At 59.6% G+C, this 230686-nt stretch carries 187 protein-coding genes and 1 pseudogene (2 of these 188 running past the window's edge); 87 read left to right on the top strand and 101 right to left on the bottom strand.

Going from position 1 to position 230686, the window contains the following annotated elements; translation table 11 throughout:
- A protein-coding gene (locus tag FHT86_RS21785; protein ID WP_133709559.1) for a M14 family zinc carboxypeptidase crosses the window boundary here: on the top strand, nt 1-45 show its final stretch. It extends 1701 nt beyond the left edge of the window; 45 of the gene's 1746 nt are visible here — the last part of the coding sequence; its start codon lies off the left edge, out of view; it ends in the stop codon at nt 43-45.
- A gap of 3 nt (nt 46-48) precedes the next feature.
- Here the strand turns inward: FHT86_RS21785 and FHT86_RS21780 are convergent, their stop codons facing one another.
- The 6 genes from FHT86_RS21780 to FHT86_RS21755 all read right to left on the bottom strand — a co-directional run bounded on the left by FHT86_RS21780 (nt 49) and on the right by FHT86_RS21755 (nt 7484).
- A complete protein-coding gene (locus tag FHT86_RS21780; protein ID WP_133709558.1) occupies nt 49-1122 on the bottom strand; it encodes an ABC transporter ATP-binding protein in 1074 nt (357 codons plus the stop codon).
- Between the two features lie 30 nt (nt 1123-1152).
- Entirely contained in the window at nt 1153-2190 is a 1038-nt protein-coding gene (locus tag FHT86_RS21775) for a LacI family DNA-binding transcriptional regulator (protein ID WP_133709557.1), read from the bottom strand.
- A gap of 140 nt (nt 2191-2330) precedes the next feature.
- Complete coding sequence (locus FHT86_RS21770) at nt 2331-4382, bottom strand: beta-galactosidase trimerization domain-containing protein (protein ID WP_133709556.1); 2052 nt, start codon at nt 4380-4382, stop codon at nt 2331-2333.
- 2 nt (nt 4383-4384) lie between these two features.
- Nucleotides 4385-5206, bottom strand: a complete 822-nt coding sequence (locus tag FHT86_RS21765; RefSeq protein ID WP_133709555.1) for a carbohydrate ABC transporter permease — start codon at nt 5204-5206, stop codon at nt 4385-4387.
- A complete protein-coding gene (locus tag FHT86_RS21760) occupies nt 5203-6177 on the bottom strand; it encodes a carbohydrate ABC transporter permease (RefSeq protein ID WP_133709554.1) in 975 nt (324 codons plus the stop codon). The genes FHT86_RS21765 and FHT86_RS21760 overlap by 4 nt, the downstream gene beginning before the upstream one ends.
- Nucleotides 6177-7484: an ABC transporter substrate-binding protein gene (locus FHT86_RS21755; protein WP_133709553.1), complete on the bottom strand. Its 1308-nt coding sequence runs from the start codon at nt 7482-7484 to the stop codon at nt 6177-6179. Before FHT86_RS21755 ends, FHT86_RS21760 begins: the two co-directional genes overlap by 1 nt.
- 452 nt (nt 7485-7936) lie before the next feature.
- Here FHT86_RS21755 and FHT86_RS21750 point away from each other — a divergent pair, with 452 nt between their 5' ends.
- The gene (locus FHT86_RS21750) at nt 7937-8866 is read left to right on the top strand and encodes a succinylglutamate desuccinylase/aspartoacylase family protein (protein WP_133709552.1); all 930 of its coding nucleotides are present in this window, start codon (nt 7937-7939) and stop codon (nt 8864-8866) included.
- A gap of 17 nt (nt 8867-8883) precedes the next feature.
- On the top strand, nt 8884-9651 hold the full coding sequence (locus FHT86_RS21745) for a transporter substrate-binding domain-containing protein (protein WP_246779601.1): 768 nt from the start codon (nt 8884-8886) through the stop codon (nt 9649-9651).
- A gap of 16 nt (nt 9652-9667) precedes the next feature.
- Here the strand turns inward: FHT86_RS21745 and FHT86_RS21740 are convergent, their stop codons facing one another.
- The 6 genes from FHT86_RS21740 to FHT86_RS21715 form a co-directional block, all read right to left on the bottom strand.
- Nucleotides 9668-11347, bottom strand: coding sequence for an iron ABC transporter permease (locus FHT86_RS21740; protein WP_133709551.1), 1680 nt, complete (start codon nt 11345-11347; stop codon nt 9668-9670).
- A gap of 12 nt (nt 11348-11359) precedes the next feature.
- Nucleotides 11360-12316 (bottom strand): ABC transporter substrate-binding protein, encoded by a 957-nt coding sequence (locus FHT86_RS21735; protein ID WP_133709550.1) that lies wholly within the window; start codon nt 12314-12316, stop codon nt 11360-11362.
- Nucleotides 12317-12332: 16 nt separating this feature from the next.
- The gene (locus tag FHT86_RS21730; protein ID WP_133709549.1) at nt 12333-13424 is read right to left on the bottom strand and encodes an ABC transporter ATP-binding protein; all 1092 of its coding nucleotides are present in this window, start codon (nt 13422-13424) and stop codon (nt 12333-12335) included.
- 188 nt (nt 13425-13612) lie between these two features.
- Nucleotides 13613-15862 (bottom strand): molybdopterin cofactor-binding domain-containing protein, encoded by a 2250-nt coding sequence (locus tag FHT86_RS21725; RefSeq protein WP_133709548.1) that lies wholly within the window; start codon nt 15860-15862, stop codon nt 13613-13615.
- Nucleotides 15862-16344 (bottom strand): (2Fe-2S)-binding protein, encoded by a 483-nt coding sequence (locus FHT86_RS21720; RefSeq protein WP_133709547.1) that lies wholly within the window; start codon nt 16342-16344, stop codon nt 15862-15864. The genes FHT86_RS21725 and FHT86_RS21720 overlap by 1 nt, the downstream gene beginning before the upstream one ends.
- Nucleotides 16345-16346: 2 nt before the next feature.
- Nucleotides 16347-17738 carry a cytochrome c gene (locus FHT86_RS21715; protein WP_133709546.1) on the bottom strand — a complete coding sequence of 464 codons (1392 nt, stop codon included), beginning with the start codon at nt 17736-17738 and terminating at the stop codon, nt 16347-16349.
- Nucleotides 17739-18010: 272 nt separating this feature from the next.
- Between FHT86_RS21715 and FHT86_RS21710 the strand changes: the two genes are divergently transcribed.
- Nucleotides 18011-18841 carry an MBL fold metallo-hydrolase gene (locus FHT86_RS21710; RefSeq protein WP_133709545.1) on the top strand — a complete coding sequence of 277 codons (831 nt, stop codon included), beginning with the start codon at nt 18011-18013 and terminating at the stop codon, nt 18839-18841.
- A 57-nt stretch (nt 18842-18898) separates the two neighbouring features.
- Here the strand turns inward: FHT86_RS21710 and FHT86_RS21705 are convergent, their stop codons facing one another.
- Both FHT86_RS21705 and FHT86_RS21700 read right to left on the bottom strand, forming a co-directional pair.
- Nucleotides 18899-19648 carry a polysaccharide deacetylase family protein gene (locus tag FHT86_RS21705; RefSeq protein ID WP_133709544.1) on the bottom strand — a complete coding sequence of 250 codons (750 nt, stop codon included), beginning with the start codon at nt 19646-19648 and terminating at the stop codon, nt 18899-18901.
- Entirely contained in the window at nt 19638-20741 is a 1104-nt protein-coding gene (locus FHT86_RS21700) for a glycosyltransferase family 4 protein (protein WP_133709543.1), read from the bottom strand. Before FHT86_RS21700 ends, FHT86_RS21705 begins: the two co-directional genes overlap by 11 nt.
- A gap of 199 nt (nt 20742-20940) precedes the next feature.
- On the opposite strand from FHT86_RS21700, the gene FHT86_RS21695 reads away from it, so the two are divergent.
- Together FHT86_RS21695 and FHT86_RS21690 are read left to right on the top strand one after the other, a co-directional pair.
- A complete protein-coding gene (locus FHT86_RS21695) occupies nt 20941-22665 on the top strand; it encodes an adenylate/guanylate cyclase domain-containing protein (RefSeq protein WP_133709858.1) in 1725 nt (574 codons plus the stop codon).
- 29 nt (nt 22666-22694) lie between these two features.
- Entirely contained in the window at nt 22695-23570 is an 876-nt protein-coding gene (locus FHT86_RS21690) for an FkbM family methyltransferase (protein WP_133709542.1), read from the top strand.
- A gap of 3 nt (nt 23571-23573) precedes the next feature.
- Here the strand turns inward: FHT86_RS21690 and FHT86_RS21685 are convergent, their stop codons facing one another.
- On the bottom strand, nt 23574-24053 hold the full coding sequence (locus FHT86_RS21685) for a class I SAM-dependent methyltransferase (protein ID WP_133709541.1): 480 nt from the start codon (nt 24051-24053) through the stop codon (nt 23574-23576).
- 146 nt (nt 24054-24199) lie between these two features.
- Here FHT86_RS21685 and FHT86_RS21680 point away from each other — a divergent pair, with 146 nt between their 5' ends.
- The 11 genes from FHT86_RS21680 to FHT86_RS21630 all read left to right on the top strand — a co-directional run bounded on the left by FHT86_RS21680 (nt 24200) and on the right by FHT86_RS21630 (nt 40460).
- Entirely contained in the window at nt 24200-25405 is a 1206-nt protein-coding gene (locus tag FHT86_RS21680; RefSeq protein WP_133709540.1) for a DUF3095 domain-containing protein, read from the top strand.
- A 351-nt stretch (nt 25406-25756) separates the two neighbouring features.
- Nucleotides 25757-27097: an adenylate/guanylate cyclase domain-containing protein gene (locus FHT86_RS21675; protein WP_166656896.1), complete on the top strand. Its 1341-nt coding sequence runs from the start codon at nt 25757-25759 to the stop codon at nt 27095-27097.
- A gap of 161 nt (nt 27098-27258) precedes the next feature.
- A complete protein-coding gene (locus FHT86_RS21670) occupies nt 27259-29175 on the top strand; it encodes an ABC transporter ATP-binding protein (protein ID WP_133709539.1) in 1917 nt (638 codons plus the stop codon).
- Complete coding sequence (locus FHT86_RS21665; protein WP_133709538.1) at nt 29172-31088, top strand: ABC transporter substrate-binding protein; 1917 nt, start codon at nt 29172-29174, stop codon at nt 31086-31088. Before FHT86_RS21670 ends, FHT86_RS21665 begins: the two co-directional genes overlap by 4 nt.
- A complete protein-coding gene (locus tag FHT86_RS21660) occupies nt 31081-32079 on the top strand; it encodes an ABC transporter permease (RefSeq protein ID WP_133709537.1) in 999 nt (332 codons plus the stop codon). Before FHT86_RS21665 ends, FHT86_RS21660 begins: the two co-directional genes overlap by 8 nt.
- Nucleotides 32076-33251, top strand: coding sequence for an ABC transporter permease (locus FHT86_RS21655; protein ID WP_133709536.1), 1176 nt, complete (start codon nt 32076-32078; stop codon nt 33249-33251). Before FHT86_RS21660 ends, FHT86_RS21655 begins: the two co-directional genes overlap by 4 nt.
- Before the next feature lie 101 nt (nt 33252-33352).
- Complete coding sequence (locus FHT86_RS21650) at nt 33353-34564, top strand: glycosyltransferase family protein (protein ID WP_133709535.1); 1212 nt, start codon at nt 33353-33355, stop codon at nt 34562-34564.
- Nucleotides 34565-34581: 17 nt separating this feature from the next.
- Nucleotides 34582-35841: a glycosyltransferase gene (locus FHT86_RS21645; protein WP_183868869.1), complete on the top strand. Its 1260-nt coding sequence runs from the start codon at nt 34582-34584 to the stop codon at nt 35839-35841.
- A complete protein-coding gene (locus tag FHT86_RS21640; RefSeq protein ID WP_133709533.1) occupies nt 35838-36983 on the top strand; it encodes a glycosyltransferase family protein in 1146 nt (381 codons plus the stop codon). Before FHT86_RS21645 ends, FHT86_RS21640 begins: the two co-directional genes overlap by 4 nt.
- A gap of 233 nt (nt 36984-37216) precedes the next feature.
- Nucleotides 37217-39931, top strand: a complete 2715-nt coding sequence (locus FHT86_RS21635; protein WP_133709532.1) for an ABC transporter transmembrane domain-containing protein — start codon at nt 37217-37219, stop codon at nt 39929-39931.
- A gap of 52 nt (nt 39932-39983) precedes the next feature.
- On the top strand, nt 39984-40460 hold the full coding sequence (locus FHT86_RS21630; RefSeq protein ID WP_133709531.1) for a cyclic nucleotide-binding domain-containing protein: 477 nt from the start codon (nt 39984-39986) through the stop codon (nt 40458-40460).
- 111 nt (nt 40461-40571) lie between these two features.
- Here the strand turns inward: FHT86_RS21630 and FHT86_RS21625 are convergent, their stop codons facing one another.
- The 8 genes from FHT86_RS21625 to FHT86_RS21590 all read right to left on the bottom strand — a co-directional run bounded on the left by FHT86_RS21625 (nt 40572) and on the right by FHT86_RS21590 (nt 52276).
- The gene (locus FHT86_RS21625) at nt 40572-41777 is read right to left on the bottom strand and encodes an MFS transporter (protein ID WP_133709530.1); all 1206 of its coding nucleotides are present in this window, start codon (nt 41775-41777) and stop codon (nt 40572-40574) included.
- A gap of 121 nt (nt 41778-41898) precedes the next feature.
- Nucleotides 41899-43041 (bottom strand): fumarylacetoacetate hydrolase family protein, encoded by a 1143-nt coding sequence (locus FHT86_RS21620; protein WP_133709529.1) that lies wholly within the window; start codon nt 43039-43041, stop codon nt 41899-41901.
- 179 nt (nt 43042-43220) lie between these two features.
- Nucleotides 43221-44591, bottom strand: a complete 1371-nt coding sequence (locus tag FHT86_RS21615; RefSeq protein ID WP_133709528.1) for an alpha-glucosidase/alpha-galactosidase — start codon at nt 44589-44591, stop codon at nt 43221-43223.
- A gap of 18 nt (nt 44592-44609) precedes the next feature.
- Nucleotides 44610-46280: an ABC transporter ATP-binding protein gene (locus tag FHT86_RS21610; protein ID WP_133709527.1), complete on the bottom strand. Its 1671-nt coding sequence runs from the start codon at nt 46278-46280 to the stop codon at nt 44610-44612.
- A gap of 13 nt (nt 46281-46293) precedes the next feature.
- On the bottom strand, nt 46294-47424 hold the full coding sequence (locus tag FHT86_RS21605) for an ABC transporter permease (RefSeq protein ID WP_133709526.1): 1131 nt from the start codon (nt 47422-47424) through the stop codon (nt 46294-46296).
- Complete coding sequence (locus tag FHT86_RS21600; RefSeq protein WP_133709525.1) at nt 47424-48434, bottom strand: ABC transporter permease; 1011 nt, start codon at nt 48432-48434, stop codon at nt 47424-47426. Before FHT86_RS21600 ends, FHT86_RS21605 begins: the two co-directional genes overlap by 1 nt.
- A gap of 152 nt (nt 48435-48586) precedes the next feature.
- Nucleotides 48587-50674, bottom strand: coding sequence for an ABC transporter substrate-binding protein (locus FHT86_RS21595; protein WP_133709524.1), 2088 nt, complete (start codon nt 50672-50674; stop codon nt 48587-48589).
- A gap of 135 nt (nt 50675-50809) precedes the next feature.
- Nucleotides 50810-52276 (bottom strand): alpha-glucosidase/alpha-galactosidase, encoded by a 1467-nt coding sequence (locus tag FHT86_RS21590; protein ID WP_133709523.1) that lies wholly within the window; start codon nt 52274-52276, stop codon nt 50810-50812.
- Between the two features lie 247 nt (nt 52277-52523).
- Here FHT86_RS21590 and FHT86_RS21585 point away from each other — a divergent pair, with 247 nt between their 5' ends.
- Nucleotides 52524-53393 (top strand): AraC family transcriptional regulator, encoded by an 870-nt coding sequence (locus FHT86_RS21585; RefSeq protein ID WP_210297871.1) that lies wholly within the window; start codon nt 52524-52526, stop codon nt 53391-53393.
- Between the two features lie 6 nt (nt 53394-53399).
- Here the strand turns inward: FHT86_RS21585 and FHT86_RS21580 are convergent, their stop codons facing one another.
- Together FHT86_RS21580 and FHT86_RS21575 are read right to left on the bottom strand one after the other, a co-directional pair.
- Complete coding sequence (locus tag FHT86_RS21580; RefSeq protein WP_133709521.1) at nt 53400-53822, bottom strand: DUF983 domain-containing protein; 423 nt, start codon at nt 53820-53822, stop codon at nt 53400-53402.
- Nucleotides 53823-54045: 223 nt separating this feature from the next.
- Nucleotides 54046-55452 (bottom strand): PLP-dependent aminotransferase family protein, encoded by a 1407-nt coding sequence (locus tag FHT86_RS21575; RefSeq protein WP_133709520.1) that lies wholly within the window; start codon nt 55450-55452, stop codon nt 54046-54048.
- 225 nt (nt 55453-55677) lie between these two features.
- Between FHT86_RS21575 and FHT86_RS21570 the strand changes: the two genes are divergently transcribed.
- On the top strand, nt 55678-57921 hold the full coding sequence (locus FHT86_RS21570; protein WP_133709519.1) for a glycoside hydrolase family 2 protein: 2244 nt from the start codon (nt 55678-55680) through the stop codon (nt 57919-57921).
- A gap of 21 nt (nt 57922-57942) precedes the next feature.
- On the opposite strand, the gene FHT86_RS21565 is transcribed toward FHT86_RS21570, so the two are convergent.
- Nucleotides 57943-58752 carry a phosphate/phosphite/phosphonate ABC transporter substrate-binding protein gene (locus tag FHT86_RS21565; RefSeq protein ID WP_133709518.1) on the bottom strand — a complete coding sequence of 270 codons (810 nt, stop codon included), beginning with the start codon at nt 58750-58752 and terminating at the stop codon, nt 57943-57945.
- 103 nt (nt 58753-58855) lie between these two features.
- Nucleotides 58856-59029, bottom strand: coding sequence for a hypothetical protein (locus FHT86_RS21560; protein WP_166656895.1), 174 nt, complete (start codon nt 59027-59029; stop codon nt 58856-58858).
- A gap of 379 nt (nt 59030-59408) precedes the next feature.
- Between FHT86_RS21560 and FHT86_RS21555 the strand changes: the two genes are divergently transcribed.
- Nucleotides 59409-60836, top strand: coding sequence for a DUF1254 domain-containing protein (locus FHT86_RS21555; protein ID WP_133709517.1), 1428 nt, complete (start codon nt 59409-59411; stop codon nt 60834-60836).
- 84 nt (nt 60837-60920) lie between these two features.
- Nucleotides 60921-62348 (top strand): DUF1254 domain-containing protein, encoded by a 1428-nt coding sequence (locus FHT86_RS21550; RefSeq protein WP_133709516.1) that lies wholly within the window; start codon nt 60921-60923, stop codon nt 62346-62348.
- Between the two features lie 212 nt (nt 62349-62560).
- Here FHT86_RS21550 and FHT86_RS21545 read toward each other — a convergent pair whose 3' ends face one another.
- Nucleotides 62561-63790, bottom strand: coding sequence for a glycosyltransferase (locus FHT86_RS21545; RefSeq protein WP_133709515.1), 1230 nt, complete (start codon nt 63788-63790; stop codon nt 62561-62563).
- Between the two features lie 315 nt (nt 63791-64105).
- Between FHT86_RS21545 and FHT86_RS21540 the strand changes: the two genes are divergently transcribed.
- The 6 genes from FHT86_RS21540 to FHT86_RS21515 all read left to right on the top strand — a co-directional run bounded on the left by FHT86_RS21540 (nt 64106) and on the right by FHT86_RS21515 (nt 73717).
- Nucleotides 64106-65443: a polysaccharide biosynthesis/export family protein gene (locus FHT86_RS21540; protein ID WP_133709514.1), complete on the top strand. Its 1338-nt coding sequence runs from the start codon at nt 64106-64108 to the stop codon at nt 65441-65443.
- On the top strand, nt 65361-68741 hold the full coding sequence (locus FHT86_RS21535; RefSeq protein ID WP_133709513.1) for a GNVR domain-containing protein: 3381 nt from the start codon (nt 65361-65363) through the stop codon (nt 68739-68741). Before FHT86_RS21540 ends, FHT86_RS21535 begins: the two co-directional genes overlap by 83 nt.
- 4 nt (nt 68742-68745) lie before the next feature.
- Nucleotides 68746-70044, top strand: coding sequence for a glycosyltransferase family 4 protein (locus FHT86_RS38670; RefSeq protein WP_312862436.1), 1299 nt, complete (start codon nt 68746-68748; stop codon nt 70042-70044).
- 147 nt (nt 70045-70191) lie between these two features.
- Nucleotides 70192-70884 (top strand): sugar transferase, encoded by a 693-nt coding sequence (locus FHT86_RS21525; protein WP_133709511.1) that lies wholly within the window; start codon nt 70192-70194, stop codon nt 70882-70884.
- Nucleotides 70885-71320: 436 nt separating this feature from the next.
- Nucleotides 71321-72841 (top strand): oligosaccharide flippase family protein, encoded by a 1521-nt coding sequence (locus FHT86_RS21520; protein WP_133709510.1) that lies wholly within the window; start codon nt 71321-71323, stop codon nt 72839-72841.
- A 54-nt stretch (nt 72842-72895) separates the two neighbouring features.
- Nucleotides 72896-73717, top strand: coding sequence for a methyltransferase, TIGR04325 family (locus tag FHT86_RS21515; RefSeq protein WP_133709509.1), 822 nt, complete (start codon nt 72896-72898; stop codon nt 73715-73717).
- An 81-nt stretch (nt 73718-73798) separates the two neighbouring features.
- On the opposite strand, the gene FHT86_RS21510 is transcribed toward FHT86_RS21515, so the two are convergent.
- Nucleotides 73799-75538, bottom strand: a complete 1740-nt coding sequence (locus FHT86_RS21510; protein WP_133709508.1) for a GMC oxidoreductase — start codon at nt 75536-75538, stop codon at nt 73799-73801.
- Between the two features lie 217 nt (nt 75539-75755).
- Here FHT86_RS21510 and FHT86_RS21505 point away from each other — a divergent pair, with 217 nt between their 5' ends.
- A complete protein-coding gene (locus tag FHT86_RS21505) occupies nt 75756-76940 on the top strand; it encodes a DegT/DnrJ/EryC1/StrS aminotransferase family protein (RefSeq protein ID WP_133709507.1) in 1185 nt (394 codons plus the stop codon).
- Nucleotides 76927-77733, top strand: coding sequence for a 4'-phosphopantetheinyl transferase family protein (locus tag FHT86_RS21500; protein ID WP_133709506.1), 807 nt, complete (start codon nt 76927-76929; stop codon nt 77731-77733). The genes FHT86_RS21505 and FHT86_RS21500 overlap by 14 nt, the downstream gene beginning before the upstream one ends.
- Here FHT86_RS21500 and FHT86_RS21495 read toward each other — a convergent pair.
- The 5 genes from FHT86_RS21495 to FHT86_RS21475 form a co-directional block, all read right to left on the bottom strand.
- A complete protein-coding gene (locus FHT86_RS21495) occupies nt 77654-79252 on the bottom strand; it encodes a hypothetical protein (RefSeq protein ID WP_133709505.1) in 1599 nt (532 codons plus the stop codon). The two genes, FHT86_RS21500 and FHT86_RS21495, sit on opposite strands and share 80 nt — an antisense overlap.
- Nucleotides 79253-79302: 50 nt before the next feature.
- Nucleotides 79303-81783, bottom strand: a complete 2481-nt coding sequence (locus tag FHT86_RS21490; RefSeq protein WP_133709504.1) for a condensation domain-containing protein — start codon at nt 81781-81783, stop codon at nt 79303-79305.
- Nucleotides 81780-89876: a non-ribosomal peptide synthetase/type I polyketide synthase gene (locus tag FHT86_RS21485; protein ID WP_183868867.1), complete on the bottom strand. Its 8097-nt coding sequence runs from the start codon at nt 89874-89876 to the stop codon at nt 81780-81782. Before FHT86_RS21485 ends, FHT86_RS21490 begins: the two co-directional genes overlap by 4 nt.
- Nucleotides 89873-91792 (bottom strand): non-ribosomal peptide synthetase, encoded by a 1920-nt coding sequence (locus tag FHT86_RS21480; RefSeq protein WP_133709502.1) that lies wholly within the window; start codon nt 91790-91792, stop codon nt 89873-89875. Before FHT86_RS21480 ends, FHT86_RS21485 begins: the two co-directional genes overlap by 4 nt.
- A gap of 339 nt (nt 91793-92131) precedes the next feature.
- The gene (locus FHT86_RS21475; RefSeq protein ID WP_133709501.1) at nt 92132-92974 is read right to left on the bottom strand and encodes a glycoside hydrolase family 16 protein; all 843 of its coding nucleotides are present in this window, start codon (nt 92972-92974) and stop codon (nt 92132-92134) included.
- 156 nt (nt 92975-93130) lie between these two features.
- Here FHT86_RS21475 and FHT86_RS21470 point away from each other — a divergent pair, with 156 nt between their 5' ends.
- The 4 genes from FHT86_RS21470 (at nt 93131) to FHT86_RS21455 (ending at nt 97811) form a co-directional block, all read left to right on the top strand.
- Nucleotides 93131-94567 (top strand): O-antigen ligase family protein, encoded by a 1437-nt coding sequence (locus FHT86_RS21470; protein ID WP_183868865.1) that lies wholly within the window; start codon nt 93131-93133, stop codon nt 94565-94567.
- A complete protein-coding gene (locus FHT86_RS21465) occupies nt 94564-95826 on the top strand; it encodes a polysaccharide pyruvyl transferase family protein (RefSeq protein WP_133709500.1) in 1263 nt (420 codons plus the stop codon). The genes FHT86_RS21470 and FHT86_RS21465 overlap by 4 nt, the downstream gene beginning before the upstream one ends.
- A gap of 231 nt (nt 95827-96057) precedes the next feature.
- On the top strand, nt 96058-96765 hold the full coding sequence (locus tag FHT86_RS21460) for a Crp/Fnr family transcriptional regulator (RefSeq protein ID WP_166656893.1): 708 nt from the start codon (nt 96058-96060) through the stop codon (nt 96763-96765).
- A 278-nt stretch (nt 96766-97043) separates the two neighbouring features.
- On the top strand, nt 97044-97811 hold the full coding sequence (locus FHT86_RS21455) for a response regulator transcription factor (protein ID WP_133709498.1): 768 nt from the start codon (nt 97044-97046) through the stop codon (nt 97809-97811).
- A gap of 65 nt (nt 97812-97876) precedes the next feature.
- Here FHT86_RS21455 and FHT86_RS21450 read toward each other — a convergent pair whose 3' ends face one another.
- The gene (locus FHT86_RS21450; protein WP_133709497.1) at nt 97877-98803 is read right to left on the bottom strand and encodes a GntR family transcriptional regulator; all 927 of its coding nucleotides are present in this window, start codon (nt 98801-98803) and stop codon (nt 97877-97879) included.
- A 253-nt stretch (nt 98804-99056) separates the two neighbouring features.
- Here FHT86_RS21450 and FHT86_RS21445 point away from each other — a divergent pair, with 253 nt between their 5' ends.
- The 9 genes from FHT86_RS21445 (at nt 99057) to FHT86_RS21405 (ending at nt 109096) form a co-directional block, all read left to right on the top strand.
- Nucleotides 99057-100562: a UxaA family hydrolase gene (locus FHT86_RS21445; protein ID WP_133709496.1), complete on the top strand. Its 1506-nt coding sequence runs from the start codon at nt 99057-99059 to the stop codon at nt 100560-100562.
- Nucleotides 100563-100652: 90 nt separating this feature from the next.
- On the top strand, nt 100653-101672 hold the full coding sequence (locus FHT86_RS21440; RefSeq protein ID WP_133709495.1) for an aldo/keto reductase: 1020 nt from the start codon (nt 100653-100655) through the stop codon (nt 101670-101672).
- Nucleotides 101673-101904: 232 nt separating this feature from the next.
- Nucleotides 101905-102894 (top strand): ABC transporter substrate-binding protein, encoded by a 990-nt coding sequence (locus FHT86_RS21435; RefSeq protein ID WP_133709494.1) that lies wholly within the window; start codon nt 101905-101907, stop codon nt 102892-102894.
- Nucleotides 102895-102999: 105 nt separating this feature from the next.
- A complete protein-coding gene (locus FHT86_RS21430; RefSeq protein ID WP_133709493.1) occupies nt 103000-104550 on the top strand; it encodes a sugar ABC transporter ATP-binding protein in 1551 nt (516 codons plus the stop codon).
- A 35-nt stretch (nt 104551-104585) separates the two neighbouring features.
- Nucleotides 104586-105557 carry an ABC transporter permease gene (locus FHT86_RS21425; protein WP_133709492.1) on the top strand — a complete coding sequence of 324 codons (972 nt, stop codon included), beginning with the start codon at nt 104586-104588 and terminating at the stop codon, nt 105555-105557.
- 160 nt (nt 105558-105717) lie between these two features.
- On the top strand, nt 105718-106224 hold the full coding sequence (locus tag FHT86_RS21420) for a DUF305 domain-containing protein (protein WP_246779599.1): 507 nt from the start codon (nt 105718-105720) through the stop codon (nt 106222-106224).
- Between the two features lie 13 nt (nt 106225-106237).
- Nucleotides 106238-107698 carry a YncE family protein gene (locus FHT86_RS21415; protein ID WP_133709491.1) on the top strand — a complete coding sequence of 487 codons (1461 nt, stop codon included), beginning with the start codon at nt 106238-106240 and terminating at the stop codon, nt 107696-107698.
- 94 nt (nt 107699-107792) lie between these two features.
- Nucleotides 107793-108320 carry an RNA polymerase sigma factor gene (locus FHT86_RS21410; RefSeq protein WP_133709490.1) on the top strand — a complete coding sequence of 176 codons (528 nt, stop codon included), beginning with the start codon at nt 107793-107795 and terminating at the stop codon, nt 108318-108320.
- Nucleotides 108317-109096, top strand: coding sequence for an anti-sigma factor (locus FHT86_RS21405; RefSeq protein ID WP_133709489.1), 780 nt, complete (start codon nt 108317-108319; stop codon nt 109094-109096). Before FHT86_RS21410 ends, FHT86_RS21405 begins: the two co-directional genes overlap by 4 nt.
- 7 nt (nt 109097-109103) lie before the next feature.
- Here FHT86_RS21405 and FHT86_RS21400 read toward each other — a convergent pair whose 3' ends face one another.
- The 4 genes from FHT86_RS21400 to FHT86_RS21385 all read right to left on the bottom strand — a co-directional run bounded on the left by FHT86_RS21400 (nt 109104) and on the right by FHT86_RS21385 (nt 113443).
- The gene (locus FHT86_RS21400; RefSeq protein WP_133709488.1) at nt 109104-110105 is read right to left on the bottom strand and encodes an acyltransferase; all 1002 of its coding nucleotides are present in this window, start codon (nt 110103-110105) and stop codon (nt 109104-109106) included.
- Entirely contained in the window at nt 110102-111394 is a 1293-nt protein-coding gene (locus tag FHT86_RS21395) for an O-antigen ligase (protein WP_133709487.1), read from the bottom strand. The genes FHT86_RS21400 and FHT86_RS21395 overlap by 4 nt, the downstream gene beginning before the upstream one ends.
- Nucleotides 111395-111403: 9 nt before the next feature.
- Nucleotides 111404-112678: a polysaccharide biosynthesis/export family protein gene (locus tag FHT86_RS21390; RefSeq protein ID WP_133709486.1), complete on the bottom strand. Its 1275-nt coding sequence runs from the start codon at nt 112676-112678 to the stop codon at nt 111404-111406.
- 84 nt (nt 112679-112762) lie between these two features.
- On the bottom strand, nt 112763-113443 hold the full coding sequence (locus FHT86_RS21385; RefSeq protein WP_133709485.1) for a sugar transferase: 681 nt from the start codon (nt 113441-113443) through the stop codon (nt 112763-112765).
- 741 nt (nt 113444-114184) lie between these two features.
- Here FHT86_RS21385 and FHT86_RS21380 point away from each other — a divergent pair.
- Both FHT86_RS21380 and FHT86_RS21375 read left to right on the top strand, forming a co-directional pair.
- Complete coding sequence (locus FHT86_RS21380; protein ID WP_133709484.1) at nt 114185-114475, top strand: exopolysaccharide production repressor protein; 291 nt, start codon at nt 114185-114187, stop codon at nt 114473-114475.
- Nucleotides 114476-114563: 88 nt separating this feature from the next.
- Nucleotides 114564-115574, top strand: a complete 1011-nt coding sequence (locus FHT86_RS21375) for a glycosyltransferase family 2 protein (RefSeq protein WP_133709483.1) — start codon at nt 114564-114566, stop codon at nt 115572-115574.
- A 12-nt stretch (nt 115575-115586) separates the two neighbouring features.
- Here the strand turns inward: FHT86_RS21375 and FHT86_RS21370 are convergent, their stop codons facing one another.
- Both FHT86_RS21370 and FHT86_RS21365 read right to left on the bottom strand, forming a co-directional pair.
- Nucleotides 115587-116531: a polysaccharide pyruvyl transferase family protein gene (locus FHT86_RS21370; protein WP_133709482.1), complete on the bottom strand. Its 945-nt coding sequence runs from the start codon at nt 116529-116531 to the stop codon at nt 115587-115589.
- Between the two features lie 89 nt (nt 116532-116620).
- Complete coding sequence (locus FHT86_RS21365) at nt 116621-117580, bottom strand: glycosyltransferase family 2 protein (protein ID WP_133709855.1); 960 nt, start codon at nt 117578-117580, stop codon at nt 116621-116623.
- A gap of 119 nt (nt 117581-117699) precedes the next feature.
- Here FHT86_RS21365 and FHT86_RS21360 point away from each other — a divergent pair, with 119 nt between their 5' ends.
- The 9 genes from FHT86_RS21360 (at nt 117700) to FHT86_RS21320 (ending at nt 129129) form a co-directional block, all read left to right on the top strand.
- On the top strand, nt 117700-119187 hold the full coding sequence (locus tag FHT86_RS21360) for a lipopolysaccharide biosynthesis protein (RefSeq protein WP_133709481.1): 1488 nt from the start codon (nt 117700-117702) through the stop codon (nt 119185-119187).
- A 394-nt stretch (nt 119188-119581) separates the two neighbouring features.
- Nucleotides 119582-120685 (top strand): acyltransferase, encoded by a 1104-nt coding sequence (locus FHT86_RS21355; protein WP_312862433.1) that lies wholly within the window; start codon nt 119582-119584, stop codon nt 120683-120685.
- Nucleotides 120686-120694: 9 nt separating this feature from the next.
- Complete coding sequence (locus FHT86_RS21350) at nt 120695-121498, top strand: glycoside hydrolase family 16 protein (RefSeq protein ID WP_133709480.1); 804 nt, start codon at nt 120695-120697, stop codon at nt 121496-121498.
- A gap of 106 nt (nt 121499-121604) precedes the next feature.
- The gene (locus FHT86_RS21345; RefSeq protein WP_133709479.1) at nt 121605-122813 is read left to right on the top strand and encodes a glycosyl transferase family 1; all 1209 of its coding nucleotides are present in this window, start codon (nt 121605-121607) and stop codon (nt 122811-122813) included.
- Complete coding sequence (locus FHT86_RS21340) at nt 122810-123808, top strand: glycosyltransferase family 2 protein (RefSeq protein WP_133709478.1); 999 nt, start codon at nt 122810-122812, stop codon at nt 123806-123808. The genes FHT86_RS21345 and FHT86_RS21340 overlap by 4 nt, the downstream gene beginning before the upstream one ends.
- Entirely contained in the window at nt 123805-124746 is a 942-nt protein-coding gene (locus tag FHT86_RS21335) for a glycosyltransferase family 2 protein (RefSeq protein WP_133709477.1), read from the top strand. The genes FHT86_RS21340 and FHT86_RS21335 overlap by 4 nt, the downstream gene beginning before the upstream one ends.
- Complete coding sequence (locus tag FHT86_RS21330) at nt 124743-125792, top strand: glycosyltransferase family 2 protein (RefSeq protein WP_133709476.1); 1050 nt, start codon at nt 124743-124745, stop codon at nt 125790-125792. The genes FHT86_RS21335 and FHT86_RS21330 overlap by 4 nt, the downstream gene beginning before the upstream one ends.
- A 4-nt stretch (nt 125793-125796) precedes the next feature.
- Complete coding sequence (locus tag FHT86_RS21325; protein WP_133709475.1) at nt 125797-126702, top strand: UTP--glucose-1-phosphate uridylyltransferase; 906 nt, start codon at nt 125797-125799, stop codon at nt 126700-126702.
- A gap of 84 nt (nt 126703-126786) precedes the next feature.
- A complete protein-coding gene (locus tag FHT86_RS21320) occupies nt 126787-129129 on the top strand; it encodes a polysaccharide biosynthesis tyrosine autokinase (RefSeq protein WP_133709474.1) in 2343 nt (780 codons plus the stop codon).
- Nucleotides 129130-129190: 61 nt separating this feature from the next.
- Here FHT86_RS21320 and FHT86_RS21315 read toward each other — a convergent pair whose 3' ends face one another.
- The 5 genes from FHT86_RS21315 to FHT86_RS21295 form a co-directional block, all read right to left on the bottom strand.
- Nucleotides 129191-130078 carry a DMT family transporter gene (locus FHT86_RS21315; protein WP_133709473.1) on the bottom strand — a complete coding sequence of 296 codons (888 nt, stop codon included), beginning with the start codon at nt 130076-130078 and terminating at the stop codon, nt 129191-129193.
- A 127-nt stretch (nt 130079-130205) separates the two neighbouring features.
- Nucleotides 130206-130766, bottom strand: coding sequence for an NADPH-dependent FMN reductase (locus FHT86_RS21310; protein ID WP_133709472.1), 561 nt, complete (start codon nt 130764-130766; stop codon nt 130206-130208).
- A gap of 82 nt (nt 130767-130848) precedes the next feature.
- Nucleotides 130849-132075: an NAD(P)/FAD-dependent oxidoreductase gene (locus tag FHT86_RS21305; protein ID WP_133709471.1), complete on the bottom strand. Its 1227-nt coding sequence runs from the start codon at nt 132073-132075 to the stop codon at nt 130849-130851.
- A gap of 10 nt (nt 132076-132085) precedes the next feature.
- Nucleotides 132086-132400 (bottom strand): MocE family 2Fe-2S type ferredoxin, encoded by a 315-nt coding sequence (locus FHT86_RS21300; protein ID WP_133709470.1) that lies wholly within the window; start codon nt 132398-132400, stop codon nt 132086-132088.
- A gap of 32 nt (nt 132401-132432) precedes the next feature.
- The gene (locus FHT86_RS21295; RefSeq protein ID WP_133709469.1) at nt 132433-133518 is read right to left on the bottom strand and encodes a fatty acid desaturase family protein; all 1086 of its coding nucleotides are present in this window, start codon (nt 133516-133518) and stop codon (nt 132433-132435) included.
- A 152-nt stretch (nt 133519-133670) separates the two neighbouring features.
- Here FHT86_RS21295 and FHT86_RS21290 point away from each other — a divergent pair, with 152 nt between their 5' ends.
- Entirely contained in the window at nt 133671-134699 is a 1029-nt protein-coding gene (locus FHT86_RS21290) for a LacI family DNA-binding transcriptional regulator (protein WP_133709468.1), read from the top strand.
- 167 nt (nt 134700-134866) lie between these two features.
- Entirely contained in the window at nt 134867-135679 is an 813-nt protein-coding gene (locus tag FHT86_RS21285; protein WP_133709467.1) for a TIM barrel protein, read from the top strand.
- A 35-nt stretch (nt 135680-135714) separates the two neighbouring features.
- Here the strand turns inward: FHT86_RS21285 and nikR are convergent, their stop codons facing one another.
- From nikR to cbiE, 3 genes are all read right to left on the bottom strand, one after another.
- Nucleotides 135715-136149 carry a nickel-responsive transcriptional regulator NikR gene (nikR, locus tag FHT86_RS21280; RefSeq protein ID WP_133709466.1) on the bottom strand — a complete coding sequence of 145 codons (435 nt, stop codon included), beginning with the start codon at nt 136147-136149 and terminating at the stop codon, nt 135715-135717.
- Nucleotides 136150-136216: 67 nt separating this feature from the next.
- Nucleotides 136217-136975: a precorrin-4 C(11)-methyltransferase gene (cobM, locus tag FHT86_RS21275; RefSeq protein WP_133709465.1), complete on the bottom strand. Its 759-nt coding sequence runs from the start codon at nt 136973-136975 to the stop codon at nt 136217-136219.
- 16 nt (nt 136976-136991) lie between these two features.
- Nucleotides 136992-138224, bottom strand: a complete 1233-nt coding sequence (gene cbiE, locus FHT86_RS21270) for a precorrin-6y C5,15-methyltransferase (decarboxylating) subunit CbiE (protein ID WP_133709464.1) — start codon at nt 138222-138224, stop codon at nt 136992-136994.
- Here cbiE and FHT86_RS21265 point away from each other — a divergent pair.
- Entirely contained in the window at nt 138223-138993 is a 771-nt protein-coding gene (locus FHT86_RS21265; protein WP_133709463.1) for a cobalt-precorrin-6A reductase, read from the top strand. The genes cbiE and FHT86_RS21265 overlap by 2 nt on opposite strands.
- Here FHT86_RS21265 and FHT86_RS21260 read toward each other — a convergent pair.
- The 9 genes from FHT86_RS21260 to FHT86_RS21220 all read right to left on the bottom strand — a co-directional run bounded on the left by FHT86_RS21260 (nt 138957) and on the right by FHT86_RS21220 (nt 148215).
- Nucleotides 138957-139721 carry a precorrin-3B C(17)-methyltransferase gene (locus FHT86_RS21260; protein ID WP_133709462.1) on the bottom strand — a complete coding sequence of 255 codons (765 nt, stop codon included), beginning with the start codon at nt 139719-139721 and terminating at the stop codon, nt 138957-138959. The genes FHT86_RS21265 and FHT86_RS21260 overlap by 37 nt on opposite strands.
- Nucleotides 139718-140455 carry a precorrin-2 C(20)-methyltransferase gene (locus FHT86_RS21255; RefSeq protein WP_133709461.1) on the bottom strand — a complete coding sequence of 246 codons (738 nt, stop codon included), beginning with the start codon at nt 140453-140455 and terminating at the stop codon, nt 139718-139720. Before FHT86_RS21255 ends, FHT86_RS21260 begins: the two co-directional genes overlap by 4 nt.
- Complete coding sequence (locus FHT86_RS21250) at nt 140452-141084, bottom strand: precorrin-8X methylmutase (protein ID WP_133709460.1); 633 nt, start codon at nt 141082-141084, stop codon at nt 140452-140454. The genes FHT86_RS21255 and FHT86_RS21250 overlap by 4 nt, the downstream gene beginning before the upstream one ends.
- A gap of 2 nt (nt 141085-141086) precedes the next feature.
- On the bottom strand, nt 141087-142499 hold the full coding sequence (cobG, locus tag FHT86_RS21245) for a precorrin-3B synthase (protein ID WP_133709459.1): 1413 nt from the start codon (nt 142497-142499) through the stop codon (nt 141087-141089).
- A 77-nt stretch (nt 142500-142576) separates the two neighbouring features.
- Nucleotides 142577-143353 (bottom strand): precorrin-6A synthase (deacetylating), encoded by a 777-nt coding sequence (gene cobF, locus FHT86_RS21240; RefSeq protein WP_133709458.1) that lies wholly within the window; start codon nt 143351-143353, stop codon nt 142577-142579.
- 130 nt (nt 143354-143483) lie between these two features.
- A complete protein-coding gene (locus tag FHT86_RS21235; protein WP_133709457.1) occupies nt 143484-144467 on the bottom strand; it encodes an ABC transporter permease in 984 nt (327 codons plus the stop codon).
- On the bottom strand, nt 144464-145459 hold the full coding sequence (locus FHT86_RS21230; protein ID WP_133709456.1) for an ABC transporter permease: 996 nt from the start codon (nt 145457-145459) through the stop codon (nt 144464-144466). Before FHT86_RS21230 ends, FHT86_RS21235 begins: the two co-directional genes overlap by 4 nt.
- Entirely contained in the window at nt 145456-146994 is a 1539-nt protein-coding gene (locus FHT86_RS21225) for a sugar ABC transporter ATP-binding protein (RefSeq protein ID WP_133709455.1), read from the bottom strand. The genes FHT86_RS21230 and FHT86_RS21225 overlap by 4 nt, the downstream gene beginning before the upstream one ends.
- Nucleotides 146995-147075: 81 nt before the next feature.
- Complete coding sequence (locus tag FHT86_RS21220; protein WP_133709454.1) at nt 147076-148215, bottom strand: sugar ABC transporter substrate-binding protein; 1140 nt, start codon at nt 148213-148215, stop codon at nt 147076-147078.
- A gap of 217 nt (nt 148216-148432) precedes the next feature.
- Here FHT86_RS21220 and FHT86_RS21215 point away from each other — a divergent pair, with 217 nt between their 5' ends.
- Entirely contained in the window at nt 148433-149437 is a 1005-nt protein-coding gene (locus tag FHT86_RS21215) for a LacI family DNA-binding transcriptional regulator (protein WP_133709453.1), read from the top strand.
- Between the two features lie 28 nt (nt 149438-149465).
- Here FHT86_RS21215 and FHT86_RS21210 read toward each other — a convergent pair whose 3' ends face one another.
- From FHT86_RS21210 to FHT86_RS21190, 5 genes are all read right to left on the bottom strand, one after another.
- Nucleotides 149466-150239 (bottom strand): carbohydrate ABC transporter permease, encoded by a 774-nt coding sequence (locus FHT86_RS21210; RefSeq protein ID WP_133709853.1) that lies wholly within the window; start codon nt 150237-150239, stop codon nt 149466-149468.
- A gap of 51 nt (nt 150240-150290) precedes the next feature.
- On the bottom strand, nt 150291-151157 hold the full coding sequence (locus tag FHT86_RS21205; protein WP_133709452.1) for a carbohydrate ABC transporter permease: 867 nt from the start codon (nt 151155-151157) through the stop codon (nt 150291-150293).
- A 53-nt stretch (nt 151158-151210) separates the two neighbouring features.
- Nucleotides 151211-152542 (bottom strand): extracellular solute-binding protein, encoded by a 1332-nt coding sequence (locus FHT86_RS21200; protein ID WP_133709451.1) that lies wholly within the window; start codon nt 152540-152542, stop codon nt 151211-151213.
- A gap of 52 nt (nt 152543-152594) precedes the next feature.
- Nucleotides 152595-154109: a putative N-acetylmannosamine-6-phosphate 2-epimerase gene (locus FHT86_RS21195; RefSeq protein ID WP_409527616.1), complete on the bottom strand. Its 1515-nt coding sequence runs from the start codon at nt 154107-154109 to the stop codon at nt 152595-152597.
- Between the two features lie 71 nt (nt 154110-154180).
- Nucleotides 154181-154930, bottom strand: a complete 750-nt coding sequence (locus FHT86_RS21190; protein ID WP_133709449.1) for a GntR family transcriptional regulator — start codon at nt 154928-154930, stop codon at nt 154181-154183.
- Between the two features lie 188 nt (nt 154931-155118).
- Between FHT86_RS21190 and FHT86_RS21185 the strand changes: the two genes are divergently transcribed.
- The 8 genes from FHT86_RS21185 to FHT86_RS21150 are packed head-to-tail and all read left to right on the top strand — an operon-like array spanning nt 155119 to nt 163189.
- Nucleotides 155119-155862 (top strand): FadR/GntR family transcriptional regulator, encoded by a 744-nt coding sequence (locus tag FHT86_RS21185; RefSeq protein ID WP_133709448.1) that lies wholly within the window; start codon nt 155119-155121, stop codon nt 155860-155862.
- Nucleotides 155846-157429: an ABC transporter substrate-binding protein gene (locus FHT86_RS21180; RefSeq protein ID WP_133709447.1), complete on the top strand. Its 1584-nt coding sequence runs from the start codon at nt 155846-155848 to the stop codon at nt 157427-157429. Before FHT86_RS21185 ends, FHT86_RS21180 begins: the two co-directional genes overlap by 17 nt.
- A 60-nt stretch (nt 157430-157489) precedes the next feature.
- Nucleotides 157490-158449, top strand: coding sequence for an ABC transporter permease (locus FHT86_RS21175; RefSeq protein ID WP_133709446.1), 960 nt, complete (start codon nt 157490-157492; stop codon nt 158447-158449).
- Nucleotides 158450-158451: 2 nt separating this feature from the next.
- Nucleotides 158452-159330 (top strand): ABC transporter permease, encoded by an 879-nt coding sequence (locus FHT86_RS21170; RefSeq protein ID WP_133709445.1) that lies wholly within the window; start codon nt 158452-158454, stop codon nt 159328-159330.
- A 19-nt stretch (nt 159331-159349) separates the two neighbouring features.
- The gene (locus FHT86_RS21165; RefSeq protein ID WP_133709444.1) at nt 159350-160267 is read left to right on the top strand and encodes a dihydrodipicolinate synthase family protein; all 918 of its coding nucleotides are present in this window, start codon (nt 159350-159352) and stop codon (nt 160265-160267) included.
- An 8-nt stretch (nt 160268-160275) separates the two neighbouring features.
- On the top strand, nt 160276-161292 hold the full coding sequence (locus FHT86_RS21160) for an ABC transporter ATP-binding protein (protein WP_133709443.1): 1017 nt from the start codon (nt 160276-160278) through the stop codon (nt 161290-161292).
- Nucleotides 161293-162246 carry an ABC transporter ATP-binding protein gene (locus tag FHT86_RS21155; protein WP_133709442.1) on the top strand — a complete coding sequence of 318 codons (954 nt, stop codon included), beginning with the start codon at nt 161293-161295 and terminating at the stop codon, nt 162244-162246.
- Between the two features lie 10 nt (nt 162247-162256).
- Nucleotides 162257-163189 (top strand): dihydrodipicolinate synthase family protein, encoded by a 933-nt coding sequence (locus FHT86_RS21150; RefSeq protein WP_133709441.1) that lies wholly within the window; start codon nt 162257-162259, stop codon nt 163187-163189.
- Nucleotides 163190-164104: 915 nt separating this feature from the next.
- Here the strand turns inward: FHT86_RS21150 and FHT86_RS21145 are convergent.
- The 6 genes and pseudogenes from FHT86_RS21145 to FHT86_RS21125 form a co-directional block, all read right to left on the bottom strand.
- Nucleotides 164105-165244: a helix-turn-helix domain-containing protein gene (locus tag FHT86_RS21145; protein ID WP_246779598.1), complete on the bottom strand. Its 1140-nt coding sequence runs from the start codon at nt 165242-165244 to the stop codon at nt 164105-164107.
- A gap of 637 nt (nt 165245-165881) precedes the next feature.
- Nucleotides 165882-166085 (bottom strand): annotated as a pseudogene (locus tag FHT86_RS38930) (AI-2E family transporter); the annotation flags it as partial.
- 525 nt (nt 166086-166610) lie between these two features.
- Nucleotides 166611-166919, bottom strand: coding sequence for a hypothetical protein (locus FHT86_RS38925; protein WP_409527612.1), 309 nt, complete (start codon nt 166917-166919; stop codon nt 166611-166613).
- Nucleotides 166920-167086: 167 nt separating this feature from the next.
- Nucleotides 167087-167584, bottom strand: a complete 498-nt coding sequence (locus FHT86_RS21135; protein ID WP_133709440.1) for a DUF1269 domain-containing protein — start codon at nt 167582-167584, stop codon at nt 167087-167089.
- 149 nt (nt 167585-167733) lie between these two features.
- Nucleotides 167734-170808 carry an efflux RND transporter permease subunit gene (locus tag FHT86_RS21130; protein WP_133709439.1) on the bottom strand — a complete coding sequence of 1025 codons (3075 nt, stop codon included), beginning with the start codon at nt 170806-170808 and terminating at the stop codon, nt 167734-167736.
- Nucleotides 170805-171902 carry an efflux RND transporter periplasmic adaptor subunit gene (locus FHT86_RS21125; protein ID WP_133709438.1) on the bottom strand — a complete coding sequence of 366 codons (1098 nt, stop codon included), beginning with the start codon at nt 171900-171902 and terminating at the stop codon, nt 170805-170807. The genes FHT86_RS21130 and FHT86_RS21125 overlap by 4 nt, the downstream gene beginning before the upstream one ends.
- 528 nt (nt 171903-172430) lie before the next feature.
- On the opposite strand from FHT86_RS21125, the gene FHT86_RS21120 reads away from it, so the two are divergent.
- Nucleotides 172431-173588, top strand: a complete 1158-nt coding sequence (locus tag FHT86_RS21120; RefSeq protein WP_133709437.1) for an alpha/beta hydrolase — start codon at nt 172431-172433, stop codon at nt 173586-173588.
- A gap of 39 nt (nt 173589-173627) precedes the next feature.
- Here FHT86_RS21120 and FHT86_RS21115 read toward each other — a convergent pair whose 3' ends face one another.
- Genes FHT86_RS21115 through FHT86_RS21085 form a run of 7 tightly spaced genes read right to left on the bottom strand, consistent with a single transcriptional unit; the run spans nt 173628 to nt 179203 of the window.
- Complete coding sequence (locus FHT86_RS21115; RefSeq protein WP_133709436.1) at nt 173628-176753, bottom strand: proton-conducting transporter membrane subunit; 3126 nt, start codon at nt 176751-176753, stop codon at nt 173628-173630.
- Nucleotides 176747-177115: a sodium:proton antiporter gene (locus FHT86_RS21110; protein ID WP_133709435.1), complete on the bottom strand. Its 369-nt coding sequence runs from the start codon at nt 177113-177115 to the stop codon at nt 176747-176749. Before FHT86_RS21110 ends, FHT86_RS21115 begins: the two co-directional genes overlap by 7 nt.
- Before the next feature lie 18 nt (nt 177116-177133).
- Nucleotides 177134-177829: a hydrogen gas-evolving membrane-bound hydrogenase subunit E gene (gene mbhE / locus FHT86_RS21105; protein ID WP_133709434.1), complete on the bottom strand. Its 696-nt coding sequence runs from the start codon at nt 177827-177829 to the stop codon at nt 177134-177136.
- On the bottom strand, nt 177826-178170 hold the full coding sequence (gene mnhG, locus FHT86_RS21100) for a monovalent cation/H(+) antiporter subunit G (RefSeq protein ID WP_133709433.1): 345 nt from the start codon (nt 178168-178170) through the stop codon (nt 177826-177828). Before mnhG ends, mbhE begins: the two co-directional genes overlap by 4 nt.
- A complete protein-coding gene (locus FHT86_RS21095) occupies nt 178163-178414 on the bottom strand; it encodes a hydrogenase subunit MbhD domain-containing protein (protein WP_133709432.1) in 252 nt (83 codons plus the stop codon). The genes mnhG and FHT86_RS21095 overlap by 8 nt, the downstream gene beginning before the upstream one ends.
- A gap of 5 nt (nt 178415-178419) precedes the next feature.
- Nucleotides 178420-178680 (bottom strand): monovalent cation/H+ antiporter complex subunit F, encoded by a 261-nt coding sequence (locus FHT86_RS21090; protein WP_133709431.1) that lies wholly within the window; start codon nt 178678-178680, stop codon nt 178420-178422.
- Nucleotides 178673-179203 carry a Na+/H+ antiporter subunit E gene (locus tag FHT86_RS21085; protein WP_133709430.1) on the bottom strand — a complete coding sequence of 177 codons (531 nt, stop codon included), beginning with the start codon at nt 179201-179203 and terminating at the stop codon, nt 178673-178675. Before FHT86_RS21085 ends, FHT86_RS21090 begins: the two co-directional genes overlap by 8 nt.
- Before the next feature lie 572 nt (nt 179204-179775).
- Here FHT86_RS21085 and FHT86_RS21080 point away from each other — a divergent pair.
- Nucleotides 179776-181500: a hypothetical protein gene (locus FHT86_RS21080; protein ID WP_133709429.1), complete on the top strand. Its 1725-nt coding sequence runs from the start codon at nt 179776-179778 to the stop codon at nt 181498-181500.
- Between the two features lie 154 nt (nt 181501-181654).
- Here the strand turns inward: FHT86_RS21080 and FHT86_RS21075 are convergent, their stop codons facing one another.
- The 4 genes from FHT86_RS21075 to FHT86_RS21060 all read right to left on the bottom strand — a co-directional run bounded on the left by FHT86_RS21075 (nt 181655) and on the right by FHT86_RS21060 (nt 187073).
- Nucleotides 181655-183490 (bottom strand): SLC13 family permease, encoded by a 1836-nt coding sequence (locus FHT86_RS21075; protein ID WP_133709428.1) that lies wholly within the window; start codon nt 183488-183490, stop codon nt 181655-181657.
- A 196-nt stretch (nt 183491-183686) separates the two neighbouring features.
- Nucleotides 183687-184889, bottom strand: coding sequence for a M20/M25/M40 family metallo-hydrolase (locus FHT86_RS21070; protein WP_409527611.1), 1203 nt, complete (start codon nt 184887-184889; stop codon nt 183687-183689).
- Nucleotides 184890-184934: 45 nt separating this feature from the next.
- Nucleotides 184935-186482, bottom strand: a complete 1548-nt coding sequence (locus FHT86_RS21065; protein ID WP_133709426.1) for an AbgT family transporter — start codon at nt 186480-186482, stop codon at nt 184935-184937.
- 330 nt (nt 186483-186812) lie between these two features.
- Complete coding sequence (locus FHT86_RS21060; protein WP_133709425.1) at nt 186813-187073, bottom strand: glycine zipper family protein; 261 nt, start codon at nt 187071-187073, stop codon at nt 186813-186815.
- A 741-nt stretch (nt 187074-187814) separates the two neighbouring features.
- On the opposite strand from FHT86_RS21060, the gene FHT86_RS21055 reads away from it, so the two are divergent.
- Nucleotides 187815-188216, top strand: coding sequence for a hypothetical protein (locus FHT86_RS21055; RefSeq protein WP_133709424.1), 402 nt, complete (start codon nt 187815-187817; stop codon nt 188214-188216).
- 107 nt (nt 188217-188323) lie between these two features.
- On the opposite strand, the gene FHT86_RS21050 is transcribed toward FHT86_RS21055, so the two are convergent.
- The 10 genes from FHT86_RS21050 to FHT86_RS21005 all read right to left on the bottom strand — a co-directional run bounded on the left by FHT86_RS21050 (nt 188324) and on the right by FHT86_RS21005 (nt 199832).
- Nucleotides 188324-189958, bottom strand: a complete 1635-nt coding sequence (locus FHT86_RS21050) for an FGGY-family carbohydrate kinase (RefSeq protein WP_133709423.1) — start codon at nt 189956-189958, stop codon at nt 188324-188326.
- A gap of 2 nt (nt 189959-189960) precedes the next feature.
- Nucleotides 189961-190689: an SDR family oxidoreductase gene (locus tag FHT86_RS21045; protein WP_133709422.1), complete on the bottom strand. Its 729-nt coding sequence runs from the start codon at nt 190687-190689 to the stop codon at nt 189961-189963.
- Nucleotides 190690-190714: 25 nt separating this feature from the next.
- Nucleotides 190715-191965 (bottom strand): sugar ABC transporter permease, encoded by a 1251-nt coding sequence (locus FHT86_RS21040; RefSeq protein WP_133709421.1) that lies wholly within the window; start codon nt 191963-191965, stop codon nt 190715-190717.
- Nucleotides 191962-192783: an ATP-binding cassette domain-containing protein gene (locus FHT86_RS21035; RefSeq protein ID WP_133709420.1), complete on the bottom strand. Its 822-nt coding sequence runs from the start codon at nt 192781-192783 to the stop codon at nt 191962-191964. Before FHT86_RS21035 ends, FHT86_RS21040 begins: the two co-directional genes overlap by 4 nt.
- Nucleotides 192784-192874: 91 nt before the next feature.
- Entirely contained in the window at nt 192875-193960 is a 1086-nt protein-coding gene (locus FHT86_RS21030; RefSeq protein WP_133709419.1) for a sugar ABC transporter substrate-binding protein, read from the bottom strand.
- A gap of 206 nt (nt 193961-194166) precedes the next feature.
- Nucleotides 194167-195051, bottom strand: a complete 885-nt coding sequence (locus tag FHT86_RS21025; protein ID WP_133709418.1) for an AraC family transcriptional regulator — start codon at nt 195049-195051, stop codon at nt 194167-194169.
- Nucleotides 195052-195321: 270 nt separating this feature from the next.
- Nucleotides 195322-196089 (bottom strand): TSUP family transporter, encoded by a 768-nt coding sequence (locus tag FHT86_RS21020; protein ID WP_133709417.1) that lies wholly within the window; start codon nt 196087-196089, stop codon nt 195322-195324.
- Between the two features lie 46 nt (nt 196090-196135).
- Nucleotides 196136-197293: a M20 family metallopeptidase gene (locus FHT86_RS21015; protein WP_133709416.1), complete on the bottom strand. Its 1158-nt coding sequence runs from the start codon at nt 197291-197293 to the stop codon at nt 196136-196138.
- Nucleotides 197294-197331: 38 nt separating this feature from the next.
- Complete coding sequence (locus FHT86_RS21010) at nt 197332-198828, bottom strand: ABC transporter substrate-binding protein (protein WP_133709415.1); 1497 nt, start codon at nt 198826-198828, stop codon at nt 197332-197334.
- A gap of 74 nt (nt 198829-198902) precedes the next feature.
- Nucleotides 198903-199832 (bottom strand): polysaccharide deacetylase family protein, encoded by a 930-nt coding sequence (locus FHT86_RS21005; RefSeq protein ID WP_133709414.1) that lies wholly within the window; start codon nt 199830-199832, stop codon nt 198903-198905.
- A gap of 118 nt (nt 199833-199950) precedes the next feature.
- Between FHT86_RS21005 and FHT86_RS21000 the strand changes: the two genes are divergently transcribed.
- Nucleotides 199951-200715: an IclR family transcriptional regulator gene (locus tag FHT86_RS21000; protein ID WP_133709413.1), complete on the top strand. Its 765-nt coding sequence runs from the start codon at nt 199951-199953 to the stop codon at nt 200713-200715.
- 27 nt (nt 200716-200742) lie between these two features.
- On the opposite strand, the gene FHT86_RS20995 is transcribed toward FHT86_RS21000, so the two are convergent.
- Nucleotides 200743-201768 carry an AraC family transcriptional regulator gene (locus FHT86_RS20995; RefSeq protein WP_133709412.1) on the bottom strand — a complete coding sequence of 342 codons (1026 nt, stop codon included), beginning with the start codon at nt 201766-201768 and terminating at the stop codon, nt 200743-200745.
- Nucleotides 201769-201928: 160 nt separating this feature from the next.
- Between FHT86_RS20995 and FHT86_RS20990 the strand changes: the two genes are divergently transcribed.
- The 4 genes from FHT86_RS20990 to FHT86_RS20975 are packed head-to-tail and all read left to right on the top strand — an operon-like array spanning nt 201929 to nt 206093.
- Nucleotides 201929-203020: an efflux RND transporter periplasmic adaptor subunit gene (locus tag FHT86_RS20990; RefSeq protein ID WP_133709411.1), complete on the top strand. Its 1092-nt coding sequence runs from the start codon at nt 201929-201931 to the stop codon at nt 203018-203020.
- Nucleotide 203021: 1 nt separating this feature from the next.
- Nucleotides 203022-203738: an ABC transporter ATP-binding protein gene (locus FHT86_RS20985; RefSeq protein WP_133709410.1), complete on the top strand. Its 717-nt coding sequence runs from the start codon at nt 203022-203024 to the stop codon at nt 203736-203738.
- Nucleotides 203739-203773: 35 nt separating this feature from the next.
- A complete protein-coding gene (locus FHT86_RS20980) occupies nt 203774-204895 on the top strand; it encodes an FtsX-like permease family protein (protein ID WP_246779597.1) in 1122 nt (373 codons plus the stop codon).
- Nucleotides 204896-204899: 4 nt separating this feature from the next.
- Nucleotides 204900-206093, top strand: coding sequence for an ABC transporter permease (locus FHT86_RS20975; RefSeq protein ID WP_133709408.1), 1194 nt, complete (start codon nt 204900-204902; stop codon nt 206091-206093).
- Between the two features lie 30 nt (nt 206094-206123).
- On the opposite strand, the gene FHT86_RS20970 is transcribed toward FHT86_RS20975, so the two are convergent.
- The 5 genes from FHT86_RS20970 to FHT86_RS20950 form a co-directional block, all read right to left on the bottom strand.
- A complete protein-coding gene (locus FHT86_RS20970; RefSeq protein WP_133709407.1) occupies nt 206124-206657 on the bottom strand; it encodes an NUDIX hydrolase in 534 nt (177 codons plus the stop codon).
- A gap of 4 nt (nt 206658-206661) precedes the next feature.
- Nucleotides 206662-207675, bottom strand: coding sequence for a substrate-binding domain-containing protein (locus FHT86_RS20965; RefSeq protein ID WP_133709406.1), 1014 nt, complete (start codon nt 207673-207675; stop codon nt 206662-206664).
- Between the two features lie 242 nt (nt 207676-207917).
- Nucleotides 207918-208565: a protein-L-isoaspartate(D-aspartate) O-methyltransferase gene (locus tag FHT86_RS20960; protein ID WP_133709405.1), complete on the bottom strand. Its 648-nt coding sequence runs from the start codon at nt 208563-208565 to the stop codon at nt 207918-207920.
- 35 nt (nt 208566-208600) lie between these two features.
- Nucleotides 208601-209035 (bottom strand): CBS domain-containing protein, encoded by a 435-nt coding sequence (locus FHT86_RS20955; RefSeq protein WP_133709404.1) that lies wholly within the window; start codon nt 209033-209035, stop codon nt 208601-208603.
- A 176-nt stretch (nt 209036-209211) separates the two neighbouring features.
- Nucleotides 209212-209439 carry a hypothetical protein gene (locus FHT86_RS20950; RefSeq protein WP_133709403.1) on the bottom strand — a complete coding sequence of 76 codons (228 nt, stop codon included), beginning with the start codon at nt 209437-209439 and terminating at the stop codon, nt 209212-209214.
- A 135-nt stretch (nt 209440-209574) separates the two neighbouring features.
- On the opposite strand from FHT86_RS20950, the gene FHT86_RS20945 reads away from it, so the two are divergent.
- The 6 genes from FHT86_RS20945 (at nt 209575) to FHT86_RS20915 (ending at nt 212055) form a co-directional block, all read left to right on the top strand.
- Nucleotides 209575-210300: an MgtC/SapB family protein gene (locus FHT86_RS20945; protein ID WP_133709402.1), complete on the top strand. Its 726-nt coding sequence runs from the start codon at nt 209575-209577 to the stop codon at nt 210298-210300.
- A gap of 78 nt (nt 210301-210378) precedes the next feature.
- Nucleotides 210379-210735 (top strand): hypothetical protein, encoded by a 357-nt coding sequence (locus tag FHT86_RS20940; RefSeq protein ID WP_166656892.1) that lies wholly within the window; start codon nt 210379-210381, stop codon nt 210733-210735.
- 85 nt (nt 210736-210820) lie between these two features.
- On the top strand, nt 210821-211132 hold the full coding sequence (locus FHT86_RS20935) for a BON domain-containing protein (protein WP_246779596.1): 312 nt from the start codon (nt 210821-210823) through the stop codon (nt 211130-211132).
- Between the two features lie 14 nt (nt 211133-211146).
- Entirely contained in the window at nt 211147-211290 is a 144-nt protein-coding gene (locus FHT86_RS20930; RefSeq protein WP_166656891.1) for a hypothetical protein, read from the top strand.
- Between the two features lie 225 nt (nt 211291-211515).
- Nucleotides 211516-211779: a hypothetical protein gene (locus tag FHT86_RS20920; RefSeq protein WP_166656880.1), complete on the top strand. Its 264-nt coding sequence runs from the start codon at nt 211516-211518 to the stop codon at nt 211777-211779.
- 81 nt (nt 211780-211860) lie between these two features.
- Nucleotides 211861-212055 (top strand): hypothetical protein, encoded by a 195-nt coding sequence (locus FHT86_RS20915; protein WP_166656890.1) that lies wholly within the window; start codon nt 211861-211863, stop codon nt 212053-212055.
- A gap of 89 nt (nt 212056-212144) precedes the next feature.
- Here the strand turns inward: FHT86_RS20915 and FHT86_RS20910 are convergent, their stop codons facing one another.
- Nucleotides 212145-213470, bottom strand: a complete 1326-nt coding sequence (locus FHT86_RS20910) for a dicarboxylate/amino acid:cation symporter (protein WP_133709400.1) — start codon at nt 213468-213470, stop codon at nt 212145-212147.
- A 234-nt stretch (nt 213471-213704) separates the two neighbouring features.
- Between FHT86_RS20910 and FHT86_RS20905 the strand changes: the two genes are divergently transcribed.
- Both FHT86_RS20905 and FHT86_RS20900 read left to right on the top strand, forming a co-directional pair.
- On the top strand, nt 213705-215567 hold the full coding sequence (locus FHT86_RS20905; protein WP_133709850.1) for a sensor histidine kinase: 1863 nt from the start codon (nt 213705-213707) through the stop codon (nt 215565-215567).
- Nucleotides 215564-216955: a sigma-54-dependent transcriptional regulator gene (locus FHT86_RS20900; protein ID WP_133709399.1), complete on the top strand. Its 1392-nt coding sequence runs from the start codon at nt 215564-215566 to the stop codon at nt 216953-216955. The genes FHT86_RS20905 and FHT86_RS20900 overlap by 4 nt, the downstream gene beginning before the upstream one ends.
- On the opposite strand, the gene FHT86_RS20895 is transcribed toward FHT86_RS20900, so the two are convergent.
- Nucleotides 216950-219013: an acyltransferase family protein gene (locus FHT86_RS20895; RefSeq protein ID WP_133709849.1), complete on the bottom strand. Its 2064-nt coding sequence runs from the start codon at nt 219011-219013 to the stop codon at nt 216950-216952. The genes FHT86_RS20900 and FHT86_RS20895 overlap by 6 nt on opposite strands.
- Nucleotides 219014-219236: 223 nt before the next feature.
- On the opposite strand from FHT86_RS20895, the gene FHT86_RS20890 reads away from it, so the two are divergent.
- Nucleotides 219237-219821, top strand: coding sequence for a cation transporter (locus tag FHT86_RS20890; RefSeq protein ID WP_133709398.1), 585 nt, complete (start codon nt 219237-219239; stop codon nt 219819-219821).
- 36 nt (nt 219822-219857) lie between these two features.
- Here the strand turns inward: FHT86_RS20890 and FHT86_RS20885 are convergent, their stop codons facing one another.
- Nucleotides 219858-221486 (bottom strand): hypothetical protein, encoded by a 1629-nt coding sequence (locus FHT86_RS20885; RefSeq protein WP_246779595.1) that lies wholly within the window; start codon nt 221484-221486, stop codon nt 219858-219860.
- A gap of 636 nt (nt 221487-222122) precedes the next feature.
- The gene (locus FHT86_RS20880; RefSeq protein ID WP_133709397.1) at nt 222123-222269 is read right to left on the bottom strand and encodes a DUF1127 domain-containing protein; all 147 of its coding nucleotides are present in this window, start codon (nt 222267-222269) and stop codon (nt 222123-222125) included.
- A 587-nt stretch (nt 222270-222856) separates the two neighbouring features.
- Here FHT86_RS20880 and FHT86_RS20875 point away from each other — a divergent pair.
- Both FHT86_RS20875 and FHT86_RS20870 read left to right on the top strand, forming a co-directional pair.
- Nucleotides 222857-224335, top strand: coding sequence for an MDR family MFS transporter (locus FHT86_RS20875; RefSeq protein ID WP_133709396.1), 1479 nt, complete (start codon nt 222857-222859; stop codon nt 224333-224335).
- A 164-nt stretch (nt 224336-224499) separates the two neighbouring features.
- Nucleotides 224500-226122, top strand: a complete 1623-nt coding sequence (locus FHT86_RS20870) for a carboxylesterase/lipase family protein (protein ID WP_133709395.1) — start codon at nt 224500-224502, stop codon at nt 226120-226122.
- A 149-nt stretch (nt 226123-226271) separates the two neighbouring features.
- On the opposite strand, the gene FHT86_RS20865 is transcribed toward FHT86_RS20870, so the two are convergent.
- Nucleotides 226272-227159 carry a LysR substrate-binding domain-containing protein gene (locus FHT86_RS20865; protein WP_166656889.1) on the bottom strand — a complete coding sequence of 296 codons (888 nt, stop codon included), beginning with the start codon at nt 227157-227159 and terminating at the stop codon, nt 226272-226274.
- A 233-nt stretch (nt 227160-227392) separates the two neighbouring features.
- Between FHT86_RS20865 and FHT86_RS20860 the strand changes: the two genes are divergently transcribed.
- The 3 genes in view from FHT86_RS20860 to FHT86_RS20850 are tightly spaced (at most 48 nt apart) and all read left to right on the top strand, a layout consistent with a single transcriptional unit that may run on beyond the window.
- Nucleotides 227393-228403: a TRAP transporter substrate-binding protein gene (locus FHT86_RS20860; RefSeq protein ID WP_133709393.1), complete on the top strand. Its 1011-nt coding sequence runs from the start codon at nt 227393-227395 to the stop codon at nt 228401-228403.
- Between the two features lie 48 nt (nt 228404-228451).
- Nucleotides 228452-229357, top strand: coding sequence for an alpha/beta fold hydrolase (locus tag FHT86_RS20855; protein WP_133709392.1), 906 nt, complete (start codon nt 228452-228454; stop codon nt 229355-229357).
- Nucleotides 229358-229371: 14 nt separating this feature from the next.
- Nucleotides 229372-230686, top strand: the 5' portion of a protein-coding gene (locus FHT86_RS20850) for a TRAP transporter large permease subunit (protein WP_133709391.1). The gene runs 569 nt beyond the window's last position; 1315 of the gene's 1884 nt are visible here — the first part of the coding sequence; the start codon lies at nt 229372-229374; its stop codon lies off the right edge, out of view.

The raw sequence follows: 230686 nt of genomic DNA, 5'->3' as shown, positions 1-230686 counted from the left end.
GCCTACAGGCGCCTGGCCGAAAACAGTGATTTTCCGGCGGTGTAGTCGCTAGTGTCTGGTCTGTGACCGAATGCGTTTGCCATCCGCGCCAAAAAGCAGCGCCTTCCTGGCGCTGAAACCTATCGTGATCGTCTCGGCATTGCGGATTCCTTCTTCTGACCGATCCTCAACGATGACGCTGTCGCCGGAGGCAAGTGTGCCGTAGAGGTAACGCGTGCCGCCGAGATTTTCGATGACGTCGATACGCATATTGATTTTGCCGTCGGCTTCACCGGTTTCGGTGAAATGTTCCGGTCGGATGCCGACCTTGACCGGCTGGCTCAGACCGGCAATGCCAGATCGGAACGAGCCGCCCGTCGCGAGCGTCACCGTGCCATCGGAACCGAGTGTTCCCTCAAGAAAATTCATCCGCGGCGAGCCGATGAAACCGGCAACGAATAGGTTGTCCGGGTCTCGATAGAGCGTGTCTGGCGTGCCCGCCTGTTCGATCTGGCCGCTGCGCATGACGACGATCTTATCGGCAAGCGTCATCGCCTCCGTCTGATCGTGGGTGACGTAGATCATCGTCGCGCCGATCTTGCGATGCAGCTTGGCGATTTCGACGCGCATGGAGACGCGCAATTCGGCATCGAGATTGGAGAGCGGCTCATCGAATAGGAAGACGGCGGGATCGCGCACGATCGCCCGCCCGATGGCCACACGCTGGCGCTGGCCGCCGGAAAGCTGCGCCGGCTTGCGCTTCAAGAGTGGCTCGATCTGCAATGTGGCGGCGGCCGCAGCGACGCTGCGGGCGATCTCGGCCTTGCCGACGCCGGCCATGCGCAGCGAAAAACCGATATTCTGCTCCACCGTCATATGCGGATAGAGCGCATAGTTCTGAAATACCATGGCGATGCCGCGCTGGATCGGATCGGCCTTGTTCATCTGCCGCCCGTCGATCAGGAGATCGCCGCCGGTGATCTCCTCCAGCCCGGCGATCATCCGGAGCAGCGTTGATTTTCCGCAACCGGATGGGCCGACGAAAACGGTGAAAGAGCCATCATCCACGGCAAGGTTCAGGCCCTCGATGACGCGCAGCGCGCCGTAGGACTTGTCGATGTTCTGCAATTCCAGGCTGGCCATGGCTTCCTCCCTACACTGTCCCTTCAGTCTCTATGTCAGTCGGCGCGTCGAGCCTCGCAGGATGATGTCGCATTCCAGAAGTGTGGTGCGGTTATGGCTGCCAGAAGGGTCGGCCAGGCGCTCCACTAGAATGTCGGTAATCGTATCGGCGATCTTGGCGACCGGCTGCGCCACCGCGGTAATCCCGGCATCAAGAAGGCGGAAAATTTCGACGTCGTCAAAGCTGACTAGGGAAATGTCGGTCGGTACCCGCAGGCCGTTCTCCTTGAACCAGCCTAGTGCTCCCATCGCCATATTGTAGTTGGCAGCGAAGATCGCAGTTGGTGGCGTCTCAAGCTGCATCAGGCGTTTAGTCGCCTGATATCCGCCCTCATATACCCAATTGCCGCGCACGGTCAGCGCAGGATCCATCGGCAATCCGTATTCGATAAGCGCTTGTTCATAACCGGTGAGGCGTTCGACGGCCGAGGAGTTGGCGGGATTGCCCGTCAACATGCCGATGCGCTGATGGCCGAGATCGATCAAATGCGTGACAATACGATAGCTTGCCTTCTGATTTTCGACCATCACTCGATCGGCAGCGAGCCCTTTGACGTCGTTGTTGTAGAAGATGATCGGCACATCATGGGTAATGAGATCGTCAACGCGGTGATAGACCTCCGCCGTCCCGTCCATAACCAGCGCATCGACACGCTGGGCGGCGAAGAAATCAAGCGCCTCGGCGACGATGCGTGGATCGCCGCCATGGCAATAGGTGAGCAGCGCCCGCCCGGTCTGGCGTACGGAGCGGGCCAGATGCTCCAGCATGCGTGCATGAAATTCGTCGAAGGTCGGCACCAGGAAGCCGATCATATGGGTGAGATCGGTGCGGATCGAAGCGGCGGCGGCGTTGCGCCGATAGCCGAGATCGTGGATCGCGGTTTCGATCTGCTCGCGGTTCGAGCGGCGGATGATCTGGCCGTTGAGATAGCGCGACACGGTGCCAACAGCGACATTGGCGGCCTTGGCGACATCGATGATGGTCGCGCTGCGCCGCTTGGCCGTTGTTCGATCCGTTGTCTCTGACATGTGAAGCTGGCTCCAAAGCTGGCTAATGAGGGTAGAAGCGCTCAGGCGCCTTTGCCCGTCGTATAGCCCAGTCGCTTGCAGCCCGCCATATGCGCGAGCTGCAGGCGAAGTTTGCGTCGGCCTCACCAGAGAGCTGACCATCAGGTCCCCTCGAAGACCACGGCAGTATGAATGCGCAGGCGCGGTACGGTGACGCTGACGGTACCATCGTCTTCCGTGTTCCAGGCCACATCAGTGCCCGTCAGCGCGTCATAGACACGGCTCGGGGTGGACGGTAGGCGGACCTTTGCGGTCACGGGGCCGATCGACGGAATGTCCTCAATCATCTCCATCACTCGTGTCGAGCCATCATCGCCACGTACGTCCTTGCCGCGGATCTGAGGCGGGCCATAAAGCAGGTGCAGGATATGGCGGTGCTGGCCAATCTGCCGGGTCAGCGTCGCCCGCCCGGAGGATGGCAGGTCGGTCACCATGGCCGGATCGGGAATCAAACGATCGAGCAGGCCACGCACGACATATTTGTAGAGCGGCTGGCCCATCGCCCTGTAGAGCCGGAAGATCGGATAGGCGATATAGGCGGCACCATTGTGTTCCGTCACTGCCGCACCCAACGATGCGGCTGCCGGGTCGTCCGGCGCGTGCTGATGGGAGGAGTATTGCTTGTAGGAACGATTGAAGTAGGACGGATAAATCTCCGCTAGCACGGTGGCTTCGCCTGCGTTCACGGTTTCGGCGTCGTCGTAGAAGACAAAGGCGCTTTCCGGCATATCCGGGTCGAGGGCTTTGCCCGCCTTGACGTAACTCGGCCTAAATGCCACGGCTCCGCCAGCACGGGTAATGCCCATGTCGATCGCAAAGGCGCCGTTTTCGCCGAGGCCGGAATGCCAGGAGGCGATGAGTTTGCCGCCACCGGCAAGATAGGCCTTGAGGCGCGTGGCAAGGGCGCCATTGACCGGGATTTCGTCGGGAAGGATCAGCAAGCGGTAATTTTCGAAACGGGCCGAAACATCGATTACGTCGAAAGGCCGTTTCAGCTCCTGCAGCATTTGCGCTGCGCCGTCGTCGCTCGGATGGTTGCGCGCGCCCGATGGTGACATGTGCTCGGCGGAGAGAATGGCGATTTCGGAGATCTGCTTTGCCCCTTCGAGGAAGGGCTCGAGCTTTTCGACGCGGGCATAGGCCGGCGCGACGGATCTGTAGGTATCGGGATTGATGGCGCCATTCGGATGAAGCTGGTCGCCGACCAGGCATTTCGAGCCGAGCGCCACCATCTGGGCGCATTCGTATTCGAGCGCATCCGGATGTTTGAAGCCGCCGAACTCGCCCCAGGAGGTGTGGAACTTGCCGGTATGGGCGAGGAAATCCATGCCGAGCGTCGCTGCATAGCGGGCGCTGGAGGGGAAGTGATCATAGCCCCATCCGCCCGTCGGTAGGCTCTCCAGCTCCAGATGCGAATAGGTTGAGAAGCGCTCCGGTCCCTGCTTGTGGATATGGCCGCAATTGTAGAAGACGCGCAGGCCCGGAAATTCGGCAAACAGCGCTTCGCTGGTTTCGCGGCGGAATTGCTCGTTGACCGCTTCGTCGTTCTTCAACCGGTCGGCCGCATTCTCCGGGTCTAGGCCATTGCATTGCATGCGCTCGACGCAGGCCGGGCAGACGCAGTCGGGTGTCAGGATGATGTCGAAGAACAGTCCTTGCGTCTGGTATTGCTGGGCCACTTCGCGCGCCTGCTCGAGGATGTATTTTCGAAGTCCTTCGTGATTGAGGCAGAGTGTGTGCCAGGCAGGGCTGAGTTGTTTGCCGCTGGAGGGGTCGGCCGGCAAAGCGTGGTGATAGCGATTGGAGGCGCTCATCGCACGCCATTCCGGATGCTCGCGCGCCGACAACTCGTCCCATTGCACCGAGATATAGATCGGGCTCTCAATATCGGCGGCAGCAAGTGCTTTCACCATGTCGCCCAGGAGATCCGGCCGAGCGAGCTGCGGATGCGGCTTGCCCACCTTGGTCGGATAATAGGACCAGCCGTGATGACACTTGGCGAAGATGGTGATCGAATCCACATGCGACTTCTTGAGCGTATCGACGAAATCATCGGGATCGAAGTCGGCGCCGATGCCAGGGATATGCTCCGAGGTATGAAAATCGAGATGGATCTGGCGATAACGCAGCGGCTTATTGGTCGTGGCAGGCATGATTATTCCTTTGCTCCGGTCTTGGTTTGTGAGCCGGCGGCGAATTGACGTTGAAAGACGAGAAAGACGGCGAGAGGCATGATGGTGGTGAAAATTGCGGCAACCGATCGGAGATCCCAATTGGTGTCGTAGCTGCCGGAGATGCGGGCAAGCAGCACGGGCAGCGGGATGTTCGATCGCAGGAACAACATCGGCAGCAGCAGTGCGTTCCAGGTCCAGAGGAACTGCAGAATGCCGACGGCGAAGATTGGCGACAGGCTGTTCGGCAGAACGATGTGGCGAAACGTCGAGAGCGGGCCGCAGCCGTCGACCTTGGCCGCCTCGATCAGCTCGTAGGGAAAATCCTCGAAGAAGTTTTTGACGAGGAAGATCGACCAGGCGAAGGAGAGGCCGACATAAGGGATCAGCACCGACAGGATGTTGTCGATGAGACCCATGTCGCGCCAGAGCGTAAACAGCGGGATGATCACCACCTGCTGCGGCAGTACGAAGGCGTTGATGATCAGGATCAGCAGCGTGCGGCGCAGCGGAAATTTGAGAAAATGGAAGGCGTAGGCCGCCGCCGGCGTCAGGATCATTGTGGCAAGCGTCGCAATGCCTGCGGTCTGCACCGTTACCCAAAGCGACTGCGCCAACGGATATTTGTCCCAGACGCGGATCCAGGCGTCGAGCGTTAGATCGAAATGCTCGAAACGCCACCAGCCGAGCGCGGAGCTGCCCGCAGGCCGCAACGAGGTGACGACAATGCCGATGATCGGGATCACCCAGATGAAGGCGACGACACCCACGACGATGACGATCCATTTCGGAGGCCGGCCGATCATCGCGCACCTGCCGTTCTCTGGAGAATTGCCGGGATGGAAATGATCAGCACCGCAATCAGAAGCACGACCGTGGCAGCCGCGCCGTAACCCAGTTTGAATTGGGTCATGGATTCCCGATACATGAAGTAGCCGACTGTCTCGGTCGAACGCACCGGCCCGCCGCCCGTCAAGATGTAGATGATGTCGAAGGCGCGCAGGGCCGTCAGCAGATTGATGAAGACGGCGACGCGAACCCCGGGCATCGACAGCGGCGCCATGATATGGCGCATGGTGGATAGCGGCTTGGCGCCGTCCATATAGGCAGCTTCGAGCACCGATTTCGGGATGGCCTGGATCGCGGCGAAGATCAGCATCAGCGGCAGGCCGACCCCGCTCCACGCGGCTGCGACCATCAGCGCCCAAAGGGCGGTGTTTGCGTCACCCAGCCAGGCATGGGCAAAGCCCGGCATGCCGAACCATTGGATGATCGAGTTCAACAGGCCGCCGCTGTCCGGGCGGTAGATGCCGATCCAGATATAGCCGGACACCGCCTCCGAAATACCGAAGGCCGCGAAGATCATGACGCGAAAGATCGCCGTCTCGCGCGGCGCAAACGCGCAGAGCATCGCCAGCAACCAACCGATGCCGACCGAGACGACTGTCGTGCCGAGCGTGAAGATCAGCGTCGTCACCAACGTATTGCGGAAGGCCGGATCAGCAAACAGCTTGATATAGTTGCCGTAGCCGATGAAGGATGGCTTCTTCAGCCCCTGTATGTCCCAGAAGCTCAGCCGGATGGTCTCCTCCAGCGGATAGATGACCGCGATCGCGAAAAGCACGATGACGGGCGCTATCAGGATGAGAGCGGCGGGCGTTTGTCCGAGCTGCCGCCGATGAACGGTCGCCTGTCTGAGTTGGCTGCCGATCCTCGGCGATGGGCTCTGCTGCACGCCCGCCGCTCCCCTCGCTGGGGAGAGAGCGGGACCGGCCATCAGTAGGAGCTCCCGGCCTTGGTTTCGATTGCCGCCAAGACCGTATCGACATTGGCCGCGGTCGGGTTCTGCAGGAACTTTTGCAACTGTACCCGATATTCATCGACCAGATCGCCCGGCAGCAGATCGCCAAGCACGAACTGAAGCTTGGAGCTCGCGACCGCCTTCGTCGCCACCTGCTGCGCTTCCCCATAGAGGGAGGCATCGGTGGCGCTGCTCGGCGAGGCATAGCCGGTCTTGGCGAGCACATTGGCGGCTTCGGCGCTGGTCCAATAATCGAGGAAGGCATCGGCGGCCTTCGGATTGGCGCCGTTCGAGGTTACCAGGAACTCCTTCGCGTCGACGCTGGACGTATCGTCGTGACCCATGCCGAGAGCTGGGAACTGGAAGAGAGAATAGTCCTTTCCTTCAATGAGTTTATAGTCGTTTTTCGCGCGGTTGTTCATCCACATGCCGATCAGCAGATAGTTCTTGGCATTGGCCTGAAAGATCTGATCCGCCTCGCCGTCCCAGTCATTGGCAAGCATGATGTTCGGCGCACCGCAGCAACCGGCATTCAGCATGTCGGCATATTTCATCAGCGCCGTTTTCACGGCGGGATCGGTCCAGGGAATTTCGTGTGCGGCGAGTTTCGTTGCCGTTTCGACACCGGCGGTGCGCAGAAGCAGGCTCTCGAACCATTCCGCATGCGCCCAATATTTGCCGGGTATGGCGACGGGTGCGGTAAAGCCTGCCTGCGTCAGCTTAGGGAAGGTGGCGAGAAATTCATCCCATGTCTTTGGCGGCTCGGTGATACCGGCCTTTGCCAGGTGCTCCTTCTTGAACCAGATGCCGGAACGGTCGCCGTAGGTATAGGTCAGGCCATAGGTGGCACCACTGATCGAACCCAGATCACGCCAGGACTTGCTGACGAGCTTATCCCAACCGAACGCTTTCCATTGGTCGTCGATCGGCCGCAGCGTGCCGGCATCGGCCAGTTCCTTGCGGAAGGCGGGCCATGTGTTGATGATGACATCCACCACTTCGCCGCTCATCAGCGCGGCGCGGATGCCGCCGCGGGCATCGCCCTGGACGGTCACAGCCACTTCGCGAATAGTTACGCCCGGATGTTTGGCGAGGAATCCCTTCTGAATAGCATGCATCATGTCCAGCTCCGTGCCGCCGAGCCAATTCAGGATTACCAGTTCACCGCTGATCGACTCCTGCGCTTGCAGCTTGGACGTCATGGCCAGCATGACGGCACTGCCGGCGCCGGCAAGCAAGGTGCGGCGGCGGATTCTGGACGCAGCTATAGCTTTACTTGTCATGATTGGTCTCCTCCCCAGGATGACGGTTTTGTCATTTTCATTCAATTTAATTGAAACGTTATCATCTATTCTGATTTGAGCAAGCCTGATTTTGCCTTTTTGGTGCAGCCTGGAAATATTCGAATGCGGAAACTTCTGCAAAAAATAACGAATAAACAACTATTTACAGAACATTGCTAATTCTGTTTCGGGTATCAATTGGTGTTGTTTTGAATGCTCGAGCCGATACCAAGTGTTTCCAGCAGCGGGAATAGAGACTTGAATTTGGAGCGGCTTCTCTTCCGTGGCCGGCTATACGTGCGCGCTGCTTAATAATCCCATCCTAGCCACGCAAAGGCCTTGTCGTCACTGCAAGACGGTGCTTATCCTGACGCAATCTCTCGCACGTTTCCGTGCGGCTCTCCGATACGCCAGACATAAATCCCACACACATTTTGAGAGGCTGTTGCGCCATGGAAAATCTGCCCGCTCTTCGCACCGGAAAAGCTCGCGCCGAGTTCGGCCATGTCACCCCGGTCGATGAAACCGCGATCCCCTTCGCGATCATCGAGAGCGCGGAGCCTGGTCCGACGCTCTTGATCACGGCTGGCGTGCACGGGTCGGAATTCTGCTCGGTCGAGGCTGCTGTGAGGACGATGCGGATCAAGCCGGAGGAGATCAAAGGAACCCTGGTGATCCTGCCGATCCTCAACGTCCAAGGCTTCCACAAGCGCAACATCTACATCATGCCGCAGGACGGTAAGAACCTGAACCGCATGTTCCCCGGCAAGCCGGACGGTTCGACCAGCGAGCGGCTGGCGCACTGGCTGGTGACGAAGGTCTATCCGCAGGTCGACGCTTATATCGACATGCATGGCGGCGATCTGGACGAGGGTTTGGAGCCATTCACGATCTTCCCGGCGGGATCGGAAAAATCCCAGGCCATGGCCGCTGCCTTCGGCATTCCCGTGCTGGTCGCAGCCGGCGGCGCCGGTTACACGGTCGATGCCTCAGGCAAGCTCGGCATCCCGAGCATCCTCCCGGAAGTAAGCGGCAACGGCCTTTGGGGCGAAGCGACCGTGACGCAGTTGACGGACGGCGTCCGCCGAGTGATGCAGCATCTCGGCATGGTATCCGATGCTCCGAAGAATACCACGGAGGCAACCAAGGTGGTGACCATGTGGGTGCCGACCGCGCCGGTCACGGGCCTCTGGTATCCTCGCAAGGACCTGACCGAGGTCGTTGGTGTTGGCGAATTGCTGGGCGAAATCAAGAATGTGTTCGGCGAAGTTCTCGCGAGCATTCAATCGGAAAAGGCGGGCTTCATCCTCTACCGGCTGACGAGCCTGTCGGTGAACCAGGGCGAGGCGCTCATCGGCGTCGGCACGCCGGTTACCGCGTGATGCGACGGTCCGATCTGATGAATGAAACCATAGACAATGCCCATATGCCGCTTGATCGCGATGCCGCCTTCGCGGAGCTGACCCCGACTGGAAAACTGAGGGTTGGGATCATCGCTGCCCCTGCCCCGTCTGTGCTTTTTGCCATGCGCGAAGGTGAAGAAGTCAAGGGTGTGACCGTCGATTTTGCCGAGGCGCTGGCGTCCCAGCTCGACGCGTCCCTGGATATCGTCATCTTCATGAACTCCGGCGCTTGCACTGAAGCGCTGGAGAAAGGCGCGATCGATGTCACCTTCATGCCGGTCGATGAGGAACGCCGCAAAAAAGTGGCCTTTGGTCCGGCCTATTACCTGCTCGAAAGCACGTATCTCGTCACCGGCACATCCGGTATCAGGACGCTTGCCGAGGTCGATCGTGAAGGAATCCGGGTTGTCGGCATTGCCAATACGACGACCATTCGTGCTTCTACGCGCAGCCTGACCAAGACCGTGCCGACGGCGCAGGAATCGATCGCCGCGGCGGTCGATCTTCTGCTGACCGGACAAGCCGAGGCTCTGGCCCTGTCGCGGGATGCATTTCACACGTTGCTGCCCAAGTTCTCTGACGCGCTTGTGCTCGATGGAGGCTTTCAGCAGACCGGAATCGCGATTGCGGTCGGCAAGGACAAACCTGCTGCCCTTTCGTTTGTGACCGCCTTCATGAACGATGCCAAAGCGTCCGGCCTTGTCCGCAAGGCGCTGGATGCCGCGGGCTTTTCACACGAGCCGGTCGCGCCGCTTTCGGCCTGATGGCTTTCGGTGTCGATCAGTCCTGAATGACGCTGACCCGGCGCATAACGCCGATCAGGCAAAGCGGCAATAGAGTGGTGATGACGATGGTGATGAAAGCCATCGCCATGCCAAGGCCGATCGAACCCTGTTCGAATTGCCGCCAGATGAAGGTTGCTATGGTCTGCATGCCCACAGGGGCGACCACGACGGAGGCGACGAGTTCGCGCGAAGCGACGGCAAAAACGAGTAGCATCGAGGTCGCGAGGCTCGGAAACACAAGCGGCAACATGATGCGGCGGAATGCGGTGAAGCTGCCGGCGCCGCAGACGCGGGCCGCTGCCTCCAGATTGTCGCCAATCTGTTGGAAAGCGGCCGTCGTGTAGCGCACCGGCTGCGGCAGCAGCAGGCAGCAATAGGCGAGCAGCAGTATGAAGCCAGTATTGTAGGGCGTGAACGGCAGGCCTGGCATATTCCATGCGAGGATCAATCCTACGGCGACGACGATGCCCGGCAACGCGTTCGGCAGGATCGTCATGATGTCCAGTAGCATTCGGCCGCGATAACGCGTCTTGACGGTGGTGTAGGCGGCGAGCACGCCGATAAGGCCGGTCAGAAGAGCTGTGCCCACGCCGAGTGCAATGCTGTTTCCAAGCGCCTGCAGCGCGCCGGCGCTGTCTTTGAAGACGGCGACGAAATTGCCGAAGCCGAGATTGCCAATCGTAAGCCCACTGGAGATGGTCCTGGACGAAGCAGTGGCCAAAATGGCGAGCAACGGCACGCCGGTCGCGAGAAAAGCGACGACGGCAAAGGCTATGAGAACGGGAATGCCGAGGGCACCGAGCTGCCGTTTGTCCTTGTTTTGCGGCTTGCCGCCCATGGTCTCATAGGAGCGTCGGGCGAGGATCCAGCGCTGCAGCAGGAATGTCGCGAGCGACATGGTGACCAGCACGATTGACAGGATAGCCGCGCCCGGCAGGTCGATCGGCCAATCGGAAACGCGCAGATCGATGCCGGTGACCAGCACCTGGAATTTTGTGCGTCCGCCAAGGGCGGCCGGTGTACCATATTCCTCGATCGCGGCTGCGAAGACCAGCATCAGGCTGCCGGCAAGCCCGGGGGCCGAGAGCGGCAGAGTGATGCGCCAGAAGGAGCGCGCTGGCGAAGCGCCGAAGACGCGGCCGATATCCGCATAACGCGAGCCCACCGCTTCAACCGTCCGCGAGACCGCGAAATAGACGACCGGAAACGTGTTCATCGCCATGACGAAGGTCATGCCGAAAAGTGAAAACAATACCGGAGCGAGGTTGAAGCCGGCTAACTGCTGCAGATAGCCGCGAGGCTGCAGCGTCATGATCCAGCCGAGCGTGGCGATGTAGGGCGGGATCATGAACGGGACGAGCAGAACCACATCCCAAAAGGCGGCAAAAGGCACCTTGTAGAGCGCCCGGCACACACCAAGCGGCACAGCCAGCAGCGCCGACAATAGGACGACGCTGAAACCGAGGATCAGGGTGTTGCGGCTCATCGTCAACAGCGCGCTATCACCAAGTGTCGCGAAAAATTGCGAGAAGGGCGCCGCAAAGGAGCCCTGCCCGATCTCCGGGAAAATCGCCTGCAGGACGATAGCCGCGAACGGCACCACGACCACCAGCACGAGACCCGCTGTCGCGAGCCACGCTGCCGGTGCTGCGCCGCTGATGCCGTTCGCCTTCATCCTGTTCAGACCTTACTTCGCGAACTTGTCCGCGAATTCCTTCAGCGTGTCCTTGCGCTTGCCGTAGATCGCCTTGGTGTCATACTTCAGCACCTTGAGATCGCTGATCAGCGGACGATTGGCCGGAATGTCCGTGCGCGAGGGCATCAGATAATCGTCGGCGACAGCCTTCTGACCTTCGTCTGACAGCATGTAGTCGATGAACTTCTTGGCTTCGTCCTGGTGCTTCGACCAGTTGAGGATCATGGCCGGGCGCGGCGCGATAACCGTGCCGGAGGCCGGGAAGATCACGTCGATGCTTTCGCCGTTTGCCTTGCTGCCCATGGCGATGTAGTCGACGGCGCCGAAAACGGCAGCCTTGGCGCCCTGCAGAACCGGATTCAGCGCGTCGGCATTGGCACCGGCGACGATCGCGCCGTTGGCCTTGAGGTCATCGAACAGCTTCCAGCCGTCCATTCCCTGCAGGGCAGCAGTCAGTTCGAAGGACGAGCCGGACTGAGCAGGGTCTGGAATGTTGACCAGGTCCTTGTAGTCCGGCTTGGTGAGGTCTGCCCATTCGGTCGGCTTCGGCGTGTTGCTCTTCGGGTTCCAGGCAATACCGAGGGCGGACACGCCCTGGGCGACGGCGGTATCGGTCTTCAAGAAGTCCGGCACCTTGGCGGCGTTCGGGCTGGTATAGGCAACGAGCCAGCCGCGCTTGGCAAAATCGGTTGCCGTATCCCAGGAGGCGGAAATCAGGACGTCGACAACCGGGTTGGCGGCTTCCGATTCGATGCGAGCCATGACCTTGCCGGTCGTTGCCTGGAAGACCTTGACCTTGATACCGGTCTGCGTCGTGAAGCCGGAGGCGAGCTTGTCGATGAGGTCCTGCGGACCAGCAGTATAAACGGTAATGTCGGCATGCGCGACGCCGGCCATCATCATGGCTGTCACGGCGGCAAGTGCCATGCTCTTGATCGATTTAAACATTCCTCGAAAACTCCCTTTATCTAAAAGCTCGGCTTGAAAACCAGCGGATGTGCTGGGGATCGATCCGCAGGCCAACGGGTTCGCCCGCACGAAGTTTGGTCCTGCTGATCAACTGGAGTTCGCTGGGGTCCTCGCCCGATCCGATTTGGACGGTGGCGAGATGCCCATCACCGCGAAATTGTGAGCGGAGCACGATGCCGCTAAGCATTGCCTGCGAAGCCTCGACGAGTTCGATCGCGCCGATCGGCAGTAGTGCATGCGTGGAATCCGGGCTAGCCGCATGGGCAGGCGCAATCGCCGAGCCGCCTCGAACCAGCCGCCAGGTCTCGCCGTGCCGTTCAACGGCTGCAACGCAGCCTAGCCGCAGGAAATCCGCGACTTCAGGCGTTGCCGGCTGATCAACGAGGATATTCGGCGGCGCCAGTTGCTCAATCAACCCGCCACGCATGATCGCTACCTGGTCGGCAAGGCTTAGCGCTTCGCTATGATCGTGTGTGACATAGATTGCCGTCAGCCCGAGCGAGGAAATCAGATTGCCGATCTCGCCGACCATGGTTTCGCGCAATTCACGGTCGAGGTTGGAGAGCGGCTCGTCGAAGAGGATAAGCGCCGGCTCGGCCACAATGGCGCGGGCGATGGCGACGCGCTGTTGTTGGCCGCCGGAAAGCTCACTCGGCTTGCGCTGCCCATAGCCGCCAAGCCCGACGCGCTCCAGTGCCCTCAACGTGCGACTCTCGCGATCCGCCTTGTTGACGCCGCGCATTTCCAACGGAAAGGAGACATTGCCGCCGACCGTTAGATGTGGCCACAGGGCGTAGTCCTGAAACACCATGCCGAGCCCGCGCCGCTCAGGCGGCAGGAAGGCGGCTTTCGCGGCATCCGCGACAACCTGTTCGCCGATCGAAATACGGCCTTGGGTCGGGGCGAGAAGGCCGGCGACCAGCCGCAGCAGCGTGGTCTTGCCGCAGCCGGAAGGTCCGAGCAGCGCCAGCGTCTGGCCTTTGGGAAGGGAAAAGTCGATGCCGCGAAGCACCTTCGTTGCGCCGTAGCTCAATTCGAGTTCCGCCGCAGAGACGGCAGCAAGCAACGGGCGTGTAGGGGCGTTCATTGGCGACCAAATGTCGTGCGGATTAAATTACGGCGACATTTAGACAGGCTGGATGACAGTTTTGCGACAGTTTGATTGCAACCCTGTGACATCGGGTGCGCGTTAAGGGTGAAGGCGGTTCTGCCGCCTCCACCAGGGCATGCTCTTCAAAAGTCTGAAATGGCTTTCGACCACCATGCAGTAAATTACTAGACCGTAATTGCCGCCTTGATCCGCTCGCGCGTCAGCGGCAGGTCGTACAGCCGCTTACCGACGATGTCGCGAATGGCGTTGGCGACGGCTGCCGACGTCGGCCCCTGCGCCGCTTCGCCGGTACCGAGGAAAGGTTGATCCGGCCGGTCGATGATGTGAACATCGACGGTCTCCGGCACGCTGGCGAAACGCAGGATCGGATAGCGCGACCAATCGGTGCTGGTAATGCGCGTATCGTCGAAGGTCACGGCTTCGTAAAGCGTCCAACTCATCGATTGCAGGATGCCGCCTTCCGTCTGATTGCGGATGCCATCGGGGTTAATGACCTGGCCGCTGTCGATCGCCGCGACGGCGCGAAGAACCTGCGCCCTGCCCGTCTCGCGCTCAACCTTGGCTTCCACGGCGATAGCGAGATAGGCGGCATGGTTCTTGTAACGCGCAAAGGCGAAACCGCGGCCGTGTCCGTCGGGAAGTTTGCTGTTGCTCCAACCGAACTTGTCCGCTGCCATCTGCACCACGTCGCGGGCACGCGGATCGGCCAGATGGCGAAGCCGGAACTCGACCGGATCGACATTGGCGATGCGCGACAACTCGTCCATCGTGCTCTCGATGGAGAAAACATTGGCGTAGGCGCCCAATCCCCTGAGCGCCGAGACGCGCACGGGCATCTGCGCCACGAAATGCCAGAGGATGCGCCTGTTCGGGATGACATAGAGCGGATCGGCATTGCGATCGCCGTTGCCCAGAGGCGTTATTTCCATTTTCACCGGCAGTGGCGCGACAGGATTTTCCTTCAATCGACCGGCGATCAGTTCGCCCGCCTTGCCCGGACGCGTCGAGTGTGTGTTGCTCCAGAGATCGTATGTCCAGTTATCGATCTTGCCGTTCGCGTCGAGCGAGGCCTTGACCTTTGTCACCATGGCCGGACCGAAGGGCTCCCAGCTATGCTCCTGCTCGCGCATCCATTGTAGCCGAATCGGCCGGCCGGGAAGCTTGGACGCAATCAGCGCCGCATCGCCGGCCGCATCGTCGGCGCCGTTATGGCCGTAGCAGCCGGCGCTGGGCATGTGGATGGCCCGGACTTTCTCGTTCGGCAGCCCGAGCAGATCGGCGATCGCCCCGCGATCGGGATAGACGCCTTGCGTATGGGTCCAGACCTTGACGCTGCCGTCGGCATCCATCAGAGCAACGGAGCACGACGGGCCGATCGAGCCGTGGCTGGTATACGGGCGCGTATAGGTCGCCTCGAAGATCTTCGGGCCGTTGAAGGTCGGCGTGCCGGATTGCGCGACCGTGCCGACCTCCCGCTCGAGACTTTCGAGAACCGCGGGCAGATTGGCCTGCTCAGGCAAAGACGGTTTTTCTTCCCATTTCGCCAGAGTGGTCAGTTCGCGCATCGCTTTGATTGCTTGGAACTCTTGCTCAGCCACGACGGCGAGGAAATTACCATCGCGTATGACCGAGACGACCCCAGGCATGGAAGCGATACTCGACTGATCGAAGTCTTGAAGCTTTGCGCCATAGCTCGGCGGCCGCACCAGCCGGGCATGCAGCATGCCGTCTAGCTTCAGATCCTGAACGTAAGCAACGCCGCCGGTGACTTTGTCAGGGATATCGACGCGTTGCATCGATTTGCCGATGTAGCGCAACGCGCTGGGCGGCGTCAGCCTCGATTGCGGCTGCGCTTTCAGATGCAGAATTTGCCCTGAAACCAGTTCGCCATAGCCGACGGAGTGGCCGTCGGCTGTGACAATAGTCTTGCCCTTGGCCTGCAATGTATTTGCGTCGAGCCCAAATCGGCTGGCGGCCTGGGCAATCAGAAGATCTCGCACCTGCGCTGCCGCGTTGCGAATGGCGACGCCGCTTCCGGTGATCGACTGGCTGCCGGCCGTATAGCCTTCGTTCGGCGTGCGTCCGGTATCGGCGGTAATCATCTCGATGTCGGCAGGCTCGACCTGCAGTTCCTCCGCGGCGAGCTGAATCAGCGCGGTTTTGATGCCCTGCCCCAGCTCGGCCTTGCCTGTGAAAACGGTGATGTGGCTGTCGGCACCAATCTTTATCCAGGAATCCAGATAGGGATCGTCGGCAAGGCCACCCGGCAAGGGCGGGCCTTTCGCCGCCGGAGCCTCCGCTGGTTGGCTGGCCTCCTGGCCGAGGGCGCCGCTGACGGAGAAGCTGACCATCAGGAAGCCGGTTCCAGCCAGCAGGCCGCGGCGGGTGATTTCCATTTTGTTGAGAGTGTCCATCAGCCCGTCCTCTTCATCGGCTGCGACTGTGGCCGTGCTGCGCGGCGGATTGCCGCCATGATGCGCATGTGCGTGCCGCAGCGACAGAGATTGGTACGTAGCGCTGCGCGAATATCGTCGTCGCTCGGATCCGGATTTCGCTTGAGCAACGCTTCAGCGGCCATCATCATGCCGGCGATGCAGTAACCGCACTGCGCCGCCTGCTCCTCGATGAAAGCGGCCTGCATCGGTCCGGGATTGTCGATGGTGCCGAGCCCTTCGACCGTCGTGATCGCCTTGCCCTGCAGAAGCGTGATTGGCGTCACGCAAGAGAGGACGGCCTGCTCGTCGACCATGACGGTGCAGGCGCCGCATTGGCCAAGGCCGCAGCCGAATTTCGCGCCGTTGAGCGCCAGATCGTTTCTGAGCACATAAAGAAGCGGCGTATCGGGGTCCGCCTCGACGTCATGGTCCTTGCCATTGACTGTGAGCGTGATTGTCATGGTTACTCCTTCGCACCCACGTTCAGGGGTGCCCGTTCGATGCCGTCGGATGGGACGACCGTAACTTTGATCTTACCGGACCGCGTCTTGGCGACGAGACTTGCCACGTCCTGCCAAGGGCCTTGGTCGGTAAAGCGTGCACGGAGGTAGACGAGCAGATCGGCGATCTGCGCGTCGTTGAGCGAACCGCCGAAAGCCGGCATGACGGCGCTCGGCTGGCCATCGGCCGGCGGCAGGCCGTAAAGCGCGATGTTGATGGCATTCTGTGGACTGGGTGCATGGATTGCGGTGCTGAGGCCGAAATTCATGCCGCCGAAGGGCGGCGGCCGCCCGCTCTCGTGGCAGGTGGAACAGGTGGCCATGTAGATCGCAGCGCCCGGCATCGATGCGGTCTTGGCCACAGTGGGGTTCTGCTCCGTAGAAACTTTTATGAGCTCGCCTTGATCGCCGGAGAAGGCCTTGCGCAGCTCATCCGCCTTGGCCGTCTTGTCTGCTGAAGGCTGGCCCATGTTGGAGGCGACATAAGTGGCGATTGCGTCGATGTCGCTGTCCGGCAACGAGCCGAGATTGCCGGTCACTTCGGCCATCGGCCCGCCGGCGACGCCATGGAACTGGTGCCAGCCATGACGCAGGTAGAAGGCGATGCTGTCCTTATCCCAAGGGATGGGTGCTGCCGAAGCAGCGTTGATCGCAAACGCATGCCAGCCTTCCGCTTCGCCGCCGGCGAAATGCCGGCTCGCATCCTCGGCGCCGAGACTGTTGCGCGGCGTATGGCATGCGCCGCAATGGCCGAGGCCTTCGGCAAGATAGGCGCCACGGTTCCAGGCGTCGCTCTGAGCCGGATCCGGCGTGAATGCACCCTCACGGAAGAACAACAGCTTCCAGCCGGCCAGCAACGGCCGTAGCGTCAGGGGGAACGGCAGCTGGTTTGCCGGCGCAACGGCGTGTACAGGCGCGCGCGTCATCAGATAGGCATAAAGCGCGCGATTGTCCTCGTCCGTCACATGGGTGAAATGGTCGAACGGAAAGGCCGGGTAGAGGTTGTTTCCCTCGCGATCGACGCCTTCTCGCATGGCGCGATTGAAGGCCGCCTCGCTCCAGCGGCCGATGCCGGTCTCCGGATCAGGCGTTATGTTGGTGGAATAGAGCGTTCCGAACGGGGTCGGTATCGCAAGTCCGCCGGCAAAAGCCTGTTTGCCGGGGACGGTATGACAGGCGATGCAATTGCCGACCGAGGCCAAAGCTTCGCCATGCGCAATGAGTTGCGCGTCGAATTGAGAATGGGCCGATGCTTCCTCGGCGGGGATTTCCGCGTGCGAGGTGAGCGCGAAAAATCCAACGGCGGCGATGATCGCAAGGATCACCAGGACTGATAGGAATCGAATGACACGCATTACAGGTGTGAACTTTCGTATGTCCCCCGACACCGAACACCCCATAGGGTCGAGGTCTATCACTTGTTGCTCGAAGCTTCATCTTTTTTTGTCGCCTCATACCTATATTAGTTCTGTGCGACCCGTTGCTGAACATTAACCGGAGCATCTGCGTTGATGAAACGGCGGGATTTAGTTTTCACGGGAGTGTGACTTTTGCGAAAATTGCTGGCTTCGCACGATAAGAAAAGTGTGCTTACGTTGACGGAAAGGGGAATGGTGTCAAAACTTCTATGAAAAACGATAGTTTCGAGCTTAAATTCTGGGGTGTGCGGGGAAGTATCCCCGTATCGGGACCGGAATTCGAGCGTTACGGTGGGAATACATCCTGCATCGAATTGCGACATGACGGCAGGCATATTATTTTTGACGCCGGGACCGGAGCGCGGGAAGCGGCATTGTCGCTTGCGCAAGAAGGTGTTCGCGACGTCGATGTCTTCTTCACTCACTCGCATTACGACCACATCATCGGTTTGCCTTTCTTCAATCCGATCTACGATCCCAAGGTCAGCGTCGATCTTTGGACAGGGCATCTTGCCGGCAAGACGACCACACGACAACTGATCGGCCAGTTCATGCGGCCGCCTTGGTTTCCGGTGGAGCCTGACATCTGTCGTGCGACGATGAGATTTCGTGATTTTGCAGCCGGCGATACGCTCAAACCTCATCCGGGCATCGTCATCCACACCGCCAAACTGAACCATCCAGGCGGCTGTATCGGCTACCGCATCGAATGGGCGGGCCGGGTCATTGCCCTGGTCTACGATACTGAGCACATGGCCGGTCGGCTGGATGAAGCAGCCCTTTCGCTGATGATGAATGCCGATCTTGCCATCTACGACACGACGTACACCGAGCCGGAGATGCCGAAACATCTGGGCTTCGGACATTCCACCTGGCAGGAAGGCGTCAAACTGGCAAAAAAAGCAGGGGCAAAGCGTCTTGCACTCTTCCACCATGCACCGGCACGCACCGACAAGGAGCTGGACGACATGCAGAGGGATGCGCGGGTAAGCTTCGCGGGCGCCTTTGCCGCCTTTGACGGTCAGTTGCTCGAACTCTGAAGCACCGATCCCAAAAGCGCAAAGAAGCGGCTCGGGATTAGATCATGCTTCCCGCAGTTAGCCCATGAAGTCGCCGACCCGACGCCAGTCGATGGCCGCGTGAGCGACCGTCTCCTCGAACAGCGTTGTAATGAAATCCCAGGCCGTGGTGTCATGGACGAGATGGTGAGTGAGAATGCCGATCGGCTCATCATTGCCGTCGAAGCGGTTTTGCAGTTCCCGCACGAGATAGCCAACGAGCTCCCCATGCGCTCGCCCGCCATGCGTGCCGTGCCAATCCATGATATCGATATGGGTATTGATCGCTGTAATGGGTTGATCCGGTTTTGCCAATCCGTAAACGGAAATGGCGCGGTATCCAAAAGGAGCAAGCTCAGGCAGCAGCGCCTTGTCGATCCGGTTCCACGGCGGCACCAGCATCGGCGCAAATTGGGTGGGATAGAGCGCTTTCAGCTTGTCAAAGCCGCGGCGAAGTTCCTCCAGCACAATCGCTTGTGGGCGATGTGGGCCGAGTTCCTGTTTCTTCGTCTCGTCCGGCGCATAGTTGTGATGCGTCCAACCATGTACGGTCACCGTCAGATCTTTCTGGTTCGCCAATCGCGCCGCCAGCGGCTCGCCGGTATAGGCGGGGATCACTGCCAGAGCGACCGGGACGGAATAACGGTCCGAGAGCGCCAGCAACTGGTCGAGCGCCGCGGTCGGCTCGATGGCGTCGTCGTCGCGAAACCATAGTTTTGCCTTTCGCCCGGCATCGGCCCAGCGCAGCAATTCATCGCGCAGGGGCTGCCATTCGGCTCTATCGCTCATAGTAGGGATCTCCCAAATGCTTCCGCAGAATGGTTTCGAGTTGTTTCGAGGCCGCGGTTAACGACCGCTCTTCGTGAACGAAGCGGTAGGCCGCCTTACCCATTGCCCGACGCTTCTGATCGTCGTCCAGTAGGCATGCAATCGCATCGGCATAGGCTTTCAGATCGCCTTCGGGTGTCAGAAATCCTGTAACATTAGCCGTCACTACTTCCGGCACGCCCGCCGTTGCCTGCGCTACGACGGAAAGACCGGCTGCCTGTGCCTCGAGATAGGCAAGGCCATAGGCCTCACCGCAGCCGGGCCAGACATAGATGCCCCCTGCCCGCAGCTCGGCCACGATCTCCGGCGCCGCCCGCTCTCCGAGCCAGGTGATGCGTTCATTATCGAAGGCGGAGAACAGCATCCGCACCTCCCCTCGCATCGGCCCGTCACCGATGATGGTCAATGTCCAGTCACGATCGCGGATCAGCTCCAGCGCCTGCGCGAGCATCGCATAGCTGTCGAACTTGTCGCCGCGCCGCATCATCGCAACGGTAATCAGTCGATGCGGGGCGATCTCCTCGGCCAGAGGTTCGAAAACTGCCGTATCGATGAAAGGCAGGAAGCGCTCGTAGCGCCCCTCGGGGATGGCATCGACTAGGCCGATCCGGTCGCGCTCGGTAAAACAGAGATTGACGGCAGCCTGCCGTACGGCTTCGGCGACCAGACGCTGATTTTCCCGCCAGCCGCTGTCATCGTGCCGTCTGCCGTAGGATGCCTCGGCGGTGACGTAGGGAATGCCAAGTGTTGCCGCGAGCACCGGGCCAATGAGGTCCGGCGTCTTGTAATAGGGATGGTAGGTGAACCAGAGATCCGGCGGCGATTCGTTTCGCCATTTCCTCTGCAATCTTTCGGTCTCGTGTTCCGCTTTCCGAGCGATCTCGGCGCGAGGTCCAACCTCCGGCGTCGGCGTGAAACTGCGCAGCTCCGAGGCGAGCTCGACCGTGTGTCCCGCCATCTCCAAGGCCGCGATGATCAGGCGCGCCATCAGCCGGTCGCCCGACGGCACCGGATTGTTGGGCGATTTCAGCGGAGCATAGAAGGCGATCTTCATAGCGTGGGCGAATAGTTGACAATTAAGTGATAGTTTGGACCGGAAATGTAGGGGAAATGCCCGAATTCCGACAGGTTGCTTGAAAATAAGGCTCTCGCTCCAAAAGCCGCATCCTCGACAGCATGCGGTATTGCAGCTAGACCATTAGGCGATAACCGCTTTCCGTTCCTTTGTGAACGGGCAAATTAAATTGGATTTGATGACCACAGAGGCGAGAAAACCCATCATCTCCGATCGTCTTGTGCGAAAGTTCCGCCTCGGCTCCGGCTTGACGATCTTCGTGTTCGTGATCATGCATCTGGCCAATCATTCCCTCGGATTGATCTCGCTGAATGCTGCCGATCACGCGCAGCACTGGTTCCTGGCCGTCTGGCGCAATCCGGTCGGCACCGTCCTTCTCTACGGCGCTCTAATCGTCCATATCCTCCTCGTCTTGCGCATGCTCTACAAGCGCCGCACCCTGGTCATGCCCGCAGGCGAGGCCTTCCAGATCGTCACAGGCCTGCTGGTTCCGGTTCTTTTGATCGACCACATCATCGGCACGCGCATTCTGCACGATGTCTACGACTATCACGACAACTACCGCGCCATCGTCCGCAGTCTGTGGATCACGTCGCCGGCAAACGGCGTGCGCCAGGCGGTCGTGCTGGTAGTCGTCTGGATCCATGGCTGCATCGGCATCCATTTCTGGCTACGCTATCGCGCCTGGTACACGGCTATCGCGCCCCTCATGTTCTCTTTCGCCATCGTTCTGCCGGTCCTCGCCCTGCTCGGTTTCGCCGCCATGGGCAGAACGGTATCGCGTGAGGTAGCGCAGGATGACGAGCGCGGCTATCGGGGCGGCTACTACAGCGACATGCGCAGCTATGGCGAAACCGGATCCATACCCGGCAGCCAGATGGTCAGCGCCATATGGCCCTATCGCGCCGGTTTCTACGGTGCCTTCAGCGCGTCCATCATCGGCCTTTTCGCCTTCCGCACCCATCGCAGGCTGCGCGAACGGCAACATCAGGTCACGATCCGCTATGCGAGCGGCGAAATCGTGCATGCGCCTCGCGGTTTCACCGTACTCGAGGCAAGCCGTCTCGGCGGCATCCCGCACTACTCCGTCTGCGGCGGCAAGGGCCAATGTTCCACCTGCCGCGTCCAGATCATCGAAGGCGTCGACAATCTGCCGCCGCCCGAAGCTCTGGAGCAAAAGACGCTGAACCGTATCGGCGCGACGCCAGACGTCCGCCTCGCCTGCCAATTGCGTCCGACCGGAAACATCAGTGTCGTGCCGCTCCTGACGCCGATGGCGGAATCGACCATTCCCGTCCACAGCCAGACGGCAAGCCCCGGCCGTGAACGTGAGATCGTCGTCTTTTTCTGCGATCTGCGCCATTTCACGACGCTGACCGAGTCGCGCCTGCCCTTCGATATCGTCTTCCTGCTCAACCGTTATTTTGCGATCGTCGGCCGCATCATCGAGGACAATGGCGGTCGGATGGACAAGTTCATCGGCGACGGCGCCATGGCCCTGTTCGGCCTGCGCACCACGCCGCAGGAGGCCAACCGGCAGGCGCTCAAAGCGGCGGCCGAGATCATCAGGGAGATCGACAAACTCGGCGATGAGCTAGCCGATGAGCTGTCGGTCCCGCTCGAAATTGTCGTCGGTGTTCACACCGGTTCGGCGGTGGTCGGTTCGATGGGTTATGGCAATGTCAAGAACGTGACGGCGATCGGCGACACAGTCAACGTGGCGAGCCGCCTCGAAAGCGTCGCCAAGGAATTCAACCGCGCGCTTGTCTTCTCCGAGCCCGTGGCGAGCCTTTCCGGTATCGACATCGCCGGCATTGAAAGCCGCGAGATTGCCGTTCGCGGCCGCGGCGAGCCTCTGCGTGTCTATATCCTTCCGAAAGAGGAGAGTGGCCGCTTTGCATAGGCCCTGCAGGCGGTGTAGGGATGGCCACCATGTCCGACAAGATTTTGACCGCCAAGCACTGGAAACGCGCCCTCCGCAAGACCCGGGATCGCATTGCCACCCGTCTGTTTGATACCCGCATCGGCCGCGACATCCTGATCAGCGCCATCGGTCCGCGTGTGAAGACCATGACGCTGGATTGCGGCGATCATGTCTTGAGCTTTTCGCCGGCCGACTACATCGGCCGCAAAGTTTTTCGCAAGGGGCATTTCGAGCGCGATCATGTCGACCGGCTGCTGACGGTTCTGCGCGAGTACGGCCTGCTGCGAAAAGGCACCGTCCTCCTCGAACTCGGCGGCAATATCGGCACGCAGACCAGCTATTTTGCTCTGAGCGGCGCCTATCGCCATATCGTTACCGTCGAGCCCGATCCTCGTAACTTTCGGCTCCTGTCGCTTAATATCGCCGATAACGGAATGCAGGATCTGGTAACGGCAATAAATTGCGCCGCTGGCGACCGCGAAGGGCAGCTCGACTTCTATCTGAACCACAAAAACCACGGCAAAAGCAGCGCGTTGCGTCAAAGTGCCAGTGATGAAAAGATTTCCGTGCCAGTCCGGCCAGTCGCCGATATTCTTGACGACATCGGCGTCGCGGCTGCCGATGTCGGGCTTATCTGGATGGATATCGAGGGCTACGAGCCCGTTGCCATCCGGTCGATGCAGGCGCTGATGGCCCGAAAGGTGCCGCTCCACATGGAATTCACGCCCGCCTTTTATGGCAGGGAACAGACGATCGCCTTCGTCGCCGATCTTGCAGGCTACTATACGGAATGCCTGGCTTTTTTCGAAAACCGCAGTGTGCCGATGAAAGTCGTCGATCTGCCGGTTGAGGGCGAGCAGTTCGACGTCTTGTTCCTGCGTTGACGGCTATCTGCGCCGATAAATGAAGTAGCGGCCTTCTTTCACGCCTGACGGCAAGGACAATGCTTCGAGATCGGGATGATCGAGCGGCAGGCCGCTGACGGCAAGTCCGCGCGAGCCGAGAACGCCGGCCATGATTTCAGGCAGCCAGGTCAATGTCACGGCGTCCTTGTCCTCATAACCGGTGCCGATGTCGGCATGGGCAAGCGATGCGCCGATGCCGATGAAATCCCTGGCAGTGTCCTTGATCTCGCCGAGCACGAGATTGTCGGTTTCCGGCATCGACGAGCCGTAGGCATTGGCCGCCCGATCGAAGGCGACGACGCGGCGGTCGGGAAAAAGCTCGCGCAGATGATCGAAAGTGCGGCCGTTGCCGAGCCCGAGCTCCAGCACGGGACCGTCGAGCGCTTTGACCTCATCGGCAACAGCATTGAGAATGTCGCGCTGTGCGGTCAGGCGGCGGATGAAACTATCCAGGCGGCTCATCGTATATGTCTTGTCCTTGGCGTCGTGATGTCTCTCCCGCAGCCGGAGTAGCATGGCAGATCATATCGCGTCGACTGCCCGCTGGTTTTTCGATGCAGTTGCTGTAGGGATAAGCGATTGTGGCGCTCATTCATAAGGGGGATATCATGGCCGATCTATCGAACGACGATTTCTTCCGCACTTTGCCGGTTTTCACCCGTTTTGAAGGCGTTACCGACAGCAATAACTATCAGCCGCTTCCCGATGACTGGCTTCTGGCGGTGGCCGACATCGTCAGCTCGACAAAGGCGATTGCTTCGGGCCACTACAAATCCGTCAATATGGCCGGGGCGGGGGTGATTTCAGCCGTGCTGAACGCGCTGGACAAGGGGGACTATCCCTTCGTCTTCGGCGGTGATGGTGCTCTGGTAGCCATTCCTCCCTCTGGTGAAGGTCGTGTGCGAGAGGCGCTGGCGGCGGTGCGGACGTGGGTGATGGAGGAGTTGCAGCTCAGCTTGCGTACCGCGTTGGTGCCGATGACGGATGTCCGTGCCGAAGGGCTGGACGTGCGGGTTGCCCGTTTCAGCCCCAGCGACTTCGTTTCCTACGCCATGTTTTCCGGTGGCGGCGGCAGCTGGGCGGAAAAGCAGATGAAGGCGGGACGCTTTGCTGTCGAAGCGGCGCCGCAGGAGACAAGGCCGGACCTGACCGGTCTTTCCTGCCGATGGAACCCGATCGAGGCGCGCAATGGTGAAATCGTCTCGATCATCGCCGTTCCCGATGCTGCCGGAAATGGCCCGGAATTCCAACGCCTCGTTGCCGATGTCATCGCCATTTCCATGGAGCAGAACCGTGGTGGCCATCCAGTCCCGGTCGAAGGTCCGACGCCGGTGCTTGCTTTCGACGGAGCAGAAATCGAGGCGCGCGCCACGGCGCCGGCGGGCAATCGCTGGCTGCGCAAGCTTTCGATCGCTGCCCAGATCGTTCTCGTCTATATCCTCGACAGGTTCGGCATCCGCGCGGCAACCTTCGACGCCAAGATCTACCGGCGCGACCTTGCCGCGAATTCCGATTTCCGCAAATTCGATGATGGGCTGAAGATGACCATCGACGTCGATGCCGCGCGTCTTTCCCGCATTGAAGCGCGGTTGCGCGAAGCCGAAGCTGCCGGCGTTTGCCGTTACGGCCTGCATCGGCAGCAAAGCGCGCTAATGACCTGCTTCGTGCCGACGCCCCTGATGCGCGACCACATGCATTTCATCGACGGTGCCAGCGGCGGTTATGCGATGGCCGCAATGGCGTTGCGCGACAAGCTGCGTGCTGCCGTTTCCTCGGCGCTGGATGCGCCCCTGGCATCGCCCGGCACACTGTAAAGTTTTTCTGTCCGGCAGAATTTTCTTGAGCTTCGCCGTTTTCAGCCATTGTTTCAGCGGTATGGGGGGCTTATCTAAGGAAGAACAAAACGGGAGCCGGCAACTCTGGCGGCTCTTTTCGGTTGTGCCGTATGTCCGCCAGGACGCATAGAAGGTGCAGCAAAATCTTTCACGGCGCCGGCGCGATTCGAGGCTTCTGGGAAAAATGTGCCGTCGCTTGTTGCATGGTTCGCTCATCCGACCCGTGCCAATATGCTTGGACACGACCTCATCGCCGCGCCCATATCATTTGGTAGTTGGCGTGTCGCCCTGGGGGAGGAGCATTTTGGATTGCAAGGATAGGCCACGGCAATGATGACCGTTCATTCGAGTGTTTCCGATATTTTTCTCGACAAGGTCGCGGAATGGCTGACACAGTCGGCACTGACAGGCGAAAATCTGGAGAGCATCGTTCGCGGTTTCTGTGAACGTATAGCCGCCTCCGGCTTGCCGATCGCCCGCGTGCATCTGACCTTTTCGATGCTGCATCCGCTCTACGACGCGCTGGGCTTCACCTGGCGGCGTTCCGGCGGGCTGACCATCGAAGGCTATCGGCATGTGAACGACAAGCCGGAGCGCTTCGTGCAGAGCCCCTATTATTATCTGCTCTCCAACAATCTCCTGCACTTGCGCCGCCGCGTCGATGTTGACGGGCCGCTGGAGTTCCCGGTTTTCGAGGACCTGCGCAAGGAGAAGATCACCGACTATATCGCCTTCGTGCAGACCTTCGGCGCCGGCTCCGCCCAGGGAATGATGGGCTCCTGGTCGACCGACAGTATCAGCGGCTTCAGTGAGGAAATGATCGGCGCGCTGATGCGTATGCAGAATCACCTCGCCATGGCCGCCAAGATGGCGGTCCTCGGCAAGCTCGCCAATAATATGCTCACCACCTATCTTGGTGGCGATGCCGGTAAACGCGTGCTGAACGGCCAGATCCGCCGCGGCGACGGCGAGACGATCCGCGCCGCTCTCGTCATGGGCGACATGCGGCAGTCGACCCTTTATGCCGAGAAGGAAGGACGCCAAGCCTATATCGATACGCTGAACGAATTCTTCGACGCCATCGCTGCGCCGTTCAACCGGAACGGCGGCGAGATCTTGAGTTTTCTGGGCGACGGCTTCCTCGCCGTCTATCCCTGTGGCCGGCACAAAGACCCCTCCAAGGTCGCTTGCGAAGCGGCGCTATCAGCTGTTTTCCATGCGCAGAGCCGGGTTGCCGCTCTCAACAAGGATCGTCAGGCACGCGGCCTGAGCGAAGTTCGTTATGGCATCGGCCTGCATGTCGGCAACGTCATGCTTGGTAATGTCGGGCTTAGGGACCGCTTGACCTTTTCCGCTTTCGGTGCTGCCGTCAATGAGGTGCAGCGGCTGCAGTCGCTGACCAAGAAATATTCGACGGCGGTGGTCGCAAGCCAGGCTTTTGCCGGCTACACCGGCGGCGAGTGGGTAACGCTCGGCGAAGAGAAACTACGTGGCGTGCGCCAGCGCTTCACGGTCGTGCATCCAAAAGCCATCACGGCAGGCAATGGGACGACGGAAGCCTTTCATGATGTCGCCGCAGACGTTCTTTCGGAGGCAGAACAGGTCATCTTGTTGCATCGGGATGCCAAGAAGTTGGAGAACCGTCCGCCAGTCGAGAAGTTCATCCAGTGATAGTCGGAACCACTTAGTTGAGCGTCCTTGGATAGATCACTGGAAAAGCGACAGTTTTTTTACAGTGGCAGTCCCGCTTTGACCAACTGGACACCCGTTATGGCCTACGTTAGTGTGCCATATGGGGCCATCAAGGTCGTGTAAGCGGGAACTACTTCGGCATGGCGTCAGGGACTGATTTGTTGCGTATTGAGAACCTCGACGTCTCGTTCTCGATCTACGGGGACAAGTTGCGTGTGGTTAAGAATGCCAATCTCCGGGTGCTTCCTGGAAAGGTAACCGCGCTGGTCGGCGAGTCCGGTTCCGGCAAATCGATCATCAGCCAGTCGATCATGGGCATTTTGCCAACGCCGGCGCAGGCGACCGGCCGTATTCTTTTTACCGATCCGCTCGATGGTGAGACAACGGACATCCTCGAGCTGCCGCGTGACGGCATTGCGATACGCCAGCTTCGCGGTGCGCGCATGGCCAATATTTTTCAGGAGCCAATGACCTCGCTGTCGCCGCTGCACACGGTCGGCAACCAGATCAGCGAGGCGCTTCGTATCCACAATCCCGCCACCAGCAGGGCCGAGCAGCGCGAGAAGACCGAGGAGATGCTAAACCTCGTCGGTTTTCAGAATCCGCATCGTACCTTCGATATGTATCCTTTCGAATTGTCGGGCGGTATGCGTCAACGCGCGATGATCGCCATGGCGCTAATCTGCAATCCTGCGCTTCTGATCGCCGACGAGCCGACAACGGCATTGGACGTCACGATCCAGGCGCAGATCCTCGGTCTGCTGCGTGGCCTGCAGCAGAAGTTCAACATGGCCATGTTGCTGATCACCCATGATCTCGGTGTCGTCGCCAATATGGCCGATGAGGTCGTGGTCATCTATCACGGCGAGATCATGGAGGCGGGGCCGGTCGATACGATCTTCCGCGATCCGCAACATCGTTATCTCAGAGCATTGATGTCAGCAGTGCCGCATTTCGACATGAAACCCGGCGAACGGCTGAAATCGTTGCGCGATGTGCCCGTCAATCTCGGCACTTTCTCCGGCAAGAAGAAGTCCGCCAAAACCAATGGTAATGGCAACGGCAACGGCAACGTTGCGCCGCCGGTGCTGCTTACGGTGCGCAATCTCACCAAAACCTACAGTTCGAAAGGAAGTGGGCTGTTCGGGCGGCAGGCAGGTACCAAGTTCAGCGCCGTCGACGATGTCAGCTTCGATATTCGCCGCGGCGAATGTCTGGGTCTCGTCGGAGAAAGTGGATGCGGAAAGACGACGGTCAGCAAGATCCTGATGCGTGCCGTCAGCTCGGACCGCGGCTCGGTGACATTCGATGACGGCGAAGGCAAGATCGATGTGCTGGCTGTCAAGGGCGACGAGCTCATGGCACTCCGGACGAAGATCCAGATGGTGTTCCAGGATCCGGTTTCGTCCTTGTCACCGCGCATGACGATCCGCAATATTCTGAGCGAACCCCTTGAGATCCACGGACACGGCGACAGCGATGAGCGCAAGGAGAAGGTCAAGGGGCTGATGCAGGCGATCGGACTCGACCAGCATTATCTGAGCCGCTATCCCCACAGCTTTTCCGGCGGCCAGCGCCAGCGCATCGGCATCGCCCGTGCTCTGGCGCTTGGGCCGAAGCTGCTGATCCTCGATGAGCCGGTCTCGGCGCTCGATGTCTCCGTTCAGGCGCAGATCCTCAATCTTCTTAAGGATTTGCAGAAGGAGCTTGGCCTTACTTATCTCTTCATCTCGCACAATCTCGCCGTCGTCGACTACATGGCGGACCGCATCGCCGTCATGGCTCGCGGCCGCATCGTCGAAATCGCCCCGCGTGAGATCATCCTGCGCGATCCCGTCCATCCCTATACCCGCTCGCTGCTCGCAGCAGTCCCCTTCCCCGATCTCGATCGGCCACTTGATTTCTCCGCGTTGAATGCCGAAGGTCCGGCCGCCAAGCAGAGTTGGGGGCCGCAGTTCACCGAGGGTGACGGGGCCGGGCTTGCCTATGCCGATCTCGGTGGCGGCCATTTCGTACACGCCCGCCGCGGCGCCGATGCGAAGGAGTTGCGCTCGTGATCGATCGTCGCACTTTTCTCGGCCTTCTCGCCTCCACCGTACTGCCGCTGCCGGCGATCGCTGCAGATGCCGACAACGAACCGGATTTCCTGCACGACTGGCTGCGCTCCGGCCAAATGCCACCGCTGGCGCAGCGCCTGCCGAAGATGCCGCGTATCATCAATCTCGCCGCACTCGGCCGCGAACCCGGCCGCTACGGCGGGTCGCTGCGCATGCTCATCGGCGGCCAGAGCGACCTGCGCCTCATGAACGTCTATGGTTATGCCCGTCTGGTGGGCTACGATCAGACGCTGACGCTGCAGCCGGATATTCTGGAATCCTTCGAGGCGCAGAACGACACCGTCTTCACCTTCAAGCTACGCGATGGCCATAAGTGGTCGGACGGACAGCCGCTGACATCTGAGGACTTCCGCTACTGGTGGGAAGACGTCATTCTCAACAAGAAATTGACGCCGGGGGGCGGCGCACTTGAGCTGCGCCCGCATGGCAGCCTGCCGCGCTTCGAAGTTGTCGATCAGTTGACCGTACGCTACAGCTGGGACGAGCCCAATCCGTTTTTCCTGCCAAATCTTGCCGCGCCGCAAGCCTTGGTGGTGGTCGGCCCTAGCCATTATCTCAGGCAATTCCATCCGAAATATCAGGACGAGGTCCGCCTCTCGGCGCTGATGAAGCAATATCGCGTCAAGAAAGTGGCCGATCTGCACATCAAGATGGCCCGTGTCTATCGCCAGGAGAATCCGGAGCTGCCGGTACTGGACCCCTGGCACAACACGACCGCACCGCCGGCAGAGCAATTCGTGTTCGAGCGCAATCCCTACTTCCATCGCGTCGATGAAAACGGCAAGCAATTGCCATATGTCGACCGCTTCATCCTGAACGTCAGCTCGTCGGCGATTATCCCGAACAAGGTCGGCACCGGCGACAGTGATCTGCAGGCGACCGGCATCAACTTCGACGACTATACGTTCCTGAAGGATGCGGAAAAGCGCTACCCCGTTAAGGTCGATCTCTGGAAGGCGACGCGCGGTTCGCGCGTCGCGCTGATGCCGAATCTCAACAGCGCCGATCCCGTCTGGCGGCAGGTGCTGCGCGACGTGCGGGTGCGCCGTGCTCTGTCGTTGGCGATCAAGCGCCACGAGATCAACATGGCGGTTTTCTATGGCCTCGGCACCGAAAGCGCTGACACCATGCTGCCGGAGAGCCCGCTCTATAAGCCCGAATATGCCAACGCCTGGATCGCCCACGATCCCGATCAGGCCAACGCCCTGCTCGATGCCGCCGGCCTTGACAAGCGCGACAGCGACGGTATCCGCCTGCTGCCGGACGGCCGGCGCGCCGAGATCACGGTCGAGACGGCCGGCGAAAGCACGCTCGACACCGACGTGCTCGAGCTTGTCACCGACCATTGGCGCAATGTCGGCATCGCCCTGTTTACCCGCAGCTCGCAGCGAGACATCCTGCGCAGCCGCGCCATGGGCGGACGTATCGTGATGTCGATCTGGTATGGCCTCGACAACGGCGTGGCGACGGCGGACATGAACCCTGGCCAGTTGGCGCCGACCATGGACGACCAGATGCAATGGCCGCTCTGGGGCATGTACTATCTTTCCGGCGGCACGCAGGGCACGGCGCCGGACTTGCCGGAGGTGGTGAAGCTCGTCGAGCTGCAGCAGCAATGGGGCAGGTCGGCCTCGTCCTTCGAGCGGGCCGAGATATGGCATCAGATGCTGGCGATCTATACCGACCAGGTCTTCTCCATCGGGCTCATCAACGGCACGCTGCAGCCGATCGTACGTGCAACGCAGCTGCAGAACGTGCCCGAAAAGGCGCTCTACGGCTTCGATCCCACCTGCTATCTCGGGGTTTTCATGCCCGACACCTTCTGGCTGAAGGAGGAGCCGCCGCGTGCTTAAATATATTCTCTGGCGCAGCGCCGTGATGATCCCGACGCTGCTCGTCATCTCGATGTTGGTCTTCACCATCATCCAACTGCCGCCGGGCGATTTCTTCGAAAGCCAGATCGCCGAACTGCGGGCGCAGGGCGAGACGGCCAACATGCAGGAGATCGAGGATCTTCGCCACGAATACGGTCTCGATAAGCCGCTGGCGGTGCAATACGTGTATTGGGTCGCCGGCATGTTGCACGGCGATTTCGGCTATTCTTTCGAATATCAGCTGCCGGTGTCGGAGGTGGTGGGCGACCGTCTGTGGCTGACCATCCTGGTGTCGATGACGACGATTGCGCTGACCTGGCTAGTTGCCTTCCCGATCGGCATCTATTCGGCCACCCATCAATATAGCTGGGGGGACTACGGCCTGACTTTCCTGGGCCTGCTCGGCATCGCCATTCCGAACTTCATGCTGGCGCTGATCCTAATGTATTTCGCCAACATCTGGTTCGGCGTGTCGATCGGCCATCTGATGGATCTGAAATACCTGTCGCAACCGATGAGCTGGGACAAGGCACGCTCGATCCTCTCGCACCTGTGGATTCCCGTCATCATCGTCGGCACTGCGGGGACTGCCGGCATGATCCGCCGCCTGCGCGCCAACCTGCTCGACGAGATGCAGAAGCAATATGTCATCACTGCCCGCGCAAAAGGACTGCATCCGCTCAGGGCGCTGGTGAAATATCCGCTGCGCATGGCGCTGAATTTCTTCGTTGCCGATATCGGCTCGATCCTGCCGTCGATCATCTCCGGTGCCGAGATCACCGCCATCGTGCTATCCTTGGAAACGACCGGGCCGATGCTGATCAAGGCATTGCAGAGCCAGGATATGTATCTCGCCGGCTCGTTCCTGATGTTTCTGGCTTTCCTGAACGTTATCGGCGTATTGATCTCCGACATCGCCCTCGGCTTCCTCGACCCACGTATCCGCTTGCAAGGCAGGAGCACGAAGTGAACGCACCCCTGCCGCGCCCTGGCGCCCCATTAGAGCACTACGTTTCCACCGCCGCCTTCGATCCGGACCAGTTCGAGGCCATGTCCGCCGGCCAGGCACGTTACTACATGGCCTCGCAAAAGCGGCTGATGTGGTGGAAGTTCAAGCGACATAAGCTTGCTCTTGCTTCCGGCATCTTCCTGCTGCTGCTCTATGGCATGATCCTGATTGCGGAGTTCCTGGCGCCCTACGGCCTGCACACCCGTAATGTCGATTTCATCCATTCGCCGCCGCAGAGGGTCCATTTCTTCAACAACGGCGAATTCGTCGGCCCCTTCGTCTACGGCCGCAAGATGACTCTCGATCTCGACACGCTGCGGCGGGTCTATACGAACAACACGGAGGACGTGCAGCCGATCCGCTTCTTCTGTCGTGGCGATCCCTATCGCTTCTGGGGGTTGGTGGATGCGGATATCCATTTGGTCTGCCCCGCTATCGGTGGCCAGATGTACCTGCTCGGCACCGACCGCCTGGGGCGCGACGTATTGTCCCGCATTATCTATGGTGCGCGCATTTCCCTGACGATCGGGTTGATCGGCATCGCCATCAGCTTCGTGCTGGGGATAGTCATCGGCGGGCTGGCAGGATATCACGGCGGTGTCTTCGACCTTCTCGTCCAGCGGGTCATCGAAGTGCTGCAATCGTTGCCGAGCCTGCCCCTGTGGATGGCGCTCGCGGCGATCATGCCGGTGACCTGGAGCCCCATCATCATTTATTTCGGCATCACCATCATCCTCGGCATTCTCGATTGGACCGGACTGGCACGTGCGGTTCGTTCCAAGCTCTTGTCTTTGCGCGAAGAAGACTATGTACTTGCTGCACAATTGATGGGTGCAAGTTCGCCGCGTATTATCGGTCGTCATCTTGTACCAGGATTCATGTCGCATCTGATCGCGACGGCGACGATTTCAATCCCCAGCATGATCCTCGGCGAAACCGCGCTGAGCTTCCTGGGGCTCGGTCTTCGCCCCCCGATCACCAGCTGGGGCATCCTGCTGACCGAGGCAAGGAGCGTCAGTGTCATTGCATTTTACCCGTGGCTTCTCTTCCCGATGGTCCCGGTGATTTTGGTCATTCTGGCGTTCAACTTTTTAGGAGACGGCTTGCGCGACGCGGCCGATCCCTACAAATAGCGGAAAGCGTGGCCAGGAAATGGATTGCAATTCGAAGAGCGGCCGCGGACGTCGTTTGCTGACAACCCGCGAAAATGACTTTCATTCCTGAGGTTTTGCCCATGAAGCGGCGCTTAGAAGATGCTCGAATCCTCATGTATAGTCACGACACGTTCGGTCTCGGTCACCTCAGGCGGTGCCGAACCATCGCGCACGCGCTTGTCGAAGACTATCGTGGGCTGAATGTCCTCATCATTTCCGGTGCGACGATTGCCGGTGCTTTCGATTATCGAGCACGAGTCGATTTTGTGAAAGTGCCGAGCGTCATCAAGCTGCGCGACGGCGAATATACGTCGATGGCAAGCCATGTCGATCTTCATGAAACGCTGAAGATGCGCCAGTCGATCATCCGTCACACGGCGGAGACCTTCCAGCCAGACATTTTCATCGTCGACAAAGAGCCGATGGGTCTGAAAGGTGAGGTCGAGGAGACCCTGCAGTATCTGAAGGCGCGCGGCACGACGCTCGTCCTCGGCATGCGCGACGTCATGGATGCGCCCTATCTGCTCGAAGCCGAATGGAAGAAGAACAACGCGTTCCAGAAGATCGACCAGTTCTATGATCGCGTCTGGGTCTATGGTCCACCGGATTTCTACGACCCGCTGATCGGTCTCGACGTGCCACCGGGCGTGCGTCGGAAGATGGAATTCGTCGGCTTCCTGCAGCGGAGCGTCTCGCATGGCGCGAAATCCGAGCATGTGCCGGATGAAGACTATCTTCTCGTCACGACCGGCGGCGGCGGCGACGGCGCTGATCTCGTCAACGATGTCGTCAGTGCCTACGAGCAGGACAACACGCTTCAACACAAGACGCTGATCGTGCTCGGCCCTTATATGCCGGCCAAGGAGCGCAACCAGTTGCTGGAGCGCGCGAGCAAGATTGCCTGCTTGCAGGTGATCGAGTTCGACAACAAGATGGAAGAGCTGATCGCCGGCGCTAGGGGCGTAGTCGCCATGGGTGGCTATAATACCTATTGCGAAATCCTGTCCTTCGACAAGCCCGCGCTGATCATTCCACGCACGCGGCCACGGGAGGAACAACTGATCCGCGCTCAACGGGCAAGCGAGCTCGGTCTCGTCGACATGCTGCTGCCGGAGGAATCTGCCGATCCGAAACAACTCGCGGCCGCGCTGAAGCGTCTGCCGACCCGTGCGCCACCGTCGGCGAGCGGGGAGAACATGCGGCTGGAAGGGCTGGTGCATATTTCCCGCATCGTCGGCGAATGGTTTGACGACCGCGACCACTATCCGCCGCTGTCGATCGTCGCCGAATAGAGCATCGGAACCGATCGATGCGAAAAAAAATCCTGGTGGTCCTCAAGGGCTATCCCCGCCTGTCCGAGACGTTTATCGCACAGGAATTGCTTGGGCTGGAGAGGGCCGGCTTCGACCTGACGCTGATCTCGATGCGCAAGCCGACGGATAAGAAGCGTCATCCCGTCCATGACGAGATCAAAGCGCGGGTCGTCTACCTGCCGGAGTATCTGCACAATGAGCCCCTGCGCGTGCTGCGCGCCTTCTTGGCCGGGATCAAGAAGCCCGGTTTCAAGCCGCTGCTGAAGCAATTCTGGGCCGATCTCAAGCGCGATATCACGCCGAACCGCATTCGCCGTTTCGGTCAGGCACTGGTGCTGGTCCATGAGTGGCCCGACAACGGCGAATGGTTGCACGCACATTTCATCCATACGCCGGCCTCGGTCACGAGCTATGCCAGCATTATGACCGGCATTCCATGGACCTGCTCGGCGCATGCCAAGGATATCTGGACCTCGCCGGACTGGGAGCTGTCGGAAAAGCTCGGACGTGCCCGCTGGACAGTGACTTGCACCCGCAGCGGCTTTGAACACATGCGCGATCTGACACCGATGCCGGAGGCTGTACATCTGAGCTATCACGGCCTCGACCTCGCTCGCTTCGGCGCTTTTACGGGTCACCATTCCCACCGTGACGGCTCGCAAGCATCCGAGCCCGCTTTCCTGCTCAGTGTTGGTCGCGCCGTGGAGAAAAAGGGTTACGATATGCTGCTGCGGGCGTTGGCGCTGCTGCCGGCCGACCTCCATTGGCGCTTCACCCATATCGGCGGCGGCGATGGGCTGGCGAAGCTAAGGGCGCTTGCCGAGACGCTCGGCATTACCGACCGCATCACCTGGAAGGGCGCGATGGCACAGGAGGATGTGCTGGCACATTATCGCCAGGCGGATCTTTTTGCGCTCGCCTGTCGTGTGGCGGCGGATGGCGACCGTGACGGCCTGCCGAATGTGCTAGTCGAGGCGTCGAGCCAACGCCTTGCCTGCGTCTCCACCAACATTTCCGGCGTACCGGAACTGCTTACGGACGGCGAAAACGGTTTTATCGTGCCGCCGGAGGACCCAACGGCGCTGGCGGCGGCAATGGAAAGGGCGATCCGCGATCCGGCACTGCGCCATCGGCTTGGCGACGCTGCCGAGAAGCGAGTGCGCGAACATTTCGACCATCATTCCAGCATTCGGCAATTGACGCGGCTGTTCGAGGAGCAGTGGCAAAAAGAAGAGCAGTGGCGGAAATCCGCATGACGCCCCTTCGAAATTCATCCCCACGTGTTTTTTTCTATGTTCAACACTTGCTCGGCATTGGTCATCTCGCCCGCGCCAGCCGCATTGCCAGCGCCCTGGCGAAGGACGGCTGCCAGGTGACGGTCGTCACCGGCGGTATACCGGTCAACGGCTTTCCAGGCTCGGATGTTACCTCCGTTATCCTGCCGCCGGTTGTGGCCAGCAGCGCCGGTTTTTCGGGACTCGCCGATCAAATGGGAAATGCCGCTGGCGAGGAATTCCTGTCGACGCGCCGCAACCTATTGCTGGAGGCTTTCCGGAGGGCCGAGCCCGATGTCGTGATCATCGAGGCCTTTCCGTTCGGCCGCCGTCAGATGCGCTTCGAGTTGCTGCCTCTGCTCGATGCCATTGCCGAAACCAATCCCAAGCCGAAACTCTACACCTCGGTGCGTGATATCTTGCAGCAGCAGAAGAAGCCAGGGCGTGATGAAGAGACAGTGGCATTGTTGCGGGATCATTTCGACGGCGTTCTCGTCCATGGCGATCCCGACTTCGTTCGGCTGGAGGAGACGTTTCCACTGACTTCGGCCATATCCGACAAGATAACCTATACCGGCCTTGTCGCGCCGCCCCTGCCGCCGGAACCGATCGAGACCTTCGACATCGTCGTTTCCGCCGGCGGCGGTGCGGTGGGGCGCGACCTGATCCGCGCTTCGCTGGAGGCTGCAAGCCGCGTGGCAGTCGATCGCTGCTGGCTGCTAATCACCGGACCGAACCTGCCGGAGCAGGATTTTGCCGCATTGACAAAGGATGCAACCGGCAATGTAGACCTTGTCCGTTTCCGCAAGGATTTCCCGTCTTTGCTGAGGGGTGCCGAACTGTCGATCTCGCAGGCAGGCTATAACACGGTCGGTGATCTCCTCGTCACCGGCTGCCGCTCTATCCTGGTTCCGTTCACGGCTGGCGGTGAGACGGAGCAGTCGGTGCGTGCCGAACGGCTGGAGAAACTCGGGCTGGCGCTCGCGCTACCTGAAGCGGGTCTGACGACGGATCAGCTCGCGAACGCGGTGGAAATTGTCCTATCGCGGCCGAAGCCGTCGAACCCCAATATCGACCTTGGTGGTGCCAAGCGAACCTCGGCAATCATTCGCCACGCCTGGTGACGGTTGCAGCAATATATCTGTTGCAATGCCTCTTCGTTTTGCCCTCCTCGCTTTCCGCAATCTTGTGATATAAATCGACAAATCAATGAATCGGGAGGTACCTGGACGAAAGACCGGGCGGCGTTCCGTTTTCAATATGGGGCCGCGCATCCACGATGAACTCTCCCGCACCTCCGACATCGGCGCCTGCACCGACGGCGAAGACTGCTGAATTTGGAAGCATGCAATAAGCGATGGAAAAAAGCCTAGCGCGTTACATCTGGTCGAATACTCGGCTGGAGCAAATTTGGATCCTGACGATCGTCGCGGCTTCGATGATCCCATACTTTCTGTCCTTCGACTTGCCGAAGCAGATCGTCAACGGACCAATCCAAGGCAAAGGTTTCGAGCGTCCAGGCCAAACCCAGACCTTCATGCATATCTCTTTCGACCTGCCCGTGCTTGGGCACTTCGAAATATTTCAGGGCCTGCAACTCACCCGGTTTTGGATGCTGATTGCACTGAGCCTGGTGTTCCTGGCGCTTGTCATCCTCAACGGCCTCTTCAAGCTGTACATCAACACCTATAAGGGCCGGCTCGGCGAGCGCATGTTGCGCCGCATCCGATTCGAGTTGATCGACCGCGTGCTGCGTTTCCCGCCGGCGCATTTCAAGCGAGTGAAGCCGGCCGAGATCGCCACGATGATCAAGGACGAGGTGGAGCCCATGGGCGGCTTTACCGGCGATGCCTATGTAACGCCGGCGCTGCTCGGCGGCCAGGCGATCACGGCGCTCGTCTTCATCATCATGCAGAATTTCTGGCTGGGCATGATTGCTGCCGGCATCGTTGCAGTTCAGGCGATCGTTATCCCGCGCATGCGCAAGCGATTGCTGGAGCTCGGCCGCCAGCGGCAGCTCACGGCGCGCGAGCTTTCCGGGCGTGTCGGCGAAATCGTGGAAGGCATCGGTACGATCCATACCAACGATACGACCAATTTCGAGCGTGCCGATATCGCTACCCGTCTCGGGTTGATCTTCTCGATCCGCTACGATCTCTATCAGTGGAAGTTCCTGGTGAAATTCATCAACAACTTCCTCGCCCAGGTCACACCTTTCCTGTTCTATTCGATCGGCGGTTTCCTTGCGCTGCAGGGCCGCCTGGATATCGGCCAGCTTGTGGCTGTCATCAACGCTTACAAGGACCTGCCGGGGCCGCTGAAGGAACTCATCGACTGGGACCAGTCGCGCCAGGATGTGCAGGTCAAATACAATCAGGTGGTCGAACAGTTCAGCGTCGACGGGCTGATCGATGCGAAGATCCAGGTTGTCTCGCCTGCGCCCGCCGGCCGGATCACCCACTCGCTGGTCGCGACCAATCTGACTGTGCTCGACGACAGCGGCGCTCGCGTGCTGGATCACGTCTCGGTCGAGATCCAGCCTGGCGAGAAGGTGGCTATTGTCGGCGACAGTGGCGCTGGTGGCGAATACCTCGCGGAGGCGTTCGGCCGGCTTGTCTGGCCGGATACCGGCCGCATCGCGATCGATGGCCGCGACCTGCTGGAACTTCCGGAATCGCTGACGGGTCGGCGCATTGCCTATGCCTCGTCGGATACGTTCTTCTTCCACGGCACGTTGCGCAGCAATCTTCTCTATGGCCTGAAACACGCGCCGCTCACCCCTGCCGATTATGATGACCTGGCAGCCAACAAGCTCAAATGGCAGATGATAGAAGCGCGTCGGGCCGGCAATCCGGAACTCGATCTTAACAGCGATTGGGTCGACTACGCCGCCGCCGGCGCCACCGGCCCGCATGATATCTACGCAGCCATCCGCCCTGTTCTCGATGCCGTGGCCATGTCACAGGATATTCTCGACATGGCACTGCGCTCGAATGTCGACACGGCAGCGCATGACGATCTCACCTCGCGTATCGTCGAGTTGCGCCAGGCGCTGCGCCTCAGATTGCAGGAGGAGAATCTCGACGGCCTTGTCGTGCCTTTCGAAATCGACGCCTACAATCCGCAGGCGACGGTCGGCGAAAACCTGTTGTTCGGCACGCTGAAGCGGCCATTGATGACCAACCGTAAGCTCGCCGCCCATCCCTATTTCCAAAAGCTGTTCACGGAGACCGGCCTCGACACCGATCTCTACGACATGGGCCTGGAAATTGCTGAGAACGCCGTCGAACTCTTCACCGATCTGCCGCCGGATCATCCTTTCTTCCAGCAGCTCACCTTCATGACGGCGGAGGATATCCCGACTTATGAAGCGTTGTTGCAGAAGCTGAACGGCAAGGGCTTCAGTGCCGCAACGCCGGACGAGCGGGTGGCCATCATCCGCCTCAGCTTCTCCTATATCGAACCCCGTCACCGCTTCGGTCTTTTGACGCAGACGCTGATGGAGAAGATCGTCAAGGCGCGCGCCAAGTTCCATGAACATATTCCAGCCGATCTGGCCCGTGTGATCGAGCGCTACGATCCCGAGCGCTTCACCGCGTCGGCGACATTGATGGACAACGTGCTGTTTGGCCGGATCGCACACCAGCAAGCCGACGCGCCTGAGCGTATTCACACCATCATGTATGACGTCTTCGAACGGCTGGGTATGCAGGACAGCGTGCTGTCGATCGGCCTCGATTTTGACGTCGGTTCCGGCGGCAAGCGGCTGACCAACGTACAGCGGCAGAAGCTCAATCTCGGCCGCGCTTTGCTGAAGCGGGCCGATTACATCATCTGCAATCGTCCGCTTCCGGCGCTCGACCACCGCGTCCAGGACCAGATCGCCCGCGCGATTCTGAGCGGGCTCGACAGCGGTGAGCATGTGCCTGCGGTGGTTTGGGTCCTATCCAATCCAGGTTTCGCGGAATTGTTTGATCGAGTTCTCGTTTTTGACCGCGGAAGCCTGGTTGAGAGCGGCACAACCACCGATCTTTTAGAGAAAAACGGTATGTTCAAAGAACTGTTATCGTAATATCCTATTGCATCGGTGGTATTTGGGGCCTGACACTGGGGGTTTGAAGCTCATGCTTCTGAAAGATGAAGTCGAAATGCTAAAACGGGTGCCGATTTTTTCGCGCATCGCACCCGCGAAATTGAAGCTTTTGGCATTCACGTCGGATCGCGTCAGCTACAATGCCGGTCAGGCGCTATTTCATCAGGGCGACCAGGGCGATGCCGCTTACGTTGTTCTTTCCGGAACTGCTGATATTCTTGTCGATAGCCCGGCTGGAGAGATCAAAGTCGCTGAGGTCGATATCAACTCCATCGTCGGCGAAATCGCCATTCTCTGCGACGTCTCCCGCACCGCCACCGTCAAGGCGACATCGCCGCTGGAGGCGCTGAAGATCAGCAAGGAGCATTTCCTGAAGCTGCTCAGCGACTTTCCCGAAATGGCTGTCGAAATCATGCGTGTCCTCGCCGACCGTCTCAATCACACCACTTCCGAACTCACCGTCGCCCGCAGCCGCCAGAACCAGCCGCAGTCAATGTCGACGCATTGACGACGTTTCTCCTGCACCTTAGCGGGAGAAATTCGCGGATTGCCGTCTCGTAAGAATTGTTTCAAGTCGCTTTCGGATGCCGCCAGCGGACGTTTTGCGGGCCGCAATCATTTAAGCCAGTTCTGGTGAGGGGCGTGCTTTCCGGCCACCGAGCAGCACCACCCCAGCCAGGATGAATGCGAGGGCGGCCATCGTGCCGAAGGCTCCCGTACCCTGCCATCGGTCGAGCATCACTCCCATCCATGTAACCGATATGCCGCTTGCAAGTCGCGCAAGCATGGCCGCGATCGACCCGATCCGCGCCATATACCGGTCGGGGGTCGCTTCTGCTCGACGTGCGAGGTAAAGGACCAGGAAGAAGCCCTCGCTCGCGCCGATGAAGAGAGCGCCGGCCAGCATCCCGATTCGCCATGAACTTGCGACGAGCAATGCACCGCCGGCAAAGATCAAGAGGCTGATTGGAATAGCGTGGGTGATCTTTGCAAGATGCGGTCGGCCTGCAAGCAGCGTTCCGAAAACCGAACCCAGCGCATAGGCTGAGACGGCGAAAGACGCAAGGGCCGGCCCCGAAGCACCACCTTGCGAGCCTACATAGACGAAGCCCGTTATCGCGCCGTAGCCGATGATGCCATAAAGTGTCCAGTAAAGCTGAATCCGGCGGAGTGGCGCGACCTTTGTGAGGATAACAAGCCCGTCCGCGATCCGCGCCCAAATGGATTCCGTCCCATCATGCGCTTCCGGCGGTGGTATGTTGATAAAGATCAACCCCGACGCCGATACGAAAAACGATACGGCATCAACCACCAGGGCGCTGGCCAAACCAAACCAAGTCGCCAGTGCGCCGGCAACGAGCGGTCCCGCGATCCATGCGACCGACTCCGCCGCTTCGAACAGAGCATAGGCATTGGTCAGATCGTCATTCTGAACCAGTCTCGGTATCAAGGCGCTGCTGCCTGCTCCAAAGAGCGAAGAGAGAATGCTCATCAGCAGGGTGATCAGAAACAAAGAAGCCAGAACCGGCACATCGCTGAACCATAACAGCGGTATTGCGAGCATCAAGATACCGCGCCCGACATCGGCGAGAAGCATCGCCCGGCGGCGGTCGGCGCGATCGAGAACCGCACCGAAGGGTAGGTGAAAAATAAAATACGCAGCCGTTTCCAGCAGCGCTATCGCTGAGACATAGAGGGCAGAGCCCGTCAGATGAAGCACCAGCAATGGCATCACGACAATTCTCAGCGAGTCGCCGAGATTCGACGTGGCCTGCGTGAACATGAAGACAGAGAAATCCAGATTTTTCCTGATCAGGTTCAGCATCTAGGTTCAACTATTGTGCAGCCATTGGCGGGTATGGCCTCAAGAACAGTCACGCGCCTGGGCAACAGGCGCGCGCCGCCTCAGTCGGAGACCTTCTCCCCTGAGGGGAAGACGCATTGCCTTAGATCAGCCCTCGCCCAGCCAAATTGCGCATCAGATGCGATGTTCCGAATGTCCAGGGCGCGCACTCCGTCGACAGCAATACGCGATTCTTCAATGCGCCAAGCTTGTCGTTGGAGATGGTGACGATATCGCCGACCTTGTGGGTGAAACCCTGGCCGGGCGTGTCGCGATCTTCGACGGGGGCGAACAGAGTGCCCATGAAAAGGACGAAGCCGTCGGGGTACTGGTGATGGCGGCCGATGGTTTGAGAGACGAGATCGAGAGGATCGCGGCTGATTTCCTTCATCGACGAGCGTCCGTGCAGCACATAGCCCTCCTCGCCTTCGACCTTCAGGTCGAGATCGGCATTGCGCACGTCATCGAGCGTGTAGGTCTCGTCAAACAGCCGGATGAAGGGACCGATCGAGCAGGAGGCGTTGTTGTCCTTCGCCTTGCCGAGCAGCAGCGCCGAACGTCCCTCGACATCGCGCAGGTTAACGTCATTGCCGAGCGTCGCGCCCCTGACACGGCCCTGACTGTCGACGGCAAGCACGATTTCCGGCTCGGGATTGTTCCACTTCGAGATAGGGTGCAGGCCGACATCGGCGCCCGGCCCCATCGAGGACATGACTTGCGATTTCGAGAAGACCTCGGCATCCGGGCCGATGCCGACTTCGAGATATTGCGACCAGACGCCTTCTTCGATGAGCGCCGCCTTCACTTTGGCAGCTTCCGGCGAACCGGCCTTTAGGTTGCGCAGGCTGTCGCCGATAAGGCCCATGACCTTACCGCGGATTGCTTCGGCGAGATCGGGGTTACCGGCGGCGCGTTCCTCGATGACACGTTCAACCATCGAGCGGGCGAAGGTGACGCCGCAGGCCTTGATTGCCTGCAGGTCGATGGGAGCGAGAAGATGGATGGCTGATGTATCGGCCTTGGTGGCAAGCAGGTCATCGAGCTTGGCGATGGCTTCGCCCTTCTGCGCGCGGACAAAACCGACCGGATCGTCTTTTTCCAGAAGGTCGCGCATGGTCGGCGCTTCCTTCGAGGTGATGTCGTGAAGCGCGCCGTCGCGGACGACGACAAGCGCTGGCCCCTTCACATCAGGACGCCAGATGCGGCCGACAAAGGTTCCGGTGCTGAAGATGTCTGAACTCGCCATGTGTTTGATCTCTCCCAAGGTTCGCGTCGTTTTTAGCGCAGGCGGCTAGGCTTTGCCACCTCGGATCAGCTTGAAGAATAGCGGATTTTGGATTTTCACCTTCTCCACGATGGAGAAGAGGTAAGGCCCCGCAGCAATGCTGCGAGGCCCTTTCGGCCGTAAAACCGGGAGAGAATGGTTTAAGCGGCCTGAACCTTGCGGTCGCTGCGGGCCCATTCCGGCAGCCAAGTGCCGTGGGTGGCCAAGAGCTCGTCGACCAGCGACCAGATCTGGTCGAGATCAAGCTCGGCAGCCGTATGCGGGTCCATCATCGCCGCATGGTAAATGTGCTCGCGGTTCTCAGTCATCAAGGCCTGTACCGTCAGTTCCTGCACGTTTATGTTGGTGCGGATCAGCGCGGTCAGTTGCGGCGGCAGATCGCCGATGAAGGTCGGCTGGATGCCAGAGGCATCGACCAGGCAGGGAACCTCGGCGGCGCAATTGGAGGGCAGCGAGGTGATGCAGCCATTGTTGCGGACGTTGCCGTAGATGACCGAGGGTTCACCGGTCCAGACCGAATTGATGATCGAAGAGGCGTATTCCTTCGATTGAGCCACTTCGATTTTATCGGCGCTGCGATATTGGTCGGCCTGGTTTTTCCAGCGCGCGATCTGCTCGATGCAACGCTTCGGATATTCGTCGAGCGGAACACCGAATTTTTCGATCAGGTCCTCGCGGCCTTCCTTGATGAAATAGGGCGTATATTCGGCGAAATGCTCCGAGCTTTCGGTGACGAAGTAGCCGAGCCGGGTCAGCATCTCGTAGCGTACCTTGTTCGGGCAGCGCGGGTTCCAGCCGGGCTTTGGCGCCCGTCCCTCACGATAGGCACGCACGAGATCAGGATAGAGATCGCGGTAAGAACCGTCCGCCTGGCGATGCTCGAATTTCAGGTAGAAGGCCATATGGTTGATGCCGGCCGAGCGATAGCGGATTTCCTCGTAGGGAATGTCGAGATCCTTGGCCAATTCCATCGCCGTACCCTGCACGGAATGGCAAAGGCCGACCTGCTTGATCGTCGGATATTTCTCGGAGATCGCCCAGGTGTTGATCGCCATTGGGTTGACATACTGCAGCATGACGGCCTCGGGGCAGACGGCCAGCATGTCCTCGCAGATCTTCCAGAGATGCGGCACGGTTCTGAGCCCACGCATGATGCCGCCGACGCCGAGCGTATCGGCGATCGTCTGGCGAAGACCGTATTTCTTCGGCACTTCGAAATCAGTCACCGTGCAGGGTTCGTAACCACCGATCTGGAAGGCGACGACGACGAAATGGGCGCCGTCGAGCGCTTGGCGCTGATCGGTGAATGTCTCTACCGTAGCGGAAGCGCCGAGCGTCGAGGCAAGCTTGCGGGCGACGATGGCGCTTTCTTCCAGCCGTTGCGGGTTGATGTCCATCAACGCGATCCTGGCGCCTGTCAGCGCCGGCCGTTGCAAGACGTCACCGATGATGTTCTTCATGAAAACGGTCGAGCCGGCGCCGATGAATGTGATCTTGGGATTGCCTGTCATTGTAAAATCTCCTGAATGCTAGGATGCCACCTCGAACGCCGCTCTGACGAGGCGCTCGGTGTAAGCTGTCTTGGGATGGGAAAGAACGTCGTCGACCGGCCCCTCTTCCATGATCTTGCCGTGCTGCATGACAATGACGCGATGGCAAAGGGCGCGGACGACCTTGAGGTCGTGGGAGATGAAAAGATAGCTCAAGCCCCGTTCGTCCTGCAACTTGCGCAAGAGATCTATAATCTGAGCCTGGACGGAGAGGTCGAGCGCCGAGGTCGGCTCATCGAGCAAAATGAATTCCGGTTCGAGCGCGATGGCCCGCGCAATGGCGATACGCTGACGCTGACCGCCGGAGAATTCATGCGGGAAGCGCGACAGGATGTTCGAGGGCATGCCGGCGCTGACCAGCGCCTCCTTCACCCGCTCCAACCGCTCGGCCTTGTTGGCGCCGATATTGTTGACCACCAGCCCCTCGGCGATGATCTGACCGATGGGCATGCGTGGGTTGAGTGAGGAGAACGGATCCTGGAAAACGACCTGCATGCGCGAGCGTAGCGGCCGCATCCCGACCCGCGAACGGCCGTGGATCGCCTGCCGGTCGAAATAGATCTCGCCGCTATCGGCATCGATCAGCCGCAGCAGCGCCTGGCCGAAAGTGGTCTTGCCGGAGCCGGATTCGCCGACGAGCCCCAACGTCTCGTGCCGGCGAAGCTCCAGGCTGAGGCCATCGACTGCGACCAGTTCGCGCAGGTCCGGTTTGAGGAAAGTGCCGTGGCGCAGCATGAAGGCGACCTTGACTGATCTACCCTCGAGGATGGTGTCGCAGTCGGGCGGTAGCGGCTTCGCCTGCCCTCGCGGCTCGGAGGCAAGCAGATGCTGCGTATAGGGATGTTGCGGACGGGCGAAGAGCTCTTCCGTCGTATTGTGCTCGCGCATCTCGCCGTGCTGCATGACGTAGACGTAGTCGGAGAATTGCTTGACCACGGTTAGATCATGGGTGATCAGGATCACCGCCATGCCGAGTTGCTTTTGCAGGTTGCGGATCAAATTCAGGATCTGTGCCTGCACGGTAACGTCGAGCGCAGTCGTCGGCTCGTCGGCGATCAGCACGTCCGGGTCGTTGGCGAGCGCCATGGCGATCATCACGCGCTGGCGCTGACCGCCGGAAAGCTGATGCGGATATTGCTTGAGCCGCGCTTCGGGATCGGGGATCTGCACTTGCTGCAGCAGAGCCAGCGCCCTCCTCTCGGCCTCGCGACGGCCGGTCTTGCGATGGACGCGGATCGCTTCGACGATCTGGCTGCCGATCGTATAGATCGGGTTCAGCGAGCTCATCGGCTCCTGGAAGATCATCGATATGCGATCGCCGCGCAGTTGCCGGCGAGCGCGCTCGGAAAATTTCAGCACATTCTTGCCGTCGTAGCTGACGGTGGATTTCTCCGACACGACGGCGCGTTTGGTGAGCAGGCCCATGACGGTGCGGGCTGTCACCGATTTTCCCGAACCGGATTCGCCGACGATCGCGATGGTTTCGCCGCGATAAAGCTGGAAGGAGATGTCCTTGACGGCGTCGACGATGCCATCCTCGACCTTGAATTTGACGGCGACATTGCGCGCGTCGATGACAGGCGGCACGGTCTTGCCGGCAGCATCGAGCCTGATATCGGGGGCGAAGGGATTGACGAGTGCGAGAGCCATGGTCCGTCTCCTCTCAATAGGGATCGATCGCGTCGCGCAAACCATCGCCGAGCGCATTGAAGGCGAAGACGGTGATGAGCACGAAGGCGACGGGCGAGAGGATCCAGGGATAGGAGCCAATGACCGAATAGGTGGATGTATCCTGCAGCATCAGTCCCCAGGAGATCAGCGGCGGCTTGACGGCAAACCCCAGGAAGCCGAGGAAGGATTCCAGCAGCACGACGCTCGGGATTGCCAGTGTCACGGTGACGATGACGTGGCTCATGACGTTCGGAAAGATGTGCTGAAGGATGATCCGCCGGTCGGTTGCCCCGACCGCCATGGCGGCGCGAACATAATCGATCCGCGCCAAAGCCAAAGTCTTACCACGCACCTCGCGCGACATCTGCGCCCAGCCCAGCGCCGACATGACGATGATGACGAAGGCCAGGAAGACGTTGGTCGGTGCTGTCACGGGGATCAACGAAGTCAGCGCCAAATAGAGCGGCAATTGCGGAAAAGCCAGCACCAGCTCGACGAAACGCTGGACCCAGGCATCAAACGTGCCACCAAAATAGCCGGAGACCATGCCGACCGTCGTGCCGACGACAGTGACGAGGAAAACGACGGTCAGTGCGATCATCAGCGAAATGCGCGAACCGTAGATGGCACGGGAGAGCACGTCGCGCCCGAACTTGTCGGTACCGAGGAAATGCACCGGCTGCCCGTCGGTCGAGCCGAAAAGGTGACGGTTGCCGGGGATCAGGCCAAACAGGTTATAGGGGGCGCCCGCGACGAAGAAGCCGAGCAGACGCGGATTGTTGTAGTCCGGCCCGACCACCGGCTGGAATGTGACCGGATCAAGCTCATCGGTTTCGGCGAGCGCGTAGACCCGTGGCTGGAAGACGAAATTGCCGTCCTTGTCGTGGAAGCTGATCACCTGTGGCGGCGCAAAGCCGGTATCGGTCGCCTTGGGATCGTCGGGTGCGACGAACTCGGCGAAGAGCGACATCAGCAGCAGGAGGATGACGAGGATCAGGCCGCCCATGCCTGTCCAGGAGCGCTTCAGGCGACGCCAGACAAGCGCGACGTAACTCTCATTGCCGCTTTTCGGTGTAATCTTGTCGTCATCGAGCGATGGTGAGGATGTGCTGAAGGCGAGCATCAGTGGATCCCTCCCTGTTGGCGGACGCGGGGATCGAGCAGGGCGAGCAGCATGTCGGCGATGATATTGCCGACGATCAGCGTCGCCGACAGCACCATCATGAAGGTGGCGGTGACATAGACGTCGCCGACCGCCATCGAGCCGACGATCGCCGGCCCCACAGTCGGCAGCGCGAAGATGATGGCGGTTTCGATCTCGCCGGTCAGCATATAGGGCAGAACGACGCCCTGATACATGACGAGCGGATGCAGGGCGTTCGGCACGGCATGCCGCATGACGACGGCGGCGCCGGACAGACCCTTGGCGCGGGCAGTCTCGACATACTGCGCATTCAACGTGTCGAGGAGATTGCCGCGCATGACGCGCATATTATAGGCAAGCCCGCCAAAGGTAGCGATCGCCACGACCGGCCAGACGTGCTTGACCAGATCGACGAATTTGTCCCAGGACCATGGCGCGCCGCCGTATTGCGGGGAATAGAAGCTGCCGATTTCCGAGACATTGAGCTGGAAGACGAGGATATAGACGATGATCAGCGCCATCAGAAAGCGCGGCACCGTCATGCCGAGGAAAGAGATGCCGGAAAGCAGGCTGTCGATCCAGCTATATTGTCTTGTGGCCGCCCATATGCCGAAGCCGATGCCGAGGACGGAGGCGAAGAGATGGCATACGAGGGCGAGCGCCAGGGTCCGCGGCAGACGCTCGCCGACGACGTCGGCCACAGGCTTGTTGTAGAACATGCTGTAGCCGAAATCGCCCTTGGTGACTATGCCACCAATCCAGTTGAAATATTGGACGACCAGGGGCCTATCGAGCCCGTGTTCGTGACGGTAGATCTGCGCCTGGGCATCGGCCTGGGCAAAGGACGCACCGCCCTGGTTCATCAACTGCGAGCGAATGAAGTCCGCATAGTCGCCGGGCGGCGCCTGGATGATGGCAAAAGTCACCATGCTCAGGATGATCAGCACGGGTATGGCAGAGGCTATGCGCACGAGCAGGAATCGCAACATGGAACGGTTCGCTTCTCTTCTTGCCGCGGCGGTCTGCATCCCGAGGATAGCACGGACCGGCTGGGTTCACCTTTGCCCGGCTGCATCGTGATGCAGCCGGAATTCTTGTCAGAGGGCAGACAGCCGGCCTCACGGCCGGCAGCCGTGCTCAGTTAGTTGATCGGACCGGCGCTACCCGGCGCGCCCGGAAGCTGCTCGGGGAACAACTCATACTTGCCCTGCTTGTCGGCCGCGACCCACATGCGCTCGCGAATGATGGAGTCCTCGGCCCAGTTGAACATGAAGATCGGCGTACCCGGAGGCACGTTCGAGAAGCGCTTGTTGATGATGAGCGCGCCCGGATATTCCGTCAGACCGATATTGTAGAGATGCTCGGTCGAGATTTTCTGGTATTGCTTCATCAGGGCCACGCGCTCGTCGCTGTTCTGCGAGGTCGTGAACTTGTTGACGATATCGACCATTTCCTTCTCGAAGGGCATCAGGTCCAACTGGCCGCTTTCGGGCGCGCGGTGGTTCCAGCTCGTACGCGGGCCAACCGGAGCAAGCTGTTCGGTGTTCTGAACTACTGAGGCCAGTTCCGTGCTGTTGCGGCGGACCATCCAATCGAATCGGCCGCTATAATTGGCATCGTCGCGCTTCGGACCATCGAGTGCATTGATGATGACCCGCAGCCCGAGCTTCTCCATCTGGCCTACGACGCCTTCGGCAAGGCTCTTGTCTGTGGTGTAGTCGTTGTTGACCAGCAGGGTGATTTCGACGTCCTTGCCGCCGGCGACCCCGGCCGGGAAGTTGACGATGCCGTCGCCATCCGTGTCTTTCAGGCCGGCTTTCGCCAGCTCAGCCTTCGCGCCGGCGAGGTCGAAGGGATAATAGACCGTCGAATTGCGATCGTAGAAGCTGGTGCCCGAGGACAGGCCGCCCGGATAGATCGCCGTGAACGGCCCCTTGACTAAGGAGTCGCCAATCGCCTTGCGATCGAGCGCCATAGTCACAGCCTTGCGGAAGTCCTCATTGCGATTGAGCTCGCGGATTGCCTGGCCGCGTGCGTCCGGGTTACCCCAGCCGTTGGCGGAGAAGTTCATCTGCAAGTTATAGCCGATGAGACGCGGTCCGAACGCGAGACGTGCCGGGGCATCCGGCTGGGCGGCGCGCTTCAGCGAGGCAACGAAGTTTTCCGGCTGCTCGAGATTGGAAAGGTCGCCAGAGCCAGCAACTGCCTGCACGTCGCGATCCGCCCAAGTCGAAAGCTTGTAATGCAGCTCATTGAGATAAGGCAGCTGATTACCCTTCTCATCGACCTTCCAGTAGTAGGGATTGCGGCGCATGACGATAATATCATCGGAGCGGTATTCGACCGGCACCCAGGCGCCCATGACCGGTATATTCATATATTCCGGCGGGAAGGCATTCTTGAACTGGTCGTATGTGTTCTTCGAATATTTCGGATGCTGCGGCTTAAGGATATGCGACGGACCCGGGCAGAAATTGGGATAGGCCATCGTGTAGAGATATTGTTTCGGGAAGGCGTCCTTGAAGGTCCACTCGATCGTATAGTCATCGATCTTCTTGAGGGTCGTTCCCTCGCCGAATGCTTCCGGCGATGCACCGCCGCCGAGCGGGGAAACATTCGGATCGATGACCTCGTCTTCCCAATAGAACATTATGTCGTCGGCGTTGAAGGGTACGCCGTCGGACCATTTCGCGCCTTCGATCAGATGCATGGTGAGCTTATGGCCATCCGGCGACCATTCCCAGCTCTTGGCGAGATTCGGTAGCGGTTCGGTGTCCTTCGCCTCCACCTGGAAGAGCGGCGCGGTGCGCGTCAGGCACTCGGACAGGCCGATATCGATGCCGCCCCAACCCTGGGTCTGGCCGGCGCCGTAGTTCCATCCTTCCGGCCGGCCGCCGATGACATGGCGCAGCGTGTCGCCATAGACGCCCATACCGTCAGGCATGTTGCCGGTCTTGTAGACGAGCGGCTCCTTCGGCAGGCGATCCTTGACCGGTGGCAACTTGCCGGTCTTGACGAATTTCTCGGTGACCCAATCCGGCTCGTGATATTCCGGCAGCGCCTTGAACTCCAGAATGGAGTCTCGTGCTACATATTTGATCTTGCCTTCGGCCGGGAAAACTGGCGGCACGGGCGGCACCGTCGGTTCGGATGCGTAGGCGCTCATGGCGATTGCGGATGTGGCAATCGTCAACGCCGCAAGAATGCTGATCGGTCGAAAATGTCTCATCTTTTTCTCTCTCCCATTGTCGCGAGCGCCCCGTGGATGCGCCGCACTCCTCCATCGAACGGGAACCGGCTGGTGTCGCGACGGGTCTCCTCCTGAAAACCCCGTCGCAGCCAACATGTCCCGGATTTCCATTCGCTAACCGGCCTGCGTCATGGCCGCTTTTTCCGCTCTTAGCTCCTCGATCGAGCGTACGTTGCGGCTGGCCGCACCCTTCCACTCGCGGGTTTTCACCTTGCCGCGCGACAGACGATCCTTGGCGCCTTCGACGGCATCTGCATATTGCGGCAGCCAGCGGGCCTCGGCGACGACCATCTCATCGACCATCTGCCAGACTTCCTCCGGCGTCGATACGGCGCCGACCAACGGATCATGAAGAACCGCAAGCTTCAGCAGGTCAAGATCGCCGCTTACTGCAGCGTGAACCGACATGCGCTGGACATTGATCGAAGAAATGCAGGTTGCGGCGCAAGCTTCCGGCAGCGTGATCCCGGCCACCATGTTGATGCCGAAGCGATCGACGAAACCGGGCGATTCAATGATGGCGTCAGCAGGCAGATTGGTGATCACGCCGTTGTTCTTGACGTTGAAATGGCCGCGATAGACGCGATTGGTCTCCAGCGCCTCGAGAATATGGCTCGCATGCTCGTTCGAGCGCTTGGCTGGATCGATCGGCTGAGACGCGCTGTCGAGGATCTGCGGGAATTCCGTCTCGAACCAGTTGCGGGTTTCAGTGGAATGGCGAAGATAGCCGCCGGTCTCGCCATGGATCCAGTCGGACATGTCGATCCATTTGTTGATCTCGTCAGGCCGCTTGCGGTACCAGGGCAGGTATTCGGACAGGTGGCCGTTGCTTTCGGTGGAATAGACGCCGAAGCGCTTCAACACGTCGATGCGCAACTTCTCCTGCTGCGAAAAGACCGGATGCGCCTCGAAAGCGGCAATCAGTTCGTCTTTGCCGATTTTGCGGCCGTTAAGACGCAGATCGACGAACCAGGTCTGATGGTTGATACCGGAGCAGATATAGTCGAGTTCCGATTTGTCCTTCGCGCCGAGAACCTCGGCGATCTGTTCCGCGCCGTGCTGGACGCCGTGGCAGAGGCCGATCGTATCGACCTTGCCGTATTCGATCGCCGCCCAGGTATTCATCGCCATCGGGTTGGCATAGTTCAGGAACTTCGCGCCAGTTTCGGCGACGGCGCGGATATCCTTGCAGAAGTCGAGAATGACCGGAATGTTGCGCTGGCCGTAAAGAATGCCACCGGCGCAGATCGTATCGCCGACGCATTGATCAATGCCATATTTCAGGGGAATGCGGATGTCTTCGGCATAGGCCTCAAGCCCGCCGACCCGCACGCAACTGATGACGTAGCGCGCGCCATCCAGCGCCTTGCGGCGCTCGGTCGTAGCGGTGACGCGCGTAGGCAACTTGTTCGCCTCGACGATCCGGTCGAGGATCGCCTTGATCATCATGAGATTGTGCTCGCTGACATCGGTCAGCGCAAATTCGATATCTTGGAACTCCGGTACACAGAGAATGTCGGTGAACAGTTTTTTCGTGAAGCCGACACTGCCTGCGCCGATGATGGCGATTTTGAAACTCATGATCCTCACCTTGAAGTCGATCAAACAATCAGCAGCGGAGAAGAGGATGGTGTTTTCAGCCCATGATCGTACCGATAGTGCGGCAAGGGTAAAATCAGCACCTTCTCCTCCTTCTGCCGGTCCTCATCGGCAGGTGCATGCTGTTTTCTGGCCGGGATTATGCCTATAATCATCGGGCCGACCAGAGAACTATTATGCTTTCAAGGGTAATTTTGTGCTGCAAGATTTGATCGCCAACGGCCAAACCATGCGGACTGTTTCGTTGCCTCGTGGGCGCCATCGGCTGCACGCCATGCCGACCAGCGCGGGCTATGAAATAAGGGACAACGAGCTTTACGATTGGGATGGACGCCGGCGCGGCCAAACGCCCTTCACGGTGCTGCAGCATACGATCAACGGCAGCGGCCGGCTGCGTTACGAGAACCGCAACTACCGTCTCGGCGCCGGCGATACGCTATTGGTTCTGGTGCCGCATAACCATCGCTATTGGTTGGAAAAGGGCGAGCGCTGGGAATATTTCTGGATATCGATGAACGGAGAGGAGGCGCTGCGCATCCATCGCCTGATCCTCGCTGCCGCCGGACCGCTGCTGAAGCTGCAGCAGTCGACGATCGATCATCTTGCCGATTGCAGCCTACGGCTTGTAAGGGGCGCTACGACACCGGCCTCCGCCTCGGCAGTGGCCTATGAAGCCGCAATGGCGCTTTACGACGATGTCTTCGGTTCGCACGCCGTCGCTGCCGACCGATCGGCCATGCAGACTGTCATCGACTATATCGAAGCCAATCTGGAGAAGCCGCTGCCGGTCAGCGAACTTGCCAAGGTCAGCGGTCTCAGCCGCGCCCATTTCTCCCGCGTTTTCGCCGACAGCGAAGGTCTGCCGCCGGCGGAATTCGTCCTGCAACAGCGTATGCAACGAGCGGCCAAGCTCTTGACTAAGGCGGCGTTCATTCCGGTCAAGGAAGTGGCGATCATGTCGGGATTCGACGACGCCAATTATTTCTCGAAAGCGTTCCGGCGCATCTACGGCATCAATCCTACAGAATTCCGCACCACCGGCATGTATGCGGCAGTGCGGAGCCCTGGGGAGGAAATCAGGAACACAAAGGCCAGGTAAGTCCGATTATGCGGAATGCGGATGCAGGTCGTCGCCGTCGCGCGGCGTTTCCAGCCGCGCGAGTTTGCCCTCTTCCGCCTTGTAGAAATATTGGCTCGCCACCAGCCAGCCCTTCAGCGGACGCAGCGGCGGGATGCAGGTGAGCAGCATGAATGGCAGCGTCGTGAAGGCGTGCACCCAATAGGGAGCTTGGAAAGCGACTTCCAGCCAGACGGCAAGAGCAACGCTCGGAATGCAGGCGAAGCAGATGACGAAGAAGGCCGGGCCATCGGCCGGGTCGGCAAAGGAATAGTCGAGGCCGCAGACTTCACAGGACGGACGGAGCGTCAGGAAGCCCTTGAACAGATGTCCCTGACCGCAGCGCGGGCAACGGCCGCGCAATCCGGTCTGGAGCGGGGGAAGCGGCGGCCATGCGTCTTCGGATGACATTGTTTTGTCCCTTCCAAAAATCGGGCATTCACCTGAAAGCGTGGTGCCCGAGAGCCTCGCAGGCGAAGCGCCCCATGCGGGTCGTCCCGAAGCCGGACGGCTTTGCCGGCGACTTTACGCCGCTTGCCGTCCTGTTGAAAGATGTATGGCATGAAATGCATACATTGTCAATTATTGTATGTAGATTGTCTTGGAATATATGCAGGCGCGGCAATTTGTCCGATCAGATGACCATCGCCGAGGCTGCCGGGGTCTCTGCCAACAAATCGGCGACAATTCCGAGGCTCTGGCGTAGATGGTCACGATCTTCGGCAGCGCCGAGCCCAAGGCGGACTGCTTCCGGCGCCGGACCAACGGCAAAGGCATCGCTGGCGACCACACCAATACCGGCCGAGCGCAGTCGCGCGGTGAATTCGCCGCGCGACCAGGCGGAGGATAGCTGCAGCCACGCGTGGAAGCCCTCAGGATCGACAAGCAGATTGGCAGCGGGCAGCAATTCCGCTGCAATTGCCTGGCGTAGCTTGGTTTCCCGGCGGATCGCAGCAAGCACAGCCTCTGCCGTCCCATCTTCGATCCAACGGCTGGCGATCGCGGCCGAAAGCGGCGAGGCCATGGCCGAGGTGGCACGGATGGTGCCGGCAAGCCTGGTTGCCGCGCGCAGATCCGGCGCGGCGAGATAGGCGATGCGCAGCGCAGGCGACAGGCATTTGGCAAGGCCGGCGATATGATAAACCCGCTCCGGCGCAAGGGCTGCCAGCGGCGCGACCGGTTGCATGGGTAGTGCGCCATAGGCATCGTCCTCAATGATCACGACATCATGACGAGCGGCGATATCGAGAATGGCCTTTCGTCGTGACAAAGGCAGCGTGATCGTCGTTGGGTTGCTGATGGTGGGATTGCAATAAAGCGCCTTGGGGCGCCTGCTGATGCAGATTTGTTCAAAAGCCTCTGGAATCAAGCCGTTGTCGTCAATCTCTAAAGCGGCGACGGTCAGCCGTAGGTGCGCTGCGACGGAGAGGAAGCCCGGATAACTCAGCGCCTCGGCGCAGACAGTGTCGCCCGGAGCCGTCAGCATGCCGGTGACCGCAAGCAGCGCACCCTGAGCGCCAGGGCAGACGAGAATGCGTTCCGGCCCGATACCGGGCAGCCGGTTGGCGAGCCATTCTGCACCGGCCGCGCGGTCGCGGGCAGCGCCCCCGGGCTGTTGGTAACGCAGCAGCAGGTCCAGCCCGTCAGTCGTTTCCAGGCCACTGATCCCTTGCCACATCCGCGCCGACAGGGCTTCGTCGTCGAAACGCGGCGGCAGATTCATGCTCATGTCGACCAGCCCGCTCGGATTGGGCCTCTGTCGCAGCGGCGGCGCTGTCCGGCCCTGGCTGACGTAGGTGCCCTGCCCGACCCGGCCTTCCACCAGTCCTCGTCTGCGCGCTTCGGCATAGGCGCGGGTGACGGTGGTGAAGTCGATGCCAAGCGCTTCGGCCAGCGCACGTTGCGGCGGCAGGCGCGTACCCGTCGCCAGATGGCCAGCCCGGATATCGGCCTGCAAGGCATCGGCGATTGCCAGATAGACCGGCCCCGCCGTTCTGCTGATGGAGGGAGTCCAGAAGGACGTTGCCAGATCATCGCTCATGTCGGTATCTCCCAAAAGAATGTATGTATATTGTATGGTTTTCGGGTTTCAAGCAAGAGGGCGATCACCGGGAAATGCCGATCCGTGATCCGATTTCGTTGCACCGTCGTGACAGGCCTGTATAGATATCGCCGGCGGCGATAACGTTTACGCCGCAACTACGTCTCTTTTCCAAGCAACACGCCTTCGTCCAGGGTGCGACGGGCTCTATCGATAGGATTGAATATGCGTTCTGTTGTCGCCTTCAATGAATCCTGGACTTTTCACGAGGGGTTTTCGGACGCCGATGCCGGTGATCTGCATGAGGGACAGCCTGTCACCCTGCCGCATACCGCGGTTGAGCTGCCATTCAATTATTTCGATGAAAAATCCTATCAGCGCGCTTTCACCTATCAGAAGACCCTGCCGTGGAGCGCCGATTTCGCCGGACGCGAAGTATCGCTGGTCTTCGACGCCGCCATGGCCGATGCAGTCGTCTATTTCAACGGCGAGGAAATCGTCGCGCACAAGGACGGCTACACGCCTTTCGAAGCGCGGCTGACCGGCCGCCTAAAGGAGGGCGACAACCTCCTCACCGTCAAGATCGACGGCAGCGAGAATCCGGAGATCCCGCCCTTCGGCGGCCGTATCGACTATCTCACCTATGCCGGCATCTATCGCGACGTCTGGCTGAAGGTCGCAGCACCCGTCTCGATCGCCAACGTCAAGGTGGAGACCGGCAATGTGCTTGCCGCCGCAAAATCCGCCACCGTTCGCTGCGATATCGCCAATCCGCAAGGCCTCGCCTTCAAGGGCTCTATAAAAACTAGCCTCCGCGCGCCGGACGGCTCGGCGCTGGCCTCGGCTGTTGCCGAGACCTCCGGCGGCAGCGTGACCTTCACCTTCGACAATCTGGCCGGCGTCTCGCTATGGGAACTCGACAATCCCGTGCTTTATACTGTCGATGTCGAACTGACGACAGAACATGGGCCGGACCGACACGTCGCGACATTCGGCTTCCGCACCGCCGAGTTCACCGCCGAAGGCTTCCTGCTGAACGGCCGCAAGTTGAAGCTGCGCGGCCTCAACCGTCATCAGGCCTTCCCCTATGCCGGCTATGCCATGGGGCGCTCCGCGCAGGAACGTGACGCCGAGATCATGAAGCAGACATTGAAGTGCAATGTCGTGCGCACATCGCATTATCCGCAATCGACCTGGTTCCTCGATCATTGCGACCGCATCGGCCTGCTGGTCTTCGAGGAAATCCCCGGCTGGCAGCATATCGGCGGCGAGGCGTGGAAGCAGGAATCGGTGCGCAACGTCCGTCGCATGATCGAGCGCGACTGGAACCATCCCTCGATCATTATCTGGGGCGTACGCATCAACGAATCACAAGATTCTCACGATTTCTATGTCGAGACTAACAGGCTTGCGCGCGAACTCGATCCGACCCGCCAGACCGGCGGCGTGCGCTACATCACCGAGAGCGAATTGCTCGAAGACGTCTACACGATGAACGACTTCATCCTCGGCAACGAGGAGCTGCCAGGCGCCAACCGCCCACGCACGCCTCTCCGGCCGCAGCAGGAAAACACCGGTCTTTCGAAGAACGTGCCCTATCTGATCACCGAGTTCGGCGGCCATATGTATCCGACAAAGATCTACGATCAGGAACAGCGCCAGGCCGAGCATGTGCGCCGACACCTGGAGGTACTGAACGCGGCGTATGGTGACCCGTCGATTTCCGGCGCCATCGGCTGGTGCATGTTCGATTACAATACCCACAGCGACTTCGGCTCCGGCGACCGCATTTGCTATCACGGCGTCTTGGACATGTTCCGCGAGCCGAAATTCGCGGCCTATGTCTATGCCAGCCAATGCGAGCCCTCCGACGAGGTTGTGATGAAGCCGGTGACTATATGGGCGCGCGGCGAGCGCAATATTGGCGGCGTGCTGCCGCTGATCGTCCTCACCAATTGCGACGAAATCGAACTGCGCTACGGCTCGCTCGTCAAACGCATCGGCCCGGACCGCGAGAATTTCCCGCATCTGCCGCACCCGCCAGTCGTCTTCGACCATCGCCATTTCACCCAGGACGAATTGGGCGTCTGGGGCATGGAATGGGAGGACGCGCATTTCACCGGGCTCATTGGCGGCAAGGCGGTCGCAACGCTGCACATGGTCGCCTATCCCGTTCCGACGGCGCTGGAGGTGAAGGCCGACAGCCTGACGCTTCGCGCCGGCGATCGCGACACGACGCGCGTCATCATCCGCGCACTCGACCAGGCAGGCTCCCGCCTGCCCTTCCTCAACGATATTGCAACGGTCAAAGTCACCGGCCCTGCCAAGGTCATCGGCCCGGAGACGGTAGCCTTCCAGGGGGGCACCACTGGCTTCTGGCTGCAGTCGACCGGCAAAGCGGGGGCAATCACCGTTGACGTTTCGTCGTCGCGCTTTGCGACGCAAACGGTAACGCTGACGGCGGAATAGTGACCGGCTGAAAGAAGCGGCTCAGGCGATGACGGGATAGCCCAACGCGATCGCCTGCCGCTCCAGCTCGGCCAGCGGTTCGTAATCGGCATCGCCAAGCACCTCAATGCGCCGTAACGACAGCGTATCGCGGACATCCGCAAGTGTGGGTTCGCTTGTTATGTCGGCGAGAATTTGGCGCAGTAGCGTCAATTCTTCCGCCGATGTTTCCAAACCGGTGATGAACGGCAAGCCCGGCCCCCTGATCGTTTCCGCCAGGATGCGGATATCAGCGACACGGTCGGGATCGAAGCGTTTGGTATTGCCGAAGGTGATGCAGTCGATGGCAGCAACATCGGCCTTGCCCGACGAAACCGCGTCGATGCTCATTAGATGGCCGCCGGTTTCGACGACGCGGCTGAAGAAGCGGCCATTTTCAGCGAGCGGCGCGATGGCGGCGCGGAAGAGATTAGTCCCGGAATTGCTGCCGGGATCGTTGATGGCAGCGGTCAAGCCGCGAAGATCGGCAAGCGCCTCTGCCCGCGAATCCCTGCGGACGATGATAAAGCTGCGCATCGACGAGCCATCACAGCCGGGCAGGTCATAGACCGGCGTCGCCACGAGCTGCACCTTGCCGCGCAGGCGTTTGACATAGGGAAAGCCGCAAGTCTGCGCCAGCAGGAGCCCCGAGCGTACCCAGGCCTCGTCGTGCGTGATGCCCTTCTCCAATGTCTCGGGAATACCAGCCACGCCGGCCTTTCGCAGCCGGTCGCGGATATAGGCCCAGAGAGCGTCCGTTGCAGCAACGAGCGGCGGTTGACCGGTATACATGGCAATGTTGCTGAGGCGCATAAGGGGAAATCTCTGGAGATCGGCAGGGTCTTGCCGATCCAATACACCGCTCCGCATGCTGGCGCATCCCGGAAAGTGCTTTCGCTTCGTCGAAGTACGCGCACTAGTATTCGGGCACGTCGAGTGTGCCTTCCGCGATTTCCCTCGCCTCCTCCGAAAGCCGCTTTTCCTCAAGGAGCAGCGCAAGGAAGAAGGCGAGGCCCATTAGCGGCGCACCCCAGATATAAACCGACTGGAAGGCTGTCATGCTCTGCTCAGCCGTCGCTGAAGCGGGCATCGAAACTGTCTCCAGCCGATGCGCTCCGCGCCTGGCTGGAAGAAGCGGTGACTAAGGTCGACCGCCGAATGGCTGCGGTGAGCGAGCTGAGAAGAGACTAGGGCGTGGACTCATTAGCGCGCAACCAATGATTCGAGGCTCCGGTTTCGGAGGTTGAATCACGTCTCGGGCGGTGCCATCAACCCGCCACGGCCTGTGGCATTACCGCTAATGATCTGAATTTGCTTCCGCTTTCGGCGGCATAGCGGACTTGCCACCGGCTCGACTCGGCGCGAATGACCCAAACCGATCCTTTCAGGTCCTCCTTGCACCAAAGGACAATATCGCTGCGGCACCCTCCAGTGCTACGATTACCCTTCCGCCGAGTGGGAGGACAACCATGAGAAGACTGACTCTGCCCGGTCTGTTCGGCATGGCTTTGTTGATCACACTAGCCGTGCCGGCAGGAGCCCAATCCCAGATCTCCGAACAAGAAGCACATGCTATCGGTGTTGACGCTTATCTTTATTTTTATCCGCTTCTCACGATGGATTTGACGCGTAGGCAATCCACCAACATCGACCCTGGGAAGGAGGTCGGTAAGGGGCCGATGAACACGTTTTCCAGTTTTCCGGCCTACCCAGCTGCCGACAACAAACTCGTCGTGCGATTTAATTTCGATACCCTTTACTCCCTGGCATGGCTCGATTTGAGCAAGGAGCCGGTGATCGTCTCGGCGCCAGATACAAATGGTCGCTACTACCTTCTGCCAATGCTCGATATGTGGACTGATGTATTCGCCTCCCCCGGCTGGCGGACCACAGGGACTCACGCGGGCAACTTCCTCATTGCTCCGCAGGGATGGAGCGGTGACGTTCCTTCGGGAGTGACGCGGATAAACGCGCCGACACCATATGTTTGGACTCTCGGGCGAACAAAGACCGACGGTCCTGCGGACTACGACGCGGTTCACAAAATTCAGGCTGGCTACAAAATCACACCGCTGTCACGGTGGGGCAAAAATGCCGCGCCGCCGACCGTGACAATCGATTCAACAGTGGACATGAAAACGCCTCCAAAGGTTCAGGTCGATAGAATGCCTGCCGATAAATTTTTTGCCTACGCGGCAGAGATTCTCAAAGTCGTTCCGCCCCACATCACCGACGAGCCAATGATTGCGCAACTGAGGAAGACAGGATTCGAGCCGGGGAAAAGCTTCGATTTGAACAAAGCCGACCCGGTAGTCCAGCGAGCCCTCGCTGATGCTCGGGATGAAGGGCAGCAGTTGATGACTTGGGCAATACCCACCATCGGCCGCGTAGCGAATGGTTGGTCAATGCAAACCAACACAGTGGGCGTCTATGGCAACTTCTACCTGAAACGCGCCATTGTCGCTCAACTCGGTCTCGGTGCAAATCTTCCCGAGGATGCCATCTATCCGCTCAACCTGGCGGACGACACCGGCAAGCCACTGGACGGAGCGAACAAATACACGCTCCACTTCGAGAAGGGCGAGGCGCCTCCAGCCAACGCTTTCTGGTCGGTCACCCTCTACGACGCCGAAGGCTTCCAGGTTGCCAATCCTCTTAACCGCTTCAACCTCAGCAGTTGGATGCCACTAAAGTCCAATGCAGATGGATCGCTTGACCTTTATTTTCAGAACGAAAGTCCGGCTGCGGATAAGGAAGCTAACTGGCTTCCCGCTCCGAGAGGCGCCTTCAACCTGCTAATGCGGCTCTACGCCCCGAGATCCGAGGCGCTCATCGGAAAGTGGAACCCGCCACCGGTCACGCGGGTGGAGGCACTGTCAGGACTGGTCGCGCAGTAGATCACACGATCGACCGCAATTCGCGAGGCGACGCGCAGTTACCTGCGTCAATATTGGCGCCTCTCGTCAAGCAGGAGGACGACCATGAGAAGGCTGACTCTAACTGGTCTGTTCGGCATGGCTTTGTTGATCACAACGGCCGCGCCGGCAGGAGCCCAATCCCAGATCACTGAACAAGAAGCACACGCCATCGGCCTTAACGCTTATATCTACTTTTATCCGCTCGTTACCTTGGGCATCACTCGGCAGGTGGGTACCAACATAGAGGCGGGCAAAATTCCCGGCTATGGCCCGGTGAACGAGTTCCACAGCTTCGCAACGTTCCCGCCCGCCGACTACAAGATCGTCGTGCGTCCGAATTTCGATACACTGTATTCCAGTGCCTTTCTCGATATGACAAAAGAACCGGTAGTCGTGTCGGCACCAAACACCGACGGCCGCTACTATCTGCTGCCGATGCTCGACGCATGGACCGACGTATTTGCGTCGCCCGGTTGGCGCACTACAGGGACTGAGGCAGGCAACTTCCTGATTACGCCCCCAGGCTGGAACGGCGACGTACCCGCTGGAATGACGCGGATCAATACGCCAACGCCGTATGTGTGGATCATCGGCCGAACGAAGACCGATGGGCCATCGGATTACGACGCCGTTCATAAAATTCAGGCCGACTACAAGGTCACAATGCTATCGCAATGGGGCAAGCCACCCGTGCCGCCAACGGTGACGATTGATCCCTCGGTGGACATGAAAACGCCTCCGAAGATTCAGGTCGATACTATGCCCGCCGATAAATTCTTCGCCTATGCGGCCGGGCTTCTCAAGATCAATCCGCCCCACGTGACCGACCAACCGATCATCGCCCAACTAAAGAAGATTGGCTTCAAGGTGGGAAAGGACTTTGATTTGAACAAGGCCGATCCCGTCATCCAGCGTGCGTTGGCAAGTGCTCCGGGTGAGGCGCGGCAATTGATGGGATGGAAGCAACCAACACTCGCCCGGGTCGCAAACCACTGGTCGATGAACACGGACACGATGGGCGTCTATGGCAACTACTATTTGAAGCGTGCCATCATCACTCAGTGGGGCCTCGGTGCGAACCTTCCCGAAGATGCAATATACCCGTCCAGTTTAGGCGATGAGACCGGCAAGCCACTCGACGGAGCGAACAAATACACGTTGCATTTCGACAAGGGCCAAACGCCGCCAGCAGACGCCTTCTGGTCGGTGACGTTGTACGACGCCGAAGGCTACCAGGTTGCCAACCCCCTAAATCGCTTCACCCTCAGCAGTTGGATGCCGCTCAAATTTAACGCCGACGGGTCGCTTGACCTTTATTTGCAGAACGAAAGTCCGGGTGCGGATAAGGAAGCTAACTGGCTTCCAGCCCCGAAGGGCGAGTTCAACTTGCTGATGCGGCTCTATGCCCCACGATCGGAGGCGCTCACCGGAAAATGGAACCCGCCGCCGGTCACGCGGGTCCAGGCACTGCCAGGACTGGTTGGGCAGTAGATCGCAGGCCAATCAACCGTCATCACGGGGGCAGCCGGCGGCAACGCCCGTCGCCCCACTCTTTATGTCGGCAAACGGCAAATCAGTGATATCCGCTCTTGGCCGGTCGTTTTATTCCGCTGCGCTCCGGAATTTGGCGGCTATCTGAGCACAGCGGACTCTGGTCAGCCGTTCACCCGGCAGATTTATGGGTTCACGGCCTAGCTATCCGATCAAAATGTCGGTGCGTGGACCGTCACCGGTTCGGTGGTGGCTACGCGTTGCGGCGTTTCCACCGCGGGCGCAGGGAATTGTCCCTCGAACAGACGCTGTATGGCGGCGGCGCTGCGGTTGTTGCGCGACAGGGCCGGTTTGCGTGCCAGTAGTTCCTCATCGATAATCGCCTGCATGCCCGTCGTGAAATTGCGGAGGCTGAATTGAGCCGCATGTGTCCGAAGAATATCGGGGCGGAAAGCACTTTCACTGTCTTCGAAGTCATTTACCGCTTCGATCAGCGCTTCCATCGATTGCTCCTCGAATAACATGCCGCTGACGCCGGGAACGACGGTTTCCAGCGCACCGCCGCTGCCGTAGGCGATGACGGGCCGGCCGCTTGCCATGGCCTCGACGGGAACGATCCCGAAATCTTCTTCTCCGGGGAAAATCAGTGCACGGCAGCGAGCCAGCTTCTCTTTCAGCACCGAGAACGGCGCACGGCCCAGAAAGGTGATAGTGGGTCCGGCCAAACGCTTGAGGCTCTCCATTTCTTTGCCCTCGCCGATGATGACCAGGTTGCGGTTCATCTTGGTAAAAGCCCGCACGGCGAGGTCGATCCGCTTGTACGGAATGAGTTGGCCGGCGCAGAGGTAAAAGTCCTCGGTTGCCGCCGCTGGGGTGAAATCGTCGACGGAGACCGGTGGATAGAGCACCGTCGCCGGACGACGGTAATATTTACCGATGCGAGCGCTGACGTGATGAGAATTAGCGATGAAGCGATCGACGCGCAGACTGGTGTTGACGTCCCAGGACCGCAACAGCGGCGCCAGCACCGGCAACATCAGCCGCGAGGCGAGGCCGGCATTGGAACGATAGAAGTGATAGTGATCCCAGAGATAGCGCATCGGCGAGTGGCAATAGCAGATATGCGTCGCCTGCGGCGACGGGATGATGCCCTTTGCCGGGCCTGATTCGCTGGAGATGATCAGGTCATAGCCGCTGAGATCGAAGCTCTCCAACGCGAAGGGCATCAGCGGCAGCAGCGACTGGTAGCGTTTGATGGCGCCGGGAATGCGTTGCAGGAACGATGTTGTTACCTTGTGTCTCCTGATTTTTTCGGAGACGCGGCTCTCGTCATAAACGAGCGTGAAGATATCGGCGTCCGGATACATGTCGCAGAGCGCCTCGATCACCTTCTCGCCGCCTCGCATCGACACCAGCCAATAATGAACAATCGCTACCCGCATCCCTCTTACTCCGCCGTTGATCGAGGCATCATTGTGCGGGCGGCGGGCAATGCGACAGAACCCACATCGGTCCTCCAACGCATCCAAATGGCTGAGGGTCATGACCAAAAGGTCTAGGCGGCGAAAAAGGTTTAAACTCAATGATATGTTCACTGCTGCCGGAACGCTGAACCCCGTCCTTTCTTTCCTCAGAAGGGATTAGCCGTAACCCTACGGCAGGGGATTTACTCGAAATGCGTTCAGGGGATGATCTCAGGCCACAGCGCTGCGGCAGTTCGCAACGGCGCGACTGACACGAAAACGAGATCGCGCCTCATGTTGACAGTTTCTGCTCTTCACTCACGAGCCCGCCAGAAGACTCCGGGCACCGTTCTCAGTCTTTTTCTCGCCCTGGCACTTTCCGGTGCCGCCTTTATCGACAGGGCAAATGCCGCATCGGACGATGTCTACCACATCAGGCCTCAGACGCGGATGAAGGTAGCGATCGTCGAATGGGTCGCTTCAACAGGCGAATATAAGGAATGGACGGCGCTGAACGGCGAATATGTCGTCTCGCAATCCGGCACGATCTCCATTCCGATGATCGGCGAGATGTCGGTTGTCGACAAGACGACCAGCGATGTCTCCAGTCAGATCGGCGACAGGCTGAAGCAGATCACCGGTCTTGCCACCGCTCCTACGGCTTCAGTCGAAGTGGTGAAATATCCGATGATTTATGTCACCGGGACGGTCGAGAAGCCGAGCGAACTGGAATTCCGGCCGGGACTGACGGTCAAACAGGCCGTCGCCATGGCCGGCGGCCGCGAGCGCCGCTCCAATCCGACCGGCGAATACAACGATGCGCAGCAGATAAGCTATGCCGGCGAGATCAACCGGATGGAGCTGCAATTGAAACAGCTCGGCGCGCGGCGAGCCCGGTTGATGGCAGAGCTGAACGATCAGACGACCATCGATTTTCCGCCGGAAATCAAGGCAGCACCCGAAGGGTCGGCCATCAGACAGATCATGACCAGCGAAGTCGATGTGTTCAATGCCAGGGCCGAAGCGCTTCGCCAGCAGCTTCAATCTGCCGCGGAACTCGAAACCTTGCTGCGCAACGAAATCGACATTCTCGACGAGAAAATGGCATCCCAGGATGAGCAGGTGAAGATCGCCCAGGACGAATTGGTCGACATCTCCAAGCTTGTCGACACGAAGATCCTCACCACATCGCGCAAGACCTCATTGGAACGCGTGGTCGCCGACATGCAGAGCGGCAAGCTCGATATGGTCGTCGCCTCCATGCAGGCCAAGCAAAAGCTGAGCGAGACCCAACGCGATGCGCTGAACCTCAAAGGGCAGCGCAAGACCGAGGTTGGACAGCAGTTGCAGGCGACCGAAACGGAACTCGAAGACACCAAGCTGAAGCGCAATACGACGCTGCAATTGCTGCAGATCGCCGGCGCTTCGCTGTCTCGCTACCAGAGCATGAAAGCGATCGATCTTCAGCCGCTTGAATATTGGATCACCCGCGGCGGCGACGCAGGCACCACCACTGAGGTGCCAGAAACGGCAGAGCTGCAGCCGGGCGATGTGCTGGATGTTCGCTACAACGTTTCCAACAATCTGGACGGCGCAATGCTGTCCTCAGTCGATCCCACACAGTCCCAATAGATATCATCCAAGCAAGGTCGGGCGGAATATCATGGTAGTTCACGAGATTGGTAAAAGCGTACCCGGAGCTCAATCAGAGACCAAGCGGTCAAATGGAAGCGAATATATTTCCTTTCGCGATATTTGGCGTTTCATGCAGCGTCACTTGCTGATCTTCATCGTCTCTACGGCGATGGGGCTCGGCATCGGCACGTTCTATGTAACGAACACCCAGCCGATCTATTCGGCGACGACGCGCCTGGTGATGGATCCGGAACAGGGTCGCATAGCGTCCCAGGATGCCTTGTCCGGTACGGTCATCATCGAGGCTGCCGAGATTGCCAGCCAGGTTGAGATCGTCAAATCTGAGGCGATCGCCCGCGCGGTCATCGAGAAGCTCAATCTCAGCCAGGACCCGGAGATTGTCGGTGGTATGTCGTGGCAGTCGGCCCTGCGCGACAAGGTGCGCGGTCTCATCGCTTACTTCAAGCATTCGTCCGATGAACCCGTCAAGGTTGCGCCGACCGAAGACGATCTAATGCGCCGCACCATGGCTTCGTTCCTCTCCAGGGTCTCGGTCAATCGGGTGGGTCAATCCTACATTCTGGAAATCGGCTATAATTCCATCGATCCGCGCAAGGCGGCGCTCGCCGCCAACGCCATTGCGGCTGCTTACATCCGTACGGGGCTCACCGAGCGCGCCTCGGCAGCGCAGAGCGGGGCGAAATGGCTGGAAACGCGGCTGATCGAGGTCGGTCGACAGGCTCGCGAGGCCGCAATGAGCGTCGAAGAGTTTCGCGCCAAGAACGGCATCATGGAGATCAGCTCCTCCTCCTCGCTCGACCAGCAGCAATTGTCGGAGATCAGCAGCCAGGCGCTGGCGGCCCGGGCACAGACGGCGGCTGAATCCGCCAAGCTTGCGACGCTCAACCGGCTGATGGCCGGCGAGAAGGTCGAGGGTGATGTCGACGAGACGATCAACAACCCGCGCATACAGAAGCTGCAGGAAGATCTCGGTGCGGCAACGACCAGGCTCAACAACCTGGCCAGCCGCTACGATGCCGGCAACCCGGCAATTGCGGCGGCCCAGGATGAGATCGACCGGCTGAAGAGCGAGATGCAGAAGGAGTTCGGCCGCATCCAGGCTGTCTATCGCTCCAATCTGGAAGTGGCTCAAACCCGGGAACAACTGCTCAACGACGAACTGGCCTCTCTGACGGAGACCGGGACGGACAAGAACCTGGCGCGTGTCGAGCTCTCCGAAATGGAGAGCCGTGCGACCACCTATCGCCGCATGTATGAAAGCATTCTGCAGCAGTTGATCGGCGCGCTGCAGAAGGAATCCTTCCCGCTCGGCAATGCTCGCATCGTCACGGCAGCCGCCGTGCCCTTGGCGAAGACCTGGCCGAAATCCTCGATCGTCATCCCCTTCTCCGCCATGCTCGGCCTTGCCGCAGGGCTCGGGATAGCACTCCTGCGCGACGGGATGGATCGGCGCGTCAGCTCGAGCGAGAAGCTGCGGCGCGAGCTTGGTATCTCCTCGCTCGGTCATGTGCCCGTCTATGCCGGCCCGTCCTTCGTGCCGGGCCATGTTGTGGCGGGTGGCACGTCCTGGCGACGAACCATGTCGCCGCTCAGATCCGTGCTCGACACGCCCTACTCGCAGTTTTCCGAAGCCTTGCGCAGGGTAAAACACTCGGTCGACTCTGCCTTCCAGCCGAATGCGCCGATGGTGATTGGTATCACCTCGGTCGGCACGGGCGAAGGCAAGACGACGATCGCGACCAATCTCGCTCAGCTCTATCAGAACGAAGGCGCGTCGGTGGTGCTGGTCGACGCCGATTTCCTCAATGCACGCCTCAGCGGCGTAGCGATGGAATCGGGAGCGGATTTCGGCATGGAAGTACTGCGTATGAACGAGGTGCCGCGACGTTATTCCGTTGCGCATGAAAACGGCTTGTCCATCGCGACGATCGAACACGATCCAGAGGCCGACAGGCAGGCAGCTCAGGCCTATAGCAACGGCGTTCCGGTCGTCACCGTCGACGAGACGGAGAAATCCGTTGCCGCGTTCCAACGCTATGGCCATCTGCCGGCGCTGAAGGCGGAGATCGATCTGCTGCGCCGGCGTTACAAGGTGGTCATCGTCGATATGTCGGCTTTCGAAGATTCGGCCGATACGCGCGTCATCTGCTCCTATCTCGAAGGCATCGTCGTGGTTGTCGGGCATACCAACAAGATGACGGTGGAGCGGCTGTCCGACGCGCTCGCAAGCTTCGGCACGACGCCGATCAACATCCTCGGCATCATCGCCAACCGCAGCAGCGAAAAGCGCCGGCATGGCGAACGCCGGCACTGGTGGCGCAAACCGCAGCCTCGCGAAACCCGCTTTTCCGACAGGCGGCTCGAAGGCCGTCCATCGGGTCGTCCGGTCAAGCTGGTTGTCGGCATTGCCAGTACCGGTCGTCGGGACATCCTGTCCTCGATCCTTCCGCATATCGCTCGCCAGACGCGCAAGCCGGACGAGGTGGTCGTCTGCCTCGCCTCGCCGGAGGACATCGATCAGAGCTGCATGCGCGATCTCGATTTCCCGGTACGGGTGCTGATTTCCGAACGTGGACTCTGCCGCCAGCGCAACCGGATTCTCGACAATATCCCGGATGCGGAAATCATCCTCTTCCTGGATGACGATTTCCTGATGACGCCGAACTATCTGGAGGAGACGGAACGGCTGTTCCAGCTCCATCCCGACATCGTCATGTGCACCGGCACGGTACTTGCCGACGGGATCACCGGCCCCGGTATTTCCGTCCGCGATGGACTGCGGCTGGTCGAATCGAAGAGCCGGCGGCGTTCGGAGCCGGTGGCGCGGTTCCAGCCGGTCTATAATGCCTATGGCTGCAACATGGCGATCCGCACCACCATCATCAAAGCCGGCAATCTGCGCTTCGACGAAAACCTGCCCTTCTATGGCTGGCTCGAGGATGTCGATTTCAGCCGGCTCGTCGCCCGCTACGGCCAGGTGGTGAGCGCCAAGCAACTGGAAGGCGTGCATCTCGGCACGAAGGTCGGTCGGTCGCCTGGCGTCCGGCTCGGCTATTCGCAGATCGCCAATCCCGTTTATCTCATGCGCAAGCGTACCATGAGCGTCCGCCACGCGTCGATCCAGATCGGCCGCAACCTGATTGCCAATCTCGTCAAAGCCTGGCGGCCTGAGCCTTGGGTCGATCGCAAGGGACGACTGAAAGGCAATGCCATGGCCTGCCTCGACCTGTTGACGGGCAAGCTTGCGCCACAAAATGTCGAAGCGCTGGAGTAATCTTGTGACCCCACCCCATCCCGATCGGGTTGTTATTATCAACGACCGCTCCGTCAAGGTCGGCGGAGCGTCAAACCTGGCGATCCTTTCTGCCGATCTGCTGCAACGTGCTGGAATTCCAATCACCTATTTCGCCGGCGATGCCGCCGGCGACGAACCTCCAGCGGTCGATACCATCAATCTCAATGGTCAGCCCCTGACGCAGCAAGGACGGATGAGCGCCCTTGCGGGGGGGCTATACAGCAGGAGCGCCTATACCGCCTTGCAGGATCTCATCGCCCGAAAGGACACGGCGGCGACGATCTACCATGTGCACGGTTGGTCGAAAATCCTGTCGCCGTCGATCTTTCGGGCGCTGTGGCCGGTGCGTGAACGCGTCGTTCTGCATGCCCATGACTATTTCCTCTCCTGCCCGAACGGCGGCTTTGCGAACTATCGCAAAAACGATGTCTGCCATCTCACGCCTATGTCGATGCAATGCTTGACGACGCAGTGCGACAAGCGCGGCTACCACGAGAAGGTTTGGCGATCGGCGCGGCATCTGCTGCGCGAGCATTTTTACCCGACCCGGCAAACGCCAGCCAATATCATTATCGTGCACCAGCGCATGCGTGATTATTTCGACCGCAGCGGCATAGGATCAGACAATATCGAGATCATCCGCAATCCTGTCGAACCCTTTCTGAAGCAGCCTATGGCGCCATGGAAGAAGCGCAATTTCTTCTTCGTCGGACGGCTCGAACCCGAAAAAGGGTTTGAGGATGCCGCGATGGCAGCGCGGCTTGCCGGCGTCAATCTCCACATCATCGGCGACGGTGCGGGCCGCGCGCTGCTGGAGCGCGACTATCCCGAGGTGGTTCTCCATGGCTGGAAATCCAAGGAGGAGATGCGCGGCATTATCGGCAGCGCCCGCGCGCTCGTCGTTTCCTCGCGTGTGCCGGAGCCTTTCGGGCTTGCGGCGCTGGAGGCCGTGACCAGCGGTATTCCGGTCATCCTTCCCGACGCGGCACTTCTTGGCGATGAGATTGCCGAACTCGGCTGCGGACTGACCTTCCAGAGCGGCAAGGTGGAAACGCTTGCGGCCGCGATGCGCCGGCTTACGGGCGACAACATGCTGGTCCGTCTGATGAGCGTGAACTGCATGCGCCGGTCGAGCGGTCTAGCTCATACGCCTGCCTCCTGGCGAGATGCACTGATCGCCCTCTATGGTCGCATTCTGGAGCGCACGGCGAGCCAGAGAACGGCCCCCATCGCCCCCGAAGATGATTACCCCGAAGCCGCCAAACCGGCACCAATCGGGTAGTCGAGTAGACGAATTACCCGCGCATCTAGCCATGCTTTCCCGGCCTTACGTCAATGGGACTAGGGCAATACCCTCAGGGTCAATTGTCAAGTTTCGGTGCAACTGGCAGCTTTGTGGCAGGATTCCGGATGTCGAGAGGTTCCAAAAATGCTGTCGGCTTTTGATGGCTATGCTCATGATGAGCAATCGCTTCATGATTTGAAACTGACAGCAAGGCGCAGCCGCACCAAGCGTGCTGTCGATATATTGCTTTCGGCCGTGGGGCTGCTGTTTCTGTCCCCCGCGCTTCTCGTGATCGCGATCGCACTGCTATTGGTCGATGGCCGACCCATCATCTACCGCCACGCCCGCGTTGGCCGTGAGGGCCGCACGTTCCAGTGCTTGAAATTCCGCTCCATGCGCAGGGATGCCGACAAACGGCTGGCCGAATTGCTGGAGCGCGAGCCGGAGCGGAAGAAAGAGTGGCTAGCGACCCGGAAGCTGATGAACGATCCGCGGGTGCACTGGCTTGGCAAATATTTGCGCATGAGCAGTGCCGACGAACTGCCGCAACTTCTCAACGTACTGCGTGGCGAGATGAGTCTCGTCGGGCCGCGGCCGATCGTGGCTGCAGAGCTTGAGCGTTACGGATCGCAACTGCACTGCTACCTGGCGCTGCAGCCCGGCATCACCGGCCTATGGCAGGTCACCCGCTGCGCCGACACCTCCTATGAGGAGCGTGTGCAGTTCGATGTCGACTACTACCATACATGCTCATTCTGGACGGACGTCACCATTCTCTGGAAGACCGTCGGCGTCGTGCTGCTTGCTCGCAATGAAAAGGAACGGCTCACCAAATGAAAAAGATGGCGACCGCAGCCCAGATAGCGAGACAAAACAATATCAGCAGCCAACGAAGCACCAATTTCCGCCGCGGGGAGCTTCGCCGCCCGGTTGTGGCACGATCGGGATCGACGTCCTTCATGACCTGTTCTGCATGTCGTCTCATGACTGTTTACGAAAAACCCTCTGTTGGGCGAGAACCAATCAAAACCATCGTTTTGGACCCGAACCGAAGCTTAGGCAACGCTCGGCCGTTCAACGCCAGTTTGCTTGGTTTTTGGATCGCTTCCTTTGGCGCAAGATTGTGTTCCGAATGGGAACAATACATGACTTATCTACAGCATAGCCGGTTTTTCTTAAGGAAACCCACCCAATATTGGGGGGTGGGGATAAACCAACCGTGCAACGCCGGCGGGATTTTGCTGTCCTTTCATCCGAGCGAGGGGACGCGCTGATGGACGGATTGCCCCTTCCCCCTTCCCCTTCCGGCCGCTTCGGCTTGCCGCGATGGCTTCGTCTGCGTTTGCCGTCCGTTATCGGCGATGGTGCTTCGACTTTGGGTTCGAAGGTTGTCTCCCAGGTCGTGCAGCTCGTCGTCTTCCTCGTTGCAGCACGTGTGCTCGCGTCGGCAGAATTTGGCCTCTATGCCTATAGCTCCGCCATCATGATCCTGCTCGTCGTCGTTGCCGAAGGCGGATGGGGCGAATTCGTGATGAAGACCGAATGCAGCGAGCATGAACTCGACCAGATCGGGACGATTTCGATCATTTCGGGTGTGCTGGTCACGATGGTCGGACTAAGCATCGCCGCCACCGTGTGGTTTGTCTTCCATCAGCCCTGGGAAGGCATGTTGCTTGGCCTCTTCAGCTGCTGGTTCCTCCCCTCGTCGCTTTCGGTTGTCTATGACGGGCTGCTGGTCGCCAGGGGCCTTCTGCGCAAACAGGCGGTCATCCGCATCACGGCCGAGGTCACCGGGCTGTTAGTCACCATACTCGGCCTATGGATTGGATGGAATGTCTTCTCGCTTGTCATTGGCCGGCTCGCGACGCAACTCGTCAGCCTATTCGCCTCCGCGGCGGTGGCACGCTGGTATCCGAGGCTGCGCCTGACCTGGCCATTCGCACGCGAAATCCTCGAGTTCTCGCGTCATATTTTGGCAAACCGACTGATCTTCTTCCTGCGCTCCTATTCCGGTACGCTGGCGATCGGCAGTTTTCTCGGCCTCACCGAGGCAGGCTACTATCGCGTCGCCGAGCGGATCATTGCCGCCTTTTCCGAACTTATTGGTGAACCGGCTCGCATGCTCGCCTGGACCTTGTTCCGCCGGGCGGCCGTCAAGATCGATGCCAACGGCAAGGCGTCGCGCGATGTCGGCGCATCGGCCACCACCTTCATGACCATTCTGATGGCGGCCTCAGCGCCGATCTATCTCGGTCTATCGCTGATCTCGTCGGGTCTGATTGACGTGGTGCTTGGCGACAAATGGGCGCCGGCGGCGATTCTCGTAGCAATCCTGTCGGCCAAGCAGGTGCTGCTGACCCCCGGCTATGTCACCGAACCGTTGTTGTCCCTGTCCGGCAATATCAAGCGTATGCCTCCTGCGCTGCTGTTCAACGGCGCCATTTCGGTCGGTCTGATCGTCCTCCTCGCGCCCTTCGGCGTCGAGGCGGCGGCCTTGGGTCAATGCCTAGCGTCCCTGATTTCCTTTGCGATATCAGTGCGTCTGCAGCGCAACTACGGCGGCCTCGAATGGCGGCGGGTGATCCGCGATTGTGCCTACGTCGCCGTCGCCATCGCAGCTATGGCAGCAACGGTTTATTCGCTCGGTTATCTCGCCGAAGCGTCTGCGTTGCGGCACCTGTCGACGGTGGCGATACAGGTCGTGTCCGGTGGAGCGATCTATGTCCTCACCCTTGCTATCCTCCAGAAAGTGATGGGCATCCCGATCCCGATCTTTGCGGTCGGTCGGCGATAGTCCGTGGATATTTCAAACGAGAAAGGCCGTTCGAGGCCGGTTGAGGAAACGATAATGGCGACTGTATCTTTGTCAGAGAACACGCGCTCGATCTTAGGCGAAACGGTTCGCAGCCTTGGCCGGTCTTTGTCGCCGCTGCGCGCCGCCGGCGGGCGCCTGCGTTATTTATCGCCCTTCCCGCGGCGATTTACCGGGGCTTACAGCTCCTATGAGGCCGCCTTCGCCACCGCCAAGACCATGCCGATGGCCGGTTACGATCACGAGGAAATTGCCAGCGTCGGCTTTGCCAAAATGTGCCAGGTCTTGCCATGGGACTATCCGGTGATGTTTTGGATGCGCAACCTGATGCAGGAAATTGACGGCGTCATCGATGCCGGCGGCCATATGGGAACGAAATACAGAGCTTTCCGGCCGTTGTTGCCGTTCAACGATTCCTTCCGCTGGATCGTTTACGATCTTCCAGCAATCATCCGCGTCGGGCGGCGTTTGGCGGAGCGCGATGGCCTGACGGGCCTCAGCTTCGTCGACCAGATCGAGGATGCCGGCGGCATACCGCTTTTTCTCGGTTCCGGCCTGATGCAATATCTGGATGTGCCGCTTTCCAGCCTGTTGCAGCGTCTGCCCGCCCTGCCTAAACATCTGATCCTCAACAAAGTCGCCCTCCACAAGAGCGGCACCGTTGTGACGCTGGAACGAATAAGCGGCACATATGTGCCCTATCAGATGCGCGATGAGGCCACTTTCCTGAGCGATGTGACGCAGCTCGGTTACAAGCAGGTCGACCGCTGGGCGATCCCTTCTCTGTCTCACCTCATCGATACGCATCCGGAATTGGGACGAAGCGAAAGTGCTGGTTTCTATTTCCGCCTTGGCTAGAGCTGTTCCGGGAACGACACGCGAGGTCCTTCCGTCCGGATTTGCGTAAAACACGACCCTGCGGCAGTAAGGCGATTGGGCTTAGACCTGACACGCGAGAGAGATGTCAGGGGTTTTCATCACAACTGGCGATGACGGCTCAGCCACGACATGCGGCCTTTCGATCGCATGTCGCGCCATGAGATGATCGGCGAGACGGATTGCCAGCGTCAGCAGCATCAATGTCGGATTGGCATGGCCGCCTGTCGGAAAGACCGAGCTACCGGCAACAAACAATCCGTCAATGCCATGCACCATGGCGTTCGAATCGACGACGCTCGTGGCGGGATCGGTGCCCATACGCGTGGTGCAGGACGGATGCGCCATATCCATGAAAGCGGCATCGCTATCGTCGTCCAGCGCGATCCAGTCGGCGAGCTGCGGCCGCGGCAGGCCTATGCGGGCGAATTCCTCAGACATTACTTGCGCTAACCGCTTTATACTATTGATTTCACAGAAACCTATTTTCCAATCAACCCGCGGCAGAGGTCTGCCGAACCGATCGCGTTCGTCCGATAAAGTGACTCTGCTTTCTGGGTCGAGCTTTTGCTCCGCCATCACGTCGAAACGCAGCTCGATCGAGCGATGCGGCAGCCCTCGTTTGCGGACCAGCCGACTGTAGAGGCCGGATGCGATCATTCCCGGTGAACGTGCGATGGCGGAAACATCACGGGTCAATGTCTGGCGGGAGCCGTGTACCACGCGCTTCAGCGCACCCCAGGGATCGTCTGCGGCATGGATCTGAACGGGATAGGCCGCGCAATTGGTGAGGCCTTCACGCACCTGCATATCCGGACTGAGTGACAGTCCCTGCAGATAGAAATGCGTCCGCCCTTTGTGCGACAGGCCATAGAAATTGAAATGCCGGGCTATCGCGTCGATATCGCCCCCCGTGACGCGAGCGAGCGATGTACGTGGATGATCGGCAAGGTAGCGGCCAACGACGTCCCTTCCATTGCCGATGCCGGACTTCATCAAGGCGTTAGAGGCTAGCAGCAACCGAGCATTCTCGATGCCACCGCCGCAAAGGACGATCGTCTTGGCGTTGATGATCGCCCTGTTTCCTTCAAGGCTTACCACGTTCATCGATGTCGCCCGGCGGGCATTATTGTCGAGATTGATCTCCGTCACCGTCGCATGCGTCAGGAAAACGATATTCGTCGCATCGATTTCGCGCGCAAGCCGATTGAATCGCATCGGTTCGCCGCGCTGGTCCCGCTCGTGGCTGAATTGCCAGAAGAACGGACGCAGAAGGTCGCGCTTCATGCCGAGATCGGCCGGGCGGGAATACAGCCGTTCATAGAGGCGTTCATCGTAAAGATTGGGGCCAAGATTGAGCAGGTCGCCGGCCCGATCGAGCGCGGCCTGCAACTCGCGGCGCCCGATCGGCCAACCGGAAGGCGACAGCCAGGGGCGCTTTGCGAAATCGATCTCGTCGAAGGCTGCACATTTGCCGACCCAGGTATGGCTGCTGCCGCCAAGCAGGCGGTTGCGCAGCTCGAAAGCAGGTATCGCGTTCAGCCATTCCAGGCTGTCGGCATAACCGCGCCCGACTGGCTCGACACCCGCACGCGCCACTGGCTCACCAACATTCTCGACCGAGTTCAGAGCCTGGACTTCGGCCTCGTAGTCTAGCCCGCCGCTGTCGATGACGAGGATATGGAGTGGCGTATTCGCAAGCTCCCGTGCGATGGTAATGCCCGCGGGACCGCCGCCGACAATGGCAATATCGGCATGCAGCAGCGTATTGTCTGGTGCAGTTCTGAGGTCGCGGATCGCCATGATAACATTCTCCTACAATTCCTTGTTTTTCTATCAGAATCGCAGCTTCACGAATAATCGTCCAATTGGCATAGGCGCTTATCCCGACTACCGATTTTGGATAGGTCGTCTGGCGGTACATCAAACCTTTCCTGGCCAGAAAGCCATGCTGAAAACGGCGTGAACGAGCGCTAGTCTCCAAGAAGAGAGCCGCTGATTTTCATCGGGAGCGAAAGATATGGCTAAAGTCGGATTGCGGGAATGGATGGCGCTTGCGCCGGTGTTTGCCTCAGGAAAATTGGCACGCTATGGCGATGATACCGGCGGTCCCCTGTTGCGGTTCGAGGCGGATTTCTGCGCCAAGTTCGGCGTGCAGCATGCGTTGACGATGAGCAGCGGCACTGGGGCGCTGATTTCGGCGCTGGTCGCCGCCGGCATCGGCCCCGGCGACGAAGTATTGGTGCCTGCCTATACCTGGATCGCCACCGCTGCAGCGCCGTTGGCGGCCGGTGCCGTGCCGATTCTTGTCGATATCGACCAGACTTTGACGATGGACCCTGCCGATATCGTCAGGAAGATCACACCACAGACAAAAGCAATCATCCCTGTGCACATGTCGAACATGGTGTGCGACATGGACAGCATCATGCGCATTGCCCGCGAGCACAATCTTATCGTTATCGAGGATGCCTGCCAGGCCGTCGGCCTCAGCTACAAGACTAAGCGCACGGGCACGATCGGCGACCTCGGCGCCTACAGCTTCAACCAGTTCAAGAACATGAACATTGGCGAAGGCGGCGCAGTCGTTACCAACGATCCGCAGCTTTTTGCCCGGGCGCGCATGTATCACGACATCGGTTCGCTGTTTCGCGGCCATCTCGACAACGCCAACGAGCCACCGATGCTCGGCGTGAATTTCAAGGCCAGCCAGATCCAGGGCGCCATGCTGAGCGTGCAATTGAAGCGGCTCGATCCAATGATTGCCCGCATGCGCAAGCGCTACGACATAATGACCGAGATCCTGTCGAAGAGCGACAGGATGCGCATCGGCCCGCATAATGATGCCGCCAATGCCGCCGGTCTGCATGTCATCTTCGAAACGCCCGACGACGCCAGGCAGTTTGTCGAGGAGAACAGGCGCGGTGTTTACCGGCTCTACGATTCCAGTCGGCATGTCTACACCAACTGGCAACCGGTGCTGCAGCAGCGCAGCGGCCACCCCGCGATGAACCCCTACAACTGGACAGATCGGAAGATCGAATACACGCCCGACATGTGCGCGCAAACCTTGGATATCCTGAAGCGTACTTGCCGCATCAGCCTCGGTGAGAACTATCCGGCGGCGCTGGTCGCCTATCTGGCGCGGCGCATGGTTCGCCAAGGCCCGACCGCCAGCGGCAAACTCTCCTATGCAACAACCTAGTTTCGAAATCATCGGTCCTGACGTCATCGACGTCTGGACCTGGAGTTTGGATGCGCCGCCGCCTTCTGTCGATGAATTCGCGGCGCTTTTATCCGCTGAAGAGCTAGCGAGAGCTGCGCGCTTCGTCCGTGAGCGCGACGGACAACGGTTCATTGTCGGAAGAGGACGGCTGCGGTCCATCCTGGGGCGCTATCTCGGGCTGCCGCCGCAAATATTCTCCTTCATCTATAACGACTACGGCAAGCCCTCCATCGCCCTTCCCGGCGGCACTCCCTTCCAGTTCAATCTCAGCCACAGTGCCGATCTTGCCGCGCTGGCTATTTCCGACCACTACGAACTCGGTATCGATATTGAGGAAATCCGTTTCCTCAAGGAAGATATCGCCGGCCGTTTCTTTTCTCGAAGGGAATATCTGACCCTGCAGGCACTGCCGCCGGAGGCCTATCTCGACGGTTTCTACCGCTGCTGGACGCGCAAGGAGGCTTTCGTCAAGGCGCATGGCGCGGGACTATCACTGCCACTCGACAGTTTCGACGTGACCTTCGATTGGGCAAACGAACCGAGACTGGAGCGGCTGGATGGTGATCCGGACGCACCTTCGAATTGGCGGGTTCTGGAACTCGAAACGCCGATCACGTTCGCCGGCGCCGTCGTCGCTTTGACAAAGGGCCATCCAGTTGGCTTGCGCTATCGCAGCGATGAGGAGGAGGCGCCTAAATGGTCAGTCTCGCATCCAGAATATAGCGCCCGCCCGCTGCATCGAAATGATGGCAGCCAAGAAGTCCGGTCTTGAAGTCCGGCGTGATCGTGCGGATACAGCGTTCGCGATAATCATCGAGCGTGAGCTGCTCGATCTCCATGATATTCAGCCCGTAGCCATAGATGCCATAGGCATTTCGCTGCGATGGCCTGTAGATCCTGCCGTCACGCTCGAAGATGCGCCCGGCATTGCGCGCCACGGTGCTGCCGATGACGACGGGGTTGCGCTTGTGCGGCACGACGCGCTTCAGCTCGGGGCCATCAACCTCGAAGATATAGAGCTCGCTGCAGTGATCCTCGTAGGCGTGATAGTCCGAAAGATTGGTGAAGAGCCACCATTTGCCGCCGTGACGCGTCAGGATGCTGTCGGCGGCCGACTGGCCCTCGAGGGCGGTGGAATAGAGCTCCCATTTCAGCGGGAATTCGGTGCAGCGCCAGATCTCGACACGTTGAGATTGATGCGTCTCCGGCATCATGAAGATATCGTCGCCTTCGCGGAACACGAATGGATAAGAGAGATGGTGCGGGCAATCGAGCGCCACGCCGATCCGCTCTACCTTGTCGCCATTGAAGCGACCGACGGCGATATGTGCCTTTCGGTCGCCATCGGCATAGGCTTCATAAAACAGGTAACACTCACCATCGTGCTGGAAGAGGAAAGGATCGGCTTTGATGTCGCCTTTGGTCGGCGGGATTTCGATCGCCTGGCTGGGATCGAAATCGTCGATCCGGCCGCGACCGGTGTAGAGCGTCCAGATAGATGACCCGAAATGCAGCTTTGTTTTCAATGCTTTGAGCGATTTTTCTGAGAGATAACCTGACAACGCGCCGGTATAGCGGAAGAGATCGCCGAACGATGGGGCGGATATTGCCGGCAGGCGCGCCGCTGTTGGGTCTAGCTGGCGCGTATCGGCCAAACGCGCGAGTTCGCGCATCAGAAGCGTGACGCCACGCTCCCGCACGAAGGCGGTATTACGCGCCGCGCTGAACTTGATGTTGAACGAGGAAGTAGCGATCTGGCCCGCGGGGGCGTCGCCGCCGCGCCTGGCATAGAGCATCAGCTCCGTGACCGGTGCCTTGGCGATGACGTTGGCATAGCTGAACCAATCGGCATGCTCCGATCGCTGGTCGGAGAAATTGAAGGCCCATTCGCCGAACGGCAGAGCCTGGATCGCATCGTCGGGCAAACCCTCCGGCGTGGTGCGTATGACCAGATCGAGATCGAGACGCTTAAGCAACGCGCGTGCGACGCTGCCATCGGTGGTGTTGCGATCGCTGATAGCTTCGATGTAATCTATACGCTGCCGGCCGGCGTCGAAACGCTTCGGGGTATAGGCAGGCTGCCGGGCAAGGAACTTGGCCTCCAGTCGCGCCACCAGCCCAAATAGCGACGAGGAAATCCGATCGCCGAAAGGATGCGGGTGAACGAGCAGGGTAACGAGCTCAAATCGCGGATCGGCCAGGATCCGGTCGAAGACCATCAGCTCCCAGTTCTCGAACCCGTCCTTGTGCCCGACAAGAACACCGATCCTCAAAGGCTTGGTCATATCCATAGTCGCGTTTCCTGTGCGGTTTCGCCGGATTCCGGTTGAAGCGGCGGCGCCTAAGCGTCGCCGAACTTCCTCGAGACGACCGATGCCAGTTCGGTCACCGAGTCCTCATGCCAGCCATCGATATCGATAACGGTGGTATCTGCCGCCACTGCATCGCCCCAGCCGAACAGGAGTTTGCGAGCGCGGGGATGATTGGCCTGGCTGCGCAGCAGGATCACCGAAGGGTCCTTGTTCTGCGCTGGCTTGTAGCTGCGCGCAGCCGCCACCAGCAGATCCGTCACCGCAGCGTTGGCCTCTTCCTCAGGTGAATATTGCCCGCCTTTGACGCCGAACATGTTCAGAAGCGCAAGCGAGAAATTGAACTCCTTCAGATAAACGATCAGCGGCGTCCGGCCCGACAGTACCTTTTTAGTGAAATAGGCGAGACGCTTGACGCGCCGCTCCCTGTTCCATCGCTTCTGCTCCCGTTTCGGCAGAGACTTGAAGTAGCCTGGCGCCCATGTGTCGATGATGGCGGTGAAGCTGACATCAGCCCCCTTCTCCCGCAACTGCCGGGTCACCTCCATGGCCAGCGTGCCGTTGACGCAGAGCCCGACGAGGGCAATGGGTCCGGCGTCAACGTCGACCTGCATGGCGTCGACCGCATAGCGGGCGATGTCTTCGAGGCGCAGATCAGCCAGACCCTTTCTGAGATCAGGATTGAACATGTTGACGTTTTGAACCGATATCGTATCCGGCAATTCGTTTGCCAGGCGATAATACAGGAAGGGATGGTTGAGCGTATAAACCGTGGCTGGCCCTGTGCCGCGTTTGCAGGTGACCAACTCCCAAGGGTTGACGAACTGGGTCGCGGACGCCTGCGTCTTCGGCGTATCGAAGATCGCGGCGGCAAAGCCTTCGAGCGTCGGTTCCTTGAAGAGAAGCTCGAGCGTCGGCTTGACGTTGAATTTATCCCGCACCGCCGACAGCAGCCGCAACGCCAGCAACGAGTGACCGCCGAGCGCGAAGAAGTCGTCCTTCGGCCGCACCTGCGGAACTTGCAGGATGTCCTGCCAAAGGGCAGCAAGCGCCGCCGTCTTCTTCGCCGCCGGCGTATCGGCCAAGGCATCACCGGCAGGAAGCTCGGCCGATGGTGTGCTCTTGGCGTCAGCGATCGCATGCCGTTCGGGCACGGTCAGCGAAGAGAGCGATGCCTCGGGATGGTCGAGGGCGATCTCATAGGCCTTCTGCCAGAGCTGCAGCAGGCTTTCGATCGTGCTCGCCTCGAAGAGGTCGGCATTGTATTCGATCGACATGCGCCAGCCCGTCGGTCGGCCGATCATGATGAAGCTCAGATCGTAAATGACACCAGGCGATTGCGACGGTGAGCTGATCAGTTCGAAGCCGCCGTAGCGGTGATCCTCCAGGAACGCCTTTTGCAGGTTGAAGTTCACGGAGATCAGCGGATTGCGCGAGGGATCGCGGACCGGGTTGATCAGCTCCACCAGCTTGTTGAACGGCATACGCTGATGGTTCAGCGCCCCCTCCACCGTCTCGCTGACCGAATGAATATGCTGCGCGAACGAAATGTCGGACGAGAAATCGACGCGCAGCACGAGGTTGTTGATGAAAACGCCGATTAGGTCTTCGAGATCGCTATGTTCACGGCCCGCGACCTGCGAACCGAACATCACGGTCGAGGCATGCGTCAGCCGATACAGCATGGCGCTGATGATGGCAGCGCCATAGCTATATTGCGAGACGCGATGAGCGCGTGCGGCGGCATCCATGCGCTCGCTGAAGGCGATAGGCTGCGCGATGGAGAGAATGTTGCCGTGATTGGTCTTCACGCGGCCGCGCGGATGGTCCGGCGTAACTTCGAAGTAAGGCGCGCCTCCAAGTTTTTCTCGCCAGAAGGTCTTTTCCGTCTCGAAACCGTAGCTCTGCAGGTATTCCTGCTGCCAGAGGGCATAATCGCCATATTGCAGCGGCAATTCCGGCAGCGTCGGCTGCCGGCCGGCATCGATGGCGGCAGCAATTTCCCCCACTTCCCGTCCGAGCACGCGGATAGACCAACCGTCGAAGCAGCTCTGATGGGCGGTGATGAGGAGAACCCCGCGGTCATTTTCGGCCATCAGCAGCGAGACGCGAAAGAGCCCGGGCTTGCTGAGGTCGAAGGGAGCCTGCGCCGTCTCCTCGCCGATCGACAGGATCCTCGCCTGGCGCTGATCGGACGGCATGCTGCGCAGATCGATCACCGACATCTTGAAATCGATCCTGTCGACCGCCTGCTGAAAGGGCTGGCCTTCCCTTTCGATGAACCGCGTCCTGAGGATTTCGTGGCGCTGGATCACCTTGCGAAAGGCCGCCTCGATGGTGGAGGCTTTGAAGGCGCCGCGAATTTCCCAGCGAACCGCAACATTGAGCGCTGGATTGCCGGGAAGCAACTGGTCGAGGATCCAGCAGCGCAATTGTGTCTGCGTGCAGGGAAACTCGCCGATGATCTCCAGATCGGCAACCTGGCCTACCGGGCTATTTTCAACCGTACTCATACTGCCCTCTCCAATCCGCGGCGTGCGCCGTTACGGAAGTCTCTCAATGATGGAACATGGAATTGAACCGGATCGGCTGTGATCTCTCCCTGGCTGTCGGCGAACGCCGCCAGCTCGGCCACCGAAGGATGACGCAGCAGATGCTTCGCCTCCAGCGGCAGACCGGTGTCGAGCATGCGGGCGGCGATGCGGAAGATCGTCAGCGAGTCGGCGCCCAGCGCGTAGAGATTGTCGTCGACACTGATGTCGCCGAGGTTCAGGACTTCCTGCCAGATCGTCAGCAGCCGCCGCTCCGTCTCCGTTTTCGGTTGGACCTTGATGGCTACAGCCTCGCGCTGTGGCACACCGCGCATCTGCAGGGTCTTGCGGTCAAGTTTGCCATTGGCGGTCTGTGGCAGCTCGCTTTCCGTCACCCAGAAGCTCGGCACCATATGGCCGGGTAGATTGGCTTTGGCATGGGCCGCAAGATCGGCGGGCGAAAGCTCGGTGCCACTGACGGTGGGTATGACGTAGCAGACGAGAGAGCGATCACCCTTCTGGTTTTCCGCCGCGACGACCGCGCATTGGCGAACGCCTTCCGCTTTGGAGACGACGGCTTCGATATCGCCGAGCTCGATGCGGAAACCGCGAAGCTTGATCTGCTGGTCGCGCCGGCCGAGCAATTGCAGTGAGCCATCGGCAAGGCGCCTTCCGACATCGCCGGTCTTGTAGAGCCGCTTCGGCTTGCCGACGGCGAAGCAGAACGGCACGAAGGCTTTTTCGGTCAGGTCAAGCCGGTCGAAGTAGCCGTTCGCCAGGCCGTCGCCGCCAATGTGCAGCTCACCGGTGACGCCGATCGGTGCGATGCGATTGTTCTGGTCGAGGATATAGAGCTGCGTGTTGGCAATCGGGTGGCCGATGGTGATCGGCTGATCCGCATCGGTGATCCGCTGCACCGACGACCAAATCGTCGTTTCCGTCGGGCCGTACATGTTCCAGAGCTCGGCGCCGATCGTCAGCAGCGATTTGGCCAACTCTTTCGGCAGCGGTTCCCCGCCGCAGAGCATTTTCAGGTTCGATCGTTCCTTAAGGCCGGCCTCGGTCAACATCTGCCAAAGTGTGGGGGTTGCCTGCAGCACCGTGGCATTGTGGTCGTTGACCAGTTTTACCAACGCGAAGCCGTCCTGGACCTGCGTGCGGCTGGCGATGACGACTTTTCCTCCCGATATCAACGGCAGATACATTTCCAACCCGGCAATATCGAAGGAGATCGTCGTTACCGCAATCAGCGTGTCCTTGGCAGTGAAGCCGGGTTCCTTCGCCATCGAGAGGAGGAAGTTGGTCAGCGCCCGGTGGGACACTTCGACGCCCTTCGGCATGCCGGTGGAGCCCGATGTAAAGATGATATAGGCTGGCGCCGTTGTATCGATGGGCAGATTCTTCAGGGTCGCCCCATTCATCGAGCCGATCGCGTCTGCATCCCTGTCGATGCGGATGACGGGTGTGCCGGAGGCTGCAAGCCGCGCCATCTCATCGCTGTCGCAAATCAGGCCGCCGACACGGGCGATATCCAGTGTCTGGCGCAACCGCGGCTCAGGATGGGCCGGGTCCATGGGCACATAGGTGTGCCCGGCCTTCATGACCGCAATGAGAGCGACGATCATTTCGAGCGAGCGCTCGACCAGAAGTGCAATGCGCTGACCGGGTTCGGGGATCTCCTTCAGCAGATAGAGGGCGAGCTGGTTGGACCGGGTTTCCAGGTCACCGTAGGTAATCGTACGGCCGTCATGTTCGGCGGCAATAGCCTCCGGATGTTCGGCTGCCCTGTCTGCGAAGAGCGAGAAGACGAACTGGTCGTGATCGTAGTCCATGGCGGTATGGTTCAGATCATCGATAAGCCAGGATTTTTCATCCGCCGTCATCAGCGGCAATTCGGAAACCTTGCGCTCCATATCTTTCGCAAGTGCTGCTGCCAGCGTAGAGAAATGGCCGATCCAGCGTTCGATGGTGGCACGGTCGAAGACGTCGGCATTGAAATCGACGTCAATGCGAATGTGATCCGGCGCCTCAATCATGTTGAAGAACATGTCGAAGTTGGAGAAGGCCTTGGCGTTCGGCTCGATCGTGGGCTTGAGGTTGCCGAAAGCCGAGCCGCCGGCCATACGCTCCAGGTTGAACTGGATCTCGGTGAGCGGCAGGCGTCGGGAGTCGCGCTTGATGCCGAGTTTACGCACCAGCGTGCCGTAGGTGTAATCCTGATGCTCAAAGGCCTGGAAGACCAGTTGCTGCGTTGCCTTCAGATGAGTGGCGAAGGATTCCGCTGGCGTCACCGTCTGGCGCAGCGGCAGAAGATTGACGCAGTGGCCGACAAGGATCTGGTCACCGATCAGGCTTTGCCCAGCCGAAGGAATGGCGATGACGATGTCCTCCTGGCCGGAAAGCCGCGAGATCGTCACCTGCAGCGCGGCAAGCAGGGTGGAAAACAGCGTCGCGCCCGATTTCGCCCCCGCCTTCTTCAGCGTTTTGTAGACATCCGCGCCGATGAAGCCGGTGCAGGTTCCGCCGGCAAAGCTGCGATATTCCGGACGCGGCCGGTCAACCGGCATTTCCGGCAGATCGGGAACCGTCTTGAACTGGTCGAGCCAGAATTGTTCCGTTGCTCCGGACTTCTCCGGCTTCGGCGCGAAGTCGGTCGAATAGGTAGCGAAGGATAAAGCCGGTTCGAACTGCGGTGTGTCACCTTGCTGGTAGGCGGCATAGGCGGTCGACAGCTCATCGACGAAGACGTTGATCGACCAGCCGTCGCAGACGATGTGGTGGCCGGTGAAGACGAAGACGTGCTTGTCGGCACCGAGCTTCACGATGCTGGCACGCGCCAGAGGACCGTTGACGAGATCAAAGGGCGTCAGCGCCTCGTCTTCGACGATCTGCTGCAGAAGCGCTTCATCGGCACCATCGACCAGAGGCGCGTCGAGCTTGAAATCCGGAATGAACTGGAAGCGCTCGCCGCTACGGTCAAAACGGATGTGGAACGCGTCGTGGCGGGCAACGACCGTATCAAGGGCTTTGCGGAACGCTTTCTCATCGAAAGCGCCTTCGAGTTTCAATGAAAAGGACTCGTTGAAGGAGCACGAGGCTTCGTCGCCGGCCTGTGCTGCCAGCCAGATTTCCGTCTGCGCCTCGGTCAGCGGTGCGGATTGCGGCCGCGAAGCGCGCGCCACCGCCGGTGTTTTCGTCTCAGATGACGGGGTTGGCCTATCTTCGGCGGGCGCCAGGATACCCGCCGACTGCAGGGCATCCAGACTGTCGCGGAAGGCTTTGGCGATCGTCTGGAAATCCTCTTCGCTATGGGCTGTGGTCAGGAAGCAGGGATAGCCGTCCTGGATGTGAACGCCGTTCAGGCGCATCTGCGCGTAGAACAATGCGCCGAGTGAATCCTGGCTGCTGAAGTCGGTGGCGAACCAGCTTTTGTAGCCATGGACGACATCGGCAATGCCGCGTCTTGCGAGATCCGCCTTGATTTCAGCGACGAGCGCCTGGGTTCGTTCTGCGACGCGGCCGTAAAGTGCCGCCCCCTCGCCCTTGATGTGATGCAGAACGGCATGCGCTGCGGCAAGCACCAGCGGATGACGTACGAATGTGCCGGCAAAAAAAGTCGGCGCGGTCATGGGAACGGAGTCATCGCCGTAGTTCCAGTGGCCGCCGTCGAGGGCGTCCATGAAACGCGAGCTTCCAACCAATACTCCGATCGGCATACCGCCGCCGACAACCTTGCCATAGGTCGCCATATCGCCCTTGATGCCCCAGATCGCCTGCATGCCGCCGGGATCGACGCGGAAGCCGGTGACGACTTCATCGAAGACCAGGGCGAATTCAGACTTGGTGGCGACATCGCGCAGCTCACGAACGAATTCGATCGGTTGCAATTCCGGATGGCGGCTCTGGATCGGCTCTATGATGACGGCGGCAATGTCCTCAGCATTGGCGCGGATGAAATCCAGGCTTTCCGGAGCGCCGTAGCGCAGCACGGTCATATTGGACACGGAAGCCAGCGGGATGCCGGACGCGATCGGCAAGGCGATCGGCTTGTCCGCCCGGTTGCGGCCCTTGACCAGCACTTCATCGAATTGGCCGTGATAGTCGTTGGCGAAGACCACGATACGGTCGCGGCCGGTGACGGCGCGGGCGAGACGCATGGCGGCCATGACGGCTTCCGAGCCGGTATTGCAGAAGGTGACACGCTCATGGCCGGTCACCTCGGCGATCATCTCGGCGACGTCACCGGCGAGCGGCGTCTGCGGGCCGATCGCAAAGCCAATGTCGGCCTGGGCCTTGACGGCGTCGATGACGAAATCCGGGGCATGGCCGAAGGCGGTCTGACCGAAGCCGTTGACGAGATCGACGTATTTGTTGCCATCGACGTCCCAGATATGCGCGCCTTTGGAATGGTCACAGACGATCGGGAAGACCATTTCCTTCCAATCCGCGCGGAAGCCGGAAGCCGTGCGCGGGTCGGCAAGCCAATGACGATTGGCCTTGGTGAAGGCCTTGGACTTGGCATTCTTCGTTTCATAGGCGGCGGTCAGGTCGGCGATGAAGGCCCGTTTGGCGTTGGATATTTCCGGCGCGAGGCTCTTTGCGCCCGGGCGGTAGAGCTTGATGCGTTCCGTGCCGAATTCGGTTTCCGGCGCATCCGTTGTGGGCTTGGCGGCAGCTGCAGCGGCAGGCGCGGGAGCGGTTACGGCCGCCGATACCGGCGCTGCGGCTGGTATCGGTGCGGCGACCGGGGCGATCGCGGTGCTGCCTTGCAGGATCAGCAACTGCTGGGCAAATAGCGACTGTGCCAGCTGGATCTGTGATTGCAGCAGGGCTGCCAAATCGGGCGAAGAGCTGGACACCATCGGCATCGCGATCGGAAGCGCCGCCGGCATTGCGACCGGTAACGGTGTCGCAGCAACCGGCGCGGCAGCAGCGACAACCGGCGTCGGCTCGGCCACTTTCACGGCGTCCGGCGGCATCTGCTGGTCGAGATGAAGTGCCAGATCGGCGACAGAAGGAATGTTACTGAGCAGTTCACGGAAGGAAAGTTTGACCTTGTATTCCTTCTCGATGCGCTGTGCGAACTGCCCGACGAACAGCGAGTCGAAGCCGAGTTCGAGGAAAGTCACAGCCCGTTCGCTGGTTCCCAGCGTCTCCCCCGACATCTCGCTAAGCAAGGTCAACAGGGAGGTTTCAAGAGTGAGGACGCGATTGGAAAGGGAGAGTGGTGTTACGACGTTCATGGCTTTGTTCTCATCGACAAGGTTGACATCGGCTGCCAAGGAGGCAGCGGGCGCAGGGTCTTGAGCGGGCAGAGCCGGTTGGCTCGACGCGCGGCGTGCAGATTGTGGTGCATCGATCCAATGGCGCTGGCGTTGGAACGGATAGGTTGGCAGGGCCAGGCGCTGCTGGGCACTGGCGGGCAGAGAAGGCCATTCCAGCGCGTAACCGGCCATCCAAAGTTTGCCGTGTGCTTCCGCCAGTGTTTCGGAGGCGGCAAAGGCACGGTCATGCTCGGGCAAGGACTGCACGATGGCGGCAAGATCGTCACGGCCGATCGTCTGCGCGGCAAAGACCGAGAGCGTTCGGCCGGGGCCAACTTCGAGAAGCACCGGTTTTCGGCCGCGGCAGAGCGTCACGAGCCCGTCGGCGAAGTGAACGGCGTCGCGGCAATGTGTTGCCCAATAGTCCGGCGAGGTTCCCCGTTCACCGGTCTGCCAGTCGCCTGTGACACAGGAGATATAGGGCATGGTGGCATTGCCGTAGGTGGCTTTCGCCGTCTCTTCGCGCAGGGCAATGGCGGCATCATCCATCATTGCCGAGTGAAAGGCATGCGAAGTATGCAGCCGGCTGAAGGCGATGCCGGCGGATTCGAGCCCGGCGCAAACCGTGTCGATATCATTGAACGGCCCCGAGACGACGCAGAGTTTCGGCGCATTGATCGCAGCGATTTCGACATTGCCGCGCAGGTGCATCGAGACGGTTTCGGCGTCAGCCCGCACGGACACCATCGCGCCGTGCGGCTGGTTCTGCATCAGCCGTCCGCGGTTGGCGACCAGCCGCAAACCGTCCTCGAAGGAAATGACGTTGGCAAGCGTTGCCGCAACGAATTCGCCGACGCTGTGGCCGATCATCGCGTAGGGCTTGACGCCGCGGCTCAACCACAGCCGCGCCAGCGCATATTCGACCAGATAGAGGCAGGGTTGGGCGATGCGCGTTTCACGCTGCTCGTCGGCCATGGACTGCGTCACAGGGCCGGTGTGGCAGATATAATCGCGCAGATCAACGCCGAGCGTCATCTTCAGCAGTTCGGCGCCGCGGTCGATCCAACGGGCGAATTCCGGCTCCGAGCTGTAAAGGCCGGCGCCCATGCCGACATATTGAGCGCCCTGCCCCGGAAACATGAAGGCCACCGGCGGCTCATCCGCGGCAATGAGCGGCTGGTAGCGCTCCGCCGCCAGACGATCGATCGCTTCCTCCGTGGTGCTGGCGGCGATGGCGAGACGGTGATTGAACTCCCGCCGGCCAGCCTGCAGCGTATGAGCCAGTTGTGCCAAAGGCAGCCCGGGATTCTTGGCGAGGTGGTCGGCGAGATTGGTGCGCATTGCCGACAGGACGGCCGGATTGGGTGCCGAAAGCGGCAGAATATGCGGCCCTTCATGCTCATCGACAGGTTCGTCGTGACGAACCGGCGGTTCTTCGACGATGACATGAATGTTCGTGCCGCCGACACCGAATGCGCTAACGCCCGCACGGCGCGGCCCCGCCGTTTCCGGCCAGTCGATCAGTTCGGTCGGAATGTAAAAGGGGCTGCGATCAAGATCGATGCGCGGATTCGGCTTTTGATAGTTGGCCATCGGCGGGATCTTCGCCTTGCCCAGCGCCAGCGCGGTCTTGATCAGGCCGGTGACGCCTGCGGCCGCATCTGTATGGCCGATATTGCCTTTCACCGATCCCAGGGCACAACTGGCCGGCGGCGGCGGATCTTCTGAAAAAGCGCCCTTCAAGCCGCTGAATTCGATGGGGTCGCCGAGTGGCGTTGCGGTGCCGTGGCATTCGACATAGCCAATCGTCGAGGGTGAGACGGCGGCATTCGCGAATGCTGCGGAAATCGCTTCGGCCTGGCCTTCGACACTCGGTGCGACGAAGCCTATTTTGTCGGAGCCGTCATTGTTGACGCCATAGCCGCGGATAATCGCATAGATATGGTCGCCATCCCGAAGCGCGTCTTCCTGGCGCTTGAGAAGGACGACGCCTGCACCGCTGGCGAAAACTGTTCCGGCGGCGTTTGCATCGAAAGGACGGCAAGTGCCGTCCGGCGAGGCCATGCCGCCCTCCTGGTAGATATAGCCGCGCTTTTGCGGAATGGTGATCGAAACACCGCCGGCAAGCGCCATGTCGCAGTTGTAGGTGAGCAAATTCTGGCAGGCCTGCGATACAGCCAGCAGCGAGGTCGAGCAGGCCGATTGCACCGTAAAGGCGGGACCACGCAGATTGAATTTATAGGCGACGCGTGTCGCAAGCGTGTCGTTCAGTGCGCCGACAAGCTGTTGGAAACAGCCGATCTGATAGTTGGACGTGAATTCTTCCGCCTTGGCGCGGTCGCCCAGAACGTTGTTGATCAGATAGGTCGGCATGGAGGAGCCGGCGAAGACACCGATCATCCCCGGATAGCGCTGCGGATCGTAACCGCCGTTTTCGAGCGCTTCCCAGCAGATTTCCAGGAAGACCCGATGCTGCGGGTCTGTCAGCGCCGCTTCGCGCGGATACATGCCGAAGAAATCGGCATCAAACATCTCCACGTCACTAAGATGCGGTCGGGCCGGAACAAAATTCGGTTGCGCGCGCTCTTCGTCGGTAAAGGCGTCTTCGAGTTCTTCCGGCGAAAATTGCGAAAAGGCATCCCGCCCCTCGCAGATGAGTTGCCAAAGCGCATCTACCGAAGGAGCCCCGGGAAAGCGACCGGACATGCCAATGATAGCGACACCGCCTGAATCCTGATTGTCCCAATCCTGATTGTCGTCGAAATCACTTTGATCGCCATTGGCATGACTGGTGTCATGATTTTTCGTCATGAAGAACTCCTGCGGAATTGGGACATGGTCTTTCTTTGAAGGGATGCACGCTGGGCCGCGGCGATCGCCCGCGCCGAACCCGAAGCCTTGCCGTCGACATAGCGGGCCAATTCACGGATCGTCGGATGCTTGAACAGGGCGACTACGTCGACGGAACGTTCGAGCTCGGCCTCAAGGCCGGCGTGTATCTGCATGAGCTGAAGGGATGTTCCGCCGAGGTCGAAGAAGTTTCTGTCGAGATCGATTTTTTCGGCGCCCAGCGCGTCCTGCCAGAGCGATGCCAGAAGTGCCTCCGTCTGGCTCTTGGCGACAGCGTCAGGCGCAATCTCGATAGGCCCCACCGGTGGCGGTAGAAGCTTGGAGCGATCGACCTTACCGGCTGGTGTCAACGGGAATGCATCGATCACTACGGCGGCACTCGGGATCATGTAGGCCGGAAGTGCCGCGCGCAGTGCCGCCATGACGCTCGGCACGAAATCGGGACCTGCGCCCGCGATCCCCTGCCGGGGGCATAGGTAGGCGACAATGCGCTTGAGCGTCGGACTTTGGACGTGACAGAGGACGATACCGTCGGCAAGGCGCGGATCGCGTCTCAGCGTTGCCTCGATTTCATCGAGCTCGATACGCTTGCCGTTGATCTTGATCTGCCGGTCGCGGCGTCCCTTGAAGGCGACTGTGCCGTCCGTTTGCAGAATGGCGAGATCGCCGGTCAGATAGTATCGCTTTTGTCCGCCGTTCGTGCTGACTGTCACGAACTTTTCCGCGGTTAGTTCCGGACGTTTGAAATAGCCGATCGCAAGCCCGTCGCCCGATATCGCCAACTGTCCCTCGGCCCCATGCGGAACTTCCCGCAACTCCTCGTCGAGAATCGCGATGCCTGTATGTGCGATCACCTTGCCGATCGGCAGCTCCTGCCCGGAAAAGTTCGGAGGCACTTCGAAGGCTGTTGCAAAAACAGTCGTTTCGGTCGGGCCGTAGGCGTTCGTGAGTTTGCAGCCGGGATGACGGTTGAGAAACCGCCGCGCATGGACCGCCGATCCGACATCGCCGCCGAACAAGACGTGCCGAAGCTTCGGCAAATCGACGTCCGCGTGGTCGGCGAACAGGTTGAATAGCCCCGTCGTCAGGAACATGACGCTGACGCCGGTTTCGCGTATTAGGTTGCTGAGCCGAGCGACGGAGAAGCTGGTGTCCGGCATGCCGACAAGCTTGCTGCCGTTGAGCAATGCTCCCCAGATCTCGAGGGTTGCCGCATCGAAGGCGATGGTTGCGGTGTGGAGGACCACATCGTCCGGCTGAAAGTCGACATAGGTCTGATCCAGCACGACCCGGGCGATGCTGCGATGCGCAATCGCCGTGCCTTTCGGCCGGCCGGTCGAACCGGAGGTGTACATGACATAGGCGAGATCCTCGCCGCCGATTTTGACGGAAGGCCTTGGCTGAGGCGGGCGGATTGTCATTTCCGCAATGATCGCGCCGGCCTCGATGACCCTGCCGCGCATGCTGGGAACCGAGCTAATTTTGTCGCCATAGGCTGAGTCGACGAAGATCACCTTCGGCTCGCATTCGCCGATGACATAATCGAGATGCTCGATCGGAAAGGCAGGATCGAGGGGGAGATAGGCGCCGCCGGCCTTGAGAATCGCCAGCTTGCAGACGATGGCGTTGAGGCTGCGCGGCAGGAACAGGCCGACGATATCGGCCTTGCGGATGCCGAGCTTTACGAGATAGGCGGCCAACGCGTCCGAGACCCGATCGAGATCGCGGTAGCTGAGGGCGGTATCGCCGAAAACGACAGCCGTCGCATGCGGAACGGCTTGGGCCTGTTCACGCACCATGTCGTGAAGGCTGCGGTCTCGGTCGTAATGCATGGTTGCGGCAAAATTGGTTTTCTCTTCTGAATCGAAATCGATCATCGCTGTGCTCCGGGCTGCGTTTGCTGCCTTTGACGGCACGATTTGCGTGCCTCGTTGTCGCCCGCAGAATTTCACGCTGTCGGAAAATCACCAGTTGATCATTGGGATGACTGACGTCCTCAACGAAAGTCTTAAGCCTTAGCCGACGTAGACATTTTGTCGGAAAAGACCGTCGACGTAGCCGCGGGCTGGCCAAAAGCATTACGGGTGACGGAGATCGAGCGCATCACGCGCGAAAAATACCCCTCCCGGGAGGGAGAAGGTTGCGGTTTCTGCGCCTGGTGAAGGAGTGCAGGCTATCGGGTGTTGCCGCAGGGAGAAGGCATCAAAGCCAGGCGCCTATTTGAACTGATAGGCCCTGACATAATCGACAAACATGAAGGACGGATCCGAGGCCACCATTTTGGTGATGCTGTCGACGATACCCAGATTCAAAAGAATATACATCGGCTGGCGATGTTCCGGCAGGACTTTGGTTTTCCAGACGAACTTGCCGTCGAAATACATGCGGATGAAGTCGGAATCGATCTTTACGCCGTAGGTATGAAGATCCGTTGGGCTTGCATTGCCGAAAACGTTGATGCGGGAAAAATCGGAATCATGTTTGCCGCCGCGGTGCCAGACATGCACGGTGGCGGAATAGCCGCCCGGCTTGTCGCCGTAATATTCCACGACATCGATTTCGGCGGTGGATTTCGAGCGGTCCTTGCCGATCAGCCAGAAGGCCGGCCAGACGCCGGGACCGTCCGGCAGCCGGGCGCGCATTTCGAAATAGCCGTATTCCTGCGAAAAGCCGTTGCCCTTCGAATCGACCGAGGCGAGCAGGCCGGAGCGCCATACGCCCTTGCCGTCACGCGCCGCGGTGATGCGCAGCATACCGTCTTCCGTCTTGAAGGGGAAATCGCCCTTGGGGTCGGTAAAGCGCGCGCCGCCGAAATCGCCGTTCCAGGGTGTATGCGCGATCCAGCGGGTGCCTGGCCCCCAGGGGGAGACGCTGAGACTGTCGAAATTATCCTCGAAAGTCAGGGTCATCTTGCTGGTGTCGAGCGCGTCTCCCGTGTCGCCGGCTTGCGCGGTCAGGCCGCTGCCAAGCAACGCAAGCGTCGCGCCAAGGCCAGCGCCGAGAAATCCGCGGCGGCCGATCGACCATGGTCGTATATGTTTGAACGAGGCGTTTTCCATGCTCTTACGCTAACGCAACGGCATCTGTTCGGTACAGAACCCATTTCGGTTTATGCAGTACCCCAAAGGGCTTAGGCATGGCGGAAATACAAGCCAACCAACGCCATGATAGTTTTTGCCGCGGTGAAATAGACGATATTTCGGAGCGGACGGCATATGAATATCATGGGATTAGTAACGTTTATCGTCGGCATGGCCATGCTGGCCGCGCCCGTTCGGTGGTCGTTTACCGTCATGATCCTTTGCACGGTGTTCGGTGCGGCTGCTGCCTTCAGCGTGCCTGGCCTCGGCGGTGCATCGGTATTGGTCCCGAGCCTCTTTCTGCTGTTCTTTGGCATGCGATTGTTCCTGGCCTACGGCGAGGGGCCGCTCTTTGCAGCCTTAGCGCCACCGCGCCCCGGTTTCTGCCTTCTGGTGCTGACCGTCTTCGGCCTGACGACGGCGGTCTTTTTCCCGCGTCTGTTTCAGGGCATGACAGAGACGATGACCGTCGAGCGGTCAGTGGGCGGACGTAACTTCATTTCGCTGGTGCCGTTAAAGTTCTCGTCCAACAATATCACCCAGTCCGTCTATGCGGTTGGCGGCCTCGTCTGCTTTGCCGCCACGTTCGCCTTCATTCGGAAAGGCGGCACGCCCACCAATTTGATCAACGGCATGCTGGTGGTCGCCAGTGTCAATCTCGGCTTTGCGCTCGCCGATATCATTACCTATTTCAGCCACACGGAATTCCTTCTCGGTTTCGTGCGAACCGCCAACTACGCGCTGCTGACCAATGCCGAGAAAGGTGGGTTGAAGCGGATCTCCGGGACATTTCCCGAAGCGTCGGCCTTTGCCGACTTCACGCTTGTGCTCTTTGCGATGATCGCCAGCCTATGGCTCAGCGGCATTCGGTCCCGCGCCACCGGTATCATAGCCGCCCTGCTTCTGGTGGCGCTGATCCTCTCGACGTCGGCGACGGCCCTCGTCGGTCTTGGCGCGGTCTTGCCGGTTCTTTGCCTGCAATCCTTTCTGGCTTCGCGCCACGAACCCGGTGCCGGACGCCCTGTCATGATCGTCGCCATCATGGCCGCGATGCCGCTTGTCATCCTTTTCGTCCTGATCGCCATGCCGGATCTTGCCAACGGCTTAAACGACTTCCTCGACGAGATGTTGTTCTCGAAGGCAGACAGCCAGTCCGGGCGCGAACGCTTCATGTGGAATGCCATGGCCTACCAGACATTTGTCGACACACGTGGCTTCGGCGCTGGATTGGGCAGCGCGCGCGCCTCGAGTTTCGGCCTCGTGCTGTTGTCTAATCTCGGCATCATCGGCGCACTGATCTTTGGGATCTTCGTGATGCTGATCCTGAAAGCCGATACGCGACCTGGGAATCTGCCGTTACGGGAGGCAGCGGCCGTCGCGCGCGCCGCCAAGGCCGGGTTCATCACCGTGCTGGTGTCGGCCGCCACTTCGGGCACGGTCTATGACCTCGGGTTGATGTTCTACATTCTCGCAGGCAGCGTCTCCGCCCTCACCGTCCCATCTCTGGTTCGCGTGAGCAACGCGCCGGCGGCGCGCATGCAACAGATTGGTGTTGTGGGGAGATTGCAGTGAAGATTGTCGTATTCAATGTCAAATACAGCGAAAATCTCGGAGATGGTCTCCTGGCGCAATGCATCGAGGCCGGTCTGATCAGGGGTGCCGGCCACATCGAGGTGGAGACGATCGATCTCGCCGGACGGGAAGGGTTCGGCATGGGCGGAAGCGGTCGGCGCCAGCAGGCGTTGAAGGTGTTGCATCGTCTGCCCGGTTTTGCGCGGCGTTGGGCGGTGGGCTATGTCCTGGGGCGCACGCTGAGGAAATTGCGCGGCAAATGGGATGCCAAGATCGCCGCAGCGGATGCAGTGGTGATTGGCGGCGGCAATCTCTTTCAGGATGACGATCTGAATTTTCCATTGAAAGTTGGCACTGTGCTTGATTGTGTCCGGCGCCACAATCGCCCACTGGCGATCTATGCTGTCGGCGTCAGCGGGCATTGGTCTGCGCCGGCGTCGCGCCTTTTTGGCCGGCTGAAGCGAACCAATCTCGTCCATCTCTCCGTGCGTGACAGCTTCGCCCAAGACAGTTGGCGTCGACATTTTCCTGAGGGGCCGGAAGCAAAGATCGTTCACGACCCGGGACTGCTGACCCGAGCGCTTGTCAGCGATGCCCAGAGTTCGGCGTCATCGAGACATCAGCCGATAGTCGGCCTATGCGTGACGGAGCCTGTCATTCTGCAACGGCATGCGAGCCAGAAAGCCTCGGCCATCCCGTTGAGGGACATCGCGGAATATCGCGATCTGATTCGACTGCTGGTCCAGGATGGATACCACGTCCGTCTCTTTTGCAACGGCGCCAGCGAGGACCAGATCTTTGCTCAGCGGATACGGGACGAAGCTTCGATGCACCGACTTGCTGCAACCGGTGCACTCCAACTTGCCCCGCGTCCATGTTTGCCGGAAGAGCTGATTCGGATACTTCTGTCGACCGACGTCATCCTTGCCCACAGGCTGCATGCCTGTATCGCAGCCTATTCCCTCGGGATTCCACATGTCGGTCTTGGCTGGGACAAGAAGGTCGAGGGCTTCTTCCGTTCGGTTGACCGACAATCCTATTTCCTCAACGGCGGCGGGACGTCTCCGTCCGATATTGCCCGATTGCTGAGAGCGGCCGATTCGGAAGGAATCGAATCGTTGCGCCATCGTGCGATTATGTCGCAGGCCGAAGGCGGAATTGCCGATATGCGTCGGAATCTCACCCGGAGGGATCAGAATATTGTCGCCGAGATATCATCAGTAATACGAAATGATCATCGCGCGGCGACACCGAATTAGTACAAAGAAAATCGGGAGTAATTACCATGTATAATGAGCAAAATTAGTTGTTTTAAGCATGTGACATGTAAATTAAGCGCTGAACGAATTCGACGAGAATTCACATAAGCAATATAGATTACGAGCCACGCCGAAAGTTGCGTGCTATATACTTGCCATACGTTACGTGATATACCTTCAGGGACAGGTTATTGGAACCTTCCCGATATGGTATGTGGTTCGGGGGCATGTATGACCACTCAGGTTTCCATAGGGCGCCTACAGGCTTTGAGTCCTGATCTATACCGTCAGAAATCGGAACTGACGGGCGGTATTCCGCGCACGTATGCTCCTGGTGAAACCATCTACGATTATGAGGACGATACATCGCGTCTTCTTTTCCTCGTCAGCGGATGGGCAGTTTCCAGCAAGATGCTGCCGAACGGCACGCGCATCGTCGTCGAATTTGCGCTCCGCGGTGACATGATCTCCACACCTTCGTTGGAATTGGCGCGTGAGACGGTACAGGCTCTCTCCAAGGTCACCGTCATGGAGTTCCCGGATTTCACCTCCCACGCGAGCCTGGAAGTTTCTCCGCGGCTCTATCGCATCGTACTCACTGAGATGATGCGCCGGCAGGCGCGTATGTCCGAGCGGCTTGCCAACATCGGCCGACGCGACGCGCTGGAGCGCACCGGTCACCTGCTGCTCGAACTGGCCACCAGGCTTGGTCCGTCACGGCTAAAGCCGAACTTCGACGGTTTTGAATGCCCGCTGACGCAAGCCGACATCGGCGATGCCGTCGGTCTGTCGACGGTACACATCAACCGCGTCCTTAGAGACATGCGGGTGGGCGGCCTCCTATCGTTCCGGAACGGCATCGTCGAATTTCTCGATCGTCATCGGCTCATGGAGCTCGTCGACTTCGATGAAACCTATTTCACGCCGCATATGATCTAAAGTGCGGCTTGAACGCACTCGTGTTATTTCAAGTCGATAACAATCGTGAGGCGAATATTTTTAGATCTTATTAACGTATGTTAATGTCCTTCTAAATAGAATCAGCGATTATCCATTTCGTGATCAGGTAAATTTCGAAAACGGGGACAGGAGTAATGCTATGAGTCAAGACGAAGTGTGTCGGTTTGGTTCAGCGTATCTATTCAGTTACTTTGAAACGATGCCTAATCACTTGAATTCAGAAGAATAGAGGCCACGTGGAGTAAGGAGTAACGGCCATGGACAGACAATCTTTAGTGAATGAGAAATTTGGAACAGAAACAGCAACCCGTCTCATTTCAGTCCGAGCATCGGATTCATTACGGGCTTTTACCGCCGCAGGCGCGGTCAGCACCGACGAATGCGAGGACTATCTTCTACTCATCGATGCACGCGCCCTGGACAGGGAATGCCTGTCCCGGAGCCTGACGGAATATGACGAGAGCATGAATATCGTCACCGTCGGATCATTCGAGGAATGGCAGAAGCGCCGCATGCAAAGCGAACCGTCCGCAATTCTTTTTATGATTGGCGGACGCAAGGTTTCGGATGCAGACGTCAGCGATAAAATCTCCGCCCTCGCGGAGAGGTTCAAGGCGAGCCCCGTTATTGTCGGAGCCGAGAGTGACGAGCTAGCACAACTTCTCAAGGCGCTGGAATGCGGCGCTCGCGGTTACATTCCGACCAGTGTCGGGATCAATGTCGCCGCGGAAGCCGTAGCTCTCGCACGTGCAGGCGGTGTATTCGTGCCGGCAAGCAGCATTCTGGCGGCCAAGGAGGTCATCGCCTCCGTAACCAGCGGAACCCGTTGCGCCGACAGTCTGTTTACGCCGCGTGAAGTGGTCGTTGCCGAAGCTCTGCGGCGCGGCAAGGCAAACAAGATCATCGCCTATGAAATGGACCTTTGCGAGAGCACGGTCAAAGTACACATTCGCAACATCATGAAGAAGCTGAATGCGACGAACCGAACGGAAGTCGCCTACAAAATCAGGGAATTCGTGAGATAACACCGGTTTCGGTGTCAGCAAGCTTTCGCCGGTGCCGTTTAAACGCGGCGCTGGCGAAATACGTTTTAGACTTGGATATACTGTGTGGTTGAGCCTGCAACGTCGCTCGTATTCTGCGGAATGGACTGCAGCAAAGTGTGTCGCGCCGAGGCAAGATGCGTGCGGCAGGCGCTCTCGATCCGCTTCGAATCGCGAGATTGCAATGCTTCGATATAGTCGAGATGTTCAACGATAGCGCGCGAATTGCGTTCGCGAGCGAAGGCCTTATTCCACTGATAGTGATAGTGAAAGACGATCGCGATCGCGTCGTAGAAATCCGCGATGAAGCGATTATTCGAGGCGCGATGAATGAGAAGGTGGAAGCGCTCATCGAGCTGCGAAAAATCACGATAACGCTCATCGAAATCGTCCTGCAAATCGTAATGTTCCTTTTTGATGGCCGCCAGAGCGGTCCAGGCCGGATGCTCTGTCGGCAGGCGTCCGAATTCCGCGGCAGAATGCAGCTCGAACATTTCGCGCACATCGGCCAGTTCCAAAGCGAATTCGCTAGTAAAGCCTTTCAGGATCCAATGGCTGTTCGGTCGCTTTTCGATCAAACCGAAACGGCTGAAGCGGATGAGGAATTCGCGCACCACCGAGGTCCCCGTGCCGATTTCGCGCGCCAGCTCCAGCTCGTTGATCTGCATACCGGGCTGTGCTTCGTCGGAAAGGATACGCAACATGAAGCTGCGCTCGATGATGTCGTGCAGCGAATTGGTCTCTTCCTCCGGGAAAAAATCGGCCTCGGTCGGCTGGCGCAGCACGATCTTCTGGCGCTTGTTCCAGCGGATAATGCCAGCGTCACTTAGACGCAGCAGAATGGCGCGCGCCGTGCTGCGGCTGATGCCGAGCTCGGCGGCGATTTCAGGCTCGGTCGGCAAGGCGGCGTCGGGCTTCAGACCGGCGACGTAGCGATTGAACGCATCCTTGAAGAGCGTGTTTTGTCTCGCCATTTTCCCCCTCGCTTATAGTCCGCAGCTCTGCGTCGGCGGCGATCTCTGAACCATGCTCGAATGGCAGTCAAATTCGGGAGCACTGCCGGATGCGTCACAATCGCATCCACGTCCATCGCGTCGACCTTCTCCCCCGCCGGTAAGCGATTTTCCTCGTTGACACTAAAATGTTTATTGTAGATAAAAAACAAAATCAATCAGCGATGGCCTATCGGGCGAATGCTGAAATACAAGATTGCTCAGGGAGAAGACGTTGAACAGCCAACCTTGGATCCTTCTGTCGGAAGGCGACAATGTCGCGGTGGCGACGACGGCGATTGCGGCAGGCGCCAAGGTCGCCAACGGGGTTTTGACCCGGGACAAAATCGATCCCGGTCATAAATTCGCTATTCGCGACATCGCCGTCGGTATGCCTGTGGTGAAATATGGCCAGGCCATTGGCCGCACGACAGCCGAGGTCAAGGCCGGCGATCACGTGCACAGCCATAACCTGCATTTCGAAAATGATCGCCTGGCGGCGACCGCCAATGCGGCGCCCGAAGCGGCGACAGAAGCCGACAAGGCTCGCACGTTCATGGGGTATCGGCGCGCCGACGGCCGTGCGGCGACACGCAACTATATCGGCATCATCGCCAGCGTGAACTGTTCCACCACGGTTTGCCGCGCCATTGCGGAAGAGGCAAACCGTACGCTCCTGCCGCATTACGACGGCATCGACGGTTTCGTGCCGATCGTGCATGACCAGGGCTGCGGCATGAGCTCGACCGGCGACGGCATGCAGACGTTGCATCGCACCCTGGCCGGCTATACGCGTCACGTGAATTTCGGCGGCGTCCTGATGATCGGACTCGGCTGCGAAGTTAACCAGCTCACGCTTTATGGCCAGAGCGGCGCCGGCGCCAGCAAGCGGCACTTCAATATCCAGGATGCCGGCGGCTCACGCCGCGCGGTGGCGCTTGCAATGGGTGTCTTGAAGGAGATCGCCGAGGATGTCGGCCGGGGCCGTCGCGAGCCAATCTCGATCAGCGAAATCATCGTCGGCCTGCAATGCGGCGGCTCGGACGGTTTCTCCGGCATTACCGCCAATCCGGCGCTGGGGGCTGCTGCGGACCTGCTGGCGGCCGCCGGCGGTACGGCAATCCTGTCGGAAACCTCGGAAATCTACGGTGCCGAGCATTTGCTGCGCAGCCGTGCAATTAACGACGCGGTTGCCGCCAAGCTCGACGCAAAAATTGACTGGTGGGAAAAGTATGTTGCCCTGCACGGCGCATCGTTGGACAACAATCCGTCGCCCGGTAATAAGCGTGGCGGGTTGACAACCATTCTGGAGAAGTCGCTCGGCGCCGTCGCCAAAGGCGGACGATCGCCGCTGAGCGCCGTCTACAGCTACGCCGAACGGGTAACGGATCACGGCCTCGTCTTTATGGATACGCCCGGTTATGATCCGGTCTCCGCTACGGGCCAGGTGGCGGGCGGCGCCAATATGATCGCCTTTACGACTGGCCGCGGCAGTTGTTTCGGCTCCCGTCCGGCGCCGTCGTTCAAGCTGTCGAGCAATTCAGCACTTTACCAATCCATGGAAGAGGACATGGATATCGACTGCGGTACCATTGCCACTGGGGAGGCAACGATATCGGGCAAGGGCCGTGAGATCTTCGAACTGATCATAGAGATCGCATCGGGCAAAAAAACAAAAAGCGAAGCCTTCGGCTACGGCGATAACGAATTTGTGCCCTGGCATCTCGGAGCGACGCTCTAGATAAGCAGTGCACGTCACGCCGCGGTACTCAGCTCCCCAACGAGCCAAGTACGGTGGAACCGATCGACCAATCATCACGAGGGAGAGGTGATGAAGAGGAGAAGAATCGGCAGGACAAGCCTGGAGGTCACCGAAATCAGCTTCGGGGCCGCAGCACTCGGCGGTCTTTACCGCACCTGCCCTCGCGACCAGGCCATTGAAACCCTGCAAGCGGCTTGGGATAGCGGCATCCGCTATTTCGACGTTGCGCCTTGGTATGGCTTCGGTCTCGGTGAACGCCGCGTCGGCGATTTCCTGCGCGACCAGCCGGAAGACAGCTATGTCCTGTCGACCAAGGTCGGGCGGTTGATGCGGCCTGTTCCAAGCGACAAGGTACCGAATTACGGCTATGTCGATCCCCTGCCCTTCGATGCCGATTACGATTATTCCTATGACGGCATCATGCGATCGGTGGAATTCAGCTATGCCCGCCTCGGACTCAACCGCATCGATATCCTCTACGTTCACGACATCGGCGTTTATACCCATGGCAAGGAGCTGAATGCACACCATCTCGGCCAACTCCTGGGTTCCGGACTGAAGGCATTGGAGGAGCTGAAGTCGTCGGGCGCGATCAAGGCCTATGGCCTCGGCGTCAACGAGGTGCCCGTGTGCCTCGACGTCATGCATGAGGCCGATATCGACTGCATCCTGCTCGCCGGCCGCTATACCCTGCTTGACCGCTCGGCGGTAGCCGAGCTGCTGCCGCTCTGCGAGAAGAAGGGTACTTCGCTTGTGGTTGGCGGCGTCTTCAATTCCGGCATTCTCGCGACCGGCCCCGTGCCCGGTGCGCATTTCGACTATCTTCCGGCGACGGCGGATGTTCTGGCCAAGGTCGGGGCGATGGAGGACATCGCCCGCCGCCATGGCCTGCCGCTTGCCGCGCCGGCGATCCAGTTTCCGCTCCGCCATCCGTCCGTGGCTTCAGTGCTGATCGGCACCGCGAAAGCGGCAAGTCTCATTCGCAATATGCAGCTCGTGGAACCTGAGCTTCCGGGCAGTCTTTATGCGGAATTCGAAGGATTGACCCTGGTTGCGCCTCCGTTGGGAGACGAGGCGGTTCGGGTTTGACACAGAAATAAGGAGCTATCGGGCCGTCGGACGAGACGGCCTCGAGGAGGAGGAAAGCCTGTTTTGGCGTGGATGGTACGGCATGCTCCCGAAAGGTGTGAACCGGTTTTCGGAAAGTTCATGCGCAGCAAACATCTCCGCGATGCGTGAGCCCATCTTGTGCTCACGATACCGAGCCGCAAGCGTTCAACGGCCGGTGTGCAGGAGCAGAGCGCGTTGAGAGGAGAAATCAATGAATATCGCCAAATCCCTTCTGTCCCGCCGCACCTTTGCCGGTCTTGCCGGCGCGGCCATCATTGCCGTTGCCATGCCGGTGCAATCCTTTGCGGCCGACGTGACCATCCCGATCATCGTCAAGGACACAACATCCTTCTACTGGCAGATCGTTCTCGCCGGCGCTCGCCAGGCCGGTAAGGATCTTGGCGTCAAGGTGCCGGAACTCGGCGCCCAGTCCGAATCCGACATCAATGGCCAGATCAGCATTCTCGAAAACGCCGTCGCCGGTAAACCGGCCGCCGTCGTGATCGCGCCGACCGAACGCAAAGCGCTCGGCAAGCCGGTGGATGAAGCCGCCAAGTCCGTACCAGTGGTCGGTATCGACTCGGCCGCCGATTCCAAAGCTTTCGTATCGTTCCTGACGACCGACAACACAGCCGGCGGCCGCATCGCCGCTGACGGTCTTGCTGCGGCGATCAAGGGCATGACCGGCAAGGAAGAAGGCGAAGTCGCCATCATCACGAGCCTGCCGGGCGTCGGCTCGCTGGACCAACGCCGCCAGGGCTTCCTGGACGAGGTCAAGAGCAAGTATCCTGGCCTGAAGGTCGTTGCCGACAAATATGCCGACGGCCAGGCCACGACCGGTCTCAACATGATGACCGACCTGATCACCGCCAATCCGAACCTTGTCGGCGTCTTCGCCTCGAACCTGATCATGGCGCAGGGCGTCGGCCAGGCGATTGCCGAAAACAAGCTCGGCGACAAGATCAAGGTCATCGGCTTTGACAACGACGACAAGACCGTCGGCTTCCTGAAGTCCGGCGTTCTCGCCGGCCTCGTTGTTCAGGACCCCTATCGCATGGGTTATGACGGCATCAAGACGGCGCTCGCCGCCTCCAAGAAGGAAAAGGTCGAGGCTAACGTCGACACGGGCGCAAACCTCGTGACCAAGGCGAACATGACCGATCCGAAGATCGACGCCCTGATCAACCCGAAGGTCAAGTAACGACTTGAGGCCGCGCCTGGGAAACCGGGCGCGGCCTGTTTTCATTCCGGCTCTGTTTGCGTGGACGCCAACGGAGCGAATGGTCGGCGAAGGGAGGAGAACCCCATGACGAGCCTCGAAGAGATCAGTCATCGGCACGATGACACTATCCGGACGGAAGCAAGCCGCGTTCCGGCAGGTTCGCCGATTCTCGAGCTCAGGGGGCTGCAGAAGCGCTATGGCTTTGTCGAGGCGCTGAAGCCGGCGACGATCACCTTTCTTGCCGGCGAGATCCACGCCATCGTCGGCGAAAACGGCGCAGGCAAATCGACACTCATCAAGCTCCTGACCGGCGTCATCACCAGAACTGCGGGTGAGATATTCTGGTGCGGCCATCCGGTCGCGCTTGCCAATCCGAACGAGGCGATCGCCCGCGGTATCAATGCCGTGCATCAGGAGGTCGTGCTCTGCCCTCATCTGACGGTCGCGGCCAATCTTTTTCTTGGAGATGAGGTCAATCGCTTCGGGCTGATGCGCAAGAAACAGATGGAGAAGCTGGGACAGGCCGTGCTTGACGATCTCGGCTTCGGCCTGCCGGCAGGCGCACTGTTGAGTTCGCTCACCATCGGCCAGCAACAGCTCGTGGCCACCGCCCGCGCCGCCATGCGCGGCACGCAATTCCTGATCTTCGACGAACCGACAGCCTACCTCACCCGCAAGGAATCGGCGCAGCTGTTCAAGCTGATCCGCCGTCTGCAGAGCGAGGGCGTCACTATTGTCTACATCAGCCACCGCATGGAGGAGGTGTTCGAACTGGCGAACCGTGTCTCGGTGTTGCGCGACGGCACCCATGTCGGCACGCGCGAGGTCGGTGAGACCAATGAGGACGAGTTGATCAAGCTGATGATCAACCGCTCGATCGAGCAGATCTATCACAAGGAAGATATTCCGATCGGCGAGACCATCCTGGAAGCACGCGGCCTCTCCGGCCCCGGCTTCGAAAATGTCTCGCTGAGCGTGAGAGCCGGTGAAATCGTCGGGCTTTACGGGCTGATCGGGGCCGGGCGCAGTGAATTCGCGCTTGGGCTTTACGGTCGCCAGCCGTTGTCGGCAGGCGAGATTTATTGGCAGGGCCGTAAGGTCGATATCCGCAGCGAGCGTGATGCAATGGATCTCGGCATTGCGTTGGCACCGGAAAGCCGCCGTGACCAGGGGCTATGCCTCAACCTGCCGATCGGCCTTAACATCAACCTGCCGGTGTTCAAACGGCTGAGCCAGGGGCCGGTTATCAATCGCAGTGGTGAGGCGGCCAACGCCGACAAGCAGATCCGCGATCTCAGCATCAAGACGCCGAGCCGACGGGTTCTCGTTTCGGCCATGTCCGGCGGCAACCAGCAGAAGGTCGTCATCGGCAAGTGGCTGAGCCATGGCGCCAAGCTCTTCATTTTCGACGAGCCGACCGTCGGCGTCGATGTCGGCACCAAGGCGGAGATCTACCGGCTGTTCGCCAAGCTGCTCAAGGGCGGCGCGGGCATCATCGTCATCTCGTCTTATCTGCCAGAGGTCTATGAGCTTGCCGACCGGCTGCATGTCTTCCGCCGAGGCCAGCTCGTTGCCAGCCATGATTTTCACGCCGCCACGCATGAGGAAGTCCTCGGCGAAGCGATCGGCACCTGAACAATAAATAAAATCGGGAACAGAGAGACAAAACAATGGCCACAAACACGACAGAAGGTCCCGCCGTAGCGCCTGGGCGAAAGATGAGCATCTTCTTCAGCTTGACGCTGATCCTCCTCCTTCTCGCTCTCTGGGTGCTCTTAGGATTCTGGACCGACAAATTCTGGACGCCGCTCAACATCACCAACCTGATGCGTCAGGGCTCGATGACGGCGATCCTCGCCCTTGGCCAGACCTTTGTCATTATCACCGCAGGCATCGATCTCTCGGTCGGCGCCATCGTCGGTTTCTGCACTGTCATCATCGCCTGGCTGCTGCAGGCGGGTTTTCCGGTCTGGGCCGCTATTCTCATCACCCTGGCGTTTGGTGTGCTGATCGGCGCCTTTCATGGCTTCGGCATCGTCCGCATGGGCCTGCCGCCCTTCATCATCACGCTGGCGACGCTGACGTCCCTGCGCGGCATCGGCCTGCTGATCACCAACGGCTCGACGATCAACATCGTCAACGACGATTTCACCAATTTCGCCGTCGCCGATTTCCTGGGAATCCCAAGCCTGTTTTGGATGGTGATCGTCGTGGCCATACCGGCTTTCATCTTCCTGCATCTCAGCCGCTGGGGCCGCTATCTCTTCGCCGTCGGTTCAAACCGCGAGGCTGCGCGTCTCTCCGGCGTCAACGTCACCTGGATGATCTACCTCGCATATATATTGTCGGGAACCTGCGCCGCTTTCGTCGGCGTTCTGCTTGCCTCGCGCATCGCCATTGGCAATGCGACGCAGGCGGATGGCTGGGAATTGCAGGCGATTGCCTCTTCCGTCATTGGCGGCACCAGCCTCTTCGGCGCGGTCGGCTCCGTCTATGGTCCGCTGATCGGCGCTTTCATCCTCGCTACCATCAACAATGGCGCCAACTTGCTCAACCTGAATTCCTTCTGGCAGCGCATCATCACCGGCGTACTGATCATCGTGATCGTTTATTTCGACCAGTTGCGCCGCCGGCGTCTCTGAGGACCATAGCGATCGACCAGTTGGTGTCGGCGGGCTAGCATGGCCCGCCGATATACGTTTCCGACCTACCACAAAAATAATTTCTCCACCGCGGAATAAACCGCGGTGACGTTTGTCTACCTCCATGAAGCCGCTCGGCAATCCCTTCAGGAGGCAAGACATGAGCAATTCCCGTCCTATCCGGCATATGGCTGTCATCTCCGCGTTCACCGCCGCGGCACTTTCGTCCGCAGCATTGGCGTTCGCGCAGGATGCACCGACTTCGCAGGCGCCGTCATCGCCAGCCATTCAGTCGGAGGCGCCCTACCTCACTGAAAACGATGCGGCGATGACGAAAATGATGGACGACATGGCGGTCAAGCCGACCGGCAATGTCGACCGCGATTTCGTTGAGATGATGATCCCGCATCACCAGGGCGCCATCGACATGGCTCAAGCCTATCTGCGTTACGGCACGAACGAGCAATTGAAGCGCATAGCGCAGGAAATCATTGTCGATCAACAGCAGGAAATCGCTGCCATGCGGCTGGCGCTCGGCGATCCCCTGCCTCCCTCGACGGCGGCTCCGACGCAGGTCGATGCCGCCTCGCCTTCCACCTCCACCGGTCAGAATTCATCGTCCATGTCCTCGGGCATGTCCATGATGAATATGAAAATGGGCAATTGAAAAGGACCCTATCATGAAGCGTACCCTCCTCACCCTCGGTCTTCTTGCCGGCACCATGTTCGCACCTGTCGCAAGCTTTGCAGGCCAGGCGCCGGGCGCCGCCGCCGATCCGGATATCGCGATCAGCCATAAGGATCGCGTCTATGCGGCCGAGCAGTTTTCCAACACCGTGTCTGTGAGTGATCCGGTCGACAACAAGCTGCTCGGTGTCATCAAGCTCGGCGATCCGCAGCCGGGTAATCTCAGCCCGCTCTACAAAGGCCAGGTTCTGGTGCACGGGATGGGCTTCTCGCCGGACCATAAGACGCTCGCCGTTGTCTCGATCGGCTCGAATTCGGTGACTTTCATCGACACGGCGACGAACACGGTCAAGCATACGACCTATGTTGGCCGCTCGCCGCACGAGGCCTTTTTTACGCCCGACGGCAATGAAGTTTGGGTGACGGTTCGCGGCGAAGACTACATTTCGGTCATCGATGCCAAGACCTATCAGGAAAAGCTACAGATCAAGGTGCCGGCTGGTCCCGGCATGCAGATCTTCTCGCCCGACGGCAAATACGGCTACATCTGCTCGTCTTTCAATCCGGATACGGTGGTGGTCTCGGTCGCCGATCATCAGATCGTCGGACATGTGAAGCAGGAAAGCCCCTTCTGCCCGAACATCGCCGCCACACCCGACGGCAAGCAGGTCTGGTTTACACTGAAGGACACCGGCAAGACGCAGGTCTTCAACGCGCAGGCGCCGTTCGATGCCATCAAGACGCTGGATACCGGTCCGATCACCAACCACGTCAACATCGTGCACAATGCCAATGGCACGTTTGCCTATGTCACAGTTGGCGGTCTTAACGAGGTGAAGGTCTTCCGCACGGACAATTTCGAGCAGGTCGCGACCATTCCGGTCGGCAATCTGCCGCATGGCGTCTGGCCCTCGGGCGATGGCACGCGCGTCTATGTCGGTCTTGAAAATGCCGACGCTTTCGCTGCCATCGACACGCTGACCAACAAGGTCATCGCCACCATCCCGATCGGTCAGGCGCCGCAGGCTGTCGCCTATGTACCGAATGCGGTTCCCGATGGCGACGGCACGCAGAATCTGCAGCCTCTTGGCGTCGCCGGCCAGGCCGCTCATCTGCAGATGGTGGCAAAGGGCAAGCCTGAAGGCGACAAGGTGCCGACGAGTGTTACGCTGTTCGATCAAGGCTTGTCTCAGGTCCTGCAGGCATCCGCGACCGGTCTAGAGCCGAAGAAGCCTTTTGTCCTGGCGCTCGCCTCGCATGCTGACGGCAGCGGTATGTTGGAGCCGCTCGCCTCCTTCATGACAAACCCGGCGGGTTCTGCGATCGTCAATGCCGTAGGCCCGATCCGGCAGATCGTCCAAAGCGATGCCAAGGCTGAGCGGCGTTATCTTGTGATCGCAGCCGCGGGTGCCGATGGCCAGCCAGGCGCGATCGTTCAAGTCCAGAAACGTTGAGCCAGACATATTGAGAGTGATCCGCCCGCCATCTCCTGTGATATAGGGTGGCGGGCGGTGTCCAGTTTTGGATTGGCCAGAAGGGCTCACGCACATGAGTGACATTCTCCGTCTTGTCGAGCCGCTGATCCCAGCACTGCGTCGTTATGCGCGGGCGCTGTTGCACGATGCGGCGGGTGCGGACGATCTGGTGCAGGATTGCCTGGAGCGGGTGATAAGCCATTGGCACCAGCGCCGTCGGGAAGGAGATCCACGCACCTGGGTTTTCGCCATTCTGCACAATCTTGCCGTCAACCGGTTGCGGCAGTCGGCGCGGCGGGGCGTACACGTCCCGCTGGAGGATGCGGATGAGGTCGCGTTTTCGAGAGGTCCGACGCAGGAGGATGCCTTGATACGGCGCGATATCGTGGCAGCCTTGGCCCTTCTGCCGGAAGAGCAACGCAGCGTCCTGCTGCTGGTATCGGTCGAGGATCTGTCCTATGCCCAAGTGGCCGAAGTGCTGAGCATACCTATCGGCACGGTGATGTCGCGCCTCGCGCGGGCCCGCGAACGGTTGCGACATCTACTGGAAGGAGAAGGCGCAGCCGCCCGGCCGGGCGCACATCTGCGGAGAGTAAAATGACTATGCAGCCTATTACCGAGGACGATCTCCACGCCTATGTCGACGACGCGCTGGACGCTGAGCGCCGGGCCGAGATTGTGGCCTATCTGGAAAGTCATGCCGACGTCGCCGCTCGTGTGGAAGGTTACCATTTGCAGCGGCGGAAGCTGCGTGATGTCTTCGATCCCATCGCTGACGAGCCCGTGCCGACCGCCCTCAATCTTGCGCATATGATCGAGGGCCGGCGGAATAGAGCGGTCATAGCGCCCTGGTGGATGGCGGCAGCGGCGACCGCATTGTTTGTTTTCGGCGGGGGTAGTGGCTGGTGGCTACACGGACTGTCGCTGCCGGCGAACGAAGGTGTCGTTGCCCTGGCTCGGGAGGCGGTCGACAACTATGGCGCCTATGCCTCCGACAAGGTTCGCCCCGTCGAACTGCGTGCCGACGACAGCGCCAAGTTGGTAGCCTGGGCGTCGGAGCGGCTGCAGCATCCGGTCTCGCTTCCCGATCTTTCCGCCTCCGGGTATCGCCTGATGGGTGGCCGGGTCACAGCCACGACGCATGGGCCGGGTCTGATGCTGATGTATGATAATGACCACGGCACGCGCCTGGTTTTGCTCACCCGGCCGATGCTGGTTGACCAGAACAAGCCGATGGACGAACATTCCGAAGGCACGACCACCGGCTTCACCTGGGCGAGCAACGGCATGGGCTACAGCCTCGTCGGCCCCTCGACATCGGAAGACCTGCACCCCTTGGCGAACGATATCCGGCATCAGGTCGAGACCAAGGTTTGAGTATTTGTCACGCCGGCGATGGGCGTGACCGCTGCCAGCTCACATTCCTCAACAGGTTGCGCAGCGGTTTTTCGACCGCTTCGTAGGCACAGATACCCAGCAACGTGCCTGCAATGACGCAGATGAATGTCGCAACGTCGGAGGGCATCTGCGTGGACGCTACCAGTTTACTAACCACCGAGATTGCCAGCGTATGCCAGAGATAGATCGAATAGGAGCTGTTGCCGAGATAGGTGAGCAGCGGAATCTCCGGCAGCTTTCCATTGCGCTCCAGCGATACCATGCCAAGCACAAGTGCAACGGCGAGTGGCCCGCAGTTCAGCTCGTTGAATTCGAGACCAAAAAGCTGGATAGCAGCAAAACCCAGCAACGCGACGACGACCAGCGCAAGACCGAGGCCGGCGCCCGGTGTTTTGCCCAATAGCCACAGCCGGCCAAGTATCGCACCGGCAACGAATTCAAGAATGATCGGCTGCGTATAGGTGAGGAGCAACGACGACTGCGGATGAAAGAGAATGCCGGCGACGACGAAGGCAAGGAAGACGGCGGCCATGCCGGCAAGCTGTATGCGGCGCGGCAGCAGCAACATTGCGGCGAAGACGACGTAAAAGAACATCTCGAAATTCAACGTCCACCCCTGCACGAGAACCGGCCAGATCGAACCGTTGCTTGGCGAGCGGACGGGGATGAAAAACAGCGAGCCGAGGATATGGCCGACCGTCAGCTTCATGCTCGGAAACAGGCCGGCGAATGCGCCCGCAATCATGATGGCGGTAACGATCCAGTAGGATGGTGCGATGCGCTGCAGACGATCGAGCAGGAAGCGCAACGGCGTCACCGGCCGGCGCTCGCTCATCGTCCACATGATGAAGCCGCTGATGACGAAAAAGACGTCGACGCCGGCCGCCCCAATGACGAAATGATTGTCTGTCCGATCTGCGGCGTGGAACAGGACCACTGCCAGAGCGGCGAAGCCGCGCAGATATTGAATGCCATAAAGAGTTTTCATCTGCTGATCCGCGGCTCCCAGCTCACCGGCGGCGCAAACTCCAGACGATCGTCGGGAGCGAGCGGAACAATCAGTGCTGCCCGGGTCTTCATCGCCAGCTTACCCGCCGTGAAATAAAACAGGAACGAGCCGACGTGGTAGGGATTGAGAATGTCGATCTCGACGAAGGCACGGATCATAAGCAGTGCCGCTACGCCGAATAGGACATAGGATTCATCGTTTCTGATGTCGCTCAGAAACCGCTTGAGATGGCCGACGACGGTGGTGAGCAGGATCGCCACGAGCAGGGAGACGCCGATCAAGCCGGTCTCGACGGTTGTTTCGATGAAGGTGTTGTGGAAATGGAAACCGGCACGGGAGGCGATAAAGAATTCTTCCCACAGACGTTCCGGCTCGGAAAAGCCCTGCACCCAATAGGCCCCGTAGCCGACACCGAAGAAGGGATGCAGCGCTGCTGCAGCGATACCCTGTTGCCACAGATAGGTGCGACCCGTCAGCGTCGAGTCCTTGCCGAAGGCACCGAGCACGAGATCGACACCGCCGAGATAGACACCCGCGACGGCAAGTATGACACCGGATATGGCCGCGGCGGCAAATAGCTTCTTTCGTTGCCGCGGCGACAGGAACAAGATGGCGCGCATGCCGATGCTGAGCGCGACAACCACAGCGGTGGTCAATACCGATGTCGCCGATGCTGACGCAATGAGGCAATAGGCAGACAACAATCCGAGGATGCCGGCACCGACCATCCAGATACGGCGCTCGCCGAGGATGAAGACGGCGGCGAAAGCGAAATAGATGCCGAGCGAGGCGTAAAAGCCGAGCTGGTTCTTCGAATCGAAGGCGCCGACGAAGCTGTAGTTGCCGTCGAGCGGGTCATAGGCGTAGTAGCCGAATAGCATCGAATAGATCAGCACGATGCCCGCACCGGCGATCGCGCCCCGCGTGAGCGTGCGGATATCGAGCGTGCGCATGGCGATCAGTGCGCAGATGATATGTGTCATGTACTGGATTGAGCTGCGCGCCGTCAACGCGGGCACGGCCGACCAGAAGATCGAAAGGCAGGTAAAAACGCCGAAGGCGAACAGCCATAGCTGCTTCTGGTAGTTGCCGAGCGTGCTGCGATAGTCCATCAGCACCAATGGAAACCAGAGAGCATAATAAGCGATAATCGATGGCTGCCCGAAGCGGGAGGAGTAGGCGAAGACGAAGAAAGAGAGCCCAACAGCCACCATGCCATAGGTGGCGTTGCTGCCTGGACGAATGAAGGTCGACTTGGCGATCTGCATCGACCCTCCTTATCGCATGGCCAGACCGGCGCTGACCTTGATAAGGTCGCCGGGCAGAACTTGGGTATTTTCTTCAGCCGGAATGTTCTTCGACTGGCCGTTGTCATCCCGCACGATGGTATAGACGATGTTGACGCCCTGCCCGCTGGCATCGATATTGCTGGCATCGGCCGACTGCGCCACCGCTTCCTGCATTAGCGCTTGGCTGGTGGAGAGCTTGAGCTGCAGGGTCTCCAACTGAGTATCGGTATCCTGCAAATCCTGGGCGAGCGAGTTTTGCCAATCCTCGCGCAGCGTATTCTGGTCTTGGTCGGCCTTGCTGATGCTCTGCTTGGCGTTCAGCGATGCCGTGTCGGTATCCAGCAGATTGGTCTCCACATCCGAAGTGCGCTGTTCGGCAGAGATCTTGCGCGAGGCAAGTTCCAATCCTTTTTCCGCCAGGCTCTCGACCTTGTCGCGGTCCGCCTTGGCCAGATCAAGCTGCCGGCTTAGCGTATCGGTCTTCTTCGCCAGAGCTTCGACCTCGCTTTGCAGCAAGACTTTCAGGTCTGCCAAAGCCTGCAACTGCGTTTTCAGGCGTTGGCTGCGCGATTTCATCAAGGCGTCTTCGCTAGCCAGTAGGTCAGCCGATTGCGGAAGCTTTTGTAGTTCCGGCGGAACATCGATCTGATCTTTACCTGCGAGTTCGGCCAGCAGACGCGCCTTGCGCATTAGCAGTCGCCCGCGCTCCGCCATGAGGACGACCGCATCACCCTTGGCATTGATGAAATCGCGTGCGAACCGCTGGCCGGCGTCGGCACGGCGCGTGCCGCCACCGAGGCTAATTGCCTTGAGGACAGTGAGGTTGGGCACAAAAGGATATTGGCCCGGATTCTGAACCTCGCCAGCGAGATAGATGGGCCGGAATTGCGAAAGCTCCACGGAAGCCGAAGGTCGATCGCGCAAGCCGAATTGCCTTTGCAGCCCGATACCAATCGCTTCGGCAATTTCGTCCGTTGTCTTGCCGATGGCCGGCATATCACCGATGAAAGGAACGGAAACCGAACCAGAGGGGCCGACGGTATAGTCGCCGGAGATCGTCGACCAGTCGCGGATCGTGCCCTCCGCAGTCTGCCATTCGGCAACGCGAATGTGCAGCTTGTCCATGACGCCCAGGTGATATCCAGGAAGATTATCGGCATAGGCACCGCCCGATACCATGCACAGGCTGAGAAGAACCAGGGCTGTGCAACGAATGGGTGTGGCCACGCCAACGAACTTACCAGGAGACTGAATTTCGATCATGCAGGATCTTCCCTGTTATTGGACTGCAGCCCCGCATTTGCGGGGAAACCGCAGGATGTTTGCCTGCGGTATCTGCGTTCGCGGTTAGTAGCTGCCGCGCGATAGGCAGACCGCAGGAATGGTTTTGGCGATGATGAGCACATCGCTGCTAAGCGACCAGTTTTTGACGTAATGCGTGTCAAAGGCGACGCGGCTGGCATAGGATACGTCGTTACGACCGCTGACCTGCCAGAGGCCCGTCAGGCCAGGGCGAGATTGGAGGTAGTAAATCGCAGAGGTTTCGTAGAGTTCCAGCTCGTCCTCGACGACGGGACGTGGCCCGACGACGCTCATTTCACCGCGAATGATATTGATAAGCTGCGGCAGCTCGTCGAGGCTGAGTTTACGGAGCACCGCGCCGACAAGGGTGACGCGGGGGTCGTTCTGCAGTTTGCGTGTTGCTCGCCATTCTTCCATCGCTCGAGGATTGGCCTGCAGATAGGCCTGCAGAACCTTATCGCCGTCGACGACCATGGTACGGAACTTCAGGCAACGGAAGGTTTTGCCGTTATGTCCGATGCGGCGATGGCCGTAAAAAACCGGGCCTCGGTCCGAGAGCTTCACCAAGAGCATAAGCATAAGGAAGATGGGGCTGATGAAAATCAGCGCCGTCAGTGCGGTTGTGACGTCGAACGTCCTCTTCAGGATTCCACCTGTTGGCGGAAAGACGTCGCTTTCCGGAGCGCTGAAAAAAGCCGATGTGGCCGATCTCGTCGCAGACTTCATAGAGATGACTCCATTCATGTTGGCGAATTGGTCGGGAATGTCTCGGGCGCCTAGTTAGCGCGGTGCATGGAGGAGTGTAGGTTGCGATTATGATTTTTTAAGCCAAATTTTTGTGGCGGTGTGGATTCAGGGGGGTGTCTTACCGCGAATGAGGCAGATTTCTTCAGTTTAGATACTTCTTATATAATACTTATACTAAAGAATGTATTGTATAGACGGCTAAAAAATGTGCATCTTACGTTACGGATGGCGATGCATGAGGATGTTAAAGGCTATAAGGATCGTTTTGTTCATCAGCTGTTGTTGCAATAGGCTTTGCTCACTCTTGACCGTTCATGCGCAGTCTTGACTTTTTGTGAAAAATATTGCGCTGCAACACCATATTGCGATGCACATATTGACGGTCGCCAGAACCGGACTTTGTAATAAAAGTTGATTGAATTGTTTGAAACCGGAATCCATAGCCCATACGTGTTAATATCATTAGAATTGTATATAACGATTAAATGGACAACCTTAATGAGAATGGGAAAAAAAGAGAAAAGACAGCAGCTGTAATTGCACGTATTATGGGGGCGTAGTTTTAACGAGTAGTGGGTAAAGTCGTATTCATTCGTAACAGACCATAGTCACTTGGTTGAATCCAAAGGATTCATTAAATATATTTGACTTGTGGGTCTATTGAGGGAGGCAAGACTTTGATCGCTTTTTTTGTGATGACTGTCCGCGCGAGGTAACGGTATGTATGCGCCACGCGTTTTCATCAGCATGGTCGGCGCTCTAGCCGTATTTGCCATCGCGACTTATTTCCTGACGCACTCCCTTTCGACCACATTGATCGAAACGGTGATTTGCGCCGTTCTGCTGCAGATCGGTTACTTCCTGGGGATCCTTTTCTTGGTCTGGAAGGAACAGAGTGCGCGAAACGCATTGTTGAATGAAGATGCGGCTGGAACGCCGATGCGGGATGACGACAAGGTCACTGGCCTGCCCGCTTCCAATCTCAACCGCTCCGAGCCCTTCAATCCCTAGGGCCGCCACTTGGCGCATCTTTTGGCCATCACGTGGTTGCCGATAGCTGATGCCGTCCTAAGTCTCCGGCAGAACAATGGAGGCTTAAGTGACTGACAGTGCCGAGAACAACGTCTGTGTAATCATCGCAGCGAAGAATGCCAGCGACACGATTGGCCTTGCCGTCGCTTCGGCGCTGCGTGAGCCCGAGGTGGCTGAAGTCGTTGTCATCGACGATGGCTCGATAGATGGTACCGCCGCCTCCGCCAGACTCGCCGACGACGGCACCGGGCGTCTGACCATCCAGGAATTCGAGAAAAATCGCGGCCCTGCCGCAGCACGTAATCACGCGATCGAGATTTCGCGCGCGCCCTTGATCAGCATCCTCGATGCCGACGATTTCTTTTTCCCAGGGCGTTTCAAGCCGCTGCTCTCCGGCAATGATTGGGATTTCGTCGCTGACAACATCGCTTTCGTCAATGCCGATACGGTTTCGGACGCTTTTACGATGCTCGATCATTTTGATCCGAAGCCGCGTTTTCTCGATCTGGTCGCGTTTGTCGAAGGCAATATTTCCAAGCGCGGCGTCCGACGCGGCGAGATCGGCTTCCTGAAGCCGTTGATGCGACGCTCGTTTCTGGACACGCACAGGCTACGCTATAACGAGGCCCTGCGTCTTGGCGAGGATTACGATCTCTATGTGCGGGCGCTTGCCAAAGCTGCGCGCTACAAAGTCATTCATAGCTGCGGTTATGGCGCCGTGGTGCGCAGCAATTCGCTGAGCGGCCGGCATCGCACAGAGGATTTGCGGCGACTTTACGAAGCCGACCGGGCGATCCTCGCCGCCGGCGGGCTCTCGCCTGCCGATGCAGCCGCCATCCGCCACCATGAGCAACATGTTCGCGGCCGCTATGAGCTGCGGCGTTTTCTGGATATCAAGGGGCAGTCGGGCATGGCCGCGGCCGCCTCTTACGCATTGGGTAAGCCCGCCGCCATTCCGGCCATTGCCGGCGGCATTTTTGCCGATAAAACGGAGCGTTTTCGTAAGGGCGGCAGCGCGCCGATTGCTCATTCGGGGGCGAACGGCCTGCGTTATCTGCTGCAGGCCGCTCCTGAATAGTTCTTCGCTAAATCAGAAATAATCGCGCCGCACGCCTTCTAGCACATCCAGAAGGCGTTGCTTGCGGTTGGCAAGTGCCGCGTCGTCGCTCAGTTGCGGCTTCGCCTTGCTGGCCTGCCAAAGCGCCAGCGCCGAAGGCACGGCAAGCGCCTGTTTTGCCATCACCCGTAGACGGGTCTGCTCCGGATCGGCGAGCACCATCGTCTCCCCTTGCCGGCGCTTCTCCAGCTCTTCGACGGCCTGCTCGTCGCGTTCGAAACCGACGCCCCAGAAGCGGGCACCCTTGGCGATCGCTTCTGCGCGAGTCGAGACAGGAATGAGTTTCGGCGCATAGGTAACGCCGAGAGAGCGGGCCCAATCGTTCCATTTGAAGCTGTTGATTGCGCGTGAGGTGCTGACGGCGATCCACGGTACGCGGAAGGCATCGGCCAGGATCGCGCCGTGCATGGATTCGGCGACAATCAACTCGGATGTCGCGATTTCGCGGATCACGGCCTTCGCTTCGCCGCGGGGGTCGAGATAGGAAAGGCCGACCGTCTTGCAGATCTCCGGCCAGAGCCCGGCGGCGGCCGATTCCCAATGCGGCACGAAGGTGCGGCGGCCGGTTTTCCGCAGGTTTTTGAATTCCGGCATTTCGGTCACCATCACTGCCGGATCGATGATGCCCATGTCCTGCGCAAGGCCGACTTTTTCCGCCGTCAGCGGGCCGCGCACGCAGCGGACATCCCATTCGTTCTTGTCGCCCATATCGGGAAGCGAGCCATAGCCAAAGCCGCTGCCGATGACGAGCTTGCGGCCTCCAAGCGGCAATATCAGGGTGTTGAGGACAGTGCCAACACCGACCAGGAGTGTTTCTTCATGCACCTCGCGCAAGCCCGGGAGCAAAAAATCCCAGAGCCAAAGATTGAGATCGTCACCGAAATTGCCATGGGTGGATTCCCAGTGGAACGGCTTCATACAGGTCTCCTTGCTGATCTAGATAGTAGCCGAACACGCGTTGGCTCTTGAATAATGTCGCTTGGACAGCTTTGCTGCAGGTGCGAAAGCTAGGGCGTAAACTTGCTTACGGCAAGCTGCATCGCACTCTGCAATATCGCAGGATCGCGCCATGCCCATTTCACCAGCAGCCCAAATTGCGGGAATCGCCGCCGGCGCAATTGCCCTACTTGGCTCCATATCGCCTGTCGTCGGGCGCGATTTTTGTAGGAGCGGATGGATGCAATGTCTTGTGGTCGCTGTAAAAATCGCTGTTCCAAGGTGTCGAGCGCCGTCCAAGTGTTGAACTGCTGCCGGAGGAACTGCGGCGAGCCGTTGTCGATACTGTGAAAAATATTCATGCCTTCGCCGCGTAACGCGCCGGCATCTTCGCAGAGCAGCACACGCTTGGCTGCGAGAATGCAGTCGCAGAAGAACAGAAGATCCTCGGCAGCCAGCCGCAACTCGGCCTCGAAACGGATTTTTTCGAACAGCGGTCGTCCGATCACCATGCAGGACAGATGCAAGAAAGCCCAGTCCTTCAACATGACGCTGGCGACATCCGGGACTTCGATCAGCGAAGGATGGTCGGAAAGGCGCGTGGCATCCGCCGCTTTAGCCAGCTCCGTGATGCCGAAATGGTAGGAAAATCCCTCGCCGCCCTCAATCGAGTCCCAGTAGCAATCGGCGTTATGGCGCGTCAGCGCTTCAAAGGCGTTGCTCAGATGCAGCGGCGCCCATTCGTCGTCGGAATCGAGGAAGGCGACAAAACGGCTTGAGGCCGGCACATTATCGAGGCCGGTATTGCGTGCGCCACCCGGGCCTGCATTGGCCTGACGGATCACCGTAATTCTTGCCCGATCTTCTTCCCCAAGCGATTGAAGCTCGCTTTCCGCCGGAAGCGGCGATTCATCATCGACGATGAGGATATCGAAATCCTGAAACACTTGCCTAGATATCGACCTCAATGCGCGCTGCAGAATGCCTGATTGCTTCTGGTAGAAAGGAATAACAATCGTAATTGACGCCATTTTTTCGCCTTTACGGTTTTCAACAAAGAGTTTGCGGCCCCCTTGCGGGGTCGCGGCCATGCGTTTCTCGACAATCTCCATCGCTCATTTCAGCCGGTCCCAAGAGATAGGATGTCGTCATGACCTCAACAGTTAGTGTCCGTTCGATAACGAACAATGTCGGATGGAGCGTTTTATCCAAGACAAGTACATTTGGATTGAAGTTTATCACCGTGCCTATCCTGGCGCGCATTCTAAGCCCAGAAGAATTTGGCGTCGTCGCCGTAGCGCTGACGGTAGTCCAGTTCCTGGCCATGATCGGCGGCGCAGGGCTCACCTCCTCCCTCGTTATCCAGGAGAAGGAGGATATGCTGACCGTTCACTCGGTCTTCTGGGTCAATTTGGCGGTGTCGACGCTGATGGCCGTCGTTCTCTACGTCTTCGCCGATTTCTTTGCAGCATTGTTGGGCGCAAAAGAGGCAGCCTATCTGCTGCGCATCATGGCCTTCATGATCCCGATCCAGCTTGCCGCCGATGTCGCCTATTCGATCCTGGCGCGGCGAATGAACTTCAGCAAGGACGCGGTCTGGAGCATGATTTCGGAGTCCGCCGGCGCGTTGGTGGCCGTCGGCCTGGCATATTTCGGATTTGGCGTCTGGTCGCTCGTTGCGCAGCTTTTCGTTTCGGGCACCGTGCGCCTCGTCGGTCTTTACACCGTCTCCGGTTATTTCCCGCGCCCAGTCTTCTCGTTCAGTCGCGTCAGGGGACTGACGAAATTCTCCTTCGGTATGATGGGCTCGGAAATGGCAAATTTCGTCACGTTCCAATCCCCGATGGTGATCATCGCCCGCTATCTCGGCCTTGCCGACGCAGGCGCCTATTCCGCCGGCAACCGCTTTGCCAGCATTCCGAACCAGGTCGTGCTCTCGGCAGTCATGGGGGTGCTGTTCCCGGCCTTCAGCCATATGATGCATGACCGCAAGCGCCGGTCGGATGCCCTGATGCTGAGCACACAGGTGACGACCGTACTCTTGGCGCCGATGATGTTCGGACTGTGGGCGATCGCTCAGCCGGCCATGCTGGTGCTGTTCGGACAGAAGTGGGCTTATGCCTGGCCGGTGCTCGGACTGCTGGCGATCTCCAAGGCGATCCTGACGCCCTGCAGTACCTTCATCCCCTATCTCAAGGGCGTCGGCCGCGGCAATGTTCTATTCTGGTCGGCGATCGTCCGTGCCATCATCACGACCGCTGCCGTCGCCTATGGAGCGATCACCGGTGATCTGATCACGGCCATGGTCTGGCTTTGCATCGTCAGCGTCGTCACGCTGATCTTCTACTCCTGGGCGGTTTTTCGTGCCGACGGCACGCCGTTCTTCCAGGGCCTCTACATCAGCAACCGGCCGATGATCACAGCCCTCATCATGGCCCTCATGGTTCGCTTCATGCTTGACCATCTGAAGGTGGAGCTGCCGAGTGCCGTCCTGCAGGTCGTGGTGGGCTCGGTGGCAGGCGGCATCATCTATGCCGTGCTTGTTCTGCTGACCGAGGGCGCCCTTGTCCGCAAGCTGTTGCAACTCGTCCGCTCACGCAGGATGCCGAAGGCGGAACCGCAACCGGCAGGTGAATGATCCTATTCGTACTTTCTCAAGAAGCTTGCATCGCCGCCCTATTTTGATCATGTTTGATCGCGGAAACTGCGGCGATGCAAAAAAATCTTCGGCCGGTGGAAAAAAATTTGATGCCGCTACAGCGTGCAATTCCGTGCGGCCTTCAGAATATTATATCATTCGTAAATTCGTTTTATACCAGATACTTCCATAGGTATTAACCCGATTGTATTATATGTCCGCATGTCCCTTTTTGTCGCGGAACGACTGGATTTAACGGTCACGTACCCCCGTTTTTTGCTGCAGCGCCATATTTCCTTTCGCCAGATCGCCCTAGGTTAGGGCTGCGGGCTCTAGTCTGCTCTGGTTGAAACGGCTGCGCGGGGGAGCAGTCTGAAAAGGGGTGACTGATATCGTGAACGTGACTGCCAACGTGTCTTCGCGGATCAATCTCATGCGCATCGTGCTCATCTCGGGCATTGTTTTTGTACACATCCCATTCGATACGGATTCCAGCCCGTTCCACGGAGCCTATGGCCTCTTCGATTGGCTTCGAGTCTTCCTGCGCGATAGCTTGTTTCGCGTTGGTGTTCCCTGCCTCAGCGCCATTTCCGGCTATCTGCTTTTTCGTCACGGCTCGACCTCGCTGGACTACGGCAAGACCGTTCGCCGCAAGGCGAAGACCGTTCTCCTGCCGTTTCTTTTGTGGAACAGCGTCTTCTTTCTGTTCGTGCTGATCCTGCAGAACCGCGGTATCGGCGACGGCTATATACCGAATCTGACAAGCGCCAGCCCGCGCATGCTCGCGACGCTTCTCTTTGCCGTTGAAGGCACGCCGATTGATTTACCCCTCTATTTCTTGCGCGATCTCTTCGTGTGCATCCTGCTCTCGCCGCTGCTGGCGATGCTGATCCGCCGCTATCCGCTCCCGACCCTAGTATGTCTGTTACTGCTTGCAGCACTGCCGGTGTCACTTGGCATCGTGCTCAGAAACTCCATCCTCTTCAGCTTCAGCTTCGGGATCTATCTCAGCCTTCATCGTATCGACCTGACTATCATCGACCGATACGCAGTTCCCGTCGCCTCAGCCTTTCTCATACTCGCGGTGCTTTTGGCGTCCGCATGCTATATGACGGGACCAGAATTGCCCGCATGGCTCGAATTCAGCCGGGATCTGATGGTGCTTGCCGGCATTCCAGGCTTTTGGGCGCTTTCGGCAATCCTGATCAAGAGCCGGCTTGCCCGGCGGTTGGCCGAAACCGGCAGCTTGAGCTTCTGGATTTTCTGCGCCCATTATCCGCTACTGTTCTGCCTCTTTGTTTTGTGGAACCGCAGCGGCGAGGATCTCTATCCCGTCTTCTACCTGCTGGCCGCCGCCATTACCCTGACGGTGCTGCCACTGACCAACGGTTTGGCGCGCTCCGCCCTGCCCTCCTTCTACAATCTGTTGACCGGCAGCCGCATGCGGCCATCCGCCGGTGTTTTGACCGCCAATGGTCGGCAGACGACTTCCGAGTAAAGGTGACCTATGACGAAACCGATCTTCCGTGCGAGAAGACTTAGCCTTGTTTCATTCGCCATCTTGAGCGTCGGCCTCATTCCCTGCGCAAGTTTTGCGCAGGAGGATCAGCCGAACGGCACATCTTTCGTCGACAATTTCGACAGGATCGATAGCAGCCGGTGGTATATTTCGGATGGCTGGAACAACGGCCCGCACCAGAACTGTACTTGGTCGAAGAAGCAGGTCAGCGTTGACGGAGGCATGCTGCAGCTTCAATTCACCCGGGCCAAGACCGGTGAACGCGACTATGCCTGCGGCGAAATCCAGACGACCAAGCGTTATGGCTATGGCACCTACGAGGCGCGTTATCGCACCGCGACCGGCTCCGGCCTCAATTCGGCATTTTTCACCTATATCGGCCCCACCGACAAAAAGCCGCACGACGAAATCGATTTCGAAGTGCTCGGCAAGAATTCCGCACAGGTTCAGGTGAACCAATATATCGCCGCCAAAGGTGGCAACGAGAAACTTGTCCCGGTTGCTGGCGGCGCTGATCAAGGGTTCAACGACTATGCCTTCGTCTGGGAGAAGGATCGGCTTCGCTATTACCTGAACGGCAAGCTGGTTCAGGAAGTTGCCGACCCATCGAAGATACCGACGCATGCTCAGAAGATCTTCTTCAGCTTGTGGGGCACGGACACACTCGGCGGCTGGATGGGCAAGTTTGCCTATGGCGGCGCGCCGGCAACCATGCAGATCGACCGCGTCGCGTTCACGGCGGCGGGCGACAAGTGCCAATTTCCGGAATCGATCGCCTGCAAGCTGAACTGAGATATTCCGGCCGCGGAGCGGATTTCGCAGCCGGAGCAAGAAGCCGTGATGCAACACGAACGAAACAAGACGCCTGGCCGTGCCGGGTACGAAAGCGGAAGTTTTCATGCTGCATATTCTCTATTTCGTCCACGATCTCGCCGATCCCGCTGTCCGCAGGCGGGTGCTGATGCTGCAGGCGGGCGGGGCAAGGGTGACGCTGGCGGGATTTCGCCGCGATGACAACGCGTTGGCCGCCATTCACGGTGTTGAACCGATTGAGCTCGGCCGGACGCGTGACGCGCAGTTCGCGCAGCGCGTCACTGCTGTTGCCAAGTCCGCTCTGCAACTGCGCCGGTTGCTGCGCTCGGTCGAGAAGCCGGACGTGATCATCGGCCGCAATCTTGAGATGCTGGCCGTCGCCAACCGCGCCAAGTCCATCTTTGGCGGCGATATGCCGGTTGTTTATGAATGCCTGGATATTCATCGTCTGCTGCTGCGCAAAGATGTGTTTGGTGGTGCTCTTCGTGGCGTAGAGCGTCATTTCGGCGCGGATGCCGCGCTGTTGCTGACCAGTTCGCCGGCCTTTGTCGAGCATTATTTCCGCTCGCGCTCCGGTCTCGATCTGCCGATCGTCCTTCTCGAGAACAAGGTTCTGGCGCTCGAAGGCATCGGCACCGACGTCGTGGACGCTCCCCGCGTGCCGGCCATTGGCGAGCCCTGGAAGATCGGCTGGTTCGGGGCGCTTCGGTGCCGCAAATCACTGGAATTGCTGGCTGAATTCTCCCGCAGGATGGAGGGTCGCTTCGAAATCGTCTTGCGCGGCCGGCCGGCCTATTCGGAGTTCAGTGATTTCGATGGTTTCGTGCGCGATGCGCCTTTCATGCGCTTCGGTGGGCCCTATAAAAATCCCGAGGACCTCGCGACGATCTATGGCGAAGTGCAATTCTCCTGGGCGATCGACTTCTTTGAAGAGGGGCTGAATTCCAGTTGGCTGTTGCCGAACCGTCTTTATGAAGGCGGCCTGCATGGCACCGTGCCGGTCGCTGTTGATGGCACTGAGACCGCACGGTTCCTCACAAACCGCAAAATCGGGCTGACGCTCAGAGAGGCGAATGCTGCGCACCTCATCGCTCTTCTGGGCGACATGACCGAGGAACGCTATCTCGGCCTTTTCAACGCTTTGGCTGCACAGGACCGCAGGCAATGGATGACCGATCGCGCCGATTGCCAGGCATTGGTGCAGCGGCTGGCATCCCTTAACCGCCCCAGCGGGCAAACCGCCGACTTACGGACCCTCCCACAACTGCATCGCAATAGAGGTGGATTGCAATGAATACCGGAATTCCGATGGATATGCGTTGCTTAATCGTTATCCCCTGCCTCAATGAGGAGAAGCATATCGAGCCGCTGATTGCCAAGCTCGGCCGTGCTCTGGACGAACTTGACGCCAGGATCGTGGTCGCCGATGGCGGCAGCACGGATAGAACCCGTGACATCGTCAGGGAGATCGCCGCGGCCGATCCGCGCGTCCTCCTGCTCGACAATCCGAAACGGCTGCAAAGTGCGGCGATCAATCTGGCAGTCGAAACCTTTGGCGGCGACTACGACTGTTTCATTCGTATCGACGCCCATGGCGACTATCCCGCTGACTATTGCCAGACACTGGTACAGGAGGTGGCTGCCACCGGTGCGGATTCCGTCGTGGTCGCCATGCGCACCATGGGCTTCAGCGCATTCCAGAAGGCGACGGCGGTGGCGCAGAATTCAAAGCTCGGCAATGGCGGCTCGAAGCATCGTGAGGGCGCCAAGGGACACTGGGCCGATCATGGCCACCACGCACTGATGCGCATTACCGCTTTTCGCGCGGTCGGCGGCTATGACGAGACCTTCAGTCACAATGAGGATGCCGAACTCGACTATCGCTTGCGGAAAGCGGGCTATCGTATCTGGCTCACCGACAAGACGGCGATGACCTACTATCCGCGTGCCAGCGTTCCGACGCTTTTCCGGCAATATCTCGGCTATGGCCGTGGCCGCGCCCGCAATATCCTCAAGCATCGCAGCATGCCGAGCATTCGCCAGATGCTGCCGCTGGCCGTGGTGCCGATCTTTGTCGGCGCGTTTTTGGCGATCCTCAATTGGATCGCGGTCATTCCCATCGGTCTTTGGGCTTTTGCCTGCGTCGCCTACGGCTTCTGGATCGCCCTTGGCGAGAAGAATCCGTACGGTCCGCTTGCCGCCATCTCGGCCATGGTCATGCATTTCGCATGGTCGATGGGCTTCTGGATGGAAGTCCTTAGCTTCCGTGGACGCAGGGTGATATCATGACACAGAACCGAGAGCGCCGGACCGTGAGGATCGATATCGCCGTCTGCACCTATCGCCGTGTCGAACTGGACCAGACACTGTTGTCGCTGGCGGTTTTGACTGTTCCTGTGGATACTCTCGTTCGCATCATCGTTGCGGACAACGACGTGACGCCGAGTGCGCGCGACCGCGTCGAGGCCATGCGTTCGGCGGTGCCCTTCGAGATCGCCTATGTGCACTGCCCCGCTTCGAACATTTCGATTGCCCGCAATGCCTGCCTCGAGCATGCGACCGGCGATTTCGTGGCTTTTATCGATGACGATGAGACAGCGTCGGAAGATTGGCTGGCGGAATTGCTGGTGACGGCTGATACGACCGGAGTCGACGCTGTTCTCGGTCCAGTGCGCGCCGTCTACCCGAACATGGCGCCTGGCTGGATGCGGCGGGGGGATTTCCATTCGACATTGCCGGTCTGGGTCTCCGGCGATATCCGCACGGGCTATACCTGCAATGCGCTGCTGCGACGCAACGCGCCGTCGCTTGCCGGCCGCCGCTTCAACATCGCGCTGGGACGTAGCGGTGGCGAGGATACGGAATTCTTCACCCATATGCACAAGGCAGGCGGACGGATCGCCTTTGCCGAGGACGCCCTGGTTTACGAACCCGTGCCGAGCGGGCGGGCAACTCGCGCCTGGCTTACGAAACGGCGTTTCCGAATGGGGCAGACACATGGGCGGATATTGCTGGAGACATCGGCAGGTCTTGGCCGATGGAAGGCAATTGCGCTGGCCGGCGCCAAATCCATCTATTGCTTTGCAGCCGCTGCGCTTCTTGCCGCTTTCCCGGTGCAGCGCCATCGCTACAGCCTGCGCGGCATCATGCATGCAGGTGTCGTCAGCGGCCTCTTTGGTGTCCGCGAAATTGAACAATACGGAAGTTTGGAGAAGGCACCGCAATGACGGATTTCATCCCTGATGTTAGTTTCGTCATCGCAGCCTACAATGCCGAAGACACGCTGGAGCGCGCCATTGACAGCGCGCTGGCGCAGGGTGCCGTCAGCATGGAGGTCATCGTCGTCGACGATTGTTCCAGCGACAGCACCCCGACGATTGCCGGCAGCCACGCCGATCCGCGGGTCCGTCTGGTCGCCATGCCCCGCAACGGCGGCCCGGCCGCAGCGCGCAATGCCGGTCTGGATGCCGCTCGCGGTCGATGGGTGGCTGTGCTCGATTCCGATGATGCGTTGCGCCCGGATCGTATGGCGCGGTTGATCGCACGGGCCGAAAAAGCCGAAGCTCAGATCGTGGTCGACAATCTCGATATCATCAGAGGAGAGGACGAGGCTGCGGGCACCATGTTTCCGGAAGCCGTGCTCGCGCGCCTGCCCCTATTGACGCTGGCGAAATTCATCGCGTCGAACATGATTTTCCGCTCCGAGCATAATTTCGGCTACATGAAGCCTGTTTTCGAGCGGGCCTTTCTGGAAAAGCATCACCTGCGCTTCGATGAGTCCCTCCGCATTGGTGAGGATTACATCTTCCTCGCTTCCGCGCTGGCCAAAGGCGGCGTCTGCGCAGTCGAGCCGATGGCCGGTTATCTATACTACATCCGCGACGGCTCGATCTCGCGGGTGCTGAAGCGCGATCATGTCGAAGCGATGATTGCCGCCGACCGCAAGTTTTTCGCTGAACATCCTTTCGGTGCTGCCGCCCTTGCCGCCCAACGGCGACGGACTCGGAACCTGAAAGAAACACTGTCCTTCCTGATGCTTGTCGAAAGCATCAAGGACGGCGCCCTGCCGAAAGCGCTGAAGATCGCCTGCCGCAATCCACGCGCAGTTCGTCACTTGCGCATGCCGATCGTAGCCCGTCTTCGTCGTCTTGCCGCCTTCTTTCGGGGCAGCGGTAAGACAACCGTCCTGCGGGGCGGCGAAGTGGCTGCAGCGTCTCAAATCTCCTCCTCCCTCCCCAGTCTGGGCGCAGGCCCTCACTCTAACAAAGGATAGAGCCATGGACCCTAAGCATCCTGTAAGAAAAGCAATCATTCCGGTTGCTGGCAACGGAACCCGTTTCCTGCCCGCCACCAAGGCTATGCCTAAGGAAATGCTGACAATCGTCGATCGTCCGGTGGTGCAATACGCCGTCGATGAGGCCATCGAGGCCGGCATCGAGCACATCGTTTTCGTCACCAGCCGCAACAAGTCGGCAATCGAAGATCATTTCGACGACACACCGGAGCTGATCTCCTCCCTGCATAGGGCGGGCAAGACAAAGCAGGTCTCCGAACTGGAACGTCTTCTGCCACGTGCCGGTTCGATCAGCTTCACCCGCCAGCAGGCGCCGCTTGGCCTCGGTCATGCTGTCTGGTGTGCCCGAGACCTGATCGGTAATGAACCGTTTGCGCTGCTGCTGCCTGACATGGTCTGCCATGGCCTGCGCGGCTGCATGGCCGGGTTGATGGACCTCTATGACGAAGTCGGCGGCAACATTGTTGCAGTCGAGGAATGTGCGCCGGAAGAGACCTCGAAATACGGCATCATTGGCCGGGGAGCGCCGGTACGACATGGCTTCGGTGTGACCAAAATGGTTGAGAAGCCGCATCCGTCTGAGGCGCCTTCTAACTTTTACCTCAATGGGCGCTATATTCTTCAGCCTCAGATTTTCGATATCCTGGCGCGGCAGGAGCGCGGCGCCGGCAATGAGATCCAACTGACCGACGGTATGTTGCGCCTGTCTGAAACACAGGCATTCCATGCCCAGGCCTACAGCGGAAGGACTTTCGATTGCGGATCCAAGCAGGGCTTCATCGAGGCGAACGTCGCCTTCGCGCTTGCGCGCACCGATATCGGCGGCCTCGTCTATGACTCGATCCGAAACCTGGTTCTCTCGCACGAAGCGCAGATGACCGCGGCTTAAGCCGTCTCACGCTTTCGCCTGCGGTCTCGACGGCCGCAGGCCAGAGCCGTCATTCATTTGGGCTTCTCCGACAAGGTGGTCGCCATGCATCAAAAAAATTTCACCTTCCACAGCGCTCTTCCAAAGGCGGACGAGCAGGATGGTTTTATTGACCTCGACCGGCTGTGGGCGGTTGTAACCCGTCGCATCCGCACCATCCTCGCCGGCGTGGCGATATTCGCCGCACTGGCGGTCGCCTATCTCTTGACCGCGCCTTCGAGCTACACGTCTGCTACGCAGATATTGCTCGACGAAACCATGACCAAATATGCGGAGGATCAGCCGCCGCCGGCCAGCAGCCAGCAGGCCGACATGGAAATCGCCAGCGCTGTCGAAATCCTGAAATCCAACGAGATGGCGTTGCGCGTCGTCGATGCGGCCGGCCTTGTCAACAATGACGAGATCCTGAATCCGCCGCAGTCGCCAGTAGCGCTGATCAAATCCGGCGTGAAGCTGATCGCCAGTGCCTTCAAACCGGCGAAGCCCCCGCTAACTCCCGATCAGGCGCGCGAGGCGCAACGTCAGCAAATCGCCGCAGCATTGCAGGACGATCTGAAGGTGGAGCGCGTCACCCGCAGTTCGGTCGTCTCCATTTCGTTTGACTCAACCGATCCGCAATTGGCTGCCAAGGTCACCCGCGCCTATGCCGACTCCTATTTGACGGATCAGCTTAACGCCAATTTCGATGCGACCGAACGGGCTTCAGTCTGGCTGCAGGAACGGTTGAACGACCTACGCCAACGTTCGCAACAGGCTTCGCTTGATGTCGAAAAATACAAGGCGGACAACGGTTTGACCTCGACCGGCGGCGAGCTGATGTCGGAGCAGCAGATTTCCGATCTCAACAAACAATTGATCATCGCCCAGGCCGATACCGCCAGCGCCTCGGCGCGCTACTATCAATACAAGTCGATCATCGACCAGGGACCGGACAATGCGGTGAAAAACGCGACGATCTCGTCCAGCCAGACCGACAACACCGTGTTGCAGGATCTGAAGACCCGCTATCTCGCAGTGCAGAAGCGCGAGCAGGACGTGACGCAGAATTTTGGCGCCGATCATCCCCAAGCCGTGGCGCTGAAAGCGGAACGCGAGGATATCACGCGGCAGATTTATCAAGAGCTCCAGCAACTGACGGCGAGTTACAAGAATGAATTTGACGTGGCACAATCGCGTGCGGTGTCGCTCCGTCAAAGCATTGAAGGCGTAGTCGGCAAAAATTCCGAGGCGAATAGATCCCTCGTGCAATTGAACGAGCTTAATCAGAAAGCGACGGCGCTGAAGACGCTCTATGAATCCTATCTCAGCCGTTATGAGGAAGCATCGCAGCAGCGGTCCTTCCCGATCGCCAAGGCGCGCGTCATCTCCACCGCCGGCGTTCCGACTGCGCCTTCGAGCCCGAAAAAGACGCTTGTGCTGGCGCTTTCGCTCGTACTTGGCTTGATGGCCGGCGGTGCTTTTGCTGCGCTCCAGGAATTCCGCGATCGCTACTTCCGGGTCGAAGCCGACGTGCGGGCAGCGCTTGGGCTTAAATTCCTGGGCTATCTGCCGCTACTCGGTCAGCAGTCATTCAACAAGAAAAAGGGTCAGAAACGTAAAGCGGGGGCTGCGCCGGCAATGGCTGAGGATGCCGAGCACGGTGTGGCTTTCGAACGCATCATGCGTGTCTCGGTCGAGGCGCCGCGTTCGATATTCGCCGAAACCCTGCGCAACGCCAAGCTCGCCAGCGATGTCATGCTGCAAGGGCGGGCCGACCGGGTGATCGGCGTCGTCTCGGCGCTGCCCGGCGAAGGCAAGTCGACGACGGCGGCCAATTTTGCCGCCTTGCTTGCAAGCAGCGGCAAGCGCACGCTGCTGATCGATGCCGACTTGCGCAATCCCGGTTTGAGCCGGATGCTGAAGTCGCCGCCGCAGACCGGCCTTATCGAGGCGGCGCTCGGCGAGGTTCCCTGGGCGAGTGCCGTCAGGGTCGATCCGCGCACCAAACTTGCCATTCTGCCGGTGGTGCTACGCGATCATCTGCTCCATACCAGCGAGCTTTTGTCTTCGCAGGGCATGATGAACCTGATGGAGAGTGCGCGGAAAATGTTCGACTATGTCGTCGTCGATCTTGCGCCGCTGGCACCCGTCATCGACGCCAAGGCATTTGCACCGCAGGTGGACGCCTTTCTGCTCGTTGCCGAATGGGGCGCGACGCCGACCAATCTCGTCAGGGATATTCTGGAACAGGAGCCGCAGATCAATTCGCGCATTCTCGGCGTTATCCTCAATAAGACGGACATGTCGGAACTGTCGCGCTATAGCGACTTCGGTGGTACGGAGCGCTATCGGCAGAAATACACCAGCTACTACACCGAGGACCGGCCGAAGGCGGAGATCGAGGCCTAAAGCGCCGTGGGTTCATATGAACGCGCCAATGTCGTTCTGGTCTTTTGAATTCAGAGCATCCCTAAGCTTTTGACGCCTTGGCACCGGCACGTGCCAAGGCGTTTTCGCGCCAAATGGTGAAGATACCCGCGGCCACGACGATGATGGCACCGATGATCGTATTGAAATTGAGGGTCTCGCCGAAAATCGATACGCCGATGATCGCCGAAAAGACAAGCTGCAGATACGTGAGTGGCTGGATCACCACTGCGTCGAGAAGGTCATAGGCGCGAATAAGGAAATAGTGGCTGGACATGCCGGTGAAGCAGAGCACACCCATGAAAAGCCAGTCATGCGGTGCAAGCGGTGTCCAGAAAAACGGCCCGATGCAGCTCATCGCAGCTGCACCGACGATGCCGGTGTAGAGAAAGCTCGTCATCGCCGAGTCGTCACGGCTGACATAGCGGGTGATGACGACATAAAGCGAAAACAGCAGGGCACCCGAAAGCGGCACTAAAAAACGGATGTCGAAAAAGCCGCTTTCGGGCTTCAGGATCAGCAACACGCCAACGAAGCCGACGCAGATCGCCAGCCAGCGGCGCCAACCAACTTTTTCGCCAAGGATCGGCACGGAGAGCAATGCCACCATCAACGGTCCTGACGAGAAGATCGCCTGCGAACGGGCAAGGCCGACAATCACGAAGGACGAGATTGCGACGACGATCTGGGTGGCGAGCAGAAGCCCGCGGGCGATCTGCAAGCCCGGTCGCTTGGTGCGGATGGCGACACGCAATCCACCTGGCGGCCTTGAAGCCATCGCTACGGCAAACAGCATGAAGGCCCAATAGCGGATCATCGCTACGAAGAGCGGGGGATAGGCGCTGACCAGATGTTTGGAGATGCCATCCTGCGCGGCGAAAATGCTGATCGCCAGCAGCGTGAAGACATAACCGGCAGTATTGGATTTCATTTTGCTCGAAGGAAGATCGTATGCGGCCCCGGAAACGTCGGCCGACCCGACGCCTCCGATCACAATAGGCCATTCGATCTTTCAATCATAGGCTTTGGAACGTGTCTCTCTGCACGAAATGTGTCGGTCAGCTCTTTTGCGTGCCTTTAACAAACGCGGCGAAACCCTCGATGAAGACGGCGAGATTATGTTTCACTTTCTCATCGACGATTTGACCTTCCGCGTCAAAAACACTGCCAGCGCGGGAAACCATCAGACGACCTCCGAACCAGGGATTGGCGCCGAGAGTTCGCAACACCGGCAGCCAGGCATTCTGGCTGAGCATCGTCCCGAAATTGCCGGGCGAAGCGCCAAGAACGGCGATGGGCTTTGCCCGGAAGATGCGGGGAATATCGCTGGAAGGCCGACTCATCCAATCGATGGCGTTCTTGAAGACGCCGGGAAGCGAATTGTTGTATTCCGGCGTGAACAGGATCAGGCCATCGCAAGCCGCGGCAAGCTCCTTGAGCTCGCTGACCTTCTCCGGAATACCCTCGGCCGCCTCGGTGTCAGCGTCATAAAGTGGAACGCCATGGATTGTTGCAGCAATGAGCTCGACGCCCGAGGGCGCAAGTTCGACGGCGGCGTGCAGCAGCGCCGTGTTGAAAGAGCCCTTGCGGAGACTGCCTGATATGCCGACGAGTTTCATTCGATTCCCCTTAGGTATTGCATGTGGAGAAATTTATGGTTCGGGGCCGTTCGTCAAGGGCTGACAGTCGCCTCAGGGCGGATCATGCAGCAAGAAGCGATTTAAGTTTGATATGGCTTGCCGTGAGCGCCATTGGATCTGGGCAAGCGCGGGCAGCAATCAGCATTTCTGCGAGGCGGATATCGCGGGCCACGGCATTGCCGCGACCGATGCCGCTGGCCGCAAGTAGCCGCCCGGTTTCATCGAGATGGAAAAGGATGAATGCCTCTTCGCCGAGATCGCGCCTGAGCATCGTCGCCGCACCATCGGCAAGGCCGGCGATCTGCAACGTCAGATCATGTTGATCGGACCAGAACCACGGCACGGCCGAAATACTGTTCCGCGTGCCAAGCAAATTGGCTGCGGCCAATGTTCCCTGCTCCTGCGCATTGCGCCAGCATTCCAGGCGAACTCGCCGGCCGCCATAAAGCGCCAGGGGGAAGGAGCAACAATCGCCGGCGGCGTAAACATCGGCTGCAGAGGTTTCCAGCCGGTCATTGACGGCGATGCCGTTGTCGATCGCAAGGCCCGCTTTTTCCGCAAGCGCGACATTCGGCTGCGCACCGATGCCGACCAGGACAACATCGGCAGAGATCGCCTCGCCGCTCGCCAAGCGGATAATCGCGCAGTCGGTCCTATCCTCCACACCTATGATGGTCTCGCCGCAGCGGACATCGACGCCCTCTTCGCGATGACGCAGCGTTATCACTTCGGCGACCGCTTCCGGCACACCGCGCTTCAGGACACGCGACAGGCCCTCGATAACCGTTGCGTCGGCACCGAGCTTGCGGGCGGTGGCGGCAAGCTCGAGACCGATAAAGCCGCCGCCAATGATGGCGATGTGCCGGCCGGGATGAAGCGCCGTCCGCAAAGCAAGAGCATCGGCATGCGTGCGGAGCATGCGAATGCGCTCGCCGGTTCCCGCGATACCAGGAAAGCTGCGGGCGGATGCACCGGTCGCCAACAGCAATTTGTCATAGCCGAGCTTTTGACCGTCTGCGAGTGTCACTACCTTGCCCAACGTATCGATGTCGGTCGCGTCGATACCGAGCCGAAGATCGATGCCCTGTTGCGCATAACGTTCCAATGCGGCCACGAACTTCGGCGGATGCGCGTGGATGAGACCCTCCTTCGAGAGCGGCGGGCGTTCATAGGGCGCAACCGGCTCGGCTCCGATCAGAGTGATGTCACCGTCAAAGCCCTTTTCCCTCAGCGCAAAAGCGGTGCGGGCGCCGCACTCTCCTGCCCCGACAATGATGAAATGCGGCATGGCTCGCTCCTCATACCGCGATGAAGACGGTGCCGTCTTCGACCTTGATTGGATAAGTCCTGAGGTTGACGCAGACGGGCGCACCTTTGGCCTCGCCGGTCCTGTAGTCGAAGCGGCCATTATGCTTTGGACATTCGATGATATTGTCCATGACCAGCCCGTCTGCGAGATGAACCTGCTCATGCGTGCAGAGACCGTCGGTTGCGAAATAGTCGTCTTCAGGACTGCGATAGATTGCGAAGGTCCGTCCGCCATGGTCGAAGCGCATGACATCCTCTTCGTCGATCGCATCCGCCGCACAGACCTCGATCCAGTTGCCGCTCATTCTTGCCTCCCTGATTGCAGTTTTTCGGTGCGCTATTGCGCCGCCTCAGCCAGCGTATTGTGGAATTCCTCCCGATAGGGTCTGGCCGTCGGCGGGAGTTCGCGCTTCAGGAAATATTCTTCATTGCGCAACTGCCGCAGGAAGGCGGGGATCATTTCGCGGTAACCCGAACAGATGGATGGATTGGGTGCCGGCAGGTCATGTCCGATCATTGCATGCAGCTTCGGCAGCGCATGATAGGGCACCATCGGGAACATGTGGTGCTCGACATGATAGTTCATGTTCCAGTAGATGAAGCGGCTCACCGGGTTCATCAGCACCGTGCGACTGTTCAGCCGGTGGTCGATAACATTGTCAGCCAGCCCGCCATGCTGCAACAGGCCGGTAAGCACGTGATGCCAGGCGCCGTACAGCCGCGGCAGGCCGATCAGCACCAGCGGCAGAAACGAACCCATGTAGAGAGCAGCGGCGAGCGCTACGATATAGATGGCGCTCCAGATACGGGCGATGCGGATAGCCTTCGGTTGCTCCTGCTCGGGAATGAAGCTCTTTTCGGCCGCGCTGACAACGCCGAACGCATTGCGGACCATGTCCAGCATGGCGTTGGCGACATCGATAATACCAAAGAAATTCAGGACCAATCGCAGAAGATCCGGTGGCCGCATGACGGCGATTTCCGGATCGCGGCCAACGATGACGGTATCGGTGTGATGGCGCGTATGGCTCCAGCGCCAGGTCACCGGATTGCGCATGATCATGAAGCAGGCAATCTGATAGACCGCGTCGTTCATCCAGCGGGTCTTGAATGCAGTGCCGTGCCCACATTCATGCCAGCGGCTGTCGGAGGCCGAGCCATAGAGCACGCCGTAAGCCAAGAAGAAGGGAATACAAAGCCAGGAGCCCCAGAAATAGATACCGAGCCCGGCGAAAATCGCCATGCTGCCCAACCAGATGATGGTGTCGCGGATAGCGGCTTCATCGGAGCGCTGCATCAGTGCCTTCATCTCCTTGCGCGGAATATCCGTATGGTACCATTCCGCCGCCGCGAGCCCCGTCTCCACCGCCGCTTTGCCGCTCGGGCCGAGCAGGCTGTAATCGCGCTTCACTATCTCGGTCATCTCTGCCTCCCGCGATGCGCAACAGTGCGCGCCGCACTCCATGTCGAAGAGGATAGGTCGAGTTTTCGCTTGCCTCAATGCGGTGATGATGGAATCTATCATATTCCATCAATCTTCCATCTCATTCATGATGGAATACCTCAGGAACTTCCATGCGCCGTCCAACCATTTCCGATCTCGCAAAAGAATCCGGCGTCAGCGTCGCCACGATCGACCGCGTGCTGAACGGACGGCATCGTGTCCGGGAAGAGACTGCCCGGCGTGTATACGAGGCGGCGCAATCGATCGGCTACCATGCTGTCGGTTTGCTACGGCAGCGCGTTTTCGAGGATCTGCCGCAATACCGATTGGGCTTTGTGCTACAGAAGCCGTCCCAGCCGTTCTATCAGTCGTTCGCCAAGGAGATTGGCGCGGCAGCGCAAGCGGTCTCTACGGCACGCATCCACGCGCAAGTCGATTTCGTCGCTGCATCGACACCGACGGCGATTGTCGAGAAGCTGAAAGCCATGGCGGCGCGGAGCCAGGCAGTCGCCCTGGTTGCACCGGACTATCCGGCGGTGACGGCCGCGGTGGAGGAATTGAAGGAGAAAGGCATTCCCGTCTTTTCCCTGCTCTCCGATTTCGCGACAGGCGTGCGCGAAACCTATGTTGGCGTCGACAACCGCAAAGTCGGACGCACAGCTGCCTGGACGATCGCCAGATCCGCTCACCATAAAGGCAAGGTCGCCTGCTTCGTCGGAAGCCACCGATTTCACGGCCATGAACTGCGCGAGATCGGCTTTCGCTCCTATTTTCGCGAGAACGCGCCTGATTTCGAGGTGCTGGATACGCTGATCAATTTGGACACTGCGGAAATCACCCATGAGACAACACTCAACCTGCTGCAGAAACATCCTGATCTCATCGGTTTTTATGTCTGTGGCGGCGGCATGGAGGGCGCGATTTCCGCCATTCGCGAGGAAGGGCTTGCCGGCAAGCTGATCGTTGTGGTCAACGAACTAACGTCGGAATCGAAAGCGGCGCTCGCCGACGATGTCGTCACCATGGTCATCGGCACGCCTCTCCCCTCGCTCTGCAAGGAGTTGTTTGGTTTGATGATCGGCGCCGTCGAGCGCGGTGAAGCGGCGATGCCGGGGCAATCCTTCCTGCCCTTCGACATTTTTGTGTCGGAAAACATTTAGAGGGGAATGATGGAATCCCATCATCGCGCGGCATATTTCTATCATGAATGATGGAAGAAGCCGGCGCTCGCCTGTGGATCGGCTGGATGATTCTCGGTAGTCATTCGAAGGTACGCACGGCGATCGGCTTTCTGTTGGGCCGGCGCCCAGGAGGAGGAATGCCTGCCATGAATTCTATTCGTTTCGCGCTCAATCATATGTGCGCGCCGTCCCTGAGCCTGGAATCGTTCTTTTCCGCGGCAGGAAGACTCGGCATCGACAGCGTCGAAATCCGCAATGATTTGGCCGGCAATGCGATCCTGGACGGCACGCCGGCAGCAACGGTCAAGGAACTCGCAGCGCGTTATGGGCTGACGATCATTTCAATAAATGCGTTGCAGCGTTTCAACGAGTGGAATGAGGTTCGTGCCAAAGAGGCGGCCGAACTCATCGGCTTTGCGCGGGATTGCGGTGCGAAGGCCCTGGTGCTTGTCCCCGTCAATGATGGCAGCGGCAGGGAGCCAGAGGCGCGCAAGCAGCACCTTGTGACTGCCTTGACGGCACTGAAGCCGATGCTGGATGCCGCCGGGATTATCGGCCTCGTCGAGCCGCTCGGCTTCGAGATCTGCTCGCTGCGTTCGAAGACGGAGGCTGCCGCTGTCATCGAGGAGCTCGGCGCACAATCGACCTTCCGTCTTGTCCACGACACCTTCCATCACCACCTCGCCGGCGAGACGGCGATCTTCCCCGAACTCACCGGCTTGGTGCATATCTCCGGCGTCAGCGATCCCGCTGTGTCGGTTTTTGATATGCGCGACCCGCACCGCGTCTTGGTCGATGCCAACGACCGTTTGGATAATGCTGGACAGATGCGGGCGCTGTTATCAGCCGGCTATGCTGGCCCCTTCTCTTTCGAGCCCTTTGCGCCGGATGTGCATGCGCTGAAGGAGCCGGTGGAGGCATTGAAGGAAAGCATGGCGTATTTGACTGCGCAGGTTTGATGGCTGCGATGCGAGAAACTATCTCGACTCATTGATCAATCGTGCGAGTGCGGCCGATTTTGTGGATCGTGCTCCGACGGAATGATATGCAAATTCCCGAAGCGCACGCCGCGTTGCGTCACCACGCTGTCAGCGAAGGATTTGACCTCTTCAACCGTGCCCTTCAGCACTGAAACCTCCAGGCAGTCGTGTCCGTCGACATGGACATGCAGCGTGGAGACCGAGAGATCGTGGTGATGATGTTGCGTCGTCGTCAGGCGGCGGGAGAGATCGCGGGTTTCGTGCTCGTAGACGTAGGTCAGAGTTGCGTAGCATTCTGTTTCACTGTTGACGGCCGCCTGTTCGCGAGTGACGGCGTCACGCACGAGGTCGCGCAGCGTTTCCGAGCGGCTGGCATAGCCGCGCTGTTCGCTGATCTTATCGATCGTTTCCAGAAGATCGTCGTCGATCGTAATGGTGATGCGCTGCATCTCTTTCCCCTTTGCAGAATGGATCGACTAGAGGAAATTTCGGCGAAAATTGCAACGGCGTCGCCGTTTATTCCCTGCCTCGAAAGCGGCGCTGATAGGCGGGATCGTAGAGCGAGCTTTCGCGGAAATCGCTGACGGCCAGCGATGGGCCGACGAAGATCAGCGCGGTACGCTCGATTGGCTCGGCCGCGACCATAGCCTCGATCGTGCCCAGCGTGCCGCGAAGAATGCGCTCATCCGGCCAGGACGCTTTGACAACGATCGCGACCGGGCAATCTGTGCCGTAAAGCGGTGTCAATTCCTCGACCACCTGCCCAAGCGCGTGGATCGCGAGATGGATGGCGAGCGTTGCGCCCGTGGCGCCGAATTTTTCCAGGGTTTCATTGTTCGGCATTGGCGAGGCGCGGCCGGAAACGCGGGTCAGGACAAGACTTTGCGCAACGGCGGGTATGGTCAGCTCGCGCCCAAGGGCAGACGCCGCCGCCGCAAAGGCGGGAACGCCGGGCGTCAGTGTATAGGCGATACCGTGCTTCTCCAGACGGCGGATCTGCTCGGCAACGGCACTCCAGACGGAGAGGTCACCGGAATGCAGGCGGGCGACATCCTCGCCCGATGCTGCAGCCTTCAGATATTCGGCCTCGATCTCGTCCAGCGACATCGGCGCGGTATCAACGATGCGGGCACCGGGCGGGCAATATTGCAGGAGTTCCGGCGAGACGATTGACCCAGCATAGAGGCAGACCGGGCATTTACCGATCAGGTCTCTGCCGCGTACGGTGATCAAGTCCGCAGCCCCCGGCCCTGCTCCTATGAAATGCACCGTCATTCAGCTACCTCGTTCTTCATTCTGATGGTTTGACCCAGGACCATTGCGTTACCGGCATTGCCGGCCGCCAGCCGGTCATACTGCCAATGGGTGCTGCGCGGGCGATATCGATGCGGATCAACGAGCCGCCACGACGGGCATGTTCGGCAAGCAGGAGCGCCTCCATCTCGGTCGTTACCGCATTGGCAACCAGCCGCCCTCCTCCCTTCAACCCAGCAATGGCCGCGTCCATAACACCCGCATCGCTGCCGCCACCCCCAACGAAGACCGCATCGGGTGTCGGAAGACCGGCGAGTGCATGTGGCGCCAGTCCTTCGATGACGGTAAGCCCTGGAACGCCGAAATTCGCGGCGTTACGACGGATGCGGGCAGCGCGCTCGCTGGAGGATTCGACGGCGATGGCGCGAATCGAAGGATGGGCCAGCATCCATTCGATGCCGATGGAGCCGGAGCCGGCGCCTATATCCCACAGCAATTCACCATGGCGTGGCGACAACGCTGACAAGGTCATCGCCCGGATTTCCCGTTTGGTGATCTGGCCGTCATGCTCGAACAGGCTGTCATCGAGCCCGACGCTGAGCGGCAGGATGCGAGCGCCATCGCCTGCCACGACTTCGATGCCGCAAACATTCAAACCATTGATGCCGGAGAGCGTGAAATCGGCGGCCCGCTGCGTCGAGACCCGTTCATGGAGCCCACCCAGGGCTTCGAGAACTGTCAGCGTCGATTGCCCAAATCCACTCTCCTGCAATAAACGCGCAAGACCGGCGGGACCTTGACCATCAGAGGCCAAGGCAAGGATTTTGCGACCTGGGTGGAGATGCGGACGGACGAGGTCGAGCGGTCGGCCATGCAGGGAAAGAACGGTCACGTCCTGCAAAGGCCAGCCGAGGCGCGACGCGGCAAGGCTGAAGGAAGAGGGTGCCGGAATGACCGTCATCTCGGATGCCGGAACACTCCGCGAGAGCGTGGCGCCTACCCCGTAATAGAAGGGGTCACCGGAGGCTAGGACGACGGTCGACATGCCGCGTCGCGCTAGCACGGCTTCGATGGATTTCTCGAAAGGGCTTAGCCAGCTATGCGTCTCGCCCTTGATCAGAGTATGCATCAGTTCGATATGCCGAGTGCCGCCGAAGACGACAGGCGCTGCAGCAATCAACCGCTTGGCCTCGTCGCCAAGCCCGGCTGGACCGTCTTCGCCGATGCCGATAAGAATAAGCCAGCGTTGAGCGGGAGGCATCTCAGACATGGGTAAGACCCGCATTCTGATTTTGGGCGGTACGACGGAAGCCCGTCATTTGGCGGGGGCGTTGGCGTCGCGCGCCGATCTTGACGTCGTGCTGTCGCTGGCCGGCAGAACCGTTGATCCGGCCCCGCAGCCCGTTCCCGTGCGTAGCGGTGGTTTCGGTGGTGCGGAGGGTCTTGCCCGCTATTTGAAGGACGAGGCGATCGATCTGCTGATCGACGCGACCCATCCCTTCGCCGCCCGGATTTCCGCCAACGCTGCGCAAGCTGCTGACCTCAGTGGTATCCAGGCTTTTGCACTTCGCCGCCCAGCCTGGCTGCCGGTCGAGGGCGATCGCTGGCGCTCGGTGCAAAGTGTTTCGAAGGCAATTACGGCCCTCGGCCCCTCGCCTCTCAACGTCTTTCTGGCGATCGGCCGACAGGAAGCGCATCAGGCCAATGCCGCGCCCATCCATCAGTATTGGGTGCGCAGCGTCGACCCGGTCGAGCTGCCGCTGACGGTGCCCAGCGTTACCTATATCCATGCCAAGGGTCCATTCCGGCTGGAAGACGAATTGGTCATGTTGCGGCAATATCGTATCGATGTGATCGTGACGAAGAACAGCGGAGGCAGTGCGACCTACGCGAAAATCGAGGCGGCGCGGCAGCTCGGCATCGAGGTGATCATGATCGAGCGCGCGCCCGCCGCCGATATGCTGGCGGTCGAGACTGTCGAGGCGGCGCTGCATCGTATCGATCATCTCGCTCCTTCCTTGACGAAGCGTGGCGTATAGACCAGATCGGGTTTTGTTTCCCGGGCAATCACACGTGTCTCGGCCGAACCGATGATGACGCAGGTCGCCATATCCGCGCTCGACGCTTCCGCATCTGCCAGCCTCGCAATTGTCATGCGCTCGTCCGGCCGGCCCGCAGCGCGGCCGAAAACGACAGGAATGTCCGCCGGCAGAACTTCGCGCAAGATGTCGAAGGCTTTGCCGAGCTGCCAGGGGCGCGCCTTGCTGATGGGATTGTAGAGGGCGATCACAAGCCCCGCTTCCGCAACCAAGCGCAGTCTATTTTCTATTAGACCCCATGGCTTTAGGTTATCCGACAGGGAAATGGCGCAGAAATCGTGTCCTAACGGCGCGCCGATACGTGCGGCGACAGCAAGCATGGCGGTAATGCCCGGCACAATGACGAGATCGACCTCTCGCCATTCGTTCGGCCCGTTGTCGATCGCCTCGCACACTGCCGCCGCCATGGCAAAAACACCGGGATCGCCACCGGAGACGACGCAGACGTTTGCCCCGGCAGCCGCACGCTCCAACGCTGACTTGGCCCGATCCAACTCCTCGCGGTTGTCGGAGGCGTGCCGGGTCTGATCCGGCCGCAGGGATAGGCGATCGAGATAGGGGCCGTAACCGAAAAATTCAGCCGCGTCGGCCACAGCCGCCAGGGCTTCCGGCGTCATCTGTGCCGGATTGCCGGGACCAGTGCCGATGACATAGAGGCGGCCGCTCATGGCTTGTCTTTCCAACCGGGAACGAGGATCAGCGAGAAATAGGGCGCTTCGGTGTCTCCCCTCTCCGTGAGTGGCGTCATCGCACCGTTCGTCATCGTGCCGCGCTCAACATAAATTGCCTCCTCAAGGCGCCCTGCGGCTTCAAGGGCACGGCGGATTTTCGGCAAGTTGCGGCCGACCTTCATGATCACGGCTGCTTGCGTGTCGGCAAGGCGGCGGGCAAGTTCAGCTTCCGCCATGGTGCCCGGCAGTACGGAAAGAACATCATCCCCCTGCACCATCGGCAGTCCAGCCAACGACCAGCAGCCCGACATCGCAGTCACCCCGGGAATAACTTCTGTCGGATAACGGTCGGCAAGACGCACATGCAGATGCATATAGGAGCCGTAGAACAGCGGGTCGCCTTCACTGAGCACCGCTACCGTCTTGCCAGCCTTCAGATAGGCGGCGACCATTTCGGCAGAGGCATTATAGAAATCGGTAATCTGGCTCTTGTACTCCGCCTTATCCTTGTCGATCTCCGTCGTCACGGGATAGTAAAGCGGCAGCAGCGTCACGTCTGTCCTAAGCAGATCCCCGACGACGGCGCGGCCGTTGCCGTTTCTCCCCTGCTTGGCGAAATAGGCGACGACTTCGGCTTTCTCCAAGACTCTGACGGCTTTGACGGTCAATAATTCGGGATCACCAGGCCCGGTGCCGACCCCGATCAGCCGGCCGGTGGAATGCGCGCTCATAGGCCAGGCCTCGCCAGTGCATTGATCGCGGCGGCGGTGATGGCACTGCCGCCAAGACGGCCCCGAACGATGGCGTAGGGAACGCCGTAAGAATTTTCCGCCAGCGCGTCCTTGGATTCTGCAGCACCCACGAATCCGACGGGCATGCCGATGATGACAGCCGGCTTCGGCGCGCCATCACGCAGCATTTCGAGGAGGTGGAACAGCGCCGTCGGCGCATTGCCGATGGCAACAACAGCGCCGGCCAGACGATCGCCCCAAAGATGCATTGCGGCTGCCGAGCGGGTGTTGCCGGTCGCCTTCGCCAGTTCCGATGTGCGGGGATCATGTAGCGTACAGATCACCTCATTGGCCGCCGGCAGGCGCGCCCGCGTAACACCGTGCGCGACCATCTCGGCGTCGCAGAAGATCGGCGCGCCGTTGGCGAGCGCCGTGCGGGCAGCGGCGACGAAATCAGAAGAGAAAACGAAATGCTCGGATGCTTCGACCAGGCCGCAGGCATGGATCATGCGCACAGCGACATCGGCCTCCGCATCCGAAAAGCGCGACAGATCGGCCTCGCTGCGAATGATCGCGAAGGAGCGTTCGTAGATCGCATTCCCCTCGCGGATGTAATCATAGTCAGGCATTCCTACCCCTGTCGTAGCGCTGTAACGATCGCGTCAGTGCCGAGCCGTGTAAGACACTCCTCCGCCGATTCGCCAGCAACTTTGTTAGTCCGCACCACCCGGCTTATCTGCCCCAGCGCGAATTTTAGCTCTTCTTTTCCGATGTAAGCCACAGGCTCGCTCGATGCGGACCCATTTACGACAATGCCATAGCCCATTGGCGCACCGACAATAGTGAGAGCGGCCTCACCCGGCCGGGCACAACCCTTGCGGCAACCGGACAGGTGGATTGTGAGCGAGCCGTCGAGCAGTTCGGGGACTACGTCGAGAAGATCCGCTGCTGCGGATTTCGTTGCGTAGAAGGCAGAGGCGCAAGCCCCTGCCCCGGAGCAGACATCTATGTGGTTTAACGGATCATCCGCATGCGTTCGAAAACCTGAGCCGGCCGCGGCCAATTGAACGTCTCCGGCCGCTTGGACATCAAGGCCCAACACTAGGAGGGCGTGCTCCGGCGCAGTGCGGATTTCGTTTGCTCCGGCAGCTTCAGCAATGGCGAGAAAGCCGAGGATGTCTCTCGCGTGGATTTGCCCGAAGGATGGACGCAGGCCGAGAGCGAGACGGTTGCCGCCGAGATGGTGAATGCCGATCGGCGAAACATGCGGGGCGGCTGTGCCGAGTGCACTGGCTTCCGACGACTGATATTCCGTTCGCAGACCATCCACATCGAGATCGCGGCCGCGTGCGCGTGACCCGAGACGCGCCAGCGTTTTCAGCAGCCCGACGACAGCGCGTATGGATTGTTCGGTGGTGAGGGATGCGAGAGCCTTCGCCTTCTGTGCCGTGCCGTCTATTGCGAGAGCCCATATGATTGAACCGTCGGAGCCTCTTGCCGCCTTCAGCCGAATATCCGCGGAGATCGAATCGAGGTTCAGTCGCCCGCCGGCATCGATGATGATGGTCAGCTTCGGTGCCAGTATCGGCTGAGGATCAAGCGCGGTGATCCGCTGGCGAAGCAGCGTGGCCAACTCCCGGGCATCGGCGATCTCCTGCGGATCCAATCCGCTGAGTGGCGGAACCTCTATCGTGACGCCGGTCTCCGGGAGGATGCCGGCGCGATCGATGTCCGCTGCGAGGCCGGTCATGCTTTCCGCGCTCATGCCGCGCAGTTGAAGATTGCCGCGCGCCGTAATCTCGATAAATCCGTTGCCGTGTCTGGCAGCCGCCTGGGCAAGTGCTCGGAATTGTCCGATCGTCAGGCCCGCTGTCGTCGGGCGCAGCCGAACGAGCAGTCCGTCACCGGTGATCATTGGAGCACTGAGCGATGGGCAGGCTCCGCGGGCCATCGATGGTCCGTGCGGAACGCAGGCAAAAGCATCGACGTCCTCCGACGAGGAGATATCGCCCTCTTCCATAACTTGCCTGTCGGCCATTGCCATAAGCCCATCCTTCCCGAAGGAGATGTCCTTACATAATCCTACCCGGCGGGCAAACAATTTGGCGACGGCGCAATGCGTCACACCTGATCGTCGAAATCCTCGCCTTTGCGCAGCAGATAGATATCCATGATCCAACCATGCCTCGCCCGCGCTTCCGCCCGGGTCGCCACGATACGATCAGACACATCGGCAAGTCGGCCGGCGATAGTGATCTCATCCTTTGTGCCGAGATAGGCGCCCCAATAGATATAGGCATCGGGATCGTCGATCTTGCTGAAGGCCTGCTCGCCATCGAGCATGACGACGGCGGTTTCGACGATACCCGGAAAACTCTCGGTCAGCCGGCGACCAGTGGTGATCTGCACCGGCTTTCCGACGAGGTTGAGCGGAATGCGGTGGCTTGCCGTCAGCGCCTGGATGCTGGTTATTCCAGGAATGACGCTGTAGTCGAGGGCAACGAGGTCCCGTGCCCGCACCCGCTCGATGATGCGGATGGTACTGTCGTAGAGACTGGGGTCGCCCCAGACGAGAAAGGCGGCACTTCCGCCTTCCGCCATATGATCCTGGAACAGCCTTTCGTAGGTCGACGAAATCTGTGCGTGCCAGTCATCGACGCTTTGGACATAGCTGCGGTCCGCCGTCTGGCGCACCGGTACGGCGTAGTCGATGAAACGGACAGCGTCATTCGTAACATAGCGTTGGCAGACGTCTTTCCGGACATCGGCAAGCTCGGCCTTGGCCGCACCCTTGCTGGGAATGAAGACGACGTCCACCTCGTTCAGCGCGTTGATCGCCTGCACGGTCATGTGCTCGGGATTGCCCGTTCCGATGCCGACAATGTAGATGTGCCTCATTTCCGCGTCCTCTTTCCACCGGCTGTTTGCCGGAAGCGGAAGGGCATTTCAAGTGTGGATGGTCATGAAGTTGGCTGCGCATTTTTACGTCGCCGGAGCGCTCGGCGCAGATTGTACAATCAACGTATCTCTAACTAAGCTTTTGTCGCCCATAGAGCAGCAGCATGCAGATAATGACGACACCATAGATGAGCTGCCGTCCGGCTTCTTCGATCTGCATGACGGATAAGATGGATTGGAGAAGGGTGATCAGGATGACGCCGGCAACAGTTCCAAGATACGACCCTTTGCCGCCAAGCACATGAGTGCCGCCGAGAACGACCGCCGCAATCGACGGCAAGAGATATGCGTCTCCCATCGATTGTGATGCCTTGGAGGCGTAGCCGGCTAACAATACGCCGCCAAGGGCGCTGAGCGAACCGGAAATGACGAACGCCAACAGAGTGATGCGGCGCGTGTCGATCCCCGACATGTAGGCGGCTCTTTCCCGGTTGCCGATTGCATACAGCGAACGGCCGAATGTTGTCCTTGTAAGCAGGAAAACGGCCAGAATGCCGACAACCAGCCAGACGAGCACACCATTTGGAATCGCGGGGATCAGATAGCCGATTGCCAGAAAGCGCATGGCAGCCGATGCCGAATCCTGAGGCGCGAAGCCCCCGGTATAGACGACCATCAATCCCTGTACGACCGCGTTCGTCGCAAGCGTGATGATCATCGACGGAATGCGCAGGTAGGCAACCGCAAGGCCGTTGACCGCACCAATTACCGCGCCGCACAAGATCCCGAACGGGATGGCTAGAAACGATCCGAAGCCGCCATAGGCGGTTGCGGCGCAGGCCATCATCGCTCCTGCGGCGACGACCCAGGGGACGGACAGATCGATCTGACCGATGAGAATGACCATCATCATGCCAGTTGCGATGACGCCGAGAAACGAGGCGACCTTCAACTGTTGCAACAGATAGTCCGGCGACAGGAAGTTCGACGAATAGAGGGATCCTCCGAGAAGAAGTAGCAGGATGCAGCCGAAGGCGATTGCCACCGCCGGATCGACGCGGCGCAGGCGCGCGGGTAAGCCGGATCGCCGCATGAGGGATGCATCCTCACTCATTGAAACCACTCCAGACGATTGCGAACCCGCGCCAGGCCCATGCAGCCGATGCTGATCGCCAGCAGGAGGACGATACCCTGGAACAGGGGTTGCCAGAGAGGATCGAGATCGAAGACGAACAAGAGATCGCCGATCGTCCGAAAAGCCAGCGCGCCGAAGACGGCCCCGACTGCACCACCTTTTCCACCTGCCAGCGAAACGCCGCCAAGCACCACGGCCGCAATCGAATACAGCGTATAGGCATTGCCGCTCGCGAATGCAGCTTCACCGGTATAGGAAAAGAATGTCAGATAGAGCCCACCGATCCCCGACATCAATCCCGCCAGTGCATAGGCTGCAAACTTCGCACGCTTGATCGGCATGCCGGACATGTAGGCGGCGTTTTCGGCAGATCCCGCCGCATAGGCAGCACGGCCCAAAACCGACCGGCTGAACGGGATCCAGAAGATCAGGAGAGTGGCCGCAAGAACCACCAGACTTGCGGGGATGACACCGAAAAGCTTGGAGGTAAAGGCATCCGCCAGCGTCTCGTTCACCGCACCGCCGGGCGTCGGACGCAACACCAGGGCAAACCCGAAAAAGATTGCGCTTGTCGCGATCGTGGTCACGATCGGCTGCAGTCGTCCGAAGATGATGATCAACCCGTTCAGCATGCCGCAGGCAAGCCCCGTCAAAAGGACGGCGACGACACCCAAAGCGGTCTCAAATGGCGTTCCGACGACAAGCCATGAGGCGAGACAATTGCAAACGACGAGGATCATACCAACAGACAGATCGATACCCGCAGTGATGACCACAAAACATTGCGCCATCGCCACGAAAGCGAGCAATACCGCCTTGTTCGATGCGGTCTGCACGACATTCGGGCTAAACCCGGCCGGATGGTTCGAGACGTAGATTGCGAACATGACGACAAAGAGCGCCGCAGCCAGCAGGGTCCCCTTGTGTTGCGCATACCAGAAGCGCCACTCGCCGTGCGGTATCTCTTTCATTGGCCGACCTTCTGTTCTGTCAGGTGTGCACCGATGTTAAGCGCGCTGCCAATCAATTCGCGTTCGTTGATATCGGAGCCTTCCAACACGCGGACGATCTTGCCGTCGTACATCACAAGCACCCGATCGCAGCAGCCGATCAGTTCGTCATAGTCCGTCGAATAGAAGATGAGTGCGACGCCGGCTTCCGAGAGCTTGCGAAGCAAGAGGTACATTTCCTGCTTGGTGCCGACATCGATGCCTCGTGTCGGATCATTCAGCAGAACGATCTTTGGTCGGTTCATCAGCCATTTGGCAATAACCACCTTTTGCTGATTGCCGCCGGAGAGTGATCCAACCGGCATGTCGATCGTCGCAGCCTTGATCGCCAACAGCTTGAGAAGCTCTTCGATCCGGTCGGCCTCGGCAGTGCGGTCGATCACGCCTCTGTTGGACACACTGCCAAGCGCGGCAATAGAGAGATTTTCGCGCACGGTCATAGGGAGCATGAGCCCCTCGGTCTTGCGATCTTCCGGGATAAGCGCGATCGACATCTCGGCGGATTTTGCCTGCTTAGGACTCTTCATCGTCACGCTTCGGCCTGCAATCTGCACATCGCCCCTAACGTCGCGCAGCACGCCGAACAGCGACAGTAGCAGTTCGCGCTGCCCCTGCCCGTCCAGACCACCGAGACCGACGATCTCGCCCGGCCTGACGTCGAAGCTTATGGCGGAAAGCCGGTCGCCCCAGGAAAGGTTCCGACATGAGATGATCGGGGCGAGCCCCTCCTCCGGGGTATGTTTCGGCGGAAATACGCTGGTATATTCTCGTCCGATCATCAGCTCGATCACCTGATGATCGCTTTTCGTCCCTGCCGGGTAGGATTCGATACTGCGACCGTTGCGAAAGACGGTGCATTCATCCGCCAATTCGGCAATCTCGTGCATCCGATGCGAAATATAGATAAGCGCCATGCCCTCGGAGCGCAGCCGCTTCAGCACGCTGAACACCTTTTCGACATCGGGTTGCGTCAACGCCGAGGTTGCTTCGTCGAGGATCATGATCCTCGGTTTGCGGGCAAGCGCCTTGGCAATCTCGACCATTTGGCGACGCGAGAGCGGCAGGTCCTTGACCAAAGAGGAAGGATGGATATCGGAAGCGCCGGCGCGTGCCAGGGCTTCCTTGGCAATCAATCTTTGCCTGCGGCGGTCGATCATCCCGAACCGCAGCGGCGGATTGCTGATGACGATATTGTCTGCCACGGACAGATCCGGGATCAGCGACAGTTCCTGGAAGACGCAGACGATCCCAGCGCTATTGGCCGCGGCAGGCGTGGCGAACGACACCTCTTTGCCGTCGAGCAACATCCGACCTTCGTCCGCGGCGACGACACCCGCCATGATCTTGATAAGGGTCGATTTGCCCGCACCGTTCTCGCCGAGAACGGCGTGGATGGCTCCCGGCCGAATGGCAATGTTGGCCTCTTTCAGCGCGACGACACCGCCATAGCGCTTGGATATGCCTTCCATCCGGAAAAACGGTTCGGATAAACTCACGCGCCCAACCTCCCATCGGGTGCAGCAAGAACGAGACTGCGGACACGACGGTCCGCAGTCAAGCGCCGGAAGCAAAGGTAATTATTGATTTTCCTTTGTCTGCCCCATGATCTCCTGAGCCGTGAAATTGATACCGCAGGTCGGGAAGGAGTTGCCGACAAAGAAGTTGTCGGACTGCTTGGGATAATAATCCTCGCCTTCCTTGAAATCCGGATCTTGGACGAGAGCCGTCGGCAGCTTCACTGCCTGGGGTACGACCTGACCTTCCAGGGCGGCAATCGCAGTCTTGATGGCAACCGCAACCTGAGCTGGACCGGTTCCAGCAGATGCGCATTTCAGGCCGTCGGCCGCATGTGCGGCGCAGAGCTTGCGAAAGCCGTTTTCCGTCTCGCCGCCGAAGGGCACGAAGGGATGTTTCGCATCCATCATCGCCTGCACGACACCGGTATCGCCACCCTGCGCCGTGATACCGTCGAAGGGACCGTTGGTCGCAATCGCGTCCGCCGTCGCCTTTTGCGCTACGCTGTCGTCCCATTTGCCGACGACTTCCATCACATTGAATTTCTTGCCGGACGCATCCAGCGTCTCCTTAATGCCATTGTGCCGATCCGTATCGACAGAGGTGCCGGCAACCCCACGTACCTCGAGAACTTTGCCACCATTGGGCATGTGCTTCACAAGCCAATCGGCCCAGATGACACCAAGACCCTTTTGATCGACATTGACGTTGATGGCGTCTTTCGTATCGAGCGTGTTGTCAAAGGCGACCAGGATGACGCCGGCTTCCTTGGCGCGTTTGATCACCGGGCCGAAGGCGGTTGGGTTTTGCGCGTTCACGACGATCGCGTCATAGCCTGCGTCGATGAAGTTATTGATTGCCGATATCTGAGCGGGAACATCTTCGCCCGTCGATACGACCTTGAACTCCTTCAGCTTGGCTGCAACATCGGGTTGCGAAGCGTAAGCCTTGGCCGTCTGCACCATCTGGATGCGCCAGGTATTGGCGATATAGCCGTTGGCAAGCGCTATCCGATAGGGGCCCTCTTTCTTCGGATACTGCAGAAACTGCGTATCGGCTGACCAGAGCGTCATGCATTGCGGATCGCCCGCGGGTCCGGATACAACTTTTGGTTCCGCATAGGCCGCACCACTGAGCAGCGCAACAAGCGGTACGGAAAACATGGCGATCCGAGCGGATCTTACTTTGATAGCTTTCGGCATAGAAGTCCTCCTCCTCAGGCAGATTAACCCGCCCCTTCTATTTTTGATCGGCATGATTTAATCCCGGAAAGGCTCCCATCCCTTCCGAAATACTCGAAGCGTAACATAGTTGACAGCGCTGTCAAATTTTAATTGCTAGCGCTGTCAACTATGGAGTATCTATGGATATTCTTTCCGTTCAAGAAACTGTGTGCGACAACACCTGAAACGATACATTATGCGCAGAATAACTTTGGATGATGTGGCAAACCTGGCTGGCGTCAGCCCCATCACCGTATCCCGCGTTCTGAGGAAACCCGGGGCGGTGTCGGAGGGGTTGCGCCTGCGCGTCCATGCGGCAGTAAACGAACTCGGCTACGTGCCGAATGTTGCGGCAAGCAGGCTTGCCTCCTCGCGTACGCATACGATCGGCGTGATTGTACCGACCCTCTATAACGTCATCTTCGCCGAATACCTCTTTGCCCTACACGAGGTTCTGATCGGCGCCGGTTTCCAGGTATTGGTCGTCAATAGCCGCTATTCCGAGATCGAGGAAGAAAACGCGATCAAGGCGCTATTGGGACAAAAGGTCGAAGCGATCATCATCGCCGGTATTCACCATACGGCGCTTTCCAGGCAACTTCTCACTCACGCAAACCTGCCCATCGTCGAAACCTTCGAACTTTCCGACGACCCGATAAATCTCAACATCGGAATGTCTCAGGAACATGCCGGTTACGAGGCTACCCGCCATCTCATCCACCGCGGCTTTCGGCGGATCGCGTTTCTCACGGGCAATCTCGATCATCGCGCCCAATCGCGTTTCGACGGATATCACAAAGCCATGCAAGAGGCCGACATGCCAAGCTCGGAAATCATCGCCCAGAAGCCGCGACACAGTTCGGTTGCACTGGGGTCGGAACTCTTCGCCACGGCGCATGAATGCGGCAATGTTCCCGAAGCCATATTCTGCACCGACGACAATCTGGCTCTCGGCGCAATGCAGGAATGCCGCAAGCGCGGCATCCGGGTGCCGGACGACATATCAATCATCGGTTTTCACGATCTCGAGTTCGCAGCCTGCGTCTCTCCATCGCTCTCCTCAATCGCAACGCGACGCTACGAAACCGGCAAGCTTGCGGCGGAGAAGGTTCTCTCGGCATTGGAAGCCGGGGCGAAACCCGATGCGGAGCAGATAGACCTTGGATTCGCGCTGTTGTCACGCGAGAGCACCGGCGCCTGAAGGATACATGCCAACTCAATGTTCGTCTCTATCCCTTGACGGCCCCCGCGGCCATCGAGCCGGAAATCTGGCGATACATTAAGAGACCGAGAAAAACCGGGGGCAGCGCGCCGAGCATCATCACCGCAGAGGCTGTGCCCCATTGAACGCCGCCGCCGCTTGCCGCGAAGAAGAACGACGCGCCGACCGTCATCGGCACCGCCTTGTTTGTCGTCAGCATCAGGCCGAACAGGAACTCGTTCCAGGCGGTAATAAAGCCGAAGATGAACGTCGTCACCAGCGCCGGGCGCACGACGGGGCGGATGATGCTGATCATGATCCGCCACGAACTCGCACCGTCCACTCTTGCCGCTTCATCCAGCTCCAGCGGCACGTCGGAAATTGCGTTGACGAGAATGACAAGCGCCAGCGGCGTGTTGACGATGGTGAGGATCAAGCCGAGGCCGAGCTGGGTATCGAGCAGACCAAGCCATTGATACATCATGTAGAGTGGGATCGCGAAGATGATCAGCGGCACGGCGCGCAAATTGACGACGATCGGCAATAGGGTGCGTTTTCCCGCTTCGCTTCGCGCGATCGCATAGGCGGCCGGAAAAGCCAGAAGGATCGCGAGTCCTGTTCCGATGAACGACGCGACGGTGCTGTTCCAGAGATAGGAATAGATGTTGAAACGATCCGTCTGCGTTAGAACGCGCAGGTAGTTCTCAAGTGTCGGCTGATTGATCCATAAGCCGGGATTGATGGAGAGTTCGCGCGCGCTCTTGAATGAGGTGACGAGCGTCACGATGATCGGAAAGTTCATCGCAAGGGCGGCAACGGTGAAGACAATCCAGCGCAGGGTGTTGATAAACACTCATATTCTCCTGCGGCCGGCAAGCCAATTGAGACCGTAGAGCACGGCGAGCGATGCGAGGAAAAGGATGACGGATGCCGCGACCGCCTTGCCGATCGCGCCTTCCTTGAAGAAGGCCTGATAGATGTAGATCGACAACGACGTGGTCGAGCCGCCCGCCCCGCTGCCGGTCAGCGCATAGACATTGTCGAACACGCGAAAGCCGTCGATGAAGCGGATGAAAAAAGCGATCACCAGTGTTGGCAGCATCAGCGGCAGCTCGATCCACCAAAGTATCTTGAGCCCCGATGCGCCATCGAGCGAAGCCGCTTCGCGCACCTCCAGCGGCACCGCCACGTAGGCCATGTAGAACAGTAGAAAGGCGAAGGGTGTCCACTGAAGCGTCTCAACGACAGTCAGTGTCCAGAAGGCGTGATTGATATCGAGGAATGCCGGACTGTCGCCGAACCACTCGAAAAGATAGTAGGGCACCGGGCCGGCAAACTCGTGCAGCACGAGGCGGTACATCAGACCGATCATGGCGGGCGCCACCATCAAAGGCAGCATCAGCGGCGCCATCAGCGCCGAACGCTTGGAAAGAAGAGGCGCGAGAAAGATTGCCAGGAAAAGGCCGAGCAGACATTCGACAAGCGCCGTCAAAATCCCGAAGCGCATGGAAAAGGAAATCGCCTGCCAGAAATCACGATCGGCAAGCACGGTCAGATAGTTACCGAATCCGCTGAGGCTCGGGCTTCGCAGCGTCTGGAAGCTGACGGTCGATACGGAATAGATGAGATTGATAATTGCGGGAAAGCCAAGGAACAGCAGCAGGAATCCCACGAGCGGCGTGAGATAGGCCCTTCCCTCGGCACGTTTTATGATAGCCATTTCGATCCGCCGGATGGGCCGGACGCCGCGAAAAACACGACGTCCGACGGATATTACTTTTTCAGAAGATCCTGCATGCCAGCCTTGGTGTGAGCGAGCGCATCGTCAAGGCTTTGCTGGCCGGACCAGTAGCCGGTAAACTCCTTGGCCTGCAGCTCGTAGATTGAAAGCGCATTGGCAGAGGTCGCACCGTTCATCACGTAGCCGTATTTGCTGGCAAACTCTCCGAGCTTGACGAGATCCGGCCGCTCTTTGGCAACCTTCGCCACCACGTCGGGCGCAAGCGCTGGCGAGCCGCCGCTGCGGGCGTAGAGCAGCGCCGCATCTTCCGTCGCCAGCCACTTCAGGAACTTGACGGCGCCGTCCTTGTTCTTGGCGTTTTTGTTGAGGCCAAGGCCAAGACCGTGGATATGATCGGCACGACCGTTCGGACCGGCCGGCGGCGCTACAATGCCGGTGACGTCGGCAACCGCCGGAGACTTGTCGGCATTGGTCAGGTCCGCGGCGGCGGCGTTCCATTGAAGGGCGGTGGCAGCCTGGCCGGAGCTATAGGCCGCATTGGTTTCCGGATATTCGTAGCTCAGGGAATCCTTTGGCGAAGCGCCGGCGTCGTAGAGTTTCTTATAGAGCTCCAGCCCGGTCTTGTAGGCACCGGAATCGATGGTGACGTTGCCGTCCTTGTCGGTCCAGTCCGCGCCATAGGAGCGCGGCAGCGACTGGAAGACCATCATGTTGAAGAGCAGGTTCTTCATCTGCAGCACGGTGCCGTACCGCACGGGGCTTGCGGAGTTGACTTGCTTCGAGAAATAGAGCGCGGTTGCTGCCCAATCGTCCCATGTCCAACTATCGGGATCCTTCGGCTGCAATTCCTTGCCGAGGTACTGCTTGGAGATTTCGGCATATTTCGCCTTGGCCGCATCGTCCTTCATCAGGGCGTCGATCAAATCCTTGCGGTAGTACATGAAGTGCAGCGACAGATCGGTCGGCACACCATATTGCTTGCCTTCGAACTGCATGGTCTTCAGCACAGATTCGCCGAACGTCTTTGCGGCGTCGCTACCGAGATCGACCGGCTCCATGTAAGGCGCGTAACGGCCGATCGAATAGGTCGCCACGAGGTTGATATCGAAGGCATTCGAGCCTGCGGCCATGTCAGCCTGGAGCTTGTCGTAGAAACCTTCGCGGTTGAAGAACAGGAGCTCGACCTTATCGGCATCAGCGATGCCGGGTTTGGCATTATAGGCTTCCACGGTCGCACGAAGCGCTGTTTCCTCCGAACCGCCCGGCCAACCGAGAACAGTCACGGTCGCATTCGAGATGCCCGGCATGGCGACGCTTGCAAGAAGCACTGCAAGGGCCGGGAGAAACGTCCTGCTCAATTTCATCGTAGTTCCCTTTCTCTTATTGTTAGATCTGAATGCATACCTTCCGGAATTGTCAGTCACTTTCCGCAGCAAGACTTGCCACCCCGATGATGCCGGCACGGCTGCCAAGCTCTGCAGGGACAAGAAGGGGCCTCAGGCGGCCATCGATGCCGGCAAGTTGCTCCCGCATCTGATCGAGATAGCCCTCGGCAAGCCCGATGCCGCCGCCGATGACGATCCGCTTCGGATCGAGCATCATCTGAATATCGCGGCAAAGCGCGGCCGCTCGGAACGCCGATTGCGAGACGATTGCCTGAGCCCAGGACTCGCCTTTTTCCGCGACGCCGAAAACCTCGGCGGCTGCTGCCTTGTGACCGGCTTTGAGAGCTTCCGCGGCGATCCACCGGCCCGATGTCAGGTCTTCCAAAGGAGCGCCCCCTTGAGACGGGCTGCGGATCAGGCCGAAATGACCGGCAAGGCCAGCAAGCGGACGACCGTTGATGACGATTCCGCCGCCGATGCCCGTGGAGATCGTGAGAAACACCAGGTCGCCGCCTTCCCCGGCGCCGAACTTATATTCTCCCCATGCCGCGGCTTGCGCGTCATTGGCCGCAAAAACTGGCTTGCCGAAGACGGCCTGTGCCCTTTCGACGAGCGGATATTGGTCGGGGATGCCGAGCGTCGCCGGGTTTAGCGCGGACCAGCGCCCCTCCTGAACGAAGCCGGTCACCGCAATGCCGACGCGGGAATAACGATCCTTCCACATGCGAGCCTTGTCGGCTATCGCCGCAAGCCACGCGTCGGGTCCTGCTTCCCGCGCGGTCGCCACGGTTATCTCGTCAAGCACATCGCTGCCTTGGACGAGCGCGGCCATGGTCTTCGTACCGCCGATATCAATGGCAAGGACGGTTTCAGGGCTTTCGGCATCATAGGCTTTGATGACGGCCTCATGAAACCATGAGGTCACATGTTCGGTGCGTGTAATCGCCGAGCCGACGACGACGGCGAACGCGCCGGCCTTTACCGCTGCGGCGGCTTGTTCCGTCGTGCGGATGCGCCCCTCGGCAATGACATAGGGCGTGAGCCGCCGCATCTCGGCGATGAGACCGATATCCGGATCGACGGGTTCGGCCCCGCCGACATAGCCGGAAAGCGTCGTGCCGACGAAATCGACGCCCGCCTCCAATGCGTGACGCGCATCTTCAAGGCTTGAGCAATCGGCCATGGTCAGCTTGCCCTTCGCCCTCACCGCCTTCACCAGTGCCTCGATAGAGGCCGGACGAACGCGGTCCGTGGCATCGAAGGCAACGATATCGGCTCCCGCATCCGCCAGGGCTTCGGCGTCTGCCACAAACGGGGTGATGCGCACCGGGCTTTCTTCGAGATCACGCTTGACGATGCCGATGATCGGTACGGTCACGGCCGGGCGAACGGCCTTCACATAGGCAATGGATTCGATCCGCAACGCACTCGCGCCCGCATCAACGGCGGCTCTTGCAAATCCAATGACGAATTTCGCCGTATCCATCGGCCCGTCCGGAACCGGTTGGCAGGAAACGATAAGGCTGTTCTTGAAGTCGTCGCGCAGCAATCGTGGCACTCCATTTCAGCGTCACGATAATTGGAAAATACCAGATTACAACCAGTTTATAACTGGTATCATCGCTGCAGCTCGAACACGAAGTCGTAGACATCACCCTTGTAGCGGCTTTCGCAATATTCGACGATCTGTCCGTCGGCAAGGAAGCAGCGGCGTTCGGTCATCAGCAGCGGGGCACCCGGGTCGCAATGAAGATGCTGTGCATCCTCCGCCGACGCCGCACGCGACCGCATCCTCTGGATGGCCCGTTGCGGTAGGAACCCTCGCGCTTCCAGGGCTTCGTAGAGCGAATCCTTGACCAAATCCACCGAGGGTAGGAAGCGGACCGGCACCGCCGAAATCTCGACTGCGATCGGCACGCCGTCGGCGGTCCGGATGCGCTTCATGCGCACGACATTGCTGTTTCCGGCGACGCCCAGAGCCATCATCTCGGTGGGCGAAGGTCGACTTATCTGTTTGGAAATCCAGATACATCCTGGAACAAGCCCGCGCGCGATGATGTCTTCGGAAAAACTCGTCAGGGTCGATAGGGACTTTTCAACGCGCGATCCCACTTCCGTCTTGAAACCGTGACGACGGTTGAGAAAGCCCTCTTCCTCAAGCAGCGCCAGGGCCTTGCGCACGGTCACGCGGGAGAGCGACAACGTATCGGCCAGAACGCGTTCCCCGGGCAGAACGGCGCCGGCCCTCAATGCGTTCGAAAGGATCGCAGCTTCGATCGCCGCCTTCAGCCGCTTATAGAGCGGCAGACCCGATGTCGTCGCTTTCAATTCGCTTCTGACGAGTTCGATCAGTCGATCCGTCGCCATGCGTACTCCCGTCTCAAGCTTCAACGCATCATATTTTTCTGAAAATCCCTCTGGACCTATACTGGTATTAGTTTGAAAGGGCAATCGCATCGCCAATGGATCTGCCACGTTGATGTCCATTTGACAGATATCCTACAAGTGGATATGTAGGCAGCACTCGATCGTCAGGATGCGTGGAAGTAACTGAGATGGCCTTGAAATCGATGAAGCCCCTGACCCGCGCCCCCCTGTTGCACGTTTCCGTGCAGGAGAGCCTGCGCGCCTACATCGATGAAAACGGTTTGACGCCTGGCACGCTCCTGCCTGCAGAGGGAGAGCTCGCGACGCAGCTCGGCGTCAGCCGGAATTCGCTGCGGGAAGGAATCAAGGCGCTGGAATCGCTTGGCGTGCTGGAGACGCGACGCGGCGTCGGCATCTTCGTGAAGGCTTTTTCGTTTGAGCCACTGCTCGACAATCTCGCCTATGGCCTTGGCGGCGCGCTGCGGCAAATCGAAGAGGTCATCGAAATCCGCCGCACGCTGGAGGTCGGATTGATCGGCAAGACGATCGAGGTGATCAGCGCGGAGGACATCGCCGAGCTGCGCAGCACGGTCAACAGGATGCGCGTCCATGCCGAGCGCGGAGAGACCTTTGCCGAAGACGATCAGCTCTTCCACCGGCTGCTCTTTCGCTGCCAGCACAATGAAACGCTCGTGCGGCTGATCGATGTCTTCTGGCTCGCATTCTACAAGGCTTCGGACTTCGTCAACTTGGAGAATCTCGATCCGATGGCGACCTGGCGCGATCACGTCGCGATCGTGGATGCGGTGGAAGCAAAAGATGTGGAGGAGGCGCGCAGGCGCCTGGATCGTCATTACGAGGGCATTGCCCGGGTGATTGCCAACAACAAGACAAGTTCAAATGTGGGAGGAACACATGAGAAGACCATTTAGATTATCCGTCATCGCCCTTGCAGCCATGCTGTCGACGACCGCAATTCCGGCTCTTGTCGGCTCGGCGCAGGCGGCGACCCTTTCCGGCGGCTTCGATGTCGGCCCAGGCGGCTTCCAGGGCAACTTCAACCCGCTTGCCGCGACTGCCGGATTTACATGGCTCAGCATCTATTACGAGCCGCTCGTCACCTATGACGAGAAGCTTGAGAAAGTCGTCGGCGATCTCGCGAGCTCGTATGAGGTGAGCCCGGATCAGACGACCTACACGTTCAAACTGACGGACGCCAAATGGCATGACGGCCAGGCATTCACAGCCAAGGATGCCAAGTTCACCATCGGCCTTGCAATGAACGCCAAGACCGGTTCGGTGCTCGCCGCCCGGCTGCAGAGCATCTCCTCCGTTGAAACACCGGACGAGCACACGGTTGTCGTTAAGTTGAGCGCGCCGACCGGTAGCTTTCTCGACACCATGACCAAGGTCATGATGTTGCCTGAGCACGCCCTCTCCTCGATACCGGCCGATCAGTTGGCGAAGAGCACATGGTGGTCCACCACGCCGATCGGCACCGGACCTTTCAAGTTCACGAAATACATATCCGATCAATATGTCGAGCTCGCTGCCAACACCGAATACCGCGGCGGCAAGCCTGCGCTCGAGCGCGTCATCAATCGCTATTTTGCCAATCCGGCTGCGGCGATCGCGGCGCTGAGATCCGGCGAAATCCAGTTCAGCTACGTCGATTCCAATGACGTGCCGACTTTCAAGGACGACAAGAATTTCAAGGTTATCGAAGGCGATTCCTTCGTCGTCAACTATCTCGGCTTCAACCAGGATTCCCTCATCTGGAAGGATGCGCGCGTGCGTAAGGCGGTGATGTACGCGATCAATCGCGACGCGATCATCAGGAGCCTTTATGGCGGAGCCGCCAAGCCTGCCAATTGCGCTTATGTTGCCGAGCAACTGATACCAAAAGGCATTGACGACTATGCCTACGACCCCGCAAAAGCCAAACAGTTGCTGACGGAAGCAGGGTGGGATCAGATCAACGGCGGCAAGCCGATCACGCTGCTGACCTATTATACGACGCCGCTCGCGACCAATGTTCTGGCTGCCATCCAGGCAATGCTCGCACAGGTCGGCATCAACGTCGTCCCGCGCGCGGTCGATGCGCCAACCTACAACAGCATAGTGCTCAATCCAAAGCCGGATGTCGCGCAGTTCCAGATGGTCTACGCCGGACTTCAGAACGGACCGGATGCCGGAAGCATCAATGTCGGGTTGAACGAAAGCCAGATCCCGCCCGCCGGAGCGAACGTCGTTCGGGCGCGCATGCCGGATCTGAGCGCAGCGCTTAATGCCGCACTCACCGAGACCGACGGTTCCAAGCGCGACAGCCGCTATCAGGACGTTTGCAAGGTCATGAACACCAATCTGCCCTGGGCAACACTCTGGGTGGCAAAGCGCTACGGCATCGTCTCATCCAAGCTGAAGGACTTCGTCTGGACGCCGGCGCCGGGCGGCGGGCCTTATCAGGCCGATCCGCAGAAATGGTCGATCGCCGAATAAGGCGTTCCCTTCCAAAAGCCTTGAGGGTGGCCTCGGCCACCCTGACAAGTCGGATTGACAATGCTTCGCTACAGCCTTCGACGCCTGATCATAGGAGTAGGCATGCTCATCGCCTTGAGCATGCTGATCTTCCTGCTGCTGCGCCTGACACCCGGCGATCCGATCGACGCCTATATCGATCCGAATGTGCCCATGTCGCCGGCCGACCTTGCGAACCTGCGCAGGAGCCTGGGGCTCGATCAGCCCCTGCCACTGCAATATCTCGGATGGCTGCAGAACGCCCTGACAGGCAATCTCGGCTATTCGATCAAACGCCTCGACCAGCCTGTTCTGAGCCTCGTGCTGTCGCGGATCGGACCGACAGTGCTTCTCATGGGTTCGGCGCTGGTGATTGCCATTATTGCCGGCATTGCCGTCGGCGTTTTCAGCGCCGTTCGCCGCAATTCGCTCGCCGATCTGTCCTTTTCGGTGTTCGCGCTTGCCGGCATTTCCAGCCCTGCATTCCTCAGCGCGCTTATCGGCCTTTATATCTTCTCTGTTCGCCTGCACTGGATGCCCTCCGGTGGCATGCTGACGCCGGGCGAGGATTTCTCGATCGGTGATCTCATCCACCATCTGATCCTGCCGGCCGCGCTGCTATCCATCGCCCAGGCGGCATTGATCACACGCTACATGCGCGCTTCGCTGCTCGAGGTTCTCAACCAGGACTATGTGCGCACGGCCCGCGCCAAAGGCGTCATGGAGTTCTGGGTCATCACCAAACATGCGCTCCGCAACGCCCTCCTGCCCATCGTAACCCTCATCGGTTCGACGATCGGGCTTGCAATCGGCGGCGCCATCTTCATCGAGAGTGTCTTTAACTGGCCAGGCATGGGCCTGCTTCTCGTCGATGCCGTCGAGGCGCGAGACTACCCCGTCATCATGGGTGCCACGCTCGTCATCGGCATCTGCGTCATCGTCGTCAATCTCCTGACCGACATCACCTATGCGGTTGTCGATCCACGCATCAAGGTGGGCTGACGATGTTTGCTCGCTCCACATCCCGTCGCAGCCCTGGGCCGCTTGCCCGCGCCTTCGAACGCTTTCTGCTCAATCGCGCCGCCGTTGCCGGCATTTGCGTCGCCATTCCGATGCTGTTGCTGATCCTGTCCTATCCGCTCTGGTGGACATTCCAACCGAACGATATCGATCTTCTGGCCATGAACAGCGGCCCGACCGCAACGCACTGGTTCGGAACCGATGGGGTCGGGCGCGACGTGTTCGCGCGCGTTCTGGAAGGCGGGCGGATTTCGCTCCTCGTCGCCGCCGCATCGACCGCCCTTTCGGCGATCATCGGTTTTCTCTTCGGCGCAATTTCCGCTTTGGCCGGCCGATGGGCCGATGCCGTCTCGATGCGCTTCGTCGATCTGGTGATGACGCTGCCGCCTGTCATCTTTCTGCTTGTGCTCGCCTCGATCGCTGGCACGGGCATCTGGCCGACGGTACTCGTCATCTCGCTGCTTTCCTGGCCGCTTCTTGCGCGCATGGTCCGCTCGCGGCTTCTGGAGCTGCGCGAGCGCGACTTCGTCATGGCCTCGCGCGGCATGGGCGCCGGCATCGGACATCTGCTCTTTCGCCACGGCCTGCCGAACGCGATCGACATTCTCGTGGTCTACGCAACGCTGCAGATCGCCAATGCCATCCTGCTGGAGGCGGGTCTGTCTTTCCTCGGTCTCGGCATCGCTCCGCCTGCCGCAAGCTGGGGCAACATGCTGAATGCCGCCCGCTCGACCGCCGTTCTCGAACAATATCCCTGGCAATGGCTCTTCCCCGGCGGAGCGCTAGTCCTTGCCGTGCTTGCAATCAACTTCATCGGCGATGGCCTCAGAGATGCCTTCGATCCTCGTGCCGAACTGAATTGACAACCGAAAGAAAGCGAAAATGACCAAATTCAAGGGTGTCGTCCCCCCCGTCGTAACGCCGCTCAATCCGGATTTTACCGTCGACTATCCCTCCTACACCCGGGTACTCGAACATCTGATCGATGCCGGCTGCCATGGCGTGTTCGTGCTCGGCTCGACGAGCGAAGTGGTCTTCCACGACGAAAAGACGCGGCGTGAGATCATCGACCATTCGGCAAAGGTGGTGAACGGCCGTGTACCACTCATCGTCGGCGTTATCGATCCGACAACCGATCGCGTCATCGCGCATTCTAAGGTCGCGAAGGCCGCAGGCGCCGATGCGGTGGTGGTTACGGCACCGTTTTATACGGTCACCAACCAGTCCGAGATCCTCGATCATTTCCGCTACATCAGGGATGCGGTCGATATCCCTGTGGTCGCCTACGACATTCCCGTCTGCGTTCATGTGAAGCTGCAACGGCAAACCGTCGTGACGCTCGCCAAGGAAGGCACCATCATCGGCCTCAAGGATTCGAGCGGTGATGACGGCAATTTCCGCTATGCGCTGCTCGATCTCGCCGATCACAAGGACATCTTCCTGATGACCGGCTCGGAGATCGTCGTCGACAATGCCCTGCTGATGGGTGCCCACGGCGTCGTGCCCGGCATCGCCAACGTCGATCCGCACGGCTACGTGCGGCTTTGGGACGCGGCGCAGCGCAGCGATTGGGCCGCAGCGAAAAAGGAGCAGGAGCGCCTGTGCCGCCTCTTCGAAATCGTTTGGGTCGCCCAGGGCCGTGTCAGCGGCGGCGCATCGGGTATAGGCGCCTTCAAGGCCGCCATGCGCAGCCTCGGGATCATCGATACCGCCGTCATGCCGCGGCCACGGGCTGCCCTGAACGAGGCTGAAACCGCGCGGATCGACGAAATCCTGCGCGCAACCGGCCTGCTGAACTGAGGCGCGCAATGGAGCTGACCGCCGATCCCGTTCTCGACATCAAGGGGCTGCGAACAGTCTTCCGCGTTCGCGGCGGCGAGATCACGGCCGTCAACGATATCGATCTGACCGTTGCGGCCGGCGAGACCCTGGCGCTCGTCGGCGAATCCGGCTCGGGAAAATCGGTGACCAGTCTTTCCGTCATGCGTTTGCTCACCCGCAACATCGGCATGATCGCCGCCGGCAGTATCCGCCTGAAGAGCAAAAACGGTGCGGTTCGCGATCTCGTCTGTCTTGATGATGAGAATATGCGCAGGATCAGGGGCGACGACATCGGCATGGTGTTTCAGGAGCCGATGTCGAGCCTAAATCCCGTCTTCACCATCGGCGATCAGATTTCGGAGCCGATCCGCATTCATCGTGGAGCCGATCGGAAAGCCGCGATGAATGCGGCTGTCCAACTTCTCGAAAGCGTCGGTATTCCAGATGCGAAGCGGCGCGCCGGCCAATATCCGCATGAGCTGTCGGGCGGTATGCGGCAGAGGGCAACGATCGCCATGGCGCTGGCCTGTGATCCCACACTGTTGATCGCCGATGAACCGACAACGGCGCTCGACGTGACAATCCAGGCGCAAATTCTCGATCTGCTCCTCACATTGCAGCGCGAACGCGGCATGGCCATGCTGTTTATCACGCATAATCTTGGCGTCGTTGCCGAGATCGCCCATCGCGTTGCGGTCATGTATGCCGGCCGGATCGTCGAGGAGGGGCCGGTCGGCGAGGTCTTTAGCAATCCGCGCCACCCCTATACCATCGGCCTTCTCGCCTCCATGCCGCGCCTTGGCGATGCAGCGCGGATGAAACAGGCCGGCGAAAAGCTGGCCGCCATTCCGGGTATGGTCCCAAGCCTGACGAATATGCCGAGCGGGTGCGCATTTTCCCCGCGCTGCAAATTCGCGGTCGATTCCTGCCGCACTGCCGTTCCGGCGCTCGAAGAGGTCAATCCGCAGCACCGCAGCCGCTGCATAAGATGGAGGGAGATCTAGATGAGCGACCCATTGCTCTCCGTTCGCGATCTCGGGAAACACTATACGTCCCGAGGTACCAAGCTGAACGTTCTTCAGGGTATTTCCTTCGATATCGCCAAAAGCGAGGTCGTCGGGCTTGTCGGCGAATCCGGCAGCGGAAAAACCACGATCGGACGTTCGGTCCTGCGCCTTGTGGAGCCCTCGGCAGGCAGCATCCGCTTCGATGGCGTGGAACTGACCGCGCTTTCCGCCTCCGCTTTAAGACGCACGCGACCGCGCATGCAGTATATTTTTCAGGACCCCTTCGCCAGCCTTTCACCGCGCATGACGATCGGCGAGATCCTGACGGAAGGGCTGAAGATCCAGCGCATCGGAACCGGCAAGGAGAGGCTCGAGCGGGCGCGTTCCGCCCTCCTCCAGGTCGAACTGCCCGCCGACGCGATCAATCGCTATGCACACGAATTTTCAGGCGGCCAGCGCCAGCGTATCGGCATCGCCCGCGCCTTGACCTTGTCTCCGGAATTCATCGTAGCCGACGAGCCGGTCTCCGCACTTGACGTCTCGATCCAGGCGCAGATCATCAATCTCCTGCGCGATTTGCAGATACGCCTCGGCCTGACCATGCTCTTCATTTCGCATGATCTGGCCGTCGTCGAATATATCTGCGATCGGGTGATCGTGCTCTATCTCGGCCGCATCATGGAGATTGCGCCGAGTGCCGATCTCTACGCCAGGCCGCAGCACCCCTATACGCGTGCGCTGCTGTCGGCGATTCCCTCAACCGATCCCAACGTCCGGCGCGACCGCCAAATCCTAAGAGGTGACATACCGAGCCCGGCCAATCCGCCCAGCGGCTGTGTCTTCCGCACGCGCTGTCCGCACGCACTGGAAGCCTGCGGGCGGACGGTCCCGGACCTGAGGGAGGTCGCGCCGGGTCATTTCAAGGCCTGCATTCGCGACGATTTGAACTGAGAGGCATCCAGTGACAGAAAGAAAACCGCATGCGATCGCCGGCAATTGGGCGACCCTGCTCTTGCCGATCGGGGCGGACGACGAAATCGAATTCGCAAAGCTCGGCGAGGAGGTCGACATCCTGATCGCAGCGGGTGTTGACGGCATTTATTCGAATGGCACGGCCGGTGAATTTCATAGCCAGACCGAAGCCGAGTTCGACCTCATTCAATCGATGTTGGCCGAACGATGCACGAAGGTCGGCATGAACTTCGTCATCGGCGCGTGCCAGCCGGATGCTCGCATCATGCTGGAGCGGATTCGCCGCTCGACGCTCCTAAAGCCGCTGGCCATCCAGGTCATCCTGCCCGATTGGTGGCCTGTGACGGATGAGGAAGCGATCGATTTCCTGAAGCGCGCCGTCGATGTCGGCAACGGTATCCCGCTGATCCTCTACAATCCGCCTCATGCCAAACGCGTCCTGGCGCCGCAAGGACTGGGCAGGATCTGCGCGGCGGTACCAGGCGTAATCGGTGCGAAAGTGGCTGATGGCGACAAGCAATGGTATGCGGAAGCGCGCCGGCACCTTTCGGACCTGGCACTGTTTGTCCCCGGTCATCATCTCGCGACCGGCATCATGGAGGGCGTCGCGGCAGGATCTTTTTCCAACGTCTGCTGCTTGAGCCCTCGCGGCGCGCAGGCGTGGACGGCATCGATGCAGGAAGACATCCATGCCGCACTCGATCTGGAGCGCCGCATCTGCAAGTTCATGGAAACGCATATCGTCCCCTATCGCCAGCGGTCAGGCTACTCGAACGCAGCGCTTGACAAGCTCCTCTGCGCTATTGGCAACTGGGGACCTGTCGGCACTCGTCTGCGCTGGCCTTACCGCTCGATCGACATTGGCGACGCAGAAAGACTGCGAGACGTCGCGCGAACGGAACTCAGCGAGCTTTTTGTGTAATCGAGGCGACTGGAATATCTGCGGCGTTCAGCGAAATTGCAACCGATCCCGCCTCTTGCCGCTTTACAAGTATGCGCGCGTGACACCGCCCCGAAACGATGCGCGGGGCTCATCTGAGTAGGCCGCTCAGAAAAGTCACGTATCCCGAAGGTCGTGGCACGATTGCTGGTTCATAAACGACACACTCCGAAGAATCTCGGCCTTCCAAAGGTACCGGGCGTTACTTCCTCGGAAAGCATCTTTCGCTCGCCGAGACTGGCGCTACGGCCTTGGCGCACTGGCTAGAAGATGACTTTCAATTCTCTTTTCGGTGAATTGCCGGGTGAACCACGAGGGCACCTGACCACCCTCCCTGATGCGATCAAGAAAATAGGCTGCAAGCCCTGCGCCTCTGACATGCCATGTTTCCTTATCCATACTGAATCGAGATCGGCTCGGAATTTGACCATCGGCTCTGTCGAAGGTTCGATCCGTGTAGTGACATCGTCGTTGCCGACGTCGACGCGAACGACAGTATCTCCACACCAAGATTCGAAGTACCCTCGCCGTACCCTTGCGAATCCACGTTTCGTAACCACCCCGTTACTTCTACGGCGCGGCTGCTCGTAGCCTCCGGAACCACCTCGGCGACATGATCGCTATAGCACTCCGGGAACCAGTGGGGCGCGGCCTCGTTTGCCTTTTCAAAAGCCATATCGATCTCCTTCGGACGTTTAGCGCTTTTTTCACGGATTTGCCGGAGCGGCTGCCGCTCAGGCGGCAATCCGGGCGCATGACGTGAAGGCAGCCGCTCACTCCACGTAAGGTTCGTTCACCGGCGATGTAGCCTCCCCGATGATCGTGACAAGTGGAAGTGCTCATGGCGGCGATGGAATACGCCGTCGAGAGGCAACGCCTAGCAACAAACATTTCGGACTACCCTTGCAGTCTTCGGAGGAGCATGCCCAAACGCTCCTCTGACGGGCAATCGTTGAGATTCGGCCGAATTGGGACGCCACCTCCGCCTCGATTCCTCACTTCGCTTGGGCTGTAGCCGAACGCCCGTTTGAATGCCCGACCGAACTCCGCGCCGTCACTGAACGCTCGCTCTTCGGCGATCTGGAAAATGAGGCGCCGATCATTTGGGTCGGTCAACGCAGCATAGGCGCTGAGCAACCGGCGGTGCTGAATGTAATGCATTACCCCGCCAAAGGGCTCGAACAGGTTGTAAAGCCGCGTACGCGAAACGCCGAGCTCCCGCCGAACCAACTCGCTCCCGAGTTTTGGATCGAGCAGTCGGCTATGCACCAGTTGCCGCGCCCTTTCGAGAAGCACATTGGCGATCGGTCCTTCGGCAGCCTCGATATGATCTGCGGACGGCGAAACGCAGGCAAGGATCATCGCCCGCGTCGCTGCGACCAGTCCTGGCAGATCTGTCTGGGTAAGCGTTGGCAGACGATTGGCGACGTCAGTGAGGTAGTCCGAGAACAATCCCCCCATGCCGGTGCCAAGCGTGGAAAATTCCGCCGAACCGAGCGTGGCGGCGGTTTCGACGGAAAGGTCGCGCGGCACGAAGAGCACGAGCATTTCGCTTTTATCGACAGCACCGTTGAAGGAACGACCAAGCGAATGGATCTGGACTTCGCCAGGCCCCGCGGCAAACGCGCCTCGTCCTGCATCAGTCCGAATCTGTCCCCATCGCAAGACAGTCATCGTCCAGTGATCGAGGGGATCGCGCCGGACATATCCCGGCAAGCTCGAAAATGAGAGGCTGTCCGTACTGATCTGCGCAAGGACGAGACTGCCAAGATCCCAAAGCTTCTGTCGGCCGCCGAAGTAGGCGGTCGTCGGATCGGCATCAGCCAGTTCGAGCATGGGCGAGAAACTATCGCGCCAAGCGGCAAACTGGTCCGGTCGAGCCAAACCCTCGGTCGAAAATTCGAAGGAAGGAAGGTACGGCGTCCGTTCTTCAACCGGCATCGCATCGGCTGCCTCGCTATCCGGGCTGGCAAACCTCTCGTAGTCCAACTGCGGCTCGCGCGATCTGCCATGCGTCATGAGATTTTCGCTAGTCATCGCGTCACCTCCAGTTGGCCGACGGCAGGACGCGACCGGCTGCTGAGTGGCGGAAAATTCTCGCACAGGAAGAGAGCCGAGCACGTTGGACGCAAATTGCGGAAGAGACCTTCGAACTCTGTCGCAGCTGTGTCGACCCGCGGCACGACAAGCGGGGCGGCATCGTCAATAACCGTATGGCGCCCCACCACATTGCCGTCATTGCAGCTTATGGCGTCTTCAGGCCTAAAATGCTGAACAACACCACTCGAAGCGGCGACGTTTTTTTCAAGTCCGTGGTTGAGCGCCAAGTCTGCCGCCATTGGGCGAATAGCAGATATGCAGTTCATTCGTACTCTCCTCTCGGGTCCACGAGTGAGGGCCGGGTGACGTCTGAATGATGCAAGCGATGTGTTATCTGCAGGCTCCGAACGCAGCCTTTCGTCGCACACGGCGGGTATCGCCGCGCTCATGAGTGTTCATTTGGATATTTACGACATACCGGCCTATGGAAGTCGCTGTTCCTCCCACCTGCAATCTACCCCTCTAGCCCCCTTTCCTCAACCATCAGATGAAACACGCCATGGCTGGATCGCCGGACGATGGTATCGCATTGTATTCGCGTCAAAAAACGATCCCCGCGCATGCCGCTTCTCCCTTATGACTCGCGATCTGGCGCAGTCATCGCACCGCTCGACAGCAGCGTCGCACCCCACTTTTCAGACGGTGTGCCCTCGCAATAAACAATGAACACGATCAGAATAGGCACGCCAATGAAAGCCCCCGAGATCCCCCACATGACGCTCCAGAAGAAGACCGCAAAGATGATGGCGAAGGGGGATACTGCCAGCGAAGCACCCGTAAGCCGCGGCTCCGATAGCTGCCGATGATAAACTGGGTCACATTGAGGCTCGCGAAAATGACGACCGCCATCTGCATGAACCGAACTGCGCTATGGCAAACAGCGTCTGAAGCGCCGTCGCAACAAAATGGCCCAAGAAAAGGGATGTAGTTGAGTGCGAAGGCGATCGCACCCCAGGCAGCGGCAAGTCCCAATCCGGCGCCCAGTGCAAACAGCCAGACCACCAAGCCAGTGAGGATACTCGCGAACGTCCGAACAATCATGAAGCGGCGCAGCATTGCACCGATGATTGGCCCGCAGGATGCGCATGCCAAGGGGTTGGGCAGCTAGTGCAATAAGCCGGGCATTGAAATCTTCCACCTCGAGCAAGCCAAGTATGACGAAGATGAAGACCAGCAACGCAAAGCCGGCGAAGCTGTTTACTCGCCCAGCCATCCTCTGCACAAAGCGAACCAGCCAGCTCACATCGAAGCGATCAGCCAACGGGCTCGTGACCGCGACGCCATGCCCTTCCAGTCAATTTGTTCAGTCGACATAGATCGTCTGGAAGCGCTCAGCGTTGACAAGTGCCATTGCGCGAGCTTGCCGAACCCCCAGGCTACGCACGAGCCGATGGAGACCATAACGACCATCGTCACGATCAATCTGATGAGAAGGGCCAAAAGCTTCGGAAGCCAGCGCTGCAACATGGCCTGGCACGGCCAGACCAGCGTAATGACAAATGGCAAAAAAGATAAGCGGCGCGAAGATCGATTGCGAGACATAAAGCAGAGTGAGTAAGAGGATGCCGGTCGCTATCGACCCGATCATGCGACGGCCACTTGCATCGAGCATGCCCACCCCTAAACTATTGTTCTGTTTGCCAGATTCCCACCACCGAAAGTCGGGAGCCGGCATCGCATGAAATGATGCGGAGACGGACCTCCGTCGCCGCGCGCAAGGCAAGCGTTCTCGGCTGGCCATAATACGCGCGGGCTTGAAATCCCGCCCATTTCCGCAAGCTAGCTGGCCGCGGTTGTCTTCTGCAACGCGTCACGCAAGACCTGCTCCTTCGTCTCGTCGAGAGAGGTCTTGAGCACGACGCCGCCAAAAGGCGATATCTCCTTGAGGACCTTGTCCGCCGTCATCTCCTGGATCAGGACGAATAGCGCGCCATTGCCCGCATGAAGATTGGCCGCGAGTTCCTTCATGAAAGCGTCGTTGATACCAACGTCGGTCAAGGCGCCACCGATTGCGCCGGATGCGGCGCCGACCGCCACGCCGAGAAGCGGATTAAGAAACAGAACGCCTATCAGCAGCCCCCAGAAGCTGCCCGATGCAGCACCGGCGGCCGTCGTATTGACCAGCTGGTTCAATTTGATCTTGCCAGCCTCCGTCTTCGTGGCGATGACAGCATCTCCAATTTTGATCAAGTACTCTTTCTGCAATTCGAACAAGCGCTGACGCACTTCCTCGGCTTTCGCTTCGGTCGGGTAAACAATTGCGATCAGATCAGACATGATTACTCCCCTTCAACTGGGCTTTGGACAGACACGTTAAGAACAAATCATAGCCGGGAACATACTGAAGGAATTGGCAAGGAATCCCGTAGCTTGGCCTGCGTCTCCTTCTTTTGTCCCCAACGTCAGGCATCTCAGCCGCAGCCGGCTCAGCCATAGGAGCCTTCACCTTTTTGGGCTCGGCCCTCGGCCTCGGCCGGAATGCGAAACCACAGCACATAGAGCACTGGCAGGAAAATCAGTGTCAATGCCGCAGCCACCACCAGTCCTCCAATGACTGTGAAGGCGAGTGGCGACCAGAACGGATCGCGGATGATCGGCAGCATTCCGAGGACCGTCGATCCCGCCGTCAGGAAAACCGGCCGCAGACGGTGGGCGGTCGCATCGATGACACCCCGCCATGTCCTGCCTTTCTCTTCCATCGCGATGTCAATCTGGTCGATCAGCACCACCGAGTTTCGGGTGATCATGCCGATCAGAGCGATTATCCCGAGAACCGCAATGAAGCCCACCGGCGTGTTGGTGATCAGCATAATCAACACAACACCGATCAACCCCAATGGCACGACACTGATGACGAGCAGCAGGCGCTGAACGCTTTGCAGCTGGAACATCAGCACGATCAAGATGATGATCGCCATGACCGGAAGCATTTCGACAACCGATGCCAGCCCCTCTTCCGCGCCCTCGACCGCGCCGCCTACCTCGATCTGGTAACGCGGATTGGCCTTGCGCAATTCGTCGATCTTGCCGGCTGCCGCCTCAACCACGCCGGCAGCCAGCATACCTTCGGCCGTGTCCGCCTGAACGGTGATCGTCGTTGAACCGTCTCGACGCCAGATGACTGGCTGCGTGGTCTGATAGTCGATCGTTGCGATGCTCGAGAGCGGCACGGTATGATTGGGGCCGACCGGGATCTGCAACGAACGGATCGTGCTGATGTCGACACGCTCCTCGGCCGTCGACCGAGCAACGACATTGATTAGGTAGATCGAGTCCCGGACCTGAGTGATCGGAACACCGGATGCCGTCGCAAATAGCGTCTGGGCAATCACCGAGGAGTTCAGCCCGACCAGCCGGGCACGATCTTGATCGACGTTGATGACGATCTTGCGGACCGGTTCGTTCCAGTCGAGGTTGGGCTGAACTACGCCAGGGACCTTGTTGATTGCATCGGCCACCTGCCACGCAACATTGCGAACCCCGGGAATGTCAGGGCCGCTGACGCGGTATTGAACGGGCCAGCCAACGGGTGGTCCCATTTCCAGCGGCGAGACGCGCACGATGATGTCAGGCAGCTTTTCGTCAAGCGCCTTCTGAAGGCGTGCCTGCAGCGCGTCACGCGCGCCGACGCTCTTGGCGATCACCACCGCTTGGGCACGGGACGGCGCCGGCGCCTGCAGATCCATCGACAGATAGAAGCGAACCGGATCCGAACCGATGTAGAAGCTCCAGTCGGCCACATCCTCGTCAGCGGCGAGGACTTCCTCGGCTTTCGACACTTCGACGGCCGTGGCCTCCTGGGAAGCGCTTTGCGGCAGGGTCAACTGCAGAATTAGCTCGGGCCGATCGGATGCCGGAAAGAACTGCCGCTTCATGGCGGACGACCCAACAAGCGCTAGCGCAAACAAGGCGACAGTCGCGAGGACGACGACGAGGCGCATCCGCATGCAGGCATAGAGAACATTCTTGAAGCCTCGCAGCAATGCGCCGTCCTGCTTCTCGCCCGTTGCCGTCCCTGATTTGAGAACAGCAAGGCCGATGATCGGCGTCAACAATACGGCGACCAGCCAGGACACGATGAGCGAGAAGCCGATCACGAGGAACAGCGACCGTGCATACTCGCCCGAAGAGCTGCTGGCGAAGCCGACCGGAATGAAGCCGGCGATCGTCACCAACGTTCCGGCCAGCATCGGAAACGCTGTCGAGGTATAGGCATGCGACGCCGCCTTGACGCGTTCATAGCCCTGCTCGAGCTTCGCCATCATGGTCTCGACGGTCACCATCGTATCGTCGATCATTAGCGTTAACGCAATGATCAGCGCTCCGAGCGAAACGCGCTGTAGCGCGATGCCGGTAATGTCCATGAACAGGAAGGTCAAGGCGAGAACAAGCGGGATGGAGACGGCGACTGCAATGCCGGCACGCACCCCGAGTGCGAGGAAGCTGACGCCAAGAACGATCACCACGGCCTGAGCCAACGACGTCGTGAACCCACGGATGGCCGTCTTGACCACTGCGGGCTGGCTCGCGACGTGTGTCAGGTCGATGCCGATCGGCAAGTCGTCTTCAAGTTTCTGCATCGTCGCGTCGATGTTCCTGCCGAGTTGCAGAATGTCGCCACCGGATGCCATCGAAATGGCAATGCCGATCGCCGGCTTGCCCTTGATCCGGAAGCGTGGCTGGGGCGGATCGACCGTCCCGCGCACGACGCTGGCAATATCACCGAGGCGCACAAACCCGGTCGCGGTTGGAATATTCAGCTGTCGCAGGGTGGTCTCGTCGGAAAGGCTGCCCGAGACCTGCAGGATGGTCCGATCTTGTGCGGACGTAATCAGGCCGGCGGGTAGAACGGCGTTTTGCGCCTGTATCGTACCAATGACCGTCGCCGCACTCAGGCCCAGACTTGCCAGCCGCTCGGTCGAGAATTCGATGTAGATCGTCTCGTCCTGCGTGCCGATCAGTTGAACTTTGCCGATATTATCGAGCTTGAGCAGACGGCTCCGCGCCTCGTAAGCCCAATCACGCACCTCGCGGTCACTGAAGCCATCGGACGTGAAGCCATAGATTATACCGAAGGTGTCACCGAAATCGTCATTGAAGAACGGCCCGCGCGCACCCGCCGGCAGCGTCGACACCATATCGCCGACCTTCTTGCGGGCTTGGTACCAGGATTCGCCCACCTGATCGGGAGGCGTCGAATCGTCAAGCGTCACGTAGACAATCGACTGTCCGGCCGTTGTCACGCTGCGCAGGCTGTCGAGATGCGGCACCTCCTCAAGCGTCCGCTCGAGCCGGTCGGTGATTTGATCGGCCGTCTGCTCAATGGTCCCGCCTGGCCATCCGGCGGAGACGATCATTGTCTTGAACGTAAACTCCGGATCTTCGTCACGACCGAGATTGAGATAGGCAATCACACCCGCAATCGCGGCGAGCAGCACCAGGAAGATGATGAGGCTCTGTCGGCGGATCGCCCAGCCCGATAGGTTGAAGCCCTCGTTCATTCTGCGCTTCCTTCAAGCAGGCGGACGGGCATGCCTGGGCGAAGCTGCTGTACCCCAGCGACGACGACGTTATCTCCGCTCGACAGACCTTTGGTCACGAGGAAATCCTTCGTATCGAAGCGATGTACCTCGACAGGCACAAGCTTGGTCGTCTTGCTCGCAGCATCGACGACCCATACCGCGCTCCGGTCACCCTCGTTGAACAATGCCGTTGTCGGCAACCGTGCTACCGGCTCTCCAGACAGCCGGATCGTACCGCGGACGGCACTGCCGAAACGGAAATCGTCGGGCGCGGTGTCAAGTCCAACACGCACTGTGAAGTTGCGTGTTATCGGGTCAGCCGTCGGTGATATTTCGCGAACCGATCCCGTCGCCTTGACGTTGGGATTGCTGAGCAGTTGCACTTCGACACGCGCCTCGCCGCCGGTGCTTTGGATCGTTGCCTCGGGAACCTGGAAGACGGCATCGCGCATTCCAAGTTGCGCGACGCGCACCACCATTTGACCACCGCCGACCACCTGTCCAACCTCGCCCCCGATCGCAGTGACGACGCCGGCAGCGTTTGCCTTCAGAACACGATTGTCGAGGTTGGTCTGAGCGATCCGCACAGCGGCTTGGGCCGCATCAACGCCGGCCTGCGCGGTGCTCGCCTGGGCGATAGCGGCGTCGAAGGCCTGACGGGTCGAGGTGCGGGGATAAAGCTGCTGCTGCCGCGCCCGCTCGGTCTCGGCGTTCTGTGACTGCGCCTGGGCAGCGAACAGATTTGCTTCGGCCTTCCGCATGGCGTCCTGCGCATCCTCGGTATCGAGGCGCGCGAGAACGGTGCCCACCTCAACGAGATCACCCACCTCAACGTCTCGCTCTCGGATTTCGCCGCCCTGCCGGAAGCTGAAGCTGGTCTCCGTTCGTGGCCGGATCTCCCCGACAAGCGATCCGTAGGTATCCTCGGGATTGAACGAAACGGCGACCGTCTTGACCGGCCGTGGGGGACGCTCGCCGGCCTCGTCCTCGCGTTGGCACCCGGCAAGAACAAAGGCAACCAACACAGCGGCGGACATTGCATGAGATTTTGATGCAGCAAGGCGCGTTTTCATGGGTTATTCCCCCGGATGCTTTATCGGCATGACGATACAGTGTCCGCGCGGACGCCCTCGGGATAAGGAACGGCCCAAGCGAGACGGCCGCATTGGCGAAACGACGAGGCAAAAAATGCGCCCGCCATTCATCAATCCATAGGTCCCGGTGATCAACGCGAATGCTAGAAGTCCTGAGTAGGTACCCAAGTCACGATGCTCCATCAAACGCCCGAATCAGGGTGCGCCGTCCCGGGAACCCGAAGGCGCAGTGCTCCTTTAAGAACTATAGAGCGGTTCAAGAAGCGAAGTGATCAGCATAGAATCCGGCAAACAGGCCTCCCGTCCAGATTTTAGCAGTTTGCTGTTTAAGGAATATCTGTTCGTATGAGGCCGAAACATTCGTATTTTGTTGCCAGTGTGCCACGATATGCTGAATCCCGTCAGTGCTTCTGGAATTCATCTTCTACCCTCGCCGCAGAACCGACTGTCTGCGAGATGCCTTGCCGATCACCGATTTGAAGAGCTTGCCAGGGAATTAAGCCAGCCATGTCCTCAATGCGATTGTCGGTCATTGTGATCGTGCTGCTGGCTCTGGTCGGCTGTGGTGGACCACGCGCCGTGCTCGGCCTGCCTGCGGCATCACACTCGTCATCGGCAGCGGAGCCGCGGGCAACCGTCCCGATCTACGTTGCCACCTCGCGCGCCCAATCCGACAATCTTTCGCTGCCATATTCGGCCGAGCGGTCAAATACGCTGAATTTTGCGAAACTCGAAATTGGCATTCCCCAAAATCACGTTCCTGGACGCGTCGAGAAAAGCGGGCGTGCCCCCGATCCGAGTCAGCATTTTTCCGCACGAACCTACCAACCGATCGCTCAACGACAAGAATTCATCCGGCAACTGAATGCGGCGCTGGCCCAGCGCGCGCCCGAAAATCGCGAGATTTTCATCTTCGTGCACGGTTACAACAACAACTTCGCCGACAGCGTCTTCCGCAATGCCCAGATCGTCTACGACTATAACGTCAAGTCGGTCGCCCTGCATTACGCCTGGCCCTCGGGAGCGTCGATCCCTCTCTATGTTTTCGACCGCGACAGCGCGCTTGTCGGTCGGCGTGGACTTGCTGAGACGATCGAAATCGCTGCGGAAACCAACGCGAAGAGAATTGTCGTGGTCGGTCACTCGATGGGCGCTTATGTCGTCACCGAAGCCCTGCGCGATCTGGCCCTCAGGGGCCGCACCAGCACTCTGAAGCGCCTGGGCGGTGTGGTCCTGGCCGCGCCCGACATCGACGTCGACGTGTTCCTGAGCCAGCTTGACGATATTGGCGAGATACCGCGACCATTTACGATTCTCGTTTCGCGGCGCGATCGGGCGCTGAGGATATCCGGGCGCTTGGCGGGCGGCCATCCCCGCGTCGGTAGAGGTTCCGATGTTGCAATCCTGCAGAAGAGAGATATCGCCGTAATCGATGTATCCGACATTGATGGCGGTCGGCACAATGTCTTCGCCAGCTCACCGACGCTGATGGAAGTGGTCAACAACGATGCCCTGGTGCGCAGCGTCCTTCGGGAGGACCAGGGACCGGCCGGCCAGACCATGCTCGCCGACGGCGCATCAGTCATCGAGGGTGCCGCATCTCTAGTGATTTTCCTTCCAAGCCGCATTCTGGGCGGGCTTGCGCAGGCTGCCGCCGGGCAATAGCGCACAGGTGCTCCGTAGCGACGCAGGCGAGACTTACCGTTATGCTGCCAGAAGGCCCAGTGTGCCGAGCAGATATACGGCGATAACGTAGTAGAGCACGTGCAGCGCGTATGTCTGGCCGTTGCCGGTGTAGACCCGGCGGACTGCTCCGGCCATGCCGATTGTCAGATCGCAGACGCCATCCCAGATAAAATTGGCAACGGGTGTGACGAGCGGAGCAAATGCCGCACGATAGAAGCGGTAGAAATGCGCGGTGCTAACGGGAACAGAGCGCCCTCGCCCGCTTCGGTAGATCAACAGGAAGAGCCCAAGCAACAATGCTGCGACTGTCACACTGATGGCCATGATCGGCACGGGGTTCCAATAGCCATAGATGGTTTCCAGCGACATGCCCTGCCAGACCAAGGTCGAGGCGAAGTACGGATCGATCGCTGCCGATACCGGATCCATCAACAGCTTGGGGAAGAACGATAGCAGGAAAATTGCCAGGATCAGAATGAACTGTGGAACCAGCAGCGCCAAAGGCGCCTCCGTCACTCGATCGTGCTCCGACTTTCTCTGCCCCAGGAAGATCGAATAGGCGAAACGGAACATGTAGAGGAAACCAATAAAGGTCGCGAGCAGGCCGCCGATCGCAAGGCCGTACCAACCTCTGTCGACCATCGCGCTCAAAAGCAACCATTTTCCACCAAAGCCGGCGAGCGGCGGCAGGCCGGACATCGAGATAAGCGCCACGACCACGGACGCAAAATTGAGCGGCATCCGTTTCGCCAGTCCCCCGGCTTCATCGAACAAGCGCGTGCCTGTCTGCAGGATAACGGCAGCTGCGGCGAGAAAGAGGATGCCCTTGACCATCAGATGATTGGCGACGAGGTAGAACGCCGTCACCCAGCCGAGATGGCTCATCAAGGCGATCGCCGTGATGATGTAGCCGATCTGGCTCATGCTGGAATAGCCCAGCATGCGCTTCAGATCGCTTTGCTGAAAGGCCATCACCGCGCCGGCAAGGGTCGTCAGAAGTCCGATCCAGCCCATCACATGCGCCAGCTCCAGCCCGACCTCGGAACGAATGGCGAGATAGGTCACCATGAACAAGCCGAAGACGGCCACCTTGCTGATGACCGCCGAAAGCATAGCAGACAGATCGTCATCCGCCTCTGCATAAGCGCCCGGCAGCCAGACGTGCACGCCAACGGCACCAGCCTTGATCAGAAAGCCGATCGCCAGAAACAGGAAAGCGGGCGCAGCAGCCGGACCAGCGGTGGCAAACGCCGCAAGCGCCCCGCTACCGTTAGCGCTGGTAGCAATGCCGAAGCCTGCGAGCAGGCAAAACGCCGACACCAGCGAAAACAACAGAAATTGCAGCACGTAGGGGTGGGCACCGGGCCGTTGGGCGATCAGGAAATAGGAAGCAAGAGTGATGATCTCCCAGTGGAAGAAGAACTCAAGGCTGGTCGCTGCGTGCAGCAGGCTGGTGATCGACAGCAGCAGGATCGCCATCATTGGATAGAAGCCGGGACGAGAATCGGCGCGATAGAGGCACGCGAATGCGATGACCAGGCTGCCTGCGAAGAGAAGTACGGCGAACAGCCGGCTCAAACCTGCGATATCAGCAATGATCCAATGGCCGACAACGAGCACTGCCAGCAGCATCAGGATGCACTTGATCCGGCCGGCAAGCCCATCGAGAAGGCAGAGGACGCCCCCGACGCAAAGCGGTACAACAATCCACACCGACGCAACGCCCGCGGTCGCTGCGGCAGCATAGCCGCTTGCAAAAAGCAGAATGGCACTGACGATCACCGGCGCCAATCTGGTCAGCGAAGGACTGACCGGCATTTCGCTGCCCGACGGCAACCCGCTGTCCGCTTGGCTCGGCATCGGTCGCGTCGCCTGCTTGAACCAGCGGAACATGTAAGCTGCCTCAAGCAGCGACCCGACGAGAATGACCGCAATCCAGATAAATCGCTCGCCCGCCGCCGCATGCATCACGAGTTCCCATTTCGCCCAGAAGCCCGGAAATGGCGGCAAGCCGGCAATTGCGACGACAAATACGGCAAGGAGGGAGAGAACGAGCCGATTGCCGGCGAGATCGGACCAATCGGCGATTTCGCGGCGGTCGACAATACCGGCAAGCCAGAACAGACCAGCCTTCGCCAACAGATGGTTGACGAAGAGCCCTCCGACCACCAGCGGCAACGACGGTTCGGCGCCAAGCTGGTGCAGCAGCGCCAGCGCGAGCATCAGCAGGCCCATCTGCGCGATCGAGGAATAGCCCAGCATCCGTTGCACGCTGGTTTGCGTCAGCCCGACGAGATTGGAAAAGAGAAAGGTGACCCCACCGGACAAGACGAGGATTCCGAGATGATCGGCAAAAAGCGGCAGCAGTTTGAAAAGCGTGAAGAACACGCCCGCCGATACAACGACCGACACAAGTGCCGCGATGCCACTGGGCGCCGTCTCGTAGACATCGAGCCCCCATCCGTTTGCCGGGAACGGCTTCAGTTCCAGCACAAGGCACGCAAGCACGAACAGCAGTGCGGTCGTGCCGATAGGGCCAGTGATTGCCGTCCGGTCAGCGATCATTCCATCGATATTGAGCGTGCCGGTTACATGGTAGAGAAGACCGGCGCCCAGCAGGAAGAAGGATGAGGCGAGTACGGTTGCCATGATGTATTTGAAGCTGGCTGCAAGCGCCGTGGGCGTTCGCTCGAGCCCAAGAAGCCCATAGGTCCCGATCGACATGATCTCCAGGAAGACGAACTGGTTGAACAGATCGCGGGTCATGACCATGCCGTTGATGCCCATGATCAGGATCAGGTAGAGCAAGAGTGCCGGATAGCTCAGGCGCAGCCGCTCCCAAAAGTGCCAGGCGCAGAGCAGTGCAACGATATCGACGCAGACGGAAAAGAAGCCTTCCCATAGGCCGAAGCGCAAATTGATCGAGAACGGCGGCACACTGCCTGCGGTCAGGATCTCTATGGGCGCCCCGCCATCGTGGACGCGCCACAGGCAGACGCACGAAATGACGGTCATCCCCAATAGCGCAACAACAAAACCCGCCGCCGGCAGCGGCTTGGCGACGCGGTAAAGCAGGGGAATGAGAAAGCCCCCACCGAGGCCAAGCAGGAAGATGTTCAGCGGCTGGAAAAGGCTATTTACCATTTAGACTCCGTCAGCGCGTCGATTGAGAGGGTTTTACTGACAGCGTGGAGCCGGATTGCGAAGGAGAGCATGATCGCGGTGACGGAGAAGCCGATGACGATAGCCGTCACAACCAGTGCTGCGGGAATGGGATCGACGGCGTGCACCGCCGCGTCTGTTTTGCTCAGCGCCTCATCGACGATCGGTGCCGTTCCGCCGGTGACATAACCGGTCGCCACCAGAACAATATGCATACCGGTATCGATCAGCGAAAAGCCTATGATGATGCGCAATAGGTTCCGATGCCTCAGCATGCCCCAGAAGCCGATGAGAACGAGCAGGAATCCAGTGGTGAGAAGGATCTCCGATATTGGCAGCCCCATGACGCTCCTGTCTCCGCCTCAGCTCCGAAACCGATCGATAATGACGCTCAACTCCGCGCCGACCTTGATCCCGAGAAGCGCCGATATCAGCGGGATGGCCCCGGCACTGAAGAGGGTCCCGAAATTGCCGCGCGGCAGGATATGGCTGTCGAGGAACCCCATGCCGAAGACAATACCGACGATGCCGATCAAGACGTAGAACACGCCGGCGAGTGACTCCGCGATGCTCAGGAACCCATGGTGGATCGGCCCTGTGGGGTAGGCGAGCATCAGAAGCATGACGCCGGAGGCAACGACTGCGCCCCCCTGAAACCCGCCGCCGGCCGACAAGTGGCCGTTCATGATGACATAGGCGCCGAACAGGAAGATCAGAGGAAGCACCACTTCCGCGCCGCTGCGCACCAGCTCGCTCGGCCCCCGCCGCGCGCCGAGGGCCACTCTAGGTCGGGCTTTTTCATCCGTTTCACTTGCCAGGAGAAGGCCGACACTCGCCGCCACCATGAACAGCACGGCGACTTCTCCCAGCGTATCAAAGCCGCGAAATGTGATCAGGATCCCGGTCACAACATTGGGGGCGCCAAGATCCGACGGCACCTGCGTCAGATAGTGCACCGCCAGAGCGGAGAGCGCCTGGCGTTCATCATAGCCTCCGACGAGTCCCGCGAAGATGACGCCGAATGCCAGTACGGCGAGTAGGCTGAATGCGCGCCTCATGTTGAGCCCTCTTCGACGGCGCTGTCATCCTGGTCTCGCAGAGCATCGACCACGGTGGTGGCGGCCATCGGTGCGCGAATTGCATGGGCTGCCCGCGATAGGGCATGCGACGACAGCGGATTGGTCAGGAGCACGAAATAGGCGATGATCAGCAGCTTCAACCACCAGTCCGGGTGATAGATTCCGAGGCCGGCAAGAACGAGAATATTGCCGAGCGTCGACGCCTTCGTGCCGGCCTGGATGCGCGTAAAGACATCGGGCATGCGCAACAGACCGACGCCCGCCGAAAAGAGGAAAAAAGCGCCAACGAGGATGACAATACTGCCGATCAGTTCACTCATCGACCGCTCCTCCCCCTCGGGTCTTGCGTATCGCATAGAGGAAAATGAGCGTCGCAAGGCCAGAGCCGATCGCAGCCTCCGCCATTGCAACATCCGGTGCGGCGAGCAGCACATAGGATGCCGCGGCGAACAGGCTTGCCAGGCCGGAGCTGACCATCGCCGCCATGAGATTGCTGAGCACGACGGCCAACACGCCGCTGACCAGAATACTGCCGCATACCAAGAGGATTAGCATCTCGAGCATGACAGCTACGGCCCCTTTTCCAGAAAGCGAGCGATCGCAAGAACAGCCAGAAAGCTGAGGAGACCGTAGACGAGAGCGACGTCGATATAGACGAAACGCCCAGATGTGTGGGCATAGAGCGCGATCAGCGAGATCGTGACGACCGTCAGCATATCGATGGACACCACCCGATCGATCGCCGTGCGACCAATCACGAGCCGCAGCACGCCGAACACGATGCTGAATAAGATCAGGACGACGGCGATCTGCAGAATGATTTCAGCCAAAAACAGCTCCCAAATGCTTCTCGAACGGTCCTACGATCATCTGTGTCGCCGTCTCCGGGTCTGTGGTCTTGACGTCGAGCCAGTGAACGAAGAGCGCGTCGCCTCTGAGATCCATCACGAGCGAGCCGGGTGTGAGCGCGATTGAATTGGCAAGCGCCAGCCGCCCGATCGGCGATTTGAGCGGCATCTTCACCTTCACGATCCCAGGATGAATATCGATACGCGGCGCATAGACATAGCGCAGCATGTTGATGTTCGCCTTCACCAGTTCAACCAGGAAAACGCCGGTATAGGCAACGAAATGAAAGACCTTTGCAGGCGTCACCGCGATCCTCCAGACATCGCCACGGCGCACGAAAATTGCAGCCAAAACAAAGGAGACCAGCGCGCCTACGGCCGCGATCGGTAGCTCGATCGAAGAGTTTATGACCAGCCAGACGATGAAGAGGAGGCCCCAGAGAAAGATCAGGCTCTGCGGCAATCCCGGTAGGCGTGGCTGCGGTGTAGCATGGTCTTCTGGCATGGCGCAGGCTTTCGACGGGTGACGGTGGAGTGTCAGCACGCAGTCCCGGCAGGCAAGCTTACCTCATGAATGTCCCCCTGCCCGCTCAATCTGATCCGCCCCTTCCGCCGCGCGGAGGAGGTTGATGCACTTTAGTGACACCTTAGCATCGCGTACGGCGGGCTGTGATCGGCATTGAATCCAGAAATTATGCTTCCTGTCCGCTATACCGCAGCCGCGCCATGCATTTCAGCGCCACCCCTTGACCTGCACGCAAAACGGCGAAATCAATCACTGAATGGATCAGCCCGGCGACAGGGAAATGCCGCCAGCCATAGGATGGGAAACGCCGAATCCGGTCGGCCTGGATGCGTGATTAGCGGGTCGGCTTATCCGACAGTGGCCTGGCCAAGCGTACGTTGCGGAGAGGCGCGCTGATACCATCGGCGCGACGCAATGGTGGAGGTGAAAGAGCATATGAAATGCCAAGTCGCTACAGCCATTCGGCTAACGCGTAGATCCGGCCGCTCTCCTCTTCGACAGCACCGCCTTAAGGCAGTATCGCTGGTTGCGGCCGAACGGATACACGGATCATGAATCAGAAAGTCCCGCAATCTGAACCCGCCATTCCCGTTGCGCCCAGCCTTGCCGATTTTCGCCCGCTCAGTGCGGCCGAAGCGAAAGTGGTTGCACATCTGCAATTGGGGGACTTCGACAGATTGGGCGACGGCCTGCGCCCGGAAAAGATCGACGCGGAGAGAACAGTACGCGCGGACCTTTTGCGCTACCTCATCCTCGGCAACGATGGCTACCGGTTGCACGAAAAGGGGCTGAGGCTGAGCGGCGCCTGGATATCAGGTATTCTCGACCTCGAGGGATGCCGGATTTCCCGTGACATCGGTCTCAAGGATTGCCACTTCGAAGCCTCGCCTGTTTTGCGCTCCGCCGTTATCGACAACCTCTTACTGGACGGCTCGGCCCTGCCCGGGCTGCAGGCCGATAGGCTGGAAGCGCGCGGATGCCTCTCGCTGCGAGGCGCCATCGTCACGGGAGAAATCCGCCTCTCGGGTGCGCGCACCGGCGGCAACATCGAGGCGGACGGCGCTTCGATTACCTGGCCTGGTGGCATCGTCATTGAGGCGGGCGGATTGGAGGCCCGCGGCGGCGTCCTGCTGCGCGGCGCGAACGTCCGCGGCGGCATCAATCTCTCGGGCGTTCGTCTCGGCGGCGATATCAACGCCGTCGGCGCGCGGATCGAGCGGCCCGGCGAAGTCGCGCTATATGGCGACGCTGTTGTTGCCGGCGGCGATCTTGCGCTGCGCGGCGCGACCATTATTGGCGAGGCCCGCTTTCTCGGCGCCCGTTTCGGCGGTGACGTCGACTGCACCGCAGCCTCGGTTTCGCAGCCGGGCGGGAATGCACTGCGGCTCAACCGTACCACCATCGATGGCGCCTTTTTCCTGCGCCAGAACGCGTCGATCATCGGAACTCTCGACCTGACCGCCACGACGATGGGCGCAATTGACGACGAAGAGGCAAGCTGGCCTCAAACCGGCGATTTGCTCCTGAACCGCTGCCGGTACGGCGCCTTCATCGGTGGCCCCGTCGATGCGGACAGTCGGCTCGACTGGCTCTCGCGTCAGACACCCGATCGCTGGAAGGCGGATTTCTGGCCGCAGCCCTACGAGCATCTTGCGACGGTGCTGCGGGAAATGGGTCATGATGAGGACGCGCGCGCGGTGCTGATCACCAAGGAACGGCTGCAGCGACGCGCACGCCGGGACCGCGCCAAGAATCCGGCTCTGCGGGCCACGCTTGCGACCACTGACGCGATCCTCGCGGTGACGCTTCGCTATGGCCGTCAGCCGCTGCTGGCGCTGGTGTGGATGATGGTTTTCTGGGCGACCGGCACAGCTGTTTTCGCCGTTGCCTACAATACCGGTGCGATGAAACCAAATAGCCCCGTCGTGCTGCGTTCGCCCGAGTGGACGATGTGCGATCTGCCCCGGACGGAGAGCCGCTTCATGCCGACGAGCGGGCAGGAACTGGCAGGGCGCGCAGAGATCGGCCAGGACCAGCTGACGTGCTTCCGCAGTCAGCCGGAAGCGGCGAGCTATCCGGAATTCAATGCTCTCATGTACTCCCTGGATGTGCTGCTTCCAGTGGCTTCGATCGGACAGAAGGATTACTGGCGACCGGACTCGCTGAAACCCAACGGCGGCTTCACCTTGAAATACTATTTCCTGCAGTCGATCATCGGCTGGGCATTGAGCCTCCTGGCGGTGGCAGGATTCTCCGGACTGGTGAAATCACAGTAAGCGACATGCTCCGGCAGCGTCGCCCTATAAGGCCGTGCCTACCCGCCATTTTCATCAAGGCTGCGCTGCGGCCTGGTCTCAGGCTGATCGCCAAAAGTCGGCCCAATCAAGCGATCCAGCGGTTTGCAAACCCGCTCGAACACGGTCTGCAGACTCAGAATCGCCAGATCATCGGCACGAGGAATACCGAGACAACGAAGAACCAGATCAACAATGGTAAGCCGAGCTTCCAGTAGTCACTGAAGGCATAGCCGCCCGGTCCCATGACCATCAGGTTCGTCGGCGTCGCAATCGGTGTCAGGAATGCAGCCGCCGCGGCCACCGCCGTGCTCATAAGTACGGGGCGCGGCGAGATCCCCATCGCCGTCGCCGCCGCAACCCCGATCGGGATAACGATCAGCGCGGTCGCCGTGTTGCTGATGAGCTGCCCCATGATAGCAGTCAGCACGAAGAGGCCGGCAAGCAAGGCAATAGGACCGGCATCGCCGACGAAGTTGACGAGGTGCTCGGCCATCAGCTTTGCCGCTCCTGTCTCCACCATCGCCGTCGAGAGTGGCATCATGGCACCGACGAGGATAACGGTCGTCCAGCCGACAGCGCGGTACGCTTGTTCTACACTCATGATCCCCGACAGGATAATCGCTCCGGCAGCGACCAGACCCGCCACGACAGGTGGTACGACACCGGTCGCGAGAAGCAGAACCATTGCTAGCAGTATGATGATGGCCTGGAGTGCGCCTGGCCCCATGGGCACCGCGTGCCGGCGTACAAGCTCAGGCGAATTGACCACCAGAACATCTGGATCGTCGAGGTGAACATCGAGCGCCTTCCAGGTCCCCTGCAACAGCATCGTGTCGCCGGCTTGAAGTATGATGCCGCCCTTGTCCTTGGTTGCGTTGGCCGCCGCAATCTCGGCGCTCGCGCGCTGCACCGCCAGGACGATCAGGTCGCCGCTTTCCGTGACCATGCCGGGGAAAACGCTCTGGCCGATCAAACCGGAGCGCGGCGGGATGACCACTTCGGCAAGGCCCGAGCTGCGGTTGAATAAGGTACCTTCACCCTGGCCAGCAGTCTGCTCGTTACGGAAGGCCAGATGCATGCGTGTCGCAAAGGCCGCGGCTGTCTCGGCATCTCCGCGCACCAAAAAGTGATCACCCTCGGCGACAAGGGGGCGGCGGAGCGGCCCGGCCGTTTCCCCTTCCTGGATTGCGACGAGCTGCAGCCCTGGATGGCTGGAAAGATCGACCGCCGACGCAGCAGTACCGACAAATGGTGAGGTCGCACGGACTCGCAACTGATATATACCGCTGGCAAGGCCATACTGCTCGACCAGCGTCCTTGCATGACGGCTGAAATCGGCGGGCATCGCAGCGCCGTTGCGCTCGGGCAGAAGCTGCCGTCCGAAGAGCACGATGATCGCCATCGTCCCGGCCAGCAGCGGCACGCCGACAAGGGCAAACTCGAAGAAGCCGAAGCCACCGACGCCGGCATCCTGACCAGCCTCCGACACGAGCACATTCACCGGCGTGCCCGTCAATGCGAGCATCGAGCCCGCATGTGCGGCAAATACAAGTGGCATGAGCAGTTGCGACGAGTTCCGCTTAAGGCGGACGGCGATGACAACCACAACGGGCAGAAGTGCTGCAACAGCGCCATTGACGCTGATCAGCGCGGTGAGCAGCGACACCAACAACATCGTCAGGATCAGAAGACGGGCCCGGCTCTCCTCACCTGCCCCTCTGATCAGAAGCTGGCCAGCCCAGGCGGTAACGCCGGTGACCTCCAGCCCTGAGCTGACGACGAAGAGGGATGCGATGAAGATCACTGCGGGATCGCCAAAGCCGCCGAGTGCCTGGCCGATTGTCAAAACGCCACTTGCCCATAACGCCAATGCGGTCAGCATGGCCACAAAGACGACCGGCAACTTGTTCCACACGAACAGGACGACGGCAACCGCGATGATGGTGGCTGTGTATGCTATAGGGCTCAATCGCGCCGATCCTCATTTGGCCCGCTCGAGCCCTCTCAACACCACCGGCCAACGCGCCGGCCAACGCCGCCGCATTCACCCTTGCAATGAAATTTCCGCGTCGATGACCCGGCGCCCCAGGCGGGGCGTTGTGATATCACTCGTCTTAACCCTACCTCGTCGGCCACCGTCGCGAAAGCGAGGGCCCGACGGACTGTCAGTCATCAATTGTTGCCATCAGCACGCCAATCCGGCAGCCTTTTTCATATTCCTTCAGGTTCACATATTCCTTGATCGTGTGGATCTCGGCCTGGCCGGCACCGATGGTGATAGTGGGAACGCCGTGTTTGTCGAGCCAGTTTGCATCCAGCCCGCCGTTGGAAAAGACATAGACGGGTTCGATGTCGAGGGTTTTCAGCGCCTTGGTCGCGCGTTTGACGACTGGCGCATCCTTGCCGAGTTCGAACGGCGGATAAGCCGGGACCTGGCTAAATTTCAGCTCCGCCGTGTCGCCATTGTCAGCGGTCACCTCGGCCTGAGCCTTGGCGAAAGCTTCCTTGTATCCATTGGCAATCTTGGTCGCGAAGGCGGATTCGGGGCTGCGCGCCTCGCCCTTGATATAGGCATAGTCGGTCACGACGTTGGTCGCGTCGCCCGCCGGCTTGTTGTCCTTGCCGCCGAAGATGCCGACGTTGCTCGTGCCGCGGCCATCTGGCTTGACGACCTTGCCGAACCAGCCGGCCCGGCGCGCTTCGGCCAGGGCCATTGCGCCGACCATCGTGGCTGAGATGCCTTTTTCCGGTGCAACACCGGCATGTGATGCGCGGCCGGTGATCTCCACCTCCCAGTTTTCCTGGCCAACGGCGCCGATAATCAGATCCGACGCCATCTGACCATCGACGTTGATGCACATGGCCGCACCGCCGAGATCGGCAGGATTGAGCTCGCGTGCACCGTGCAGCCCGCTTTCCTCACGCACGGTAAACAGCAGAGTGATCGGTGGATGCGGCAGCTTGTACTTGATCAGCGTCTCGGCGACGACGACAAGAACGGCAACGCCTGTGCGCGCATCGCCGCCAAGCGCCGTTGCGCCGTCCGACACGATGCGGTCGCCCTCGCGTCGCGGCTTGGCACCGGCGCAGAGCGGCACAGTGTCCAGATGCGTTGAGAAAAGCAGCCTCGGCCCCTGCCGCGTTCCGGGAATATCCACGATCAGGTTGCCCGTTTCCGTTGGCAGCGGAATGCGTTTGTTGACGTCGTCGAAACGAATAGCGGAGTCCGGCACGCCGATTTTCTTCAGGGCATCGCAGACAGCAAGACCGATGTTCTTCTCCTGCCCGGTAATGCCTTCCACCGAGAGGAAGCGCATGAGATGTTCTTCCGCCGCAGCGACGTCGAGAGGAATTGAGGTATTGCTCATGTTATCCATCCGATTGTTTGCATCTTGTTTCGTTCAGGGTCGCCGTTACAGTCCCCAAGGCAGACCGATAGCCTTCCAGACCGCGAAGAGACCGGTCCACAGCACGAAAATCAGCACGACGTAGGGAAGCATAAGCGACACGATCGTGCCGACGCCAGCGGACTTGTCGTATTTCTGAGCAAAGCCGACGACGAGCGCGAAGTAGGCGTTGAGCGGCGTGATCGCGTTCATAGGCGAATCCCCGACGCGGTAGGCAGCCAACACAGCTTCCGGCTCAACGCCGAGCTTCATCAGCAGCGGCACGAAAACCGGCGCGAAGATCGCCCATTTTGCAATCGCCCCGGTTAGCAGCAGATCAATGATCGCGACCACGACGATGAAACCGATCAGAAGGGGCAGCGCGCCGATATTGGCCGTTTGCAGTATGCCGGACAGGCTGAGTGCCATGACCGTGCCGATATTGGTGTAGGTGAAATAGGCGACGAACTGGCTGAGGACGAAGAACAGGAATATCGTCCCGCCCATGTTCTTGATCGATTTCTCGATCGCCGCGATCACCTCCGCCAGCGTTTTCAGTGTTCCCGCGCCAATACCATAGGTCCAGCCCGCCACTAGGAAGATAAGCATGATCAGCGCGATGAGCCCATTCATGAACGGCGAGTTGCCGATCAGTTCCCCGGTATCCGGATTGCGCAACGGTGCACCGCTCGGCAGCGTCAGGAACAGGAAGACGACGAGGAGGCCAATCAGCCCGAATAGCGCAAAGCGCAGCCCGCGCGATTCCTGCTCGGAAAGCGTTGCTCCCTGGTTCTGGATGCCACCTTCGGCAGCGGCCGGATCGTAGGTGCCGAGCCGCGGCGCGATCATGCGGTCGGTGATGAATGCAATGATAACCGTCAGGAACAGCACCGAAGCGATGGAGAACCAGAGGTTGGACGCCAGCCCGATCGACCGGTTCGGATCGACGAGATGAGCAGCGTCATTGGTGAATTCGACCAGCACGGCGTCGAGTGGCTTGATCAGCATGTTCACCGTAAAAGCGCCGGCCACCGCTGCAAAGCCGAGCGCGAGGCCCGCCAGCGGATGCCGCCCGACTGCCAAATAAGCGACGCCGGCGAGCGGTATCAGCACGAGATAACCGGCATCAGCTGCAATACTGGCAAGGATACCCACGAAAGCGAGAATATACGTCAGCGCCCAGCTCGGAGAAACAATGACGAGCTTGCGGATCAGGGCCGTGACAAGGCCGGATTCTTCGGCAACCCCGGCGCCGATCATTGCAGCAATCATCAGTCCCACAGCGGTAAAGCTCATGAAGTTGGAAATGAGCGACGAGTACATGAAGCGGATACCCTCGACGTTCAGCAGGCTGCGTATTGCCGTCGATGCCTGCTCAACCGCGTGGGTATCGGGATTGATGCGCTCATAGCTGACCGCCGCGCCGAAGGTGCCGAGCACGGCCGATAGAACGATGACGATGCCGATCAGGATCAGGAAGATGACCACAGGGTGTGGAACCATGTTCCCGACTTTCTCGACGCCGTCGAGAAACCGCTGCATGGTGGTCTTTGATGTGACATTGGCAGTGGCCATGTCCTGCCTCCAATTGAATCAAAGGATTGCGCCCTGAGGCATTAGAATTAAGGTTCGAATGAGCGAATGTTCTGAAAAGGCGTCGAGTAACGGATAGTCATGTCTGCAACAGCGATCCGCTGTGCCGGCCCACGCTCGCCCGGATGGGCCACGTATCGATCGCCGTCACGGCTCAATGCAATGCCCCAACCATTCCATTGTTTTTCAAAGACTAGCTGAAAACGTGCCGCGGCCGTGCCGGCTGCGAACCGCGATGCCAAAAGCAAGCTGGCCCGTTTCTCATCGGAGCAAGCCAAAATCTGCGCGGCCGCAGGCGGCCGGCGCACTATCTCAGCGCGGGCAAGCCGCTACATAAGTGCGACCGGTGTTGCGATCCCGGAACTGGCACTGGCCCGGCCGTCCGGCAACATTGCCGATCACGGCACCCGAGGCTCCGCCGATGGCAGCGCCAACCGCCGCCCCACGCACGTCATTCCTGACCGCGCCGCCAACGACAGCACCAGTCGCGGCACCGATTCCGGCACCCTGTTGCGTCGGCGTGCAGCTTACTAACGCCAAGCCGGCCAATGAGAACAGAATCAACCCCTTCATTATGTCTCCTCACGTGGCGCGTGGGGGAAGCCAATGGCGCTATACCCAAAGAGTATAGGATTGCCGAAGACGGTCTGTGATCGGCATAGAATCCAGAAAGTAAGCTCTGAGTTCAAATTTCTCCAAGAGATGCAGCGGCATAGCACGTGTTCGAGCCGATTTACGGAACCACGGATGACATGAAAGCGATTTTCTCGCTCAAGAGCATCGATTAGGCGATAGCGGCAGTCACCGAAGGGGTGGAGGTACGTCCGCTATCTCAGTATCTCGTTCGATTGAGGTCGGCAAGCCGTGTATTCGGCGGCCACCAGGCGGACGTTATTGAAACAGGCTTGAATGGCAGGCTTTCCACGAAATATCTCGACATAGACACTTCGCGGGTTGGGTTCGACAGGATCCTGCTCGATCGCAGGGAGGGAGGTCCAAGCGCTTTTCGTTCAGGCACCACCTGGACTCAAGAGGCATAGTTCGTCCTCAAACTCGGCCTAGGCCACTGTACGAGAAACGACTTCTTCGATTCCGGTCTTTTCGAAATCATCCGCGTGGAAAAGAATGGATCTCGACGAGCCTATGACTTCGTGAAACGGGAGTCCTTTGACAGGTTTTTCCGTGACCATGATAGCCTGGCAAGGTTGGCGGATGGGTGGATGCGGCCGGTCATGTTGAGGAAGGCCGTCCTCTCCCCTGTTTATGAGCAAGGGATCCGATGATATCGCGCCGATGCTGACGGACGCGCGACGCATGAACCCCGACGTTATCCTGCTCAAGAAGAACCGGGGCGGAAGTCGCATTTTTAACCTGAGGACCAACGAGAGCGATATCATTCCCGCTCAGCTATCCGAGACGAAGAATTCGGTCGGGGTGGGCGATCTGTATTCTTCCGTCATCGTAGGTTTCGGGATAGAGAATTGGAGAGAGGCCGCGTGGCGTGGCGCGATGGCGGCTACCGCGTACTCGCAGACGACGTATCCTGATGATTTCCGGAGGGATGTCGCCCGAGGCCTCAAGCTGTCGTTAGAGGAACTTCGTGACCCGGGCGGCACCGTGTTGAGTTCCAACGAAAATCTAAGTGAAATCGAGCTTCGGCGTTGTACGCCGGCGCTTTTTTGCGTCCACTTTCCGACGATCTCGCCGCTTTCGTGACATGTCTGACAAGACAATCGTGTCATGAACTCGAGTTGACTTCAAAAAGTACGCAATGATTTCAATCCGCGATTTTTAAACCGTGCCTTTTATCAGCGGGCTGCTCATCATCCACTCGCTGCGACGAACCTGCGGATTTCCCGGTCTGCGGACTGCAGCAGCTCGAAAGCCCGATAGCGGTTCTTGTGCAGCGTTGCGATCGTGCCACCTGCTGGAGAGAAGATTGTCGAGAGGGCCGACATCGCCTTCATCGCTTCCAGCAGTGAATGATAGCGCCCCGCGGCAACAGCCCCCAGCATCGCTGCGCCCAGCAGCACAGGCTCCTCGGTATTGGCAATCGCAACCGGGGCATTTGTCGTGTCGGCCAGAAGCTGTCGCACAAGATTGCTTTGCGCCGCCCCGCCGCTCGCAACGATCGTACCGATCTCGATGCCATCTTCTGACAACGTTTTCAAAAGCTGTCTGAGGCCATAGCCTATACCGCAAAGGCCTGCGACATAGAGGGAAATCAGGTCGGCGATATCGGTGTCAAGCCCGACGCCGGCGATAACCGCACGGGCGTCGGGATCTGCATGGGGTGACCGGTTTCCGAGAAATTCCGGAACTACATGGACCGACTTTGCAAGTTCGACTGCACGCGCCAAGTCGGGACACATTTCGGTAGCTTGCCCGTCAAGCCATGCGACGAGGGAGAGACCGGTCGTCTCCGCCTTCCCACGCGCCTCGTTGGATGCTGGATGCATCGTGACCAGATGATCTATGGCAGCTCCAGCGGCTGACTGGCCGCCTTCGGTCAGCCAGAGTCCCGGTATCATCGCCGAGTAATATGGGCCCCATACACCATCTACAAAGATAGGATTGTCGCTGGAGGCCATCGAACAGGCCGATGTGCCGAAGACATAGGCGAGCCTGTTTTGCACTTTCGATCGGCCGTCCGCGCCATCCCCTCCGAGCGTGCCGACGCCGCCCGCGTGCGCGTCGATCAGTGCCGCTCCGACAGGGGTTCCAATCGGCAATCCCAGATCAAGGGCAGCAGCCTCGGTGAGCCCGTTTGCGAGCGCCGTACCGGGATCGACAATATCCGTGCCGATTCTCGAAAAGCCTTCTGCCGCCAGTTCTTCCAGGCCGATAGTCTTGAAATACTCCGCATCCCACCGTTTCTCGTGGGCAAGATATGTCCACTTGCACGTGACGGTGCAGACCGACCGGCTCAGTGAGCCGGTCGCACGCCAGGTCAGATAATCCGCGAGATCGAAGAAATGACCGGCAGTGGCGAAGGATTGCGGGAGATTACGCTTCAGCCAAAGAAGCTTCGGCGTTTCCATCTCGGGGGAGATACTGCCTCCGACGTAGCGCAGAACCTCGTGATCGCCGCTGTTGATTTCAGCCGCTTCGCCGGCGGCGCGATGGTCCATCCAGACGATGATGTTGCGATCCGGATCACCGGACGGACCGACGCCAACCGGCGCGCCGTCAGGTTTGACGACGACGAGAGAACAGGTTGCGTCGAACCCTAGTCCGGCGATGGCAGCAACCGGGATTCCCGCCGACGCGACGGCTTCCTTGACGCTGCCGCAAACCGCTTTCCATATCTGTTCGCTGGATTGCTCGACGATGCTGCCGGCCTCATGCCAGATTGTAATCGGGCGCTTTGCGGAAGCCAGCAGATCGCCATTCTCGTCGAAGACACCTGCCCGCGTGCTGCCTGTACCGACGTCGACACCGATAAAATATTGCGTCATCTTCAGAGGTCCGTGCTGTTCGGCAGGATGACGAGATCGCGGATCGTGACATTGCGAGGCCTGGACAGCATGAACAACACCGCCTCCGCCACCTCCGTCGCTTCCATCAATCCGCCTGCCGCGATCGTTTCATCGAGCTTCGCTTTGGGCCAGTCGCTGATCAGGGCCGTGACCACTGGGCCGGGGGCAACTGCTCCGACGCGAATGCCATGTTTGGCGACCTGTCTTCGCACCGTATGGACGAAGGCCTGCACCGCATGCTTGGAGGCTGTATAGATCGGCTCCCAGACGACGGGAACCAGACCGGCGATGGAGCTGGTCATGATGATATCGCCTGTCTTCCTCTCAACCATATGGGGCAATACGGCCTGGACCGATCTGAATGCCGCATTGATGTTCAAGTTCAGCATCCGGTCCCAGGCGTCAGGATCACCATCGACCACCTCGCCGCCAATATAGGAGCCGGCATTGGCATGGAAGATATCAAGCTTTCCAAACCTCTCCAATATTTGCGGCATCATGGTCGCGACGCTGGCGGGATTGGTGAGGTCGATGACCAGAGGGAAGGCCTCGGGACCAAGTTCGGAACACAGGCTCCTCAGAGACTCCTCGGCTCTGTCGATGAGGGCGACGCTCACGCCCTCCTGCAATAGCGATTTGGCGCATTCAAGACCGATCCCCGAGGCAGCCCCGGTAATCGCTGCGACCTTTCCAGAAAGTTCCTGTCTCATATAATTCCTTACCTTGGTCGTTGTATCAGGCCCGGCCATGCGAAACTCTCGACCGGCGCGCCAGCGAGTCAACGATGACGGCAATGGCGAGGACCGCACCCGTAATCATGTAGCGAAGGGCCGAGGACAGATCGAGCATCGTCAGTCCGCTCGCAATCGACTGGATGACAATGATGCCGAGCAGCGCCGAATATGCGCTGCCACGGCCGCCGAAGAGGCTTGTTCCGCCGATGACGGCGGCTGCGATCGCATTCAGGTTGACGTCGCCGGTGCCGGCCTGCTGGCTTGCCGATGCGAGACGCGCCGCCGCGAGCACGCCGCCAAGTGCCGCAAACATTGCGCAGAGAACGAAGGCGCTCGTGTAGATGCGCCGGACGTTGATGCCCGCACGACGCGCGGCCTCACGATTGCCGCCGACAGCGGCCATCGACCGGCCCCACTGGGTCCGTGTCAGCGCATAGTTCATGATGATGGCTAGCGCCACGAACAGCGCGAACATCCACGGGATACCGCGATCCTGATTGAGATAAAAGGCAACGAATTCCAGCGCAACGGTGATCGCAACAGCGCGCGCCACGAGGCCGCCGATGGACCGAGAGGAGAGATTGGCCTCGCGGCGGCGCAGAGCCGCACGATAGCCCGAGACCAGCATCACGATGCCGGGAAGCAGCGCAAAGAAATAGGCGAGCGGACGCGGAATGACCATAAGCTGACCGAAGTTCACGATCGCCGACCCATAGGGCAAGTTGATCGAGCCCGTGGCGCCAAGCAGGTAAAGCTGCATTCCAAGCACCGCCAGCAGACCTGCGAGCGTCGAAACGAAGCTCGGCATTCCAAGGCGATTGAAAAGCAATGCGTAGAGCGATCCGATCAATCCACCGACGACAAGTGCGGCGACAATGGCAACGGCCGCCGGCCAACCCTCATTGACCCAAAGCATGCCGACCATGGCGGAAGCAAAGCCGCTGATCGAGCCCACGGACAGATCGATCTCCCCCACCATCAGGACGCAGACGATTCCGAGCGAGATGACGCCGACCGTCGATGCATCGAAGAGGAGGTTGGCAAGGTTGTTGCTCGAAAGAAAGGTTGGGTTGAGGGTTCCGAAGACAGTCCAGATGATCACCAGGCCGACGATCACCGGCAGCGAACCGAGATCGCCCGAGCGCACCTTGTCGATCGACGAACGGATCGTGCCGCTGAGGCCGGCTTCATGTTTGACGCGAATATCGCTGCGATCGAGAAGCGTCCCCGCCTGTTTGATGTCGCTGGTCATATCTGACCCTCCTGCCCTATCTGCTGCTGTGCCTGACGGCGGCCGGCGCGGCGTGAAACTGCATTTTCGGTGGCGCCGGTGATGGCGCTGACCAGTTCCTGGTTGGAAGCGTCAGGATAGAAGATTCCGTTGTTCCGGCCGAGCCGCAACACGACGATACGATCCGCCACGGCCCGGACGTCTTCCATGTTATGGCTGATCATGACGACCCCGAGGCCACGGTCGCGAACGCGCTCGATGAGGTTCAGAACCTCGGCCGTCTGGGCAACGCCAAGGGCGGCCGTAGGCTCGTCGAGCAGGATAAGTTTCGGCTCCAGAAGCAGTGACCGCGCGATCGCCACCGTCTGGCGCTGCCCGCCGGAGAGCGATGCGATCGGAATGCGGACACTCGGAATGCGGGCCGAAAGCTCGTTCAACAGCGTCCAGGCGCGGACCTCCATTGCGGTTTCGTCCAGTTTCAGCGGGCTAAGTTCCCGCCCGAGGAAGATATTGGCGACGACATCCAGATTTTCGCAGAGCGCCAGATCCTGGAAGACCGTGGCTATGCCCAGATGCAAGGCGGCGCTGGGGTCGCTCAGCGTTACTTTGGAACCACGAAAGGTGATCGTACCAGCACTCGGCTGATGAACGCCGGCAAGGATCTTGACGAGCGTCGACTTGCCGGCGCCGTTGTCGCCGACGAGGGCGACCACTTCGCCCGCATGCACGTCGAGATCGATATCCGTCAGCGCCGACACGGCACCGAAATGTTTGGAGACGCCCCGCAGGCTGAGCACCAACTCGCCTGTCGCGGCTGTTTGGTCGGAAGCGTCAGTCATGTTTCGTGAGCCTTTCTATATGAACGGAGCAGGATGAGTTCCGCTCCTCCGGCCGCTCTCGGGCGGCCGGAGGAATTGGCGGGAGGATAGATCAGTTGCCGATGCCGAGCTTCTTGCAGCCGTCCGCATAACGATCTCCGCAAAGCTGCTCTGCAGTTTGGATCGGCTTGTCGTTGATCTGCTTGTCGATGATCTCGGCCTTCAGGTTCTCGGCGGTAACGAGCGCCGGTACGAAGAGTTGCGTCGGCGTGTCGAAGAGCTTTGTATCGGCCTTCGGCGTTTCTCCCGACAGCAACTGCATCGCGACATTTGCCGCTGCCGCGGCAACGATCTCGCTCGGCTTGGAGATGGTGTTGTATTGGTCGCCGGCAATGATGAGCTGCAGGCCGGCGATTGTCGCGTCATTGCCGGTGACCGGCGGCACCGGATCGACGCCAGCCGCCTTGAAGGCTGCAACGGCTGCACCACCGGTACCGTCATTGGCTGCGACAACGCCCAGGATCTTCTTGCCGAAGCGGGTGATCTGGCCGCTTGCCCATTGCTGTGCCTTCGGCGGCGCCCATTCCGGCGTATCGAACTCGGCAAGCACCGGATAGCCGCCTTCGGCGAGCCCAGCATGGATGCCCTTCTTGATCAGGCCTGCCGCCGCATCGGTCGGCGAACCATTGATCTCCAGAAGGCCGCCATCGCCGGCCTTCACGTTCTTCGCCTTCAGATGATCGACTAGCGATTTGGCAATCATCTTGCCGATTTCCTCGTTGTTGAAGGAAACGTAATAGTCGGCTGCGGCCGATGGGATCGGACGGTCATAGGCAATAACCTTGACCCCCTGACTCTGCGCCATCTTGACGAGAGATGCCGCCGTCGTCGAGTCAACCGGATCGAGCACGATTGCCTTTGCGCCCTGGGAAATCGCGGAGTTGAATTGCTGCTGCTGACGTGAAGCGTCACCATTTGCATTCTGGTAGATCACCTTGCAGCCGGCACAGAGCTTCTTCATTTCCGCCTGGAAACCCGGGTAGTCATGCTCCTCGTAGCGCGTCGAGCTCTGGTCGGGCATCAGGAACGCGACCGTTGCGTCCGTCACCTTCGCGGATTGGGCAAATGCGGACGTGCCGCTTAGAAGGCCGATGGCGAGTGTTGCAGCGCTTGCCAGTTTTAGTGCGAATTGGGTCATTGGATTTCCTCCGCTCCAAATGATAGTTGTTGATGAAGCCTCAGGCCCACATGCTGAGCTCGATGCTTTGCTGTGCAGCCGCCCAAGCAGGTCTGTGGCCATGCTTATCGGGCTGATTTGCGGACAAGGGTTTCCCTTCGGGTCATTTTCGTGCCCGGTTTTTCTTGCCCCCGATTGTCTGGTCTCTCCTCCCGGTCCTCCTTGTTTTACGCGGCCTCCACCGCTCTTACGTTCTGTGCCAGCAATGTTCTGAAGCGTGAGGGCGCCATGCCCTTCTGATCCAGAAAACGACGATTGAAGTTCGAGATATTGTTGAAGCCGGCGGCAAAGCAGATGTCGGTGATCGACATTTCAGCTTCGCTCATCAGCAGGTGGCAGGCGAAATTGATCCGCAGCCGGTTGACGTATTGAACGAGCGCCATGCCGGTATGTCGGCGGAAGCTGCGTGAAAACGAGCTCGGGCTCTGGCCGGTCAACTCCGCGAGATCGGCTTCGCTGAACGGCTCCGTCAGATGCGTGTTGATATAGGCGAGCGCCTGGTTCACGCCAGCCGACATGAAACCCGAAGGATCGGGATGATAGCGGGTGCTGGCGAGAGTACAGGCAGACTGGGCACAGCTTAAGGCATTGAGCACGTTCATAAAAAGCTCGATGCGGCGAATTCCCTTGGCTTCGACCAACTCACCGAGGATCGGCCCGACGAGCGCCGCCGTTTCCTGCGTGAACTGCACGCCGCGGCGGCTCATCTCCAGAATGTCGATACATCCGGAAAGTTCTGGAAAAACCCTGTTCGCGTCAGCAAAGAAGGATTCCGAAAATTGAAGGACCCGGCAGCGTAGCGGCAGGCATGTGCCAGGCGGCACGTCACTTACCCAATTGTGCGGCAGGTTGGGCCCCGTAAGCACAAGGTTTCCCGGCTCGAATTCACCGATGAAATCGCCGACAAAATATTGTCCGGTCGTTGCGACGACATGATGGATTTCATATTCAGGGTGGAAATGCCAGCGGACCGTACGGTAGGGATAGCCGTGTTCCCATGCCTTGAAGGACTCGGCGCTGCCGATTGCGACCACTTCCAAATCTGGATTCATGTAGCCCTCCTGCCCGCACTCGGCTGGATTTCTCCGGCGCCAGCACCTCCTCCCAGAGGCCATCGATCTTTTCCGACGATGAGACTTTACGCGTGGACATTAACGGCCGCTACTACGCCATCGACGTCAGACTGATACTTTTTTGACAATTCTGCGGCGATTTGTTGTTCGATCGCATAGTAGCAGAAGGCAGTCGTCCGCAATGAATAGTTGCTGGTCTGCGTTTCTTGTCTCTGTGCAGCCAGGGGGTCGCAGGTATGGAGAGATGTCCTAGCTCCACCCAATCGCCTTCGGAATTACCGGCAGCGCAAGCGATACGCCGGAGGCGCAAAGCAGAAGGAAGACGATTAGCTTCAGGACCTTGGGCGGCAAGGGTGGCGGCAGGCGTCTGGCCAGTTGGGTGCCGATAGCAACGGTGACGACGGCTGAAAAAGCCGGCCAATAATGGCGCTCTGGAAAGGTGTCGTCCGCGATGACGACGAGAAGACGGATCAGTGCGTTCAGCGCGAAGATTGCGACCAGCGTCTCACGGATGGCGGCGAGCGGCAGCGGCTGGCGGTAGAAATGATAGACCAGCGGCGGTCCGCTCGTGGAGAAAAGTCCGCTCATGATACCGGAGAAGGCCCCATAGAGGACGAAGGAGGAATTCGTCGCCTCCTGTTGCTCCTTCTTGGGCGGGAGAACAAGCTGCAGGGAGGAGACGATAATGATGACGCCGAGGATGATGCGCAGATAGATCAACCCGTTGTTAGCGAGATGATCGAGCAGGAAATAGCCCGCCACCAGCGTCGGCAGGCTGCTGCACAACACAAGAATGAATTCCTTGCCCAATACGTCGCGCCAGCCCTTCATCATCATGATCGTTGCGTTGACCAGCGTCAGTATGCCCGTCACAACGGCCGCATCGCGCAGCGGCATGACGGCCGTGAGACCGACACCGCCCATCAGCAGCAGGCCGAAGGCAAAGCCGGTCAATGTCTGCACATAAGCTGCCACACCAGCCATCAGCACGAAGCCGAGAATTTCAACCGATGTCATTGTTCGACAGCACCTGGGAATACGCCCTCGATCTGCTGCAGCGGCATCAGGCTTTTCCGTCGAGTGTCAGCATCAGGTTGGCAAGCATTGCCGTGCGCGGCGCTACGCTGCTGACATGAATATATTCATCGAACGTATGGGCACCGGCACCGTCAGCTCCCAGGCCGTCGAGCGTCGCGACGCCAAGAGCAGCGGTGAAGTTGCCGTCCGAGCCTCCTCCGGTGCTGACGCCTTCCAACGTGATGCCAAGTTCGGCGGCGATCTCTGCCGCATGGTCGAACAGCTGCCTGCCGCTTTCCGACTGCGCGAAGGGTGGCCGGCTGAGGCCTCCGGTGACCTCGACGGTGATATCCGGATCGACCGGCTTCACGGCCTCGATCTTGCCGAGGATTTCCAACGCCGCCTGGTCGTCGGGCAGGCGCGCGTCGACCTGCATGCGACATTCCGCCGGCACGGTATTGCGACCCGTTCCGCCGCGGATAGTTCCCACGGTCACTGTTATGCCACGCACGGGATCGTTTAATGCTTCGAGTTCGAGCACCAACCGCGCGGCGGCACGAATCGCGCTTCGGCCATCCTGTGGCTTGCTGCCCGCATGAGAGGCGCGGCCGCGCACAATGATGTCGTACATGGCGACACCTTTGCGCGCGACGACGATCTTGCCGCCGTCACGAGCGGGCTCGACCACCAGTGCATAGCGGGCATTGCGGCCATAGGTTTCGATCAGCGCGCGGGAGCTGACGCTGCCCATCTCCTCGTCCGGCATGAAGAGCAGATCGACCGGGAGCTTGGGGCCGGAGCCATGCCGGACCGCGAGCTTCATCGCCTCCAATGCCATCAGCGCGCCCGCCTTCATGTCGTAGATGCCAGGCCCATAGAGACGATCGCCCTCCTGTCGCCAGGGCAGCTTGTCTTTGATCGTGCCGGCCGCATGAACCGTGTCGAGATGGGCAAGGATGAGCGTGCTCTTCTCGTTGCTGCCCGCCGGGCGCGGCGAGCGCACGGCCAGAATATCGCCAAAGCCCATCGTGCCCGGCGTCCGCTCCGTCAGAAGACCGCCGGCCTTGGCGATCTCCTCGACGCGGTCGGCCAGCCGGTTCACGGCATCCGCATCCGGCGTATGGGTTTCCAGTTCTACCCAGTGCCGCAATTCTGCAAGCAGCGCCGCCTGGTCGATATCATCAGGGGAAATGTCGAGGGTCATGGAGGGTATCCAATTCAGAAATCAGGCCGCCGCCCTGCTTACTGCTGCCAGCTCATGTCCATGACGAACATGGCTTCGTTGGGGCTCGGCTGCCATTTCAGATGGCTATTGGCGCCGTAGACAGCATCGCTCTGGTAAAGGCCGATGCCGGGCACATCCTCCCTCAGGATCTCGTAGGCTTTCTGGTAGTCCGCCAGCCGCTTGCCGTTGTCGAGCGTTGAGCGAGCGGAGTCGACGAGGGTGTCGAATTGCGGATTGCTGTATTTCGCCCAACTGCTGCCGGTGCGAAAGAGCGGGAAGATGATGCCATCCGCGTCCTGGCAGGCGCAGGACCAACGGCCCAGCGCGACGCTGCCGGCGTCCTTCGCGTCACCTTGACGGCGCTTCAGGAACGTCGCCTGATCGAGCGAGGTGATTTCCGTGCTAAGGCCGACGTCGTTCAACATCTGCTGGATGGCTTCCACCATCGAGCGGTCATAGGCCGGCGAGGTCAGGAACTCGATCTTCGCCCCTTCGGCACCCGCTTCCTTGATCAAGGCGCGCGCCTTGTCCGGATCGAAAGGATAGCCTTCGACCTTGTCGGTAAAGCCGAAGATCGGTTGCGCGCCGAGGATGTTAACCGGAGACCCGAAGCCCTGCAGCAGCGCGTCGATCAGCGTCTGCCGGTCAATCGCATAGGCGATTGCCTGGCGCACGCGGACGTCCTTCGTCGCCCCAGCCTGGGCGTTGATATAGATATAGCCGACACGCTCGGTCGGAACCGACAGCACCTGCGCATCCTGATCGCTCTTCAGCTCAATCGCCTGATCGGAGGGAAGATCGCGAACGAGGTCCGCCTTGCCGGTCTTCAGGTCGGCGAGACGGGTCGACACGTCGGGCACGGCACGAAAGAAGACATGTTCGAATGGCGGCTTTGCGCGCCAATAGTGGTCGTTGGCCTGCAACTCGGTCTGCACGCCCTTCTGCCATTGCACGAGCTTGTAGGGGCCGCTGCCCATAGGCTTTTGATTGAATTCCTGAGCGCCCACCTTCTCGACATAGGCCTTCGGCACGATGGAAAGCTTGACGAGCTGGGCAAGCAAGGCTGGATAGGGCGACTTCGTCGTCATCTTCACGACGGTCGGGCTGGTCGCCTCGGCCTTGTCGATCTGGTTGAACTGCGACAATTGCGGGCTCTTCAAGGCTGGATCGATAATGCGGTTGATGCTGTAGGCGACATCGTCTGCCGTCAGCTTGCTGCCGTCCTGGAAGGTTACATCGTCGCGGATTTGAAATTCGAGGGTTTTATCGTCGAGATATTTCCAGGACGTCGCGATCTGCGGCACGATCGTACCCGAGGCGTCACGAGTGATGAGATTGTCGAAGATATTGCGATAGACGCTATAGCTGTCTGTGTCCCATTGCAGATGCGGATCGAGCGTCGCCGCGTCGTTCGGAAGGTCTATGGTCAGCGTATCCTTCGTCGACTGGGCATAGGCTGCCGATGCCAGAAGGCCCAAGGCAAGGGCGGCTGCAGATAAAAACCTGAAATGCATAGTCTAGTACCCCTCTTTTATAGCGCGAATTGCATCCCGAAATCTCGCAACACCCTTACCCGGCGCCTGTCGCTTTACTTGCCCGATGCTTGCAAGCCGGCTTCCGCTGCGCAATAGGCGGCAAGTTCCGCGTGGGTGGTAAACCATACGTCGCCTTTGGCCTGCGCCTGGCGGATGATCTCTTCCAAAATAAAAATGCGCGAGCGATGGCCAACATGGTGGGGATGAAGCGTGAGCTGAAAAAGCCCGCCCTCCTCATACGCCACTTCCAGCTCACGTTGGAAAATATCGAGGACCATCGATGGACCACCATAGGGCCTTGCCCCGGTCATGCGATCCATCGCCACATAAGGGGCGTCGTCGCGGATCCACTCCACCGGAATTTCGACGACACCCGTCGGCTCGCCGTCTTCGAGCAGCTCGTAGGGTTCATCATCGGCCATCAGCGAGGAATCGTAGAGCAGGCCCATTTCACGGGCGATCTTCAGCGTATGGGGGCTGAAATCCCAGGAAGCCGTGCGCATGCCGACCGGCCGCACACCGGAAATACGCTCCAGCACATCGGCGGCGCGCAAAGCAAGATCCCGTTCGGTCGCCTCGTCCAGGCGCGAATTGAACTCATGAATCCAGCTATGCATGCCAAGTTCGTGACCCGAGGCCACGACAGAACGCACTTCATCGGCATTGATCATCGCCGATACCGCCGGCATGAAGACCGAGGCAGGAACTGCGTATTTGTCGAGAAGTTTGAGGATACGCGGCATGCCCGAACGAGCACCGTACTGCCCCTGGCTCATGCGGCCGAACGAAACACCGCCGTTACGCAGCTCCATGGTCTCGTGATCGGCATCGAAGGACAAGGCCACCGCCATGCGGGCGCCGTTCTTCCATTTTGCCGGCCTCAGTGATCGCCCGGCGCGGATCTTATTGACGCTCTTCTGCCAGAGATCGTCCGGCCAGAGCCAAGGTTCACTGATCGCCGCTTGCTTTTGCGTCTCGCTCATCGTGGTTTCCATCGCTGCGCCCGTCTTTCGAAGGGTGATGTCTTGCCGGTGTCGTTTTTCCAGGCAAAACTGTTACAAGCCGATCAATTGATCAACAACGGGGGAATCGTTCACGTACATGAACTCGGAGGTGAAGAGCGCCGGTCGTATCCTCGACATCCTGGAATATATGGCCGAACGGCGGGAGGCGGTGGCCTTGTCGCAGATCATCAGGGATCTGACGCTGCCAAAAAGCAGCGCGCATGGGCTGGTCCAGACGCTCGCCGCGCGCGGCCATCTCGTGCAGGATGCAGCCGGACGCTACATGCTGGTCGAGGCGGGCCGGCATGGTTTTCCCTTCCGCCGCCACGAGGAACCGCTGGTGGTCACCGCCACGCCCTTCATGGAACGCCTGCGCGACCTCTCCGGCGAGACGGTATTGCTCAGCACCATGAACGCCCATTGTGACGTCCGCAGGCTGGCAAAGTGCGTTAGCCTCCATCCTGTGCGTTATGATGTGAATTTGGACGCCGCAATCACCGCCTATTGCACAGCAACCGGCCGCGTCATGCTCGCCCACGCGTCCCAGCAGACTGTGGAGGATTATCTCGCCCGCGTGCGGTTTCTCTCCTACACCCGCTATACCGTCACCGAGCTTCAGGACATCCGCGATATCCTAGCCAAAGTGCGCCGCGACGGATATGCGATCAACGATCAGGAGTTCGTCACCGGCTCGACCGGCATCGCAGCCCCGCTCTTCCACGCCAACGGCAGCGTCGTTGCCGCCCTCAATCTCGGCACATTGACCAGCCGTTACGTCGAACGCCGCGAGGCGCTCCTGCTGATGTTGCGCAGCGCTGCGGACGAGATCAGCCGCAGTCTTGGATATAGGGCGAAGACATGACTATGAGCTGTGTCGTTTCCGGTGGCGCTAAACCGGATTTGGTGAATAAGCACACTTCTCGCGCCAAGCGACAGGCGTCATGTCGGTGACGCGACGGAACTCGCGATTGAAATTCGATTTGGTCTGAAAGCCGGCTTCCAGCATGATCTCCGTCACGGATTGATCCGTTTCCGCAAGGAGCCGGCACGCCTCGGCGATGCGATAGTCGTTGACATATTGCGAGACGTTTTTGGCCATAGTCCGGTTGATGGCGCTCGATATGCGCCGCGACGGCATCGCGGCCCTGCGGGCCAGACGCTCAAGATTGAGATTGGCGTCGCGATAGAGCTTTTTCTCCTGCATCAGCTCATGAATTTTGGCAATCGTATCCTTGTCTTCGGCGGGGTCGTACGGAGGCTCGATATCCGGAGTTTCGGCGTCTGTGGAGCTCCGGCTGGCAGCCGCTGCAGCAGCCCCGAGTATGAACAGGCCAAGAAGATTGGCGATACTGACGATCATGCCGACATGCGCGCCATGGGTCCACCCGAAATCAAATAGCACCAGCGCATCGATCATCGCCGAGAAGCACAATGCAGCGGCAGCAAAGACAAGCGCGCGATGGGCCGGCTGCGCAGCCTCGAATGACGCCAGACGCAGTGCGTCAGGACCAGGTCGGACAAGCCAGAGCAAGGCCAGGGCATAGGCGATTTGAATGAGGATCATCGCGATATCGATGGCCTCAGGCCAGACAACGACCAGCACGGCGACGACCACGGCGGGAAAGCTGTAGAAGCCTAAAAGAGCTGGCCAGCGCCTGGGACTATCTACGCCCAGCTTGCGCACGCCGGCATAAACCAGCGGCGGCATAACCGTTGGGATAACGAGCGCCAGATAGCCAATCCACTGCAGACCGTAGCCCAAGCGCAGCCCGACGAGAACTGATTGTACGGCGCAAAGCAGGACCAGGACGAGGAACGGGCGGTTTGCCGCGAGTTCGTCATCGCGCCGCACCACCGCCACAAACAGCAGCAGGAGCAGGAGAGCGACGACAAACGGGAGCGGCACGAACAGCATGAGACCCCTTCCTCGGGCAAACATATTCGCCGTCACTATGGCCTGACTCGCGGCTTCCGGCGATCCAGATCGCGATCCGAGACGTGCTAAATCATGATCGAGGTCGCTCCAGACGCTTCGGCGGCGGACATTGACGCTATAAACGTCTGGAGACCTCACCATGAATGCTGAAGCGAATATCGCAACGCGGCTTCGGTCACTGTCGATCGACCGCGACGTGCCCCCTCCCCGAGGCACGCTCCCTATCCGCCGCTTCCGGATGCTCGGTATGACGGTGGTAGGCATCGCGTTAGCACTTGCGGCAGCCGCCTATGTCAGGCCGCCATCTACCGATGCGCTTTGGAGAGCTTTCGTAACGGGAACCATCGCCGAGCCGGCAAAAGAGGCCGACTCCTCTTCACAAAGCAAAGCCCTTGCCATCCAAGAACAATCTACAAAGCCACTGCCCCAGGCCGTTATCGGTTCCGGCTATGTCGTTGCCGCACGGATGATCACCCTGCGGCCGGAGATCGGCGGGAGAGTGGTCGACCTGCCACTGGATGTCGGCGATCATTTTGTCGCGGGACAGGTCGTTGCGCGTTTGGATACAGCGACGGACGAGATCGAGCTGCGGATCACCAAATCGCAGGCCGTCGCTGCCGCCGCTGCGGCACGCCGGGTCGAGGTCTCGCTGGAACAGGCTCGCAAGACGCTGGAGCGCACCAAATTGCTCGTCGAGCGGGGCGCTGCCGCGACCAGCAGCCTCGATGCCGACAGTCTGGCTGCTGTGCAATTGACCAGCGATCTGGACGTTGCGCGGCAGACGGCCGAGACCGCACGACTACAGGTGGAGAAGCAGGAAAGAACCCTGTCGCTCCACCAGATTGTTGCACCATTTGACGGCGTGATCGTCGCCCGGCTAGTCAGCCTGGGAGATATGGTTGCTTCGGGAACGGATGGCGGTGGACCGAGAGACGGGATCGCAATCCTTCTCGACCCGGACTCCCTGACCATCGACGTCGATATCGCACAGTCAAATGCCGCGCGGATACAGCCCGATCAGACGGCACTCGCCATTCTCGACGCGTTTCCTGACCGGCAATTCAAAATGCGGGTGCGGACGATCGTGCCGGCAGCTTCATTGCAGAAAGGCACAGTGACTGCGCGGCTGGAGTTCCTGACACCGCCCTCTCGCGCGCTGCCGAACATGGCGGCAAAAGTCACTTTGGATGCTCCAGACCTTCAAGCGGACATGGATGGAAGAGGATTTTGAGATGGACGACAGCAACAGCGTATCGGCGCCGGAAGACGGCAGCATTTCGATCAACAATGTGCGCAAGGACTACCGGATCGGAAAGAACAGCGTGACGATCTTTTCGGATCTGACCATGACCATCCGCGGCGGCGATTTCGTTGCGATCGTCGGTCCGTCCGGTTCCGGCAAGTCGACGCTTCTGAACCTCATCGGCGGCATCGATCGCCCCGATGCCGGCGACATCAATTTCGGACATGTGCGCATCGGCCGAATGAGCGAAAGCGCTCTTACAAAATGGCGAGGCGCCAATGTCGGCTTCGTGTTTCAATTCTACAATCTGATGCCGATGCTGACGGCAGAGCAGAATGTCGAGCTTCCGCTGCTGTTGACGAGCCTGACTGGACGCCAGCGCCGTGAGCGGGTCGAGACGATCCTGTCGCTTGTCGGTCTCACCGACCGGCGCAAACATCTGCCATCGGAACTTTCGGGCGGCCAACAGCAGCGCGTGGGAATCGCCCGGGCGCTCGCAGGCGATCCGAAGCTGCTGCTCTGCGACGAGCCGACCGGCGATCTCGATCGCGATTCCGCCGAAGACGTGCTTGCCATGCTGCGCATCCTCAACAAGGACCTCTGCAAGACCATCGTCATGGTCACCCATGACGACACCGCTGCGCGTTCCGCCAAGCGTGTCCTGCGCCTGGATAAAGGTCGATTTGTCGAACGGGAGGCCGCGTAACCGTCATGGGCCGCTTCACTCTCATTTGTCGGAGCATGGCACGTAAGCCGACTCGCAGCGTGCTGCTGATCGCGAGCATTGCCATCGCCTTCTTCATCTATCTCGTCCTGACGAGCTTCGAACACGGTTTTCTCGGTGGCGAGGTGGATTCAGAGCGGTTGGTTGTGACCAACCGGATCGGCGACGCCCAGCCTTTGCCGATCAGCTATTACGACAGGATCCTGGCATTGCCCGATATCGCCGGGGCGACATACATGGCTCGCAGCCGTGCGACCTATCAGACGCCGACGAATTTTCTGGGCCTGACGGCCGTAGAGCCCGGCAGCTTTGCGGCCTTCATCGGCGATCAATACGATATCCCCGCCGACGCGCTTGCCCGCTTTAGTCAGATTCGCAACGGCGCCATCGCAGGCCGCAGCATCGCAACACAAGAGGGTTGGGTGCTTGGGCAAAAGATCACGCTGAATACGTCAAGTTTCTTCAAGGCCGATGGCAGCTCGGACTTCGAAGTTGAAATCGTCGGCATATTGGATGGCAAGCAATCCGCCGACACGCATTTCGTCACGGCGCGGTACGACTACATCAATTCCGAGCGCAGCATTGACCGCGATACCGTCAGCAGCTTCGGCGTCGTGCCGAAAAATGGTGTTCGCCCCGACGACGTCATCAAAGCCGTCGACGCCCTGTTTGCCAATTCCGCCTACGAGACCCGGACGCAGACGGAGGCCGAGTTCATGAAGGCCTTCATCGCACAGTTTGCCGATATCGCAACCATCGTGCGTCTGGTGGTTGGAGTGGCGTTCGCAACCATTTTGATGATCGTGGCCAACACCATGTTCTTCGCCATCCGCGAGCGAAAGAAGGAAATCGGCGTATTGAAGGTGCTTGGCTTTTCGCGGCGCTTCATTCTTTGCAATGTCCTGGCGGAGACGTTCGCCTTGTTTGCGATAGGCCTTGGCTTGGGTCTCGGCTTTGCCTTTACCGCGATCATGTTTTTGCGAGAGCCGCTCCGCACGATCGTGCCGGATCTCGTGCTCACTCCCCCGATCGTTCTCGGGGCAACCGGCCTGGCGGTGCTGCTGGCCCTGGCAACGGGTGTTGCACCGGCCTTCAATGCCATCAGAGTGCCGCCCAACGCAGCTTTGAGAGAAAGATGAGACTATGAGCTCGATCATCAACCAATCCCTGGCTCTGACCACATCCAATCTGAAATCGCTCCGCCGCCGGATATGGACTTCTCTTTCGCTGGTATTTTCCGTTGCGATGGTCGTCACAGTTCTGCTTGGCTTCCTGGCAATGTCGAATGGCTTTCGCACATCCCTGTTGCAAGCCGGCTCCGGGGACATCGCCATCGCTCTTGGCAAAGGAGCGGCGACGGAACTCGGCAGCCGGATCGAACCGTCTCAGCTTCATTATCTTGATGGCGTCACCGGCATCGCAACCGATGCGGCGGGGGCCCCGGTGATATCGCCGGAGATGGTCATTCCGGTGGAGGTGCCGGAAAAGTCCGGCGGATTGCTTTCCACACTGTCCTTGCGCGGTATCGGGCCGTTTGGCCTCAGCGTGCGTCCCAATGTCAGGATTGTTCGTGGCCGGATGTTCAATCCCGGTACCAGCGAGATCGTCGTCGGTCGCCGGCTGAGCCTTGATTACAAAGGACTGGAGATCGGCGAGCAACTGACACTCGGCACATCGAAATGGACCATCGTCGGTATTTTCGACGCCGGCGGATCGGTCTTCGAATCCGAGATGTTGGCGGATATCGGCGTGGTGCAGACGCTGTTCAACCGCCCCAATCTGATCCAGAGCGTCAGGATCAAGCTCACCAACCAGGAAGTTTTGCCGGCGCTGCAATCCATGGCGGCGCATACACCGCAGATCGGGCTGACAGTGCGGTCGGAACAGGATTATTTCGCGGGGCTTGCGGAACGCACGTCGAAGCTGATCCTTCTTATCGGCTGGCCGCTGGCGATGACCATGGCCGCAGGCGCAGTGGTCGGCGCGATGACGACCATGTTCAGCTCTGTTTCGGATCGCAGCACCGAGATCGCTACCGTCCGAGCAATCGGCTTCAGCCGGCGTGCCGCCTTTGCCGGCACGTGGATAGAGTCAATGATGCTGACCTGCCTTGGCAGCGTGATCGGCATTGGCTTTTCCTATCTCGTCCTGAACGGTTGGACCGCTTCGACGATGAGCGCCGATCATACCCAGATTGGATTTCAACTGACCCTGTCTCCCTCACTGGTAATGAAGGCCGTTTGGTTGTCGTTGATCATCGGCGCTATCGGCGGCGCATTGCCGGCAGTGGCTGCAACACGGATTCCATTGCGACTGGCAATGAGCGGGCGAACATAGGCCGGCTGACGGGGCGCAGGCGCAGCAATGCTACTTCTTCGCTTTCATCCGCCTCAGCTTTCGGTCGGCCATCAGGAGAAGGCCCTTGAGTTCTGGTTCGCGCACGCGGCTTGCGGCTTCGATGAAGGAGACCCACTCACTGCGGCGCTGACCCCTCTCCGGAAAGTCCTCGCAGGTCTTTTCGACTTCCAGAAGGTGCAGTTGGACGATGCAGGGAACACGGTGGCCGTCGGCGTGTTGCTTCAAGTAGGTGAAATAGCCGAAAGGTTTCTTCTTGATCTTGCCGCGCACGCCGGCTTCTTCGAAGGCCTCTATGGCGGCAACCTCGTGCGGCTTTTTCCCTTTTATCGGCCAGCCCTTCGGAATGACCCAGCGCCCGCTTTCGCGGCTTGTGACGATGACCACTTCTGCCGTACCAAATTCGGGATGTTTCCGGTAACAGATCGCCGCATATTGCTCGTATATCGGACCGTGAAACAGCGCATCCGCATGGGAGGCAAGATCAGACAGAAATCTGTCCGATCCACCGGAGGATTTTGTCTGCTCTGAGATCAAAGGTGCCATGCCGTCAGCCACCCCTGACCGAGCCGCGCCATACGAGATCGGCATGAAGGCGAATGGCGTGCGCTCGTCCTTGCGAGTTTGCACCCTCCTTGCTGTCGAGCCACAAGACTGCCTCCTGCGCGATCGTGGCGAGCGGTTGGGCAAAGGTCGTCAGTTGATAGGATGCCCAGGAGGCCTGCTCGATATCGTCGAAACCAGCGACACACAGTTGGTTGGGGACGGAGAGGGAAAACTGGTTGCGGGCGGCATCCATGAAGCCGCAAGCAAGAAGGTCGGTCGCGCAGAAGACGGCATCCGGCCGCTGGCTCTGAGTGAGAAGCCGCTGCGCCAGAACTCTGCCGCTCTCATAGCTGGTCCAGCCATAACGCTCGACGATCACATCCAGGCCATGCGTCCTGGCCGCGGCGACGAAGCCCTTCTCCCTTGCCATGAGACTTGGCGTGCCGGCCTCCGAATTGGCCAAGGCGAACTTGCGGCAGCCGGCGCGAAGGAAAGCCGTCACGACACGGCTGGCGGCCTCTTCGTCGTCGAGATTGATCCGCAACGGTCCATCTTGCTCGTCATCGCGATTGATCAACACCAGTCGCTGGCCGCTCTTCAGGCAGAGCTGCGTGATAGACTTATCGGGCATACCCGAGAGGATAATCGAGGCGTCGGCGCGGTAGCGGATCGCCTGGCGCAGTGCCAAGTCGACACTGCCGTCCGAAAGATCGGTGTTGACGAGCATGGCAATCTTACCCGCGCTCTGCAACTGCTCGGTCAGCGCCTTGATCAGACCGGAGCGATGCGGAGTGGCCATGTCGGATACGATCAGGCAGACAATCCCGCTTTCGTTGCGCATCAGCCCACGAGCGAGATGATTGACATGATAACCCAGTGCGTCGGCCGCCTCGAGCACCTTCCGGCGCGTCTCGGGCGACACGCTCGCTCCCGGCGTGAACGTGCGCGACACAGCCGAGCGGGAGACACCTGCGCGATCCGCCACCTCCTGTGCGCTCACGAACACTTTCTGCGACACACGGCCCTCCTGCTCCTGCGACTCTGCCAATTTTGCAATTGCGTGCATCATCCTCTGAGCCGTTGCCGTGACAGTTTTGTGAAGAAAGCTGTTGATAGTTGACGGAGGTTATGCGGCATTTGCACGCGCTTGCAAGATGGCCGAATGCGGAGGTGAGAATGCGTGTTTGGTGAAGTGCCAGTCGGCGGTACCGAACAAGTTTCATCTCGGCGCTACCGGTTGCGCGGTTAAAAGCGACGTGATCAATCATAGTCTTCAGTTCCGCCCCGCTCGCTGATCAGCGGCACGAAAATCACGGCACCGAGAGTTTGGGTCGTAAAATCATCCGGGCCTTTTCTGACTATTTTCAGAAGCGTCTGCCTGCCCTCCTCCGGCCCAACCGGGATAAGCAGCCGGCCACCTATGGCCAGTTGTTCTTTCAGGGCCTGCGGCACTTCCGGTGCAGCGGCGGAGACAAGGACGGCGCCGAAGGGCGCAGCTTTCGGCCATCCCCTTGAACCGTCTCCACAATGCAAATCAACATTGTCGTAGCCGAGACGGTGCAGCCGTTCGGCTGCTCCTGCCGCCAGAGAGGCGTGGCGTTCTACGGCAATGACATGAGCAGCTATGCGGCTGAGGATAGCGGTCGCATAGCCAAGTCCCGCGCCGATTTCGAGCACCGTGTCGTCGCGCTTGACTTCGGCTGCCTCGATCATCAGCGCTACCATATAGGGCTGCGAAATCGTCTGCCCCTTGCCGATCGGCAGGGGGCAGTCGTTATAGGCAAACATCTCGAAGCCCTTCTCGACGAACATTTCCCGAGGCACCAGGCGCATAGCATCCAGCACCGCCGGGTCACGAATGCCGCGCCCGGCGATCTGCTTTTCCACCATACGAAGACGCGCGCGCATCGCCGGCTGTCTCAACGATCGAAACACGCTCAGGTTCACGCTGTTTGGCTATGCTCGCCACCGTGACGCGAAATGCTTCTCAACGCTTCGCCGGCGACACCGTTGCCGTGGGCTACGGCGATATCGCCGAGCGAGAGGATACCGACCAGTCGCTTGCTATGATCCAGCACCGGCAGACGCCGAACCTGGATATTGCCCATGTTGCGGCAGACCTCGTCAATCTCCTGATCGTCGAAGCAATATTTGACCTCCGATGTCATTACATCGCGGACCTTCGCGTCCGGGCCTTTGCCCTTGGCGATGCCGCGGATGGCGATATCACGATCGGTGATCATGCCGACCAAGCGATCATGGTCGCCAACCGGCAGGATGCCGGCATCGAGATCTGCCATCGTCTGTGCGGCCTGCAGGATGGTCTCGTCGGGATTGGTGATGCGCACGTCGTGCGTCATGGCGTCTCGAACTTTCATTGGTTCCTCCATGATCGGACGCCGTGTCCGGCCCTTAGGCGCAGGACACATGTCTCCAGCGACCTTAGATCGGGCGGCGCCCGGCTCCCCATTGGTCGCAGCACCCTCTTCTGAGGGCCCGCTACAACAACAAGCGAGGCGTCGATCTGTTCCAGACCGCATCGCGATATTCGGAATTACATCTCGAATTCGTCGTCTTCACCGGCAGAAAGCAGATCTACGAGTTCAGCCACCTTGCCGCTCGGCAGCGTCCTGCCCTCGCCGATCAGGGCCTCATCATTGTTGACCCAGGCCCAGGCTTCCGCGAGCTCTCCCAGCGTTGCGCCGGTCGCAGACACATCCGCCATCAGTGTTTCATCGATAGGTCCAAGAACGGAGACGATATCTTTTGCGGTTATGGTCATGCGCGTTCTCCTGAGATTTCATAGTGGGTGGGCCATCGGCAAAGCCCTTCTCATCTCCTCGAAGGCGGAACGAAATCCTTCCAGCTTTGTTCCGGCGTTCGAGATCAGCCATGAAAGGGATGCGAGGAGGGTGCGATGCCGAGCACAATGATCGAGATCATGCCTTTGAACCCCACATGGATGGATATCGCGACACGCCTCCTGCTGGTCATCGCCGCCGGCGCGCTGATCGGCCTCAATCGCGAAGCCGGTGGCCATGCCGCCGGGTTTCGGACGACGATCCTGGTTGGGTTGGCGGCATGCCTGACGATGATCCAGGCCAACTTGCTGCTTTCCATGACCGGCAAAACATTCCAGTCTTTCGTCTCCATGGACATCCTGCGCTTTCCGCTCGGCGTACTGACCGGCGTCGGCTTTATCGGAGGCGGCGCGATTCTCAAGCGCAGCGATTTGGTCACCGGCGTGACGACGGCGGCAACGCTCTGGATCATGACGGCGATTGGGCTGTGCATCGGTGGCGGACAGCTGGTGGTCGGGTCCGCTGGAGCCGTTGCGGCCTTTATTGTGCTGTCGCCTTTCAAATGGTTCGATGAGCTGATACCGCATCGGCAAAGGGCGCGCGTGGTGATCGAGCTGGCGGGCAGCGCCGATATCGCAAAGATCCAAACACTCTTCGATCCAATCGGATATTCATTCTGTTTTATCGCCAAGTCGATAAGTGCGCCCGATGCTGCGGTTCATGCCTGCTATCAAGTGGGGTGGAAGCATGCGGGCATCAGCGGCGGCGCGTCGGAACTTCTGGCCGCCGTCGAAGAGCGCTACAAGGTCGTGTCTTTCGAGATGATGACAACGACCACTTGACCATGCATGCCCAAGGATGGCCGCCGGGGAACATTCTTGGCCGGCGATGGTTTGCCCTGCGAATGACAGGAGGATGCCATGGTCAAAATCAAAGGGACGGAAACGAAAGATAAGCCCTCCGCTGAAGCCGATATCCGCAGGTGGCAAGCACTCGAGCAGGCTGCGGGCGGTTCTGGAGATATCGACGGTCCGGGCGAGGACAAGCCGCAAGCGAAACACGTTTATTCCGAACCGGGCACAGACGATGCCCGGTCGGCAGATACTCCCGATTATGACAGGCAGCGCCGCCAAGCCTCGGATCCAGCCGCCAGCCGGATTGCCGAGGCGGTCAAGGCTTCGCGGCCGCGAGAGCGTCACATAATGCGCAATGCCGCCATGCTGGCAATTGGCGGCCTCGCCGGCTTTTTACTGCATGGAGTTCTTAAGGGGCGATAGGCGGCGGCCGAAAGCAAACATACGGGTATGGAACCTTATGGCCTTTTCCTTGTTGGGCCTCATGGCTTCAATGAAGGAGGGCGTCATGCAACGTCAGCACAAGGAACATAGCGCCGCGACACCGCACGCGCGGCCTGCCGAAGAGAGAAACCCATTCAAGGTCTCCGAATCGCAGTGGCGGCCTGATGCCGAGATTCGCGCAGAAATCCATGAGAGATTGAATGCAGACCCGTTGCTCGATGCCACCGGCATCTTCGTTTCCGTCAGCAGCGGCCGCGTTCTCATCGAAGGATCAGTCGAAAACGACGAGGCCAAGCGACGAGCCGAAACCCACTCCCGTCAGGTGAGCGGCATTAGTGGTCATGACAGCAATCTCTGTATCCGCAAGCCGCGATAGAAGCGAAGACAGACATGCGCACATTGCTGATCATCATTCTGGCATTGATGGTGGCCTCGGTCCTCAGCATCATCGTCATTAAACCGTTCGCGACCGGAAACAATCAGGATTCGACCGTCGCCCAGACGACCATCGAGCAACCGGAACCGAAGCCATAGGAGCATCACTTGGCTGGCGGTGTGTTGCTTCCCTGCTCGTCCGGCACGTTGCCGGGCGGTATGACCGGCATCGTGCCGCCACGTGGTGCTGGCTTTTCCATTGCGTTGTCTCCTGTCGCCGGCGGTTTCAGCACACCGTCGCAGTTTGAAAGTTTTTGTCCGGCGCTATCCTGAGGGTGCGGTGTCGTCTGTCCACCTTCGGTCTGGCTTCTGGCATCGGGGGCATTGCAATGGTCGCTGTTCGGCATTTGTTGCGCGGACATGCCTCCCGGTATCGCAATCATCAGCGCTGCGATGAGTAAAAACCGCCCGTTTGGCCGGTGCGATACTTCAGATCTGCGTGGAGATGATGGTGTCGACGTCGATCGTGCCGCTGACGACACCACGCTCGTGATGTGTCCTGTCATTGTCTACCTCGAAAACGGTTTATTGCTGCGATTGGAACAGCCGACAGAGCTTCAGGCTCTCGTCCATGTTGTCTATCGTTGAAAAGTGTAGGGCTGCAGACCGGATGGATCAGAAGCTCGCCTGCCATTTCGTCGGCCATGGAGAGAAAACGGAAAAATCTCCATGTTCTCCAGCACCATCATGTCCGTTTGGCACGGCCTGCAACTCTATTGGCTAACGTCCGGTGGCGGCCGATGTTCCGGCTTAATTCAAGGCACCGATCTCAACGTCAACGTGGCGATGAAATCACGCTGGAACCAGATGCGCATCGTTGCCCCGATGCCAGGACAGCGCGAAGAGAATGGTGCAAGATGCTGAAGTGACTGGACGAAAGCACGGAAATTGAAAACGACCTCCCCGTGAAAGGGAGGCCGTTTCCGTATTTTCAGATGGTACCGACGGCGTCGTTATTCGGCAGGTTGCAATGCGGGCACATCGACATCGCTGGTCAATTGTCCGGCCATGGCCGCTGAGAATTTCGACTGATCGAGTTCATTCTCCCAGCGCGCGACGACGATTGTCGCCACGGCGTTGCCGACGAGGTTGGTCAGCGCGCGGCATTCCGACATGAAGCGGTCGATGCCAAGGATCAGTGCCATGCCGGCGATCGGAACCGAAGGAATGACGGAGAGCGTCGCGGCGAGAGTGATGAAACCAGCGCCGGTGATGCCCGCAGCACCCTTGGAGCTCAGCATTGCCACCAGCAGCAACAGAATCTGATCACCGAACGTCAGAGGCGTATCGGTTGCCTGGGCGATGAAGAGCGCTGCCAGTGTCATGTAGATATTGGTGCCGTCGAGGTTGAAGGAATAGCCCGTCGGAATGACGAGGCCAACGACGGAGCGCTTGCAGCCGGCGCGTTCCATCTTGTTCATCAGGCCGGGCAATGCGGCTTCCGAAGAAGAGGTGCCGAGCACCAGCAGCAGCTCTTCCTTAATATAGCGGATCAGCGCCAGGATCGAGAAGCCATTGTAGCGGGCGACAGCGCCGAGCACGACGAGCACAAACAGCAGCGACGTCAGATAGAAGGTGCCGATCAGGAATGCCAGGTTGGCAATCGTGCCGATACCGTATTTGCCGATGGTGAAGGCCATGGCGCCGAATGCACCGATCGGCGCGAACTTCATCAGGATGGACACCATACGGAAAATCGGCGCCGTCAGCACCTGCAGGAAATCCTGCACCGGCCGGCCGCGTTCGCCGACTGCGCCGAGCGCGATGCCGAAGACCACCGAGAAGAAGAGGACCTGGAGAATGTCGCCCTTGGCGAAGGCGCCGACGATCGTGTCCGGAATGATGTTCATCAGAAAGCCGACGACAGAGGCGTCATGCGCTTGCGCCGCGTAGTTGTTCACAGCCTTCGTATCCAGCGTTGCCGGATTGATATGCATGCCGGCGCCCGGCTGCAGGACGTTCGACACGATAAGGCCGACGACCAAGGCCAGCGTCGAGAAGACAAGGAAATAGAGGAGCGCCTTGCCGACGACGCGGCCGAATTTTTTCAGGTCCGACATGCCGGCAATGCCGGTTGCCACCGTCAGAAAGATGACCGGCGCAATGACCATGCGCACCAGCTTGATGAAGGCATCGCCGAGTGGCTGCAACGATGCGCCGGTTTGCGGATAGAAATGCCCAAGCAGGATACCGGCGGCGATGGCGGCGAGAACCTGCACATAGAGATGCCGGTAAAAGGGAAGTTTGCCGTGTGTTTCGGCAGCGACGGGTACAATCATGATTATCCTCCGTTGTGCCCAACCGATCCCTCGGTCCTCCGGGCAACGACCAATCTTCAACAGCCTCCGACTGTTTGGCGTGACGGTGCAACAGGCGTGCCAGATCAAGGGTATTCTCATATGCTATTGATTTTAAACATATTTTATGATGGCGGCGTGGGTGACGCTCCAGATTTGTGCGGCAATCCGCACAGATTGAATTGCGGCCCGCGCGAAATCATGCACAATGTCATGATGCTGCAGCGGCCGCCCATCGAACGATTTTCGACGCCAGAGCAACTCAGCCGACGTTCTCGCCGGGTCTGGTTGATCTTTACGATCTTCTGCGCGCTCGTCATCGCGGCCGCACTCTATGGCGCGGGCGTTTACGGCCGCGTGACGGCAATCGAGGCATTGCAGGGCCAAGGTCGCACCGATGCGAACCTGAAGGTCGCGTTGCTGAGAGCCGTCCTTGAACGCCCCCGCGCCTTGCCATTGCTGTTGGCGGACGACCAGCAGGTGCGCGATGCGCTCGCGGCGGCAAAGGGCGATGCCGTCACAACGCTCGACCGCAAGCTCGAAAGCCTCGTTTCCGGTACCAAGGCCTCCGTGCTCTACGTCACCGGCAAGGACGGGGTGGCGATCGCATCGAGCAATTGGCGCGAACCGCTGAGCTTCGTCGGCAACGACTATTCCTTCCGCGACTACTTCCGCCGGGCGATGGAGACGGGAACTGCCGAGCATTTTGCGCTCGGCAATGTCAGCAATCGCCCCGGTCTCTACATCTCCCGTCGTGTCGGCGATGCCGATGGGGCGCTGGGTGTCGTGGTCGTGAAGATGGAATTCGACCAGCTCGAAGCCGATTGGCGCGAAGCCGGCCGTCCGGCCTATGTGACCGACGAGCATGGCGTCGTGCTGATCACGAGTATTCCGTCCTGGCGCTTCATGACGGCGTCACTGCTGTCTGCCGACAATCTCGCCGCTATCCGCAAGAGCCTGCAATTCGGCGATGCGCCGCTGACACCTCTGCCGATCGCACGTCCCGAAGCCATTGGTCCGGATGCCACGATCGTGCGCGCAGTCCTACCGGGTAGCAGCGCTGCGGAATACCTGCGCCTGACGACATCGGTCCCCTCCACGCCTTGGCAGTTGGACTATCTCGTTCCAACGGATCAAGCGATTTCCGCCACCGTTCGCGAAACGCGCTTCCTCTCGCTGACCGTGCTGTTACCAATCCTCGCGATTGCCGCCTTCCTGCTGCGGCGCCGCCATGTGTCGGCGATGCAGATCGCCATCAGCAGAATTGCGCGCGAGGAGCTGGAACGACGCGTGCTGGAGCGCACCGAAGATCTCAGCCGCGCCCGCGATCGTCTCGAAGCGGAAATTTCCGATCACCGCGCGACCGAGGCGAAGCTGCAGGTCGTGCAGCAGGAACTGGTGCAGGCCAACCGCCTTGCGATTCTCGGCCAGGTCGCCGCCGGGGTCGCCCATGAGATCAACCAGCCAGTCGCGACCATCCGTGCCTATGCCGACAATGCCCATATCTTTCTGGAGCGAAAACAGATCGCGCCCGTGAAGCAAAACCTTTCCTTCATCGCGGCCCTGACCGAGCGGATCGGCACGATCACCGAGGAGCTGAAGGCATTCGCCCGCAAGGGGCGTAGCGCACCGGAGCCGGTGGAACTCAGGAGCGTTATGGAAGGCGCCGTGATCCTGCTCAGAAGCCGTTTTGCCGGCCGACTCGATGCGCTGGCGATCGATCTTCCGCCCGCCGGGTTGACGGTCATCGGCACGCGGGTTCGCCTCGAGCAGGTGCTGATCAATCTCTTCCAGAACGCGCTCGAGGCATTGGAAGGCCGTGACCAGGCAAAAGTCGAAGTCTCGACGCGCGACACGAAGGAGAGTGTGGAGGTCGTCGTCTCCGACAATGGCCCCGGCATTCCGCCGGCGATCCTCCATTCACTGTTCACGCCCTTCAACACGTCGAAGGAAAAGGGCCTCGGCCTTGGTCTTGTCATCTCCAAGGACATCGTCGCCGACTATGGCGGCCGCATCGACGTTGAAAGCAGCGAGACCGGCACCCGTTTCACCATTCATCTGCGCAAGGCGATTTCATGAGCGACGTTTCAAGTGTCTTCCTGGTAGACGATGACAAGGACTTGTTGAACGCAACGAAACAAACGCTTGAACTCGCGGGCTTTTCCGTCTCTGCTTTCTCCACCGCGGCGGATGCGCTCGGAGCGCTGGACGCAGGTTTTGCCGGCGTGATCGTCTCCGATATCCGCATGCCGCAAATGGATGGGCAGCAGCTCTTCAGCCGCGTCAAGGAGCAGGATGCGGACCTGCCGGTCATCCTGGTCACCGGTCATGGCGATATCCCGATGGCGGTGAAGGCGATCCAGGACGGCGCCTATGATTTCCTCACGAAACCCTTCGCGACCGATCGGTTGGTGCAAAGCGTGCGGCGAGCGGCGGAAAAGCGCCGGCTCGTTCTGGAAAACCGCGCCCTTCGCATTGCGGCCGAACAGGCGCAGGGCGATCTGCCGTTGATCGGCCAGACGCCGGCGATGGAGCGGCTGCGCCATACCCTGCGGCAGATCGCCGATACGGATGTCGATGTGCTGGTGACCGGCGAGACCGGCAGCGGCAAGGAAGTGGTCGCGAGCCTGTTGCATCGCTGGAGCCGGCGGGCGACAGGCAATTTCGTCGCGCTCAATTGCGGCGCCCTGCCCGAGACGGTCATCGAAAGCGAGCTTTTCGGCCACGAGCCTGGCGCCTTCACCGGCGCGCAGAAGAAGCGTATCGGCCGCATCGAACATGCAAGCGCCGGCACGCTGTTTCTCGATGAGATCGAGAGCATGCCGCCGGCAATACAGGTGCAGATGTTGCGTGTCCTGGAGATGCGCGAGGTGACACCACTCGGCACCAACGAGGTCCGCCCGGTCGATCTTCGTGTCGTCGCTGCGGCGAAAGTCGATCTCAGCGATCCGCGCCAGCGTGGCGATTTCCGGGAGGATCTCTATTACCGCCTCAACGTCGTCACCATCTCCATCCCACCGCTACGCGATCGGCGTGATGATATCGCCCTGCTCTTCGGATACTTCGCGGACCGCGCCGCCAGCCGCTTCAAACGCGAAGTACCCGCTATCTCCGCCGCTGTCCGCCGCCATTTGCAGAACCACGACTGGCCAGGCAATGTTCGGGAGCTTTCGCACTTTGCCGAGCGTTTCGTTCTTGGCCTGGAATCGGCGGCTGGGTCGAAGCCAAACGAAATCCCCTCTGCTGATACAACCCTGCCCCTACCCGCCCGCGTCGAGCGCTACGAGGCCGAACTCATCCGTGAGACGCTCGCTCAAAACGGCGGTGACGTGCGCCGGACAATCGAGGCCCTCGGTATCCCCCGGAAGACCTTCTACGACAAGCTTCAACGCCACGGTATCGTCAGGGGAGATTTTGCAGGCTTTGACGGAGACGACCGGCAAAGTCCTGCGTTGAACAAGTCATGAATTGCCAGACAGACTGCGCGTTCGCTCCGGGGCTACGAATACAGGAGAGAACAGGTAGCTGAGCCTTCTCGATGCCGCAGCCGTGATGTGGTCGGCGTCCTTATAAAGCGGCATGCCGTCTTGTGTCGCATCGCAATGCCCGTCGTGGCAGATCGCAGGCAGCGGGTCGACTATGGTTGCACCATACTTGGCTGCGAGGCGGGTTAGAATGGCGCGCGAGAGCACCTGCCGTCTCGCAACGTAGTTCCACGGTGGCGCAACGTCGGTCGATGTATGGGTCATTACGGCCTTGGCGATGGCTTCCGGCATGTAGTGGCCCATTTCCGGTACATCCATGACCAACACTATTTTGGTTCCCTGCCGCGTCAACTCTGCCATCAGACGATCGAGAGATGCCGTCACCGGCGCAGACTTGTCCTGCAATGGTGGCGGCACCGATGGATCGAAGTAGACGCCTTCTTTCGGCAGCTCGGCGTCATGCACATATTTCGGCCAGTAGGCGATCAGGAACACCAGCGGAATGTGCCTCGATGTAACCAGATCGCGGACCGCGGCATTGAAGTCGTCGCATCGCTTCACATCACCGTGAACCGGAAGTTGCGCATCCGGCAACGGCGGACATGATGCGTGCCCTGCAAACAAACCGGAAACGCCGGCCTGTTTTGCGGCCCCATCGATCGCCGGAGACATGGCTCCCGAATGCGAGTCTCCCCAAACGAGGAAGGCAGGAGTGCTTGATCCGTCGACACCGAGCGGACAAAGTTTTCCGGCGCGTATGTCGGACAAAGACGGACCGGTCGTATCGGAGTCAGCAAAGCATGGCGGCACGCCGAAGCGGCTGATGTCGTATGTCGCCGCATAGACCTTCTGCACGTCGGTTGGGAGGCGACCCGGCACGCCGCTGTCACGAATGACATAGTTGCCGAACCCGACCATGGCGACCATGACCACCGCTGCCGCCGCAAACAACGACCTTCGACCCAAGCGGCTGCTACGACCGCGAAATGGCCGTTCGACAAACCGCCACGACAGTGCTGCGAAAACAAGCGAAGCAAAGACGATCAAACCACCCTGGACCAGGGAGAGTTCCCGGCCGGAGACTTCGCGGCTGAACACGATGATCGGCCAATGCCAGAGATAGAGGGAATAGGAAATCAACCCGACGAATACCAGGGGTCTTGCCCGCAACGCCCGGCCAGCCAATCCATATTCAGCTCCGGCATAGATCACCAAGGCCGCGCCGAGGCAGGGTAGCAAGGCCGCCGGGCCTGGAAACGGGGTATGGTCGGTAAAGCCAAACACGGCGAGGGCGATAAGCACTATACCGAGGGCGGCCAGGGCCTCCCGCACCACAGGCCGCGCCGGTCTCGGTATCACGTTGAAGGCCAGCAACGCGCCAAGAAGCAATTCCCAAGCGCGGAACTGCAGCAAGTAGAATGCCGCCGTCGGAGTCCGGAAGACCATCCAGGCACTCGCCGCGAACGAAACGATCAACAGGCCAAGTAGAATGGGTACCATGTAGCGCCGCGCAAATCGGCTGAGTGCTACCAGCAGCAACGGAAACAGAATGTAGAACTGCTCTTCGACCGCGAGCGACCAGGTGTGCAGCAGCGGCTTCATCTGTGCGCCGATGTCGAAATAGCCGCTCTCCTTCTCGAACTGGATGTTCGAGGTAAACAATGCGGCCGCCCTCAGGCTGCGGGCGAAATATTCCAGCTCGACCGGCATTAGAAGCAGCCATGCCGCCACCGAGGAGGCGGCAAGAACAGCAAAGAGCGCTGGAAAAATTCGCCGTATTCGCCTCTCGTAAAAGCGCAAGATGCTGAAATCGTCGCCGGCGATTTCCCCCGAGATCAGCGAGGCCATCAGGAATCCGGAGATGACGAAGAAAACATCGACACCGACGAACCCACCGCTGAAGCCCGGAATACCGGCGTGGTAGAGCACGACGGGCAGGATCGCCAGGGCGCGAAGCCCGTCGATATCAGCCCGGTATCTGAAATGGCCTGGAATAGGCTGGCGCACGAGCTCCGGAGGAGGAGAATCACGCAATACTATGAGATTCAATCTTGGTCTCCGAAGGCCACGAGGGTTCTGCCCCGCGAAGCTGTTATAGCGATGAACTGACGCCAGGCTGAAAAACCGGCCGGAAGCGACTTAAGTCCTGCCTGTATTCGTCTTGTTCAGCCGAATAACTGAGGATTGGCGGACGTCAGAGGTTTGCAAGGGAGACCTGATAGCCTTTGATGAGCGAGGTCGGCGAGGAGAATGGAGAGCGAGCATGACGGACACTGCACTCCACAACGTGGTCAGGCGTGTGGCGTTTCTGAACCTCGGCTATTTCTGTGTCGAGTTTGTGGTGGCGCTGTCCATCGGTTCGGTGTCGCTCTTTGCCGACAGCGTCGATTTCCTTGAAGACGCGTCGGTCAACCTCCTGATCCTGATGGCACTCGGCTGGAGCGCCCGCAATCGCGCCCGTGTCGGCATGGCCCTTGCTGCGATCCTGCTCGTTCCCGGACTGGCAACCATCTGGACCGCCTGGCAGAAATTCATGACCCCGGTTGCGCCGGAACCCTTGCCGCTGTCACTGGCGGGCCTTGGCGCTCTCGCCATCAATCTCTCCTGCGCTATGATGCTGGTTCGCTTTCGCGAGCACCGCGGCAGCCTTACCCGCGCCGCTTTTCTCTCGGCCCGCAATGACTCACTGGCCAATGTCGCCATCATTGCCGCAGGTCTCACGACCGCATTTCTCTGGAACTCTGCCTGGCCGGACCTGATCGTCGGCATCGCCATCGCAGCCGTGAACGCCGACGCGGCGCGCGCGGTCTGGACGGCGGCCAGAGGCGAGCAAAGTGCGGCCGCGTGAGGCGAGGTGCTCACGCGGTGCACTTGGAGCCCGAACCTAGACGCCCGACGCGCGGGCGATGCTCGGCTGAGACGCCAATTGCGCTACCGCGTCAACCGTTCGATCCAGGACGGTCATTGCCTGTGAGATCAGGCCATCAAGCGCATCAGCGCTGTTACAAGCCTGCACGATCAATGGCGCACTCAGGCATATTCTTAAGGCGCTTGCCGGCATGTCGCCGAAATCGGCACAACGAACGGGCTGACCGAGGCGCACCGGCACAAGGTCACTGTGTTCGACGGCTAGATTCTTGTAGACCGCGGCGGTCTCCGTCGCCGTCAGGATGCCACCCCGTTGGGGATTACATAGATAGAACGAAAAGATCGACGGTATGTCGTCCCATCGCGCAGCATTCGATCCGTCCCATAAACGCTTCCGGTCTATCGGCCGCGTGTCGAGTAGTTCAAAGGCGCTGTCTTGTTTGAGCCGCTCTCCGACCGCCTCAGCGAACGCGGACAGCACGGCAATCACCTTTTCCTCGGGCACACCGACGAAGCGCTCAAGCTCGAACAGAGCCGCCTTCCATCGCAGCAAAAGGCCGAAATTGGCGCGATGCGGCAGCACGTCCCGGGCCGCCCAGCCCTCCGGCCAATCCGCTTTCGCGCAATAATCGGCAAGCGCCGCCGGCAAAGGCCGCTGCTTCAGGCGATCCGACATCCGAGGCGAGCACAATAGCGCCCCGCTGAAAATCGGACCGGCGAGGAATTTGGAACCAGTGACCGCCACCAGGAAATCATGCGCGAGATAGGCGCGGATCGTTGCTGCGGAGACGCGAAACTGGCACGCGTCGATCATGATATCGAGCATGGCGCCAAAACGCGCTTTCAGGCGGAAAACCGTTTCAAGTCCCGGCGCAAGCAGGCTGGTCTTCGAAACATCCGTGACAACCAAAAGGCATCTGAGGCCTGCAGCTCGGGCAAGTTCGATCAGGCCCTTCAATTCGAACTCGACCTCTTCTTCGCTCCGAAGCGTACCGTCCGCATTGCGCACAGCGACCGACGTATTTCGCGTGCCATGTCCGGGGCTCAGTTCCTCGCCCTTGCCAACGGAGCGATCGCTGCTGACGCGGCTCATGAAATGGCGGCCGGACGCCGCGGCCATGACCCCGCTCCCGGTCTCGTTGCCCATCAGCGTTATGGTCATCAAAGTTTGATCGTCTTGGCGCGCAAGCAGCGCCGCTGCGAAAAGATGGATATCGGTGCCCGACGTCGCCATGACGGCATCCACCCGCGAAGATCCTGGGTTCTGATCGAGGCCGAGCAGGAGCAGCAGGTTTGCTCGCAACTGTGCAATCTCCCGCGCATAGATGTCGGCGGCGGGGCGGCTTTCCATTTCGCGCAAAAGGTCCGCGTAGTAAGCCTGAACCGCCGCGAAAGCCGGTGCGGAAATGGTCGATGCCGTCGAAGAGCCGAAGGCCAAGTCCTGCGGCCGGGGCGATGGCCCGTGACCATACATATTAAGGCCGGTCGCCGGCTCGCACTCCAATCTCTCGTCTCCCCCGGAGATCAGGCAATTGAGAAGCGCATCCCTGCCCTTGCCGGACTGCTCGAACGGCGCGCCTGCGGTCTCGGCCGCTTTGCTGCTCAGGGCGAGGCCGGGCGCGCAGTCGTCAAAGGTCTTCAGCATGCGGGAGCATTCCTCTTCAGTCCTGTTGTCGAAGCGCGTTGAAGCGCCTCGCTGTCCACTCAGCCCGTGCGATAGTTTCGGGCATGGAACATTAGGACAAACAAGATGGAGCGAGGCTGACTTGCCGGCTGGATAAGGATAGTGGCCGCGAAGAGGCGGGCACAGCACTGCCTCTCGATTGACGGGGCCGGCGATTGCTCGCGTGTGAAGCCCTGCCTCATCTCAGCATGGGAATTCGACCAACCCGGCTTCTAACTTTTTCGAAGCTCAAAACGAAAAAGCCTGCCGCGGGAGGAGGTGCGGCAGGCTTTCCGAAAAGAACCGAACAGTAGCTGGGAGGAGGAGTGCTACCGTTCCCGCAGACGACCTTGGGAGGAGGATAAGGACGCCTGCATCACGAAGGGATGCGGGAGGAGGTGCATCACTTCGATGACTGTGATCATACCCTCGATTTGCTCAGTTCATAGGCATTTCTTTGCAAGGCAGGCATGCGTTATGCGAAAAGCGGAAAGCTCTATCACCGCAAGCTTTCATCGGGAAAAACCGAAACCATCAGCCGGAAACACATAACAAAAGCGCCCGCTTCGAAGGAAGCAGGCGCTCTCAAAATGTTGAAATCAGATCGACGATATGCCGTTAGCGAACGACCGCTGCGCGGGCGACGTTGTGGATATCACCACGATCGATACCGAGATCGTGCAGTTCGCGCGTGGACATACGGCCCAGTTCGGCCACCGTCTGGCGATACCTGCGCCAATTATTGAAAGAGCGTGCTACGTTCATGATAATCCCCTTTCCTTGGGCATTCGAAGCTGAGCTGCCGTCCATGGCGCTCCAATCGCTTCCATGACAGCTATATAATGTGGGACCCTCGGTTATTGCAGCGCCAAGGCTTCACTGCACCCATGCGCAGGGCGCATAGGTTTCTTCCTCGAATCTGGGGGTTTCCGGACGTGCTCGCCCGCTTGGCAAGGCCATCAAATCTTTCCTGAATGATAGATCGTCCCGCTTCGATGGCTCATCGCCGCAATTTCGGTAGGCTGGATACATCCGGTGCCCGCCTTTTAACTCGCGTCTTCCCTGAATTCGCTGCTTACGACTTGGCGCCGCAGCTCCATATTGCGGCTCCGAATATGGCCACGAAAGCATGTTTGGGGTTGACCTTTATCAGCCCTTTCCCATTCTTGGCCCTAACCAACTATCGGGAATTGCAATCGCAAAAGTTGCCCTGCCAGCTGACGGCGCAGAAAAAATTCGCTGCACGTGTCGCAATTTCATGCAGCCGTTCGTCATAACAAGGAAGACGCCAAGCAATTTGCCATTCCAGGCAATTTCAATTGCCCTATCCTAATTCAAGTCAAGGCAGCACCATGACGACCGACACCCAGACTTTTGCCGATGCGGAGCAGGATATTTCCACCGTGGAAGACCATGGCGCCCGCAATAAACTCGTTATCGCCCTGTTGTTGGTGTCGGCTTTTGTCGTCATTCTCAACGAAACCATCATGGGTGTTGCGCTGCCACATCTGATGGCTGATCTCGACATCACCGCAAGCGCTGCTCAGTGGCTCACCACGGCGTTCATGCTCACGATGGCCGTTGTGATCCCGGTCACCGGATATCTGTTGCAGCGGCTCAATACCCGGCCGGTATTCATTCTCGCCATGTCGCTGTTCAGCGCCGGTACGCTGATTTCGGCGCTGGCGCCGGGGTTCGCAATGCTTGTCATAGGCCGGATCGTGCAGGCCTCGGGCACGGCGATCATGATGCCGCTGCTGATGACGACGGTGATGACCTTGGTGCCGCCGGAATCCCGCGGCAGGACCATGGGCAACATCTCGGTTGTCATTTCGGTTGCGCCCGCTATCGGACCGACCATTTCCGGCCTGATCCTCTCGGTGCTCGAGTGGCGCTGGCTGTTTCTCCTGGTATTGCCGATCGCCCTGTGTGCATTGGCGCTGGGCGCCATACGCATGAAAAACGTGACGGTTCCAACCACCGCGCCGATCGATATTCTTTCGATCGTCCTCTCCGCCATCGGCTTCGGCGGTTTCGTCTATGGCCTCAGCGGGCTCGGCGAAGCGGCGCTTCACCCGCCGGCGGTGTCGCCGTGGATTCCGCTCCTGACCGGCGCTGTTGTCATCGCGGTTTTCGTATTGCGCCAGTTGCACCTGCAAAAACAGGATAGAGCGCTGCTCGACCTGCGCACCCTGACCACGAAGACCTTCACGATCGCGATGATCATGATGGCCGTCCTGATGATGTCGATGTTCGGTGTCTTCATCTTGCTGCCCATCTACCTGCAAAACGTGCTGCGATTGTCGACGCTGCAAACCGGGTTGTTATTGCTGCCCGGTGGGTTGATCATGGGCCTGTGCGCGCCGACGGTCGGGCGCCTCTTCGACAAATACGGTCCAGCGCCGCTGATCATTCCGGGCGCGATCATGCTCAGTCTGGTATTGGCCGGGCTGGTCTTCATACAACAGGATACACCGTTCTGGATGTTCTTGATCGCGCATATCGTGCTCAGCATCGGTCTCGCGTTGATGTTCACGCCGCTGTTCACCGTCAGCCTCGGATCACTGCCGCCAAAGCTCTATTCACATGGCAGCGCGATGCTCGGTGCGACCCAACAAGTCGCCGGCGCAGCCGGCACAGCGTTGTTCGTCGCGATCATGACCTTGCGGGCCGCTGGTCTGTCTGCCGGTGGGGCCAGTGTCCTCGCGGCGACGACCGGGGGCATAAAGGCTGCCTTTCTCTGCGGGACCATCATCTCGTTGGGAGCGATCGCGGCCGCCTTCTTCATCAGGAAGCCGGAACACGGGCCGGGGCCAGCCTCCCACCACTAGACAAAATGATGCGTCTTCCATGCCTTCTCGTTTTGCGGATGGCCGTTCTTGATTTGGAAATGGTCATTCCTATGCCTCGGAGCGTAGTGTTTGCTCGGGAACGCCGGGGTGGAGACTGAGGCAGTCGCAGCAGCCCTTGGGCATCCGTAATTTGGGAGGAATGAATGCACATTTTAATGACGTCGCTACGCGGCGGCAAACGACTTTCGCTGTCCGCCGCAGTTGTAGCCGCGCTTCTGACCGCACCGTCCGCTTTTGCTGACAACGCACCTCAGATCAAAATCGGTTCCGAAACCCTCGCTGGCGTGTCTTCACCGGGGCTCGCAAAATTCATGGGGGTCCGCTATGCCCAGGCCCCGACCGGCGAACTGAGGTGGAAACCGCCCGTGCCGGCTCCCGCGGAACCTGGAACGGTGGATGCAACAAAGCCCGGCGCCGGATGTCCCCAAGGCAAGAGCCCCTGGGGAACACCCTCCTCAGATGAAGATTGCCTTTTCCTCAACATTACCGTTCCCCATGATGATGCTGGCATGAAATTCTGGCAGCGGAAGCCGGTCATGGTGTTCTTCCACGGTGGTGGCTTCACCGGCGGCTCCGGCGACGTCTACGATGCCGACGCGCTGGCCAGGGAAAACAATGTCATCGTCGTGACCGTCAATTATCGCCTCGGAGCCCTGGGCTTCTTTGCCCACCCCGCGCTCGACGCTGAAGACCACGTCATCGCCAACTACGGTTTGCTCGATCAACAGCAATCGCTGCGATGGGTTCGCGACAATATCGCGGCCTTCGGCGGCAATCCGGATAACGTCACCATCTTCGGAGAATCGGCCGGAGCGATCGCCGTCTACACGCATATTGTTTCGCCGATGGCCGCAGGTCTTTTCCAGAAGGCGATCATCGAAAGCGGTGCGACTGCCGACGAAACGCTGCAGACCGCCGAGGATCAGGGCAAGACCCTGGCCCAGAAAGTGGGCTGCCCCGAAGACGCCAGCCCGGCCGCGGCCGAATGTCTGCGCAAGGCGCCTGTGGACACGTTGATTTCAGCGGAAGCAACGCCGATCGCGACGATCATCGACGGAAAGTTGCTGACAGGTCCGATCGCCGATTCCTTGAAAGCCGGAGAATATAATCGTGTTCCTGTCATCAACGGCACAAATCATGATGAAGGCAATCTGATCGCCGGCTTCATGTTCGACCTTTCCGGCGCTCCCCTTGCGGCCAAGGACTATGACAAGGCGCTGCAGGGCATCGCGTCTTTCATCCCACGGGTCGGTTTCACCGACGCCGCTATTCCGGCAGTCGCAAAGACATACGCACTTTCCAAATACAAGGTCCCAGGGCTTGCAGCAGCGCAGGTCATCACCGACGGCGTGATCGCCTGCCCGGCCTACGAGACCAACCGGATCATGGCGAAATATTCGCCGACTTTCGAATATGAGATGGCGGATACGGACGCGCGTTCGGTCGTCGCGCCGCCGATCAGTTTCCCCTATCGTGCCGGCCATTTCAGCGAGCTTCAGTATCTGTTCGATCTGAGCAGCATCACGCTCAAAGGAACGCCCGACATGACCGATGCCCAGAGGGCGCTCGGCAAGCAGATGCGTGCCTATTGGGCGAATTTTGCTCGCAGCGGCAATCCGAACGGAAAGGGCGTGCCTACCTGGCCGCAATTCGAGCAGGCGCAAGCCGGTCCCGTGCAATCGCTCAACAAGCCTCAGTCGCACAGCGTGAGCAACTTCGCTGCAGAGCACCAATGCGCCTTCTGGAGAAAGGTCGAACGGAAATGAGATTCCAAGAATGACGGCGACTAGAGCATCCCGCTTTCAGGTGGAATCACCTGCAAGCGGATAAGATGCTCTAGATTCAAAAGACTAGTGCGACCTTTGTGCGTTCAAATACACGCACGGCCCTCTAGGATTGGTCGCCGCCGTTCAAATCAATTACAGTTCAAATGGGCGAGAAACGCGGCGGCGGCGGGAGTCAACGCATCGATGCTGCGGACACAGACCATCAGCCGCCGTTCAGCCCAGCGCTCATCGAGCTTCAGGACCTTCACATTCAGTGACTCCGCATAGCTGGTAGCGACACTGTCCGGCACCACGGCTATCCCCAGTCCCGCGGCAACCATGCGGCTGATCGCATCGAAACCGGAGGTCCTGGTGCTCATGTGCAGGGAAACACCGAGATCGCTGGAAGCTCGAATGAGCGCGGTATCGATGGAACTGCCCTTTGGCGCACCGATATAATCATAGTCTACCGTATCGGCGAAGGTGACGCATTCTCTGTCCGCCAAACCATGGTCGAGGGGTACCAGCAGTGCGAGCCGGTCGGCGCGATAGACAAGCGAGGTAAGATCGGCAGGAACGATGACGTCGCCATAGATGCCGATATCGGCGGCATTGTCAGCGATCGCGCGCAAGGTATCGGGCGTCGTGCTTTCCTCAAGTTCTACGCGAACTTCCGGATATAAGGCAAGGAAACTCTTTAGATCTTCCGGTAAATATCGAGCCATTGCGGTTGCATTGGCCTGGACGCGGATAGTACCCCGCATGCCTGCTGAGAAGTCCTGCAGTTCGGCTTCAAGTTCGGCAACATTGCGCATGATCAGCCGCGCATGATGCAGAAGCGCCGAACCCGCGGCCGTCAGAAACATGCCGTTCGGCTTGCGCTCGAACAGCTTGATGTCGAAATTCAGCTCGAGGTCGGCCAGCCGTTTGCTGATGGCGGACGCCGCAAGGTGTTCCCGCTCGGCAGCCTTGGCCAGGCTCGTCTCCTCTGCCACCGCGATGAAAAGACTAAGTGTAATTAGGTCGACACGCGTCAAAAGATCCTCCCCCAGCGCCGTTCGCCGCGCTTTGGCGTGAACTATAGTCAATACAAGACCTTACGTCCAAACGATAATCCAATCGCGAGACCTTCGCCAACCACGCATGCAGGTTCACGAATTGGCAATGGCGTCCGTCACGCCGCCACGCCATCATATTGACGGACTCAAGGAGGCTCCACTGGGCACAGAGGACGGCCGGGTGGCAGAAGACAGGAATGGGAGGAATTCAGATGTATATCAATCGCCGTCATTTCATTGGCGGAGCAGCCGCGGCCGTTGCCGCCGCGACCATGTCATCCAGCGCTCTCGGCGCACAGTTTCGCTACAAGCTCGGTCACAGCACACCGGCCGATCACCCTTTCAGCAAACGCCTCGTTGAAGCGTCTGCCGAGATTCTCGAAAAGACTAGCGGACGCCTGAACATTCAGGTTTTTCCGAACAGCCAGCTCGGCGGCGACAACGATCTTCTGTCGCAGGTTCGCAGCGGCGCAGTGGAATTCTTTCCCGCCGCAGGCTTGATCCTCGCATCCGTTCTCCCCGTCACGGCCATCGACGGCATGGGCTTCGCCTTCCCGAACTACGATAAGGTTTGGGAAGCAATGGACGGGGATCTCGGCGCCTATGTCCGCACTCAGATCGCGAGCAACACCAATCTCGTCCCGATGAACAAGATGTGGGACCTGGGCTATCGGCAAGTCACCAACAGTGCGCGGCCGATCAACACCGCCGACGATCTGACCGGTCTGAAACTCAGGGTGCCGGGCGCCCCGCCGCTCGTCTCGCTCTTCCAGGGCCTCGGCGTTGCGCCGGTCAGCATGCAGTTCGGTGAAATCTACACCGCGCTGCAGACCAAGGTCGTCGATGGCCAGGAGAACCCGCTGTCGCAGATCGACACCGGCAAGTTCTACGAAGTGCAGAAATACATGTCGCTGACCAATCACGTCTGGGACGGTTTCTGGATCATCGCCAACGGCGCGGCCTGGAAACGGTTGCCGGAGGATGTTCAGAACGTCGCCAACACGGTCTTCAGCGAAAAGGCAGTTCTGCAGCGGGCCGATCTCGTCACGCTGAACCAATCGCTCGTCGACCAATTGAAGAGCAAGGGATTGGCAGTGAATTCGACGGAAACCGATTCCTTCCGTGCCAAGCTCAAGCAGGCAGGCTTCTATGCCAATTGGCGCAAGCAAATCGGAGACGAGGCATGGACCCGTCTCGAACATTACACCGGACCTCTGGGCTGATTGTAATGTCATGCGGTCCCAAGGACCGATGCTGATCTGGAGATTGAAATGACACGTGCTTTGGAAAGCCGGCCGCCCGGCCGCCGTCATCGCGTCAAGACCGCCGATGGCGTCGAACTCGAAGTCAGGGAATGGGGCGATCCCAATGGCCCTGAACTGCTGCTGGTCACCGGTGTTGCCCAAAGCTACCTGTCTTTCGTCAAGCAGTATGCGGCGCCGGAGATGCAGAAGTTCCGCATCATCTCCTTCGATCCGCGCGGTCATGGCCTTTCCGACAAACCTTTCGGCGATGAATGGTATCAGGACGGAAAGCGCTGGTCCGGCGAGGTGCAATCGGTCATCGACGCGCTGGGGCTTCGTAAGCCGGTCTTTGCCGGCTGGTCGCTTGGCGGACGTATCGTCCGGCAATATCTGGTCGACTACGGCGACGCGCAACTCAGCGGCGTCGCCTTCCTGTCCTGCCGTCCGGTCGAGGTGCCCGAGGTCATCGGCGCCGGCAATGCCGTCGTTCAGAAACTCGATATCGACGATCTCGGCAGCCGGATCGACGTCGCCTCCGCCTTTCTGCGCAATTGCTTCGGCCTGCAACCGGATGCGGAAGAGTTTGCCTTCGCGCTTGCCTATAACATGCTTTGCCCGTTCGAGATCCGCCAGCAGATCGGCAAATGGTGGACCGAGCCGGCGATTTCCGAGGCCGCCTTGCGGCGTGTCACAGTTCCAACACTCATTGTCCATGGCCGCGACGATATTCTGGTCCTCCCCGGTGCTGCAGACATCACCGCCAGACTTATCCCCCATGCGACGTTAAGCCTCTATGACGGGTGCGGGCACTCGGTCTTCTTCGAAGCCGCAGAGCGGTTCAATGCCGAACTGACAAGTTTCGTGGACGTCTGCAGTGATCCCGCATCCGCCGTCGCCACTAAGCAGCGGCGGACGCTGCCGGAAGCAGGTTGAGCAGGGAGGCTATCATGGCTGGAACGAACATCTTGACCGGCGAGACCATTCGAAAGCCGACGGACATCGATCAGAAGACTGGCTTGCTGACGACCGTCGACGAGCTCTTCCTCGGTACGCTGTCGGCGATAGCTGCCGTGTTGCTGGCCATAGAGATCGTCGTCCTTTTTCTTGGCATCGTCGCCCGCTATGTGTTCCATCATCCCCTGATATGGACCGACGAATTCAATTCCATCCTGTTCCTGTGGCTGGGAACGCTCGGCTCGGCGCTTGCCCTTCGGCGCTGGCAACACATGCGCATGACGACCTTCGTATCCATGCTGCCTGCTTCCTGGCAGGGTTATCTCTCGGGATTTGCGGTTTCCGTCGTCCTCGTCTTTCTGATCCTGTTGCTGCCGCCCTCGTTTGAGCATGTGCAGACGGAAGCCGGCGTCATTAGTCCCAGCCTTGAAATATCGATGTTCTGGCGTGCCGCTGCCATGCCGGTCGGTATCGGGCTGATGATCATCGCAGCGCTGCTGCGGCTTCGCACTATGCCTTTCAAGATTTCGATCATTTCGCTTGTTGTCGCAGTGATCGTTGCCGGCGCACTGGCTTTGCTGCAGTCGACCTTTCTCGACCTCGATCAGGCCAATCTGGCGATCTTCTTTCTCATTGGCGTCCCGCTGATGGTCTTTGTCGGCATCCCGATCGCCTTTGCCTTCGGCGCGGCCACCTTTGCTTATTTGACGCTCGGTACTTACGTGCCGCCCTCTATACTTGTCGCGCGCCTCGATGCAGGCATGTCGCAATTGCTTCTCCTGGCCATCCCGACATTCGTCTTCCTCGGCCTGCTGATCGAAATGACCGGCATGGCAGAGCGAATGATCGTCTTCCTGTCGAACCTGCTCGGCCACGTGCGCGGCGGGCTGCAATATGTGCTGGTCGCCGCGATGTATCTTGTATCGGGGATATCGGGCTCCAAGGCAGCCGACATGGCGGCGATCGCGCCGGCGCTGTTTCCTGAAATGGAAAAGCTCGGTAATGACCGCGCCGCCATGACTGCACTGCTGGCGGCCACCGGTGCGCAGACCGAGACTGTCCCCCCAAGCCTGATTTTGATCGCAGTGGGCTCAGTTACCGGACTTTCCATCGCTGGGCTGTTCACCGCCGGATTGCTGCCGTCCGCCCTGCTCGGCGTCATGCTGTGCGCCTTCGTCTGGTATCGCACGCGAAAGGCGCCGAAGAACGAGACAGCTTCGGTGAAGCGAAGTGTTCTGTGGAAGAGCTTTTTCGTTGCGTTGCCGGCGCTGGCGCTGCCCTTCGTTATCAGAAGCGCCGTCGTCGAAG

It is taken from the genome of Rhizobium sp. BK313 (genome assembly GCF_014193655.1).
GTDB lineage: Bacteria > Pseudomonadota > Alphaproteobacteria > Rhizobiales > Rhizobiaceae > Rhizobium.
This window is presented reverse-complemented; position numbering and strand designations above follow the sequence as displayed.

What these genes read in the sequence shown, in the direction of transcription:
- FHT86_RS21035 (WP_133709420.1), bottom strand. Translation starts at nt 192,783, where the DNA reads ATGACTGACGCTTCCGACCAAACAGCCGCGACAGGCGAGTTGGTGCTC.
- FHT86_RS21030 (WP_133709419.1), bottom strand. Translation starts at nt 193,960, where the DNA reads ATGACCCAATTCGCACTAAAACTGGCAAGCGCTGCAACACTCGCCATC.
- FHT86_RS21620 (WP_133709529.1), bottom strand. Translation starts at nt 43,041, where the DNA reads ATGGCGAGTTCAGACATCTTCAGCACCGGAACCTTTGTCGGCCGCATC.
- FHT86_RS21335 (WP_133709477.1), top strand. Translation starts at nt 123,805, where the DNA reads ATGACACAGAACCGAGAGCGCCGGACCGTGAGGATCGATATCGCCGTC.
- FHT86_RS21405 (WP_133709489.1), top strand. Translation starts at nt 108,317, where the DNA reads ATGACTATGCAGCCTATTACCGAGGACGATCTCCACGCCTATGTCGAC.
- FHT86_RS21575 (WP_133709520.1), bottom strand. Translation starts at nt 55,452, where the DNA reads ATGAGCGATGATCTGGCAACGTCCTTCTGGACTCCCTCCATCAGCAGA.
- FHT86_RS21495 (WP_133709505.1), bottom strand. Translation starts at nt 79,252, where the DNA reads ATGGATATGACCAAGCCTTTGAGGATCGGTGTTCTTGTCGGGCACAAG.
- FHT86_RS21740 (WP_133709551.1), bottom strand. Translation starts at nt 11,347, where the DNA reads ATGAAGGCGAACGGCATCAGCGGCGCAGCACCGGCAGCGTGGCTCGCG.
- FHT86_RS21710 (WP_133709545.1), top strand. Translation starts at nt 18,011, where the DNA reads ATGAAAAACGATAGTTTCGAGCTTAAATTCTGGGGTGTGCGGGGAAGT.
- FHT86_RS21170 (WP_133709445.1), top strand. Translation starts at nt 158,452, where the DNA reads ATGTTTGCTCGCTCCACATCCCGTCGCAGCCCTGGGCCGCTTGCCCGC.
- FHT86_RS21760 (WP_133709554.1), bottom strand. Translation starts at nt 6,177, where the DNA reads ATGGCCGGTCCCGCTCTCTCCCCAGCGAGGGGAGCGGCGGGCGTGCAG.
- FHT86_RS21605 (WP_133709526.1), bottom strand. Translation starts at nt 47,424, where the DNA reads ATGCTCGCCTTCAGCACATCCTCACCATCGCTCGATGACGACAAGATT.
- FHT86_RS20870 (WP_133709395.1), top strand. Translation starts at nt 224,500, where the DNA reads ATGCACATTTTAATGACGTCGCTACGCGGCGGCAAACGACTTTCGCTG.
- FHT86_RS21485 (WP_183868867.1), bottom strand. Translation starts at nt 89,876, where the DNA reads ATGACGAAAAATCATGACACCAGTCATGCCAATGGCGATCAAAGTGAT.
- FHT86_RS21715 (WP_133709546.1), bottom strand. Translation starts at nt 17,738, where the DNA reads ATGCGTGTCATTCGATTCCTATCAGTCCTGGTGATCCTTGCGATCATC.
- FHT86_RS21310 (WP_133709472.1), bottom strand. Translation starts at nt 130,766, where the DNA reads ATGAAACTCGTCGGCATATCAGGCAGTCTCCGCAAGGGCTCTTTCAAC.
- FHT86_RS20935 (WP_246779596.1), top strand. Translation starts at nt 210,821, where the DNA reads ATGCAACGTCAGCACAAGGAACATAGCGCCGCGACACCGCACGCGCGG.
- FHT86_RS21025 (WP_133709418.1), bottom strand. Translation starts at nt 195,051, where the DNA reads ATGAATCCAGATTTGGAAGTGGTCGCAATCGGCAGCGCCGAGTCCTTC.
- FHT86_RS21050 (WP_133709423.1), bottom strand. Translation starts at nt 189,958, where the DNA reads ATGACGCAATATTTTATCGGTGTCGACGTCGGTACAGGCAGCACGCGG.
- FHT86_RS21360 (WP_133709481.1), top strand. Translation starts at nt 117,700, where the DNA reads ATGACCTCAACAGTTAGTGTCCGTTCGATAACGAACAATGTCGGATGG.
- FHT86_RS21120 (WP_133709437.1), top strand. Translation starts at nt 172,431, where the DNA reads ATGTCCTCAATGCGATTGTCGGTCATTGTGATCGTGCTGCTGGCTCTG.
- FHT86_RS21675 (WP_166656896.1), top strand. Translation starts at nt 25,757, where the DNA reads ATGATGACCGTTCATTCGAGTGTTTCCGATATTTTTCTCGACAAGGTC.
- FHT86_RS21595 (WP_133709524.1), bottom strand. Translation starts at nt 50,674, where the DNA reads ATGAGACATTTTCGACCGATCAGCATTCTTGCGGCGTTGACGATTGCC.
- FHT86_RS21135 (WP_133709440.1), bottom strand. Translation starts at nt 167,584, where the DNA reads ATGTCTGATCTGATCGCAATTGTTTACCCGACCGAAGCGAAAGCCGAG.
- FHT86_RS21080 (WP_133709429.1), top strand. Translation starts at nt 179,776, where the DNA reads ATGAATCAGAAAGTCCCGCAATCTGAACCCGCCATTCCCGTTGCGCCC.
- FHT86_RS21470 (WP_183868865.1), top strand. Translation starts at nt 93,131, where the DNA reads ATGAATATCATGGGATTAGTAACGTTTATCGTCGGCATGGCCATGCTG.
- FHT86_RS21520 (WP_133709510.1), top strand. Translation starts at nt 71,321, where the DNA reads ATGGACGGATTGCCCCTTCCCCCTTCCCCTTCCGGCCGCTTCGGCTTG.
- FHT86_RS21420 (WP_246779599.1), top strand. Translation starts at nt 105,718, where the DNA reads ATGAGCAATTCCCGTCCTATCCGGCATATGGCTGTCATCTCCGCGTTC.
- FHT86_RS21585 (WP_210297871.1), top strand. Translation starts at nt 52,524, where the DNA reads ATGCGGACTGTTTCGTTGCCTCGTGGGCGCCATCGGCTGCACGCCATG.
- FHT86_RS21395 (WP_133709487.1), bottom strand. Translation starts at nt 111,394, where the DNA reads ATGCAGATCGCCAAGTCGACCTTCATTCGTCCAGGCAGCAACGCCACC.
- FHT86_RS21020 (WP_133709417.1), bottom strand. Translation starts at nt 196,089, where the DNA reads ATGACATCGGTTGAAATTCTCGGCTTCGTGCTGATGGCTGGTGTGGCA.
- FHT86_RS20940 (WP_166656892.1), top strand. Translation starts at nt 210,379, where the DNA reads ATGGTCAAAATCAAAGGGACGGAAACGAAAGATAAGCCCTCCGCTGAA.
- FHT86_RS21745 (WP_246779601.1), top strand. Translation starts at nt 8,884, where the DNA reads ATGAATGAAACCATAGACAATGCCCATATGCCGCTTGATCGCGATGCC.
- FHT86_RS20970 (WP_133709407.1), bottom strand. Translation starts at nt 206,657, where the DNA reads ATGGCACCTTTGATCTCAGAGCAGACAAAATCCTCCGGTGGATCGGAC.
- FHT86_RS21115 (WP_133709436.1), bottom strand. Translation starts at nt 176,753, where the DNA reads ATGGTAAATAGCCTTTTCCAGCCGCTGAACATCTTCCTGCTTGGCCTC.
- FHT86_RS21325 (WP_133709475.1), top strand. Translation starts at nt 125,797, where the DNA reads ATGGACCCTAAGCATCCTGTAAGAAAAGCAATCATTCCGGTTGCTGGC.
- FHT86_RS21515 (WP_133709509.1), top strand. Translation starts at nt 72,896, where the DNA reads ATGGCGACTGTATCTTTGTCAGAGAACACGCGCTCGATCTTAGGCGAA.
- cbiE (WP_133709464.1), bottom strand. Translation starts at nt 138,224, where the DNA reads ATGTCTGAGATGCCTCCCGCTCAACGCTGGCTTATTCTTATCGGCATC.
- FHT86_RS20995 (WP_133709412.1), bottom strand. Translation starts at nt 201,768, where the DNA reads ATGCTGTTCGTGCCGCTCCCGTTTGTCGTCGCTCTCCTGCTCCTGCTG.
- FHT86_RS20880 (WP_133709397.1), bottom strand. Translation starts at nt 222,269, where the DNA reads ATGAACGTAGCACGCTCTTTCAATAATTGGCGCAGGTATCGCCAGACG.
- FHT86_RS21415 (WP_133709491.1), top strand. Translation starts at nt 106,238, where the DNA reads ATGAAGCGTACCCTCCTCACCCTCGGTCTTCTTGCCGGCACCATGTTC.
- FHT86_RS21230 (WP_133709456.1), bottom strand. Translation starts at nt 145,459, where the DNA reads ATGAAAGAGATACCGCACGGCGAGTGGCGCTTCTGGTATGCGCAACAC.
- FHT86_RS21190 (WP_133709449.1), bottom strand. Translation starts at nt 154,930, where the DNA reads ATGGCGACGGATCGACTGATCGAACTCGTCAGAAGCGAATTGAAAGCG.
- FHT86_RS20930 (WP_166656891.1), top strand. Translation starts at nt 211,147, where the DNA reads ATGCGCACATTGCTGATCATCATTCTGGCATTGATGGTGGCCTCGGTC.
- FHT86_RS21560 (WP_166656895.1), bottom strand. Translation starts at nt 59,029, where the DNA reads ATGCCCGCTTCAGCGACGGCTGAGCAGAGCATGACAGCCTTCCAGTCG.
- FHT86_RS21770 (WP_133709556.1), bottom strand. Translation starts at nt 4,382, where the DNA reads ATGCCTGCCACGACCAATAAGCCGCTGCGTTATCGCCAGATCCATCTC.
- FHT86_RS21175 (WP_133709446.1), top strand. Translation starts at nt 157,490, where the DNA reads ATGCTTCGCTACAGCCTTCGACGCCTGATCATAGGAGTAGGCATGCTC.
- FHT86_RS20885 (WP_246779595.1), bottom strand. Translation starts at nt 221,486, where the DNA reads ATGCTGAAGACCTTTGACGACTGCGCGCCCGGCCTCGCCCTGAGCAGC.
- FHT86_RS21540 (WP_133709514.1), top strand. Translation starts at nt 64,106, where the DNA reads ATGTTGACAGTTTCTGCTCTTCACTCACGAGCCCGCCAGAAGACTCCG.
- FHT86_RS20985 (WP_133709410.1), top strand. Translation starts at nt 203,022, where the DNA reads ATGGACGACAGCAACAGCGTATCGGCGCCGGAAGACGGCAGCATTTCG.
- FHT86_RS21685 (WP_133709541.1), bottom strand. Translation starts at nt 24,053, where the DNA reads ATGAGCCGCCTGGATAGTTTCATCCGCCGCCTGACCGCACAGCGCGAC.
- FHT86_RS20910 (WP_133709400.1), bottom strand. Translation starts at nt 213,470, where the DNA reads ATGATTGTACCCGTCGCTGCCGAAACACACGGCAAACTTCCCTTTTAC.
- cobF (WP_133709458.1), bottom strand. Translation starts at nt 143,353, where the DNA reads ATGAGGCACATCTACATTGTCGGCATCGGAACGGGCAATCCCGAGCAC.
- FHT86_RS21390 (WP_133709486.1), bottom strand. Translation starts at nt 112,678, where the DNA reads ATGATCGAAATTCAGTCTCCTGGTAAGTTCGTTGGCGTGGCCACACCC.
- FHT86_RS21255 (WP_133709461.1), bottom strand. Translation starts at nt 140,455, where the DNA reads ATGAGCGCGCATTCCACCGGCCGGCTGATCGGGGTCGGCACCGGGCCT.
- FHT86_RS38925 (WP_409527612.1), bottom strand. Translation starts at nt 166,919, where the DNA reads ATGCTCGATGCAAGTGGCCGTCGCATGATCGGGTCGATAGCGACCGGC.
- FHT86_RS21545 (WP_133709515.1), bottom strand. Translation starts at nt 63,790, where the DNA reads ATGCGGGTAGCGATTGTTCATTATTGGCTGGTGTCGATGCGAGGCGGC.
- FHT86_RS21180 (WP_133709447.1), top strand. Translation starts at nt 155,846, where the DNA reads ATGAGAAGACCATTTAGATTATCCGTCATCGCCCTTGCAGCCATGCTG.
- FHT86_RS21680 (WP_133709540.1), top strand. Translation starts at nt 24,200, where the DNA reads ATGGCCGATCTATCGAACGACGATTTCTTCCGCACTTTGCCGGTTTTC.
- FHT86_RS20855 (WP_133709392.1), top strand. Translation starts at nt 228,452, where the DNA reads ATGACACGTGCTTTGGAAAGCCGGCCGCCCGGCCGCCGTCATCGCGTC.
- FHT86_RS21640 (WP_133709533.1), top strand. Translation starts at nt 35,838, where the DNA reads ATGACGCCCCTTCGAAATTCATCCCCACGTGTTTTTTTCTATGTTCAA.
- FHT86_RS21610 (WP_133709527.1), bottom strand. Translation starts at nt 46,280, where the DNA reads ATGGCTCTCGCACTCGTCAATCCCTTCGCCCCCGATATCAGGCTCGAT.
- FHT86_RS21320 (WP_133709474.1), top strand. Translation starts at nt 126,787, where the DNA reads ATGCATCAAAAAAATTTCACCTTCCACAGCGCTCTTCCAAAGGCGGAC.
- FHT86_RS20900 (WP_133709399.1), top strand. Translation starts at nt 215,564, where the DNA reads ATGAGCGACGTTTCAAGTGTCTTCCTGGTAGACGATGACAAGGACTTG.
- FHT86_RS21690 (WP_133709542.1), top strand. Translation starts at nt 22,695, where the DNA reads ATGTCCGACAAGATTTTGACCGCCAAGCACTGGAAACGCGCCCTCCGC.
- FHT86_RS21670 (WP_133709539.1), top strand. Translation starts at nt 27,259, where the DNA reads ATGGCGTCAGGGACTGATTTGTTGCGTATTGAGAACCTCGACGTCTCG.
- FHT86_RS21065 (WP_133709426.1), bottom strand. Translation starts at nt 186,482, where the DNA reads ATGGCCACTGCCAATGTCACATCAAAGACCACCATGCAGCGGTTTCTC.
- FHT86_RS21370 (WP_133709482.1), bottom strand. Translation starts at nt 116,531, where the DNA reads ATGAAGCCGTTCCACTGGGAATCCACCCATGGCAATTTCGGTGACGAT.
- FHT86_RS21385 (WP_133709485.1), bottom strand. Translation starts at nt 113,443, where the DNA reads ATGAAGTCTGCGACGAGATCGGCCACATCGGCTTTTTTCAGCGCTCCG.
- FHT86_RS21220 (WP_133709454.1), bottom strand. Translation starts at nt 148,215, where the DNA reads ATGCCGAAAGCTATCAAAGTAAGATCCGCTCGGATCGCCATGTTTTCC.
- FHT86_RS21340 (WP_133709478.1), top strand. Translation starts at nt 122,810, where the DNA reads ATGAATACCGGAATTCCGATGGATATGCGTTGCTTAATCGTTATCCCC.
- FHT86_RS21260 (WP_133709462.1), bottom strand. Translation starts at nt 139,721, where the DNA reads ATGAGCGGCCGCCTCTATGTCATCGGCACTGGTCCCGGCAATCCGGCA.
- FHT86_RS21570 (WP_133709519.1), top strand. Translation starts at nt 55,678, where the DNA reads ATGCGTTCTGTTGTCGCCTTCAATGAATCCTGGACTTTTCACGAGGGG.
- FHT86_RS21045 (WP_133709422.1), bottom strand. Translation starts at nt 190,689, where the DNA reads ATGAGACAGGAACTTTCTGGAAAGGTCGCAGCGATTACCGGGGCTGCC.
- FHT86_RS20915 (WP_166656890.1), top strand. Translation starts at nt 211,861, where the DNA reads ATGTTCTCCAGCACCATCATGTCCGTTTGGCACGGCCTGCAACTCTAT.
- FHT86_RS21490 (WP_133709504.1), bottom strand. Translation starts at nt 81,783, where the DNA reads ATGAGTACGGTTGAAAATAGCCCGGTAGGCCAGGTTGCCGATCTGGAG.
- FHT86_RS21475 (WP_133709501.1), bottom strand. Translation starts at nt 92,974, where the DNA reads ATGGAAAACGCCTCGTTCAAACATATACGACCATGGTCGATCGGCCGC.
- FHT86_RS21215 (WP_133709453.1), top strand. Translation starts at nt 148,433, where the DNA reads ATGCGCAGAATAACTTTGGATGATGTGGCAAACCTGGCTGGCGTCAGC.
- FHT86_RS21725 (WP_133709548.1), bottom strand. Translation starts at nt 15,862, where the DNA reads ATGGACACTCTCAACAAAATGGAAATCACCCGCCGCGGCCTGCTGGCT.
- FHT86_RS21400 (WP_133709488.1), bottom strand. Translation starts at nt 110,105, where the DNA reads ATGAAAACTCTTTATGGCATTCAATATCTGCGCGGCTTCGCCGCTCTG.
- FHT86_RS21160 (WP_133709443.1), top strand. Translation starts at nt 160,276, where the DNA reads ATGGAGCTGACCGCCGATCCCGTTCTCGACATCAAGGGGCTGCGAACA.
- FHT86_RS21060 (WP_133709425.1), bottom strand. Translation starts at nt 187,073, where the DNA reads ATGAAGGGGTTGATTCTGTTCTCATTGGCCGGCTTGGCGTTAGTAAGC.
- FHT86_RS21130 (WP_133709439.1), bottom strand. Translation starts at nt 170,808, where the DNA reads ATGAACGAGGGCTTCAACCTATCGGGCTGGGCGATCCGCCGACAGAGC.
- FHT86_RS21185 (WP_133709448.1), top strand. Translation starts at nt 155,119, where the DNA reads ATGGCCTTGAAATCGATGAAGCCCCTGACCCGCGCCCCCCTGTTGCAC.
- FHT86_RS21155 (WP_133709442.1), top strand. Translation starts at nt 161,293, where the DNA reads ATGAGCGACCCATTGCTCTCCGTTCGCGATCTCGGGAAACACTATACG.
- FHT86_RS21550 (WP_133709516.1), top strand. Translation starts at nt 60,921, where the DNA reads ATGAGAAGGCTGACTCTAACTGGTCTGTTCGGCATGGCTTTGTTGATC.
- FHT86_RS21765 (WP_133709555.1), bottom strand. Translation starts at nt 5,206, where the DNA reads ATGATCGGCCGGCCTCCGAAATGGATCGTCATCGTCGTGGGTGTCGTC.
- FHT86_RS21510 (WP_133709508.1), bottom strand. Translation starts at nt 75,538, where the DNA reads ATGGCGATCCGCGACCTCAGAACTGCACCAGACAATACGCTGCTGCAT.
- FHT86_RS21295 (WP_133709469.1), bottom strand. Translation starts at nt 133,518, where the DNA reads ATGACCGAGATAGTGAAGCGCGATTACAGCCTGCTCGGCCCGAGCGGC.
- FHT86_RS21265 (WP_133709463.1), top strand. Translation starts at nt 138,223, where the DNA reads ATGGGTAAGACCCGCATTCTGATTTTGGGCGGTACGACGGAAGCCCGT.
- FHT86_RS21600 (WP_133709525.1), bottom strand. Translation starts at nt 48,434, where the DNA reads ATGTTGCGATTCCTGCTCGTGCGCATAGCCTCTGCCATACCCGTGCTG.
- nikR (WP_133709466.1), bottom strand. Translation starts at nt 136,149, where the DNA reads ATGCAGCGCATCACCATTACGATCGACGACGATCTTCTGGAAACGATC.
- FHT86_RS21695 (WP_133709858.1), top strand. Translation starts at nt 20,941, where the DNA reads ATGACCACAGAGGCGAGAAAACCCATCATCTCCGATCGTCTTGTGCGA.
- mnhG (WP_133709433.1), bottom strand. Translation starts at nt 178,170, where the DNA reads ATGAGTGAACTGATCGGCAGTATTGTCATCCTCGTTGGCGCTTTTTTC.
- FHT86_RS21250 (WP_133709460.1), bottom strand. Translation starts at nt 141,084, where the DNA reads ATGCCTGACTATGATTACATCCGCGAGGGGAATGCGATCTACGAACGC.
- FHT86_RS21730 (WP_133709549.1), bottom strand. Translation starts at nt 13,424, where the DNA reads ATGAACGCCCCTACACGCCCGTTGCTTGCTGCCGTCTCTGCGGCGGAA.
- FHT86_RS21205 (WP_133709452.1), bottom strand. Translation starts at nt 151,157, where the DNA reads ATGGCTATCATAAAACGTGCCGAGGGAAGGGCCTATCTCACGCCGCTC.
- FHT86_RS21125 (WP_133709438.1), bottom strand. Translation starts at nt 171,902, where the DNA reads ATGAAAACGCGCCTTGCTGCATCAAAATCTCATGCAATGTCCGCCGCT.
- FHT86_RS21085 (WP_133709430.1), bottom strand. Translation starts at nt 179,203, where the DNA reads ATGCCAGAAGACCATGCTACACCGCAGCCACGCCTACCGGGATTGCCG.
- FHT86_RS21305 (WP_133709471.1), bottom strand. Translation starts at nt 132,075, where the DNA reads ATGCCGCATTTCATCATTGTCGGGGCAGGAGAGTGCGGCGCCCGCACC.
- FHT86_RS21525 (WP_133709511.1), top strand. Translation starts at nt 70,192, where the DNA reads ATGCTGTCGGCTTTTGATGGCTATGCTCATGATGAGCAATCGCTTCAT.
- FHT86_RS21015 (WP_133709416.1), bottom strand. Translation starts at nt 197,293, where the DNA reads ATGACCCTCGACATTTCCCCTGATGATATCGACCAGGCGGCGCTGCTT.
- FHT86_RS21735 (WP_133709550.1), bottom strand. Translation starts at nt 12,316, where the DNA reads ATGTTTAAATCGATCAAGAGCATGGCACTTGCCGCCGTGACAGCCATG.
- FHT86_RS21330 (WP_133709476.1), top strand. Translation starts at nt 124,743, where the DNA reads ATGACGGATTTCATCCCTGATGTTAGTTTCGTCATCGCAGCCTACAAT.
- FHT86_RS21005 (WP_133709414.1), bottom strand. Translation starts at nt 199,832, where the DNA reads ATGAGCGAGACGCAAAAGCAAGCGGCGATCAGTGAACCTTGGCTCTGG.
- FHT86_RS21315 (WP_133709473.1), bottom strand. Translation starts at nt 130,078, where the DNA reads ATGAAATCCAATACTGCCGGTTATGTCTTCACGCTGCTGGCGATCAGC.
- FHT86_RS21440 (WP_133709495.1), top strand. Translation starts at nt 100,653, where the DNA reads ATGAAGAGGAGAAGAATCGGCAGGACAAGCCTGGAGGTCACCGAAATC.
- FHT86_RS21455 (WP_133709498.1), top strand. Translation starts at nt 97,044, where the DNA reads ATGGACAGACAATCTTTAGTGAATGAGAAATTTGGAACAGAAACAGCA.
- FHT86_RS20975 (WP_133709408.1), top strand. Translation starts at nt 204,900, where the DNA reads ATGAGCTCGATCATCAACCAATCCCTGGCTCTGACCACATCCAATCTG.
- FHT86_RS21505 (WP_133709507.1), top strand. Translation starts at nt 75,756, where the DNA reads ATGGCTAAAGTCGGATTGCGGGAATGGATGGCGCTTGCGCCGGTGTTT.
- FHT86_RS21635 (WP_133709532.1), top strand. Translation starts at nt 37,217, where the DNA reads ATGGAAAAAAGCCTAGCGCGTTACATCTGGTCGAATACTCGGCTGGAG.
- FHT86_RS21720 (WP_133709547.1), bottom strand. Translation starts at nt 16,344, where the DNA reads ATGACAATCACGCTCACAGTCAATGGCAAGGACCATGACGTCGAGGCG.
- FHT86_RS21700 (WP_133709543.1), bottom strand. Translation starts at nt 20,741, where the DNA reads ATGAAGATCGCCTTCTATGCTCCGCTGAAATCGCCCAACAATCCGGTG.
- FHT86_RS20955 (WP_133709404.1), bottom strand. Translation starts at nt 209,035, where the DNA reads ATGAAAGTTCGAGACGCCATGACGCACGACGTGCGCATCACCAATCCC.
- FHT86_RS20945 (WP_133709402.1), top strand. Translation starts at nt 209,575, where the DNA reads ATGCCGAGCACAATGATCGAGATCATGCCTTTGAACCCCACATGGATG.
- FHT86_RS21010 (WP_133709415.1), bottom strand. Translation starts at nt 198,828, where the DNA reads ATGCATTTCAGGTTTTTATCTGCAGCCGCCCTTGCCTTGGGCCTTCTG.
- FHT86_RS21615 (WP_133709528.1), bottom strand. Translation starts at nt 44,591, where the DNA reads ATGACAGGCAATCCCAAGATCACATTCATCGGCGCCGGCTCGACCGTT.
- FHT86_RS21365 (WP_133709855.1), bottom strand. Translation starts at nt 117,580, where the DNA reads ATGGCGTCAATTACGATTGTTATTCCTTTCTACCAGAAGCAATCAGGC.
- FHT86_RS20875 (WP_133709396.1), top strand. Translation starts at nt 222,857, where the DNA reads ATGACGACCGACACCCAGACTTTTGCCGATGCGGAGCAGGATATTTCC.
- FHT86_RS21580 (WP_133709521.1), bottom strand. Translation starts at nt 53,822, where the DNA reads ATGTCATCCGAAGACGCATGGCCGCCGCTTCCCCCGCTCCAGACCGGA.
- FHT86_RS21290 (WP_133709468.1), top strand. Translation starts at nt 133,671, where the DNA reads ATGCGCCGTCCAACCATTTCCGATCTCGCAAAAGAATCCGGCGTCAGC.
- FHT86_RS21460 (WP_166656893.1), top strand. Translation starts at nt 96,058, where the DNA reads ATGACCACTCAGGTTTCCATAGGGCGCCTACAGGCTTTGAGTCCTGAT.
- FHT86_RS21165 (WP_133709444.1), top strand. Translation starts at nt 159,350, where the DNA reads ATGACCAAATTCAAGGGTGTCGTCCCCCCCGTCGTAACGCCGCTCAAT.
- FHT86_RS21430 (WP_133709493.1), top strand. Translation starts at nt 103,000, where the DNA reads ATGACGAGCCTCGAAGAGATCAGTCATCGGCACGATGACACTATCCGG.
- FHT86_RS21425 (WP_133709492.1), top strand. Translation starts at nt 104,586, where the DNA reads ATGGCCACAAACACGACAGAAGGTCCCGCCGTAGCGCCTGGGCGAAAG.
- cobG (WP_133709459.1), bottom strand. Translation starts at nt 142,499, where the DNA reads ATGGCAATGGCCGACAGGCAAGTTATGGAAGAGGGCGATATCTCCTCG.
- FHT86_RS21625 (WP_133709530.1), bottom strand. Translation starts at nt 41,777, where the DNA reads ATGCTGAACCTGATCAGGAAAAATCTGGATTTCTCTGTCTTCATGTTC.
- FHT86_RS20990 (WP_133709411.1), top strand. Translation starts at nt 201,929, where the DNA reads ATGAATGCTGAAGCGAATATCGCAACGCGGCTTCGGTCACTGTCGATC.
- FHT86_RS21630 (WP_133709531.1), top strand. Translation starts at nt 39,984, where the DNA reads ATGCTTCTGAAAGATGAAGTCGAAATGCTAAAACGGGTGCCGATTTTT.
- FHT86_RS20950 (WP_133709403.1), bottom strand. Translation starts at nt 209,439, where the DNA reads ATGACCATAACCGCAAAAGATATCGTCTCCGTTCTTGGACCTATCGAT.
- FHT86_RS21755 (WP_133709553.1), bottom strand. Translation starts at nt 7,484, where the DNA reads ATGACAAGTAAAGCTATAGCTGCGTCCAGAATCCGCCGCCGCACCTTG.
- FHT86_RS21380 (WP_133709484.1), top strand. Translation starts at nt 114,185, where the DNA reads ATGTATGCGCCACGCGTTTTCATCAGCATGGTCGGCGCTCTAGCCGTA.
- FHT86_RS21070 (WP_409527611.1), bottom strand. Translation starts at nt 184,889, where the DNA reads ATGAGCAATACCTCAATTCCTCTCGACGTCGCTGCGGCGGAAGAACAT.
- FHT86_RS21480 (WP_133709502.1), bottom strand. Translation starts at nt 91,792, where the DNA reads ATGATCGATTTCGATTCAGAAGAGAAAACCAATTTTGCCGCAACCATG.
- cobM (WP_133709465.1), bottom strand. Translation starts at nt 136,975, where the DNA reads ATGACGGTGCATTTCATAGGAGCAGGGCCGGGGGCTGCGGACTTGATC.
- FHT86_RS21095 (WP_133709432.1), bottom strand. Translation starts at nt 178,414, where the DNA reads ATGCTCGAGATGCTAATCCTCTTGGTATGCGGCAGTATTCTGGTCAGC.
- FHT86_RS21300 (WP_133709470.1), bottom strand. Translation starts at nt 132,400, where the DNA reads ATGAGCGGCAACTGGATCGAGGTCTGTGCGGCGGATGCGATCGACGAA.
- FHT86_RS21775 (WP_133709557.1), bottom strand. Translation starts at nt 2,190, where the DNA reads ATGTCAGAGACAACGGATCGAACAACGGCCAAGCGGCGCAGCGCGACC.
- FHT86_RS21705 (WP_133709544.1), bottom strand. Translation starts at nt 19,648, where the DNA reads ATGAGCGATAGAGCCGAATGGCAGCCCCTGCGCGATGAATTGCTGCGC.
- FHT86_RS21000 (WP_133709413.1), top strand. Translation starts at nt 199,951, where the DNA reads ATGAACTCGGAGGTGAAGAGCGCCGGTCGTATCCTCGACATCCTGGAA.
- FHT86_RS20890 (WP_133709398.1), top strand. Translation starts at nt 219,237, where the DNA reads ATGACGGACACTGCACTCCACAACGTGGTCAGGCGTGTGGCGTTTCTG.
- FHT86_RS21145 (WP_246779598.1), bottom strand. Translation starts at nt 165,244, where the DNA reads ATGACTAGCGAAAATCTCATGACGCATGGCAGATCGCGCGAGCCGCAG.
- FHT86_RS21645 (WP_183868869.1), top strand. Translation starts at nt 34,582, where the DNA reads ATGCGAAAAAAAATCCTGGTGGTCCTCAAGGGCTATCCCCGCCTGTCC.
- FHT86_RS20960 (WP_133709405.1), bottom strand. Translation starts at nt 208,565, where the DNA reads ATGCGCGCGCGTCTTCGTATGGTGGAAAAGCAGATCGCCGGGCGCGGC.
- FHT86_RS21435 (WP_133709494.1), top strand. Translation starts at nt 101,905, where the DNA reads ATGAATATCGCCAAATCCCTTCTGTCCCGCCGCACCTTTGCCGGTCTT.
- FHT86_RS21500 (WP_133709506.1), top strand. Translation starts at nt 76,927, where the DNA reads ATGCAACAACCTAGTTTCGAAATCATCGGTCCTGACGTCATCGACGTC.
- FHT86_RS21055 (WP_133709424.1), top strand. Translation starts at nt 187,815, where the DNA reads ATGAACCCCGACGTTATCCTGCTCAAGAAGAACCGGGGCGGAAGTCGC.
- FHT86_RS21450 (WP_133709497.1), bottom strand. Translation starts at nt 98,803, where the DNA reads ATGGCGAGACAAAACACGCTCTTCAAGGATGCGTTCAATCGCTACGTC.
- FHT86_RS21350 (WP_133709480.1), top strand. Translation starts at nt 120,695, where the DNA reads ATGACGAAACCGATCTTCCGTGCGAGAAGACTTAGCCTTGTTTCATTC.
- FHT86_RS20905 (WP_133709850.1), top strand. Translation starts at nt 213,705, where the DNA reads ATGCTGCAGCGGCCGCCCATCGAACGATTTTCGACGCCAGAGCAACTC.
- FHT86_RS21200 (WP_133709451.1), bottom strand. Translation starts at nt 152,542, where the DNA reads ATGAAATTGAGCAGGACGTTTCTCCCGGCCCTTGCAGTGCTTCTTGCA.
- FHT86_RS20860 (WP_133709393.1), top strand. Translation starts at nt 227,393, where the DNA reads ATGTATATCAATCGCCGTCATTTCATTGGCGGAGCAGCCGCGGCCGTT.
- FHT86_RS21345 (WP_133709479.1), top strand. Translation starts at nt 121,605, where the DNA reads ATGCTGCATATTCTCTATTTCGTCCACGATCTCGCCGATCCCGCTGTC.
- FHT86_RS21750 (WP_133709552.1), top strand. Translation starts at nt 7,937, where the DNA reads ATGGAAAATCTGCCCGCTCTTCGCACCGGAAAAGCTCGCGCCGAGTTC.
- FHT86_RS21285 (WP_133709467.1), top strand. Translation starts at nt 134,867, where the DNA reads ATGAATTCTATTCGTTTCGCGCTCAATCATATGTGCGCGCCGTCCCTG.
- FHT86_RS21780 (WP_133709558.1), bottom strand. Translation starts at nt 1,122, where the DNA reads ATGGCCAGCCTGGAATTGCAGAACATCGACAAGTCCTACGGCGCGCTG.
- FHT86_RS20980 (WP_246779597.1), top strand. Translation starts at nt 203,774, where the DNA reads ATGGCACGTAAGCCGACTCGCAGCGTGCTGCTGATCGCGAGCATTGCC.
- FHT86_RS21565 (WP_133709518.1), bottom strand. Translation starts at nt 58,752, where the DNA reads ATGCGCCTCAGCAACATTGCCATGTATACCGGTCAACCGCCGCTCGTT.
- FHT86_RS21235 (WP_133709457.1), bottom strand. Translation starts at nt 144,467, where the DNA reads ATGAGTGAGGATGCATCCCTCATGCGGCGATCCGGCTTACCCGCGCGC.
- FHT86_RS21555 (WP_133709517.1), top strand. Translation starts at nt 59,409, where the DNA reads ATGAGAAGACTGACTCTGCCCGGTCTGTTCGGCATGGCTTTGTTGATC.
- FHT86_RS21110 (WP_133709435.1), bottom strand. Translation starts at nt 177,115, where the DNA reads ATGGGGCTGCCAATATCGGAGATCCTTCTCACCACTGGATTCCTGCTC.
- FHT86_RS21590 (WP_133709523.1), bottom strand. Translation starts at nt 52,276, where the DNA reads ATGAGTTTCAAAATCGCCATCATCGGCGCAGGCAGTGTCGGCTTCACG.
- mbhE (WP_133709434.1), bottom strand. Translation starts at nt 177,829, where the DNA reads ATGAGGCGCGCATTCAGCCTACTCGCCGTACTGGCATTCGGCGTCATC.
- FHT86_RS21210 (WP_133709853.1), bottom strand. Translation starts at nt 150,239, where the DNA reads ATGAACTTTCCGATCATCGTGACGCTCGTCACCTCATTCAAGAGCGCG.
- FHT86_RS21535 (WP_133709513.1), top strand. Translation starts at nt 65,361, where the DNA reads ATGTGCTGGATGTTCGCTACAACGTTTCCAACAATCTGGACGGCGCAA.
- FHT86_RS21040 (WP_133709421.1), bottom strand. Translation starts at nt 191,965, where the DNA reads ATGACCAGCGACATCAAACAGGCGGGGACGCTTCTCGATCGCAGCGAT.
- FHT86_RS21650 (WP_133709535.1), top strand. Translation starts at nt 33,353, where the DNA reads ATGAAGCGGCGCTTAGAAGATGCTCGAATCCTCATGTATAGTCACGAC.
- FHT86_RS21410 (WP_133709490.1), top strand. Translation starts at nt 107,793, where the DNA reads ATGAGTGACATTCTCCGTCTTGTCGAGCCGCTGATCCCAGCACTGCGT.